The organism is Halorussus rarus (genome assembly GCF_003369835.1).
Classification (GTDB): Archaea; Halobacteriota; Halobacteria; order Halobacteriales; family Haladaptataceae; genus Halorussus; species Halorussus rarus.
Genome location: NZ_QPMJ01000004.1, coordinates 1 through 225,083, shown reverse-complemented (window position 1 = coordinate 225,083; position 225,083 = coordinate 1). Strand labels below are relative to the sequence as shown.

The 225,083-nt window shown below is 69.0% G+C and carries 211 protein-coding genes and 1 pseudogene (1 of these 212 running past the window's edge); 106 read left to right on the top strand and 106 right to left on the bottom strand.

Annotated features, from left to right (window positions below):
- The 8 genes from DVR07_RS19735 to DVR07_RS19695 all read right to left on the bottom strand — a co-directional run.
- Positions 1–16: the beginning of an amidohydrolase family protein gene (locus DVR07_RS19735; RefSeq protein WP_115799035.1), read on the bottom strand. The gene continues 995 nt to the left of window position 1, outside the view; only the first 16 of its 1,011 coding nucleotides appear in the window; it begins with the start codon at positions 14–16; its stop codon lies beyond the left edge, outside the window.
- Positions 17–103: 87 nt separating this feature from the next.
- Positions 104–1,429: a glycerate kinase type-2 family protein gene (locus DVR07_RS19730; protein WP_115799186.1), complete on the bottom strand. Its 1,326-nt coding sequence runs from the start codon at positions 1,427–1,429 to the stop codon at positions 104–106.
- Positions 1,430–1,518: 89 nt separating this feature from the next.
- Entirely contained in the window at positions 1,519–2,388 is an 870-nt protein-coding gene (locus DVR07_RS19725) for an ABC transporter permease (protein WP_115799034.1), read from the bottom strand.
- Positions 2,388–3,236 carry an ABC transporter permease gene (locus DVR07_RS19720; protein WP_115799033.1) on the bottom strand — a complete coding sequence of 283 codons (849 nt, stop codon included), beginning with the start codon at positions 3,234–3,236 and terminating at the stop codon, positions 2,388–2,390. Before DVR07_RS19720 ends, DVR07_RS19725 begins: the two co-directional genes overlap by 1 nt.
- A complete protein-coding gene (locus tag DVR07_RS19715; RefSeq protein WP_205254575.1) occupies positions 3,233–4,075 on the bottom strand; it encodes an ABC transporter ATP-binding protein in 843 nt (280 codons plus the stop codon). The genes DVR07_RS19720 and DVR07_RS19715 overlap by 4 nt, the downstream gene beginning before the upstream one ends.
- Positions 4,076–4,248: 173 nt before the next feature.
- A complete protein-coding gene (locus DVR07_RS19710) occupies positions 4,249–5,523 on the bottom strand; it encodes an ABC transporter substrate-binding protein (RefSeq protein ID WP_162829641.1) in 1,275 nt (424 codons plus the stop codon).
- Between the two features lie 286 nt (positions 5,524–5,809).
- Positions 5,810–6,577: an IclR family transcriptional regulator gene (locus DVR07_RS19700; RefSeq protein WP_115799029.1), complete on the bottom strand. Its 768-nt coding sequence runs from the start codon at positions 6,575–6,577 to the stop codon at positions 5,810–5,812.
- A 202-nt stretch (positions 6,578–6,779) separates the two neighbouring features.
- Complete coding sequence (locus tag DVR07_RS19695; protein WP_115799028.1) at positions 6,780–7,886, bottom strand: Gfo/Idh/MocA family protein; 1,107 nt, start codon at positions 7,884–7,886, stop codon at positions 6,780–6,782.
- Between the two features lie 207 nt (positions 7,887–8,093).
- Here DVR07_RS19695 and DVR07_RS19690 point away from each other — a divergent pair, with 207 nt between their 5' ends.
- Positions 8,094–9,242: a Gfo/Idh/MocA family protein gene (locus DVR07_RS19690; protein WP_115799027.1), complete on the top strand. Its 1,149-nt coding sequence runs from the start codon at positions 8,094–8,096 to the stop codon at positions 9,240–9,242.
- Between the two features lie 104 nt (positions 9,243–9,346).
- On the opposite strand, the gene DVR07_RS19685 is transcribed toward DVR07_RS19690, so the two are convergent.
- Entirely contained in the window at positions 9,347–10,705 is a 1,359-nt protein-coding gene (locus tag DVR07_RS19685) for a DUF362 domain-containing protein (RefSeq protein WP_115799026.1), read from the bottom strand.
- Positions 10,706–10,839: 134 nt separating this feature from the next.
- Between DVR07_RS19685 and DVR07_RS19680 the strand changes: the two genes are divergently transcribed.
- The 6 genes from DVR07_RS19680 to DVR07_RS19660 all read left to right on the top strand — a co-directional run bounded on the left by DVR07_RS19680 (position 10,840) and on the right by DVR07_RS19660 (position 16,960).
- Complete coding sequence (locus DVR07_RS19680; protein WP_115799185.1) at positions 10,840–11,682, top strand: fumarylacetoacetate hydrolase family protein; 843 nt, start codon at positions 10,840–10,842, stop codon at positions 11,680–11,682.
- Positions 11,683–11,772: 90 nt separating this feature from the next.
- Entirely contained in the window at positions 11,773–13,215 is a 1,443-nt protein-coding gene (locus tag DVR07_RS19675) for a hypothetical protein (protein WP_115799025.1), read from the top strand.
- A gap of 633 nt (positions 13,216–13,848) precedes the next feature.
- On the top strand, positions 13,849–14,019 hold the full coding sequence (locus DVR07_RS22245) for a hypothetical protein (RefSeq protein ID WP_165881775.1): 171 nt from the start codon (positions 13,849–13,851) through the stop codon (positions 14,017–14,019).
- Between the two features lie 213 nt (positions 14,020–14,232).
- A complete protein-coding gene (locus DVR07_RS19670; RefSeq protein WP_115799024.1) occupies positions 14,233–14,856 on the top strand; it encodes a phosphoribosyltransferase in 624 nt (207 codons plus the stop codon).
- A gap of 341 nt (positions 14,857–15,197) precedes the next feature.
- Entirely contained in the window at positions 15,198–16,193 is a 996-nt protein-coding gene (locus DVR07_RS19665; protein WP_115799023.1) for a transcription initiation factor IIB, read from the top strand.
- A gap of 164 nt (positions 16,194–16,357) precedes the next feature.
- Positions 16,358–16,960 carry a DJ-1/PfpI family protein gene (locus DVR07_RS19660; RefSeq protein ID WP_115799022.1) on the top strand — a complete coding sequence of 201 codons (603 nt, stop codon included), beginning with the start codon at positions 16,358–16,360 and terminating at the stop codon, positions 16,958–16,960.
- Positions 16,961–17,098: 138 nt separating this feature from the next.
- Here DVR07_RS19660 and DVR07_RS19655 read toward each other — a convergent pair whose 3' ends face one another.
- The gene (locus tag DVR07_RS19655; protein WP_115799021.1) at positions 17,099–17,548 is read right to left on the bottom strand and encodes a universal stress protein; all 450 of its coding nucleotides are present in this window, start codon (positions 17,546–17,548) and stop codon (positions 17,099–17,101) included.
- Between the two features lie 106 nt (positions 17,549–17,654).
- Here DVR07_RS19655 and DVR07_RS19650 point away from each other — a divergent pair, with 106 nt between their 5' ends.
- Both DVR07_RS19650 and DVR07_RS19645 read left to right on the top strand, forming a co-directional pair.
- Positions 17,655–17,942 (top strand): DUF211 domain-containing protein, encoded by a 288-nt coding sequence (locus DVR07_RS19650; RefSeq protein ID WP_115799020.1) that lies wholly within the window; start codon positions 17,655–17,657, stop codon positions 17,940–17,942.
- Position 17,943: 1 nt separating this feature from the next.
- On the top strand, positions 17,944–18,522 hold the full coding sequence (locus DVR07_RS19645) for a VIT1/CCC1 transporter family protein (protein ID WP_115799019.1): 579 nt from the start codon (positions 17,944–17,946) through the stop codon (positions 18,520–18,522).
- A 27-nt stretch (positions 18,523–18,549) separates the two neighbouring features.
- On the opposite strand, the gene DVR07_RS19640 is transcribed toward DVR07_RS19645, so the two are convergent.
- Entirely contained in the window at positions 18,550–18,993 is a 444-nt protein-coding gene (locus tag DVR07_RS19640; protein WP_115799018.1) for a universal stress protein, read from the bottom strand.
- A gap of 100 nt (positions 18,994–19,093) precedes the next feature.
- Here DVR07_RS19640 and DVR07_RS19635 point away from each other — a divergent pair, with 100 nt between their 5' ends.
- The gene (locus DVR07_RS19635) at positions 19,094–19,489 is read left to right on the top strand and encodes a DUF2267 domain-containing protein (protein WP_115799017.1); all 396 of its coding nucleotides are present in this window, start codon (positions 19,094–19,096) and stop codon (positions 19,487–19,489) included.
- A gap of 29 nt (positions 19,490–19,518) precedes the next feature.
- On the opposite strand, the gene DVR07_RS19630 is transcribed toward DVR07_RS19635, so the two are convergent.
- Positions 19,519–20,172, bottom strand: coding sequence for a helix-turn-helix domain-containing protein (locus DVR07_RS19630; RefSeq protein ID WP_115799016.1), 654 nt, complete (start codon positions 20,170–20,172; stop codon positions 19,519–19,521).
- 83 nt (positions 20,173–20,255) lie between these two features.
- Between DVR07_RS19630 and DVR07_RS19625 the strand changes: the two genes are divergently transcribed.
- Entirely contained in the window at positions 20,256–21,359 is a 1,104-nt protein-coding gene (locus DVR07_RS19625) for a complex I subunit 1/NuoH family protein (protein ID WP_115799015.1), read from the top strand.
- 48 nt (positions 21,360–21,407) lie between these two features.
- Here DVR07_RS19625 and DVR07_RS19620 read toward each other — a convergent pair whose 3' ends face one another.
- Both DVR07_RS19620 and DVR07_RS19615 read right to left on the bottom strand, forming a co-directional pair.
- Positions 21,408–22,466 carry an iron transporter gene (locus DVR07_RS19620; protein WP_115799014.1) on the bottom strand — a complete coding sequence of 353 codons (1,059 nt, stop codon included), beginning with the start codon at positions 22,464–22,466 and terminating at the stop codon, positions 21,408–21,410.
- Positions 22,467–22,554: 88 nt separating this feature from the next.
- Positions 22,555–22,788 (bottom strand): DUF7542 family protein, encoded by a 234-nt coding sequence (locus tag DVR07_RS19615; protein ID WP_115799013.1) that lies wholly within the window; start codon positions 22,786–22,788, stop codon positions 22,555–22,557.
- A 117-nt stretch (positions 22,789–22,905) separates the two neighbouring features.
- Here DVR07_RS19615 and DVR07_RS19610 point away from each other — a divergent pair, with 117 nt between their 5' ends.
- Positions 22,906–24,666 carry a histidine kinase N-terminal 7TM domain-containing protein gene (locus DVR07_RS19610; protein WP_115799012.1) on the top strand — a complete coding sequence of 587 codons (1,761 nt, stop codon included), beginning with the start codon at positions 22,906–22,908 and terminating at the stop codon, positions 24,664–24,666.
- Between the two features lie 3 nt (positions 24,667–24,669).
- Here DVR07_RS19610 and DVR07_RS19605 read toward each other — a convergent pair whose 3' ends face one another.
- Both DVR07_RS19605 and DVR07_RS19600 read right to left on the bottom strand, forming a co-directional pair.
- Positions 24,670–25,401 carry a fumarylacetoacetate hydrolase family protein gene (locus DVR07_RS19605; RefSeq protein ID WP_115799011.1) on the bottom strand — a complete coding sequence of 244 codons (732 nt, stop codon included), beginning with the start codon at positions 25,399–25,401 and terminating at the stop codon, positions 24,670–24,672.
- A 121-nt stretch (positions 25,402–25,522) separates the two neighbouring features.
- Positions 25,523–26,908, bottom strand: a complete 1,386-nt coding sequence (locus DVR07_RS19600; protein ID WP_240147636.1) for a Dyp-type peroxidase — start codon at positions 26,906–26,908, stop codon at positions 25,523–25,525.
- A gap of 173 nt (positions 26,909–27,081) precedes the next feature.
- On the opposite strand from DVR07_RS19600, the gene DVR07_RS19595 reads away from it, so the two are divergent.
- The 3 genes from DVR07_RS19595 to DVR07_RS19585 all read left to right on the top strand — a co-directional run bounded on the left by DVR07_RS19595 (position 27,082) and on the right by DVR07_RS19585 (position 29,790).
- Positions 27,082–27,768: a potassium channel family protein gene (locus DVR07_RS19595; RefSeq protein ID WP_115799010.1), complete on the top strand. Its 687-nt coding sequence runs from the start codon at positions 27,082–27,084 to the stop codon at positions 27,766–27,768.
- A 208-nt stretch (positions 27,769–27,976) separates the two neighbouring features.
- Positions 27,977–29,584, top strand: a complete 1,608-nt coding sequence (locus tag DVR07_RS19590; protein ID WP_115799009.1) for a TrkH family potassium uptake protein — start codon at positions 27,977–27,979, stop codon at positions 29,582–29,584.
- On the top strand, positions 29,581–29,790 hold the full coding sequence (locus DVR07_RS19585) for a hypothetical protein (RefSeq protein ID WP_115799008.1): 210 nt from the start codon (positions 29,581–29,583) through the stop codon (positions 29,788–29,790). The genes DVR07_RS19590 and DVR07_RS19585 overlap by 4 nt, the downstream gene beginning before the upstream one ends.
- 47 nt (positions 29,791–29,837) lie before the next feature.
- Here the strand turns inward: DVR07_RS19585 and DVR07_RS19580 are convergent, their stop codons facing one another.
- The 4 genes from DVR07_RS19580 to DVR07_RS19565 form a co-directional block, all read right to left on the bottom strand.
- Positions 29,838–32,129, bottom strand: coding sequence for an amino acid permease (locus DVR07_RS19580; protein WP_115799007.1), 2,292 nt, complete (start codon positions 32,127–32,129; stop codon positions 29,838–29,840).
- Positions 32,126–32,569 (bottom strand): universal stress protein, encoded by a 444-nt coding sequence (locus DVR07_RS19575; protein ID WP_115799006.1) that lies wholly within the window; start codon positions 32,567–32,569, stop codon positions 32,126–32,128. The genes DVR07_RS19580 and DVR07_RS19575 overlap by 4 nt, the downstream gene beginning before the upstream one ends.
- A gap of 184 nt (positions 32,570–32,753) precedes the next feature.
- The gene (locus tag DVR07_RS19570) at positions 32,754–34,976 is read right to left on the bottom strand and encodes an amino acid permease (protein WP_115799005.1); all 2,223 of its coding nucleotides are present in this window, start codon (positions 34,974–34,976) and stop codon (positions 32,754–32,756) included.
- Between the two features lie 129 nt (positions 34,977–35,105).
- Positions 35,106–35,471 carry a hypothetical protein gene (locus DVR07_RS19565; protein WP_115799004.1) on the bottom strand — a complete coding sequence of 122 codons (366 nt, stop codon included), beginning with the start codon at positions 35,469–35,471 and terminating at the stop codon, positions 35,106–35,108.
- A 299-nt stretch (positions 35,472–35,770) separates the two neighbouring features.
- On the opposite strand from DVR07_RS19565, the gene DVR07_RS19560 reads away from it, so the two are divergent.
- Positions 35,771–36,082: a universal stress protein gene (locus DVR07_RS19560; RefSeq protein WP_115799003.1), complete on the top strand. Its 312-nt coding sequence runs from the start codon at positions 35,771–35,773 to the stop codon at positions 36,080–36,082.
- A 41-nt stretch (positions 36,083–36,123) separates the two neighbouring features.
- Here the strand turns inward: DVR07_RS19560 and DVR07_RS19555 are convergent, their stop codons facing one another.
- The 6 genes from DVR07_RS19555 to DVR07_RS22240 form a co-directional block, all read right to left on the bottom strand.
- Positions 36,124–37,704, bottom strand: a complete 1,581-nt coding sequence (locus DVR07_RS19555; protein WP_115799002.1) for a TrkH family potassium uptake protein — start codon at positions 37,702–37,704, stop codon at positions 36,124–36,126.
- Positions 37,705–37,833: 129 nt separating this feature from the next.
- Complete coding sequence (locus tag DVR07_RS19550; RefSeq protein ID WP_193570277.1) at positions 37,834–39,363, bottom strand: TrkH family potassium uptake protein; 1,530 nt, start codon at positions 39,361–39,363, stop codon at positions 37,834–37,836.
- Positions 39,364–39,372: 9 nt separating this feature from the next.
- The gene (gene trkA / locus DVR07_RS19545; RefSeq protein ID WP_115799001.1) at positions 39,373–40,716 is read right to left on the bottom strand and encodes a Trk system potassium transporter TrkA; all 1,344 of its coding nucleotides are present in this window, start codon (positions 40,714–40,716) and stop codon (positions 39,373–39,375) included.
- 401 nt (positions 40,717–41,117) lie between these two features.
- A complete protein-coding gene (locus tag DVR07_RS19540; protein ID WP_115799000.1) occupies positions 41,118–41,630 on the bottom strand; it encodes a winged helix-turn-helix transcriptional regulator in 513 nt (170 codons plus the stop codon).
- Entirely contained in the window at positions 41,627–42,049 is a 423-nt protein-coding gene (locus DVR07_RS19535) for a DUF7471 family protein (RefSeq protein WP_193570276.1), read from the bottom strand. Before DVR07_RS19535 ends, DVR07_RS19540 begins: the two co-directional genes overlap by 4 nt.
- Before the next feature lie 458 nt (positions 42,050–42,507).
- Complete coding sequence (locus DVR07_RS22240; RefSeq protein WP_165881774.1) at positions 42,508–42,648, bottom strand: hypothetical protein; 141 nt, start codon at positions 42,646–42,648, stop codon at positions 42,508–42,510.
- Between the two features lie 296 nt (positions 42,649–42,944).
- Between DVR07_RS22240 and DVR07_RS19530 the strand changes: the two genes are divergently transcribed.
- Complete coding sequence (locus tag DVR07_RS19530) at positions 42,945–43,985, top strand: mRNA cleavage and polyadenylation specificity factor-like protein (protein WP_115798999.1); 1,041 nt, start codon at positions 42,945–42,947, stop codon at positions 43,983–43,985.
- A 106-nt stretch (positions 43,986–44,091) separates the two neighbouring features.
- A complete protein-coding gene (locus tag DVR07_RS19525; RefSeq protein ID WP_115798998.1) occupies positions 44,092–44,670 on the top strand; it encodes an FAD-dependent oxidoreductase in 579 nt (192 codons plus the stop codon).
- Between the two features lie 21 nt (positions 44,671–44,691).
- Here the strand turns inward: DVR07_RS19525 and DVR07_RS19520 are convergent, their stop codons facing one another.
- Positions 44,692–45,096, bottom strand: a complete 405-nt coding sequence (locus DVR07_RS19520) for a hypothetical protein (RefSeq protein ID WP_115798997.1) — start codon at positions 45,094–45,096, stop codon at positions 44,692–44,694.
- Positions 45,097–45,608: 512 nt separating this feature from the next.
- Between DVR07_RS19520 and DVR07_RS19515 the strand changes: the two genes are divergently transcribed.
- Positions 45,609–45,809, top strand: a complete 201-nt coding sequence (locus tag DVR07_RS19515) for a DUF7835 family putative zinc beta-ribbon protein (protein WP_115798996.1) — start codon at positions 45,609–45,611, stop codon at positions 45,807–45,809.
- A 90-nt stretch (positions 45,810–45,899) separates the two neighbouring features.
- Here DVR07_RS19515 and DVR07_RS19510 read toward each other — a convergent pair whose 3' ends face one another.
- From DVR07_RS19510 to DVR07_RS19495, 4 genes are all read right to left on the bottom strand, one after another.
- Complete coding sequence (locus DVR07_RS19510) at positions 45,900–46,898, bottom strand: NAD(P)/FAD-dependent oxidoreductase (RefSeq protein WP_115798995.1); 999 nt, start codon at positions 46,896–46,898, stop codon at positions 45,900–45,902.
- A 2-nt stretch (positions 46,899–46,900) separates the two neighbouring features.
- Positions 46,901–48,100, bottom strand: a complete 1,200-nt coding sequence (locus tag DVR07_RS19505) for an ABC transporter substrate-binding protein (protein ID WP_115798994.1) — start codon at positions 48,098–48,100, stop codon at positions 46,901–46,903.
- 67 nt (positions 48,101–48,167) lie between these two features.
- The gene (locus tag DVR07_RS19500; protein WP_115798993.1) at positions 48,168–49,175 is read right to left on the bottom strand and encodes a sister chromatid cohesion protein PDS5; all 1,008 of its coding nucleotides are present in this window, start codon (positions 49,173–49,175) and stop codon (positions 48,168–48,170) included.
- Between the two features lie 229 nt (positions 49,176–49,404).
- Positions 49,405–50,685, bottom strand: coding sequence for a tyrosine-type recombinase/integrase (locus DVR07_RS19495; protein ID WP_115798992.1), 1,281 nt, complete (start codon positions 50,683–50,685; stop codon positions 49,405–49,407).
- 318 nt (positions 50,686–51,003) lie between these two features.
- On the opposite strand from DVR07_RS19495, the gene DVR07_RS19490 reads away from it, so the two are divergent.
- Positions 51,004–52,743: a cbb3-type cytochrome c oxidase subunit I gene (locus tag DVR07_RS19490; RefSeq protein ID WP_394338821.1), complete on the top strand. Its 1,740-nt coding sequence runs from the start codon at positions 51,004–51,006 to the stop codon at positions 52,741–52,743.
- A gap of 42 nt (positions 52,744–52,785) precedes the next feature.
- Here DVR07_RS19490 and DVR07_RS21885 read toward each other — a convergent pair whose 3' ends face one another.
- Positions 52,786–52,941 carry a hypothetical protein gene (locus DVR07_RS21885; protein ID WP_162829640.1) on the bottom strand — a complete coding sequence of 52 codons (156 nt, stop codon included), beginning with the start codon at positions 52,939–52,941 and terminating at the stop codon, positions 52,786–52,788.
- A gap of 106 nt (positions 52,942–53,047) precedes the next feature.
- Complete coding sequence (locus tag DVR07_RS19485) at positions 53,048–53,578, bottom strand: DUF6789 family protein (RefSeq protein WP_115798990.1); 531 nt, start codon at positions 53,576–53,578, stop codon at positions 53,048–53,050.
- Positions 53,579–53,673: 95 nt separating this feature from the next.
- On the opposite strand from DVR07_RS19485, the gene coxB reads away from it, so the two are divergent.
- The 4 genes from coxB (at position 53,674) to DVR07_RS19465 (ending at position 58,682) form a co-directional block, all read left to right on the top strand.
- The gene (gene coxB / locus DVR07_RS19480) at positions 53,674–54,480 is read left to right on the top strand and encodes a cytochrome c oxidase subunit II (protein ID WP_115798989.1); all 807 of its coding nucleotides are present in this window, start codon (positions 53,674–53,676) and stop codon (positions 54,478–54,480) included.
- Positions 54,477–57,068: a cbb3-type cytochrome c oxidase subunit I gene (locus DVR07_RS19475; protein WP_115798988.1), complete on the top strand. Its 2,592-nt coding sequence runs from the start codon at positions 54,477–54,479 to the stop codon at positions 57,066–57,068. Before coxB ends, DVR07_RS19475 begins: the two co-directional genes overlap by 4 nt.
- Positions 57,069–57,070: 2 nt before the next feature.
- Positions 57,071–57,334: a cytochrome C oxidase subunit IV family protein gene (locus DVR07_RS19470; RefSeq protein WP_115798987.1), complete on the top strand. Its 264-nt coding sequence runs from the start codon at positions 57,071–57,073 to the stop codon at positions 57,332–57,334.
- Between the two features lie 145 nt (positions 57,335–57,479).
- Positions 57,480–58,682 carry an outer membrane protein assembly factor BamB family protein gene (locus DVR07_RS19465; RefSeq protein ID WP_115798986.1) on the top strand — a complete coding sequence of 401 codons (1,203 nt, stop codon included), beginning with the start codon at positions 57,480–57,482 and terminating at the stop codon, positions 58,680–58,682.
- A gap of 29 nt (positions 58,683–58,711) precedes the next feature.
- On the opposite strand, the gene DVR07_RS19460 is transcribed toward DVR07_RS19465, so the two are convergent.
- Positions 58,712–58,999, bottom strand: a complete 288-nt coding sequence (locus tag DVR07_RS19460) for a DUF7410 domain-containing protein (protein ID WP_205254574.1) — start codon at positions 58,997–58,999, stop codon at positions 58,712–58,714.
- 2 nt (positions 59,000–59,001) lie between these two features.
- Positions 59,002–59,436 carry a hypothetical protein gene (locus DVR07_RS19455; RefSeq protein ID WP_115798984.1) on the bottom strand — a complete coding sequence of 145 codons (435 nt, stop codon included), beginning with the start codon at positions 59,434–59,436 and terminating at the stop codon, positions 59,002–59,004.
- A gap of 179 nt (positions 59,437–59,615) precedes the next feature.
- Between DVR07_RS19455 and DVR07_RS21880 the strand changes: the two genes are divergently transcribed.
- The 5 genes from DVR07_RS21880 to DVR07_RS19435 all read left to right on the top strand — a co-directional run bounded on the left by DVR07_RS21880 (position 59,616) and on the right by DVR07_RS19435 (position 62,903).
- Entirely contained in the window at positions 59,616–59,789 is a 174-nt protein-coding gene (locus DVR07_RS21880; RefSeq protein ID WP_162829639.1) for a hypothetical protein, read from the top strand.
- 407 nt (positions 59,790–60,196) lie between these two features.
- Entirely contained in the window at positions 60,197–60,502 is a 306-nt protein-coding gene (locus DVR07_RS19450; RefSeq protein ID WP_115798983.1) for a hypothetical protein, read from the top strand.
- A gap of 115 nt (positions 60,503–60,617) precedes the next feature.
- Positions 60,618–60,944 (top strand): hypothetical protein, encoded by a 327-nt coding sequence (locus DVR07_RS19445; RefSeq protein ID WP_115798982.1) that lies wholly within the window; start codon positions 60,618–60,620, stop codon positions 60,942–60,944.
- A 181-nt stretch (positions 60,945–61,125) separates the two neighbouring features.
- On the top strand, positions 61,126–61,407 hold the full coding sequence (locus tag DVR07_RS19440) for a hypothetical protein (RefSeq protein WP_115798981.1): 282 nt from the start codon (positions 61,126–61,128) through the stop codon (positions 61,405–61,407).
- Between the two features lie 251 nt (positions 61,408–61,658).
- Positions 61,659–62,903: a glycoside hydrolase gene (locus DVR07_RS19435; protein ID WP_240147635.1), complete on the top strand. Its 1,245-nt coding sequence runs from the start codon at positions 61,659–61,661 to the stop codon at positions 62,901–62,903.
- A gap of 49 nt (positions 62,904–62,952) precedes the next feature.
- Here the strand turns inward: DVR07_RS19435 and DVR07_RS19430 are convergent, their stop codons facing one another.
- From DVR07_RS19430 to DVR07_RS19420, 3 genes are all read right to left on the bottom strand, one after another.
- Positions 62,953–63,276 (bottom strand): tRNA-binding protein, encoded by a 324-nt coding sequence (locus DVR07_RS19430; protein ID WP_115798980.1) that lies wholly within the window; start codon positions 63,274–63,276, stop codon positions 62,953–62,955.
- Positions 63,277–63,574: 298 nt separating this feature from the next.
- Entirely contained in the window at positions 63,575–64,636 is a 1,062-nt protein-coding gene (locus DVR07_RS19425; RefSeq protein WP_115798979.1) for a right-handed parallel beta-helix repeat-containing protein, read from the bottom strand.
- An 81-nt stretch (positions 64,637–64,717) separates the two neighbouring features.
- Entirely contained in the window at positions 64,718–66,640 is a 1,923-nt protein-coding gene (locus tag DVR07_RS19420) for a DEAD/DEAH box helicase (protein WP_115798978.1), read from the bottom strand.
- A gap of 161 nt (positions 66,641–66,801) precedes the next feature.
- Here DVR07_RS19420 and DVR07_RS21875 point away from each other — a divergent pair, with 161 nt between their 5' ends.
- The 9 genes from DVR07_RS21875 to DVR07_RS19380 all read left to right on the top strand — a co-directional run bounded on the left by DVR07_RS21875 (position 66,802) and on the right by DVR07_RS19380 (position 76,720).
- Complete coding sequence (locus DVR07_RS21875; protein WP_162829638.1) at positions 66,802–66,945, top strand: hypothetical protein; 144 nt, start codon at positions 66,802–66,804, stop codon at positions 66,943–66,945.
- A gap of 374 nt (positions 66,946–67,319) precedes the next feature.
- Positions 67,320–67,892 carry a right-handed parallel beta-helix repeat-containing protein gene (locus DVR07_RS19415; RefSeq protein ID WP_162829637.1) on the top strand — a complete coding sequence of 191 codons (573 nt, stop codon included), beginning with the start codon at positions 67,320–67,322 and terminating at the stop codon, positions 67,890–67,892.
- Positions 67,893–68,243: 351 nt separating this feature from the next.
- Entirely contained in the window at positions 68,244–71,804 is a 3,561-nt protein-coding gene (locus DVR07_RS19410; RefSeq protein WP_115798976.1) for a PKD domain-containing protein, read from the top strand.
- A gap of 13 nt (positions 71,805–71,817) precedes the next feature.
- Complete coding sequence (locus DVR07_RS19405; protein WP_115798975.1) at positions 71,818–72,375, top strand: hypothetical protein; 558 nt, start codon at positions 71,818–71,820, stop codon at positions 72,373–72,375.
- A 165-nt stretch (positions 72,376–72,540) separates the two neighbouring features.
- Entirely contained in the window at positions 72,541–73,830 is a 1,290-nt protein-coding gene (locus DVR07_RS19400; RefSeq protein WP_115798974.1) for an ABC transporter substrate-binding protein, read from the top strand.
- Between the two features lie 9 nt (positions 73,831–73,839).
- Positions 73,840–74,748, top strand: coding sequence for a branched-chain amino acid ABC transporter permease (locus tag DVR07_RS19395; protein WP_115798973.1), 909 nt, complete (start codon positions 73,840–73,842; stop codon positions 74,746–74,748).
- Positions 74,748–75,767 (top strand): branched-chain amino acid ABC transporter permease, encoded by a 1,020-nt coding sequence (locus tag DVR07_RS19390; RefSeq protein WP_115798972.1) that lies wholly within the window; start codon positions 74,748–74,750, stop codon positions 75,765–75,767. The genes DVR07_RS19395 and DVR07_RS19390 overlap by 1 nt, the downstream gene beginning before the upstream one ends.
- 57 nt (positions 75,768–75,824) lie before the next feature.
- The gene (locus DVR07_RS19385; protein WP_115798971.1) at positions 75,825–76,187 is read left to right on the top strand and encodes a DUF7522 family protein; all 363 of its coding nucleotides are present in this window, start codon (positions 75,825–75,827) and stop codon (positions 76,185–76,187) included.
- A 104-nt stretch (positions 76,188–76,291) separates the two neighbouring features.
- Positions 76,292–76,720: a CopG family ribbon-helix-helix protein gene (locus DVR07_RS19380; protein ID WP_115798970.1), complete on the top strand. Its 429-nt coding sequence runs from the start codon at positions 76,292–76,294 to the stop codon at positions 76,718–76,720.
- Between the two features lie 39 nt (positions 76,721–76,759).
- Here the strand turns inward: DVR07_RS19380 and ctaD are convergent, their stop codons facing one another.
- A complete protein-coding gene (gene ctaD / locus DVR07_RS19375) occupies positions 76,760–78,532 on the bottom strand; it encodes a cytochrome c oxidase subunit I (protein WP_115798969.1) in 1,773 nt (590 codons plus the stop codon).
- A gap of 246 nt (positions 78,533–78,778) precedes the next feature.
- On the opposite strand from ctaD, the gene DVR07_RS19370 reads away from it, so the two are divergent.
- Complete coding sequence (locus tag DVR07_RS19370; RefSeq protein WP_115798968.1) at positions 78,779–79,780, top strand: glutathione S-transferase family protein; 1,002 nt, start codon at positions 78,779–78,781, stop codon at positions 79,778–79,780.
- Between the two features lie 146 nt (positions 79,781–79,926).
- Here the strand turns inward: DVR07_RS19370 and DVR07_RS19365 are convergent, their stop codons facing one another.
- Positions 79,927–80,394, bottom strand: a complete 468-nt coding sequence (locus DVR07_RS19365; RefSeq protein WP_115798967.1) for a GNAT family N-acetyltransferase — start codon at positions 80,392–80,394, stop codon at positions 79,927–79,929.
- Positions 80,395–80,707: 313 nt separating this feature from the next.
- Between DVR07_RS19365 and DVR07_RS19360 the strand changes: the two genes are divergently transcribed.
- A complete protein-coding gene (locus DVR07_RS19360) occupies positions 80,708–81,334 on the top strand; it encodes a trimeric intracellular cation channel family protein (protein ID WP_193570287.1) in 627 nt (208 codons plus the stop codon).
- A 125-nt stretch (positions 81,335–81,459) separates the two neighbouring features.
- Positions 81,460–82,023 carry a thioredoxin family protein gene (locus tag DVR07_RS19355; protein ID WP_115798965.1) on the top strand — a complete coding sequence of 188 codons (564 nt, stop codon included), beginning with the start codon at positions 81,460–81,462 and terminating at the stop codon, positions 82,021–82,023.
- Between the two features lie 6 nt (positions 82,024–82,029).
- Here DVR07_RS19355 and DVR07_RS19350 read toward each other — a convergent pair whose 3' ends face one another.
- Positions 82,030–83,220 carry a cation:proton antiporter gene (locus DVR07_RS19350; RefSeq protein WP_115798964.1) on the bottom strand — a complete coding sequence of 397 codons (1,191 nt, stop codon included), beginning with the start codon at positions 83,218–83,220 and terminating at the stop codon, positions 82,030–82,032.
- Positions 83,220–83,699 (bottom strand): cation:proton antiporter regulatory subunit, encoded by a 480-nt coding sequence (locus DVR07_RS19345; protein WP_115798963.1) that lies wholly within the window; start codon positions 83,697–83,699, stop codon positions 83,220–83,222. The genes DVR07_RS19350 and DVR07_RS19345 overlap by 1 nt, the downstream gene beginning before the upstream one ends.
- Positions 83,700–83,872: 173 nt before the next feature.
- On the opposite strand from DVR07_RS19345, the gene DVR07_RS19340 reads away from it, so the two are divergent.
- Positions 83,873–85,423, top strand: coding sequence for an HTTM domain-containing protein (locus tag DVR07_RS19340; RefSeq protein WP_193570275.1), 1,551 nt, complete (start codon positions 83,873–83,875; stop codon positions 85,421–85,423).
- 66 nt (positions 85,424–85,489) lie between these two features.
- Here the strand turns inward: DVR07_RS19340 and DVR07_RS21870 are convergent, their stop codons facing one another.
- Entirely contained in the window at positions 85,490–86,044 is a 555-nt protein-coding gene (locus DVR07_RS21870; RefSeq protein ID WP_162829636.1) for a hypothetical protein, read from the bottom strand.
- 367 nt (positions 86,045–86,411) lie between these two features.
- Complete coding sequence (locus DVR07_RS19330; RefSeq protein WP_115798962.1) at positions 86,412–87,902, bottom strand: aldehyde dehydrogenase family protein; 1,491 nt, start codon at positions 87,900–87,902, stop codon at positions 86,412–86,414.
- Positions 87,903–88,045: 143 nt separating this feature from the next.
- Between DVR07_RS19330 and DVR07_RS19325 the strand changes: the two genes are divergently transcribed.
- From DVR07_RS19325 to DVR07_RS19315, 3 genes are all read left to right on the top strand, one after another.
- Positions 88,046–88,798: a pirin family protein gene (locus DVR07_RS19325; RefSeq protein WP_115798961.1), complete on the top strand. Its 753-nt coding sequence runs from the start codon at positions 88,046–88,048 to the stop codon at positions 88,796–88,798.
- Positions 88,799–89,045: 247 nt separating this feature from the next.
- Positions 89,046–90,353 (top strand): oxidoreductase, encoded by a 1,308-nt coding sequence (locus DVR07_RS19320; protein ID WP_240318907.1) that lies wholly within the window; start codon positions 89,046–89,048, stop codon positions 90,351–90,353.
- An 85-nt stretch (positions 90,354–90,438) separates the two neighbouring features.
- Positions 90,439–90,684, top strand: coding sequence for a CDGSH iron-sulfur domain-containing protein (locus DVR07_RS19315; protein WP_115798959.1), 246 nt, complete (start codon positions 90,439–90,441; stop codon positions 90,682–90,684).
- A 48-nt stretch (positions 90,685–90,732) separates the two neighbouring features.
- Here DVR07_RS19315 and DVR07_RS19310 read toward each other — a convergent pair whose 3' ends face one another.
- The 9 genes from DVR07_RS19310 to DVR07_RS19270 form a co-directional block, all read right to left on the bottom strand.
- Entirely contained in the window at positions 90,733–90,939 is a 207-nt protein-coding gene (locus tag DVR07_RS19310) for a hypothetical protein (RefSeq protein ID WP_115798958.1), read from the bottom strand.
- Positions 90,940–91,056: 117 nt separating this feature from the next.
- The gene (locus tag DVR07_RS19305; RefSeq protein WP_115798957.1) at positions 91,057–91,827 is read right to left on the bottom strand and encodes an HpcH/HpaI aldolase family protein; all 771 of its coding nucleotides are present in this window, start codon (positions 91,825–91,827) and stop codon (positions 91,057–91,059) included.
- 110 nt (positions 91,828–91,937) lie between these two features.
- Positions 91,938–92,216 (bottom strand): DUF7521 family protein, encoded by a 279-nt coding sequence (locus DVR07_RS19300; protein ID WP_115798956.1) that lies wholly within the window; start codon positions 92,214–92,216, stop codon positions 91,938–91,940.
- Positions 92,217–92,327: 111 nt separating this feature from the next.
- Positions 92,328–93,035, bottom strand: coding sequence for an ABC transporter ATP-binding protein (locus DVR07_RS19295; RefSeq protein WP_115798955.1), 708 nt, complete (start codon positions 93,033–93,035; stop codon positions 92,328–92,330).
- On the bottom strand, positions 93,032–93,802 hold the full coding sequence (locus DVR07_RS19290) for an ABC transporter ATP-binding protein (protein ID WP_115798954.1): 771 nt from the start codon (positions 93,800–93,802) through the stop codon (positions 93,032–93,034). Before DVR07_RS19290 ends, DVR07_RS19295 begins: the two co-directional genes overlap by 4 nt.
- A complete protein-coding gene (locus tag DVR07_RS19285) occupies positions 93,799–94,665 on the bottom strand; it encodes a branched-chain amino acid ABC transporter permease (protein WP_115798953.1) in 867 nt (288 codons plus the stop codon). The genes DVR07_RS19290 and DVR07_RS19285 overlap by 4 nt, the downstream gene beginning before the upstream one ends.
- Entirely contained in the window at positions 94,665–95,615 is a 951-nt protein-coding gene (locus DVR07_RS19280) for a branched-chain amino acid ABC transporter permease (protein WP_115798952.1), read from the bottom strand. The genes DVR07_RS19285 and DVR07_RS19280 overlap by 1 nt, the downstream gene beginning before the upstream one ends.
- Positions 95,616–95,765: 150 nt before the next feature.
- The gene (locus DVR07_RS19275) at positions 95,766–96,974 is read right to left on the bottom strand and encodes an ABC transporter substrate-binding protein (RefSeq protein ID WP_205254573.1); all 1,209 of its coding nucleotides are present in this window, start codon (positions 96,972–96,974) and stop codon (positions 95,766–95,768) included.
- Positions 96,975–97,198: 224 nt separating this feature from the next.
- Positions 97,199–100,204 carry an FAD-binding and (Fe-S)-binding domain-containing protein gene (locus DVR07_RS19270; RefSeq protein WP_115798950.1) on the bottom strand — a complete coding sequence of 1,002 codons (3,006 nt, stop codon included), beginning with the start codon at positions 100,202–100,204 and terminating at the stop codon, positions 97,199–97,201.
- A gap of 245 nt (positions 100,205–100,449) precedes the next feature.
- Between DVR07_RS19270 and DVR07_RS19265 the strand changes: the two genes are divergently transcribed.
- Together DVR07_RS19265 and DVR07_RS19260 are read left to right on the top strand one after the other, a co-directional pair.
- Positions 100,450–101,184, top strand: coding sequence for a minichromosome maintenance protein MCM (locus DVR07_RS19265; protein WP_115798949.1), 735 nt, complete (start codon positions 100,450–100,452; stop codon positions 101,182–101,184).
- Positions 101,185–101,286: 102 nt separating this feature from the next.
- Positions 101,287–101,580, top strand: coding sequence for a PadR family transcriptional regulator (locus DVR07_RS19260; RefSeq protein ID WP_115798948.1), 294 nt, complete (start codon positions 101,287–101,289; stop codon positions 101,578–101,580).
- 47 nt (positions 101,581–101,627) lie between these two features.
- Here DVR07_RS19260 and DVR07_RS19255 read toward each other — a convergent pair whose 3' ends face one another.
- The 4 genes from DVR07_RS19255 to DVR07_RS19240 form a co-directional block, all read right to left on the bottom strand.
- On the bottom strand, positions 101,628–102,296 hold the full coding sequence (locus tag DVR07_RS19255) for a hypothetical protein (RefSeq protein WP_115798947.1): 669 nt from the start codon (positions 102,294–102,296) through the stop codon (positions 101,628–101,630).
- An 81-nt stretch (positions 102,297–102,377) separates the two neighbouring features.
- Positions 102,378–102,767, bottom strand: coding sequence for a hypothetical protein (locus DVR07_RS19250; protein ID WP_115798946.1), 390 nt, complete (start codon positions 102,765–102,767; stop codon positions 102,378–102,380).
- Between the two features lie 447 nt (positions 102,768–103,214).
- The gene (locus DVR07_RS19245) at positions 103,215–103,607 is read right to left on the bottom strand and encodes a hypothetical protein (RefSeq protein WP_115798945.1); all 393 of its coding nucleotides are present in this window, start codon (positions 103,605–103,607) and stop codon (positions 103,215–103,217) included.
- Entirely contained in the window at positions 103,604–104,494 is an 891-nt protein-coding gene (locus tag DVR07_RS19240) for a ParA family protein (RefSeq protein ID WP_115798944.1), read from the bottom strand. Before DVR07_RS19240 ends, DVR07_RS19245 begins: the two co-directional genes overlap by 4 nt.
- A gap of 170 nt (positions 104,495–104,664) precedes the next feature.
- Between DVR07_RS19240 and DVR07_RS19235 the strand changes: the two genes are divergently transcribed.
- From DVR07_RS19235 to DVR07_RS19210, 6 genes are all read left to right on the top strand, one after another.
- Entirely contained in the window at positions 104,665–105,141 is a 477-nt protein-coding gene (locus tag DVR07_RS19235) for a DUF456 domain-containing protein (RefSeq protein WP_115798943.1), read from the top strand.
- Positions 105,142–105,173: 32 nt separating this feature from the next.
- Complete coding sequence (locus DVR07_RS19230; protein WP_115798942.1) at positions 105,174–105,743, top strand: DUF192 domain-containing protein; 570 nt, start codon at positions 105,174–105,176, stop codon at positions 105,741–105,743.
- 290 nt (positions 105,744–106,033) lie between these two features.
- Positions 106,034–106,285, top strand: coding sequence for a hypothetical protein (locus DVR07_RS19225; protein WP_162829635.1), 252 nt, complete (start codon positions 106,034–106,036; stop codon positions 106,283–106,285).
- 49 nt (positions 106,286–106,334) lie between these two features.
- Entirely contained in the window at positions 106,335–109,088 is a 2,754-nt protein-coding gene (locus tag DVR07_RS19220) for a cation-translocating P-type ATPase (RefSeq protein ID WP_115798940.1), read from the top strand.
- A 111-nt stretch (positions 109,089–109,199) separates the two neighbouring features.
- Positions 109,200–110,195 (top strand): sodium:calcium antiporter, encoded by a 996-nt coding sequence (locus DVR07_RS19215; RefSeq protein WP_115798939.1) that lies wholly within the window; start codon positions 109,200–109,202, stop codon positions 110,193–110,195.
- A gap of 368 nt (positions 110,196–110,563) precedes the next feature.
- Positions 110,564–112,030, top strand: coding sequence for an amidohydrolase family protein (locus DVR07_RS19210; RefSeq protein ID WP_115798938.1), 1,467 nt, complete (start codon positions 110,564–110,566; stop codon positions 112,028–112,030).
- 177 nt (positions 112,031–112,207) lie between these two features.
- Here DVR07_RS19210 and DVR07_RS19205 read toward each other — a convergent pair whose 3' ends face one another.
- A complete protein-coding gene (locus tag DVR07_RS19205) occupies positions 112,208–112,771 on the bottom strand; it encodes a response regulator transcription factor (protein ID WP_115798937.1) in 564 nt (187 codons plus the stop codon).
- Positions 112,772–113,219: 448 nt separating this feature from the next.
- On the opposite strand from DVR07_RS19205, the gene DVR07_RS22655 reads away from it, so the two are divergent.
- Positions 113,220–113,399 (top strand): hypothetical protein, encoded by a 180-nt coding sequence (locus DVR07_RS22655; protein ID WP_368281144.1) that lies wholly within the window; start codon positions 113,220–113,222, stop codon positions 113,397–113,399.
- 279 nt (positions 113,400–113,678) lie between these two features.
- Here DVR07_RS22655 and DVR07_RS19195 read toward each other — a convergent pair whose 3' ends face one another.
- Both DVR07_RS19195 and DVR07_RS19190 read right to left on the bottom strand, forming a co-directional pair.
- Positions 113,679–114,962, bottom strand: coding sequence for an ABC transporter substrate-binding protein (locus tag DVR07_RS19195; protein WP_115798935.1), 1,284 nt, complete (start codon positions 114,960–114,962; stop codon positions 113,679–113,681).
- Between the two features lie 104 nt (positions 114,963–115,066).
- Entirely contained in the window at positions 115,067–115,825 is a 759-nt protein-coding gene (locus DVR07_RS19190) for a hypothetical protein (RefSeq protein WP_240147633.1), read from the bottom strand.
- A 171-nt stretch (positions 115,826–115,996) separates the two neighbouring features.
- Between DVR07_RS19190 and DVR07_RS19185 the strand changes: the two genes are divergently transcribed.
- On the top strand, positions 115,997–116,236 hold the full coding sequence (locus DVR07_RS19185) for a hypothetical protein (protein WP_115798933.1): 240 nt from the start codon (positions 115,997–115,999) through the stop codon (positions 116,234–116,236).
- Between the two features lie 45 nt (positions 116,237–116,281).
- Here the strand turns inward: DVR07_RS19185 and DVR07_RS19180 are convergent, their stop codons facing one another.
- Positions 116,282–117,916 carry a protein kinase domain-containing protein gene (locus DVR07_RS19180; RefSeq protein ID WP_115798932.1) on the bottom strand — a complete coding sequence of 545 codons (1,635 nt, stop codon included), beginning with the start codon at positions 117,914–117,916 and terminating at the stop codon, positions 116,282–116,284.
- Positions 117,917–118,057: 141 nt separating this feature from the next.
- Between DVR07_RS19180 and DVR07_RS19175 the strand changes: the two genes are divergently transcribed.
- Positions 118,058–118,270 (top strand): hypothetical protein, encoded by a 213-nt coding sequence (locus tag DVR07_RS19175; RefSeq protein ID WP_115798931.1) that lies wholly within the window; start codon positions 118,058–118,060, stop codon positions 118,268–118,270.
- Here DVR07_RS19175 and DVR07_RS19170 read toward each other — a convergent pair.
- The gene (locus DVR07_RS19170) at positions 118,245–119,447 is read right to left on the bottom strand and encodes a glycosyltransferase family 87 protein (RefSeq protein WP_162829634.1); all 1,203 of its coding nucleotides are present in this window, start codon (positions 119,445–119,447) and stop codon (positions 118,245–118,247) included. The two genes, DVR07_RS19175 and DVR07_RS19170, sit on opposite strands and share 26 nt — an antisense overlap.
- A gap of 162 nt (positions 119,448–119,609) precedes the next feature.
- A complete protein-coding gene (locus DVR07_RS19165) occupies positions 119,610–121,415 on the bottom strand; it encodes a MutS-related protein (protein WP_115798929.1) in 1,806 nt (601 codons plus the stop codon).
- A 208-nt stretch (positions 121,416–121,623) separates the two neighbouring features.
- Between DVR07_RS19165 and DVR07_RS19160 the strand changes: the two genes are divergently transcribed.
- On the top strand, positions 121,624–126,159 hold the full coding sequence (locus tag DVR07_RS19160) for a GAF domain-containing protein (RefSeq protein WP_162829633.1): 4,536 nt from the start codon (positions 121,624–121,626) through the stop codon (positions 126,157–126,159).
- Positions 126,160–126,389: 230 nt separating this feature from the next.
- Here DVR07_RS19160 and DVR07_RS19155 read toward each other — a convergent pair whose 3' ends face one another.
- The 3 genes from DVR07_RS19155 to DVR07_RS19145 all read right to left on the bottom strand — a co-directional run bounded on the left by DVR07_RS19155 (position 126,390) and on the right by DVR07_RS19145 (position 129,111).
- Positions 126,390–127,526 (bottom strand): hypothetical protein, encoded by a 1,137-nt coding sequence (locus DVR07_RS19155; protein WP_115798927.1) that lies wholly within the window; start codon positions 127,524–127,526, stop codon positions 126,390–126,392.
- 152 nt (positions 127,527–127,678) lie between these two features.
- Positions 127,679–127,939: a hypothetical protein gene (locus DVR07_RS19150; RefSeq protein WP_162829632.1), complete on the bottom strand. Its 261-nt coding sequence runs from the start codon at positions 127,937–127,939 to the stop codon at positions 127,679–127,681.
- 11 nt (positions 127,940–127,950) lie between these two features.
- Positions 127,951–129,111 (bottom strand): M24 family metallopeptidase, encoded by a 1,161-nt coding sequence (locus tag DVR07_RS19145; protein ID WP_115798925.1) that lies wholly within the window; start codon positions 129,109–129,111, stop codon positions 127,951–127,953.
- Positions 129,112–129,252: 141 nt separating this feature from the next.
- Between DVR07_RS19145 and DVR07_RS19140 the strand changes: the two genes are divergently transcribed.
- From DVR07_RS19140 to DVR07_RS19125, 5 genes are all read left to right on the top strand, one after another.
- On the top strand, positions 129,253–129,864 hold the full coding sequence (locus DVR07_RS19140; protein WP_115798924.1) for a DUF1326 domain-containing protein: 612 nt from the start codon (positions 129,253–129,255) through the stop codon (positions 129,862–129,864).
- A gap of 28 nt (positions 129,865–129,892) precedes the next feature.
- Positions 129,893–130,684, top strand: coding sequence for a DUF2182 domain-containing protein (locus DVR07_RS19135; RefSeq protein WP_115798923.1), 792 nt, complete (start codon positions 129,893–129,895; stop codon positions 130,682–130,684).
- Between the two features lie 190 nt (positions 130,685–130,874).
- Positions 130,875–132,020, top strand: coding sequence for a pyruvate dehydrogenase (acetyl-transferring) E1 component subunit alpha (gene pdhA / locus DVR07_RS22235; RefSeq protein ID WP_205411005.1), 1,146 nt, complete (start codon positions 130,875–130,877; stop codon positions 132,018–132,020).
- On the top strand, positions 132,010–132,984 hold the full coding sequence (locus DVR07_RS22230) for an alpha-ketoacid dehydrogenase subunit beta (protein WP_368281143.1): 975 nt from the start codon (positions 132,010–132,012) through the stop codon (positions 132,982–132,984). The genes pdhA and DVR07_RS22230 overlap by 11 nt, the downstream gene beginning before the upstream one ends.
- Positions 132,985–133,024: 40 nt before the next feature.
- Positions 133,025–134,074 carry an NAD(P)-dependent alcohol dehydrogenase gene (locus DVR07_RS19125; RefSeq protein ID WP_115798922.1) on the top strand — a complete coding sequence of 350 codons (1,050 nt, stop codon included), beginning with the start codon at positions 133,025–133,027 and terminating at the stop codon, positions 134,072–134,074.
- Between the two features lie 73 nt (positions 134,075–134,147).
- On the opposite strand, the gene DVR07_RS19120 is transcribed toward DVR07_RS19125, so the two are convergent.
- The 4 genes from DVR07_RS19120 to DVR07_RS19105 all read right to left on the bottom strand — a co-directional run bounded on the left by DVR07_RS19120 (position 134,148) and on the right by DVR07_RS19105 (position 136,576).
- Entirely contained in the window at positions 134,148–134,435 is a 288-nt protein-coding gene (locus DVR07_RS19120; RefSeq protein WP_115798921.1) for a hypothetical protein, read from the bottom strand.
- Positions 134,436–134,519: 84 nt separating this feature from the next.
- A complete protein-coding gene (locus tag DVR07_RS19115) occupies positions 134,520–135,158 on the bottom strand; it encodes a metal-dependent hydrolase (protein ID WP_115798920.1) in 639 nt (212 codons plus the stop codon).
- 190 nt (positions 135,159–135,348) lie between these two features.
- Positions 135,349–135,579 carry a zinc ribbon domain-containing protein gene (locus DVR07_RS19110; protein WP_115798919.1) on the bottom strand — a complete coding sequence of 77 codons (231 nt, stop codon included), beginning with the start codon at positions 135,577–135,579 and terminating at the stop codon, positions 135,349–135,351.
- Positions 135,580–135,706: 127 nt separating this feature from the next.
- On the bottom strand, positions 135,707–136,576 hold the full coding sequence (locus DVR07_RS19105; RefSeq protein ID WP_115798918.1) for an ArsR/SmtB family transcription factor: 870 nt from the start codon (positions 136,574–136,576) through the stop codon (positions 135,707–135,709).
- A gap of 146 nt (positions 136,577–136,722) precedes the next feature.
- On the opposite strand from DVR07_RS19105, the gene DVR07_RS19100 reads away from it, so the two are divergent.
- The 3 genes from DVR07_RS19100 to DVR07_RS19090 all read left to right on the top strand — a co-directional run bounded on the left by DVR07_RS19100 (position 136,723) and on the right by DVR07_RS19090 (position 138,776).
- Positions 136,723–137,835: a FecCD family ABC transporter permease gene (locus DVR07_RS19100; protein ID WP_115798917.1), complete on the top strand. Its 1,113-nt coding sequence runs from the start codon at positions 136,723–136,725 to the stop codon at positions 137,833–137,835.
- Between the two features lie 100 nt (positions 137,836–137,935).
- Complete coding sequence (locus DVR07_RS19095) at positions 137,936–138,373, top strand: dCTP deaminase (protein WP_115798916.1); 438 nt, start codon at positions 137,936–137,938, stop codon at positions 138,371–138,373.
- Between the two features lie 7 nt (positions 138,374–138,380).
- A complete protein-coding gene (locus DVR07_RS19090; protein ID WP_115798915.1) occupies positions 138,381–138,776 on the top strand; it encodes a cupin domain-containing protein in 396 nt (131 codons plus the stop codon).
- Positions 138,777–138,956: 180 nt separating this feature from the next.
- Here the strand turns inward: DVR07_RS19090 and DVR07_RS19085 are convergent, their stop codons facing one another.
- Entirely contained in the window at positions 138,957–140,231 is a 1,275-nt protein-coding gene (locus DVR07_RS19085; protein ID WP_115798914.1) for a M24 family metallopeptidase, read from the bottom strand.
- A gap of 293 nt (positions 140,232–140,524) precedes the next feature.
- Between DVR07_RS19085 and DVR07_RS19080 the strand changes: the two genes are divergently transcribed.
- Positions 140,525–142,330, top strand: coding sequence for a PAS domain S-box protein (locus tag DVR07_RS19080; RefSeq protein ID WP_115798913.1), 1,806 nt, complete (start codon positions 140,525–140,527; stop codon positions 142,328–142,330).
- Between the two features lie 36 nt (positions 142,331–142,366).
- Here DVR07_RS19080 and DVR07_RS19075 read toward each other — a convergent pair whose 3' ends face one another.
- Positions 142,367–142,711, bottom strand: coding sequence for a hypothetical protein (locus tag DVR07_RS19075; RefSeq protein WP_115798912.1), 345 nt, complete (start codon positions 142,709–142,711; stop codon positions 142,367–142,369).
- Between the two features lie 453 nt (positions 142,712–143,164).
- Here DVR07_RS19075 and sugE point away from each other — a divergent pair, with 453 nt between their 5' ends.
- The 9 genes from sugE (at position 143,165) to DVR07_RS19025 (ending at position 152,674) form a co-directional block, all read left to right on the top strand.
- Positions 143,165–143,488 (top strand): quaternary ammonium compound efflux SMR transporter SugE, encoded by a 324-nt coding sequence (sugE, locus tag DVR07_RS19065; RefSeq protein WP_115798910.1) that lies wholly within the window; start codon positions 143,165–143,167, stop codon positions 143,486–143,488.
- Positions 143,489–143,557: 69 nt separating this feature from the next.
- On the top strand, positions 143,558–144,274 hold the full coding sequence (locus DVR07_RS19060) for an EthD domain-containing protein (RefSeq protein WP_115798909.1): 717 nt from the start codon (positions 143,558–143,560) through the stop codon (positions 144,272–144,274).
- Between the two features lie 93 nt (positions 144,275–144,367).
- On the top strand, positions 144,368–146,251 hold the full coding sequence (locus tag DVR07_RS19055) for a S9 family peptidase (RefSeq protein WP_115798908.1): 1,884 nt from the start codon (positions 144,368–144,370) through the stop codon (positions 146,249–146,251).
- Positions 146,252–146,328: 77 nt separating this feature from the next.
- Positions 146,329–147,363 (top strand): LLM class flavin-dependent oxidoreductase, encoded by a 1,035-nt coding sequence (locus DVR07_RS19050; RefSeq protein ID WP_115798907.1) that lies wholly within the window; start codon positions 146,329–146,331, stop codon positions 147,361–147,363.
- Positions 147,364–147,483: 120 nt separating this feature from the next.
- A complete protein-coding gene (locus DVR07_RS19045) occupies positions 147,484–148,764 on the top strand; it encodes an ABC transporter substrate-binding protein (RefSeq protein ID WP_193570273.1) in 1,281 nt (426 codons plus the stop codon).
- A 1-nt stretch (position 148,765) separates the two neighbouring features.
- Complete coding sequence (locus DVR07_RS19040; protein WP_115798906.1) at positions 148,766–150,754, top strand: ABC transporter permease; 1,989 nt, start codon at positions 148,766–148,768, stop codon at positions 150,752–150,754.
- Positions 150,754–151,557 carry an ABC transporter ATP-binding protein gene (locus DVR07_RS19035; RefSeq protein WP_115798905.1) on the top strand — a complete coding sequence of 268 codons (804 nt, stop codon included), beginning with the start codon at positions 150,754–150,756 and terminating at the stop codon, positions 151,555–151,557. Before DVR07_RS19040 ends, DVR07_RS19035 begins: the two co-directional genes overlap by 1 nt.
- Positions 151,554–152,321 carry an ABC transporter ATP-binding protein gene (locus DVR07_RS19030; protein WP_240318906.1) on the top strand — a complete coding sequence of 256 codons (768 nt, stop codon included), beginning with the start codon at positions 151,554–151,556 and terminating at the stop codon, positions 152,319–152,321. The genes DVR07_RS19035 and DVR07_RS19030 overlap by 4 nt, the downstream gene beginning before the upstream one ends.
- 107 nt (positions 152,322–152,428) lie before the next feature.
- Complete coding sequence (locus tag DVR07_RS19025) at positions 152,429–152,674, top strand: hypothetical protein (protein ID WP_115798904.1); 246 nt, start codon at positions 152,429–152,431, stop codon at positions 152,672–152,674.
- Between the two features lie 27 nt (positions 152,675–152,701).
- Here the strand turns inward: DVR07_RS19025 and DVR07_RS19020 are convergent, their stop codons facing one another.
- Together DVR07_RS19020 and DVR07_RS19015 are read right to left on the bottom strand one after the other, a co-directional pair.
- Positions 152,702–154,069 (bottom strand): hypothetical protein, encoded by a 1,368-nt coding sequence (locus tag DVR07_RS19020; RefSeq protein ID WP_115798903.1) that lies wholly within the window; start codon positions 154,067–154,069, stop codon positions 152,702–152,704.
- Positions 154,066–154,845 carry a hypothetical protein gene (locus tag DVR07_RS19015; RefSeq protein ID WP_115798902.1) on the bottom strand — a complete coding sequence of 260 codons (780 nt, stop codon included), beginning with the start codon at positions 154,843–154,845 and terminating at the stop codon, positions 154,066–154,068. The genes DVR07_RS19020 and DVR07_RS19015 overlap by 4 nt, the downstream gene beginning before the upstream one ends.
- A 107-nt stretch (positions 154,846–154,952) precedes the next feature.
- On the opposite strand from DVR07_RS19015, the gene DVR07_RS19010 reads away from it, so the two are divergent.
- From DVR07_RS19010 to DVR07_RS22225, 3 genes are all read left to right on the top strand, one after another.
- Positions 154,953–155,147, top strand: coding sequence for a hypothetical protein (locus DVR07_RS19010; protein ID WP_115798901.1), 195 nt, complete (start codon positions 154,953–154,955; stop codon positions 155,145–155,147).
- 160 nt (positions 155,148–155,307) lie between these two features.
- Positions 155,308–156,840, top strand: coding sequence for a hypothetical protein (locus DVR07_RS19005; protein WP_115798900.1), 1,533 nt, complete (start codon positions 155,308–155,310; stop codon positions 156,838–156,840).
- A 152-nt stretch (positions 156,841–156,992) separates the two neighbouring features.
- Positions 156,993–162,926 carry a VWA domain-containing protein gene (locus DVR07_RS22225; RefSeq protein WP_165881773.1) on the top strand — a complete coding sequence of 1,978 codons (5,934 nt, stop codon included), beginning with the start codon at positions 156,993–156,995 and terminating at the stop codon, positions 162,924–162,926.
- Between the two features lie 97 nt (positions 162,927–163,023).
- On the opposite strand, the gene DVR07_RS18970 is transcribed toward DVR07_RS22225, so the two are convergent.
- Positions 163,024–163,449 (bottom strand): helix-turn-helix domain-containing protein, encoded by a 426-nt coding sequence (locus tag DVR07_RS18970; RefSeq protein ID WP_115798899.1) that lies wholly within the window; start codon positions 163,447–163,449, stop codon positions 163,024–163,026.
- A gap of 217 nt (positions 163,450–163,666) precedes the next feature.
- Between DVR07_RS18970 and dgoD the strand changes: the two genes are divergently transcribed.
- The 5 genes and pseudogenes from dgoD to DVR07_RS18945 all read left to right on the top strand — a co-directional run bounded on the left by dgoD (position 163,667) and on the right by DVR07_RS18945 (position 167,325).
- A complete protein-coding gene (gene dgoD, locus DVR07_RS18965; RefSeq protein WP_115798898.1) occupies positions 163,667–164,815 on the top strand; it encodes a galactonate dehydratase in 1,149 nt (382 codons plus the stop codon).
- A gap of 1 nt (position 164,816) precedes the next feature.
- Entirely contained in the window at positions 164,817–165,164 is a 348-nt protein-coding gene (locus DVR07_RS18960) for a hypothetical protein (RefSeq protein WP_115798897.1), read from the top strand.
- A gap of 100 nt (positions 165,165–165,264) precedes the next feature.
- A pseudogene (locus tag DVR07_RS22650) lies at positions 165,265–165,924 on the top strand (TIGR00266 family protein); the annotation flags it as partial.
- Positions 165,925–166,576: 652 nt separating this feature from the next.
- Positions 166,577–166,942, top strand: coding sequence for a HalOD1 output domain-containing protein (locus tag DVR07_RS18950; RefSeq protein ID WP_115798896.1), 366 nt, complete (start codon positions 166,577–166,579; stop codon positions 166,940–166,942).
- Positions 166,943–167,073: 131 nt separating this feature from the next.
- Complete coding sequence (locus tag DVR07_RS18945) at positions 167,074–167,325, top strand: hypothetical protein (protein WP_115798895.1); 252 nt, start codon at positions 167,074–167,076, stop codon at positions 167,323–167,325.
- A 29-nt stretch (positions 167,326–167,354) separates the two neighbouring features.
- Here DVR07_RS18945 and DVR07_RS18940 read toward each other — a convergent pair whose 3' ends face one another.
- The 3 genes from DVR07_RS18940 to DVR07_RS18930 all read right to left on the bottom strand — a co-directional run bounded on the left by DVR07_RS18940 (position 167,355) and on the right by DVR07_RS18930 (position 173,116).
- Positions 167,355–169,484, bottom strand: coding sequence for a S9 family peptidase (locus tag DVR07_RS18940; RefSeq protein ID WP_115799178.1), 2,130 nt, complete (start codon positions 169,482–169,484; stop codon positions 167,355–167,357).
- 89 nt (positions 169,485–169,573) lie between these two features.
- The gene (locus DVR07_RS18935; RefSeq protein WP_193570272.1) at positions 169,574–172,036 is read right to left on the bottom strand and encodes an MEDS domain-containing protein; all 2,463 of its coding nucleotides are present in this window, start codon (positions 172,034–172,036) and stop codon (positions 169,574–169,576) included.
- 183 nt (positions 172,037–172,219) lie between these two features.
- The gene (locus DVR07_RS18930; protein ID WP_115798893.1) at positions 172,220–173,116 is read right to left on the bottom strand and encodes a DMT family transporter; all 897 of its coding nucleotides are present in this window, start codon (positions 173,114–173,116) and stop codon (positions 172,220–172,222) included.
- A 171-nt stretch (positions 173,117–173,287) separates the two neighbouring features.
- On the opposite strand from DVR07_RS18930, the gene trxA reads away from it, so the two are divergent.
- Positions 173,288–173,716 (top strand): thioredoxin, encoded by a 429-nt coding sequence (gene trxA / locus DVR07_RS18925; RefSeq protein WP_115798892.1) that lies wholly within the window; start codon positions 173,288–173,290, stop codon positions 173,714–173,716.
- Positions 173,717–173,804: 88 nt separating this feature from the next.
- Positions 173,805–174,461, top strand: a complete 657-nt coding sequence (locus DVR07_RS18920; protein WP_115798891.1) for a class I SAM-dependent methyltransferase — start codon at positions 173,805–173,807, stop codon at positions 174,459–174,461.
- Between the two features lie 47 nt (positions 174,462–174,508).
- On the opposite strand, the gene DVR07_RS18915 is transcribed toward DVR07_RS18920, so the two are convergent.
- Positions 174,509–174,862, bottom strand: a complete 354-nt coding sequence (locus DVR07_RS18915) for an SHOCT domain-containing protein (protein ID WP_115798890.1) — start codon at positions 174,860–174,862, stop codon at positions 174,509–174,511.
- Between the two features lie 227 nt (positions 174,863–175,089).
- On the opposite strand from DVR07_RS18915, the gene DVR07_RS18910 reads away from it, so the two are divergent.
- Positions 175,090–176,673 carry an SLC13 family permease gene (locus DVR07_RS18910; protein ID WP_115798889.1) on the top strand — a complete coding sequence of 528 codons (1,584 nt, stop codon included), beginning with the start codon at positions 175,090–175,092 and terminating at the stop codon, positions 176,671–176,673.
- A 1,583-nt stretch (positions 176,674–178,256) separates the two neighbouring features.
- Positions 178,257–179,498, top strand: a complete 1,242-nt coding sequence (locus DVR07_RS18905) for an orc1/cdc6 family replication initiation protein (protein ID WP_115798888.1) — start codon at positions 178,257–178,259, stop codon at positions 179,496–179,498.
- Between the two features lie 885 nt (positions 179,499–180,383).
- On the opposite strand, the gene DVR07_RS18900 is transcribed toward DVR07_RS18905, so the two are convergent.
- The 4 genes from DVR07_RS18900 to DVR07_RS18885 form a co-directional block, all read right to left on the bottom strand.
- Positions 180,384–181,250, bottom strand: coding sequence for a hypothetical protein (locus tag DVR07_RS18900; protein ID WP_115798887.1), 867 nt, complete (start codon positions 181,248–181,250; stop codon positions 180,384–180,386).
- A gap of 116 nt (positions 181,251–181,366) precedes the next feature.
- Positions 181,367–183,112 carry an ATP-binding response regulator gene (locus DVR07_RS18895; protein ID WP_240318905.1) on the bottom strand — a complete coding sequence of 582 codons (1,746 nt, stop codon included), beginning with the start codon at positions 183,110–183,112 and terminating at the stop codon, positions 181,367–181,369.
- Positions 183,113–183,213: 101 nt separating this feature from the next.
- The gene (locus DVR07_RS18890; RefSeq protein ID WP_115798885.1) at positions 183,214–183,930 is read right to left on the bottom strand and encodes a ThuA domain-containing protein; all 717 of its coding nucleotides are present in this window, start codon (positions 183,928–183,930) and stop codon (positions 183,214–183,216) included.
- Position 183,931: 1 nt separating this feature from the next.
- Positions 183,932–184,954 (bottom strand): MBL fold metallo-hydrolase, encoded by a 1,023-nt coding sequence (locus DVR07_RS18885; protein ID WP_115798884.1) that lies wholly within the window; start codon positions 184,952–184,954, stop codon positions 183,932–183,934.
- A gap of 145 nt (positions 184,955–185,099) precedes the next feature.
- Here DVR07_RS18885 and DVR07_RS18880 point away from each other — a divergent pair, with 145 nt between their 5' ends.
- A complete protein-coding gene (locus tag DVR07_RS18880) occupies positions 185,100–185,354 on the top strand; it encodes a hypothetical protein (protein ID WP_115798883.1) in 255 nt (84 codons plus the stop codon).
- Between the two features lie 62 nt (positions 185,355–185,416).
- On the opposite strand, the gene DVR07_RS18875 is transcribed toward DVR07_RS18880, so the two are convergent.
- On the bottom strand, positions 185,417–185,920 hold the full coding sequence (locus DVR07_RS18875; protein WP_162829631.1) for a YciE/YciF ferroxidase family protein: 504 nt from the start codon (positions 185,918–185,920) through the stop codon (positions 185,417–185,419).
- A 94-nt stretch (positions 185,921–186,014) separates the two neighbouring features.
- On the opposite strand from DVR07_RS18875, the gene DVR07_RS21865 reads away from it, so the two are divergent.
- Positions 186,015–186,194 (top strand): hypothetical protein, encoded by a 180-nt coding sequence (locus tag DVR07_RS21865; RefSeq protein ID WP_162829630.1) that lies wholly within the window; start codon positions 186,015–186,017, stop codon positions 186,192–186,194.
- 12 nt (positions 186,195–186,206) lie between these two features.
- Here the strand turns inward: DVR07_RS21865 and DVR07_RS18870 are convergent, their stop codons facing one another.
- The 5 genes from DVR07_RS18870 to DVR07_RS18850 form a co-directional block, all read right to left on the bottom strand.
- Complete coding sequence (locus tag DVR07_RS18870; protein WP_115798881.1) at positions 186,207–186,614, bottom strand: GerW family sporulation protein; 408 nt, start codon at positions 186,612–186,614, stop codon at positions 186,207–186,209.
- Positions 186,615–186,706: 92 nt separating this feature from the next.
- The gene (locus DVR07_RS22645; protein ID WP_368281142.1) at positions 186,707–187,525 is read right to left on the bottom strand and encodes a uracil-DNA glycosylase family protein; all 819 of its coding nucleotides are present in this window, start codon (positions 187,523–187,525) and stop codon (positions 186,707–186,709) included.
- Between the two features lie 221 nt (positions 187,526–187,746).
- Positions 187,747–187,938: a DUF5786 family protein gene (locus DVR07_RS18860; protein ID WP_115798880.1), complete on the bottom strand. Its 192-nt coding sequence runs from the start codon at positions 187,936–187,938 to the stop codon at positions 187,747–187,749.
- A 98-nt stretch (positions 187,939–188,036) separates the two neighbouring features.
- Positions 188,037–189,305 (bottom strand): translation elongation factor EF-1 subunit alpha, encoded by a 1,269-nt coding sequence (tuf, locus tag DVR07_RS18855; RefSeq protein ID WP_115798879.1) that lies wholly within the window; start codon positions 189,303–189,305, stop codon positions 188,037–188,039.
- A 112-nt stretch (positions 189,306–189,417) separates the two neighbouring features.
- Positions 189,418–190,617, bottom strand: a complete 1,200-nt coding sequence (locus DVR07_RS18850) for an MFS transporter (RefSeq protein ID WP_240318904.1) — start codon at positions 190,615–190,617, stop codon at positions 189,418–189,420.
- Between the two features lie 223 nt (positions 190,618–190,840).
- Here DVR07_RS18850 and DVR07_RS18845 point away from each other — a divergent pair, with 223 nt between their 5' ends.
- Positions 190,841–192,046 carry an inorganic phosphate transporter gene (locus DVR07_RS18845; protein ID WP_115798878.1) on the top strand — a complete coding sequence of 402 codons (1,206 nt, stop codon included), beginning with the start codon at positions 190,841–190,843 and terminating at the stop codon, positions 192,044–192,046.
- Positions 192,047–192,089: 43 nt separating this feature from the next.
- On the opposite strand, the gene DVR07_RS18840 is transcribed toward DVR07_RS18845, so the two are convergent.
- Together DVR07_RS18840 and DVR07_RS18835 are read right to left on the bottom strand one after the other, a co-directional pair.
- The gene (locus tag DVR07_RS18840) at positions 192,090–192,521 is read right to left on the bottom strand and encodes a universal stress protein (protein WP_115798877.1); all 432 of its coding nucleotides are present in this window, start codon (positions 192,519–192,521) and stop codon (positions 192,090–192,092) included.
- A gap of 50 nt (positions 192,522–192,571) precedes the next feature.
- Complete coding sequence (locus DVR07_RS18835) at positions 192,572–193,531, bottom strand: aldo/keto reductase (RefSeq protein WP_115798876.1); 960 nt, start codon at positions 193,529–193,531, stop codon at positions 192,572–192,574.
- A gap of 322 nt (positions 193,532–193,853) precedes the next feature.
- Between DVR07_RS18835 and DVR07_RS18830 the strand changes: the two genes are divergently transcribed.
- Positions 193,854–194,915 (top strand): zinc-dependent alcohol dehydrogenase family protein, encoded by a 1,062-nt coding sequence (locus DVR07_RS18830; protein WP_115798875.1) that lies wholly within the window; start codon positions 193,854–193,856, stop codon positions 194,913–194,915.
- 60 nt (positions 194,916–194,975) lie between these two features.
- On the opposite strand, the gene DVR07_RS18825 is transcribed toward DVR07_RS18830, so the two are convergent.
- Positions 194,976–195,578 (bottom strand): HD domain-containing protein, encoded by a 603-nt coding sequence (locus DVR07_RS18825; protein ID WP_115798874.1) that lies wholly within the window; start codon positions 195,576–195,578, stop codon positions 194,976–194,978.
- A 390-nt stretch (positions 195,579–195,968) separates the two neighbouring features.
- Here DVR07_RS18825 and DVR07_RS18820 point away from each other — a divergent pair, with 390 nt between their 5' ends.
- On the top strand, positions 195,969–196,307 hold the full coding sequence (locus DVR07_RS18820; protein ID WP_115798873.1) for a DsrE family protein: 339 nt from the start codon (positions 195,969–195,971) through the stop codon (positions 196,305–196,307).
- A gap of 41 nt (positions 196,308–196,348) precedes the next feature.
- Here DVR07_RS18820 and DVR07_RS18815 read toward each other — a convergent pair whose 3' ends face one another.
- Positions 196,349–196,825, bottom strand: coding sequence for a cupin domain-containing protein (locus DVR07_RS18815; RefSeq protein WP_115798872.1), 477 nt, complete (start codon positions 196,823–196,825; stop codon positions 196,349–196,351).
- Positions 196,826–197,371: 546 nt separating this feature from the next.
- Between DVR07_RS18815 and DVR07_RS18810 the strand changes: the two genes are divergently transcribed.
- Positions 197,372–197,872, top strand: a complete 501-nt coding sequence (locus DVR07_RS18810; protein ID WP_115798871.1) for a hypothetical protein — start codon at positions 197,372–197,374, stop codon at positions 197,870–197,872.
- A gap of 216 nt (positions 197,873–198,088) precedes the next feature.
- On the top strand, positions 198,089–198,340 hold the full coding sequence (locus DVR07_RS18805) for a hypothetical protein (protein ID WP_115798870.1): 252 nt from the start codon (positions 198,089–198,091) through the stop codon (positions 198,338–198,340).
- A gap of 116 nt (positions 198,341–198,456) precedes the next feature.
- Here DVR07_RS18805 and DVR07_RS21860 read toward each other — a convergent pair whose 3' ends face one another.
- The 4 genes from DVR07_RS21860 to DVR07_RS18790 all read right to left on the bottom strand — a co-directional run bounded on the left by DVR07_RS21860 (position 198,457) and on the right by DVR07_RS18790 (position 203,357).
- Positions 198,457–198,843, bottom strand: coding sequence for a hypothetical protein (locus DVR07_RS21860; protein WP_162829629.1), 387 nt, complete (start codon positions 198,841–198,843; stop codon positions 198,457–198,459).
- 762 nt (positions 198,844–199,605) lie between these two features.
- Positions 199,606–200,574, bottom strand: a complete 969-nt coding sequence (locus DVR07_RS18800; protein WP_115798869.1) for an NAD-dependent epimerase/dehydratase family protein — start codon at positions 200,572–200,574, stop codon at positions 199,606–199,608.
- A 73-nt stretch (positions 200,575–200,647) separates the two neighbouring features.
- Positions 200,648–202,009, bottom strand: coding sequence for an outer membrane protein assembly factor BamB family protein (locus DVR07_RS18795; RefSeq protein WP_115798868.1), 1,362 nt, complete (start codon positions 202,007–202,009; stop codon positions 200,648–200,650).
- Positions 202,010–202,115: 106 nt separating this feature from the next.
- On the bottom strand, positions 202,116–203,357 hold the full coding sequence (locus DVR07_RS18790) for a cytochrome P450 (RefSeq protein WP_115798867.1): 1,242 nt from the start codon (positions 203,355–203,357) through the stop codon (positions 202,116–202,118).
- A gap of 104 nt (positions 203,358–203,461) precedes the next feature.
- Here DVR07_RS18790 and DVR07_RS18785 point away from each other — a divergent pair, with 104 nt between their 5' ends.
- The gene (locus DVR07_RS18785) at positions 203,462–204,433 is read left to right on the top strand and encodes an LLM class oxidoreductase (protein WP_115798866.1); all 972 of its coding nucleotides are present in this window, start codon (positions 203,462–203,464) and stop codon (positions 204,431–204,433) included.
- Positions 204,434–204,514: 81 nt separating this feature from the next.
- Here the strand turns inward: DVR07_RS18785 and DVR07_RS18780 are convergent, their stop codons facing one another.
- On the bottom strand, positions 204,515–206,233 hold the full coding sequence (locus tag DVR07_RS18780) for a thiamine pyrophosphate-binding protein (protein ID WP_115798865.1): 1,719 nt from the start codon (positions 206,231–206,233) through the stop codon (positions 204,515–204,517).
- Positions 206,234–206,561: 328 nt separating this feature from the next.
- Between DVR07_RS18780 and DVR07_RS18775 the strand changes: the two genes are divergently transcribed.
- The 3 genes from DVR07_RS18775 to DVR07_RS18765 all read left to right on the top strand — a co-directional run bounded on the left by DVR07_RS18775 (position 206,562) and on the right by DVR07_RS18765 (position 209,584).
- On the top strand, positions 206,562–207,272 hold the full coding sequence (locus tag DVR07_RS18775; RefSeq protein ID WP_115798864.1) for an ABC transporter ATP-binding protein: 711 nt from the start codon (positions 206,562–206,564) through the stop codon (positions 207,270–207,272).
- Positions 207,269–208,510 carry an ABC transporter permease gene (locus DVR07_RS18770; protein WP_115798863.1) on the top strand — a complete coding sequence of 414 codons (1,242 nt, stop codon included), beginning with the start codon at positions 207,269–207,271 and terminating at the stop codon, positions 208,508–208,510. The genes DVR07_RS18775 and DVR07_RS18770 overlap by 4 nt, the downstream gene beginning before the upstream one ends.
- A 120-nt stretch (positions 208,511–208,630) precedes the next feature.
- Entirely contained in the window at positions 208,631–209,584 is a 954-nt protein-coding gene (locus DVR07_RS18765; protein ID WP_115798862.1) for a hypothetical protein, read from the top strand.
- A gap of 15 nt (positions 209,585–209,599) precedes the next feature.
- On the opposite strand, the gene DVR07_RS18760 is transcribed toward DVR07_RS18765, so the two are convergent.
- Positions 209,600–210,529, bottom strand: a complete 930-nt coding sequence (locus DVR07_RS18760) for an NAD-dependent epimerase/dehydratase family protein (protein WP_115798861.1) — start codon at positions 210,527–210,529, stop codon at positions 209,600–209,602.
- A 202-nt stretch (positions 210,530–210,731) separates the two neighbouring features.
- On the opposite strand from DVR07_RS18760, the gene DVR07_RS18755 reads away from it, so the two are divergent.
- From DVR07_RS18755 to DVR07_RS18735, 5 genes are read left to right on the top strand one after another with little or no spacing between them, the layout of a single operon-like run.
- Entirely contained in the window at positions 210,732–211,106 is a 375-nt protein-coding gene (locus DVR07_RS18755) for an ArsR/SmtB family transcription factor (RefSeq protein ID WP_115798860.1), read from the top strand.
- Positions 211,099–211,956 (top strand): arsenite methyltransferase, encoded by an 858-nt coding sequence (gene arsM, locus DVR07_RS18750; RefSeq protein WP_115798859.1) that lies wholly within the window; start codon positions 211,099–211,101, stop codon positions 211,954–211,956. The genes DVR07_RS18755 and arsM overlap by 8 nt, the downstream gene beginning before the upstream one ends.
- 3 nt (positions 211,957–211,959) lie before the next feature.
- Positions 211,960–212,259, top strand: a complete 300-nt coding sequence (locus tag DVR07_RS18745; RefSeq protein WP_162829628.1) for a hypothetical protein — start codon at positions 211,960–211,962, stop codon at positions 212,257–212,259.
- A gap of 19 nt (positions 212,260–212,278) precedes the next feature.
- Positions 212,279–212,734 (top strand): arsenic resistance N-acetyltransferase ArsN2, encoded by a 456-nt coding sequence (gene arsN2, locus DVR07_RS18740; RefSeq protein WP_115798857.1) that lies wholly within the window; start codon positions 212,279–212,281, stop codon positions 212,732–212,734.
- Between the two features lie 57 nt (positions 212,735–212,791).
- Entirely contained in the window at positions 212,792–214,012 is a 1,221-nt protein-coding gene (locus DVR07_RS18735) for an XdhC family protein (RefSeq protein ID WP_115798856.1), read from the top strand.
- Positions 214,013–214,260: 248 nt separating this feature from the next.
- On the opposite strand, the gene DVR07_RS18725 is transcribed toward DVR07_RS18735, so the two are convergent.
- Complete coding sequence (locus DVR07_RS18725; protein WP_115798854.1) at positions 214,261–215,550, bottom strand: carboxylate--amine ligase; 1,290 nt, start codon at positions 215,548–215,550, stop codon at positions 214,261–214,263.
- Positions 215,551–215,911: 361 nt separating this feature from the next.
- Here DVR07_RS18725 and DVR07_RS18720 point away from each other — a divergent pair, with 361 nt between their 5' ends.
- Positions 215,912–217,516, top strand: a complete 1,605-nt coding sequence (locus DVR07_RS18720) for a uracil-xanthine permease family protein (protein WP_115798853.1) — start codon at positions 215,912–215,914, stop codon at positions 217,514–217,516.
- 150 nt (positions 217,517–217,666) lie between these two features.
- On the opposite strand, the gene DVR07_RS18715 is transcribed toward DVR07_RS18720, so the two are convergent.
- Complete coding sequence (locus DVR07_RS18715) at positions 217,667–218,458, bottom strand: 2-oxo acid dehydrogenase subunit E2 (RefSeq protein ID WP_115798852.1); 792 nt, start codon at positions 218,456–218,458, stop codon at positions 217,667–217,669.
- 207 nt (positions 218,459–218,665) lie between these two features.
- Between DVR07_RS18715 and DVR07_RS18710 the strand changes: the two genes are divergently transcribed.
- Positions 218,666–219,133: a hypothetical protein gene (locus tag DVR07_RS18710; protein WP_193570270.1), complete on the top strand. Its 468-nt coding sequence runs from the start codon at positions 218,666–218,668 to the stop codon at positions 219,131–219,133.
- Between the two features lie 25 nt (positions 219,134–219,158).
- Here DVR07_RS18710 and DVR07_RS18705 read toward each other — a convergent pair whose 3' ends face one another.
- On the bottom strand, positions 219,159–220,676 hold the full coding sequence (locus DVR07_RS18705) for an MATE family efflux transporter (RefSeq protein ID WP_115799176.1): 1,518 nt from the start codon (positions 220,674–220,676) through the stop codon (positions 219,159–219,161).
- Between the two features lie 74 nt (positions 220,677–220,750).
- Complete coding sequence (locus tag DVR07_RS18700) at positions 220,751–221,353, bottom strand: TetR/AcrR family transcriptional regulator (protein WP_115798851.1); 603 nt, start codon at positions 221,351–221,353, stop codon at positions 220,751–220,753.
- Positions 221,354–221,489: 136 nt separating this feature from the next.
- On the opposite strand from DVR07_RS18700, the gene DVR07_RS18695 reads away from it, so the two are divergent.
- A complete protein-coding gene (locus DVR07_RS18695) occupies positions 221,490–223,166 on the top strand; it encodes a gamma-glutamyltransferase family protein (protein ID WP_115798850.1) in 1,677 nt (558 codons plus the stop codon).
- A gap of 47 nt (positions 223,167–223,213) precedes the next feature.
- Here the strand turns inward: DVR07_RS18695 and DVR07_RS18690 are convergent, their stop codons facing one another.
- The 3 genes from DVR07_RS18690 to sufB all read right to left on the bottom strand — a co-directional run.
- Entirely contained in the window at positions 223,214–223,402 is a 189-nt protein-coding gene (locus DVR07_RS18690) for a hypothetical protein (protein WP_115798849.1), read from the bottom strand.
- Between the two features lie 136 nt (positions 223,403–223,538).
- On the bottom strand, positions 223,539–223,901 hold the full coding sequence (locus tag DVR07_RS18685) for a DUF7344 domain-containing protein (RefSeq protein ID WP_115798848.1): 363 nt from the start codon (positions 223,899–223,901) through the stop codon (positions 223,539–223,541).
- A 147-nt stretch (positions 223,902–224,048) separates the two neighbouring features.
- Positions 224,049–225,083, bottom strand: a 1,035-nt coding sequence (gene sufB / locus DVR07_RS18680) for a Fe-S cluster assembly protein SufB (RefSeq protein ID WP_115798847.1), incomplete at its 5' end; no start/stop codon positions are given.

Genomic DNA, 225,083 nt, shown 5'->3' with positions numbered 1-225,083 from the left:
GGACGTCTATCCGCATAGGAATACTACCTCGCGCGGCAACGATAAAGGTACCGCGGCGGTCCCGGTGTCAGTCCGTCGACCCACCGACAAACCCCGGTCGGGCTCATCGCTCGGGCACCACGAACACCCGGAGGTCGTTGACGTTCGTCCCGGTCGGGCCGGTTACTATCAGACCGTCGCGGCGCTCGAGGAAGCTCCCGGCGTCGTTGTCCGCGAGCGCCGCCCGGGCCTCGTCGACGGGATCGGCGGTCGCCCGGGTCGCGATTCCGCCGGCGGCCTCGGAACTGCCGTCGATGCCGTCGGTGTCGACGCTGGCGACGACCACCTCCGGTTCGCCGAGTTCGAGGGCCGCGCTCAGCGCGAACTCCTGGTTCGGGCCGCCGACGCCGTCGCCCCTGATGGTCACGGTCGTCTCGCCGCCCGACAGCAGGACCGCCGGGGGCTCGACCGGCGTCCCGGTGGCGGCGCACTCCTCCGCGACGCCGGTCAGGACCTTCGCCGCCTCCCGGGCCTCACCGCGAATCCGCGAACTCAGCGCCAGCGGTTCGTAGCCGGCCTCGCGCGCCGCCGCGGCGGCCGCGTCGAGCGCGGTGGTCCCGTCCGCGAGCACGTGCTGGGACACGGTCGCGAAGGCCTCGTCGTCCGGACCGGGCGTCTCGGGGTAGCCCCCCTCGCTGCCCCGGCGGAGTCGCGTCGAAACCGCTTCGGGGACGTCGACGTCGTAGCGTTCTAGAACCTCCATGGCGTCGGCGAAGGTCGACTCGTCGGGCGTCAGCGGACCGCTGGCGACGACGTCGAGCCGGTTGCCCACGACGTCGCTGAACACCAGGCCGAGCACCGTCGCCGGCGAGGCCGCCTCGGCGAGCTGACCGCCTTTGAGGTCCGAGCAGTGCTTGCGGACCGCGTTGATCTCCCCGATGGTCGCGCCGCTCGCCAGCAGCCCCTCGGTGGTCGCCTGGAGGTCCGCGAGGCCGATACCGTCGGCCGGCGCGGGCATGAGCGCGCTCCCGCCGCCGGTGACGATTCCGACGACCAGGTCGTCCGCGCCGGCCGACGCCGCGATATCGATCATCGCCCGCGTACTCCGGACGCCGCGCTCGCTCGGCACGGGGTGATCGCCGGGCAGGACCTCGACGCGGTCGGTCTCCGCCGGGTTGTCGGTGACCACCGCACCGCGGTCGAGCCGTTCGCCCAGGAGGGCTTCGAGCGCGCTCGCGGCGGTGGCGGCCGCGTTGCCGCCGCCGACGACGATCACCTCGTCGTAGTCGTCGAGGTCGTATCGCTCGCCGCCGACGACGAGGGTCGGCCCGTCCAGCGACAACTGCTCGGCGACGACGGTCGCGGGCTCCGCGGCCTCGATGCCGGCGACCACGCACTCGAGGGCGAGGCGTCGCGCCGGGTCGTCGACCGCGTCGACGTCTGGTATCATGGCCGTGTCATTGGTGCACTCGTACATAGTTGTCCCGGGTAATCCGTCGTAGCTGTCGGCGGAATCGAGTTCGAGCCGAGGGGGAAGCGTCAGACCGAGCCCGGCGGCGTCACGGTCTTCAGCGCCCACACGACCGTCTGGTAGAAGATGTAGGAGCCGACCATGATGACCAGGACCACGCCGAACATGTACCCGAGGTCGGCGTTCTTCCAGGCCAGCACGATCTGGTAGCCGATGCCCTGCGAGGAGGCGATGAACTCGGCGACGATGACGCCCACGATGGAGAGCTGGACGGTCGACTTCATGCTGCTCGCGATGTTGGGCAGCGCCCGCCAGAACCGGAAGTACTTGACCATCTGCCACCGCGTGGCTCCGAGCACGGTGCCGAGGTGCTCGAACCGCTCCTCGAGCTCGTTCATCCCGGTGATGGTGTTGATGAACACCGGGAAGAACCCGACCCAGGCCCCGAACGTCGTGACGCCGTTTATCGCCACGACCTGCTGGGCCTGCTCGACGGTGACCGAGCCGAAGAGGTACGCGGAGGGGCCCGTGAAGGTGAACAGCACGACGTCGCTGCCCACCAGGAACCAGATGACGAACATCGGCGCGAGCACCGGGTGGGGCACCGCGTACGCGAAGATGATGAGCGGCATCGACATCTGGCGGATCGTGAACACCTCGGCGATCACGACGCCGAGCAGGACGCCCGCGATGGCCGCGAGGACGAACGCGACGACCACCGAGGTGAACGTCTCGGTGACCTTGATGCTGACCGTGTCGAGTTCGGCCATCAGTTGCCGCTGGGTGTACGGGATGCTGGCGACGATGCGGTTGTTGTCGATGTACCGGGCGATGCCCTCCCAGAGGAGGAGCATCACGACGCCCGCGACGACGGTCGGTAGCTGTCGCTTGATCCACCGCCGGGCCTGCCAGAGCCGTCGGTTCGATCTCATCGACATCAGTTATCACCCATGATGGAGGACTCCCGCCAGAAGATGACCCTGCTCTCAATCAGGTAGATGGCGAACACCACGCCGGTGCTGATGAACCCCAGCACGAGGACGATGGCGAACGCCCGCGAGATGCTCGTCCGGCCGATCGCCGAGGAGGCCATCGACCCGATGCCGGGCGTCCCGCTGACGAACTCGCCCACGACCGCCCCGATCATCGCCAGGATGAACCCGATCTTCATCCCGTCGAAGATGAACGGGAGCCCCTTCCGGAGCCGGACGTACTTGAACTCCTGCCAGGTCGTCGCGCCGTATATCTCGAGCATGTTCTCCGTCGACTCGTCGACGTCGCTGAAGCCGTCGATGGCGGCGATCAGCATGGGGAAGAAGGCGACCCACACCGCCATGACGTAGTTCGCCATGGCCAGTCCGGAGACGGTGACGAAGCTCACCCAGTAGATGACCAGCGGGGTCAGCGCGATTCGGGGAACGGTGTTGATGCCCACGATGAACGGCATGAGGGCGTTCAGCAGCCGCTCGTTCGCGACCAGCGGTATCGCGACGGCGACGGACAGCGCCAGGGCGATGAAGTACCCGACGAAGGCCGCCGAGAGCGTGTTCGGCAGCACGAACGTGATCGCTCCCCAGATGCGGGCGAGTTCGTCGACGACGTCGACCGGTCCGGGGAAGTACTGCGGGTTGAGCGCCAGCATCGTCGTCGCCCCCTCCCAGAACGCGAGCAGGAGGACGATACCCAGCGCCGACAGCCCCCACCGAGTCGCCCGCGTGTTGTCGACCGTGTACCACTCCCCGCCCGAGGAGCCGAGTCCCAGTTTCCGCGCGACGCTCCCGATCATTTCAGACTCTTGAAGTGCTGGTGAAGTCTGGTGGACAGTTCGACGAAGCGCTCGGACCCCCTCGTCTCCTCGTCGCGCGGTCGGTCGAGGTCGATCTCGATGTCGTCGACTACCTGGCCCGGACGCGGCGAGAGGACGACGACGCGGTCGGAGAGGAAGACCGCCTCGTCGAGGTCGTGGGTGATGAACAGGATGGTCTTCTCGGTCTCCCGCCAGATCCGCAGCAGTTCGAGGTTCAGCTCGTCCTTCGTCATCGCGTCGAGCGACCCGAAGGGCTCGTCCATCAGGAGCACGGACGGGTTGTAGATCAGCGCCTGGCTGATCGTCACGCGCTGTTGCATCCCGCCCGAGAGCTCGTTCGGGTAGGAGTCGCCGAACCCGTCGAGTCCCACGAGCGAGATGAGTTCGTCGGCGCGCTCGCGGTACTCGTCCATGTCGCCGTCGATCGCTCCGTTCTCCCGGAGTATCTGGACCGGGAGCAGGACGTTCTTCCGCACCGTCCGCCACTCCAGCGCGACGGGGTGCTGGAACACGAGCCCGACCTCCTTGCGCTCGTGGTCGGCGCTGTGGACGCTCGCACCGTTTATCTCCACGGAACCGTTCGTCGGTCCCAGGATTCCGGCGGCGAGGTGCAGCAGCGTCGTCTTCCCGCAGCCCGAGGGCCCGACGACGGAGACGAACTCCCCGCGCTCGATGTCGAGGTCGATGTCCTCGAGCGCGGTCACCGACTCTTCGGCCGGGTCGGTCCCGTACACCTTGTCGACGCCGTCGTACGTTATCATCCGGTCCGAGGAGCTGACCCCCGAATCGTGGGGCTCTCCCGCAATCTCGTTACTCATTCTCTACCATTGCCGTCGGATTCTGAATTATTAAACGTAACTGTTGTTGTCATATTTGTGGTATTTTGTCGGGGGACGACCATTTCATCGGCTGCCATCGGCCGATTGTGAATATCTAGCACTGCATCGAAGGGTGGCCCCGCGAGGACTGGCAGTGCGGGACCCGAAGTCGCTTAGTTACCGGACTCGGCCTGTTCGAAGATGCCCCAGATCTCGCCCGCGTTCTCGGCCAACTGGTTCCACTCCTGGTCGGTGAACGTGACCTTCTCGGACTGCTCGTAGGCGCGCCGGTCGACGAGATCGCTCGCGGACGGGAGCGCGTCCGGATTGTCGACCAGTGCGGACGCGGCGTTGTCGAGGACGAAGGAGATGTCGTCCTCGGTGAAGTAGCCGAGCCCGTTGTCCTGCATGGCCAGCGTGACCGCCTGGGCGCAGTTCACGGAGTGCTGGCCCACCAGCTCCCCCTCTGTCCAGGTCCGGAGGTTGGGGTTGACCTCGGACTTGAGGTAGTCGAGGTACTCCGACTGGTTCAGCAGCCCCCACTTCATGGCCTTGAAGTACCCGGTCAGCACGTGGGACATGAACTCGACGTTGTTCTCCTTGTTCTCGTACCAGTTGTCGTTGACCCAGATCGGGAAGCCGGGGAACGCGCCGAAGGCCGTGAGCGGGGTCACGCCGAGTTCGGCGTCGACCTGCTCCTGGTAGGTGGGGTAGAGGTCGATGGAGCCCCAGATGGCCTGGACTTCGTTGTTGGCGAGTCGGGGCGCGGCCACCTCCTCGGTCCCCTCCTCGATTGTCACCTCGCTCGGGTCGACGCCGACCAGATTGGGGTACACCTCCGAGGTCGCCGCCGCGAATCCCGAGGCCGCCAGGATCGTCTTGCCGGCGATGTCGGACCGGTCCTGCATCTGGTCCTTGCGCCAGATGAGCGACAGGAGCGGTCGCCCCCGGGCCAGTCCCACGATGCTCATGTCCAGCGCCTCGGTGTCCTGGGTCTCCGGGTAGACGCTCAGCGCCGTCGTCAGCGAACTGATGCCCATCGGCTTGTTGCCGACGCCGATGTTCTGGGCCTCCGTGTCCGAACCGTTCCCGCGCACCCCGTCGATGTTGGGGACGCCCTCGTCCGCCCAGTAGCCCCGGCCCTCGGCGACGTGCGCGTGTCCCCACGACGGCTCCTTCTTCCAGGGCGTCGTGAAGACGGCGTTCGTTTCGTCCGTGAACGACCCGCCTCCGGCGGTGGTGGTTCCCCCGCCGCCCGCCGTCGTTCCCTCGTCGGTCGTCGTGGTCTCCTGGCTCCCCCCGCCGCCGGTACAGCCGGCCAGCATCATCGCGCCGAGCGAACTCAGCGAGCCGTGCAGGAACTTCCGTCGGTCGATACCCCCCGGGAGAACGTTGTCCAGGTCGTCCACTATCTGCTCTTCCGCCGCACTCGGTTCTCGGTCGGACATACAACAAGCGTATTCATGCTCCTTGTATAAAAATGGTTGTGTATATTTAGTGGTACTTATCGGGGCTCGGTTGACTGCCGCGTCAGCGCCGTTACGGCGCTCCGTGGACGACTATCGAGATCGGTATAAAGAGTTCGACACTGACGAACGGATATCTACTGCGGCCCGACTTGGTACGTCAATGATACCCACTATATAACAACTCTAATCCTGTTATTCTAACGGAGGTAGTAATAAAGTTCGGATGCATCGAACGGCTAGTCGGAGTTCCAACCCCGACCGAACGCTACGCGAGCGCGAGTTCCAGTTCGAACTCGTTGACGATCTCCTTGACCGCGTCCGCGAGCCGGCGCTCCCGGCCCTCGTCGGTGATGGAGTGCTCCGGTCCGGTGACGCTGAACCCCCCGATGACGTCGCCCGACTGTCTGGTCGCCGCGACGCCGATAGCGTGGAGCTCCCGGAAGTTCTCGGCGTTGTTGACCGCGTACCCCTGGTCGCGGATCTCCTCGAGTTCGGCGAACAGCGCCTCGCGGTCCGTGATCGTGTTCGCAGTCTCCTCGGGGAGCCCCCACTCGTCGAGGACCTGGTCGACCCGCGAGTCCGGGAACTCGGCGAGTATCGCCTTGCCGACCGCCGTGTTGTGGAGATAGAGCCGGTTGCCGAGCCGCTCGTGGGTCCAGCCCATCTTGTTCCCGGACGCCGTGTGGACGAACACCGCCTTCCCGCCCATCTCGACGGCGAAGATGGACCGGAGTCCGACCTCCTCGAACAACCGTTCGGTGAACTCGCGCGCGAGCACGAAGCCGTCCTCGCGCGTCCGGACGTGGTTTCCCAGTCGAAGGAGCTCCGGCCCCAGCGAGTAGAAGTCCCCCTCCTGGACCACGAACTCCTTGTCATTGAGCGTCGCCAGGTGGCCGTGTATCGTGCTCTTCGGCCGGTCCATCCGGTCGGCGATCTCGGAGATCCTGGCGCCGTTGAACTCCTCCAGGAGTTCGAGTACCTCTATCGACGTCGCGGTCGTCTGGAGCGTCTTCGACTCGTCCGTCCCCGTCATATGCGGTACCCACGCTCTAAACGTATATAAAGTTCAGGATAGTCGAACGCACCGACATCGATGACCCTGACGGACCGAAATCAGAGCGCGATGCCCGGACGGGTTCAGCCTCGGGAACGTTACGCCTATCGGCTGACGACCGTGTATCGAAGGACAGAGCGTCGAAAAATCCGGAGCCGCTCGTTCCCGGGAAAGAGCGAGTTCAGTCCGCGACCCCGACCCAACCGCCGGTGTCGCCCGACTCGTACGCCGCGTCGAGGACCCGGAGCAGTTGGACGGCGTCGTCGACTGTCGCGGGGACGTCGCCGGTCTCGTACCCGTCGAAGTACGCCTCGAAGTAGTCCTGGACGAAGTCGCCCCAGGCCGGGAACCGGTCGTAGGAGAACTCGAACTCGGTGGTGCGTGTCGGGGCGGCCGTCCAGTCGGGGTCCTCCGACGTCATCTCGAGGGGCACCGTCGGCTCGTGCTGGAGCGAGTCGTGGTGGAGCGGGGTCAGCGCCTGGGCGTCGGTCCCGTACACGCCGAGGTGGGTGTCCTTGCCGCGGTCGCTCAGGTAGTAGCCGGTGTGGTAGGTGCCGAGCGTCCCGTCGCGGGTCTCGAACTGGAGGACGGCGCCCGCTTCGACGTCGGTCTCCTCCGCCTCGTGGAACTCGGCGTTCACCCGGGCGATGGGGTCGTCGAGGACCCACGGGATGACGTCGACCCAGTGGGGACCGACCCACTGGAGCGCGCCGCCGCGACTCGTCGCCTCGTCGTAGATGTAATGGTCGGTGTTCCGGTAGGAGAGCTGGCTGGCGTTGAACCGGCCCTCGACCGTCCACACGTCGCCGAAGAAGCCGTCCCGGACGCGGTCGCGCAGTTCCATCGCGACCGGGTTCTTCCGATAGTACATCGTCGGCGAGACGGTGACGCCCGCCTCCTTGGCCTTCCGGGCCACGTCCTCCAGGTCGGCGGCCGTCCGGGCGATGGGTTTCTCGCTGATGGCGTGGACGCCGTGTTCGACCGCGCTCTCGATGATGGCAGGCGTCTCGTCGCTCCGGTACGTGATCCAGACCACGTCGACGTCGGCGTCGGCGACGAGTTCGTGGGGGTCCTCGTACACCGCCGCGCCAGCGACGAGGTCGGCGACGTCCTGTCCCTCCGTGGTGACCTCGTCCGGTCGCTCGTCCATGGCGGCGATGTTGGCGACGTCCACCCGTCGGCCGGGCTCGCAGACCGCCGTGACGGTGGCGTCGAGTTCGCTCGCGACGGCGAAGTACGGGTCGCGGTGGTGGTGGTCGATGCCGACGTAGCCGATGTTCACGCCCATACATCCAGTGTCAAGCGACATACTATAAGAAACTATTGTTACAGGCAAGGACGTGGCGGAGAGTCCGAGCCAAACGTACTCCGGTCCGCTTGCAGACCGCCTCCCGATTCCGCCGCCGGTTTCGCAACGATTCGCGATAGCAGTCTACTTTCTGACCAAAATGTTCTTGTAGTTTCAAATGGGAGTTTGCGACGACGCACTATCCCCATGCAAGAGATTGGCATCATCATGAACGGCGTGACCGGCCGAATGGGCACCAACCAGCATCTCATCCGCTCCATCCTGGCGATCCGGGAGGACGGCGGGGTCGAGCTCCCCGGCGGCGAGCGGGTGCTGCCGGACCCGATACTGGTCGGTCGGAACGAGCGCAAACTCCGCAGGCTGAGCGAGGAACACGGCGTCGAGCGATGGGCCGCCGACCCGGACCTCGAGACCTGCCTCGACGGCGACGACGAGATCTACTTCGACTCGCAGGTGACCCCGCGGCGCCCCGACGCCCTCCTGAAGGCCATCGAGGCCGGCAAGGACGTCTACTGCGAGAAGCCGCTGGCCGGCGACCTCGACACCGCGCTCGAGGTGGCCCGCGCGGCCGAGCGGAGCGACGTCAAGCACGGCATCGTCCAAGACAAGCTCTGGCTCCCCGGGCTGCTGAAGCTCCAGCGGCTCATCGACCAGGACTTTTTCGGCGATATCCTGTCGGTCCGCGTCGAGTTCGGCTACTGGGTGTTCACCGGGCACGTCCAGCCCGCCCAGCGACCGTCGTGGAACTACCGCGCCGAGGACGGCGGCGGCATCATCGACGACATGTTCTCCCACTGGAGCTACGTCCTCGAGAACCTGTTCGGGAGCGTCGAGACGGTCCAGTGTCTCGAGAAGACGCACATCCCGGAGCGCGTCGACGAGAACGGCGACCCGTACGAGGCGACCGCCGACGACGCCGCCTACGCCATCATGGAACTCGAGGACGACGTCGTCGCGCAGCTCAACTCCTCGTGGACCACCCGGGTCAACCGCGACGACCTGCTCGAGATCCAGGTCGACGGGACCGAGGGCAGCGCGGTCGCGGGCCTGCGGGACTGCAAGACCCAGCACCACTCCAACACCCCCAAGCCGGAGTGGAACCCCGACACGCCGAAGGAGCACGACTTCTACGAGGACTGGGAGCGGGTGCCGAACAACCAGGAGTTCGAGAACGCGTTCAAGCACCAGTGGAAGAAGTTCATCCGCCACGTCGTCGCCGACGAGCCGTTCCCCTGGGACTTCGCCGCGGGCGCCCGGGGCGTCCAGCTCACCGAAGCCAGCTACGAGTCCTCGGACGAGGGACGGCGCGTCGCAATCGACCCCCTCGAAATCTGAGGGGCGTCGCGCGGGAGTACCCGGAGAACCGTGACACCCGGTGCGGCGAGGCGAACAATCGACGAAAGGCCCGACTCGAACTACGGCTTGATTTTGCAGCCGCCCTATTCGTCCGCGTCGCCCGCCGCGTGCGGGGACGGCGCCGCGAAGTCGCCCGCGTCGAACTCGACGGGCGACGGCTCCTCGACGACGCGGAGGTCGTCGCGGTCGCGCGCCTCCTCGACGAGCGCCGTCGAGGCGTAGAGCCGCTGGAGGTGCATCGTGTCGGCCGCGCGGAGGACCCGGACCTCGTCGGGGTCGACGATGCCGATGGTCGACAGGGCCGCGACCAGCCCCGCGCGGTCGGTCTCGACCGCGGGCGGCAGCCGGACGCCCCTGGTCGTGCTCGCGGTCAGCGCGTTGATGAGCGTGGTCGGCATGTCGATCTCCGCGAGGAGGTCGGCGTGGACGAAGTCCGCCGACCCCATGCCCATCGCGTTGCCGTGGGTCGTCTCGGTGAGCGACCGGGTGTAGATGCGCTTGATGTCCGGCAGGTCGGGTTCGGGCTCCTGGATGGCGAACGGCCGGCGACCGATGACGTTCGTGTCCATCCCCTGGCCGCTGATGTCCTTGCCCTGCTGGTCGAGGACCAGCACGTCGAGGTCGTCGAACGGGAGCGTCGGCATGACGTCGTAGGCCCGTTCGAGGAGCTCCGCCTCCCGATCGAGGAAGCCCGCCGGCGGGACCCCCTCGAGGAGCGCCGTGTCGTCGCGCTGGTCCTCGAGGATGGCGACCCCGCCGACGACCGGCAGTTCGTCGAGCAGTTGCTCGGTGATCTCGGGGACCATGTTCCGGAGCGACCAGTCGACCGCCCAGTCGTGGGCGATCTTCGCGCCGCGCTGCTTGCCCATCCCGATGACGAGCATCTTCGAGAGGCCGCTCTCGACCGTACCGTCGAAGTCGGTGTGGGGTTTGATCCGGTTGATCGGGACGATGGCGTCCGCCTCGACCGCGTTGGCGTCGGCGACGACCGGCACGTCCCGGTCGGCGGTCCGGCCGACCTCGACGACGTCCATGCTCGACCGGATCTCGCAGCCCACGGTCGACTCGTCGACGCCGAGGTCGGCGAGCATCTCGCGCTGGCCCTCCGCGGTGGCGCCGCCGTGGCTCCCCATCGCCGGGAACACGAACGGTTCGTACCCGCGGTCCTGGGCCTCGGCGACGACGCCCGCGACGATGACGTCGAGGTTCGCGATGCCCCGGCTCCCGACGCCGAGTGCGATCTCCCCGCCGTCGGGGACGTCTTCGAGGGGGAGCGACCCGAAGGCCGCCCCGGCCCGGTCGGCTATCTCGTCGCGCGGAATCGGGTCGGTCACCCACACCTGCTCGACGACGCCGAGCTCCGGGAGCGGGGTCTCGCCGCACGCCTCGCGGATCGACTCCTCCGGGACTGCGAGCGAACTCCTCGACGAGTTCTGGTCCATACCACAACGCTGGGCGGGTTCCGTGATAAATATGCCCCCGCCGGGGAGACGGGGTCGGACGAGCGTGCAGTTCCCGTGAGAGACGGTACCGACTATCTCAACGTTTAAGGTGGATGCGCCGCCTCTTCGAATCGATGCAGTTCGTTCGATACACCGACGGTGCCGGCCCCGCGTGGGGCGTCAGAACCGACGACGAGATTCACGCGCTCGCCGACTTCCCGGCCGGCGAGCCGTCGTACCAGGACCTCACGAACCCGCGCTACCTCGAACGGGTGGAGCGAGCGGTCGAGAACGCGGCCCTCACGGTCGTCGACGCCGGCGAGGTGAGCCTGTTAGCGCCGGTGCCTCAGCCGCCGAAGATCGTCTGCGCCGGCCTCAACTACCGCGACCACGCCGAGGAGCAGGACGAGGAGATCCCCGACGTGCCGCTCCTGTTCGCGAAGGCGCCGACCACGGTCACGAACCCGGGCAGTCCCATCGTCCACCCCGAGGGCGAGCAGGTCGACTACGAGGTCGAGCTCGCGGTCGTCGTCGGTCGCACCGCGAGGGACCTCGACGAGGACGAGGTCCGGGATTACGTCGCTGGATACACGGTGCTCAACGACGTGAGCGGCCGGGACGCGCAGTTCTCGGACGGCCAGTTCTTCCGCGGCAAGAGCTACGACACGTTCTCGCCGATGGGCCCGGCGCTGGTGGCGGGCGACGACTTCGAACCCAACGCGGTCGACGTCACCCTCCGGGTCGACGGGGAGACCAAGCAGTCCTCGAACACCGAGCAGTTCATCTTCGACGTCGACGAACTGGTGTCGTACATCAGCCACAACATGACCTTGGAGCCCGGCGACGTCGTCTCGACCGGAACCCCCGGCGGCGTCGGCATCTTCCGCGACCCCGTCGACCTGCTCGAACCGGGCCAGACCTGCGAGGCCGAGATCGAGGGCATCGGGACGCTCGCGAACCCGGTCGTCGAGGAGTGAGCGACCGGTGATTCCGCAGGACTCCCACCGCGGCGGTGTCCGCGTCACTCCCAGGGAAACCACTTCACGACGGCCCGCGTCGAACCCGCCATGACTGTCGCAGTGACGCGCACGGCGTTCCGCGTCGTCGACCTCGAGACCCGTCTGCCCTTCCACTTCGGCAACGTGGAGGTGACAGAGATCCCGAAGCTCTTCCTCAGGGTCGAGGCCGAGGTCGACGGGGAGTCGGAGGTCGGGGTCGGGATGGCCGGCCTGATTCCCGGCTGGTTCTACAAGGACCCGGAGATGGGCCTCGACGCGGGCTACCGGAGCATGGTGGAGGTCTTCCGGTCGGCCGCGGACGCCGCGACGACCCTCGACCCGGAGCCGTCGGCGTTCGAGTTCTGGCGGTCGCTCTACGACCGCCAGCGCGAGTGGGCCGACGGCACGGACCACCCGCCGCTGCTGTGGTCGTACGGCGTGAGCCTCGTCGAGCAGGCGCTGATCGACGCCGTCTGCCGCGCGAAGGGCGTCTCCTTCGCGAGCGCGGTCCGAGAGAACGTGCTCGGCATCGACCTCGGGTCGGTCTACGACGAACTGGCTCCGTACGAACCCGCGGACCTGCTTCCGGCCGAGTCCCGACGCAGTACGGCGGTCAGACACACCGTCGGCCTCGACGACCCGCTCACGGACGCGGACGTCGCGGGCGAGCGACCCGACGACGGCCTCCCGCTGACGCTCGCCGAGTACGTCCGCGAGGACGGTGTGGACCACTTCAAGATCAAGCTCGCCGCGGACCGAGAGACCGACGCGGCGCGCCTCGGTCGGATCGCCGACGTACTCGGGGATTTGGGCGTCGAGGAGTACCGCTGCACCGTCGACGCGAACGAGGGCTACGACTCCGCCGCCGAGTTCAGGCGTCAGTGGGAATCGCTCCGGGCGGAACCCGACTGCGCCGACCTGTTCGACAGCCTGGCCTACGTCGAACAGCCGCTCCCCCGCGACGAGGCGTTCACGCCGGAGACCGAAGACGTGTTCGCGGCGTGGGACGACGCGCCGCCCGTCATCATCGACGAGTCCGACGGGCGAATCGACAGCGCCGGCACAGCCCTCGCGCACGGCTACGCCGGGACGAGCCACAAGAACTGCAAAGGCGCGTTCAAGGGCGTCGTCAACGCCTGCCTCGTCGCCCACCGTAACCGCATCGACGACCGCGAGTACGTCATCAGCGCAGAGGACCTGACCACGGTCGGTCCAGTCGAACTGCTCCAGGACCTCGCGGTCGTCGCGATCCTCGGCGCCGACCACGTCGAACGCAACGGCCACCACTACTTCCGGGGACTGAGCGGGTTCTCCGAGGCGGTCCAGCGAGCGGTCCTGACGGACCACGGCGACCTCTACCGGCGCCACGAGGACGGCTTTGCCACGCTCCGCGTCGAGGACGGAACGCTCGACCTCCGCACGGTCGTCGACGCTCCGTTCGGCGTCGCTCCCCTCATCGATACCGGGCAGTTCACGCCTCTGGAGGAGTGGGCGAGTGAACGCATCGACTGATACGGACCGCGAGAAAGTCGACGAACTCGGGAATCCGGATTCCAGAGAAAGAGTTGGACGATATGAACTCGTTTTAAATATATAAGTGTGGAATCGGAAAGATATTTGGATTTTAATTGTGAGAGTTCTTCACCTATTTACTGGCAGAACATGGCAATATATCCAAAATATAGCGTTGAGAGCAGACTTTTAATAGAAATATTGTCCTTTTATAAATTTTTATTTACCGACTACTTTTAGCAATTTATAGAAATATGTCCCAATATTACTGAATTATGATTATTCAGTGGTGGTTAGTCTTACTGCTATCTATTCTACCGGTCTTGAAACTCCGTCTGTTCCTCATAGAACCGACGCAGCGACGTATATTTTATATAGAATTTATTAGAAATGAATTGTTGGGTAGAATGGCTGTTTTTGCTCGTGGGGGAAACAGAAATCTATCACTATTACAGATAAGATAGTAAGATTATTTCTCGGCCCAACTTCACGACCACACCTTGCTAATGATATGCTCTTAGACATGAATCGGTGAGTACTCGCGGATATACGGATGCTGGTAGCCCGGCCAGCGGAATGCCGCGGACGTTCCACCGACACTCATTTGCCGGTCGGCGTTGGGAGTACCCACGGATGTTCAAGGCCCAGATATCGGACGGCGAGCAGATCGAGTGCGAGGACTACGAGGTCGGTGACAGCGGCGTGGAACTCTTCGACGAGAGCGGCGAGTTCATCGCGTTCGTACCGTTCGCCCACCTGCTGTACGTCGGCAACACCGAGGACGACGGCCAGATGGTCTGGTAGCCGAGCCCGATCCGGCGGCCCGTTTCGACAGTCCGGCGCTCAGATGCGTTCGACCATCGCCGCTTCCCGGCTCCCGATCCGGACCGGCTCGGTGCGGTCGGCCACGGCGAGCACGTCGTTCAGTTTCTCAGTCGTCTCCGCGTCGACAGTGGTCAGCTCGTCGCCCGCGGGTAGGTTTAAGCGCGACGGCGCCGCGTCTCCGGTCGGGGGACGATGTTCAAGGACAGAACCGACGCCGGACGACAGCTCGCCGACCTGCTCGCCGACCGCGACGTGGAGGCCGACGTGGTACTGGGGATACCCCGGGGTGGCCTGCCGGTCGCGCGGGCGGTCGCGGACGCGCTCGGCGCGCCGCTCGACGTGGTGGTCGCCTCGAAGCTGGGCGCGCCGGACAGCCCGGAACTCGCCATCGGCGCGGTGGCCAGCGACGGGTCGCTGTGGCGCAACGAGGACCTCATCGACCAACTGGGCGTCGACGAGGCGTACGTCGAGCGCGAACGCGACGCGGAGACCGAGGCCGCGCGCGAGAAACTCGAACGCTACCGGGGGACGGCCGACCTGCCGGACCTCGCGGACAAGCGCGTGGTCGTCGTGGACGACGGTCTCGCCACGGGAGCGACCACTATCGCGGCGCTCCGGCAGGTCAGGGCGGCGGGGGCCGACAGCGTCGTCCTCGCCGTGCCGGTCGGGTCGCCCGACGCCGTCGAGCGCCTCCGCGCCGAGGCCGACGACGTCGTGGCCGTCGAGACGCCGCCGCACTTCAGCGCCGTCGGCCAGTTCTACCGGTCGTTCGACCAGATCTCCGACGAGGAGGCGATGGCGTACCTCGACCGCTGACGGAGCGGGCCCGGACGTCGCGTCCGTTCGCGAATGGGTGACGGATACGTCCATTTCCGGTGGTCGACCCGAGAATAGAATTGGTTCGATATCACAATACAATCCCGAAATCTGTAAGTCCGAAGAACGGCGACTCCACCGGGATAACCGTCCTAATTTTGGCGGTTCAGCGCACGCGTATAGGTGGGCGTTCCCGGCCGAATCTGCCGGCTCTGCGTGCAAACAATACGCACGGCAGCGAAATGCTTAAGTAGTTGTCGGCCTTACTGTTGGTTAGGAAGCGAGGCACGGAGGTTATTTAGGTTTTCTCCCTCTCCGGGCCTCAACAGCCCCATCCAACCATGACGAGTACACGAATCCAGAGCTACGACGAACAGACCGACGTAACAGAGCGAACGGACGAGGACGAGCGGCCGGCGAGCGAGCGCGAGGACGAGCAGATCTGCCCCGAGTGCGGCGGGCGGGTCACCTCCGACGAGGAGCACGGCGAGACCGTCTGCAGCGACTGCGGTCTCGTCATCGACGAGGACAACGTCGACCGCGGGCCGGAGTGGCGCGCGTTCGACGCCAGCGAGAAGGACCAGAAGAGCCGGGTCGGCGCCCCGACGACCAAGATGATGCACGACAAGGGGCTGTCGACCAACATCGGCTGGCAGAACAAGGACGCCTACGGCAAGTCGCTCGGCAGTCGCCAGCGCCAGAAGATGCAGCGGCTCCGCAAGTGGAACGAGCGGTTCCGCACCCGCGACTCCAAGGAGCGCAATCTCAAGCAGGCCCTCGGCGAGATCGACCGCATGGCCTCCGCACTCGGCCTTCCCGAGGACGTGCGCGAGACCGCGTCGGTCATCTACCGGCGGGCGCTCGACGAGGACCTCCTCCCGGGCCGCTCCATCGAGGGCGTCGCCACCGCGTCGCTGTACGCCGCGGCCCGCCAGACCGGGACGCCCCGGTCGATCGACGAGGTCGCCAACGTCAGCCGCATCGACGAGATGGAGTTCAAGCGGACGTACCGCTACATCGTCCGGGAGCTCAGCCTCCAGATCCAGCCGGCCGACCCCGAGGACTACGTCGCGCGGTTCGCCAGCGAACTGGGCATCTCCGACGAGTCCGAGCGCCGGGCCCGTGAACTGCTCCGGAACGCCAAGCGCCAAGGCATCCACAGCGGGAAGTCGCCGGTCGGCCTCGCGGCCGCCGCGGTCTACGCCGGCCCGCTGCTGACCAACGAGAAGGTCACGCAGGCCGAGGTCAGCGACGTCGCGCAGGTCAGCGAGGTCACCATCCGGAACCGCTACCACGAGCTGCTCGAGGCCTCCGAGAGCGGTTCGGTGGCGGCGTAATCCGACGGTTCTTCGCCGCGCGCGCCGACAGTCGAAGGCTGTCAGTCGAACGCTGACGCGGACCGTTCTATCGACGAGTTGCCCGGTAGCTGTTGCGACGCGCTGTTCTCTCGACGGCGGCACCTATATTCCCTCTTGCGCCGTATTTCCTTCGAGAGAGACCTATGTCCGGCAAGCAACTGCTGATGATAGTCGGCGATTTCGGCGAAGACTACGAGATCATGGTACCCTTCCAGACCCTCCAGGCCGTGGGCCACGAGGTCGACGCGGTGTGCCCGGAGAAGGAAGAAGGTGACACCGTCAAGACAGCGGTCCACGACTTCCGGGGCGACCAGACGTACGTGGAGTCGCGGGGCCACAACTTCCAGCTCACGGCGTCGATGGACGAGGTCGACCCCGCGGAGTACGACGGACTCGTGCTGCCCGGCGGGCGCGCGCCCGAGTACCTCCGGACCCACGACGAGGTGCTCGACGCGGTCCGGCACTTCTTCGAGGCGGACAAGCCGGTCGCCGCCATCTGTCACGCCGCCCAGATTCTCGCGGCGGCCGACGTCGTCGAGGGCAGGACCTGCTCGGCGTACAGCGCGCTCGAAGCCGACGTGGAGCGCGCGGGCGGCGAGTACTACGACGGCGTGACCACCGACGGCAACCTCGTGACGGGGCGCGACTGGAGCGACCACGTCGAGTGGCTCTCGCAGTTCCTCGACGTGCTCGGGACCGAGATCGACCACGGCGAGTCGGCGGCCGCGGAACCGGCCGAGGAGTAGGGCGGTCCGACGGTGGGCCCTCGCGGGCATCGTGACGCTCGACGACCGCGACCAGCTGCTGGTCGACGAACTCGCCGATCTCGCCGACGTGGTCGGAGCCGGGCCGGAGCCGAGCCCTCCCCGCACTGACACGGCGGGCTACTCCCCGCTCGCCGCGGCCGCCTCGTCGGTACGGACCGCGAGCACGGGCACCGGCGAGCGCCGGACGACCCGCTCGGTGACGCTCCCGAGCAGGTAGCGGTCGAGCCCGGTCCGGCCGTGGGTCCCCATCACGACGAGGTCGACGTCGTTGTCGTCGGCGTAGTCGAGGATAGCCTGATGCGGGACGCCCGGGACCACCGCCGTCTCGATCCGGTCGACGTCGGCGGCCCCGACGCGGTCGGCCGCGCCGGCGACGATGCGCTCGCCGTAGGTGTCGAGTCTCTCCGCGACCGGCGCGGCGTCCACTTCGGCGGGCAGCGACGCCACGTCGACCACGAACAGGAGGTGGACCGCGGCGTCGTAGGTCTCGGCGTGGCCGACCGCGTGGTCGAGCGCGCGACTCGACTGCTCGCTGCCGTCGACGGGCACGAGGATGCTGTCGTACATACCTCGGTTTTCGCGTCGGAGCGACGGAAAAGGGCGGGGCGATTCCCGGTCCGCGGGAACCCGACGTGCGCCAGACCTTTGCGAGTCGGAACCGTGAGTCCCGACGATGCCACCGATTCGTCGAATCGTCGCCGACGTGCTGAAGCCCCACGAACCCTCGCTGGCGGCGTTCGCCCGCCGGATGGCCGGGGTCGAGGGCGTCGCGGGCGCGAGCGTCTCGCTCATCGAACTCGACAAGGAGGTCCAGAACGTCAAGCTCACCGTCGAGGGCGAGGAGGTCTCGGCCGACCGGCTCGAAGAGGCCATCGAGGACGTGGGCGGGAGCCTCCACTCGATAGACGAGGCGGCGGCCGGCGAGTACGTCGTCGAGGAGCGGTCGACCCCGCAGGACTAGCGTGGTCTCGCTCCGCCGCTTCCTCGACCTGCTGGGCCGGGAGGACGTCCGCGCCATCTCCCGGCGGTACTTCGTCTCGAACGGGTTCGACGGGACCCTGACCAGCATCGGCGTCGTCATCGGCGCGGTGCTCTCGGGCGTCCCGGACGGGTTCGCGGTCGTCAAGATCGGCGTCGGCGCGGCGGTGGGGCTGGGCACCTCCGGCGTCTGGAGCGTCTGGGAGATCGAGCGCGCCGAGACGAAGGCCGAGATCCGGCGGACCGAGCGCGCGATGCTGAGCGACCTCGACGACACCGAGTTCGAGCGACGCCAGCAGGGCGCCCGCACGGTCCACGCCGTCGCCAGCGGCATCGGGCCGCTCATCGGCATCCTGATTCCGCTACTGCCGTTCGTCTTCGAGGGCGCGCTGTTCACGCTCCCGCAGGCCGCCGCGGTCGCGGTCGCGCTGGGGGTCGGCCTGCTGGCGTCGTTCGGCGCCTACATGGGCTCGATATCGGGCCAGCGGTGGTACGTCGCGGCGTTCCGGATGGGACTGGCGGGGCTGGTCGTGGCCGCCATCAACGTCTTCCTGCCGGGGTAGCGCTCGCACCGGCGGAGACGTGACCGGCTACGCGTCGTCGCGGTCCGACTCGCCCCGGACCGTCAGCACCGGCACGTCGCTCTTGCGAACCACGCGCTCGGTGACGCTCCCGAGCAGATAACGGTCGAGCCCGGTTCGGCCGTGGGTCCCCATCACCACGAGGTCGACGTCGTTGTCGTCGGCGTAGTCGAGGATAGTCGAGTACGGGACGCCCTCGCGGACCAGCGTCTCGACCGTCTCGACGCCCGCCTCCTCGGCGCGGTCGCGGAGGCGGTGGGTCAGCTGGCGGCCGCTCTCTTCGAGCGAGTCGACGACGGTCACGGCGTCGAACTCGCCGGCCAGCGCTGACACGTCCACCACGTTGAGGAGGTGGAGCTCGGCGTCGTAGGTCAGCGCGAGGTCGAGCGCCTGCTCGAACGCCCGCTCGGACTGGTCGCTGCCGTCGGTCGGGACGAGGATGCGGTCGTACATACCCTCCCGTTCGCCGCAGGTTGACAAGAACGCACCGGTGGTTCCCGGCGACCGGGAACCCACCGACACGTATTTTCGGACGACCGTGGTAGGCCCGCGCATGAAGTACGACGACTTCATGGGGGAAGTCCAGCACCGACTCGAACTGCCCGACACCGGCCGCGCGGTCCGCGCGACCCGCGCGGTGCTCCAGTCGCTCGCCGAGCGGCTCCAGGCCGGCGAGGCCGAGGACCTGGCGGCGTCGCTGCCGATGGAGGTCGACTACTACCTCGAGTCGGCCGACTCGGGCCAGCGGTTCGACTACGACGAGTTCGTCGGTCGCGTGGCCGACCGAGCGAACGTCGACCGGTCGGACGCCGCCTACTACGGGAAGGTCGTGTTCGGGCTCGTCAGCGAGCTCGTCTCGGCCGGCGAGATCGAGCAGGTCCGCGCGCAGCTCCCCGACGACTACGAGGACCTCTTCGCGCTGATGGACGCCGAGGAGGTCGAGGAGTAACGCAAGCCGCCGGCGCGTCGAGGCGGAGCTCAGAGCACGAGCCGCTTCAGCACCGCCGACTCCACCTTCCGGAGGTGCTCGCCGACCGTCCCCGACGAGAGGCCGACCGCCTCGGCGACGTCCTCGTGGGTCGCCTCCCGTGGGTTCTCGTAGTAGCCCAGCCTGACCGCGGCCTTCAGCACCTCCTGCTGGCGGGCGGTCAACCGGGCGAACAGGTCCTCGGCCTTCGGGTGGTAGTCGCCGGTCGACTCGATCTCAATCTCGACCGCCTCGGGCTGGTCGGCCATCGCCGCCCGGAACGCCTCGTCGCGGCCAACGTAGGTCGCGCGCATCGCGCCGTCGTCGGTGTACTCGACCGGCATCCGGACGACCAGCTCCTGCTCGCGCCGCCGGAGCAGCAGGTCCCGGAGCGTGTCGTTGGGGTCGTAGTGGCTGTAGGAGTAGAGCCGCCCCTCGTCGTCGGCGGTGACCGTGAAGTCCAGGACGTGGTCGCTGTCGGCCAGGATTTCGCGGAGCCGGTCGGCGTCGCCGGTCGCCTCCGCGAACATCACGATTGTGTCGTCGTCGAGCAGCTCCGCGCGGTGGATCGCCTCGCGCGAGACCGCCGGTTCGTCCCCGAGCGCGCGGTCGAGCGGGTGGAGCGCCCCGTCGATCGGTCGCGCGACGACGGTGACGTAGCGCATGCGCGGCGGTTCGACGGGAGCGCTTAAAACCACCGCGGATGCGCGGCAGCAGGGCTACCGTTTCGGCCTCCCAATCTCCGGACATGACCGGAGCACACGCGGTTTTCGGGACACCGCCGGAGGCCCCGTCCGCTACACTCCCGGAGACCGTCGGCCGGGCGCTCGGGTGGGCGCCGATGGGGCCGCTCGAAGCCGCGCTCGCGTCGCTCGCCGCGGCGGGCCTCGTCGGCACCTACCTGATGGTCAACGCTGCTGTCGCGGGTCCCTGGGCCAAGCGGAAGGTCGCGGCCGCGTTCTGGGACAAGATCGGCCCGAACCGGGTCGGGCCGGCGGGGCTGCTCATCATCGTGGCCGACGCGATGCGCTTCCTCTCGAAGGAGCTGATAATCCCCGACCGCGCCGACCGGCCGGCGTTCGACGTGTCGCCGATTCTCGTCCCGCTGTCGGCGATACTGGGGTTCGCGGTGATTCCGATGGGGAGCCTCTTCGGCGTGAACGTCCAGCTGGCAGACCCCGAGACCGGCGTCGCGTACGTCTTCGCGGTCTCCTCGCTGGCGACGCTCGGGCTGACGATGGCGGGCTACGCGTCGAACAACAAGTACTCGCTGCTGGGCGGGCTGCGCGCGGTCGCCCAGAACATCGCCTACGAGATTCCGCTGGTCGTCACCGCGGCCTCCGTGGTGCTGCTCGCCGGCTCGCTCCGGACCAGCGAGGTGGTGGCCGCCCAGCGGGCGACGCTGGTCTCGGTCGCCGGCGTTTCGATTCCCTCGTGGTACGCCCTCGTGAATCCCCTGGCGTTCGTTCTGTTCCTCGTGGCGAACCTCGCGGAGGTCGGGCGGAACCCGTTCGACGTGCCGGAGGCGCCGACCGAGATCGTCGCGGGCTACATGACCGAGTACTCGTCGGTGTACTTCGTGTTGCTCTACGTCGGCGAGTTCGTCCACATCTTCCTCGGCGGGGCCATCGCGGCCACGCTCTTCCTGGGCGGCCCGGCCGGCCCGGTGCTGCCCGGGTTCGTCTGGTTCACCGCCAAGATCTGGGCCGTCTTCCTGTTCACCCAGTGGGCGCGGTCGGCGGTCCCCCGCGTCCGCATCGACCAGCTCATCGAGATCGGCTGGAAGGGGATGCTGATGCTGTCGTTCGCCAATCTGCTCGCGGTCGCCGTGGTCGTGGGGCTGACAGCGTAGGCCGGTGGTCCCTGTCCGCGGCGCGGGACCGAACCGCCCTCGGCCGGTTCAGACCGTCATCTCCATCGCGGGCATCTCGATGAACGCCGTCTCGTACCCCTCGTGGCGGGCGACCTGCGGCGGCGCGCCCACCGTTACCGTCAGCGAGTCGCCCGACTGCACGCCGTCGACCGCGGCGCCGTAGTGGTAACCGAGGTCGGGGTCGAGCGCGGGCCGGAGGATGTCGTCGTAGACGGTCGAGCCGCCCCGCTTCAGCGTCGCCGACAGCGACATGAACGGCAGCGGGTAGCGGTTGTACGGCGTCCGGGGCGACACCGCGAGGTACCGCTTGCCGTCGGCGACGAAGTGGGGGTTCTCGTCGGGCGCGAACGCCACGAAGTCGGCGTCGCCGCTGGTCCCGGTCCCGAGCACGTTCGGCAGGTCGCTCCGCTCGGGCACCTGCGAGACTGGCATCTGCATGTCCATCGGCGAAATCGCGCCCGGCTTCCCCTTCTTGTCTGGGAGCGGCTCGTAGGAGACGTCGCCGAGCTTCGAGCGGCTGTGGTCGAACTCGACCGCCAGCTCGGTCTGCTCGCCGAACGCGCCCCGCAGCGCGCCCATCGGGCGGGCCTGCATCGCCCCGATGGAGAGCTCGGCGGTGTAGGTCCCGTCGCCCGACAGCTCCACGTTGTCGCCGAAGTGGTAGCCCATGTTCTGGGAGAGCATCGGCCAGAGGCGCCGCGAATCGACCTCCTCGCCGCCCTTCAGGAGGGTCGCGGAGACGTTGGCGGTCGGCAGCACGGTCCGGGTCTGGTCGTCCCAGAGGATGGCCATCAGGTGGGCGCTCACGCTCTCGCCGACCTGCGCGAGGTTCGTGTCCGTGCCGGTGATGTTCCAGAACGCGTGAGGCGTGCTGTACATCAGCCCGACCTTGTAGCGCCCCTTCCCGCCCATCCCGACCATCTCCATCCCGTCGACGTGGGTGGGGTAGTACACCTGCTCCGTCCGGTCGGCGACCGTGGTGAACTGCCCGGAGGCGGCCGACTGGGTATCGAGCAGCCCCGTGCACCCGGCGAGGCCGGCGAGGCCGACCGGCGCGCCCGCCCGCAGGAAGTCGCGTCGTCTCATCGGGTGGCTCTAGCCGCGTCGTACGAATACGGATTCTGGTTCGGGCGTCGAAAAGCGCGTCCGAGACGATGGGCGAATCGCGCCCGGACTACTCGCCCCGGTAGAGCGGCGACTCCTCGTTCGTGCACTCCGGCCGCCCGCAGACGCCGGCCTCGTCGCCGGCGCGCTCGACGCCCGAATCGAGCCGGTGGAGTTTCCAGACCGCCTCGTGGCCGGTCTCGGTCCGGTGGGTCTCGATGCGGGACCGGGCCGCCCCGAGCCGGTCGAACGTCTCCTCGAGGTCGCAGTCGGGGCAGGTCACCGTCGCGCGCTCGTCGGTCATCGTCCGACTCGACGGGCCCCGTCGGGAAAACACCCTCGCTCGCGGCCAGTGGGGTCGAGGTCGAATCAGGGTGACTATGACGGGGTTTTTTGGTGGCGTACTGCGAGTACGCGCCTGATGGATTGGCAACACACCGCACACGTCTACCCGATGCTGATCGGCGGGTTCGTCTCGGCCGTCCTGGCGGCCTACGGTGCGGCGTACGCCCGCAGGCGTCGCCGGCGGACGGTCGTGCTCTCGTTCGTGGGGCTGAACCTCGCCATCGCGGTGTGGACTATCGTCACGGCGGTCAAGGTTCTGAGCCTCGACCCGGCCGTCAAGCTGCTCGCGTTCAAGCTGTTCCACGTCGGGAGCACGTTCGCGAGTCCGCTGTTCTTCGCGTTCGCGCTCGCCTACACCGACCGCAGCGAGTGGCTGACCCGCCCGACGCTGGCCGCCCTCTTCGCGGTGCCGTCGGTGACCCTGCTGCTCCTGTTCGTCAACCCCAATTCCGTCGCCATCATCGACTGGCGACTCGTCGCGAGCGGCGGCGTGACCACTATCGAGGTCCAGTCCGGGCCGGCGTCGGTGCTCCGGATCGCGTACGGTCTCGTCCTCGACCTGTTCGCGATCGGGCTCATCCTCCAGTACGCGGTCCGGTCGCGGTGGGACGACCGGAAACAGGCCGGCTTCCTCCTGGTCGGCGTCGTGCCCCCCGCCGTCGTCGTCTACCTCGAACTCGCCGACGTCTATCCCCCGGACGGGGTCGGGGTCAACCTGCTTCCGGCGTCGCTGGCCTTCACCGCGGTCTCGTTCGGGGTCGCGGTGTTCCGGTACAAGCTGTTCGGCGCGCTCCCGCTGGCCTACCGGACGACGGTCGAGCACTCCCCGACCGGTATCGTCGTCCTCGAAGAGGACGAGCGCATCGTCTACCGCAACCCGGCCGCCGAGTCGCTGTTCGGACTCGGCTCGGCGGTCGGGGACGACGCGGCGGACGCCATCCCGGAGTACGACGCGCTCCGCGACGGCCTGGAGTCGGCGACGGTCCGGGCCGGCCCGGACCGCGAGCGGTACCTCGACGTGTTCCGCCGGCCGCTCCGGCGCGGCGGTGCGACCGTCGGGTGGGTACTCACCGCCCACGACGTGACCTCGCAGCGCACCTACCAGCGCGAACTGGAGGCAACGAACGACCAGCTCGAGATACTCAATCGGGTCGTCCGCCACGACGTCACCAACGACGTCAGCGTCGTCACGTTGTACCTCAGACTCGCGCTCGATCGCGACGACCTCGGAGAAGAGGTCGTGGACGAACTCCGGACCGCACTCGAGTACGCCGAGCACATCGACGAGTTGACCGACACCGTCGCCGACCTGATGCGCGTGATGCTGGAAGACGACGAGATGCGGCCGATGAATCTGTGTCGGGAGCTCGAGGAGACGGCCGAGCAGGTCCGGCAGGCGTACCCCGAGGCGAGCGTCGCGGTACCGCCCGACCTGCCGGACGTGCGGATACGCGCGAACGACCTGCTGGGGTCGGCGCTGCTGAACGTCATCACGAACGCCGTGATCCACAACGACACCGACGCCCCCGAGGTCGACGTCTCGCTCGCCGTGACCGAGGAGACGGCGGTCGTCCGGATCGCGGACGACGGCCCGGGGATACCGGACGACCGGAAGGAGACGGTGTTCGGCAGGGGAGAGAAGGGTCTCGAGAGCCCCGGCACGGGCATCGGCCTCTACCTGGTCGACAGAATCGTCTCCGGTTTCGACGGCGACGTCCGGGTGGCGGACAACGACCCCCGAGGCACGGTCGTCGCCGTCGAACTCCCCATCGCCACCGACGTCGGCGGGCGGTCGCTCCGCCCCTCCCGCGACGACCGCGCGGCGAACCCGCGCTGAGCGTCAGGGCTCGCGCACGTCGTGGCGGAGGACGCCGACGCCCTCCACCTCGACCTCGACTTCGTCGCCGTCGTCGAGCGGCGCGACGCCCGCGGGCGTCCCGGTCGAGACGACGTCGCCCGGTTCGAGGGTCATGTAGGTCGTCACCTCCTCGATCAGCTCGGGCACCGACCAGATGAACTCGTCGCGCGAGGACCGCTGGCGGGTCTCGCCGTTCACGCGGAGTTCGACCGCGGCGTCGTCGGGGACCTCGTCGGGGGTGGCCAGCACCGGCCCGAGCGGCGCGGCGTTGTCGAACGCCTTCCCGCGGACCCAGTTCTGCTCGCGGTCCTGGTCGTCGCGGTTCGACACGTCGTCCATGCAGGTGAAGCCCGCGACGTAGTCCATCGCCTCGTCGGCGGAGACGTTACGTGCCTGGTCGCTCATCACGACCGCGAGTTCGGCCTCGTGGTCGACGCGCTCCTTCCCGGCGGGGAGGGTCACGGTGTCGCCGTGGGCCGAGAGGCTGTTCGGGGGCTTGAGGAACAGCAGCGGCCGGTCGGGGATCTCGCTGTCGCGCTCGTCGGCGTGGTCCCGGTAGTTCAACCCGACGCAGACGATCTTGGTCGGTTCGGCCGGCGGAAGCACCGCGACGTCGGCCGCGTCGTAGGTCTCGCCGGCCGCCTCGATCCGGCCGTCGGTCCACTCGCCGACTCTGGTGCTGCCCGCGGGGTCGCGGAATCTGACTCTGCGCATGCCGGAACGTGGGAGGTCGGCCTACAAAGAGGTTCGCGGTGCGGCGATATCTTCGGCTACTCCTCGCACGGGTCAGGTCGGCGGCGAGCCGGAGTGGCGGCGGGTCGGAAGGATCGGGCCGTCACGCCGGATTCGGCGTCGGCAGCGCGCGGTGCTCCCGGGGCGGCAGCAGGAAGTTCCCGCGCCGGAGCACCTCCATGTACTGGAGGATGCCGTTGTTGTTCTTCTGCCCGACCGCCGACCGCTCGGCGAGGTCCTCGCCGTTCATCGCGTCGCGGGTGTCGACGAAGTCCGCGACGGTCCGCTGGAGCGAGACGAAGTGGAGGCCCGCCCGGCCGCCGTCGGTCGAGTCGAAGTCCCGGCGGATCATCAGCGGCGAGCCGTCGTCGTCGCGGGCCCGCGCCGACTTCTGGGAGTGGCCCACCACGCCCTTCTTGCGGGCGTGCTCCTCCGAGTGGGCGGGACAGCCCTTCTCCTCCATCCTGGCGGAGTCGCCGAGGTTGTCGCCCGCGTCCTCGACCAGGTCCTCCTCGGCGTGGACCGGGCAGAACATCTTGCTCACGCGCTGTGACCGGCTGTCCTGCTCGTACCACTGCTCCAAGTTGAGCTCGATCGTCGAGAGCTGGTGGGTCGTCCCGCCGGCGAACGGCCCGTCCCGGATGGTCACGCGGTCCTCGCTGGCCTGGTTCTTCCGAAAGCCCGACTTGAACCCCATGTAGAGCGGCGCGTCCTCGGGCACCGCGTCGGAGTCGGGGAGGCCGTCGACGTCCTGGTGGTCGGCGGGCAGCCCCTCGCCGATGAACCCGGTCCGGCGGTCGGCCCGCTCGAACACCCCCGAGAGGTCGGCCGTCACCTCGACGCCGTTCACCGTCGACTGCTCGCCGAGCAGCGCCTGCTCGGCCGCCAGCACGACCGACGCGTGGTTGCTTGCGAGGTGGACCACCGCGTCCTGGCGGTCGAGTTCCGGGTCCTCGAACGGGGCGAGCGCCCGGGGCTGCTGGAGGTCCACGGAGTCGGGCAGCGGCGCGTCGAACCGCTCGAAGTACGACGGCGAGTAGCCTACCGTGAACAGCAGGCCGTCGCCGCCCCGCTCGTAGGCGCGCTCGAGGCTCCGGAACGCCGACTCGGCGGTCTCGCGGTCGGCGTCGGTCGGCGTCCCGTCGCCGGCGTAGTTCAACAGGAGGAGGACCCGGTGGCGGGGCGCGACGACGTTGCCGTGGTCGTCGGTCGGGAGGAACTCGTTCCACGCGTGCTGGCGCGAGGGCAGCGTCGAGAGGTCCTCGGGCCCGGTGGCCACGTCCGGCCCGCCGTTCCGGCCCAGACACGCCGACAGCGCCGAGGCGCCCCCGATGGCCACCGCGGCCTTGGCGAACTCCCGCCTGGAGATGCCGCGGCTCCGGCGGTCCCGGTCGGCGCCGTCTCGGGCGGCGTCCGCCGACTCGCCGCGCGGCCGGGCGTCGCGGTCGGCCCCGCTTCGTCCGTGTTCGCTCGGTCCGGTGTCGTCCATCGCCCGGCCCTAAGGACGGGACCCGAAAGGGGGTTCTGGTTCGGGCGTCGAAAGGGACGGTCGTCGAGTCGACCTCGGGCGCGCTAGGCGTTCCGGCCCACGGTGGGAAATCGACGGTTGGTTACCGTTCCACAAACGCTACTTTTAAGCCCCTTCACGATTCCACCCAGAACATGTATATCATCATCGTCGGTGCCGGGGATATCGGGTCACAGCTGCTCGACCTGGTCACCCGGGAGACGAACAACGTCGTGGTGGTCGAACGGAACGAGGCGACGGCCAACGAAGTCGCCAAGAGCTACGACTGCCTCGTGCTCAACGCCGACGCCACGACGAAGGAGACCCTCGAGGAGGCCGGCGCCGACCAGGCCGACGCCGTCATCAGCACGACCGACGACGACGCCACCAACGTCATGGTGATGCTGCTCGCCCAGGAGTTCGGCATCCCCTCGCAGGTGTCGGTCGTCCAGAACCCCGATCACATGCGGCTGTTCCGCCAGCTCAACGTCAACGTCCTCGAGAACCCCGAGCACCTCATCGCGGAGTACCTCTACCGGGCGGTGCAGCGGCCGTCGGTCAAGGACTTCATGCACTTGGCCGACGGCGCCGAGGTCTTCGAGATAACGGTGGGCGAGGACGGCCCCATCGCGAGCCGGACGCTCCGAGACGCCGACGAGGCGGACGTGCTCCCCGACGACGTCCGGGTGGTCGCCGTCGAGCGCGGCGAGTCGGCACTGCTCCCGCGGGGCGACACCGAGATCCGCGAGGGCGATTTGGTCACCGTCTTCTCGAAGCGCGGATTCGCGCCCGCCATCCTCGAAGTGTTCACCGGCGAGAATCGGGAGGCGACGCGGGTGTGACCGATCGAGCGAACGCGTCGGCGACCTCTCGGAAACGCGGACGGCGTCGAGCTCGCAGGTGACAACTGGACGATAGCGACGGGAAGACTGACACCGACGGTGTCGGCGTCGCGGAGAACGCCACGGATACCCGGAAGACCAAATCTGTACCGTCAAAACTAATCTGAAACCGGTTCCTTTTTAGGCTGATTTTTCGATTCCGTATACGATGCGCGAATCACTCCGAACCATCGGGCGAGATCTGGGTCGGATGTTCCAGGCGCTCTCGGGCATGGTGTTCGTCTCGGTCGTCGTCCCGCTGGTCTGGGGCGAGTTCTACGCGATACCCGGGCTGGTGCTCGCCGGGGCGATCCCGCTGGCCGCGGGGACCGCCCTCGCGCGGCGCTTCGCGGACGCCGCCGAGCCGGGCAAGCTCCACGGGATGATGATCGCGGCCTCCGGGTGGTTCTTCGTCGCGGTGTTCGGGTCGCTCCCGTTCTACCTCGTCGCGCTCACCGCCTTCGTCGACCCGGGTCTCGTCCCGGTGCCGGCGTCGGTACGGACCGAGACGCTCCGGGCGTTCCTGAACCCGCTCAACGGGTTCTTCGAGAGCATGAGCGGCTTCACCGGGACCGGGCTGACCATGACGGTCCACGAGGACCGCATCCCCCACACGCTCCAGTGGTGGCGGTCGCTGACCGAGTGGGTCGGCGGCGTGGGCGTCATCGTGCTCACGACCGCCGTCCTCGCCCGGCCCGGCAGCGGGTCGCTCACCCTCTACGAGAGCGAGGCCCGCTCCGAGAAAATCCACCCGAGCATCGTCTCGACGGTCCGGACCATCTGGTGGATCTTCCTGCTGTTCACCGTCGTCTCGGTCCTCCTGCTGTGGGTCGCGGGGATGCCGCTGTGGGACGCCGTCAACCACGCGATGACCGGGCTGGCGACCGGCGGATTCAGCGTCACCGACAACAGCATCGGAACCTACGACAGCGTCGCCATCGACTTCGCGCTCGTCCCGGTGATGATCCTGGGCAGCATCGCGTTCCCGGTCCACTACCTCGTGCTCCGGGGCGACCTCCGGAACCTCTACGCGGACCTCCAGACACGGTGGGTGTTCGGCTTCTTCGCGCTCGGGACCGCCGCCCTCACCGGGTTCCTCCTGCTGAGCGGCAGCTACGACCCCGGGCGACTCGTCGTGGTCCCCGGCGCGCTCGCGCTGTCCGGGTCGGCGGCCGCGCTGTTCCAGACGTTCCGATTCGCGCTCTTCCAGTTCGTCTCGGCCGCCTCGTGCACGGGGTTCCAGACCGCCGGGACGCTCGGGACGCGGTGGCCCGCGACCGCCCAGCTCGTCGTCTCGCTGGGGATGGTCGTCGGCGCCGCAGCGGGGTCGACGGTCGGCGGCATCAAGCTCGTCCGGGCGCTGACCCTGGTCAAGGGGACCGTGTTCCGGATCCGGGGCGTGTTCCTGCCCGAGACCGCGGTCCGCACGTTCGAGATGAACGGCCGGAACTACTCGGACGACGAGGCCGCCCGGGAGTTCGAGGAGGCGGCCATCGTCTCGTTCCTCTGGCTGGTGTTCCTCGCGCTCGGAATCTTCGTCCTCCTGGTCGCGGTCCCGGTCGGCCCGGGCGAGGACGCGTTCACGCTGGCGAACGTGGTCTTCGAGGTCGCCAGCGCCCAGGGCAACGTCGGCCTCTCGTCAGGCATCACCGGGCCGGGGATGCCGACCGTCGCCAAGGTCGCGTTCCTGTTCAACATGTGGATCGGCCGGCTCGAGATCATCCCCGTTCTCGTGCTGCTGCGGAGCCTGTTCGTCGGTGCGGAGGGGTACCGATGAACTGGACCGACGTGCCGGTGCTCCGGGCGGTGTTCCGGGTCGGACCGGCCGACCGGGTGTTCGACCTCCTGATCCTCTTCGGTCCGCTGCTGATCACGTCGATCGCGCTCGTCGGACGCAACCCGATCACGACCGGGCTGACGGTCCTGTACCTCTGCGGGTTCGCCGGCTACGTGCTCTACAAGGGTCTGAGAGGTCAGGTATAGTCCGTCCGCTTTCGGTGGCTGGAACCGGAGAAAATGAATCGCCGGTACTACCTGTTCAGTCGGTCTACGAGCCCCTCGCGGACGCTCCGGGTCGTCTGCCTCGGCCCGCGGACCATCGCGACCGTCGCGTCCACCTCCTCCCCGATGGTCTCGGGGATCGAACCGAACAGCGCCTGGGAAACGGAACCCGACCGGGTCGCGCCGACGCAGACCGTGTCGTACGCGGCGACTGCGTCGAGTAGCAGCTCCTCGACGTCGTCTCCGACCACGACCTCGCTCTCGTAGTCCACGTACTCGATGCCGGCCGCTTCGGCGACGTCGGCGATCACCGCCTCGCCTCGGTCCCGGGGGTCGGCTTCGTCGTCCGGTCGCTGTGCGTTGAGGAGCGTCAGCGATCCCTTCCCTCGGGTCGTATCGACCAGTTCCGCGCCGCGACGCGCCGCCACGGGTGCGTGGGGCCCCTCGCCGGCAAGCGCGACGACGTCCTCGACCGTGTCGACGCGTTCGGTCGTCGCCAGCTTCACCAACGTCACCTCGCAGGGCGCGTGTTCGACGACCTGGTCGATGTTCGACCCGAGGATGTGTTCCCGCGGGCTCCGCGAGCCCTTCCAGCCCATCAGGACGTGGTCGGCCTGCTCCTCGTCGATGACGTCGAGCACCACGTCGCCCACGTCGCGTCCGACGATGGCCCGCGTCCGGATACCGATGTCGAGATCCTCGGCGATGTCTCGGGCCGCATCGAGGAGTTCGGCCTGGCGACCGACGCGTTCCTCCTCGAACTCGACGTCCTGCGAGAGCGACGTTTGCTGGGGGACTTCGATGACGTTGACGGCGATGATCTCGGCGTTTTCGTCCTCGTGGGCGTGCGCGTTCGCGGCCGCCAGTCGGAGCAGGTCGCGTTCGGTGTCGGGGTTGGCGACGGGCACGACGACACGGTAGTTCCCCTTGCCGTCCGTGACCGCAGTCGGTTCCGGAGCGATGGCCTCGCCGACCAGGCCCTCGGTGATCGCCCGGTCGCGGGCGTAGGCGAAGTACCAGACGACGCCGACGCCGACGATCGCGACGCCGATCGCCTGGACGATCCAGCTCATCTGGAGTAGTATCGCGATGCAGGCGAGGAAGCCGACGATCGGGACGACGGGATAGAGGACGCTCGGAATCCGGAACGCGGGGGCGTAGTCGTCCGGGTCGGCCCGCCGCATCACGACGACCGCGACGTGGACGAGCGAATAGGTGATGAGATACGAGAAGGAGGCGACCTCCGCGAGCGTGCCGATGGGGACGCCGCTGGCGATTAGCGCGAGGATGACGACGCCGGTCGCGACGATGGCCCGGTACGGCGTCCGGAAGCGGTCGTGGACCTGGTTCAGCCAGTTGGTGAGGATCTTGTCCCGGCCCATCGCGAAGTTGACGCGGGCCGCCGAGAGGATCGACGCGTTCGCGCTCGATACCGTCGCTAGCATCGCACCGACCACCATGGCGAACGCACCCGCCTCGGCCCACGACATCGAAATCGGCCCGAGTTCGAGCCTGCCGAACGAACTCATCACCGTTTCGGCGACGACGGCGACCGGGATGTTCGAGGTCGCGAGCGCGTCGATGGAGAGAGTGCCGGTGCTGACGAACATAACGAGCACGTAGAGGAGCGTCGGGGTGACGACGGCGGCGATCATCGAGAGCGGGAGGTTCCGGCTCGGATTCTTGATCTCCTCGGCGCTGGTCGCGATGACCTCGAACCCGATGAACGAGACGTAGATGGTGCCGGCGGTCGCGGCGACCGCGGGCCACCCGTTCGGATTGAACGGGTCGAGGGTGTCCATGTCGACGTTCAGGACGCCGAACGCGATGAACACGAGGATGAGCCCCACCAGCGCGAGCACGATGACGTTCTGGAGCGCCCCGGTCTCCTTGACGCCGTAGTAGTTGACGCCCGTCAGGATGGCCGCCATGACGAGCGCGGCGACGGCGACGCCGGTCGAGCCCATCGGGACGAAGTAGGTGAGGTACTGACCGAACCCGAGCATGTAGAACGCGGAGGCGAACATCAGTCCGGCCCACATGCCCCAGCCGACGATGCTCCCGAAGAAGCTCCCGAGCGACCGGTTCACGTAGTAGTAGCTCCCTCCGGCCTTCGGCATCCCGGTCGCGAGTTCCGACAGCGACAGGGCGGCGAGCAGCGAGACGAGGCCGCCGATGGCGAACGAGACCATGCTGGCCGGCCCCGCAGCCTCGGCCGCGATGCTCGGCAGGACGAAGATGCCCGCGCCGATCATCGTCCCGAGTCCGATGGTGTACGCTTCGAGGAAGCCGAGGTCGCGAGCGAGCTCCTGGTCGGTCATCCGTCACCCTCCTCGGTGTCCGGCAGGACCACGACCGGCCGGGTCGCCCGTTCGAGCAGCCCCAACGCCGTGTCCCCCGTCAGGAGTTTCAGCCACCGGCTGCCGCCACGGGGCGTGAAGACGATAGCCGACGCATCGAACTCGTCCGCCGCATCGCGGATGGTTTCGGCGACGTCCGTTCCGTACAGGATCGCCGTCTCCACGTCGATCCCGTCCCCGTCGAGCGACTCTTCGACGACTGCGAAGATTTCGCCTGCGAGGGTTTCGCGCTGTTCGACGGAGGCCTTGTCGGGCGCACCGCCGGCCTTCTCGATGACGTGAACGGCCAGCACGGCACTGCCGCCGTCGCGGAGTCGAGGAACTACCCTCTCGCAGGTCGTTCTCGCGTCCTCCTCCGACGCCACGGGGAGTACGATTCGCTGAAGTAGAGTATCAGTCATACGTGTCCCTCGCGTCCCTAGAGCGACGAGTTGGCCCCAGTAGCATATAAAGATGGTTTTATAATCGTACCGCCCGTACTCGCTCGCGTCTCTCGGACCTTCCCCGCGACTCGGTCGGTCCTCCATCGGTCGGACTGACCGAGGTTGCCGCGGCTGGGGGTGAGTCGTACTCCCGGGAGGGTGGTCAGAATACTACGCGTTCGATCAGGCGACGGAGGAGCGACTGCGCCTTGGACTGACGCGGATGGACCAGCAACACGGGACAGTCGAGCCGGTCGCTGATTTCCGTCGCCGGATCGCCGAGGACCAGTTCGTGCACCCTCGAATGAGCCACCGTTCCCACGATCGCCACGTCGGCGTCGGTCGCGCGCGTCACGACCCCGTCGACGGGATCGCCGGTTCGAACGATCTCACTTCGGGTCGTGGCGCTGCAGAGCGCTTCGAGTTCGCGATGGTACTCCCCAGTCGAGTCGACCAGTTCGTCCGACGCGTCCTCGCCGACGGCCGTAATGAACCGGATGGTCGCGTCGTACTGCACGGCGAGGGCGTTCGCGAGCATCACCTTGACGGACCCGTGGGGCCCCCGGCGAGTGATGACGGCGACGTCGTCGACCTCGGCCAGGGCGCGCTCCCGGAGGAACGCCGTCTCGCAGGGTGCGTGCTCCATGAACCAGTCCACGTCGCTGCCGAGGAGTTCGGCGTGGAGTCGGTCGGGCTCCCACTCGCCGAGTAACAGTTCGGCGTCGATCTCGGCGGCGTAGTTGACGACAGCCCGCTTGCGGTCGTGACTGACGACCTCGTAGGGGACGATGTCGGCAGGGAGGTCCTCGGCCAACTCCCGGGTCTGTCGCTCGAACGCGCGGTCGGTTTCGGTCACGTCCGTCGCGGACGAGAGACTCAGCTGTTCCGGGACCTCCTCGAACCGGACCGCGTAGACCCGTCCGTTCTGCATGGCCGCCACGCTCGCCGCTACGGTCAACAGGGTTCGCTCGCGCCTCGGCGACGTCGTTTCGTCCATCGCGACGAGGACGGTGCCGTCTGTTCGGGTGAACTCGTGTTCCAACTCGGTGAGCGACCGAGATCCCGCGGTCCGCCGTATCGCGTCGAGAGCGGCTCCCTCCCGTTCGGTCTTTTCGCGGCCGTACACCCGGTACCAGAGCACGCCAGCGACGATGATGCCGACGGCGCCGCCGATTGCCACCGGTCCCATCTGGGTCAGCAGGACGAGCCCACCGACTATCCCGGCCAACTGGACCCACGGATACGCGGGCGACGTGAACTCGGGGGTGTACCACTCCAGCGAACTCTCCCGGAACGCGATCAGAGCGACGTTGATGAACGTGAAGATGAGGATCTTGAATGCGCTGGCGAGCTTCGCGAGTTCGACGACCGGGACGAACGCGATGAGGCCGAGCAGTAACACGCCCGTGAGCGTCACGGAAGCGACGGGGGTCTTGAACCGTTCGCTGACGTCGCTCAGTCGTTCCGGCGCCAGCGAGTCCCGGCTCATCGCCAGCGGGAACCGGGACGAGGAGAGAATGCCCGCGTTCGCCATGCTCGTCAGGGCGAGGACGGCGACGGCCGAGAGGGCGAGTTCGCCGAACCGCCCGGCGAACTGGCTCGCGGCCAGCGCCATCGGCGTCAGCATGTCGTTCGCCATCAGGTCGTCGGCCGGTGACACGCCGACCATGACGTACACGGTGAGCGTGTAGACGAACATCATCATCACCACCGAGGCGAGCATGGCGATGGGGATGTTCCGGCCGGGGTTCTCGACCTCCTCGGCGACGGAGGCGATCTTCGTCACCCCCGCGTAGGAGACGAACACGAAGCCCGTGGCGGCGAGGACGCCGCCGCTGTCGTGCGTGGCCAGCGGATGGAATCTGGTGCTGTCCACGTACGTGATGCCGTCGAGGATGAACGCTGCGAGGGCGAGCAGTACCAGGCTCACGACGACCGCCTGCAGTCGCCCGCTCTGTTTCACGCCGACAACGTTCACCGCGACGAGGAGGACGCCGAGTCCGAGACTGACGGTTACCAACAGGGCGTTCGGGATCGAGACCAGGAGAAGCAGATACGCGCCGAGACCGACCAGTGCGAACGCACTCTTGAACACGAGCGAGAACCACGCACCGATGCCCGCAATCGTTCCGAGGAGCGGCCCCATCGCCCGGTCGATGTAGAGGTACGTGCCGCCGGCTTCGGGAAGGGCGGTCGCCATCTCCGCCTTCGACAGGACCGCCGGTAACACGATCAGTCCCGCGAGCAGATACGCGAAGATGACGCTCGGTCCCGTCTTCTTCGCTGCGAGCCCGGGGAGGACGAAGATGCCGCTGCCGATCATCGCACCGATGCTGATGGTGATCGTCGCGTAAAGACCGAGATCGCGTTCGAGATCCTTTGGCATTCGTGAAGTGTCGGTTGTCGGCTTCCAAAGCGTCGCCGAATCGAGTCGCTTTTCGAACTTATCGGTCAATATGATAAAAGTAGGTGTGAACCTCCGCTCGTGATCCGATCGATGGCGGTTCGTCCGGCTCTACCGGACCGGACCGAGAAACTCCCAGTGCAGGGACGGTGACCGGTCCTCTCCGGGGTGCGGTTCGACCCGGACGTGATACAGATACGGTCCGTGAGGGCAGTCCTCACAACCGTCCGCACACCGCTGCATCTTTACGACGCGCGTGTAAGCGCCATCGTCCTCGACGTCGAGGATTTCCTCGCCGGGTCGCTCTTCGAGCAGGTCCTCGACAGTCGGGGGCTGGGGGAGTTGCGAGCGGGCATACGATACGAGAGCCCGAATCTCGGATTCGTCGAGTTGGGAGACCCGCTCTACGAGGTCGTCGGGGAGGTCGTTCGGAGAGGAACCGGAAGAGCGGGAGGAGTCGTTGGAAGTCGGACTCATAATTCGGTCTTCGTAGTCCCGGTACTTAGAGTTACGGAATCAGAATTTCTCCCTTTAAGCCACTATCTATTCGAAAACGAAATGGCGCGGGCGCAGGCGAACGCGGCTTCCAAACCCTCGACTCGTCTCTCCGATTCGCCAATATCCCGACACTCGCCGAAGAGTTCGGAAACCCGGGCGGAACCTCCCGCTGACGGACACCAAGAACGTTCCCACCGAGACCCGTACACGATCGTCGCGGTCGTGGCAGGGGTACGACGCGCCCCGCGACGTGCTGTTCGCCCGGGAGTTTCGAGAACGTGGACGTCCGGCGGACCCTCGACGCGTTCCCGGCCGACCCGTCGCCCGAGGTCCACGAGGTCGATGCCGACACCGTCGCCGAGGGGCTGGTCGCGACGGCCGCGGAGAACGGCGGCCCGCTGTTCATCGGCGCCTCTCGGACCCGACTGCTGAAGCGGTGGGTGCTCGGGTCGACGCCCGACCGGGTCATCGACCGGGCCGACGACCTCGGCGTGCCGGTCGTCGTCTACGCGCAGCCGACGGGACTGCGCGACCGGGCCAGCGAGGCGCTGTTCCCGGTGAGCCGGTACATCCGGTCGGTGTTCCGGTGACGGCGGGATGCCGCCTCCGGACGGCGCGGAGCGCCCGGTCGCTACGTCCGCCAGTACGCGGGGGAAAGGACGACGAGGACGGAGAGGATCTCCAGTCGACCGATCCACATCAGGAACACCATGTAGAGCTTCGACGCCCAGGAGAACCGGCGGAAGCTGTTCATCGGACCGACGACGCCGACCCCCGGCCCGACGTTGCCGAGGGTCGCGATGGACGCGCTCACCGCCTCGATCGCGGAGAGTTCGAGCCCGATCCGGAGGCTGTCGACGTAGATCAGCACGGTCGAGACCGCGAAGATGGCGATAAAGAGCAGCACGAACACCAGCACGCTGTTGACGACGTCCTCGTCGGCCACGTCGTCGAACACCCGGATGGGGCGGACCGCCTCGGGGTGGATCGACGTGAACACCTCCCGCGTCATCGCCTTCCGGATCAGGTACCACCGGATTATCTTGACCGAGCCGGCCGCCGACCCGGCCGACCCGCCGAGGAACATCGCGAAGAGGAGCGCGAGTTGGGCCGACTCGCCCCACGTGTTGAAGTCCATGCTCGCGTACCCGGTGGTCGTGACGATGGCGACGGTCTGGAACACCGCCTGCCGGAGCGCGTTCTCGACGTCGCCCGCCAGCGGCGCGATCCGGGTCGGCACCTCCGCGAGGCCGGCGCCGGTGAACAGCAACACCGCGAAGAGCCCGCTGATACCGGCCATCACGGCGAGGTACGTTCGGAACTCCGCGTTGTGCGTCAGTCGCCGCGGCTCGCCTTCCGAGACGTACCAGAAGAGGGCGAAGTTCGTCCCGGCGACCACCATGAAGAAGACGACCGCCCACTGGACGATCGGCGCGAACGCTTCGACGCTCCGGCCCTCGGGCGAGAACCCGCCGGTCGGGAGGGTGGTCAGCGCGTGGGCGACGGCGTTGTAGAAATCCATGTTCGGCGCCATTCCCAGGCGGTTGAGCCCGAAGTACACGACGACGGCCGCGATCGTGAATCCGAGGTAGATGACCCATAAAGCGCGGGCCGTATCCTGGATGCGGGGCGTGAGCTTCTCGATCGACAGTCCCGGGGATTCCTCTCGGATGATCTGGGCTCCCCCGACCGATAGTTCCGGGAGTATCGCGACCATGAGCACCAGTATCCCCATCCCGCCGAGCCACTGCGTCAGCTGCCGCCACATGAGTATCGACCGCGAGTGGCGCTCGAACGAGATTTCCGCGAGTACGGTCGACCCCGTGGTCGTGAACCCGCTCATGCTCTCGAACAGGGCGTTGACGGGATGGGCGACCGTCCCTTGCCCCGCTATCAGGTAGGGGAGCATCCCGACGAGCGGGACGACGAACCACGTGAGGCTCACGAACAGGAACGCCTCGCGGTGGCCCAGATTCGGCTCCGACTGTAACCGTTCGAGCGCCAGTCCCAGGCCGATCATCACGCCGGACGTCGCCAGAAAGGGGACCGGGCTCTCGCCGTAATAGAGGGCGACGAGGGTAGGCAGTAGCGGCGTGACAGACAGATATTTCAGCGTTCTTCCGAGGAAGGCGAGGCTCGATGTGTATCCGATAACGTCGTCAAGGTTCGATTTCCAACTGCCTCCGAACACGTCTAGAAAATTGAAATTCATCGGTGTCGAACCTCTATAGGCTCGGTAATAAGGAGTTCGGCTGACGACCGCGGTCCTCACCGCCAACGCCAGTTCAGGTTCCCCGAAGCGCGTCGCACATCGAACGGCGCTAACCGTAGCACCCTGTCGCTACGACTGCCAGTACGCCGGCGTCAGCAGCACCAGCACCGGAAGGATCTCGAGCCGGCCGATCCACATCAGGAACACCATGAACAGCTTCGTGCTGTTCGGGAACGGCCGGTAGTTCTCCATCGGCCCGACGATGCCGAACCCCGGCCCGACGTTGCCGAGCGTGGCGGCCACCGCGCTCATCGCGTCGAGCGCGATGAGGTCCAGTCCGACGCGGGCGGCGTCGACGTACACCAGCGTGGTCGCGGCGAAGAAGATGACCAGGTAGAGCAGGGTGAACGCGTAGATGCCCCGAATCGCGCGCTCGTCGAGCGCGCGGCCGCCGAGCCGGACCGGACGGACCGCCTCGGGGTGGACCGTGGTGAACAACTCGCGCTTGAGCGACTTGAGGATGACGAGCCACCGCACGATCTTGACCGCCCCGCCGGTCGACCCGGCCGACCCGCCGACGAACAGCGCCACGAACAGCACGTACTGGGCCGGGCGGCCCCACTGCGCGAAGTCCATGCTGGCGTACCCCGTGGTCGTCACGAGCGAGACGACCTGGAAGACCGCGTGGCGGACCGACTGCTCGAGGTTCCCGGAGAGTGGACCGACCCGGGTCGGCTGGAGGGTACCACCGGTGAACAGCAGGACCGCGGTCAGTCCGGTGAACACCGCCAGCACGCCGACGTAGAACCGGAACTCGGTGTCCTCGCCGAACGCCTCGGGCTCGCCGTTGAGCGCGTGCCAGAACAGCGCGAAGTTGGTGCCGGCCGCTACCATGAACGGGACGATGAGCCACTGGACCGCGGCCGAGAAGTACTCGATGCTTCGGGCCGCGGGCGAGAAGCCGCCGGTCGCCATCGTGGTGAATCCGTGGGCGACCGCCTGGTAGACGGTCACGTTCGGGGCGACGCCGACGGCGTTGAGACCGATCAGCAGGACGACCTCCAATGCGGTGATGCCGAGGTACGCCTTCCAGAGCGCGCGGGCGGTCTCGGCGATCCGGGGCGTGAGCTTCTGGATGCCCGGACCGGGCGCCTCGGCGTCCATCAGCTGAGCGCCGCCGACCGACAGCTCCGGCAGGATGGCGACCGCCAGCACCACGATGCCCATCCCGCCGAGCCACTGGGTCTGCTGGCGCCACATCATCAGCGCCCGCGAATGGGTGTCGAAGCCGATGTCGCCCATCACGGTCGCGCCCGTGGTCGTGAACCCGCTCATCGACTCGAACAGGGCGTTGACGGGGTGGGCGATCGTCCCCTGGCCGGCGATGACGTAGGGGAGCGCGCCGACCACCGAGACCGCGAGCCACGTCAGCCCCACCATCAGGAACCCCTCGCGGGCGCCGAGGTCGGGGTCGTCGTCCAGTCGTTCGAGGCTCCAGCCCGCCGCGACCGCGACGGTCATCGCAGCGAGGAACGTGACCAGCCCCTCGCCGTAGAACGCCGCCAGCGCGAGCGGGAACACCATCGCTACCGCCAGCCACTTCATCACCGTGCCGACGAGCGCCACGCTGGCCCGCCAGTCGACCCTGAGATTCACCATTGTGTACTCCTACAGTCGGTCGCTGATGGCCTCCAGGGCGTCGCGCTCCGCGAACGCGACGACGTGGTCGCCCGGCTCGATCACGGTGTCGCCCCGCGGGACGATGAACCGGCCCTCGCGGGTGATGGCGCCGATGACGAACCCGTCGGGCAGGTCCGCGACCGCCTCCCGGATGGGCCGGTCGATGAGGACGCTGTCGCCGTCGACCTCGATCTCGAGCACTTCGGCCTTGTCGTCCTCGATAAGCGCGACCTTCTCGGTGTGGAGCTCGCGGGTGAACCGGGTGATCTCCTCGGCGGTGACCTCGCGGGGGTTGACCGCCACGTCGACGCCGACGGTCTCGAAGAGGTCGACGTACTCGGCGGTCTCGACGACCGCCACGGTCCTGTCGGCGCCGAGTCGCTTGGCGAGTACCGACACCAGCAGGTTCTTCTCGTCGCTCTCGAGCGTCGTGACCACGGCGTCGGCCTCGTCGACGTGCTCGCGCGCGAGGAACTCGGCGTCGGTCGCGTCGCTCTCCATCACCACGGTGTCGGGCAGCTTCTCGGCCAGTTCCCGGGCGCGGTCGGGGTCGCGCTCGATGAGTCGGGGGTGGAGCCCCCGCTCCTCGAGCTCCCGTGCGGTGTGGTAGCCGATCTCGCTGCCGCCGATGATGACGAGGTCCTCGCTGCCCGACGGCGTCTCGGCGGGCGCGACCTCGCGGGCGAACGCCTGGACGCTCTCGGGGCTGCCGATGACGACCACCTTGTCGCCCGCCCGGATGCGGGACTCCCCGCGGGCGATCTCGACGTCGCCGTTCCGGAGCAGCGCCGCGAACGTCAGCGAGTCGAACCGGTCGGCCTCCCGGACGGTCTGGTCGGCGACCGGGCTCCCATCGCCGACGGCGAACTCCGCCATCTGGACCGTCCCGCCCGCGAACGGGTCGACGTCGCGGGCCGCCGGGAGGCCGACGACGCGAACGATGTCTTCGGCGGTGAGCAGGTTCGTGCAGACCATGAAGTCGACGCCGAACGCCCGCCGGTCGGCGGCGTGCTGCCAGGTCTCGAGGTAGTCGACGTTCTTGACCCGGGCGATGGTGAACGGGTCGTCGACGGTCTTGGCGGTGCCGCAGGTCACCAGGTTGGTCTCGTCGTCGTCGGTGCTGGCGATTATCATGTCCGCGTCGCCGATGCCCGCCTCCCGGAGCGTCGCGAGCGACGTGCCGTCGCCCTCGATGGCGAGCACGTCGAGCGAGTAGGTCAGCGTGTCCACGCGCTCCGGGTCGGTGTCCACCACGACCACCTCGTGGGCGTCCGCGAGGCTGGCCGCGATGGACGACCCGACCTCACCCGCCCCGACGATGATTACGCGCATCGGAACCCTCCTTGGTCATCCTTGCAGGCCTTTACAAGTCCCGACCTATGACGATTTCCTTTCCGGACGCGACCGGCGACCGAATCGTCCGGCAGGACGGACCTCCGCCGCGCGACGGGAGGACCGGCCGAGACGGAAGGGCATCGAGAGGAGTCGGGAGTGATTCCCTCCGGGAGACCGCCGCCGATCGCTCGCAATCAACCCTCTCTGCAATAAACGGTTTGACGTTTCTACCGGTGGCGTCGTCGTTTCGACCGAGAACCGGACGGATAACTGCCGAGAGCGGGCGAGGAGCGACGTCCCGGTCTACCGGCTCACCCCGCTTCGGCGGGGCCATCGACCCTCACCTCGCTGCGACGAGTCCGTCGACCCTCATCCCTCCTCGACGAGTCCGTCGACCCTCATCCCTCCTCGACGAGTCCGTCGACCAGGTTCGCGAACCGGTCGACCAGCCGCTCGGGTAGCGACGGGGTTATCTCGCCGAGGAGGTCGGCGGTGGCCGCCGGTCGGGCTGGTTCGAGGAAGACCCGGTTGCCCTCCCGGCGCTTCTCGACCAGGTCGTAGTCGGTCAGGTTGTCGAGGTGCCACTCGACCGTGCTCCGGGCGAGGTCCAGTTCGTCGGCGAGCGCGGCGGGGGTAGTCTCGCCCGCGTCGAGCAGGTGGGCCAGCACGTCGCGCGCGGTCTCGCGCCGGAACATCGCGAGCGCCGACCGCTCCCAGTCGCCGTACGCCGGCGGGTAGAGGTGGGTCCGGCCCTGGACCTCGTCGGCCACGACCTCGCCCTCGTCGCGGAGCCGCCGGAGGTGGTACTGGACCTGGCCCGGCGCGACGTCGAGCCCCCGGACCACCGCGTTGAAGTGGACGCCCGGGTTCGCCCGGACGTGGTCGGCGATGGCGCGGCGCGTCGCGTTCATCGCCGGCCCTCCCGGTCGACCTCGGTTTCGCGTTCTCGCGTGCGCCCGCCGTCGCTCCGGACGCGCGACTCCGTCCGGTCGCTCGCCGCCTTCCGGGCCGAGCGGGCGTCGTAGACGGCCGCGACGACCAGCGCGGCCATCGCCGCGTCGAGGCCGTGTTCGAGCAGGTGGTGGGACCCGGCGGCGACCGACCCGGTGAGCGACAGCACCGCCACCCCGGTCCGGGCCAGCAGGGTCGCCAGCGCCAGCGTCACCAGCAGGTACGACCGCGAGCGCCGCCGGACCAGCGCGGCGAGCGCGAGGCCGAGCACGACCGCGGAGCCCAGACCTGCCAGCGCGAGCAGCGCGACGAAGGTCGGGTCGGGGCTCGCGACCGGCCCGCCGTGGAGGACGACCAGTCGCGACAGCGTCGGTTGCATGCTTCCCCTTACTCGTTCGGGAGATTTACGGATTCGGGTTCGACGGTCCGGTCGGAGGCGGTCCGCCGCATCGACCCGACCAAACGCCCCATTACGGACGGAAATCCGCGATTGCGCCTTCGGTAACCGTTCGAAGAGTCGAACGATGTCGGCCGTTTATGCGTCGGTTTCGAACTCCGCTGCGGTCGCAGGGCATCGGGAAGTAGTCGGTCTCGGTGATGGCGCATCGCCGACCGAACCGAGACAGCGGAAACGCCGGTGTCGACCGAGCGACGGAATCTCGGAAACGGCGGCGGGAGCGAATCGACGAGGTCAGCGACCCGGCGGGAGCAACGGTCCGACGAGAGCAGCGGAAACCGCGGGGTCGAGCGACGGCGGAAGCGACAGCGTCGAACGGCCGGCGCGACAGCGCCGACGAGAGTGAATCGAGCGCTCGGAAGCGACTCGGACTCCGCAGCTCAGGCGAGGCGGGCGTCGGGGGCTTCGACCTCGTGGCCGCAGCGCGGACACCGGTAGCGCGCGCCGTCCTCGGCGGCGAACTTCCGGGTCGGCCCGACGTACCAGCAGTCGGGACACCGCCGGATCGGGAGTCGGATCACGGCCGGAGAGACGGGCCGGACGACCAAAAGCCGGTCGCCGGGCGAGACCACCGGTCGGTGTCGCGATTCAAGATCACCGGACACGCCGACACCTCGCTCCACCCGTGTCCGTCACCTCCCTCGTGTCGGGCGAAAAACAGCGGAAATCCCGGTGTGGCGGAGAACGGAGTGCCTCGCCGGAATCGAGCGCAGCCCCTTCGCGAGGACAGCGGAAACGACGGGGTGGCCGAGAAGCGGCGAGCGGGGCGCGAGGACCGAGCGCGGGACTGATACCGCTCGGGCCCCAGGCTCCGACGATGGCAGTACGACGGCGAGACGGCATCCACATCGAGATTCCCGCGAGCGGAGCTGCCGGCGAGTCGGGCGGCGCGACCGGCGAGCGCAGCGGGCGGACCTTCGTCGCTGACGCGTCCAGCGCGGTCGGCGACGTGAACGTCGTGAGTCACGCTCACGCCGACCACACCTTCCGCCGGACGCCGGAGACCGTCGTCTGCTCGGCGGCCACTGCGGCGCTGGTCGAGGCCCGGACCGGCGCGTCGCTGCCGGCGTTCCGCGAGGGCACCGACGAGGTGACGCTGTACCCCTCGGGCCACGTCGTCGGGTCGCGCGCCGCGCTGGTCGAGGCCGACGGGGCCGACCGGCCCGACGGGGCGACCCGGCGCTACCTCTACACCGGCGACTTCTCGGTCCGGGACCGGCTCTACCTCGAGGGGTTCGACCCGGTCGACGCCGACGTGCTGGTGATGGAGACGACCTACGGGAAGTCGAAGTACCGCTTCCCGCCGGAGGACGAACTGCAGGCCGGAATCCGGGACTGGCTGGCCGACGCGCCCGACCGGCCCCTCTTCCTGTTCGGCTACTCGCTGGGCCGGGCCCAGAAGCTCCAGCGGCTCGCCCGCCAGGCGACCGACCGTCGGCTAGTGGTCCACGACGCGATCCGGACCGTCAACGACGCAATCGAGGCGGCGACCGACCTCTCCTTCCCGGCTGAGTCACTGTCGGCCGACGGCGGCGACGAGGTCGTGGTCCTGCCGACCCACCTCTCGCGGACCGACTGGGTGACCGACCTGGTCGAGCGTCACGACGCCCTCAAGGCGGGCTTCTCGGGCTGGGCGGTCGACCGGTCGTTCCGGTACCGCGGCGGCTACGACGTCACCTTCCCGCTGACCGACCACTGCGACTTCGACGAACTGGTCGCGACCGTCCGCGCGGTCGACCCCGAGGTCGTCTACACCCACCACGGCTTCGACGAGGCGTTCGCCGACCACCTCGCCACCCACCACGGCTACGACGCGCGACCCCTGCTGGGCGACCAGACCCGGCTCGACGACTTCTGACCGGCCCGAGCGACTGCCCTCGAATACGGGACTCGCGGTCGTCCCGAAGTCGGCAGAACCGACCGCGTGGTCAACGTTTACATCTCCGAATGGCGTTCGAGAGATCATGGTAGACGTCGCAATCGTCGGCGGGGGTCCCGCGGGACTCAGCGCCGGCCTGTTCACCGCGAAGAACGGCCTCGAGACGGTCGTGTTCGACACCGACGAGACGTGGATGCACAAGGCTCACCTGTTCAACTACCTCGGAATCCGGTCCATCGCGGGCGACGAGTTCCAGGCGATCGCCCGCGGGCAGGTCGAGGACCGCGGCGGCGAGGTCCACATGGGCGAGGAGGTCACCGGCGTCGAGGAGTCGGGCGATGGATTCACCGTGGCGACCGAGGACGACGAGTACGACGCGACGTACGTCGTCTTCGCCACCGGAACCGACACCAGCCTGCTCGAGGACCTCGGCGTCGAGTTCACCGACGACGACCTCGTGGACGTGGACCTCTCGATGGAGACCAGCGTCGAGAACGCCTACGCCACCGGCGCGATGATCCGCGACCAGGAGTGGCAGGCGGTCATCTCGGCCGGCGACGGCGGCGCGGCCGCGCTCGACATCCTCAGCGAGGAGAAGGGCGAGCAGTACCACGACTTCGACACGCCCGCCGACGTGCCGGAACTGAGCGCGTCCGACGAGTAGCGCGACCGCCCCTCTGATTCCTCACACGTCCTGTCCGTACAGCGGCGGGTCGCTGGCGGTGTCGACCACGACGAGCGGTTCGGCGCCGTCGGCGAACATCTCCGCGACGGCGTCGGCCTCGCCGCGTTCGTCGGCCGACTCGGTCATCCGCCGACGGTGGACCTCGCGCGCGGCCCCGGCCAGTTCCTCGTCGAGCGAGAGTTGGTCTGCGAGCGTCCGCCAGATGCCGTCGCCGTTGAGGTAGTAGGCCTCGTCGTCGCGCCAGCCGAAGTTGTGCTCCGAGGAGTACTCGTACTCGCCCTCGCCCCTGGCGACGGCGGACTGGACGCCGGCGAGCGCGTCTTCGAGGTCGGCATCGCCGACGCCGCGTTCGTCGGCGACCGCCGCGATTCGGTCCCGGGAGAACGGGTGGTCTGGGTCGGTCATCGTCGGCGTGCTACGAGCAGGAGACATAGAGGTGTAACGGCAGGCGGGTCGGCGGTCGGGAGACCCCGACGACGAGGACGGTTGCGCCGCGGCGCGAATCAGTCGGACCGGCGCCCGTCGGTCCCGACCTGCTCGGCCAGCGACCGCGAGACGCCGGCGAGGTACGCCCCAGACCGCGACGATGCCGGCGAGGTCGTCACTCGCTATCACGTGTCACTACGGGCTGCGTGCGTAAAATCGTGGAATCCTGCGGCGGGCCGCGGTGACGCTTGCCGGTTACGCGCCGGCCCCCGAGCTATTAGCCGAGCGTTACTATGCAAGCACGGACCCGCGCGACGGTCCCGGAACGGTGAAACGTTTGAACGATTCGTGAACTGTGTGTCGAACCGAGAGCTACCGTTCCAAACCCCGGATTGTCCCGGCCCGGAACCGTTCGAACCCGCGAAACGCGGTTCAACCGAGTTACCACTTCATGGGCCTGTAGCGAGAGGAGTCTAACGGGGGAACACCAAATGACGACACCAAGTTCGGCGTTCTCGGAGACCGTCGAGTCCTGCGAGGAGTGCGGGGAGTCGACGCCTCACGACGTGACCATCGAGATCCAGACCGAGAGCAAGAAGTCCGAGAACACCGAGTTCTCGCGCGAACCGTACCGCGTCGCGGAGTGTCTGGAGTGCGGGGAGACGACGAGCAAGCGGATGAACAACGCGTAACCGACGCGCTGCATCGAACGCGACGGTACAGACGTACCAGCGGCCTTTTCTCGCGACCCGTGCCGAAGTCCGAGCGATCTGAGCGACCGGTCAGTCGCGAGTCTCCGCGGAACCGGGCTCGGTCTCGGCCTCGATTTCGCGGGCGGCCTCGAGGATGTACTCGTCGTCGACGTGGTCGAGCAGTCGGCGCTGACCGCGCGCGACGCGGCGCTCTATCTCGTCGTCCGCGAGGTACGTGTCGAACCGCCTGTCTATCTCGCGCTCGCGGAGTTCGACGAGTCGGTCCTCCGAGACGTCGAGACCGTCGGGTTTCCGGTCGGCGAACCACTCGCGCCACCGGTCGCGGTCGCCCCACTCGCCGTCGAGTTCGGCCTCCCGGCGGAGCCAGTCGTAGTGGTCGGCGAACGCGTCGGGGTAGCCCCGGTCGCGCCGGACGTCGGCGAGGACCGTCAGCGCGACCCTGGCGCCTCGCCCGGCGGCCACGACCGCCTGGCGGTCGGCCTCCGCGGAGGGCGAGGCGACGTAGAGGTCCTCGACCGGGGTCCGCCCGTCGCGCTCGGCGTACTCCCGGTCGAAGTGCTCGTGTTCCTCGCCGCCGTGAGAGTGGGTCTCGAACATGGCGTCCTCGTCGTCGAGGCCGCGGAGGTACTCGCCGCCGTACCGCGTGGCGGCGATGACCCGCCGTGCGGTGACGCGCCGGTCCTCCTGGGTCGCGACGACGAAGCCGTCGCCGTCGGCGCGGGAGACAGACTCGACCATGTCCGCGACGAGATCGCAGCCGGTCTCCTCGACGTGGTCGTGCAGCAGCTCGTAGAACGTCTCGACGTCGATGCCTGCCGGGAAGCCGAGGTAGTTCTCGAGGAAGGCGCACCGCTGGATCGACGAGCGCCCCCGGTCGAAGACGACGGTGTCGAGACCGTAGCGCGCGGTGAACACGCCCGCCGAACAGCCCGCGGGTCCGCCGCCGACGACCGCGACATCGTACTCGCAGTCGTGGTCGGCGTCCCAGTCCCGGTCGGCGTCGGGAGCGGTCGTCTCCCGGGGGTCGGCGTCCGCGTCGGACTCGGTGTCGGTGTCGGCGGAGCTCATCGTCAGACGTCTCCCTTCACGATGTCGGCCACGCGCTGCCGGTCGAACAGCTTTTCGCCGCCGAAGGTGCCGGGGTAGAGCCCCTGTGCGGCGCGTTCGAGCTGGAAGAGGTGGATGATCGGCCCCTGGTAGGTCAGCCCGCCGTAGACGACCCGGTCGTCCTGCACCGCGGTGAGATCGCTCGCGACCGGGTGGTCCTTGAGATGGGAGACGATCTCTCGCTCGAAGTACTCCCGCGTGATCTCGCCCTGAAGCCGGATGGCCAGCGCGTCGGGGTCGATCTCCAGCAGGGTCTCGAAGTCGACGGTGCCGCCGCCGGCCTGCGCGTCGGTGACGTCGTTCTTCGCGAGCGCGTCGCCGACCCGCAGGTCCGTCCAGTGCTTCGACTGGGTGCCGTCACCCACGAGGTACGGGTAGAACGCCTCCGGGGGCACGTCGGCGGGATACAGGATGGCGACGTCGGGCGTCTCGTCGGGGAGGCGCGACTGCACGTCCGCGAGCACCTCGTCGTGGTACCGCTCGAACGCCTCGTAGCGCGCCCGCTCCCGGAAGACCTCGGCGAGCTTCTCGAAGGCCTCGTACATCGAGTAGTAGGGGTAGTCGTGCCAATCGTACACGCGCGTGAAGATGGTGTTGCCGAGGAACGGCGCGACGTTCTCCCGGATCTCGTCGACGTCACTCTGCTTCCACTGGAGCCGGTTGAGCATGAAGTGGGGGTCGACGACGTGGAGGTCGGCGTCGAGCTCGTAGAAGATCTCCTTGTCGGTGCCCTCCTGCCAGAGCTGGGTCAGCTCGGCCTTGTCGACGGAGACGCCGGGCAGTTCCTCGTAGAGGTGCGAGCCGAACCGCGCCTTGACGCCGATGGCCGACAGCCCGTCCGCCTGCCCGAGCGCGACGCCCATGTCGGCGTAGTCGGCCGTGTACGGGAACCACGTCTCGGGCGGCGACTCGAACTCGACGGCGCCCACCGGTTCCATCGTCACCGAGTACGACCCCTGGGCCTCGGTCGTCGATTCGCCGTCTTCGGTCGACGACCCGGAGGTCGTCGCCCCCGCGCCGGTGGTCGCGTCGGTCGTCCCCTCGGCGGTCGTCGACGTCTCGCTCCGGCCCGCACAGCCGGCGAGGAGCCCGCCGACGCCCACGGCCGCGCCGGTTCTCAGCAGTCGACGCCGGGTCGAGTCGTACCGCGAATCTCGCGCCATGGAATTTAGGTTCGCCTAAACCGATAAAGAGATTTCGACTTTTCGGCGCGCCTAAAACGAGATCGGCTCACCGCGGCGCGCCACAGCGGGGGCACATCGGCGGCCCCGCGTCCGGGAGTTCGAGCCCGCAACCCGGACACTCCTCGCCGTCGGCCGACGCCACGTCGTCGGCAACATCGCCGGTCGTCTCCCGAATCGCCGCTACGGAGCCGACGGCGTCCGGGATGTCGTCCGGACCCGACCCGTCGTCCCCCGCCCGGACGGCGAACCGGGCCCGCTCGGCTACGAACGGCTCGTCGTCGGTCAGTTCCGCGAGGTCCGAGCGCGGAGTCGAACGTTCGTCCGCCGGCGCTCGCCCGAGCAGTCCGAGCGCCTCTGCGGCCCGGCCGCGGACGTGGCGGTTCTCGTCGGCTAGTCTCTCGCCGAGGGCGTCGCGGGCGTCCGCGAGCGCCGCGGGGTGCTCGCACCCGACGACCGCGAGCGCGGTACACATGTGATAGCGCACGAGGTCGTTCTCGTCGTCGAGGTGGTCGGCCAGGGTCGCCGCCTGGTGGCGGAGCCGTCCGGGATCGCCGAGCGCGACGTGTTCGAGCGCCTTCGCGAGCTTCTCGCGCACCTCGGGTTCGTCGAACGACAGTCCGACCCGGAGGTCCGCCAGCGTCTCCGGGGAAGCGACGTCGTCGGGGCGCTCCAGCGCGACGTAGCCGAGCGCCTCGGCCGCGCGCGCCCGGACGAAGTAGAACTCACCCTCGTCTGCGAGTCGGTCGGCGAGCGCCGGAACGACCGGGGCGACCGCGTCCGGCGCCGCCTCGGCGAGGGTGACGAGCAGTTTCGCGGCGGCGAGCCGGACCGACCGGTCCGAATCCTCGAGGAACCCCGCCAGCGCAGTGAGCACGGGGTCCGGGGCGCTGGCGAGGTCGCCGGCGCTCGATTCGAGCGACTGCATCGCCTCCTTGCGCTCGTCGGCGGGAGCCGACCGCAACCGGTCGAGCGCGGCGACGGCCTCGTCGGTCGCGCCTCGTTCGACGAGCGCCGGCACGCGTTCGGCCGGCGGCGGTGAGGTGGAGTCGTCCATGGCTGCGCTCGTTCGGAGTAGGTTCGCGGAGCGACGTCAATATTTCCCAGTCGCCCGTCGCCATCATTCCGTAGGCCGGGCGCCGGACGAAAGACCGATTGGTCGAGTTCACACTCGATGCACGCGGACGTCGTGGATACAACGGCACCGATTCCGGCCAATCGAAGATACTGCCGGGACGGCGAAACGGGAATCGGCAACCCGAGACTTCCGTATATCACTCGACGATTTATTGCTCGAACGCGGCCGCGAGCTCCCGGCGCATGAACTCCCGCCGGACCTTCCGGGAGCGCTCCTCCGAGAGGTAGTTCGAGAGGACCACCCTGGGGTCGTCGCTGCCCTGCTCGGCCGCGATGTCCTCCAGCCCCTCGAGGACGGCCTCCAGCGCCGACGTGTAGGTGTCGTACCAGTACCGCCGGCAGAGCTGGGGGCTCGGGCGCTCGCCGTCGATTTCCTCGGGGAGGCCCGCCCGGTCGGCCAGGTCGCCGAATCGCGACCAGATCGTCTCCCGGGTCGCGTGCGGGTCTGCACCCTGCTCGGACGGGAACAGGTGGCCCGACCAGTCGTCGCGCGCGGCGAGTTCGTCGAGGCGGTCGTCGAGCGCGTCGAGCCCGTAGACGAGGTTGACCTCGCCCGGCCCGTTCTTGCGCTCCGCGAAGGTGACGTACGGCACCTCCCCCTCGCCGACGTCCCGGACGAACTGGGAGACGTGGAGGGCGGCCACCTCGTTGGCACGGAGCCCCCACGCCGCGAGCGCGACGACCAGCAGGCGCTCGCGGGGCGAGTCGGCGGTCCGGACGAGCGCGCGCACGTGCGTGGTCGACAGTCGAGCGGGGTCGGACTCCGCGACCTGCCACTTGAACTCGTCGTAGAGGCCGGTCGCGGGGTTGACCGCCGCGAGGCGCCGGCCCACCAGATGCTGGTACCAGTCGTCGACGACGCTCCGGACGCGGGTCTTCGTCCTGGCGCCGTACTCCCGGTCGTTCAGCCAGTCGAACGCGGCGTAGCAGGCGTGGACCGCCTCGTGGGTCGGCACCGACGAGTCGATCGCCACCGGCGAGAGCAGGTCGTCGTCGCCGTTGGCCTCGCGGTAGGCCCTGACGTAGAGGTTGAGCCGCGTCCGCTTCGCAGCGATGGACGACTCCCGGAGCGAGTGGCGCGACCGCCGGCTCTCGAGGAAGGAGCGGACCGCCTCCACGGTCGGGTCGTGGTCGGTCGCCCAGTCGTAGCCGGGGTCCTCGTCACCGAGCCCCAGGTCCTCGCGCCAGAACTCGCCGAACGACCGGTCGTGGTGCCGTCGGAGCGCGGCGAGGAAGGCTCGGAGTCCCTTCTCGCGGAACCACTGGTGGGTCGGCCGGTGGGTCTCGGGGTCGCGTCCCGCGGCTTCGAGGCGGGGCGCGACGACGTCCCAGTAGAGGTCCCGGAAGTCGCCGAGCGTGCAGGTCGTCCAGCGCACGTCGGCGAAGGAGTCTTCGGCACTCCCGGATTCGGATTCGAGGCGCTCGCTCACGGCCGGACCCTCCTCGGGACGTTTCTCGGACGGGGAAGGCCGGGAACTGCGCCGGTACCGGATTTCAAGCGCGGCATTTTCGGACGCTTCGCCGCTTCTCACGCTTCGCTTATAATTCTATGGGGGCAACGGACTGGTGGAGTCCGTTAGACCCACGGGAAATACGGCCGCGTCGCCGGCAGGACTCATAAATCATATTTTGGTATACAGAATTTTATCCGGAGTCCCGCTCGAGAGGCCCTGCGCGAAACGGGTACGTGAACCGACCGAACATGTGCCGGACAAGTTCCACGGCGGTATCCCGAGAAGGTGGCCCACATGGTAGCGCTTCGACCGACCCTCGCAGTGGCGATGGGCCTCCTGCTGGTCGGGGTCGGCTGGTGGGTCGCGAGGCTGGAGGATTGGCACTCCTACGCGCCGGCCGGCGGCCAGTCCGGCGCGGAGGCGACCGGGACGCTGACGGAGAAACCCTCGGGACTGATTCGGTGGCTGACCACGGTCGACCACAAGGACGTCGGCCTGCTCTACGGGGTCTTCGCGCTCGTCTCGTTCGCGTGGGGCGGCATCGCCGTCCTGCTGATGCGGACCGAACTCGTGACCCCGCCGGTCGACCTGCTGGGAGCGAACTTTTACAACGCGCTGATGACCACCCACGGCATCACGATGCTGTTCCTGTTCGGGACGCCGATACTGGCGTCGATCTCGAACTACCTCATTCCGCTGCTGATCGGCGCCGACGACATGGCGTTCCCCCGGATCAACGCCATTGCGTTCTGGCTCCTCCCGCCCGCGGCCCTGCTCATCTGGGGCGGCGTCCTGCTGGGGCCGTTCGTCGGCGACGTCTCGGGCGCCCAGACCGCGTGGACGATGTACCCGCCGCTCTCCGTCGAGCAGGCCAATCCCGGCGTCGACCTGATGCTGCTCGGGTTGCATCTCTCGGGCGTGTCGGCGACGATGGGGGCGATCAACTTCATCGCGACCATCATCGCCGAGCGCGGCGAGGACGTCGGCTGGGAGAACCTCGACCTGTTCTCCTGGACCGTGCTGGTCCAGTCTGGCCAGATCCTGTTCTCGTTCCCGCTGCTGGGCAGCGCGCTCGTGATGCTGCTGCTGGACAGGAATTTCGGAACCGCCTTCTTCGCCGTCGAAGGCGGCGGTCCGCTGCTGTGGCAGCACCTGTTCTGGTTCTTCGGCCACCCCGAGGTGTACATCCTGGTGCTGCCGCCGATGGGGCTCGTGAGCCTGATTCTCCCGCGATTCGCTGGTCGGAAGCTGTTCGGGTTCAAGTTCGTCGTCTACTCGACGCTCGCGCTGGGCGTGCTCTCGTTCGGCGTCTGGGCCCACCACATGTTCGCGACGGGCATCGACCCGCGAGTCCGGGCCAGCTTCATGGCGGTCTCCATCGCCATCGCGGTGCCGAGCGCGGTCAAGACCTTCAACTGGATCACCACCATGTGGAACGGACGCGTCCGGCTCACCGCGCCGATGCTGTTCTGCGTCGGCTTCGTGGCGAACTTCATCGTCGGCGGCGTGACCGGCGTGTTCGAGGCGGCGATTCCGGTCGACCTCGTGCTCCACGACACGTACCACGTCGTCGCGCACTTCCACTACGTCATCATGGGCGGCATCGCGTTCGCGGTGTTCGCCGCCGTCTACTACTGGTTCCCGCTCTACACCGGCCGGTGGTACCAGCGGACGCTGGCGAAGTGGCACTTCTGGCTGTCGATGGTCGGCACCAACGTCACCTTCTTCCCGATGATCCTGCTGGGCTACGGCGGCATGCCCCGCCGGTACGCGGGCTACGACCTGACGGTCGGCCCGGCCGCCTACTTCGCGGACCTCCACCAGGTCGCGACGCTCGGCGTGTACCTGCTCGCGCTCGGCCAGCTCGTCTTCCTCTGGAACGTGGTCCAGTCGTGGCTGGAGGGGCCGCGGGTCGAGGACCCCGACCCGTGGAGCCTCGAGGAGGACGGCCTCAAAACCAAGGAGTGGGCGTGGTTCGAGCGGAAGGTCGAGACCGCGCTCGCGGACGGCGGCGAATCGGGCGAGGAGGAGTAGTCGACACGTCGCGACCCGCCGACTCGACGGCGGCCGAGGCGATCACTCGGCCGCGACCGTTCTCGACAGGCTGTCGGCGACCTTCCCGCCGAAGAATCCGAAAATCCCCCCGAGCGTCGCTGTCGCCGCGTCGCCGAGGGCGAGTCCGACCGCGAGGCCGACGATGCCGAAGACGAGTCCGAGAGCCGCCGTGTCCATACCGGAGCAACGAGGGAGACCACCAGGTGCGTTGCGCCGAACGTCTTCGGGGGGTCCGAGGGCGTCCCGAGGGCGGGGCGCGCCGGCGGAATCGGTCGGGCCCGGCCTACACCAGCGTCTCGGGCCTGTCGCCGAGGTAGTCGAACACCGCCCCGAGCGTGAACCCGTACGAGAAGTGCGCACCGAGCGTCAGCACCAGGTACAACGCCATCGTCAGCCCGGTGTAGTCGACGTAGAACGCGGGTGCGAACCCGGTCCAGAGCACGAACCCGAACGGGAGGCCCTTTATCGCGTACCGGTCGCCCGGCAGGTACGACCCGATGGACGCGAACAGCAGCGGCCACATCACCATCCCGGTCAGCAGGAACAGCACGTAGCCGACCGCGGGCGGGTTCGCCGCGAACAGGGCGTCGAGGCCGGTGAGTTCGGCGAGGGTGGCGAACTCGTTGATGTCGAACGCGCCGAGCGAGGCGGCGATGAGCAGACCCACCGTCAGCGACCCGGTCCCGACCAGGCCCCCGACCGCGCCGATGAACCCGTCGGTGATGATACCCCAGAGGTGGTCGAAGTCCGGTTCCGCGGTCTCGGTCGACTCGCCGGGCAGTTCCGTCGTGAACTCGGTCTCCTCCCCATCCATGTCTGTAGTTACCACACACCAAGGGATAAGCGTTGCTCTATGTAACATAAAATAGTGGGGAACCAATAAGTATATGAAGCGTGTTATCACCACCCATGGTTCAGTTGGCCGGAGCGTTACTCGTCGCCGTTCGCGCCTTCCCGGCCCAGTCCGGGATAATCCCGAAGGGGACGAGAGTAGAGGTGTTCCAACGAATATTCACGGTGTTCCTGGTTCTGGGGACGCTCGTCGGCGTCGTCGTCATCGGCTACATGGTGTACAACGCCTACAAGTACCGCGACGGAGACGGCCGGTCGGTCGACGACGACGTTCCCGATCTGGGCGAACTGCCGTCCGGCGGCGGTGGCGGGCGGAAGCTGTTCGTCTCGTTCGGCCTCAGCACGGTGATCGTGGTCTCGCTCATCGCGTGGACCTACGGGACGCTGCTGTACGTGGAGGCCGACTCGCCCGGCGAGGGCGAGCGGGGACTCGAGGTCGAGGTGGTCGGCTTCCGGTTCGGCTGGGAGTTCGTCTACCCCAACGGCCACACCGCCAGCACGTTGCGCGTACCCGCGGGCGAGACGGTCCGTCTCAACGTCACCTCCGACGACGTGTTCCACACGTTCGGGGTGCCCGGGTTGCGAGTGAAGACCGACGCGATTCCGGGTCAGCGGACCGACACCTGGCTCGAGACGAACGAGACCGGGACCTACGAGGCCCGGTGCTTCGAGCTCTGCGGCCGGGGCCACTCGTACATGACCGCCGAGGTCGTGGTGATGGAGCCCGACGAGTACGAGTCCTGGTACGCGAACACCACGAGCCAGAACGAGTCGTCGTCGAACAGTTCCGCGCTCGACGCGCCGTCAGTCGCGGGTAGCGCCCGGACCGGGCAGGTAGCGAATCCGCAGCGGGTGGTCGCATGAGCGACGAGGACGTACGCGACGGTGGCGCGCCAGCCGACGGCGGCGCGGCGTCGGACGGCGGCTACGCCGACGCGTCCCACGGCGCCGACCACCACCACGACCTGCCCGACCCCGGCAGCGTCAAGCGGTGGCTGGTCACGACCAACCACAAGGACGTCGGCGTGCTCTACACCGTCACGGCGCTGTTCTTCCTGGTGTTCGGCGGCGTGCTCGCACTGTTGATGCGGCTCCAGCTCTGGACGCCGGGCGCGGGCCTGCTCGAACCGCTCCAGTACAACCAGGCCGTCTCGGCCCACGGCCTCATCATGATCTTCTGGTTCCTCTCGCCGTTCGCGTTCGGGTTCGCCAACTACGTGGTCCCGCTCCAGATCGGTGCGAAGGACCTCGCGTTCCCGCGGCTGAACGCGCTGTCGTACTGGCTCTACCTGTTCTCGGGCGTCCTGCTTGGCGTCTCGTTCTTCCAGGGCAGCACCTTCGCGGGGGGCTGGACGATGTACGCGCCGCTGAACCTCCCGGTGTACACCCCGAACATCGGCGCGAGCACCGCGGTGCTGGCGCTCCTGATGTTCACCGCCTCGGTGACCGTCGGGTCGGTGAACTTCCTGACGACGATGCACCGGATGCGCGCCGAGGGGCTGACCCTCCGGCGGATGCCGCTGTTCACGTGGACCATCCTGCTGACGACCTGGATGATGCTGTTCGCGTTCGCGGCGCTGCTGGCGGCGCTGATGATACTGTCGGCCGACCGCCTGCTGGGCACCCAGTACTTCGCGGCCACGGGTCACGCCGGGTCGCTGCTGTGGGCCCACCTGTTCTGGTTCTTCGGCCACCCCGAGGTGTACATCGTCTTCTTCCCGGCGCTCGGCGTGATGGCCGAGTGCTTCCAGACGTTCACCGGACGGCGGCTCGTCGGCCGGAAGTGGTTCATCGCCGCGATGGTGCTGGTCGCGCTCCAGAGCTTCCTGGTCTGGATGCACCACATGTTCCTGACCAGCATCAACCTCCAGATCAAGACGCTGTTCATGGCGACCACCATCGGCATCTCGCTGCCGTTCGACCTGATGGTGTTCGCGCTCATCTACACCACCGTCAAGGGGAAGGTCCGGTTCACCACGCCGTTCCTGTTCTCGTTCGGCGCGCTCATCCTGTTCATCCTCGGGGGCATCACGGGCGTGTTCCTCGGTGCGGTCGTGCTCGACTACGAGTTCCGCGGCACCTACTGGGTCGTCGCCCACTTCCACTACGTGATGGTGGGCGGGGTCACCGCGCTCGTCGGGGGTCTCTACTACTGGTACCCGAAGATGACCGGGAAGATGTACGACGAGTTCCTCGGGAAGGTCCACTTCGCGCTGTACTTCGTCGGCTTCAATCTCCTGTACTTCCCGATGTTCATCGCGTGGGAGACGCCCCGCCGGGACTTCGTCTACCCCGAGGCGTTCGTCGGCCTGCACCAGCTGGCGACCGTGGGCGGGTTCGTCCTCGGCGCGTCGTTCCTGGTGATGTTCTACAACCTCGCGGTCAGCCTGTGGTCGGGCGAGGAGGCCGGCGACAACCCCTGGCGGTACTCGACCACGACCGAGTGGGCCGTCCCCTCGCCGCCGCCGCTGGAGAACTTCCCCGGCCGGCCGTCGTTCTCCAGCGGGTCGCTCGAGTTCCGGCCGGGCGCGGGCGTCGCGAACGGAGGAGAGCGCGAGCCCGGCGACCCCGACCCGCGGACCGCCTCCGACGGCGGAGCGATCGAGGCCGACGTCGAGGCCGCCGCGGTCGCGGGCGAGGAGTCCGAGTCCGAGAGCCACGCCAGCATCTGGCCGTTCGCCATCGGAATCGCGTCGTTCGTGCTGCTGCTCGGCATGTCGGGGATGCAGGACGCGAGCTATCCCGCCGGGCTCGAAGGCGCGGGCTACCTCGCGCTGACGGTCGGCGGCCTGCTTGCGCTCCTGTGGACCCTGGTCCGGATGGCCGGCGAGGAGTTCCACGGGCTGACCGAGCCGTTCGGCGAGAGCTGGCCGTTCGAGGCCGTCGAGAACACCAAGCTCGGCATGTGGCTGTTCCTGGCCAGCGACGTGGTGCTGTTCGGGGCGTTCATCGGCTCGTACGCCTTCATCCGGGTCGCAGAGGGGTGGACCGACTGGCACCACCTGATTCCCGCGGCCCACGTCCCGCTGCCGGGGCTCATCAACACCTACATCCTGCTGACGAGCAGTTTCACGGTCGTTCTCGCGCTGGTGGCCGCCGAGAAGGGGAGCCGACTCGGACTCGTCGCGTCGCTGGCGACGACGTTCGTGCTCGGGGTCGCGTTCCTCGTCAACAAGGCTCTGGAGTGGCTCCACCTGTTCCACGTCCACACCGAGGCGTTCCCGCAGGGCTGGGACATCGGCACGAACGTGGCCTCGTCGACGTTCTACCTGACCACCGGGTTGCACGGGCTCCACGTCATCGCGGGGCTGGTGGTCACGCTCTACCTCCTGGTGCGGGCGTGGAACGGCGCGTACCTCGACGACGACCGGCCGGTCGAGTACTTCGGGCTGTACTGGCACTTCGTGGACATCGTGTGGCTGTTCCTGTTCCCGCTGTTCTACATCCTGTGACCATGACACGACTCAAACTCTACACCGCGATATACGTCGTACTGTTCGCCTTCGCGACCGTCCAGCTGCTCGTCGAACAGTCGGGCGGCCTGCCGTACTGGACCGCGTTCTGGGTCATCATCGCGCTGTCGTTCGTGAAGGCGGTGATGGTCGCGTGGTACTACCAGCACCTCAAGTGGGAGCCCCGGTCGGTATCGTTCACGATGTTCGTCGGCCTGTTAGCGGCGCTGGCGCTGACGACCGCGGCAGCCTACTCGATACTCTGAGGGGCCGGGACTCCGGTCCCCGCGCCGATTCGACCGTCGCGGAACTGGACCGTTCCGCTCTGGGCGGGACCGGTCCGCATCGCGGCTCGGATTCGGCCTCGGCGTGTCACAAAGATTTTGCTTCTCCGGTGGAATCCTTCGGGCGATGCCCTCCTCACGCAGGCAGTTCCTCGCCGTCGCCGCCGCCGGCAGCGCGGCCCTCGCGGGCTGTACGGGCCGGGGAGACACCGACGCGTCGTTCTCTCCCGGAACAGACGACGCGACCGAGTGGCGATTTCCCGACTACGACCGCTGGTCGGCCGCCTACAGTCGGGACGCCGTCGCCCCGCGGACCGGCGTCACCGAGCGCTGGCAGGTGGAGATCCCCGGCGCGAACGGCCGGCCGGTGGTCGCCGACGGGACCGCCTTCGTGCCGGCCATCGACGGCCTCGTCGCGCTCGACCTGACGACCGGCGACGAACTGTGGTCGTTCTCGCCCTCCGACCAGTCGTGGGCGTGCTCGCCCACGGTCCACGAGCGGACCGCCTACGCCGGCTTCGCGGACGACGACGGCGTCTGGGCGCTCGACGCCGAGACCGGCGACGTCAGGTGGTCGGTCGAGACCCGCGGGTCGGTCCAGGCCGCAATCGTGCCGAGCCACAACGGGAAGCGGGTCTACGCCGGCGACGACACCGGTCGCGTGTACGTCGTCGGAGTCGCCGACGGCGCGGTCGAGCGCAGTTACGACGCGGTCGGCGAGGTCACCGCGCTCGCGACGGACCGGATAACGGTCGTCGTCGGGACGAACGGCGGCCAGGTCTACGAGCTGTACGACGACGGCGACGCGTTCTACCCGCTCTGGCGGCGCCGGGTCGCGGGCGGCGTCCAGGACCTCGCGATAGAGGACGGCGGATCGGTCCTCGTCTCGGTGTTCGGCGACCACGTCTACCGACTCCAGAACGGCTCCCACGCCGGGACGAGCCGGTGGCGGGCGGCGTTCACCGCCAACGACTTGCTCCTGGCCGGCTCCCGTGTCGTCGGGACGAACCTCTCATCGACGGCGAGCATCGGCCTCCGGGACGGCGAGAAGCGGTGGTCGCGCTCCGGCGGCGCCAGCTGTGCCCCCGCCGCGGCCGGCGACACGTTCTACGTCGGCGACGAGCACGAGGACGACTCGGAGGGCGGCTACCTCGCCGCCTACCCGCTCGGCGGGAGCGACGGGCTCTTCAGCGACGGGCCGAAACCGCGGTGGAAGCGCGATATCCCCGGCACGCCGACCGGCGGGCTGACGGTTGCCGACGGGGCGCTGCTGGCCGTGACGCGGCGGTCGGACGCGGCCGACCGGGCGTACGCGTTCGACCCCACCTGAACTGGCGGCCGGAGCCGGTCCTCGGCCGGTCATCCCGGCGCCTGCATCGCCGACACCGCCATGTACGACAGCAGGAGGAAGGCGTACACCGCGACCAGCGCCGCCACGACCTTGAGGTGGTAGAGGAACAGGTCCTCGCGCTCGGCCTCCAGCGCGTCCTCGTAGGCCTCGCGCTGGTCGACTGAGCAGGCCTCGGTGTGGAGATCACCGACGTGGAGCGCGAGCAGTCGCTCGCTCCGGAACGGCCGGCGGCAGTGGGGGCACCGGGTCGGCGTCTCGCCGTCGGGCACCCGCACCTCCGAGTCGGCGACCGACACGGTCACCCACCGAGGACGAGTTTGACGGTGACGCCGGCCACGAACAGCGAGCCGAACACCCACAGGCTCAGGAGCGCCGCCTGCGCGCTCGCCAGCCCGCGGAACCGCGCGGAGCTGTAGGTTCCCCAGAGCAGGAACCCGACGAGCAGGACGGCGAACACCAGCGCGATGGCCGTCCAGCTGCCGACGGCGGCCGCGAAGCCGGCGTCGCTGACGAGCAGCACCGCGCCGCCGCCGGCGACCAGGACCAGCGCGAAGAACCCGGCGATCCAGGTCCCGACCGACTCGCTCGCGTCCGCCGACCGCGGCAGGTCGCGCGCCGTCCCGTCCGCGGGGTCGTAGCTTCGCCAGTTCTCCATCCTGCCGACGAACGCCCAGACCGCGAGCAGCACGGCGCCGGTCGCGAGGGCGCTCGTCAGGTAGGCAGTTTCGGCCATGTGAGTCGTTCCTGAACCATTGTTAGATAGTAACAATCATAAAAGTTGACCCGGGCCGGGCGTCTGCAGAGGATTCATGTGAAGAGGTAACACTGCTCAGCCAGTTTTAATACGGAACCGGTTATAGCACTGAACACTTCAGCCGCCCGGACCGACCGGGCGCGCGAGGTGATACACCCATGAACTGTCCCCCACTCCGGGCACGCGCCTTCGGCAGCTTCGCCGCAAGCGCCGCGTCCGGGGTGAAGGCGTTCGGGAACGCCGCCGGGAGTATCCCGGTGGCCGATGCCGAGCGGGGGACCCACATGGGCGATAGTACGTATCGCCTCGAACGGACCACCCCGACCGCGTAGGGCGTCCGCGGCCGCCGACGGAACGGTTCCGTCGGCAACGCGACGCCGGGTCGGCTCGCTTCCTCCCGAACCCACGACTCGGAAGCGAGCCGCGTGCGTCGGGCGCGTGGTCCGTTCGGCCACGTCCTTCTCCGGCGCACCGACCCGGTACCGCGACTCGCCGTCGCGAGTCGGCCACCCATCGACCAGACGCATCTGCGCTCCCGACGGCGCCGCCGCCGGCGGCCGCGGGCGAGAGCTCGCCGGGAGGCACCGACCGCGACCGCATCGACGCGACCCGACCGCACCGACGAACAACGCACTGCGACCGACGCACCCGAAATCCGTGACCGGCCCAGCACGCACCCGACGACCCTGATCGCACCGACCCGCCGAACGCCACACCGACCACACCAACGACACGACCCATGACCGACCCGACAATCGACGCGACGGCAGACCTCGAAGTACACGTCCCCCGCGGCGGCGACGGCACCCTCCAGGACGGCATCGCCGACGTCCTGGCCCGGAGCGCCGCGGTCGACCGCACGGAGGTCGTCGACATCTCGGGGGTCACCCCGACGCTCAACGACCTCCGGGTCGACGCCTCGGTCCGGCTCCACGTCCGGCTGGACGACTCGGTCGAGGACGAGCGGGCCGCGGTCCGGGAGACGGTCGCCGACCAGTTCGGCGTCCGGGCCGTCACCGCCGTCGAGACCGACCGCTCGGCGTGACCGCCGACCGGGACCGGAGTCCGGCCGACGCCGACGCTATCGTCGACGCTCCGGCGCGCCGCGCGGACCCGACGCACCACTCGCTCACCGAACCGATTCGACTCGACTCAGACCGATGCGACACACGCTGCACACGACCGAACTGCCCACGAGAACGACGCTGCGAGACGCCGCCGCGCGAGCGCTCGCCGCGACCGGCCGGTCCGCCGAGCGGGCGGCCGTCCTGGTCGCAGCGGCCGCCGCCTTCGCAGTCGGCACCGCGGCCGCCGCGGTACTGCTCGGCGTCGTCGTGACGAACCTGCCCGCTGGCCCGTCGGCCCTCCTCGGCCTGCCCGCCCTGCTCGGCGCCACCGCCACGGTGGTCGGCGCGGTCGCCGCGCTGCCCCTGGTGGCGCTGGCCGCGGCCCGGGCCACCCTCCGGGGGCTCGACCGCCTCGCGTGAGGCGGTCCTCGACCCCTGCGACGGGCGGAGGCTCGGCGTTGGCGCGCTCGGACCCTTCGGCACGGCGGCGCCTTTGGGCCGGAATCGACGGCCCCTTCCCGCGTTCGCAGCCGATAGGCGGTCCTTACGGCCGGGAAGGCCCGCCATAACAATGGAAACGGAGCCCAGAGGACCCGATGGCATGGACCTGAAAGACATCACGCGCGGACTGCGAGGGGGAGAGGACGCCACGCTAACCGACGACGAGCCGGGAGCGGAGACCGACTCCAGGCCGTCGACCGACCGCGACTCGGCGACCGACGCCGCGTCCGACGGCGAGGAGTCGACGGACGACGACTCGGCGTCGAGCGACGCCGATCGAGACGACGCCCACGTCTGCCCGTTCTGCGAGACCGAGTTCGACGCCGACCGCGGCGCCTGTCCCGAGTGCGACGCCGAGATCGTCCTCCGAGGGACGCGATAATCCGGCATCGGGCGGAGGGACCGACTGAAGCCGCATCGAACGGAACCGACCGACGCGACCGCGATTCGAGACGCTGTCGGCGCCCCGATGTGTCGGGCGCCCGCGCGACACGACGATTCTCCGAGGTGGATTTGAACCCGGCGACCGGCGGCCGACGTGCCCGGAAACTCCTCGTTATGCGGCGTGTAACCGGGACCCTCCGGCGCAACGTAAGGACACTTTTACACCCGGCGGTCCCGTGGCGGGTTCCAATGACCAGTCGGCAGACTCGTCGGCAGTTTCTGGGGGCCAGCGCGTCGGTCGGACTCTTCGGTACGGCGGGCTGCGCCGCCCCCTTCGGGAGTCGGCGGCGGCGCAACGACACCGGGAGCGGGGCCAGCGGCACGCCGACCTCCGCGACCCCCGACCCGACGACCGAGGCGACGACGACCGAGGAGCCGGCGCAGGCCGACGCCGAACCGATCGACGTCCGGGGCGCGCTGTACGTCCCCGCACGCGCGTGGAACACGTTCCAGATGTGGCACGACTACGACGAGAGCGTCATCGAGCGCGACCTGGGGTACGCCGACCGGGTGAACATCAACGCCATCCGGACGTGGATCAGCTACGAGCAGTGGCTCGCCGACGCCGAGGCGCTCGAGCGGTCCATCGAGCACTTCCTGACCGCGGCCGACGACCGCGGAATGGAGGTGCTGTTCGGCCTGTTCGAGAGCGTGGGCAAGGAGCCGTCCGAGGAGAACCTCCACGCCACCGACCCGCTGACCGCGCCGCCGGTCCAGTCGCCGTCGAGCGACGTCATGCAGAACCCCGACCGGTGGGACGAACCCGGAGGGTACGTCCGGTGGTTCATGGACCGGTGGAAGGACGACGACCGGCTGCTTGCCATCGAGGCGATGAACGAACCGGGGTGGCTCCCGACGATGAAGCGGTTCGCCGCCGGCATGTTCGAGACCATGGCCGAGAACCGCGGGTCGGTCCCGCTGACCGTCGGGTCGACCAGCCTGGCCAACAACGCCGACTACGTCGACTGGGGCGCCGACGTGCTCCAGTTCCACTACAACTTCCCGAACGAACCCGACATGTACCACGAGCTGCTTCCGGAGGCGATTCGGCTCGGCGAGGACCTCGACATGCCGGTGTACCTGAGCGAGTGGCAGAAGGTCGCGAACTTCGGCTGGGGCGAGACCGGGGTCGTCGACAACTGGCAGCCCGACTACGACTCGCTCGCGCCGGTCATCCACCAGCACGGCGTGGGCAACTTCTTCTGGTCGCTGATGGTCAAACCCGCCTACGTCCGGTATATGCGCAAGCGCGGCATCATCAACGGGCTATTCCACGAGGACGGCTCGGTCTGGCACAAGAGCGACGCGAGGGCCATCAAGGCGATGTCGGGCGAGGACGACGTCTCCGAGCTCGAACAGCGTCAGGAGTGGCCCCAGTGGGCGACGAAGATCAAGCGCCACGCCTTCGGGAGCGGCTCGGAAGCGGGGGAGTAGTCCGACGGGACACGCCGACGGTCGAAGACCGGGACTCCCGACGGCCGGGTCAGTACAGTTCGCCGCCGAGCGGCACGTCCTCGTCGGGGCCGACCAGCACCGGGTGGCCCTCCTCGTCGGGGACGCCGACCGTCAGCGCCTCGCTCTTCTCGCCCGCGATGCGGACCGAGCCGAGGTCCGTCGCGCAGAGCACCTGCCGGCCCACGAGGTCGTCGGGGTCGTAGTTGTACCCGGTCTGGGCCACCGACTGGACCTCCTCGTCGCCCAGGTCGATCTGCAGGATGGCCATCTCCGGCTTGTTCGTCTCGGGGAACGACTCGGCGTCGAGCACCTCGCCGACGCGGAAGGTGGTGTCGAACGGGCTCTCGGTCATGCGGGTCGGGGTTGTACGGCGGTCGACTTAAATGTCGAGTTCGGGGAAATCGGTCGGTTGATGGTCTGGTACGGGACAGACCGATACCGAGGATAGGACAGGAGAAGCTAGCTACTGCCGTCACAGATGTCCCGCACAGCACCGCCCCGCAACCGCCTCACGCCTCCCCAGCCTCCTGCGGTGCTCGGCCAAAGGCCTGCGCTCCTCGTCCCTCGCACGGCGTGACGGACCACGAGGGTCCGCCAGCGCGCGCCGAAGTAGCTTCGGGTGAGAAAGCGCTCCCACAGAGGTCCGGTTTTCACGCCGGCACGCTGTTGTTCTCGCTCCCGCGGGCCACCACGAAGTTCCGGCGGTTGTCGCGCACGGCGTTCCCGCGGAAGCGGTTGTCGTCGGCGGCCAGCAGCGAGACGCCCCGCCGGTTGTCGGTGATGCGGTTGTCGACCACCGCGTTCCGGTCGCTCTCGACGAGCAGGACGCCGTCGCGGTTGCCCGACGCCCGGTTGTCCCGGAGGCGGTTCCCGTCGGCGTTCCGGAGGCGGAATCCGACCGCGCTGTCGACGGCGCGGTTCCCCGCCAGCGAGTTGTTCGTCGAACCGTCGGCGACGAAGACCCCGTAGAACCGGTTGGAGAGCCGGAGGTCCGCGACCCGGGTATCGTCGGCGGCAGAGAGCCACACGCCAGCGATTCGATTCCCGGTCGCGCGGCCGCCGACGATATGGTTCCCGTCGGCGCCGACCGCCACGACGCCGTACTCGTTGGCGCGGGCGATCGCGTTCTCGACCCGGTTCCCGGAGGAGTCGGCGCCGAGGTGGACGCCGAACAGCGCGTTGCCGGCGGCGGTGACGTTCGATGCGCGGTTCCCGTCGCTGTCGTCCAGCAGCGAGAGCCCGTGGACCGCGTTGTCGCTCGCGCGCACGTCCGCGAGTCGGTTCCGGCTCGACGAGTAGAGCCGAACCCCGACCCTGCTTCTGATCGCGGTGACGTCGAGAAACGCGCCGCGGTCGGCTTCGGTCAGCCGGACCCCGTCGTCCCAGTCGGCCACCGTCAGGTTCCGGACGGTGACGTTCGAGACGGGGCGGGCCCACGCGCCGACCGCGACTCCGGCGGTGCCGAAGGAGCCTCGGCCGTCGACGAGGTGGCCCCGGCCATCGAGCACGACGTCGCTCGCCCGGATGCGGATACACTGGCCGGCCGAGGCGTTCCGGACGTCGTCGACCAGCGCGTACCGGCCGGGGTCGTCGATGGTGGTGCAGGAGTCGATTCGCTCGGGGTCTCCTGAATCCTGAACGGCGTTCCCGAGGGTCGGCGAAACCGCGGCGACCGCGAGCAGCGTGGCGACCGCAAGTGTCGCGCGGCGCATGCCGGCGCTTCGACCCCGACGGCCATCGTTATTCGGCCGATTCGCCCCGGTAACTCTGGTTACGGACGGCAGCAGCCTCGACTACGGCCGGCGGTCCTCGACCGCCTCCGCGCTCCGCTCGGTGACCCGCACGCCCTTCGCCGAGAGGTGCTGCATCCGGCGGCGGGCGAAGTCCTCCTCGGTGGTGCCGCGGGTCGCCAGCACGTACATCCGGGCGTTGCCGGTCGGGCGCATCGTCCGGCCGGCGCGCTGGGCGCCCTGCCGGCGGGAGCCGCCGAGCCCGGAGGCGACGACGGCGAGTTCGGCGTCGGGCAGGTCGATGCCCTCGTCGCCGACCCGCGAGACCACGAGGGTGTCGCGGTCGCCCGACTTGAACTCCTGGAGCAGGTGCTCGCGCCGGGCGTGGCGCATCTCGCCCGAGATGAACGGGACGTTGAGCGCCTCGGCCAGTTCGTCGCCCTGGTCGAGGTACTCGACGAAGATCAGCGCCTTCGCGTGGGGGTGCTCGGCCCGGAGGTGTCTGATTTCGCGGAGCTTCGCCGGGTTGCTCGCGGCGAGCTGGCGCTTCTCGTGGCCGTCGGCGCTGCCGTACTCGTGGCGGTAGGTCTCGTCGTCCCACGGCACGTAGCGGATCTGGACCTCCGGCTCCTGGACGTAGCCCGCGTCGAACAGCGCGTCCCAGTCGGTGCCGATGGGCGGGCCGATGAGGGTGAATATCTCCTCCTCCTTCTCGTCCTCGCGGACCGGCGTCGCCGACAGCCCCAGCCGGTGCTTGCTCTGGAGGTCCGCCGACCGCCGGAACACCCGGGACGGAACGTGGTGGACCTCGTCGTAGACGATGAGCCCCCACTCGCGGCTGTCGAACAGCTGACGGTGGCGGTCCATCCCGGCGGTCTGGTAGGTTGCGATGGTCACCGGCCGGACGTCCTTGGTCCCGCCGTGATACTCGCCGATCTGGTCGGGCGTCAGGGTGGTGTGGGCCAGCAGTTCGTCGTGCCACTGACTCGCAAGTTCGCGGCCCGGCACCAGGATCAGGGTTTCGCCCCCGACGGCCTCTATCGCGCCCATCCCCGCCACCGTCTTCCCGCTGCCCGGCGGGCCGACCAGGACGCCGGACTTCGACCGGACGAACTCGTTCACCCACTCCTGCTGGTACTCCCTGAGGTCGAGTCGGAGCTCGACGTCCAGCTCCTCGCCGGTCTCGAGGTCGCGCTCGTCGCGGACCGGGTAGCCGGCCTCGTAGAGGACGCGCTTGACCGCCGCGACCGACTCCTCGGCGACCCAGCTCTCGGTGTCCGAGATGGGCGCCCGGAGGTGGTCCTCGTCGAGCTTCTGGCGCGCGACGTTGCCCATCAGGTCCTCGCTGGCGGCCTCCAGCACGACGTAGCCGTCCTCGTGGGTCCGGAGGACGAACTGTCGGGCGCGCTTCCACTGGCTCTCGATCCACTCCTCGAGGTGGGGCGACCGCTCGGGCAGCACGTCCCGGACGGTGCCGAGTAGTCCCTCGAAGTCGTCGAACGGCGCGGCCCAGACGTCCTCCTGGCGGATCTCGTACATGTATCCGCCGTCGCGGGTGGTGTCGACCAGGTGGGCGAACTGCGAGAGCTGGGCCCGGGTGAACTGGGTCGGCTGGTCGACCACCAGTTCCCGGCGCTTCGGGAAGACGACGACGCGCTCGCGGTCGGCCAGCTTCCCCCAATCGGTCGGGTACCAGACCACGGGGTCGTTCGACACGTCGAGCCGCTCGACGCCCTCGCCCTCCGCGAGGCCGGCGAGCGCGTCGTCGGTCTCGGCCTGCGAGCGGTCGAGCGCCCGTGCGACCTCCCCGGCGGTGACGACCGGGCGGCCGAACTGCTCGACGGCGTCGTGGAAGTCCTCGACGTCGACCGGTCCGTCGTCCTCGTCCGACGGTGCAGCGTCGGCGGGGTCCTCGCCCGGCGGGTCGGGGTCGGCCGGGTCCCCACCCGCCGGGTCGGCGTCCAGAGCGTCCTCGGGGTCAGTCATCCATCGCCTGTAGGGACACGGGGAATAAACGAGTTGTGCTATAAAAGATGTATATATTCCATTGAACACCACGTTGTTTTTCCAACAATTGGCCACAAGATTTACATCTATTGGCTGACAGCCGGAGTAAAATTTGAGTAGTGGGGGTATGAGAGGGAGGTATGGACACGGGAATCGCGGCCATCGAACGCTGTGCGTACTGCCGGGAGTACGTGCCGATTACGGTCTTGCCTGTCGGCCACGGAGACGGAGCGATTTCGGCCGAGGTGGCCGTCTGCGAGGACTGCCGGACCGACGGGCGCTGAGTCCCGGACGCGACGCCGACCTGGTGTCAGCGCCGGGAACGCGGACCGACGGTGACCCGGTCGCGGTCGGGAGGCGGCCTCGCGGGCACGGACAGAGACGTGCAAATCCAGGGACCGTACGGCGCGGAGACGCGGACGTGAAGGCTCGGAGATGCCGCGAGATGGCGGCGAGCGAGACTGCCGCGCCGTAGGCCCTCGCCAGAGAGCGGGCGGTTCGCGTCCGCCGTCGGGACGCCGTCGCCGCGACACGCTTTCGACGCGACCCAGGAGCACGGCGACGGACCGGGAGTACCCTGCCCTTACCGTTCCGTTCGTCGCCGTTCGCGCGTGAACCGGCAAGAGGGCTTAACTGTCCCTCCGTCGTGGCCGGAACCGTGACTCTCCGAGACCTCCGGGCGCTCGGCGTCCTCGCCGTCGCGTTCGTCGCGGTCTGCGGCGGCGCGGCGCTGACGACCGCGACCCTCCACGGCGCGGCGGCGACCGACGCGGCCCAGACGCAGATCAGTTCCTGCACGACCATCGACCAGCCCGGCGAGTACGTCCTGACGTCCGACATCGAGAACGGCGGCAAGACGCCCATCTCGAAGTCCTGCATCAGGATCACCGCCGACGGGGTGACCCTCGACGGCGGGGGCCACCTCGTCGACGGCCGGGGCGTGAGCGACACCAAGGGCATCGCGGCCGTCGACACCGAGAACGTCGTGATCCGGAACGTCGAAGTCGACGACTGGCACGCGGGCGTGCTCGTCGAGGGCGGGTCGGCGACCGTCCGCGACGTGAGGACCTACTCGAACGCCTTCGGGGTCCGGCTGGAGAACGCCACGAGCGCCACCGTCGAGAACAGCACCGTCGAGGACAACCTGGTCGGCGTCTCGGCGATAAACCAGACCGTTACGCTCGCGGACAACGAGTTCTCCGGCAACGAGATAGAGGTCCAGCGCGACTGACCCCTGCGGCGCGACCCCGCGTCGGCTGCTTTCTTCGGTCGCCCGTGCCCGGTACGACAGTTGGTCGGCGCGAGACGCCGCGGCATCGGCCAGCGAGAACAACCGGCCAGCCGGGACTGGCGTTCGTCGCTTTCCGGGTGTGGAATCTCTTTCGCGAAAACCCCGAACTGCTCGGCCGGTCGCTGACCGGCCACCCCAAGCGACGCACCGCACGTAAGCGTCGCCTGTGACAGCGCGATTCGCGTCGGTCGGGCGCGTACGCGCCGGCTACGCGACCGTAGCCGCGGCCAGAATTCCGGACAGAGAGGCCATAACAAAGGGAAATACCGGGATACGGACGATAAGCGCGAGATGAATCTCGATAGAACCGCGGTTCTGAGCCTGGGATTGACGGTGCTGCTGGTCGCGTCGGTACTCCCGCCCGGCCTCGCGGGGCTGGTCGGGACGGCGAGCGCCGACCACCACGACGCGCCGGTGTACACCGTGCGGCAACCCGGCACGGACCTCTGTTACGAGATCAAGGCGTACAGCCACGACCACCCCAAGATGGTCCCGGAGGTGGAGGTGCGAGGGACGAACACGGTCGGCGACGTGACGGGACCGTACCGGGACCCCGACTGGGACGGGTTCGAGAGCATCGAGTCCATCATGGACTACCGGTACCACGACGACGGGCGCGGACAGACCGAGTACTACGCGCCGTATCTCAACACCCCGTACATGTACGAGAACTGGAACTACGGCACCTACGGGCTCTACAACTGGTCCGACAACGGCGAGAGCCACATGTTCTTCTACGAGAACGCGAACGGCGAGGTCAGCCTCGTCGTCAGACACGACCGCATGAACGACGACGAGTATCCGACGGCCTCCCACCGGAAGTACAACGGAATCTACGGCGGCATCGCCGGCGACGGGTTCCACGTGGATTCGCCCGGAGGCGGTGAGGCAACGTGGCAGTTCCGGAACCTCCCAGAGGGCGAGTGGGCCTACATCGACGACATGTACCCCCGGCAGAACATGGACGACGTGTACACCGACGGCGACGGCACCCGGTACGGCCACCGCGAGGCCGAGTACGAGTCCCGGCCGCTCCGCGAGTTCTCGGGCGGGGAGTTCAACGTCAACTGGTTCTGGGGGCCGGGCGGCAACGACGGCGGCGCGTACCGCGGAATGCAGAATCTCGCCGAGGACGAGAGCGTCACCATCGAACCCGAGTCGTTCCGGAACGTCGACGCGTGGGAGGTCCGGAGCAACACGGGACACGACGACATGAACGGCACGATGGAGGAGCTCCGGATGAACCGGTCGGTCGTCATCGAGCGCGGCGCGAACTGCTTCAGCGGAAACTTCGAGGCGAGTCCGACCACCCCCGAGGTCGGCCAGAGCGTCACCTTCACCGTCGACGGCGACGCCGACCAGTACCAGTGGGACTTCGACGGCGACGGGGCGGTCGAGCAGAACACCACCGACGCGTCGGTCTCCCACGCGTACGAGACCGACGGTGAGATGGAGGCGACAGTGACGCTGGTCACCGGCGGCGGGACCCAAGAGGCGGCGACGACGGTCGAAGTGCAAGCCGGTGAACCGCCGACGGCCGACTTCGGCGTGGACGACAACGCGGGCGACGCCGACCACCTCGTCGCCGGCGAGACGGTCACCCTCGATGGGTCGGCCAGTTCCGACAACTCGGGGGTGATCGACGGCTACGAGTGGTCCGTCGACGGGACGACGAAGACCGGCGACCGGACTCGGCACGCGTTCGACTCGCCGGGCACCTACGACGTCACCCTGGCGGTGACCGATGCGACCGGCCGGACCGATACCGTCACGAAATCGGTGACCGTCCTCGCGCAGGACGACCCGAGCGCCGCGGCGGAGGCCTCCCCGACACAGGTCGAGGCGGGCGCGCCGATAACTCTCGACGGAAGCGATAGCAGCGACGGGAACGCGAGCGTCGACACCTACGAGTGGAGCGTGCCCTCGGGCGCAGGTACCGTAAGCGACGACGACGCGAGCACCCCCGAGGCCGACGTCACCTTCGAGTCGTCGGGCGAATACCGGGTCAACCTCACCGTCACCGACACCAACGGCAACACCGACACCGACAGCGTGGCGGTCGACGTCACGCCCGGGGACGATCCCGTCATCGAAAGTACGGACGTCCCGAGCGAGGTGTCGGTCAGCGGAACGCTCGACGTGTCGGCAAGCGCGAGGGACAACAGTAGCGGGTCGTTGGACTACGTCTGGAGCTTCCGGCAGAACGGGAACGTCGATGACGCGACCGGTCGTAGCGCGAGCTACCAGTTCGACGAGGTCGGCGACGCCTCGGTCAAACTCACGGTCCGCGACGCCGCCGGACGCGCGGTCGAGAGCAACTGGACCACCGTCTCCGTGACCGCCGCGCCCAGCGCGTCGCTCTCGGTGCCCGACGAGGCCGACGTCGGGGACTCGGTCACCCTCGACGCGAGCGGGTCGAGCGACGAAGACGGCGAGATCAGGGAGTACCGGTGGGACTTCGACGGTGACGGCGAGGTCGACCGCAACACCACCGACGAAGCCACGGTGTCGTACACTTACGAGAGCGCCGACACCTACGAGCCGACCGTGACGGTCGTCGACGAAGACGGACAGACCGCCAGCGAGTCCGCGAGCATCGCGGTCGAGGAGCGGGACTCCTCGCAATCCGGCGGGGACGACTCGTCCGAGGACCGAAAAGCCCTCAGCGATTCCGGCGGTGGCGGCGGCGGAACGAGCCTCGGCCCGCCGCCGGTCGTCATCCAGACCGAGAAAGCCGGTCCGAACAGCGCGCTCGTCGACGTGCGCAACGCCCGGAGCGACGAGACCGTCGAGGCCGACTTGCCCGAGAGCGACGCGACCGAGGAGACCGGCGTCGGCTTCGAGCGCCTGGCGCTCGACCTCCGGGACGACGACACCCACGTCGCCTTCGAGAGCGCGGCCGGGGCGACCGTCCCGAAGGGTGTCGCCGAACTCGACGCGCCCGACGAGACGCTGGCGTACCTCGACCTCGACGCGAAGTACCTCGACACCGCGGTGGCGAACGCGACGGTCGAGTTCACGGTGAATCGGTCCGCGCTCGGCGGACTGTCCGCCGGCGACGACGTCGCGGTCTACCGGTACGACGCCGGCTGGCAGCCGGTGGACGCGTCGGTCGTGGCCGCGACCGGCGACAGGTACCGCCTGCGCGCCACCGCCGACGGCCTCGGGACGCTCGCGGTCGGCGCGAACAGCCCGCTCGCGGTCGGCGACGCGTCGCTCGAGAGCGGGACGGTGGCCACCGGCGACCCGGTCGAGGCGACCGCCACCGTCGAGAACGCCGGCACGGCGGCCCGGAGCGCGACGCTGAACCTCACGCTCGACGGGACCGCCGTCGCCTCCCGGACGGTCGAGGTGCCGGCGGGCGAGACGACCGAGGTGACCCTGTCCGGACCGGCGCCGGCCGCCGGGAGCTACGACGTCTCGGTCGGCGGCGCCGCGGTCGGGAACCTGACCGTCAAGGAGACGATTCCCGCCGACACGTCGGTGACCGGCGTGGCGCTCAACGCGTCGACCATCGAAGCGGGCGAGCGCGTGGAGATCACCGCCACGGTCGAGAACGCCGGCGGCGAACCGGGCGAGCGCGCGGTGACGCTGACCATGTTCGGCGAGGCGGTGGCGACGAAGAACGTCACGGTTCCCGGCGGCGAGACCAGGGAGGTCACCTTCGTCCGACAGGTCAACGCCGCGGGCAACTACACGGTCGAGGTCGGGAGCCGGACGGCGTCGCTCGGCGTGACCGGCGGCGAGGACGGCGGGCTCGGCTCCGCCGCGCCCGACGTGCCCGGATTCGGCGTCGAGGTGACGCTCGTCGCGCTGCTCGCCGCGACGCTGCTGGCGCGGTTGCGGGACTGAGCGCATCGGCGGGATGACGTTCGGCGCGGTCGGCGAGGAGACCCGCTCGGAGGTCGACGACGTGGTGGAGTCGCTCACCGACCACGCCGACCACATCGTCGACATCCTCGACGATTCGGGCGCCGACACGTTCGACGTGCTCTCGGTGACGCTGACGACCAACTACGCCCAGGAGATAAACCGCATCCGGCGGATCCGCTCGCGGCGCGGCGACGAGCTGCCGGAGTCGGTGATGGACGCGCTGGACAACCTCATCGAGCACCTCCAGAAGGTCGACGTGGCCCGCCAGTACTTCAAGTCGCTCTACCTCCAGGAGGAGCTCTCGTCGCTGTCGCGGGTGCTGCTGTACGCCGGAATCCCGGCGGAGCTGGTGTCGGTGCTGTTCCTGCTCGGGTTCACGGCTCAGCAGGGGACGACGCTGTTGCAGTACGCCCAGGTCGTCCTGCCGGTGGCCGTGACCGTCGCGTTCCTCCCGCTCGCGCTGCTGGTGTCGTTCATCGTCCGGATCGCGACCGTGACCGAGCGGACCGCGGCGACCATCCCGTTCACCACGCCCAAGCAGGAGCAGTGACCCGGCGTCGAGGGGGCTCCTGCCCCGTCGTTCCGAGTATCGGTCCGGGCGTTCGGCCGCGCGTGACGCGTAACCAGAGATTTCTCGGATGGTCCGCGGCGCGAACCTGTCGTACCACCGAAGGGTATTAGGCGGAGAGGGTTGACGGGAGCGTTGGTGGGGGAAATGCAAACACACACCACACGCCGGTCGGTGCTCGCGGCGCTCGGCGCGGGGAGCGTCGCGGCGACCACGACCGGCCTGCTGCGGCAGGGACAGACGTACCGAATCGGGTCGGCGGTGTCGAGCTCGGGCGACCTCGCGGTGTACGGCCAGCGCCACGAGCGGGGGATGAACCTCGCGGTCGACCGCGTCAACCAGGTCGGACTGAAGGACGGCGGCGAGCTGGCGGTGTCGGTCGAGGACACCGCGAGCGCGCCCCAGACGGGCGTGAGCGCGGCCCAGAAGCTGGTCAACCAGGAGGGCGTCCCGCTGCTCATCGCGGCGGTGTCCAGCGGCGTGACCATGGCCATCGCGCGGTCGGTGACGATCCCGAACCAGGTCGTCCAGGTGAGCCCGCACAGCACCAGCCCGCAGATAACCACGCTCGACGATAACGGCTACGTGCTCCGGACCGCTCCGTCGGACGCGTTCCAGGGCGCGGCGATGGCCCAGCTTGCGCGCGACCGGGGCATCGAGTCGGCGTCGGTCATCCTGGTCAACAACGACTACGGCAGGGGATTCACCGACGTCCTGGAGGCGCGGTTCGAGGCGGCCGGCGGCACCATCACCAACACCGTGCCGTACAACTCCGGGCGGGCGTCGTACCGCCCGCAGCTGAACCAGGCGATGCAGGGCGACCCCGACGCCATCATGTTCGTGGCGTACCCCGAGTCGTTCACCACGATGGCCCGCCAGGCGTTCGAGATGGGTATCAAAGACCGGGTCCAGTACGTCGGCGCCGAGAGCACGCTCGCCGAGCCCATCCGGGAGAACGTCCCGGCCCGGGCGCTCGACGGGATGATCGGCACGACCCCGAGCGCGCCGACCGAGTCCGAGGCGTGGCAGTCGTTCGTGTCGGCGTTCCAGGACCGCTACGACACCCAGCCGTCCGTGTGGGCGGCCTACTCGTACGACGCCACGATGCTGTCGGCGCTCGCCATCGAGGCCGCCGACGAGTTCGGCAGCGCGGCGCTCCGCGAGACCATCTACCCGGTCTCCCGACCCGAGGGCGAGACCGTCTCGTCGTTCGAGGCCGCGAAGGAGGCGCTGGGTGGCGGCGGCCAGATCAACTACGCGGGCGTGTCGGGGTCCATCGACCTGAACGAGGCCGGCGACGTGCCGGGCACCTACAAGTGGTGGCGGTTCGCGAACGGCGACTACCGGATGCAGGGGTTCCTCGACGTCGAGCAGGGCTCGGGCGGCGGAACCGCGACCACGACGACGGGGAACGCCACCGCGACGCAGGGGCAGTAGGCGCCGGCGATGGCTAGCCTCCTCCAGCTGTTCGCCAACGGGGTCGTCTTCGGGAGCATCGTCCTGCTGGCGTCGGTCGGGCTGTCGCTGCTGTACGGCATCGGCAACTTCGCCAACTTCGCGCACGGCGAGCTGCTGACCGTCGGCGCGTACGTCGCCTACGTCGCGACGGTCGCGCTCGGCCTCCCGTTCGCGGCGGCGGTGGGGGCGAGCGTCGTCGCCACCGCGGTGCTCGGCGTCGCGCTCGACCGGGTGCTGTTCGTGCGCCACCGCGACTCCTCGCCCATCGTGCTGCTGGTCGTCACCATCGGGGTGGCGCTGGTGCTTCGGAGCCTGATCCGCATCGTCTGGTCGAACCAGCTCCGGTCGTACGGGCTGCCGCTTCGGCGGGGCGTCCAGTTCGTGGACACGACGCTCCCAGTCGGGGGCTACGACCTCGTGCTCCGGCTGCGGCTCACGCGGGACGGGCTGGTCATCGTGGCGGTCGCGGCGCTGTTCGCGCTCGCGACCCACCTGTTCCTGACCCGGACCACGATGGGCGTGGCGATGCGCGCGACCGCGGACAACCGGTCGCTGGCGAAGGTCACGGGCATCGACACCGACAGGGTTCTCCGGGCGACGTGGGGGCTGTCGGGCGCGCTCGCGGCGGTCGGCGGCGCGTTCCTCGGCGTCCAGACCGGCGTCATCCAGCCACGGATGGGGTTCAACGTGCTGCTGGTGGCGTTCGCCGCGGTCATCCTCGGCGGCATCGGGAGCCCCTACGGCGCGATGGTCGGCGCCTACGTCATCGGCATCGCCCAGGAGATGTCCATCGCGATACCGGGCGTGAGCGCGAGCTACCGGGCGGCGGTGTCGTTCCTCATCCTGGTCGGGGTGCTGCTGGTCAAGCCCGACGGCATCGCTGGAGGGCAGTGGTGATGGCGGGGGTGGCTGTCGCCGGCCTCGCCGCCGACGCCGCCGCGGGTCTCGCCCCGCTGGCCGGCCTGACGGGCCTGCCGGCGTTCCTCGTCAACGTCGCCACGTTCGCAGTCGTCTACATGATTCTGGCGCTCGGGCTCAACCTCCAGTGGGGGTACACCGGGCTGTTCAACATCAGCGTGGCCGCGTTCTGGGGCATCGGGGCGTACACCGCGGCGCTGGTCACCAAGCCCCCGAGCGCGCCGACCGCGCTGGGGCTGAACCTGCCGTACCTCTGGGTCGACGTGGCCGGGGTCCCGCTCCCGCTCGCGCCCGCCGTGGTCGCGGGCGCGCTCGCCGCCGGGGCGGTCGGGCTGCTCATCGCGCTGCCGACGCTCCGACTCCGGGACGACTACCTCGCCATCGCCACGCTCGGGCTCGCCGAGGTCATCCGGCTGATACTGACGAACGAGGGGTGGCTGACCCAGGGCGCGCGGGGACTGACGGTGTCGAACCCCATCCTCGGGATGGACTACTCGAACCTGATTCTGCTCGGGGTCGCGCTCGCCCTGCTGGGCGTCACCTACTGGCTGCTGGAGACCGGCGTCGACAGCCCGTGGGGCCGGGTGCTGAAGGCGGTCCGGGAGGACGAGCGGGTCGCCGAGAGCGTCGGCAAGGACACCTTCGCGTTCAAGACCCAGAGCTTCGTGCTCGGGAGCATGGTGATGGGCGCGGCCGGCACCATCACCGCGCTCCAGCTCAACTTCCTGGTCCCCGGCCAGTTCTCGCCGCGGTGGGCGTTCTACGTCTACATCGCGGTCATCGTCGGGGGCAGCGGGACCAACCGCGGGGCGGTGCTGGGCGGGTTCCTGTTGGCGGTCTTGCTGGAACTGCCCCGCTTCCTCCGGGACTACGTCCCGTTCGAGAGCGTCGTGACCAACCTCCGGCTGCTGGTCATCGGGCTGCTGGTCATCCTCGTGATGACCTACCGACCGTGGGGCGTCCTCGGCGACCCCGAGGCGATGCGCCGTGAGGGATGAGGGCGGCCGCAGAGTGGCCACTAAATTTATAAGTAGTCGGATAGGATTTTTAACGTGATGCCGCGCGCCAACGTCGACGACCTGACCGCGTACCTCCGGGACTCGACCGGCGAGTCGCTCCGGGTCGTCTGCCGGTACGACGCCGAGGGGTACGAGGTGCAGTACGTCAGACCCGACCTCCGGCGCGAGACGCTCGACGCCGAGATAGCGCGGACGGTCGACCACCTCCGGGGCGAGTCCCGCGCCCGGGAGCAGCGGGAGTTCCCGTTCAGCGACCTCAACGGGACGGTCCGGTCGTTCGACGAGGCGGTCGTGATGCACTTCCCGCTCCCCCAGGAACGGGGCATCGTCGTGACGCTCGACTCCGACGTGGCGCGCCAGCTCAACGAGTTCATGCGCGAGTGCATCGAACGGTTGTGAGCCCGACCGGCGATACGGTCGTCGGTCCCGAGCTAGTAACTCGACCCGCTGTAACCGCCGGTCGATAACAAGAGCTATCATTTTCGCGGCGCTCGGTTAACAACATGACCGTCGTCAGCATCTCGATGCCCGACGAACTGCTCGACCGCGTCGACGAGTTCGCCGACGAGCACGGCTACACCGGACGGAGCGAGGTGTTCCGCGAGGCCGCCCGCAACCTCCTGGGGGAGTTCGAGGACAAGAAGCTCGAGGACCGCGACCTGATGGGCGTGGTCACGGTGCTGTTCAACTACGAGAACTCGGTCGTCGAGGAGCGGATGATACACCTCCGCCACGAGTACGAGGGACTGGTCACCTCGAACGTCCACAACCACGTCGGCGACCACTACTGCATGGAGCTGTTCATCCTCGAGGGGAGCCTCGAAGACATCTCGACGTTCGTCGGCAAGATCCGGGCGACCCAGGACACCCTCACGGTCGATTACTCGGTGATCCCGGTCGACGAGGTCGGCCCGTTCGCAACCGGCGAATAGCGCGGTCCAGAACGGAGCGGAGCGAATCGGCAGTTGGCGTCAGTCGTCGGTCGAAGATTCGTCAGCGTCGGTCGGCTCGCCGCCGTCGGTGGCAGTTTTCTCGCCGCCGTCGGCGACGGTTTCCTCCCCGCCGTCGGTGATAGCGGTCTCGCGCTTGCGCTCGAACCACGCCCAGTCCTTGGTCTTGAGCCCGTCCTCCTCGAGGTTCCACGGGTCGCCGGACTCGACCCGGCGGCCCTCCATCCAGGAGGTGACGATGTTCCAGACGAAGATGAGCTGGCCGAAGCCCATGATGAACGCGCCCGCCGACGCGATGATGTGGAGGTCGGCGAACTGCGGCAGGTAGGTGGCGTAGCGCCGGGGCATCCCGCCGTAGCCCAGGATGAGCAGCGCGAAGAACGTGACGTTGCTCCCGATCATGGTGGTCCAGAAGTGCCACTTCGCGAGGGTCTGCTGGTACATCCGACCGGTGAACATCGGGAACCAGTAGTAGATGCCCGCGAAGCCGGCGACCGCGATGGCGCCCATCACGATGAAGTGGAAGTGTCCGACCACGTAGTAGGTGTCGTGGAGGATGAGGTCGACCGGGACCGACGCGAGGAAGACGCCGGTCACCCCGCCGATGATGAAGTTCTGGACGAACCCGATGGAGAACAGCATCGGCGCGGTCATGCGGAGCTTCCCGTTCCACATGGTGGTGATCCAGTTGAAGGTCTTGACCGCGCTCGGCACCGCGATGGCCAGCGACACCGCCATGAAGCTCCCGCGAATCCGGGGGTCCATCCCGACGGCGAACATGTGGTGGGCCCAGACGCCGAACGACAGCACGCCGATGGCCAGCGTCGAGTAGACGACGAACTTGAACCCGAACAGCTTCCGGCCAGCGAATCTCGGGAGAATCAGGCTCACGAGCCCCATCGGCGGCAGCACCAGGATGTACACTTCGGGGTGGCCGAAGAACCAGAACAGGTGCTGCCACAGGATGGGGCCGCCGCCCTCGGTTGCGAAGAACGTGGTGCCGAGGTTCCGGTCCATCAGCAGCATCACGAGCGCGCTGCCCAGCAGCGGGAACGAGAACAGGATGAGCCCCGACTGGGTGATCATCGTCCACGAGAAGATGTCGAGGTTCTCCCAGCCCACGTCCTCGCCGCGCTCGGTGAAGATTGTCGCGATGAAGTTGATCGCTCCCATCGTCGCCGACACGCCGGTCAGGTGGAGTCCGAGCAGCATCAGGTCGACGCCGGGGTTGGTCTGCTCGACCGACAGCGGCGTGTACATCGTCCACGCGGTCTGAGCGGGCTCGATGGCGATGCTGGCGATCGGCGCGAAGAAGAACCCGGCCCAGATGAGCAGCGCGCCCGGCGGGAGGAGCCAGAACGCGATGGCGTTGATCCGGGGGAACGCCATGTCGTCGGCGCCGATGAGCAGGGGGATGAAGTAGTTCCCGAACGCCGACAGTATCGGCGTCCCGAACAGGAACAGCATCGTGATGCCGTGGGAGGTCAGCAGCGAGTTGTAGAAGTTCGCCCCCATTATCGCCGAGTCCGGCGTCAGCAGCTCGGTCCGCATCAGCAGCACGGCGATGCCGCCCCACGCGAACGCGGTGAGGCCGAAGATACCGTAGAGGATGCCGATGTCCTTGTGGTCGACCGTGGTCAGCCACCTGGTCAACCCGCCCGGTTTCTCCTCGTGGGCGGCCTCCGAGCGCTCGCCGTAGCCGCCTCCGGTACCCCCGCCGGACAGCGGCGTGTACGACCGCCAGTCCTCGATGTTCAGGATGTAGGCCGCGACCGCGACCAGGAGTACCCCCATCACCGCAGTCAGTACGAGTTCCCCAGCAGCTACCATACGCTATGCTGAGGACTACATCGTTAAGAAAGGTTGGGCCAAAGCTTTGAAACCCCCGGAGGAGACCGCGCCGCTGCGTCTCACGGTTTCACGTGACACGGTGCATGGCCGCCGCAAGAAGGGTCCGTCCGGGCTCGCAGACGTCCGCAAGTCACGGTCTGGCCTGCCGCGGACAGTGGTCCTTTAGGCACTCGTGGCCTACACTTCCCCATGAACATGCTCGTGGACGGCGAGTGGCGCGTGGACGCCTACGAATCCACCGACGAGGAGGGCAACTTCGACCGGCAGGAGACGTCGTTCCGCGATTCGGTCGAGGCCGACCCCGACGCCGAGTTCCCGGCCGAGGCGGGCCGCTACCACCTCTACGTCTCGTACGCCTGCCCGTGGGCTCACCGAACGCTGGTCACGCGCAGCCTCAAGGGGCTGGAGGACGCCATCTCGGTCTCGGTCGTGGACCCCTACCGCGAGGACGACGGCTGGGAGTTCACCCCGGAGAAGGAGGGCTGCACCGAGGACCACATAAACGGCTTCGACTACCTCCGGGAGACCTACGCCGCGGCCGACCCCGAGTTCACCGGCCGGGTCACGGTGCCGGTGCTCTGGGACACAGAGCGCGAGACCGTCGTGAACAACGAGTCCGAGGAGATCATGCGGATGCTCGACACGGAATTTGACGACGTGGCGGACCGCGACGTCACCCTCTACCCGGAGGGCTACCGCGACGAGATCGACGGGACCATCGACGACATCTACGAGCCCATCAACAACGGCGTCTACCGCGCCGGGTTCGCGGGGAACCAGGAGGCGTACGACGAGGCGGTCACCGAACTGTTCGACGCACTCGACCGGTACGACGACCGGCTGGCCGACCGGCGGTACCTCTGCGGCGACCGGCTGACGGAGGCCGACGTCGCGATGTTCACCACGCTCGTCCGGTTCGACGCGGTGTACCACACCCACTTCAAGTGCAACGTCCGCCAGATCGCCGACTACGACAACCTCTGGCCGTACCTCCGGGACCTCTACCAGACGCCGGGCGTCGCCGAGACGGTCCACATGGACCACATCAAGGAGCACTACTACCGGAGTCACGCCGACCTGAACCCCAAGCGCATCGTGGCGAAGGGGCCGGCCCTCGACTTCGAGGAGCCGCACGACCGCGACGAGTTGCCGGGCGGGCCCCCCGAGGAACTCGAAGCGGTCGCGCGGTAACGGCCGTCGGCATGCCGCCGTCTTCCTGTCGAGCGGAGAGGTGAAACAGCGAGTAGTACAGAGTGTGTAGGCAGCGAGTGGTCGTCACTCGTTTCGCGTCTCGAAAGTAGACTCGTCAGATGCTCGCACCGAACGCGTGTCCGGCCTCACTCTAGCGGTTGTGCGTAATCGACTTGCTTCGGTCGGAAACCAGTGTCGCGGTAGAACCGGCGTACGTCCTCGTTGTGCCACTCGCAGGAGACCTTGAGATGGTCACACCCCCTGTCGCGGGCCATCTCCTTGACGCGCTCGATGACTTTCGTACCGCGACCCTGGTTCCGATGGGATTCATCGATAGCGATGTTCACGATGCGAAGATATTTCGAGTACTGACGGGACGAGTGGTGGCCCTCGCGGAGCGTGACGAAGCCGATCGTCTCCTCCTCGTGCCGGATGAGGTAGTCGGTGATCGCTTCGTCGTCGAGATGGGCGCGGAAGCCGTCGTCCGGAACTGCGTCAACAGCCGTATAGGCGAGTTCATTCAGCTCATCGTACGCTTCCATTGCTTTCGCCAGAGAATACCAGCGCTCGACGAGCGCGTCGAGGTCATCCTCCGTGGCTTCGATGAGTTCCATACAACAGTTCCCTTCGGGTGACTTTTCAAACTGTACACGGTGTGTTAGCATCTGGCTCGACCGTCCAAGGAGTACAAAACGCGGAATAGACTCTACACCTGGCGGCAAAGCGGACCGGACCCTGTGACCGATACGCATCACGTATTACTGTCCCCTCGAGGAAAGCTGCACTCTCGGAGCGTTCAAGTGATCATCAGTCGGCGGAGCACTGTCGTCGAGGGGCGATACGTAGCGTTCAATAACCCCAGTTACGTACGTGGGAACAGTGATTCAGGACCTCCTCGGGTTGCTGCCTGCTGACCCGTTTGCCGTCATGAACGCAGTCGGACTGGTGGCGTTCGCTCTGGTCGGCGCAACCAAGGCGATCCGCGAGGAGTTCGACGTGTTCGGCATCGCTGTCGTCGGACTCACCACGGCGTTTGCCGGCGGGACGACCCGAGATATCCTCGTGAATCGCGTTCCGCTGGCACTCCGGTCGCTGGGCGAAATCAGTCTCGGATTGCTCGGTGTGGGACTGGCAGTCGGAGTGAGTGTCGTGCTTGATTCCCCAGACGACCATCCGATCACACTCGTCGCTGACGCGGTCGGGCTCGCTGCGTTCACCACGGCTGGCGCTATTGTGGCGACTGACGCCGGTGTCTCTGCCTTCGGCGTCGTCGCTGTCGCGACGATCAACGCGGTGGGGGGCGGCGCGTTCGCCGACATTCTACTGGACCGTTCGCCGTTCATCCTGTTCGACGACTTCTACGCGAGTTGTGCAGTTCTGGGCGGGACCACGTATTGGCTGGTAGTAACCGCTACTGGGGCAGGGCGTGTCGCCGTAGCGGTATGTGCTGCGGTGACGGTCGGGACGCGACTGGCGGCAGTCACCTACGGCTGGACGCTCCCGACGGCACAGATGCTCGGACTGGCAAACGATGGGGTCAGAGACAACTGGTAGCGCAGTCCGCTGATGGGTCGCCGGCCGGTTCGCGGCGGAGGGCGTCGAACCGGCGGCGCGACCGTCCGCCCCGGAACCGACCGCGATGACCAATCTATTTTTCGCTCGCCGACCAATCGACGCCCATGGTACTCCGGGAATCCGAGGAGGAACTCCAGCGCGGCGAACCGGTCCCCGACTTCGAGCTGCAGGGGACCGACGGCGAGACGTACTCGCTTTCGGACTTCGCCGGCTACGACGCCGTGCTGGTGGTGTTCACCTGCAACCACTGCCCGTACGCCCAGGCCAAGTTCGACCTGCTGAACGACCTGGCCGACGCGTACGACGACGCCGCGGTCGTCGGTATCAACCCCAACGACGAGGTCGAGTACCCCGACGACTCCTACGAGAAGATGGTCGAACTGGTCGAGGACGGGACGATCCGGTACGACGCGTACCTCCGGGACGACACCCAGGCGGTCGCGGAGGCCTACGGCGCGGCCTGCACGCCCGACCCGTTCCTCCTCCGCAACGAGGGGGACGAGTTCACCCTCGCGTACCACGGCCGACTCGACGACGCGCTCAGCCCGGACGACGAGGCGACCGAGGTGTACGCCGACGACGCCATCGACGCGGTGCTGGCCGGCGAGGAGGTCGACCTGGAGTTCATGCCCTCGCGGGGCTGCTCCATCAAGTGGAAGGAGAGCTGACTCCGCTCAGTCGGCCCCGCCCCGGAACGCGGTCAGCGCGTCGACGTACTGCATCGCGACCGTGCCGAGAACGCTCATCGCGAGCACGTACCCGACCGTGAAGGAGACGAGTTCGTCGGCACGGGGAATCCGAGTGCCGGCGCCGGCCGCCAGCGAGGCGATGACCAGCGAGAACTCCCCGCGCGGGACCAGCCCCACCCCGACCCGGAGCGAGCGCCGCCGGTTCAGGCCGTAGAACCGGCCGCCGAGCACGCCGCTGGCGAGCTTGGAAGCCGACGTCGCGACCACGGCGACCGCCAGGAGCGCGCCGACGTCGAGGAACGCGGTCACGTCGGTCCCCAGGCCGATGGAGAAGAAGAACACCGCGGCGAACAGGTCGCGCGTGGGTCCGACAACGTCCTCGAGCCGGTGGGTGTGGTCGGTCTGCCCGAACGCGATACCCACGAAGAACGCGGCGACCGCCTCGCTGACCCCGAGCGCGAGCGCCTCGCCCGCGACCAGCGTGGTGAGCCCGACAGCGAACAGCAGGAACAGTTCGTCTGCCTCGACCGACAGCAGTCGCTGGACGTACGGCGTACCGTAGGCCGCGACCGCCGCGAGCGCAGAGAGGAACGCCGCGGCCGTGCCGACGGATGCCACTACGGCGCCGACGCCGCCCCCGCCCAGCGCCACCGCGGTCAGCACCGCGAGCACGACCGCGATGAGCAGGTCCTCGAACACGAGCGTCCCGAGGATGACGTCGCTCTCGGGGTCGGCGATCCAACCGCGGTCGACCAGCGACTTCGTGACCACCGCGCTCGAGGAGATGTAGACGATGCTCGCGAAGAACGCGGCGGTGAGCCACGGAAAGCCGAAGAGCGCGGCCAGCCCCAGCCCGACGCCGAAGTTGACGAGGAAGTCGGTCGCGCCCACGCCCAGCAGCCGGGTCGGTCGGGCCAGCAACCGGTCGGGGCTGAACTCCAGGCCGAGGAAGAACAACAGGAAGACGACGCCCAGCTCCGCGCCCACCTCCAGGACCTCCAGGTCCGAGACCAGCGTCAGGTCCAGCGGCCCCAGCGACCGGGGCGGGTACGGGCCGACCACGACGCCCGCCAGGATGTACGCCGGGATGACCGACTGGTCCGCCCGGGCGGCGAGCGCGCCGGCGACCGCGAGGGCGGTGAAGGCGATGCCGAGTTCGACCAGCACCTCGGCCATCAGTCGGCCACGAGGTCGGCGAGCGTCTGCTGCTCGTCCCGGGTCCCGAGCGCGACGATGACGTCGCCGGCGTCGAGGTCGAAGTCGGCCGGCGGGTTTGCGACCGTCTCGTCGCCGCGCTGGACCGCGAGGACCGACGCGCCGGTCCGCCTGCGGACGCCGCAGTCGCTCAGCGATCGGCCGACCACCGGCGAGCCGGACCCCACGTCGTGCCACTGGATGATGCCGTCGCCGAGCGGCACCTGGACGGTGTCCAGATCCACGGGCTGGAAGTACGCCCCCTCCAGCAGCGTGCCGAACTCCCGTGCCTGGCGGTCGTCGAGCTCGAAGAGCTTCTCGCTGTCGGCCTCGGCCGAGCGCCGGCGGAACACCTCGCGCTTGCCGTCGTGGTGGATGAGGACCACGAGACGGTCGTCGCCGTCGACCTCGTACTCGAACTTCCGACCCACTCCGGGCACGTCCGTCTCGTAGACGGTCATGCAGTCCAGTACGACGATACGCGACTTAAGCCCCGTCGCCGAACCGATCGCAGTCGACCGCGCCGAACCGACTGCCATCCCTAGAACAGGACGCAGTCGGCCCGGCCGAGGGCCCCGCCGGAGGCGGCGCGCTCCGCTACGTTTACAAGACGCTCCTGACAACCCCGGGTATCATGGACGTCTCCGCCCTCCGCGCGACGCTCCGGCGCGGTCGGACCGCGCTGGCCCGCCGGTTCGGCGTCGACGCCCGGGCGCTGGCCGCGCTCCGGGTCGCGCTCGGCCTGCTGCTGCTCGCCGACCTCGCCCTGCGATCGCGGGACCTCGCGGCCTTCTACACCGACGCCGGGGTCCTCCCGCGGGCGGTGCTCCGCGAGCAGTTCGGCGGCATCGCCGCGCTCTCGCTCCACGCCCTCTCGGGAGCGGCGTGGTTCCAGGCCGCGCTGTTCCTGGTCGCGGGCGCGGCGGCCGCGGCGCTCGCGCTGGGCTACCGGACCAGGCTCGCGGCAGCGGTCTCGTTCGTCCTACTGGTGTCGCTCCAGGCCCGGAACCCGGTGCTGCTCAACGGCGGCGACTCGTTGCTCCGGCGCCTGCTGTTCTGGGGGCTGTTCCTTCCCCTCGGCCGGCGGTGGTCGGTCGACGCGCTCCGGGCCGGCCGAGGCGCCGGTGGCGGGAGGACCGAGCGCGGCGGGCTCGGTGGGAGCGGCGACCGCGTCGCCGGCGTCGCCTCCGCCGCGCTCCTGCTCCAGGTGGTCCTGGTCTACACCGCGAACGCGCTGTTCAAGCTCCGGGGCGACCTCTGGGTGACCGGCGACGCCATCCTGTACGTGTTCGGCCTCGACCAGCTGACGACGCGGCTCGGCGACGCGCTCGCCGGCTACCCGGCGCTCCTCCAGGCCTTCGACAGGCTCTGGCTCGGCCTGCTGATAACCTCGGTCGGACTCGTCCTGCTGACCGGGTGGGCCCGGGCGGCGTTCGCGGCGCTGTTCGTCGGGATGCACCTCGGGATGGCGCTGACCATGCGGATCACCGTCTTCCCCCTGATCTCGAGCGCGGCCCTGCTCGCGTTCCTGCCGCCGGTCTTCTGGGACGCCGCGACGGCTCGGTTCCGCGAGTCCGACGTCGGCCGGCGGATAGCCGCCGCCGACCTGCCCGAACGAATCGATGGACTGCTACCGAGATCGCGGCTCGGCGCGACCCCGGCCGCGGTGGCGCGGTGGGCGCGCCGCGTTCGGCCGCCGGTAGTCGCGGGCCTCCTGGCCCTGGTCCTGCTCTGGAACGCGGCCACCCTGGGCTACGTCGCCACGCCCGAAGCCGTGAACGGGTCGGTCGACCCCGGGGAGTACCGGTGGGACATGTTCGCGCCCGAGCCCCGGACGACCGACGGCTGGTACGTGGTCCCCGGACGACTGACGTCGGGCGAGCGCGTCGACGTGTTCCACCGCAGAGGCGTGAGATGGGACGAGCCGCCCGACGTGGCGGGGAGCTACCGGAACGTCAGGTGGTTCAAGTACATGATGGACCTCCGGGCGGGCGCGAACGCCCCGGTCCGGCCGGCGTTCGCCGACTACCTCTGCCGGCGCTGGAACGCGACCCGCGAGGTCGGCGTGGAGCGACTCGGCCTCTACTACGTCGAGCAGCCGGTCCGGCTCGACGGGCCCGAGCCGACGAATCGGGTCGAACTCCTCCGGTACTCGTGTGCGAAGAACGCGACGGTGACCGGCTGAGCGGAGAGCGTTTCCGTAAACGTTTGCGGCAACGTAAACGGGGACGACAGGCGGTCCCTACCGGACTCAGTCCACGAACATCCGGACGTCGTCCTCAACGGGCCCCTCGTCCGGGACGAGTTCGTCCGGGACCTCGTCGAACCACCCGGCGTTCCAGTGGTCGTTCTCGTCGAGGCTCGGGTCCGCCTCGCGGGCCGCCGCGTCCGCGAGCGACGCCCGGAAGATGACGTTGTGGGTGCTCGAATGCGGTTCGTCCTCGCCCTCGACGACGTGGTCGAGTTCGCGCACGACTTCGACGCCGTCGAGTTCGAAGGGAACGCCCGTCACCGGTTCGACCGTGTCGCGCGCCACCTCGGCCCAGTCGTCGCCCGGGTCGACCGGGCCGTGGGGTAGCATGCCGACCTGATCGGCCTCGTGAATCGCCAGCAGGACCGCGCCCGCGCCGTCGGTGACGCCGACGACGGCCCTGCCGGCGATGTCGGTCGCGCAGTGGTCGCGGTCCCCGCGCACGACCGTCTCCTCGGTGAAGCGGACGTCCTCGCGGTCGCGCAGCGTCTCGGGGTCGGTGAGCGAGTCGGTCGGGGGTACGTCGTCGGTGGCTTCCGTAGATGTATCTGGCATGGATTTGCTGTCGGCTATCGAGGTGCTCGACGGGTCGGCGGGCGGTCCGTCGGGCGTCGCTGGTCGCGGCGGTTTCCGCGCTGTTCGTCGTCTGAGCGTCCGAATCCGGCGTGCTCGAGCGCCGGAGCAGTAGCTATGCGGAATTGATAGAAAAAGCGCCGATTTCATTCCACGATTTTTCTATATGTAATAATTCGGTGTGTGGGGAGATAAGTGTTTCGCTAGTGCTACTATCTAATGCTTTAACACCACATTATCCTAGAGAAATTAACCTGAGTGTCGATTCTAGAATAGAACCGAAACAGGTGAGCGCCGGGCGACGCAGTTCACCGCCGATAGTAACCGAAAATACGGGAAGCCGACCCTGTTAGAAGGGGTAGTCGCGGGGCTCGTGCTGGAGCGAGATCCACTTGGTCTCGGTGATCTCGTCGAGGAACGCGTCGCTGTTGTAGGTGCCCACGCCGGAGGCCTTCGTCCCGCTGAACGGGACGTGGGCCTCGTCGTTGATCGGCTGGTCGTTGACGTGGACGTTGCCCGTCTCCATGCGCTCGGCGATGCGCTTGCCGGTCGCGAGGTCGCCGGCGTGGACAGCGCCCGACAGCCCGTACTCGGTGTCGTTGGCGATCTCGACCGCCTCGTCGACGTCCGAGAACGGGATGACCGGCGCGATTGGACCGAAGTGCTCGTTACAGGCCGCGGCCATGTCGTTGGTCACGTCCGACAGGACCGTGGGCGCGACGACCAGCGAGTCGTCGGCGCCGTCGATGTCGACGGTCTCGCCGCCGGTCTCCAGGGTGGCCCCGGCGTCGACGGTGCGCTCGACGTAGTCGAGCATCTCGTCGCGCTGGGACTCGTCGATGATGGGGCCGACGACCGTGTCCTCGTCGTGGGCGCTCCCGGTCGGCAGGCTCTCGGCCCGTTCGACGAGTCGGTCGACGTACTCGTCGTACACGTCCGCGTGGACGATGTGGCGGTTGATGGAGATGCAGACCTGGCCCTGGTGGACGAACGAGCCGAAGGTCGCGCTGTCGATGGCCCGGTCGAGGTCGGCGTCTTCCGTGACGACGAACGCGTTGTTGCCGCCGAGCTCCATCGCCGGCACCGCGAGATTCTGCCCTGCGAGGCCCGCGACGCGCCGGCCGACCTCGGTCGAGCCCGTGAACGAGACGACGTCGCTCTCGGGGTGACTCGCGACCCGGTCGCCGATCTCCGAGCCCTTGCCCGTCACGACGTTGAGCACGCCCTCGGGGAGGTCGGTCTCCTCGAACAGCTTGCCGAACAGCAGGCCGCCCGTGATGGGCGAGTTCGTCGAGGGCTTGAGGACGACGCTGTTGCCGGCGGCGATGGCCGGCGCGACCGCCCGCATCGAGAGGTTCAGCGGGAAGTTCCACGGCGAGATGACCGTGACCACGCCCTTCGGCCGAATCTGGACGACGTTCTCCTTGCCCGGGATGTTCGAGTCGGCGTGCTCGCCCTTCATCCGGCGGGGGAGCGTCGCGGCCTCGGCGGCGTGGTCGGAGGCGATCTGGACGGACGTCTCGCCCATGATGGGCGACCCGCCGACCTCGTACGCCAGCAGTTCTGCGATCTCGTCGGCGCGTTCCTGGAGGACCTGCAGGAACTCCTGGACGACCGCCTGTCGCCGCGCGGGCGGTTGCTCGGCCCACTCCTCCTGGGCGGCCGCGGCGGCCTCGTACGCGTCGTCGACGTCTCCCTCGGTCGCCGCGGGGACCTCCGCGACGACCTCGCGGGTCGAGGGGTCCTCGTCGGCCAGTGTCTCTCCGCTGCCGCTCGGGGTCCACTCGCCGTCGACGTAGAGCGCGTTCCAGTCGGCGTCTATCGTGAGGTCGTTCGTCATGTGCGTTTACCGTTTGGTAGAACGACGTAAAAGGGATACGAACGCGGAGAGGGCGACCGGTTCGCCCGTCGCGGACGAGGGTGGAATTCGGGGAACCTCACCGCCTCCGACAGGCTTTACCGGATGGTAAGCCAAGCGACGGTATGAGCCAGTCCGATTCGACGAGCGGGGACCGCCGCGGTCCGGTGGCCGGCGAGACTGTCCGACACGGGACGGGAGTGAGCTCCAACCGGGCGTTCCCGACGAGCAACTACCCCCACAACCTCGATCCCTTCGTCCTCTTCGAGCGGTTCTACATCGAGCCCGACACCGGGTTCCCGACCCACCCGCACCGCGGCTTCGAGATCGTCTCGTACATGCTCGACGGCGGGATGGCCCACGAGGACTCGCTGGGCGTCTCGCACACCGCGCGCGAGGGCGCGGCCATGCGCATCACGACGGGCCGCGGCATCGAACACTCCGAGATGCCGGCCGACGGCGCGGCCTGCAACGGCCTCCAGCTCTGGGTGAACCTCGCGCGCGAGGAGAAGGACGCCGAACCCGACTACGCGGACGCCGACCCCGCGGCCCTGCCGACCGAGGAGCGCGACGGCGCGACAGTGACGACGGTCGTCGGCGAGGGGTCGCCGCTCTCGCTCCGCACGCCGATGGAGTACCTCGACGTCAGCGTGACCGACGCCTGGTCCTGGTCGACGCCGACGGACTGGTCCGGGTTCGTCTACGGCGTCGCCGGCGAGGGGACGGTCGACGGGAACGCGTTCGCCGAGGGCGACGTTCTGCCGGTCACCGACGACCGGGCGGTCGGCCTCGATACCGACGACGGACTCCGCGTCGTCGCCGTCTCCGGTCGGCCCCACGGCGAGCCCATCCGCCAGCGCGGACCGTTCGTGCTGTAGCAGCGCGCTCGCTGAGTCTCCAGACCTTTCCTGCGTCAGAAACGTCCCTCGGGAGCGGCAGACGGGAGATCGGTAGAATACCTCGACCGTAGACCGCCGGGACTCGCTCGCCCGTCGGCCGCTCCTCCGGGGCATCGCGCCGATGCCGAGCGCCACTACGGACTGCCTCGGTAAATTTTTACCGAATAGTAAATGTGCCTCCCGGGCCCAACGCTTTACCGGGAACGCGTCGAAGTCTCGACACAGCGTGCCCGAACTCGAATCTGCCCTCGAAATCGGCGGCGTCGAACTCCCGAACCGGCTCTACCGCGCGCCGCTCCTCGAGTGCGCCGGCGAGGGGCCGGACGCAGCCGACGTCCTCGCGGCCGAGCTCGAGCCCGCCGCGGCCGCCGGGGCGGGGTTGGTCTTCCAGGGGGCGTCGCCGGTCCGCGAGACCGGGGGACGGGTCGCGCCGTCGATGACGAGCCTCGCGGACCCGGAGTTCGCCGAAACCCTCTCGTCGTTCACCGACGCCGTCCACGACCACGGCGGCCGCGTCTTCGTCCAGCTCGACCACGGCGGCCTCCGGAGCCTGGAGACCTGGCACGAGGGCTATCGCCGGGCGAACCCCGACCTGACCCAGCTCGCGGTGTCCGGGCCGCCGCGGCCCCTGCGGCTCGCCGACCGGCTCGGATTCCTCGACCTCGACGTCCGCGTCCTCTCGACCGACGAGGTGTACGAGCTCGCGGCCGACTTCGGGCGGTGCGCCGCCAACGCCGTGGACGCGGGCTACGACGGCGTCCACCTCGGCGGGGCGAACATGGGCATCCTCCAGCAGTTCCTCTCGCCGTTCTACAACCGCCGGAGCGACGAGTTCGCCGAGGGCGTCCGGTTCTTCGAGGCGGTGCACGACGAGGTCCGGTCGCGGGCCGGCGACGTCCCGCTGGTGACCAAGGTGCCCGCCGAGACCGAGGCGCCGCCGTTCGTCCGGCGGCGGCTCACCGCCGACGACGCGGTCGACCTCTGTGCGCGACTCGACCGCATCGGCTACGACGCGGTCGCGCCGGTCCGGGTCTCGACGTTCTGGGACATGAGCATCGTCCGCGGCCGGTTCCCCGAGCGGGCGTGGCGCGACGAGCAGTTCCGCGAGGGGTACGTCGCGGCGTTCGGCAGCCGGTGGAAGGCCGCGCTGGTCGCGGCCGCCAACTGGGCGGAAGGGCTCGCCTACGGCTTCGAGCCGGCGTGGAACGCCGACCTGGCGCGGCGGGCGCGCGAGGCGGTGTCGGTGCCGGTCCTGCTGGAGGGCGGCGTCCGGACCCGCGAGCAGATCGACGACCTGCTGGGCGCCGACGGCGGGGAGCCGGTCTGCGACGCGGTGGGGATGGCCCGGCCGTTCTACGCCGAACCCCGGCTCCCCGCCAGGCTCCTGGACTGCAGCGAGGCCGAAGTCGTCTGCGAGAACTGCAACAACTGCACCGTCCCGCAGGTCGCCGGCGCGCCCGGCGTCTGTCGGACCCCGGAGGTGCTGGCCGAGCGCGGGGAGCTGGAGCGACAGGGCGCCTACGAGCGGGAGTAATCCGAAGCCTTGCGGGCCGGCGAGGGCGAGCGACGGAAGCGAGAGACGGAGCAAGGGTTAGGACGTTCCGGTGCCAACCGGGCACATGACACGCGAAGTCACGCACGAGGCCACCGGGCCGCTCAAACTCGACGAGAGCGACATCGACGACGAGAAGGGCGACGTCGCGGTCTGCCTCTGCGGCCTCTCGGAGGACTACCCCTTCTGCGACGGCTCGCACCGCGCCACCGAGGACGAGGCCGAGGGCGTCCGGTACAAGTACGAGAGCGACGACCCGGACGGCGACCGCCGCGAGATCGTGGAGGTCATCTACGCCGACGAGAGCGAGTAGGTCCGGGGTGCCGGCGTCTGACTCCTTCGCCGTGCCGACACAACTCCGCTACCCGGCGAGCGACCGGAGCCTGTCGGGCAGGTCGTCGAGCGCGACGGTCTCGGGGCGCTGGCTCCCGGCGTCCAGTTCCCGGAGTCCGGTTCCGGTGAGCACGGCGACCACCTCGTCGTCGGCCGCGAGGTCGCCCCGCGCCGAGAGCCGCCGACTCTTCCGTATCGTCGGACTGCGTCCGACGGCTCGATGAGATTCGCTCATCGGTGTCGAACCAGAGCAGTTCTCCGCACTCGCAGCGCTTGCGGTCCGGGAACGCGGCCGTCCCGCCGCACCGGTAGCAGGTCAGGTCGGGCGTCGAAGCGCCGGACTGCTTCCCCGTCATTTCATCGACTCTTCGAAGGTCTGCCGGGCGCGCTCGGCGCCCGTCTCGAGGTAGCCCGCGTCGACGCCGACGATCTGGTAGTCGTACCCGTACTCGGCCCAGCGCCGGATGTCGTCGTCGCCGGTCGCCAGCGTCCCGACCGGGACGTCCTCGGCGTGGGCCGCGTCGAGCACGCGCTCGACCGCCCCGCGGAACGGCTCGGCGTCGTACTCGCCGAAGGCGTCGAGCGACCCCGAGAGGTCGGCCGGCCCGACCAGCAGGGCGTCGACGCCCTCGACGCCGGCGATGTCGCCGGCGTTCTCGACCGCGCGCTCGGTCTCGACCTGCACGACGGTCGCGAGGTGGTCGCCGGCGCTCTCGACCTGGTCGGTCAGGTCCCGGCCGTAGTCGTTGCCCCGCGAGGCCGCGATTCCCCGGACGCCCTCTGGCGGATAGCGCGTCGCCTCGACCGCCTCGCGGGCCTCGGCTTCGGTCTCGACCATCGGGACGAGGACACCGGAAACGCCGGTGTCGAGTATCCGCTTGATTCGCACGGGGTCGTTCCACGCCACCCGGGCGAGCAGGGAGCAGTCGCCGGCGGCCTCGACCGCCCGGGCGACGTTCGCCACTGATTCGAGGTCGGTCGGCGCGTGCTCGGTGTCGATCACCGCGAAGTCGGCCTCGCGGGCACAGACCTCGGCGACCGCGGGGTGGCCGACCGAGAGCCAGTGGCCGACCACGGGGTCGCGGTCGGCGAGCCGTCGCTTGAACTCCGGCGTGTCGGTCATGGACGGACCCAGGACGCCCCGCGGCAAGTAGGTTTCCGAGGCGGCAGACCGGCGCGACAGAGAAGAGGAGGGGCTTCGTGGAAGTGCGACGGTTCCGGTTCGCGGGCGCGCTACTGCGCCCTGACGCTCGACACGATGAAGACGTAGCCGATCGTCGTGACCGCGTAGTTGACCGTCAGCAGGAGTCGGCTCCGGGAGAAGTCGGTCAGGAACGCGCTGAAGGTGGTCGCGACCGCCGCGGCCACGACGAACGAGAAGCCGATCGACAGCAGCAGCATCGCTCGATTCTCCGTCTGGATGTAGGCCCGTGCCGCCATGCCGACCAGCGTCAGGCCCACGACTACCAGGGTCACGCTGAGGACCACGTAGGCGATTTCCATCGGTTGCATTTCGCTACTGACAGGCAGTTCACAGCCCAGACGTTTAAAGTTAGCCAGTGATTATCACCGGAGAGAATCGAGATCCGCGGCGGTCGGCCGACCGCGAGGCGGTGGGCCCGGTCACGACCCCAGGTACAGTTCCGCGATCTCCTCGGACTCCAGCAGTTCCTCGCCGGTCCCCTCGAAGCGGTCCTCGCCCATATCGAGGACGACGCCGCGGTCGGCCTCCCGGAGCGCGCGGCGGGCGTTCTGCTCGACCATCAGCACCGCGGTCCCGTCGTCGTTGATGTCGCCGATCTTCTCGAAGACGCCGTCGATGAGCTGGGGGGCCAGGCCGGCGGACGGTTCGTCGAGGATTAGCAGGTCGGGGTCCAGCATCAGCGCCGCGCCCATCGCCAGCATCTGCTGCTGGCCCCCGCTCATGGTCTCGGCGCGCTGGTTCGGTCGCTCCTCCAACACCGGGAAACGGTCGTAGACGCGCTCGACCCGGTCCTCGAACGCAGCCTCGTCGAGCGCCCACGCGCCCATCAGCAGGTTCTCGCGCACCGTCAGCTTGCCGAAGATGTTGGTGGTCTGGGGGACGTAGCAGATGCCGTGGTAGATGATCTCCTCGGCGGGCACGCCTGTGATGTCCTCACCGTCGAACCGGACCGTCCCCGACCGGGCCGGCAGCAGCCCCGCGACGGTCTTCAGCAGCGTGGACTTGCCCGCGCCGTTCGGGCCGATGACGGAGACCATCTCGCCGTCGGCCACCGCGAGGTCGACGCCGTGGATGACCAGGACGTCGCCGTAGCCGCTCTCGACGTCCGAGACCTCGAGCAGCGTCACGCGGTTCCCCCCAGGTAGGCCTCGAGCATCCGGTCGTCGCTCCTGACCTCGTCGGGCGTCCCGACCGACAGCACCTCGCCGTTGTGCATCCCGATGACCTTGTCGCTGATCGACATGATGACGTCCATGTCGTGCTCGACGATGACGAACGTCATCCCCTCCTCGGACTGGAGGTCGTCGATGCGCGCGAGCAGCCGGTCGGTCAGCTCCGGGTTCACCCCGGCCATCGGCTCGTCGAGCAGGAGCAGGTCGGGGTCGGCCATCAGCGCCCGACCGAGTTCGAGCAGCTTGCGCTGGCCGCCCGAGAGGTTGCCGGCGTACTCGTCGCGGAGTTCCCCGAGGTCGAGGAACTCCAGCAGCTCCTCGGCCCGCTCGCGCGCCTGGGCCTCCCGCGTCTCGACCGAGTCGGTGTTGAGGAGCGCGGGCAGGACCTTCTCCCCGGGGTGGTCCTGCGCGGCAAGCAGCATGTTCGAGGTGACCCGCATCCCCGTGAGCTCCCGCGTTATCTGGAACGTCCGGACCATGCCCCGCTGGGCGCGCTCGTCGGGCGAGAGCCCGGTGACCGACTCCCCCTCGAAGACGACCTCGCCGGCGTCGAGGTCGTGGAAGCCCGAGAGCAGGTTGAAGGTCGTCGACTTGCCCGCGCCGTTCGGACCGATGAGCCCGACGATGGTGCCCTCCTCGACCGTGAACGAGGCGTCGTCGACCGCGACCAGACCGCCGAACGACTTCCGGAGGTTCTCGGCCCGGAGGATGGGGTCGGTCATCGGGTCGCCTCCCCGAACAGCCCCTCTGGCCGCGACAGCAGCCCGATGATGAGCAGCAGCAGACCGATCGCGGGCTTGTACTCCGAGGGGATGACCATCACGCTGAGCTCCTGGGTGACCCCGATTGCGTAGCCGCCGGCGACCGCGCCGATCGGGTCGCCGATGCCGCCGAGGATGACCGCGGCGAAGATTGGGATGAGCGAGGTGAACCCCATGTTCGGCCGGATCTGGGCGTCCAGCCCCAGCAGGATGCCCGCGATGCCCGCGATGGCCCCGCCCGCGAGCCAGACGTAGGTCACCAGCCGCTCGGTGTCGATGCCCCGCACCCGGGCGAGGTCCGTGTCGTCCGAGGCGGCGCGCATGGCGATGCCGATCCTCGTCCGCCGGAGCAGGACGTAGGTCCCGGCGAGGATGGCGACGCTGATGACGAGGATGGCGACCTGGTCGGGGAGCATCCGGACGCCGAGGACCTGCGGGGCCGCCTCGATGGGGCCGCTGAACCGGCGGTTCCCCGTCCCCCAGACGATGCGTATCAGGTTCCGGAGGACGAACGCCAGCCCGATGGAGACCACCAGCAGGACGATGGCGCTCCGCGAGCGGAACCGCTCGAAGACGAGCTTGTCCAGGACGAGCGCGCCGACCGCCATCCCGACCATGCCCAGCAGCGCGGCGACCACGATGTTGAGGTCGTACTGGACGTTGGCCGCGAACGCGACGTAGGCGCCCAGCGCCATGTAGTCGCCGTAGGCGATGTTGATGAAGTTGAGGATGCCGAAGATGAGCGTCAGGCCGAGCGCCGCGACCGCGATGATGCTGCCGACGACCAGCCCGTTCCAGAGGAACTGCGGGTCGAACGCCGCCATCAGTCGGCCCCCTCCTCGGTTCCCGCGAGCATGCGCTCCTCGTCGCCGAGCAGCCCGTACGGACGGTAGTACAGCACCGCGATGAGCAGGACGCCGATGACCACCAGCCGGATGTACGGCAGGTCGCTGGCGAACGGGACGTCCGACGGGACGAACCGGGTGATCTGGCGGATGCCGACGATGAACACCGTGCCGACGATCGCGCCGAGGTAGCTCCCCGCGCCGCCGATGATGACCGCCGCCCAGATGGTGAAGGTGATGTTCGGCAGGAACATGCTGGGCGTGATGGCGTAGACGTAGTGGGCCCAGAGACCCCCGGCGAGGCCGGCGATGGCCGCGCCGAGGCCGAACGACTTGAGCTTGAACCACGTGGTGTCCTTGCCGAGCGCGAGCGGGACGTCCTCGTCCTCCCGAACTGCGTGGAGCACCCGACCGAAGGGACTTCCCGCGAGACGCCGGAACACGAGGTAGCTCGCCGCGAGCACCGCCACGACCAGCAGGAAGTAGAAGACGTCGTACCGGAGTGGGACCGCGCCCTCAAGCGGGCGCTGGATGCCCTTCAGCGACTGGGCGCCGGAGGTCAGCCACCCCTCGTTGTGGATGACGAGCCGGATGAGTTCGGCCGAGCTCAGGGTCACCATCGCGAGGTAGTCGCCCTCGAGTCTGACGCTCGTGACCGCGATGAGAACGCCCGCGACCGCAGCGAGCGCCGTTCCCGCGACGATACCCACCGGTATCGGCAGGCTGGCGCCCACGGTCCGGGTGGCCAGGAGGCCGGTCTCGGGCTGGGTCGTCAGGATGGCCGAGGTGTACGCCCCGATGGCGAAGAAGGCGGCGTGGGCGAAGTTCAGCAGGCCGGTGTCGCCCCAGTGCATGTTGAGCCCGATGGCGAGCAGCGAGTAGATGCCCATGATGGTCGCCACCAGCAGGACGAGACTGCCTACAGCCATCGCTTCGTCCCCCGCGCGTGAGGCGGCGTCCCCGGGGCCCGTTCGCTCGCGTCCCGTGTCGGCCGGTACAGCGGTTGGTCTCCGGTGCAGTCCGTCGTCGAGGTGTCGAGGTGTTGACGTGGCATGGAAAGAAAAGCGACGCGGGTTCGCCTACGCCGTGGTCGTCGTCGCCCCGTCGCCCTGGGTGAGTTCGGACGTCGAGAACGTCTCCACCTCGGTCCACTCGCCGTTCTCGACCCGGACTATCGAGAACGGCCCCACGACGTTGCCGTTCTCGTCGAAGTTCTGCGGGTTGGACGCACCCTGGTAGTTGATCTCGTTCCCGTTCGCGAGCGCCTGCTTGCCCTCCTGGAACGTCGTGACCTTCTGGCCCGGCGGCGTGCCGACGCTACGGAGGTTCTGTGCGACCGCCTGCCGCGAGGCCTCGCCGGCCTGTTCGATGGCCAGCGCGATGAGGTTCATCGCGTCGTACGACGAGTCGCTGAACGTGCCCGGCTGCTCGTCGTGCATCTGCTGGTACTTCTGTGCGAACTGGTCGAACGCCGGTCCCGGCGCCGGCGCCTGGCCGAGCATCCCGTCCATCGTGTCGGCGCCCATCTGCTCGATGAAGTCCGGCGTGATGACGTCGTTGCTCAACAGCAGCGGCGTCTCGACGCCGAGTTCGCGGTAGTTCTGGATGAACAGGCTCGAGACCTCCGTCCCGGCCGTCATCGAGATGACGTCCGGGTTCGAGTTCTGGATCGTGTTGATCTCGCTGCGGTAGGAGTCGGCGTTGAGCGCGAGCGGGGTCTCGGAGACCAACTGCCCGCCCTGCGACTGGAAGAACTCGCCGACGGCGGCCGAGAAGCTCTGGGAGCCCTTGTCGTTCTTGAACGTCAGGGCCATCCGCTCCCACCCCTGGTCGACCGCGTACGCGCCCTGGGCCCGGCCGCCGATGCTGTCGCTCGGGACGGTCCGCCAGATGTACTCGCCGCCGACGTCGTCGAGCTGCAGCGTGCCCGCCATCGTCGATATCAACGGGAGCTGGGCGTCCTGGGCCGGCTGGACCAGGTTCGGCATCACCGAACTGGACGGCCCGATGACCGCGACGACCCCCTGACTGTCGAGGGTCTGGAACGCCGACAGCGCGGCCTGCGGGTTGGTCTCGCTGTCCTGTCGGTTGATGCTCACCTGCCGGCCGTCGAGTAGACCGGCCTCGTTGACCTCCGAGAGGGCCAGCGCCACGGCCTTCTCCGCGTTCGGGCCGATCCAGCCGAGCCCCCCGCTGAACGGCGCCAGGTGACCGATCGGGACGTTCCCCTGTACCGCGCTCCCGACGCCGGCGAAGCCGACCGCGCTCGCCCCGCCGGTCAGTTGCAAGAATCGACGCCGTCCGAGTACCGTGCCATTTCTTGACATACCCGTCCCGGCAGACAACCCAATGATTAATAATGTTAATTACTTGCTACACGGCGAGCGTAAGGTTTTGAATGTTTCGGCCGACAGTTCAACCGAACTGGCGGAAAATACGTCCGCTTCCGGAGCTGAAACCGTGAGACTCCGGTACCGAAGACCCTACTCGGAGGGGAAAGTCGGTCCGTCGGTCAGTCAGGGAGCGCCGCGGCCAGCGCCTCGACCGGGTGGGTCGGTCGCTCGGTGTCGAGCTGCGACCGGCAGGACGCCCCGGGCGCGACCACCTCGTCGGCGTCGGTCTCGGCGATCTGATCGCGCAGGATGTCGCCGATGGACTGCGAGAGGTCGTAGTGCTCGGCGTGGTAGCCGAACGACCCGGCCATCCCGCAGCAGCCCGAGTCGAGCGCGGCCACCTCGTAGCCCGCCCGGGAGAGCACCGCGGCGGCGTGGCCGGCGGTACCCAGCGCCTTCTGATTGCAGTGGCCGTGGTAGGCCAGCCGGCGGTCGGGCGCCTCGAAGTCGACCGCGCCGGCGTGGTGCGTGTCGAGGTACTCGCAGACGCCGTAGGCGCTGGCGGCGACCTCGTCGACGTCGTCCGAGTCCGGGAGCAGGTCGCGGTACTCGTCCTGGACCATCGCGGCGTCGGACGGTTCGGGGTAGACGACCGACCAGCCGTCGCGGACCCGGGGCGCCAGCAGGTCGACGTTCGACCGGGCGCGGTCGCGGGCGACGTCGAGAAACCCCTCGGAGTACGCCGGCCGGCCGCTCGGGTCGGCGTCGGGCACCTCCACCCTGACGCCGGCGGCTTCGAGCACCTGGACCGCGGCCCGGCCGGTCGCGGGGTAGACGTAGTTGGTGTAGGTGTCGGGAACGAACAGGACGCGCTCGGTCGCCTCGGAAGCGGAGATCCGGGGGCCGCCCCGGGCCTCGAACCACGCCGCGAACGACTGGTCGGCGAACTCGGGGAAGTCCCGCTCGCGGGCGATGCCCAGCGCCTTCTCGGCGACGACGCCGGAGCCGGGCAGGTCGACCAGCCAGTTCGAGACGGGCGCGAGCGCCGACCCCACGGCCGCGAGCCGGTCGACCTCCGCGAACAGTCGCTCGCGGAGGCCCGCGCCCTCGCGCTGGTGGTACCGATGCTTGACTTCGGCCTTCAGTTTCGCGAGGTCGACGCCCGTCGGGCAGTCGCTCTGACAGCCCTTGCAGCCGAGACAGAGGTCGAGCACCTCCTTCTGGAAGCGCTCGGTGTACATCTCCTCGGGCGGGAGCTCGCCCGAGATGGCCGCCCGGAGCATGTTGGCCCGGCCGCGGGTGGTCGCCATCTCGTCGTCCATCCCGCGGTAGGAGGGACACATCACCTCCGAATCGGTCTGGCGGCAGGTGCCGCAGCCGTTGCAGAGCTCGACGAGGTGCGAGAAGCCCCCGTCGTCCGAGAAGTCCTGCTCGGTCGCGGGTTCGAGCGACGAGTAGGCCGGGCCGTACCGCAGGTTCTCCCGGATGTCCGCGCCGACGGCCCTATCGGAGTCCGGTCCGTAGTCGTCCGGCGAGTCCCGGTAGACGACCTTGCCGGGGTTCATGCGCCAGTCGGGGTCGAACGCGGTCTTGAGCCGCTTGAAGGCGTCCCAGAGGTCGGGGCCGTAGAGCTTCGGGTTGAACTGGGTCCGGGCGAGGCCGTCGCCGTGCTCGCCCGAGAACGACCCGTGGTGTTCGAGCACGAGCGAGGTGACGTCCTCGGCGATGGAACGCATCTTTTCGACTCCTTCGGCGTCCTTGAGGTTCAGCACCGGCCGGACGTGGAGGGTGCCGCTGCCGGCGTGGGCGAAGTACGCCGCCGAGGTGTCGTGGGCCTCCAACACGCCCTCGAACCCCTGGACGTACTCGGCGAGCTCCGCGGGCGGGACCGAGGCGTCCTCGATGAACGGGTAGGGCTTGGGGTCGCCCTCCATGCTCATCAGCAGCGGGATGGCGGCCTTCCGGAGCTTCCAGAGCTTCGCCTGGGACTCGTCGTCGTAGGCCTCCAGCACGTCGAACGCCGCGCCCGCGTGGACGAACTCGGCGTTGGTCTCGGCGATAGCCCCTTCGAGGTCGTCGCGGACCTCCGAGTCGAACTCCAGCATCAGGGCGGCCGCCGCCTCGTCGGGGATGGGTTCGGCGTACTCGGCGTACTCGGTCGACTCCCGGGCGAGCCGGAACACCTCGTCGTCCATCAGTTCGACCGCGCTCGGATCGAAGTCGAGCGCGACCGGGACGGCCTCCATCGCCGACAACAGGTCCTCGAAGCAGTACAGCGCCAGGGCGGTCTCGTCGGGCTTCGACACCAGCGAGAGGGTCGCTTCGGTCACGACGCCCAGCGTCCCCTCGGCGCCGACCAGCAGCTTGGCGATGTTTACGCATTCGTTTCCGTTTTCGTTTACGTACACGCACTTGTGGAGGTTGTACCCCGACACCGACCGCTTGAGCTCGGGATACCGGCGCTCGATCTCGTCGGCGTTGTCCTCGACCAGGCCGCGGACGGTCCGGTAGAGGTCGGCCTCGCGGTCGTCGCCCGACACGATCTCGTCCCACTCGGGCCCGTCGAGCTCGACCTCGCGTGCGCGAATCGTCGTCCCGTCGGCCAGCACCGCCTCGCACTCCTCGACGTACGCGTCGGTGATACCGTACCGGACCGAGTGGGCGCCGGTCGAGTTGTTGCCGATGCCGCCGCCGACGGTCGCCCGGTTCGACGACGCCGGGTCGGGCGCGAACTTCAGGCCGTCCTCGGCGAGCCGGGCGTCGAGGTGGTCCTGGACGACGCCGGGGCGGACCGTCGCTCGCTTGGCGTCGGCGTCCACCTCGAGAATCGCGTCCATGTGCCGGGTGAAGTCGAGCACGACGCACCCGGAGCCGACGGCCTGACCCGCCAGCGACGAGCCTGCGCCGCGGGGCAGGACCGTCGCGTCGTGGTCGGCCGCCACCCGCATCGCGGCCTGGACATCGGCCGTATCGGTCGGGAAGACGACGCCCGCCGGTCGGGCCTGGTAGATGCTCCCGTCGGTCGCGTACAGGATCTGCGTGTACTCGTCGAACCGGACATCGCCGTCGCAGGCCGACCGGAGGTCCCCGGCGAGGTCGGCGTGGGCCGCGTCGTCTGGCGCGTCGACGCCGACCGTCTCCCGGTAGCTCTCGAAGTCGGACCCGTCCGCGGGGGGAGATGACATGAGAGGTGATGGCACGTGAGACTCCATAAAGACGGGTGTGTCGCCCGCCGTCGCAGGGCGGTCCCCGACCGACCTGCCGGTAGACCGATGCGCCTTCGAACACGATTTCGGAAACGGAAGCGTAAACGTAAACGAAAACGGCTGAGGTATCGCCCGGCAGCGTCGGGGTCGCAGGATCACGCTAAACCGGTCCCGCCGCGGACAGGTGGCGTGTAACAAAGACCGACGCGGGGGAACGCACCCCCATGTCAGCGCGAAGCGGCGACCTGACCGAGAAGTGGTACGAGTACGTGTACCGCGACGAGACCGAGACGGTCCGCCGGTTCGTGGACCGCTACCCCGACGAGCGGGCGCTATCGGTGAGCTCCGAGCGGTTCGGCCACGACTACCGGTTCGTCAGGCCGCTGCTCGCGGACCCCGACGAGGCGCTGCGCGCGGGCAAGGCCGCGCTGTCGCGGTTCCTCTCGGGCGAGATCGACCGGGAGCTCCGGGACGTCTACCTCCGGGTCAGCGACCTGCCCGGCGAGAGCGAGGTCGCGCTCGCGGACCTCCGCGCGGAGCACCTCAACAGCCTCCACACGATGCGCTGCGTCGTCACCGACGCGGGGCCGCTCCGCCCCAAGGTCGTGCGCGCGGCGTTCCGGTGCGCGAAGTGCGAGGACGTGACCCGCCACGTCCCCCAGTCCGGCCGGGAGTTCCGGACCAACGCCAAGTGCCCGCGGTGCAGTTCGGTGGGCTACCTCTCCTTCGAGCCCGAAGCCAGCGAGTACGTCGACGCCCAGGAGGTGACGGTCCGCGACCCCGACGGCGACGACGAGGTGCCGGTCCTGCTCGAGCACGACCTCGCTGGCGCGGTGTCGGACGGCGACCATTTGCGCCTCGTTGGCATCCCACGTGCCAATCGGACCGACGAGTCGGCGGTCGCCGACACCTGGGTCGAGTCGGTGAGTATGGAATGCTTAACCGAGCAAAACCGGTAGCGTCCGGCGATTCTGCCGTCTCGCGGGCGTGACAGTTCCGCGAGTTCGAAACGGCCATCATCCTTTTCCCGATAGGAAGGTTCCGGTCTAAAAGGGGAGACGATGTACGACCTGACAGGCTTCCAGAGAGATCTGCTGTACGTCATCGCGGGGCTGGACGAACCGCACGGGCTCGCCATCAAGGACGAACTCGAGGACTACTACGAGAAGGAGATCCACCACGGCCGGCTCTACCCGAACCTCGACACCCTCGTCGACAAGGGGTTCGTCGAGAAGGGCCAGCGCGACCGCCGCACCAACTACTACACGCTGACGCGCCGGGGCACTCGCGAGATCGAGGCCCGCCGGGAGTGGGAGGCCCAGTACGTGGACCTTCCGCAGGAAGCGACCGCCTGAGCGACTGACCCCACTGCGGGCATCGGGGACGACCGACCGAGAACGTCTCAGGGGTGGGACGGAGCGAGCGTCGCGCCGACGACCGCCGCGTCGAGCGACTGCACCAGCCGCAGGACGGGACTCTCGGAACCGAGGCGGTACTCGTCGCCCGACTCCTCGAGGACGCCGAGTTCGACCAGCTTCTCGACGTGGAGCCAGACTCGCTTGCGCGAGACGCCCGTCAGTAGATGCACGTCCTCCTGGGTCAGCGACCGGTCGAGGTCTGCCTCCAGCAGGGCGTCGAGCATCAGCCGCACCGACTCGAGTCGCGCGAGGTACGCCAGGCCCGACTCGTCGTCGGGCGCGCCGGTCGCCTCGACGGCAGCCGCGAGTTCGCCCGCCGCGTGGTAGACGATGGCGTGCTCGTTGATGCGATACGTCCCCTCGTCGGCGAACAGCACGCCGAGCGAGATGAGCGCGTCGATGGCCCGCTCGACCGCCGCGTCGTCGCGGTCCGCCCGCGAAGCGAGGTCGTCGAAGCCGTACCGAGCGTCGGGGTCGGCGTCCAGCAGCGCGATCAGCAGCGACCGGACGGCGTCCTCGCCGGTCACCCAGAGCCACCCGCTGGGGTAGGCCCGGCGGGCCTCGGCGGGGTCGGCGTCCTCCGCGAACTCCCACATCTCGGGGGCGGTGTCGCTGGTCCGCAACTGGGCGTCGTCGGTCGTGGGAAGGGTCATTACGGGTCCGGTATCGCGGCGACGATAAAAAGCTACCGCGCGGCGGGGCGCCGCCCTCCCGTTCCGAGCCGGCCCGGCGCGTCAGTCCGGCCGCGTCGTCTCGCAATCGACGCGCCAGCCGCAGTCGTCGTCCTCGCAGAGGCGGGCGTACATCCCCTCCAGGGCCTCCGGGGCGGTCTCGGGGAGGACGTGGAGCTCCACGCTCCCGTGGCGGATCACGACCCGGAACGCGGTGGAGTGGCGCTCGTCGTGGACCAGATACACCGGCGCGGGGAGTTCGAACCAGTCGCCGAAGGTGTACCGGTCGCCGTCGAGCACGTCCTCGACGAGCGCGACCAGGTCCGACTCCGACCGGTCGGCGTCGGGCGAGAGCCGGAAGACGGTGCCGCCCTCGTACTCCACGCCGCCGTCGCGGGGGTAGGTCCGCTCGGGCCGGCGGGGGATGTCGAACGTCGGCGCCTCGTCGGTCACGACTGGTCGTACGTCGCCATCACTTATCAATCTCTACCTCGCGCGGCTGAAAACAACGAACGCCGCAGCAGCCCCGGTTTCGTTTCCGGTATCGTTTTCGTGTTCGTTTACGTTTGCGTTTCCGCCAGATCGGTTCGAATACGGTTCGAGTCTCGGCCCTTCGGGACCGCGTCGTTTCTCTCGAGGACTGGGGTTGCCGTTACGAAGGAATTTACGATTACGTTAACGAATACGTTTTCGCATAGAGGTCTTCGCGGTCCGACGTTCGGGTCCGACAGAAGGGTTCCATCGGTCCGGAGATGGAAAACGAACCGTCGTCGATGACGGGCAACCCAATGACTATCGACTAGCGATAACGTGTGCGTGAGCGTTTTCGAAAACGCAAACGGAACCGGACACGGATGCAAATCGGAGAACGGATGCGAAAGACGAACCCGGAAACGGCCCTCAGAAGTTCCGACGGGCGTGCTCGGCCGACGCGTCGGCGAGCAGGTCGAGGTACTCCGGCGCGGCCTCCCTGAGACCGAGCCGGACCGCGAGCCGGACGATCTCGCTGCGGTCGAGCGCGTCGCGGTCGACGTCCCGGCCCAGCGCGCCCTGGAGGGAGGTGCCGACCGCCTCGAGGTCCTCCTCGCGGTCGGCCAGGGTAGTGAGGAGCGCGGTCACCGACTCGTCGCGTGCCGCGAACGTCTTGGCCTGGTCGCCCTCGTCGATGGCGGTCAGGGCGTCGACCAGGTCCTCGACCAGGTCGTCGGTCCCGTCGTCGCCGGCGGCCGACTCCGCGAGTCGGTCGGTGCGCTGGGTCTGCTGGCGGAGCTCCTCGAGATCCGGGTCGCTCACGCGGTCTCACCTCCGGCGGCCGCGCGGGGCTCGGCGCGCTCCAGTCGCTCGGTCAGCGTCTCGGCGATGTCGAGGAACGCTTCGCGTGCACGCCGGGCAGTCGTCGAGGGCTCCTCGAGCGCGAACGCGGTCCGGCCCGACTCGGCCGCGTTCCGGATGTCCTGGCTCACCGGGACGTGGGAGGCGACGAAGGCCTCGGGGTAGGCCGCCTCGAAGTCGGCGAGGTACTCCTCGGCGAGCTTCGTCCGGGTGTCGACCTTGTTCGGCAGCACCATGGAGAGGCGGACGTCCACGTCGAAGTTGGCCCCGATCTTGTCGAGGTCCGCGCGGAGCGCCTCGGCCTGCTCGGACTCGAACGGGCCCATCTCGACCGGCGCGATGACGTTCCGGGCGGCCCAGAGGCCGTTGTAGCTGACGTTGTTGGTCAGCCCCGGCAGGTCGATGAGGACGGCGTCGTAGCCCAGCGGTTCGATGTACTCGTCGAGGAACGCGTCGAGCCGGGAGTAGCGGTCCTGGGCGTCGTCGATGTTGCCCAGTTCGGCGTCGAGGCCGTCGAGGCCCGGGTGGGCCGGAATCAGGTCGACGCCCTCGTCGGTCTCGAGGATGAGCCCCTCGACCGCGGCCTCGCCAAGCTTCTCGGCGATTGCGCCCCACTGGTCCTGGAACACCGTGGAGATGTTGGGCCAGTCGTCGTCCTCGGCGATCTGGCGCTCGACGGTCTCCCACCGGCCGAAGTGCTTGACGAGGTCGCCCTGCTTGCCCGCGAGGTCGATGAGCAGCACGTCGTTGCCCTGCTCGGCCAGCGCGACCCCGAGGTGGGCCGCCGTGGTCGTCTTGCCCGTACCGCCCTTGTCGAGGAAGGTACAGGCCCGGATGGAGCGTGCCATTTTGCGTTTGCGCAAACGCAAACGACCCATTTAATCCTTCGTCAGACACGTGTATCGGAAACAACATTTGCGATTGCGTTTGGAGTAACGTTTGCGTTTACGTAAACTAAGGGCACGGAAGACGCAGTGCAGCCGGAACCGCTAACCGGCGGACAGTCCAAGCGAGGGGCATGGACCCGTTCTTCCTGGTCGCCGTGGCGATCCTGCTCGGGGGCGTGGCCGGGAGCGTCGTCCCGCTCGTTCCGGGCGCGGGGCTGTCGCTGGTCGGCATCTACCTCTACTGGTGGTCGACGGGCTACGCCGTACCAGGCCTCCTCGCGCTGGCTGCGTTCACGCTCGTCGGCATCGCGGCCATCCTCGCCGACCAGTTCGGCGGCGCGCTCGCGGCGGGCGCGGGCGGTGCCTCGACGAAGACCGTCGCTCTCGCGTCCGTGGTCAGCATCCCGCTGCTGTTCGTCGCCGGACCTGCCGCGCTGGTCCTCGGGGTCGCGGCCGTGGTGTTCGCCGCCGAACTCTACCGCACGCGGAGCGCCGGGCGGGGCGCCCGGGCGGCCGCCTACGCCGCAGTGGGGGTCCTCGGGTCGGCGGTCGTGCAGTTCGTCGTCACGCTCTCGCTGCTGGTGGGCTTCGTCATCGTCGCGCTCTAACCTTTTTATCTGGTCGGGGGGTACTTCGACGCATGAGAACGTACGCAGCGCTTCTGGTGGGGGCGATGGTGCTGCTCGGCGGGTGCGTCGGAGGCCTCGGCGGCGGAACGACGACCGACGCCGGCGGAGAGCCGAACTCGACGGGAACGGCCGACGACCGGACGACGACCCCGGCGCCGACGACGACCGACGTCGAGCGGGTCGTCAACGCCACGTTCGTCGTGCCGAACGGCGAGAACGCGAAGGTCAGCCTGCGCGTCGCCGACGAGGCCGGGGAGCGCCGGTCGGGCCTGATGCACCGCGAGTCGCTCGCGAACGACAGCGGGATGGTGTTCGTCTACCCGAACGCCCAGCAGGTGTCGTTCTGGATGAAGAACACCCTGATTCCGCTGGACATGATCTTCGTCGGTCCGGACGGGGAGGTGCTCAACGTCCAGCACGCGAGGACCCAGCCGAACGCGTCGACGAGCGAACTGGAGACCTACCCCAGCGACGGCAAGGCGAAGTACGTCGTCGAGCTCCCGCGCGGGTTCGCCAACCGGACCGGCGTGGGTCCGGGGACCGAACTCGTGTTCAACGGAACGGCGCCGACGGCGGAGTAGCGACGCCGGTACCATCCCCGACCACAAAGCATTTAAAGGATGGGTGACACCGAAAAAATACCTCGGGTAGGGGTACACGAGGTATATTCTTTCGAGGCCGATTGGGAGCCGCGGGTGTCGGCCGAACCCGGTTCCGGACGAGCAACGGATCGCCGCGAGCCCCGGTTCTGTAATCGTTTTCGAAATCGGAAACGTGACCGCAAACGTCGGTGGGAGACGGATTCCCGCCCTCCGAGAATCGTCCCGGGTTGATACGGTGTGTCGTGCCGAACGTCTACTGGGGGAAGACGATGACCACCGACCGGACACCCGCGAGCCAGAGAGTAGAACGAGCGCACTACGGGACCCGCCAACACCCGGCCGAGGCGGTCGCCGACGAGCGCCCGCTGTACGGGGAGCCACAGCACGAGCGAGCGACGCGCGATCCGGACGCCGCCGACCGCATCAGCTACGAGGACGACCACTGGCTGGAGAACTCGCTGCCTCCGGACCGTCCCGCCGTCGCCGATGCGGGCGAGGGTTCGGGCGAACTCCTCGCGTAGCCCCGTACACTTTCGGCGCTGGCCGATGTCGAGTCGAAGGAGTTCCCGCATGGACTGGCACGCAGCGCCGCCGAGCGAGGTGTACGACGAACTCGACGCCGACGAGACGGGGCTGAGCGCCGACGAGGCCGAGCGACGCCTCGCGGAGTACGGACCGAACGAGATCCGCGACCGGGACGGAGTCTCGCTCGCGGGCCTGTTCGCCGATCAGTTCCGGAACTGGCTGACCTACCTGCTCGTGGTGGCGGCGGCGCTGTCGCTCGGCGTGGGGTTCCTGCCGGGCCAGACGCCCGAGTACGCCGAGGCCGGGCTCATCGCCGCCATCCTGCTGGCCAACGGGCTGTTCGGCTTCGTCCAGGACTACCGGACCGAGCGGTCGATCCAGGCGCTCCGGTCGCTGTCGACGCCGGACGCGACCGTGCTCCGGGACGGCGAGAAGCGGACGGTCGACGCCCGCGAGGTGGTGCCCGGCGACGTGTTCTTCGTCGCGCAGGGCGACGTGATCCCCGCCGACGGGCGACTGGTCGACGCCCAGCGGCTCGCCGCCGACGAGTCGGCGCTGACCGGCGAGAGCGCGAGCGTCGAGAAGACGACGGATGCCGTCGCCCCCGACGCACCGCCGGCCGACCGGGAGGGGATGGTCTTCACGAACACCCACGCGGTCCAGGGACGGGGGACCGCGGTCGCGGTGGCGACCGGGATGGACACCGAGGTCGGCGCCATCGCCGAGCAGCTCGGGTCGACCGAAGAGCAGCCGACGCCGTTCCAGGAGGAGGTCGACGCGCTCGGCCGGCGCATCGCGGGCCTGACGCTCGGAATCATCGGGTTCGTCGCCGCGGTGCAGTTGCTGGTCGCGGGGTCGTCGCCCGTCGCGGTCCTGCTGGTCGCGGTGACGCTGGCGGTGGCCGCGGTGCCGGAGGGGCTGCCCGCGGTGGTCACGCTCACGCTGGCGCTCGGGTCGCGCCGGCTCCTCCGGCGGAACGCGCTGGTCCGGCGGCTCCCGGTGGTCGAGAGCCTCGGCTCGGTCGACGTTATCGTCACCGACAAGACCGGGACGCTGACCGAGAACGAGATGACTGTCCGGCGGGCCTACGCCGGCGGCGAGGTCGTCGAACTGCCCACCGGTGAACGGGCCGCCGCGGAGACTCGCGCCGACGGGCCGACGCCGCCCGCGCTCGCCGCGCTGCTCAGGACCGGCGCGGTCTGCAACGACGCCGAGCGCGGCCCGGACGGCTATCGGGGCGACCCGACCGAGGTGGCGCTCCTCCGGGCAGCCGAGGAGGCCGGCGTCGCGGAGTCCGTCGAGCGACTCCGCGAGGTCCCGTTCTCGTCGGAGCGAAAGCGCATGACCGTGGTCGCGCCGGCCGACGACAATGATGTAAACGCATACGCAAACGAATACGCAAACGGACATAAATACGAAAACGAAAACGGCCGCGGAAGCGAAAACGCCATCCCGGAATCCGGCCCGACCGCGTACGTCAAGGGCGCGCCCGAGGTGATTCTCGACCGGTGCGAGAGCGAGCTGGCCGACGGGCGGGCGGTCGCACTCACCGACGAGCGCCGGGCCGAGATCCTGGCGGTGACCGGGGACTTCGCCGCCGACGCGCTGCGGGTGCTGGCGTTCGCTCGCAAGAACGGCGTCGACCCCGAGGCCGGCGACGACGAACTGGAGAGCGACCTCACGTTCGTGGGTCTCCAGGGGCTGATGGACCCGCCGAGACCCGAGGTGGCCGACGCCGTCGCCGACTGCCGGCGGGCGGGCATCCGGACCGTGATGGCGACCGGCGACAACGTCGAGACGGCGAAGGCCATCGGCGCCGAACTGGGCTTCGACCCCGAGGGGGCGCTGACCGGGCCGGAGATCGAGGCGCTCTCGGACGACGAACTGGCCGAGTGCGTGGAGGACGTGGAGGTGTTCGCCCGGGTCTCTCCGGCCCACAAGGTCGCCATCCTCCGGGCGCTCCAGGAGCGCGACCACGCGGTGGCGATGACCGGCGACGGCGTGAACGACGCCCCCGCGCTCAAGCGGGCCGACGTGGGGATCGCGATGGGCCGACGAGGGACCGACGTGGCCCGGACCGCCGCCGACGTGGTGCTCCGTGACGACAACTTCGCCACCATCCGGGACGCGGTGGCCGAGGGCCGGGGCGTCTTCGACAACGTCCGGAAGTTCGTCAACTACCTGCTGTCGGCCAACGCGGGCGAGGTCCTGGTGGTGTTCTTCGGCGCGCTGGTCGGCGCCGCGCTCTTCCCCGAGGCGTTCGCCGGCAGGGAGGCGGTGGTGCTCACCCCGGTGATGCTGCTGTGGGTCAACCTGGTCACCGACGGGCTGCCCGCGCTCGCGCTCGGTGCCGACCCGAAGGCCGACGACGTGATGGACCGGCCGCCGCGGGACCCCGGCGAGCGCGTCGTGAACCGGCGCGTGCTGGCGTCGGTCGGCACCATCGCGGTCCTGATGGCGGTCGCGGGACTGGCGGTCTTCTTCTACGCCCTCGACCGCACCGCGCTGGTAGCGGCCCAGACCGTGCTCTTCACGTTCCTGGTGGTCATCGAGCTGGTCCGCATCCAGCTCATTCGGTCGCGCTACGGTCTGTCGGTCGGCTCGAACCCGTGGCTGCTGGCGGCGGTCGGGGTCACGTTCGCGCTCCAGCTGGCGGTGCTGTACACGCCGCTCCGGAGTCCCTTCGGCGTGGTCGCGCTCGGCGCGACCGAGTGGACGTGGCTCGCCGCGGGCTTCGGCGCGTTCGTCGTCCTCGCGCTGGCGGCCCGGGTCGGACTTGCACGTCTCGTCGGGGAGTGAATTCGGCGCCGCGAGGTCGTGAGCTGGTACAGCGGGCGCGGTCCCGACCAGGGACGGCGGGTGCGGCTCCGACGCAGGAACGCTTACCTGCCCGTCCGCCGAAACAACGGCGTGGCAGTCACGACGACGACGCTCGCGGCAGTGCTGGTGGGTGCGGTCGCGCTCTATCTGCTGCTGGTCGGGGCACGGGTGACCGTCCAGCGGCTGGTCAACGTCGCGCAGGGGTACGGCGTCTCGGAGGCGGTGATCGGGCTGACCGTGGTCGCGGTCGGAACCAGTCTGCCGGAGATCGCGGCCAACGTCACCGCCTCGGTGGGGAGCCTGACCGGTTCGCTCGACCCGGCCGTCGCCTCGGCGACCGTGCTGGGCGGCACCGTCGGGTCGTCTGTGGTTCAGCAGACGCTGCTCGTGGGAGCGTTCCTCCTCGGCGCGGGCCGGGTGACCCTCTCGCGGTCGTTCGTGCGGTCGAGCTACGTGCCGATGGTACTGTCGGCGGCGCTGACCCTGGCGCTGGCGGTCGACGGGACGATCTCGCGGCCGGACGGCCTGTTGCTGGTCGGAGCGTTCCTGGTCTACCTCTACTACACCTACGACAGGCGCGAGCGGACCGTGATTCCGGCCGAACTGGAGGTCGAGAACGCGGACGTGCGGACCGACGCCGCTATCGCGCTCGGCGGATTGGCGGTCGTGATGACGAGCGCGTACGTCGCGCTCGCGGCGCTCGAGGTGCTGGTCGCGTCGCTCGGCCTCGGCGGGTCGCTGGTCGGAGTCGTGACGATCGGTGCGGGCTCGGCGCTGCCCGAACTGTCGACGGTCACCGAGTCGGTCCGCCGGAATCGACCGACGCTGGCGCTCGGGACGCTCGTCGGCAGCAACGTCGTGAATCTCCTGGTCGGGGTCGGACTCGGCGCCGCCATCTCGGGCTACCGGGTGCCGCCCGCCGTCGTGTTCTGGGATCTGCCGGTGATGGTCGCGGTCGGCGTCGGTGCGTTCGTCTACGTCACCCGCGTCAGCGACGGCGTCCTCCGGCGCCGGGACGCCACCGCCTTCGTGGTCGCCTACTTCGGGTTCCTGACCGGTCACATCCTGCTGTTCCCCGGCGGGTGACCGTCGCCCGAGACGATAAACCATATTTCGGTTTGTAGATGGCCAGCGCTGTAGTTTCGAATTGTGCCTGAGAACATCGGCACCAGCCGTATGCCGTGATTGGCCGCCAGAGACGCTCACAACCACCAACTTCATACTTTCGCTTTCGTGAATTGGAGCGAAATCAAGTCGCATCCCTAATCAGACATAACTGTGACCAAGAAGAGCGATGCCTCTACCGAAGGGCTAGCCCGGAACCGAGATCACAGGAGGGCGTGAATCCTCTGCTCAAGGAAACCACGGAACTCCGGGAATGCCGTCGGGCACCTGACTGGGTGACGACGAGCAATGCCAATCCTGATAAGAAATCATCCAATATCTGAACAAAAATGAACGCTGACATCGCGATTCACGACGCATACGTACTCACGGTCGACGATAGGAATCGACTCTACGAACAAGGAACGGTAGTCATCGAAGACGGTCGTATCACCGAGGTGCGAGCGTCTCGGGACGACGATGCGGACATCGCGGCCGCCCGCGTCATCGACGGCGAGGGCAAGCTCGTGATGCCGGGCCTCGTCAACGCTCACACCCACCTCGAACTAACACCGCTCCTCGGCGCATTCAGCGACCTCGATCTGATGGAGATGATGAGCGGGATGACTGCCATTTTCGGCCACATCGCCGAAGGCGAGTACGACTACCTCACCGAGGCGGGCTACGAACTCGCCGCCCTCAACTTCCTCGCCGGCGGCGTCACCACCGTCAACTCAATGGACGTCCGCCCGAGCGCGGGCGCAGAGACGTTCGGCAAGGCGGGGCTCCGCGGATTCTTCGGGATGGCACTCTCCGACCTCTTCTGGGACGTGCCTGTCAATGAGCAGTTCGCCCGCGCCCGCGAGTTCATCGACGAGTACCACGACACCTACGACGGCCGGATTCGAGCGACGATTAACCCTCACGACGACTGGTCGTGTACCCGTGAGTTGTGGGAGCGCACAGCCGATCTCGCCGCCGAGTATCCCGACCTGCTCGTTCACACCCACCTGCTCGAACTTGAGGAAAGCAACACGATGGCACGGTCGAACGGCGCCGAGGACTCGCTTGACCTCCTCGACGACGTCGGCCTCCTCGACGACCGGTTGGTGGCCGCCCACTTCCGCCTCGCCGACGACGAGGACATTCGGCGGACTGCCGAGGCGGACGCATCGGTCGCACACTGTCCGTCCATATTCTGCTACTGGAACACGGACGGCGATGTGCAGTGGACGCCGGTGCCGGAACTCCGCGCGGCGGGCGTCGACGTGGGACTGGGCATCGACGACCACTACTGGCACGACTCCTACAACATGTTCGGGGAGGCGCGACAAGCGCGACTCGCGGCCAATCTCAAGCGGTCGACCGGTCAATACCACTCGATGGAGTTGGTTCGGATGCTCACCATCGAGGGGGCAGAAGCCCTCGGCGTCGGCGATGAGATCGGCAGCATCGAGTCTGGCAAGCGGGCCGACGTCATCCTGCTCGACGTTGAGAAGCCGAAGTTCACGCCGCTGACCAACATCCCTGCCCACGTCGCCAACAACGCGGCGCCCGCTGACGTCGAGACGGTCATCGTCGACGGCGACGTGCTGATGCGAGATGGCGAAGTCGAGACGATGGACGCCGACGCTGTGCGCGAGAGGGTCGAATCCGCGGTCGACCGCTTCGCGTCGGAGACTGACTGGGAACTCGGAATCGGTGGAAGTGAGCCGCCGAGCAAAATGGGTGTCGCTCGAGACCTGCCGAAGCGCGGCCCTGCCCAGTTGCTCGGACGGCTTGCGTTCCAATCGATCAAGGACAAATACCCGTTCTGAGACAAGTCAGTAGGGTTGCCCGGAAACAACCACAACTGATGCACAAATTCTGGCATTCGCAACTACAGCCAGCGCGTCCTCGGTCCGAGGACTCGAGCGGTGAGTTAGCTAGTCGGGCTGGTCGCTGACGGTACCATCCTCTCGCCCGAGAACCGGCGTAAAGAGGTGAGCCGAGAGTCAGAGGTCCTGGAACGCGCCGACGAAGTCGTCGTGGTCGTCGAGTTCGGCCCGTGTGGTGTCGACCACGGTCTCCAGTTCCTCGATCTCTGCCTGGAGTCGGGCGTACTCCTCGTTCGAGGCCAGCGACTCGGTGTCCTTCTCGGCCTCGAGGACCGCCCGCTTCGAGACCAGCGAGAAGTACTCCTGGAGTTGGGCGTCGTAGTCGACCCTGGTGAGCATCTTCTCCACCGTTTCGTGGAGTTCGTCCTTCGATACCGGCTTGACGAGGTAGTCGTCGAACCCCATCTCGAGGATGTCGAAGTCGGGTTTGACCGCCGTCACCATCACGACCCGGCAGTCGAGGTCGCGCTCGCGGATCTGCCCGAGCACCTCGTCGCCCGACTGGCCGGGCATCCGGCGGTCCAGCAGGACGACGTCGACGTCGTCGTCGAGGACCGCCAGCGCCTCGTCGCCCTCGTAGGCACTCCGCACGCGATAGTCGCCTTCCAGCCACATCGCGTAGAGGTCCGCAACGTCTCGCTCGTCGTCGACGACGAGCACTGTCGATTGGTCGGGGGACATGATGATTCGGGCGCGACGCAAACAGCCTCTGTTTACCGACTGAATCATGCGACAAGATGAACTTATATCTTGTGGTTACCGAGCGGAAACGATTCGCTCGCTGCCGTGCAAAATTTTGCAGAGGGCGGTACGACGGCGTCAGCGCAGCGGCCTTCGAACGCCGGCGTCGCGACCGGCATTGAGTCCGAACAGGTTCGGTCCCGAGGGCCCGGGTTCGACTCGCCGAAGCGACGCGCCGACCCGACGACGTCTCCGTCGTCGCCTCGGGAACAGCAACGACTAAACCGGTCGCCATCGAACGCTGAACTGGCCATGTCGAAGTCCAGTGATCGTTTTTGCCACGGGCAGTGATTCGGAGACGACGCCACAGCGACGATTCGAACGACTCGTAGCGCTTCCACCGAGCGCGAAACTCGTCTACAAGGTTCTCGAGGGCGCCGGCGGACCGTTGACGCAGGGTCAGATCCGCGAGCAGGCGCTCCTGCCGCCGCGGACCACCCGCGACGCCCTGACGAAGCTCGAGGACGACGAACTCGTCGAGGAGCGACTGTACGTCCCCGACGCGCGCAAGCGGTTGTACGAACCCCTATCGGTCGAAGCACCTGCGGACGCGGAGTCGCCGGGGTGAGTCGGGAGGACACTTAAAGAACCGCCATGCCATGCAGTATTGATATGAACGTTCAGTCAGTACTAAGATACGCCTGCAGGGGGTCCTCCCCCTCACGTCGCAGGCAAGGGAGTCGTAAACAGCCACTGTGCCTCTGACCGGGGCGGTCCCCGCCGCCCTGATTCCGACCCCGGTAGCGACTGGACTCCGCTGACGCTGCGGTCCGTCCGCAGCGAAAGTTCGTCGATGCGGCACTGCTTCGTGGTTAGCTGTGCGGACCCGGCGGGCCGCCGGGTCGCGCTACTGGAACGCCTGCTGGAGCTGGTCGAAGGTCCGCTGGACGTTCCACGAGGAGTTGAATGTCGAGATGGCGCCCTCGAGGTTGGTCAGCTGCTCGGGCGTGACCGCCAGCCCGTGGGCGGTCGACGGCGGCTGGGTCTGCGCGTTCTGGAAGTCGTCCATCTGGCTCCGGAGGAACGGCCCGAACGCGTCGCGCGGGACGTCGGTCCGCGGAGGGATCGACCCCTTCAGGGGATTGAACCGGCGCTGCCCGTCGACGCTGCCGACGTACCGCAGGAACTTGGTCGTCGCGTCGGGCGACGGGTTGTTCTTCGGGAACGGGAACGAGTCGATGACCAGCGAGTACATCCCGCTCGTGCCCGGGTAGGTCACCTGATTCCAGTGCTGCTCGTACTCGAAGCCGTCCTGGCCGCGGTACATGCCCGCGGCCCAGTCGCCCTGATGGATGAACGCCGCCCCGCCGTTGACGACCTTGGAGTTGGCCTGGGTCCAGTCGACCGACCCGGCGTCGTCGTTGAAGTACTGGCGGTACCCCTTGACCGCCTCCAGCGCGTCCTTCACCTGGCTCTCGACCGCGCCGACGTTACCGTTCGCGAACTGCTCGTAGGTCTGCTGGCCGTGGCGGGCCAGCAGCTCGGTCTCCCACAGCTGGAGCGTCGACCACGGCGACTGGGTCTGGTGGGCCATCCCCGCGGCGTCGGTCTCGGCCTCGACGGTCTCCAGCGCCGCCAGCAGGTCGCTCGGCGACGAGAACGACGTCGGGTCGACGCCGGCCTGCTCGACGACCTCGACGTTGTAGAACAGGTTGTTGAGCCGGTGGATGTTGAGCGGGACCGTCACGTAGTTGCCCGCCGGCTGGGCGACCTGCTTGGGCCCCTCCAGGTACGCCGACTTCATGTCGTTCTGGTCCCACACCGACTCCTCGATGTCCTCGAGGACGCCAGCGTCCGTGTACGGCGTGAGGTTCTGGCCCGGCCAGTCCTGCCAGGTGCTCGGCGGGTTGTTGTTCAGCACCCGCTTCTTGATGACGGTGTGGAGGTTCTGGCCCGCGCCGCCCGCCACCGGGTTCTCGTTGACCTGGACGTCGGGGTACTGCTCGCGGAACCCCTCGAACAGCGCGCTGATGGCCCGCCCGCCGTCCCCGCCGGTCCACCAGTGCTGTACTTCGAGCGGATTGTTCTGTGCGTCGAGGTAGCCGGTCAGGCTCCCGAGTCCCGCGGCGCCCGCCGCGCCCGTCGCCTTCAGATACCTGCGCCTCGAAAACGTGTCGTCGTTTGCTCCCATTGGTAACCCCCGGCGGCAAGACTACGGGGTGATACTAATGATTTCCGACGCGTTCGGCCACTGCGGGCGCGGAGGAAAGGCGGAGGCGGCGTCGGATGCGCTGGTCAGGCCGACAGCCCCTCGACGTTCTGCTGGAGCCGGATGGTCGCGGTGATGAGAAAGCCCGCGACCAGGACGAGGAAGACGTTCTCGACCGCCCCGGCGACCACTGGGCTGATCCCCGCGGCGGCCCCGAGGTCCGCCAGCCCGAGCCCGCCGAGCGCCGCCAGCACCGGCATCAGGTGGCGGCGGAGCGTGTCGAGGCTGGTGCCCCTGGCCATCGACTCCAGCTTCTCGGCGAACACCAGCCCGTAGGCCGCGAACGCGACGCTGCCGACCCCCTTCACGAGTTCGGCGACCACCGTCTGGTCGATGAGCAGCACCGCGACCCACTCGACCAGGATGACCGCGACGAAGCCGGCCTCGATCCGGCGCAGCGTCGCCAGCGAGAACCGCTGCTCGTCGGGCGGCGGCGCGAGCGCGGAGTTGTAGTACACCTCCCGCATCGAGAACGCGAGGAAGACGATGCACAGCAGCAGCGCCCCGTGGCCGAACGCGGTCAGCGCGCGCGACTCGGCGACCACGCCGGCGACGCCGAGCACGCCGAAGGCGCCGGCGGTCGCCCCAACCAGGCCGAGGTACCGCCAGAACGGTCGCTGGGACTCCAGTCGGTCGAGCCGGCGGTTCCGGCGCGCGTAGTAGCCGAACGTCCCGGCCGCGAACGCGAGCAGCACCGACCCGAGGAAGCGGACGACCGCACCGCTCGGGTCGCCGGACGCCTGCGCGGTGAGCGACGCGAGCGCCATCGTACCGTCCTGTCGCATCGAGGATACTTAAATGCGGGCGGAGTGCGGTCGGGCGGCCGCCAACCGCGGAGCGACCCGCCGCTCTCCGCGGTCCCGGATGCGGGGCTTCCGGCACCGGGTCGCGCGGAGCGACGTTCCGGACCGCCGGCGCCCGGGAGATTGAAACCGCTCGCGTCCGTCTAGCGTGACGTGCACTCCCACGACCCCGACGAGACGCCCTGCCCGGTCTGTGGCAAAGCCTACGACCAGCGCGTCGTGGTCGAGCGCGGGGACCGCTGGGCCGACGTCTTCGGCGGGCCGCCGTTCTCGGCGCTGACGAAGTACGCGCGGCGGTGCGCGACCCGGTACGACGCCGAGGACGAGCGCGCCCGGAGCGATTCCGAGCGCGTGGTCTACTTCCACGACGACGGTCCGGCCGGCGGGCGCTGAGTGGAACAAGGCCGCGACCGGGCCGCGGTTACACCCGCGCGACAGTTACAGCTCGACGGACAGCGACAGGTCGCGCGCGACGACCTCCAGTTCCCGCCGGAGGTCCTCGGCCGTCTCGAACCGCGCGCGCTTCTCCCTGGCGAGCGCCCGGTCGACCAGCGCGTCGAGCGTCTCCGGCACCGCCGGAGCGTGCGCGCTCGGCGGCGCCGGGTCCTCGGTCGTGACCCGGCGCGCGACGTCGTCCGGGTCGCCGACGAACGGCGGCCGGCCCGCGAGCAGCGCGTAGCAGAGCGCCCCGACCTGGTAGACGTCGGTCGCGGGGTCGGGGCGGCCGAACTCGTCCGGGGCGACGTGCTCGGGCGCGGCGTAGGCCGGCGGCACCGGCAGGTCCCGGACCGCCGACAGCGGACCGCCGAACGCCCAGTCGCCGACCTTCGGGACCGGCCACGCCCCCAGCGTCCGCGAGAGGCCGACCGCGCCGGGTCGGAGGGCGCCGTGGACCACGCCGCGTGCGTGGGCGTGACAGACCGCCGTGACGACGCAGTGGGCGTACCACACCGCGCGCCCGATACCCGCCGAGCCGACGGCGTCCCGGAGGCTACCCCCGTCCATGAACTCGGTGGCGAGCCAGGGCCGGGGCGTCTCGCCGCGGGCCAGGACCGGCGCGACGTGGTCGTGGTCGTCGAGGCTGTCCCACGCGCGTATCGCCGCCGCGAACTCGTCGGGGTCGACGCCGGCGCCGGCCCGGAGCGACCGGAGGACGACCACGACGTGGTGGCCGCCCTCGCCGACAGTTCGGACCCGGGCCTTCGCGGCGGTCGTCAGCGGGCCGCCGCCGAGGTCCGAGAGCCTGTCGAAGTCGCGGCGCCGGCCCTCGACCGCGGGCACCTCGGGAATCCGCTCCGGCGGGCCGAGCGATTCCTCGTCGCGGTCGCCCGGACCCTCGGTATCTCCATCACCCTCGTCATCGCCGCGCTCCTCGTCCGCCGACGCGTCGCGGACCCGGACCGCCGGACCGTCGGGGTCGTCGTCCTCTTCGGTCACCTCGACCACGTCGGCCTCGCCGCGCAGGCTCTCGGCGACCTCCGGCGTGACCGCGACGGTCCGCGGGAAGCCGTCCTCGTCGAGGCGGACGAGGAGTCGCCGGAGGGTCTCGACGGCGGTCCGTCGAACCCGGTCGTCGCCGTCGGACGCGAGGGCCGCGAGGTCGCTCAGCCCGGGTTCGGCGGCGCGCGGGTACTCCCGGGCGACGTCCGCGAACGCGAGGACGCTGTTTTCTCGAACGAGGGGGTCGTCGTCGGTCAGGCCGCCGGCGACGGCCGAGAGGCCGGCCCGGGCCCGCGCCGGGTGGTCCTCGGCGACGGCCGCCAGCGCCCAGGAGGCGCCCCTGCGGACCCACCGGTCGCCGTCGGCCAGCAGCGGCGCGAGTCCGTCCTCGACCGGGAGCCGGCGGGCGCGGTCGGGGTCGCTCGCGGCGAGTTCCGCGAGGGTCCACGCCGCCGCCGCGCGCTCGTCCGCGTCGGCGCTGTCGAGGCGCGGCGCCGCGGCGTCGACGTCCCCGTCGGCGCTGGCCCACCGGTCGCGGGCCGCCTCGCGGAGGCGGTCGAACCGCTCGCGGTCGGCGCCCGCCCTGCCGCGCTCGCGGTCGTCCGCCGCGTCGTCCCGCTCGCGTCCGTCCATCGGTTCCCGGAACTCGCGCCGAATTGATAAGTGTTCGTGAGTGTTGGTCCGTTCCGGCCGCGAGACGACGAATCGTCGGCGTCGACCCGCCGCGGGACGCAAGACCTAAAACACATGCGTTCATCGGGTGGGCCAACGTCAATGAGTCTCGGTCCCAAGCGCTGGAAGTGCAAGGACTGCGGGAGAAAGCACCGGAGCGACCGCAAGCAGTGCGTGGAGTGCGGCTACAGCGTGCTCGAGCCGGTCGACGACGAGCGCCGGCTCGACCGGCTCACGACGGTTCTGCTCGGACTGCTGCCCGCGCTCCTGGCGGTGCTCACCATGGGACTCATCGCGTGGGCGATGTTCTTCTGACGGCGAGCGCGCAGGCGGCCAGCATCAGGACGACGCCGTAGAGCGTCGGAGTTCCCAAGGTGAGCACCGGCGTCGCAACGTCGAGGACGCCGGCCGGAATCGGCGTCGCCCCGACCAGCGCCCGGACGTTTGCCAGCGTCACCGCGACGTTCGAGACGAACGCGCCCGCGACGAACAGCCGCCGGGCCGGCCCGCGCTCCAGCAGGTAGAGCAGCGGAACCAGCGGGAAGACGAGGAAGACGGCGTACAGCAGCAGCGACGGGAACCCGACGACTATCGCCGCCATCGTGGCGAAGACGGCGACCAGTCGCTCGACCGGCCCGTCGATCCGCCGGTAGCAGTACGCCACGACCGGCGCGAGCAGCAGGAACGCCAGCGGGCCGTAGAGCGAGGGGTCGAGGTCCGGCAGTAGCACCGAGAGCGGCCGCCGGAGCGTCACCATGGCCGCGGCCGGGTCGAGTCCGCCGGCGAACTCCTCGCTCGACAGCCGCGGGCGGACCGCGACGTCGAGGTAGGTCAGGTGGGCGTCGACGCCGAACGCCGCGACGCCGAGCGCGAACGCCCCGACGCCGGTCGCGGTCGCGGCCGCGACGGCCCGCCAGGCCCGGCGACGGAGCAGCCAGAGCCCCACGGCGGCCGGGAAGAGTTTGACCACCGCCGGGAGCGCGAAGGCGACGCCGGCCTTCGCCTCGTCGCCGAGCCAACCGCGGGTCTCCGCACCGACGTCGGTGGTTTCGGCGGCGTCCAGCCACCGGAACCCCGCGACGAGCGCCAGCACGAGGAAGTAGTTGGTCTCCCCGTACAGCAGCGTCGACGCCGAGTGGAGCGAGAGCAGGACGAAGCCCGCGATCAGCGCGCGGTCGAGCCGGGCCAGGGGCTGGCGGTAGCGCTCGACGTAGTCGACGAGCAGGGCGGCCGTAGCGAGCGCCGCGGCGACGTTGAGCAGGGTGAACGCGGCGAACGCGGCCCGCCAGCTCCCGAACAGCGCGAAGGGGTAGAAGACCGGGAGCGTGACCGGCGGGTAGACGTAGCCGTAGGTCGGGTGGGCCGGCGGCGCGGCCGCGTAGAAGTCCGCGCCCGAGAGGGCGGCTTTTGCCGCGAAGTAGTACACCTGGAGGTCCATGCCGATCTTCGCCGGGTGTCGAGCGACGGTGGCGGCGAGGCCGACGATTCCCAACAGGACGCCGGCGGCGAGGACGAGGCGGGCGTCCCAAGGAGTAGCCGGTGGGGGAGACGGGGAGGTCGCGGAGGGCGCAGACGACGGAGAGGATGCCGACGGTCCGGAGGACGCGGAGGAATCGGCGGATTCGTCGCCGTTCGGGGGACCTGCCATCCGAGATCAGTCGTCCGCCTCGGCCTCGGGCGACCAGTCGTCGAGGGTGCGCTGGACCGCCTCCTCGCCGACAGCGCGGGCCAGCGTCTCGAAGCCGGCCCGCTCGGTCCGGTCGTCGGCGCCCGCCAGCAGCCGGGAGACGATGAACTCCGGGGTGGATTTGCCGACCGTGCCGAACCGGGGCTGGTAGTCGACCTCGAGTTCGAGGTCGTCGTCGAGGCCCTCGGCGAAGATGCCGTCCTTGCGGGCCTTCTCGGGGAGGGGCTTGAGGTCGTCGGCGAGGTGAGTGACGAACACCCCGAGCGCGCCGCGGTCGACCGTGAGCCGGACCAGACCGTGGAGCAGGTCGGCCGCGCTCCCGGGTTCGGTGATAGCCTCGAACTCGTCGACCAGCATCAGGGTGTTCGACCCGTCGGTCAGCGGCGGGACGATGCTCCGCAGGGTGGACTCCAGCACGCCCGCGTTGAAACTGGCGTGGCGCCGGTGGAAGACGATGTCCTCGGAGAGCGACACCTCCGCGCGCTCGGCGGGCACCGGCAGGCCCATCTGGGCCAGCAGCGCGACCTGGCACATCGTCTCCAGCAGGGTCGTCTTCCCGCCGGAGTTCGCGCCGGTCAGCACCGAGACCCTGTCGCCGTCGGGCGGCGCCGGGTCGGCGTCCGCATCGTCCTCGGAGGGGGCGGAATCGGACGCCGACCCGTCCCCGAGCCCGTGACTGCCGACCGCGTACGTCACCGGCTGGACCGACTCGCCGCCCGCCTCGAGCGAGACGTTCCGGGCGTTCAGGACCGCGAAGCCCTCGTCGGTGAACGACGGCCGGGCGAGGTCGAAGTCGCGGGCGAACCGGGCCAGCGAGAGGTGGAACGCCAGGTCCGACACCGCCGCCCGCGCGTCGTCGACGGCGGCCTGGTTCTCGGCGATTCGACCCCGGAGCCGCCGGGCGACCGAGCGCTCGCGCTCCTCGGCGGTCTCCCGGAGGTCCTCGAGCAGGTTCCGGAGCGTGGCGTTCACGAAGTCGGCGGCGTCGACCGCGTCCTCGGGCGCGGCGTCCCGGACGCGCTGGAACCCGGCGTCGGTCTCGCTCGCCACGTAGTCGACCACCACCTCGCCGAACTCCGCGCCGGCGCGGGCCTCCTCGCGGATCTCCTCCATCGCGTCGAGCGAGTCGGCCGAGAGTGCCTCCGCGCCGTCGAGCGCGTCCCGGAGGTCGTCGAGTTCGTCGTCGACGCCCCGGGCCACGTCGCCGCCGTCGAGGTCCGCGAGCGCCGAGGCGGCGGCCTCGAGGTCGGCGCGGTCGATGTCGGCGACGCGCGAGAATGCTCCCTCGGAGAGTCCGGCGTCCCGGAGCGCGAGCACGGTCCGGACCGCGGCCTCGTCCTCGCCGATGCGGTCGTCGCCGGCGAACTCGGCGAACGCCGACAGCACCTCCTCGCGGGTCGGGTCGTCCAGCGCGGCCCACGATTCGGCGGCGTCCGTCACCGCGTCGAGTCGCTCCTCGGCCTCTTCCCGGTCCATCAGCGGCGTCAACACCCGGATGCGGTCGGCCGCGTCCTCGGTCACGGCGTAGTCGCTGGCCACGTCGAGCAGTTCCTTGTAGACCGCCCGGGCGTCGCGGGTCGCCAGGACCGACATCCCCTCGCCGCCGTTGGCCCGCCGGAGGATGCGTGTCGCGCGCCCGCGGGGCAGCCCCGCCGAGACGAGCGCACGGACCTCGCCGGACTCGATGGCCTCCACCGCGCGCTCGGTGCCCAGTTCGGCCTCGAGGCGCTCGCGCGTCTTGGGTCCGACCCCCCAGTACTCCTCCAGTCGCATGTCCGAGACGTGCCGCCCCCGACTCTTAATGGTTACACAAGCCGCGCCGCGCCCCGGAGTGCGTCAGACGAGTGGTATTTATCCGCCCCACATATTACAGGAACAAAGGAGTTCGGAGCGTCTCCGACGCCGCACGGGACGGAAAAGAGATTTCGAACCCAACCCGAGACGAAACGCTAACAACCTCCCGGTGTCTGTCGTGGTAATAATGCAACGGCCCGAGGGGGAACGAGGCCGGCCGCGAGCCGTCGCGCGACGGGTGCTGTACGTCGGCGAGGAGACGCGGGGGGCCGCCGTCGCCGGGGAACTGTTCGACTCCGAACTGCGCGTCGAGCGCCGCGGAACCGAGGCGCTCGACCGGATCGAGACCGATGCGGTCGACTGCGTCGTCGCCGAGGCCGACCTCCCCGACGTCGACGGCGCGGAGCTGCTCGGCGCCGTCGGCGAGCTCCGGCCCGACGCCGCCAGGGTGCTGGTCGCCGAGTCGGTCGAGGACGCGCCCCGCGACGTCGCGTTCGTCCCGACCCGGCCGCGAGCCGACCTCCCGGCGCGGACCGCGCGACGGGTCGAGCGCGCCGCGGAGCTGCGGTCGGCCGCCGACGAGCGCGACCGGCTCGCCGACCGGGTCGAGACGCTGGTCGAGGGGACGCCCGACCCCATCCTGACCGTCGACGAGGACTGCGAGGTGGCGTTCGCCACCCGGGCGGTCGAGCGCGTGTTCGGCTACGATCCCGATACCATCGCGGGCGAGCCGGTCCGGACGCTGCTCGCCGACGGCGAGGCCGACCGGGTCGCCGAGGTGGTCGAGTCGCTGGCCGCGGACTCGGGTCCGGACCAGCGCGACTACGTCGAGCTGACGGGGCGGCACCGCGACGGTCGCGAGGTGCCGCTCGCGGTGTCGATCCGCGAGGCCGAGCGCGACAGGGCGCGCTACTTCTCGGCGGTGGTCCGGGACGTGAACGAGCGCGAGCGGCTGGCCGACCGGCTCGAGGCCGAGAAGCGCAAGACCCGCGAGCTCCACGAGGTCGCGGTGATGCTCGAGGAGTCCGGCAGCGTCGAGGCCGCCTGCGAGCTGGCGGTCGAGACGGCCGAGCAGCTGCTGGAGTTCGACCTCTGCGCGGTCGACACGGTCGAGGACGGCGAGCTGGTGCCACAGGCGGTCTCGAGGGGCGTGCCGACCGACGGCGTCTACACCACCACGCCGGTGTCGGCCGACGACAACCTCGCGGCGCGGGCCTACCGTGCGGGCCGGTCGATCCGGACGGCCGACCTCCGCGAGGCGGGCGTCGACCCGGCCGCCAGCGGCTACCGGGCGGCGCTGACCGTCCCGGTCGGCGAGGTGGGCGTCTTCCAGGCGGTCTCGAAGGAGGTCGGCGCGTTCGACCGGAGCGACCGGAAGCTGGCCGAGCTGTTGACCTCCCACCTGGCCCAGTCGGTCCAGCGCATCCGGTCGGAGGCGGCCCTCGAAGCCGAGCGCGACCGGTTCGCCGCGCTGTTCGAGAACACCCGCGACGCGATCATCTACCACGACGTCGTCGACGGCGAGCCGGTGATCCGGTCGGTCAACGAGTCGTTCGAGGCGGTGTTCGGCTACGACGCCGAGCGGGTCGTCGGCGAGTCGGTGCTCGACGTCCTGGTCCCCGACGAGTACGCCGAGGAGGCGAAGCGACACGTCGACCGGATGCAGCGAGGCGACCACGTCGACGCGGAGGTGCGCCGGGAGACGGCGACGGGGGTCCGGGACTTCCAGGTCCGGACCGCGAAGGTCCCGGACGACGCCACCGGCGGGTACGTCATCTACACCGACATCACCGACCGCAAGCAGTTAGAGCGGGACCTGACCCGCGAGAAGCAGAAGATCGAGGAGCTCCACCACGTGGCGGTCAGTCTGGAGGGCTGCGACACGCCCCGGGAGATCTACCGCCGGACCGTCGACGCCGCCGAGGAGATCCTGAAGTTCGACATCTGCGGGGTCGACGTCGAGGAGGACGGCTACCTGGTCCCGAAGGCCACCTCCTCGGAGCTCGACGAGACGGGCTACGACGTGCTCCGGGCCGACGAGGGGCTGGCGGGCGAGACCTACCTGACCGGCAGGACGTTCGTCGTCGACGACATCCACGAGGTCGGGGACGTCGAGGTCGTGAGCGACCGGTACCGGTCGGTGTTGAGCGTCCCGTTCGGCGACGTGGGGGTGCTCCAGGCCGGGGCGTACACCCCCGGGGAGTTCGACGAGGAGGACCTCCGACTGGCGGAGCTACTGGTCGCCCACGCCGCCGAGGCGCTGAGCCGGGTCCGGTCGGAGGAGGCGCTCCGGGCCGAGCGCGACCGGTTCGCCGCCCTGTTCGAGAACGTCCCGGAGCCGACCGCGCGGTACGAGCTCCGGGACGGCGAGCCGGTCGTCCTGTCGGTCAACGAGGCGTTCGAGGACGTGTTCGGCTACGACGGCGAGGAGGCACTGGGCGCCTCCATCGACGACATCCTCGTTCCGGACGGCCGGCGCGAGGAGGCCGAGCGACTCACCGAGCGCGTGCGCAACGGCGAGCGTATCGACGCCGAAGTCGAGCGCGAGGCGGTCGACGGCGTCCGGGACTTCCTGGTGCGCAACGCCTCGGTGTCGGGCGGCGACGAGCACTACGTCATCTACACCGACATCACCGAGCGCAAGCGCAACGCGGAGCGCCACCGGTCGATGACCGAGGACGTGATGGACAACACCGACGTCGGCATCTTCGTGCTCGACGACGAGTTCGAGGTGGCGTGGGCCAACTCCGCGGTGACCGAGTACTTCGATCTGGACCGCGAACGCGTGCTCGGGGCGGACAAGCGGTCGCTCATCGACGCTGAGATACGCGACGTGGTCGCGGACGACGAGGCGTTCGTCGACACCGTGACCGCGACCTACGAGGACAACAGCTACGTCGAGGAGTTCACCTGCCACGTCACGGCGGGCGGCGACCGCGGGGAGCGCCACCTCCACCACCGGAGCCGGCCCATCGAGTCGGGGCTGTACGCCGGCGGCCGGGTCGAGCTCTACTACGACGTGACCGAGCGGGTCCGGCGCGAGGAGATGCTCGACGCGCTCCACGGCGCGACCCGCGATCTGATGGCGGCCGGGTCCCAGCGCGACATCTGCCGGACCGCGGTCGACACGGCCCAGAACGTCCTGGACATCCCCTACGCGACGGTCTTCCGGTGGGACGAGGAGCGCGAGCTGCTCGATCCGTACATCCAGCTCGAGGACACCGTCGCCGAGCTCGGCGCGGCGCCGACCCTCGAACGCGGCGAGGGGATCGTCGGCACCGCCTTCGCCGAGGGCGAGGCGCTCCACTTCGACAACGCGTGGGACGACCCGCGCGCCCACGAGAACGGCGCCGAGGGCATCCGGGCGTTCGGCGCGTTCCCGCTGGGCGACTGGGGCGTGATGACCGTGGCCTCCCGGGCTGTCGGCGCGTTCGACGACTACGAGATGGACCTGGTGCGGGTCCTGGCGGCCAACGCGGAGGTCGCGCTCAACCGGGCGGCCCGCGAGGCCGAGCTCGCCGACCAGCGGTGCCAGCTCGCCGAGCTCGACCGCATCAACGCGGTCATCCGGGACGTCGACCAGCTGCTGGTCCGTGCCGCGACCCGCGAGGAGATACTCCAGGCGGTCTGCGACCGGCTCGCGGAGTCGGACCAGTACCAGTTCGCGTGGACCGGCGAGACGATGGCCGGTTCGGACTGGGCGGAGCCGACCACCTGGGCGGGCGCCGGAGAGGGGTACCTCGACGAGATCAAGGCCATGCACGAGGAGACGCCCCGCGGGCCGGCCCAGATCGCGGTCGAGACCGGAGAGGTCCAGGTGGTACAGAGCGTCCCGGAGGACGACGAGTTCGCGCCGTGGCGCGAGGCGGCGCTCGAGCGGGGCTACCAGTCGGCGGCCGCGCTCCCGCTGCGCTACCGCGAGACGGTGTACGGCGTCCTCTGCGTGTACGCCGACCGCGCGAACGCCTTCGACGACCGCGAGCGGGCGGTGCTCGCCGAGCTGGGCGAGACCATCGGCCACGCCATCAACGCCGCGGAGAACAAGCGGGCGCTGCTGACGGACGCGGTCGTCGAGGTGGAGTTCGAGATCGACCACGGCGAGGGGTTCCTCGCGCGGGTCCCCCGCGAGGAGGGCGGCCGGTTCGCGCTGGAGGGCGTGACCATGACCGCCGAGGGGTCGTTCGTCTACTTCGTCACCGCGGACGGGCTCGACCCCGGGACGGTGCTCTCGCGGGCCGAGGACGCCGACGACGTCGAGCAGGCCCGCCTGATCAACGAGCACGACGACGGCGCGCTGTTCGAGCTGGTCTACACCGGGCCGTCGCCGCTGACCGGCCTGGCCGACCACGGCGGGACGCTCCGGCACGCTGAGTTCACCCCCGAGGGCGGCCGGAGCGTGGTCGAGCTCCCGCAGAACGCAGACGTCCGCTCGGTGGTCGAGTCCATCCAGGAGGGGCTGCCGGGCACGTCGGCCGCCGCCCAGCGCGAGCGCGAGCGGCCGGCCCGCACGGTCGAGGAGTTCCGGACCGCGCTGGGCGAGGACCTGACCGAGCGCCAGCGCTCGGCACTGGAGGCGGCGTTCTACGCGGGCTTCTTCGAGTGGCCCCGCGAGTCGACCGGCGAGGAGGTCAGCGAGTCGCTGGGCGTCTCGCCGCCGACGTTCCACCAGCACCTCCGGGTGGGCGAGCGGAAGCTACTGTCGGCGTTTCTGGACGAAGAGTGAGTTGTAGGTTCGAGGACTGTTCTTTGGTGGGTCTAGGGGGATACGACCGCGAGACGCTAGCTACTGCCGTCACCTCTGAATCTCCGCACTGCCCCGCACCGCGACAGCCTCACCCTCCCCAGCCTCCTGCGGTGCTCGCTTCGCTGTGCTCCTCGTCCCTCGCACGCACTGGCGCGACACAAGGGTCGCGCCAGCGCGCGCCAGTCTGAAAGTGCAGGTAGTCCGCCCGTTCAGAACGTCAGTCCGTGGGTCTCGGTGATGTGGTGGGCCGCGGTCCCCCAGATGTAGTTCTCGCCGGGCCACCACGTCCGGGCGTTGTTGAACCCGCCGACGAGCACGCCCGCGTCCGGGTCGTCCGGGTCGGGGTGGTAGTTGACCGACCCGCTGTCGCCGTCGTCGAATCCCGACTCGTCGCCCCACTTGAGCTGCCCCTGCTTGCAGATGGCGCCGTAGGCGCAGGTGAGCCCGTCCACCGCCTGGATTTTCCCCTTCGTGTGGCCGGTCTTGACGCCGATCTTCTCCAGCGGTTCGCCCGCGGCCTTCAGGTCGGCGAGGCCGGTCCGGGTGAACTGGCCCAGGACCCGGCCGGGCGACCCGTCCCGGATGCGGTGGAGCGGTCGGTAGTCGTCGGTCGGGCTGGCGCAGACGACGTCCGCCTTCGGGTAGCCCGACCGCACCTCCCCGATCTTGGTCCGGCCGTCGTCGAGCAGGTACATCGGCTTGCCCTCGTTGCCGGTCCCGCCGAAGACGTGGTTGGCGGTGGCGAAGTACAGCGACCCGTCGGCCGGGTCGCGCATCGCGGGCGCTAAGGTCCCGTAGAGGTCCTCGCTGGCGACCGCGACGCTCCCCGGGACGCCGCCGTCCTGGAGACCGACCGACGCGCTCGGTTCGGCCCGGAGGCCCCGGTCGCCCCCGGTCGCTCGCTCGACCTTGCGGACCTCGACCGGCGTGTTCTGGACGCGCTCGGGGACGTCGCCCCGGACGTCCTCCGAGGTTATCTCGACGCGAATCGACGCGTTCGCGCCGCCGTACTCCCCGGGCGCCACCGCCGAGTTCGCCACCGCGTCGCGGTGGACCGCCTCCAGGTTCCGGTGGGCCGCGAGCGCCGTCCGGAAGTCCTCGTACCAGTCGGCCGGCACCGTCTTTCGCCGGGGGGTCAATCCCCCGTCGTCGCTCCGCGTCAGACCGTAGACCACCGGCACCTCGTCGCGGCTCGCCGCCCGCACGTCGTCGGCGGTGAGCAGACTCGCGGAGAGCGCGCCGAAGCCGAGGCTCGCGAGCGTGTCCACGAACCGGCGCCGGCCCATCGTCGTCACCGGTTCGTCGTGGACCGCACCGGGCCGGTGTTCAGTGTCGTCGTCCCCCATTTCCCCGCAGACCCTACACCAGTCACTCACTTGAAACTGCTTGCCCGGTGGCGGCTCCGCTCGGTTAGTACAACCCCGGAACCGCGCCGTGAAAACGTCTACGGGGGAATCCGCGGCCCCAGCCGAGACGGCGCGGACCGCCCCCGAGCGGCTCAGGTCGGGTCCAGCACCGCGTCGGTCTCGACCGAGGCGACGCCCGCCAGCGAGCAGACCGCGTCGACGTCGGTCTGGGCCACCTCGACCAGCAGGCGGTCGAACCGGAGGTCCCGGACCGCCTCGCCGCCGAGCGACTCGACCGATTCTGCGACCGCCGACTCGTCGGCGTCGCCCCCGACGGTCAGGACGAGTCGGACCGACTCCCCCTCGACCGGGTCGTCCCGGATCGACCGGACGGCGTGGCTGAGGTAGGTCACGGTAGACTCGGTCAGAGCGGCTCCCACGTCCGGGGCGAGTCGTTCAGGCGCTCGCAGCCGTCGTCGGTGACGGCGACCAGGTCCTCGATGCGGACGCCGAACTCGCCGGGCAGGTAGATACCGGGTTCGACGCTGAACACCATCCCCGGTTCGAGTTCCTCGTCGTTCCCCGCCACGATGTAGGGGTCCTCGTGGACGTCGAGGCCGACGCCGTGGCCCGTTCGGTGGACGAACTCCTCGCCGTAGCCCGCGTCCTCGATGACCTCGCGGGCCGCGCGGTCGACCGACTCGGCCGGGACGCCCGGTTCCGCGGCCTCGACCGCGGCCCGCTGGGCCTCGCGGACGACCTCGTGGACCCGCTCGAACTCCGCGGGCGGGTCGCCCGCGAACACGACCGTCCGGGTCTGGTCGCCGGGGTAGCCGTCGACGTACGCGCCGAAGTCCAGCACCACCGGGTCGCCGCGCTCGATCTCGCGCCCGCCGTGACGGTGATGGGGCTTGGCGCCGTTCGGGCCCGAGCCCGCGATGGTCCCGAACGCGACCTCCTCGCCGCCCTTCTCCGCGAGGCGGCGATCGATCTCGGCCGCGAGTTCGGTCTCTGTCATCCCGACGGCCTCCTCGCCGAGTTCCCGTATCTCGAGGCTCACCGCGTCGGCGAGGTCGCCCGCGGTCCGGAGCGCCGCGAGTTCGGCCTCGTCCTTGCGCGCCCGGAGGTCGTCGAAGACCTCGCTGGCCAGCCCGAAGGTGGCGTCGGGCAGCGTCTCGCGGAGGTCCTGTGTGAACCGCGCCCACATCGTGTCGTCGACCAGCAGCCGGCCGCCCCGGAGGTCGAATTCGTCGGCGAGGTCGGCCACGAGGTCGGTCGGGTCCTCGCCGTCGGCCCAGAGCCGGACGTCCGCGACCCAGGAGGCGTCGCGGATCTGCTCGTCGTACATCTCGGGCGCGACGAACGCCGGGTCGGCCCCGGTGACTCGCGGGCCGTGCCCGCTCGCGCCTTCCGCGGAGCCACGCTCCGCGCTCGGGACGACCAGGAACAGGTGGCGCTCGCCGGGCTCCTCGCGGAACCCCGAGACGTAGAACAGGTTGGTGCTCGGAAACAGGACGGCCGCGTCGGCGCCCGCCTCGTCGAGGCGGCGCTGACACCGCCGGGTTCGGTCCTCGAACGCGCTCATGTCCGGGAGTTGCGCGCGACTCGAGTTAAAAGTACGTACGGGGATGGAGCCGGGACAGTTCAGACAGTTTCACCCGGGTGACCGATTCCCGCTAGGTAACTATATCGTGCTCAGCGTTGTCACCCAACACGGTGTTCGCCAATGACACAGGAGTGGACTATCAAGGGGGACTACGTCGAAGCCTGCAACTGCGACGTGGCGTGCCAGTGCGTCTGGATGGAACCACCGGACGACGACGTCTGCAACGTCTCGCTGGCGTGGCACATCGAGGAGGGAAGATACGGCGACGTCGATCTGGACGGGGTGGACGTCGGCATGCTCATCTCGACAGAGGAGGGCGTCATGTTCGGCTCCGAGACGGAGTGGGACGTCGTCCTGCTCGTCGATGAAACGGCCGACGACGACCAGCGCGCGGCCGTCGAGGACATCTACTTCGGCCGGGCCGGCGGAATCTGGGCGCCCGTCGCCGACACACACGTCAGGTCGGCCGACGTCGCGACCGTCCCGATCAGCTTCTCGCGGGACGGGTCGGACTTCTCCGTCGAAATCGGTGACGTCCTCGCGATGGACGCGAACGGTGCGGTCGGGTTCAACGAAGAAGTCGGCACGGTATCGCCTCACCCGCTGACGGAGAGTCACGTGGTGCAGACGGGCAAGTCGACGACGGCCACCGTCGCCTACGACGACCAGTTCGAGTGGGACGTCTCGGGGAACAACGCCTACCTCGGCGACTTCGAGCTGGCGAACTCCTGACCGCGGTCGGACGGTACTCTACGCTACCATGGGGGCACACGACTCGTTACGGGACCGGATCACTCGCCGGCGCATCCCGATAGTCGCCGTCGTCACCTACGCGCTCGCACTGCTGGCGTGGGCGGCGGTTGTCGGTCGTTGGCTCCCGATGCCGGGCGGAGAGGCGGGCACGCGGATGTCCGACCCGGGGGTGCCCGAGGAGATGGCGCTCTCGAACGGGGCGACGGGTATCGGCCTCTACCTGTTCATGTGGGGGGTGATGATGGTCGCCATGATGTATCCGTCGTCGATCCCGCTCTTCCGGCTGTACGCCAGGACGCTCGAGGGATCGTCGACCGCAGGGAAAGCGGCGCGGGTCGGAGCGTTCGTCGGCACGTACGCGTTCGTCTGGACGCTGACGGGAATCGTCCCGCTCGCCGTCAACGCGACGGTGCCGATCTCGGGCCTCGCGAGCGATCGCGGTGCGCTCCTGCTGGGCGGGACGCTGCTGCTTCTGGCCGGGTACCAGCTATCCCCGTACAAGTACCGGTGTCTTCGATACTGCCGGTCGCCGCTCGGATTCCTGATGAGTCACCATCGGCCGGGAGTTCGGGGCGCCGTGCGGACGAGCTGGCAGTTCAGCATTTTCTGCGTCGGATGCTGCTGGGCGCTGTTCGCGTTCATGGTCGTCGTGGGCTCGATGAACATCGTGTGGATGGCCCTCATCGCGGTCGTGCTCTCGCTCGAGCGGACGGTCGCGTGGGGCGGACAGCTTGCGCGTGCGGTCGGCGTCCTCGCCGGCGTCGCCGGAATCGCAACCGTCGTGACTTCGCTGATGTAGAGCCGACCGCTCGCGACTGATGAACGCACCTGTCGGGTCGGCCGACGGGGGTACGCCAGTCGTCGTTACACGGCCATCGACCGTCACAGGGCAACCACCGAGGAGCCGGTCTGCCGCCTCCGTATATACAATCGGCGAACGCCTTCCTCCTGCCACGGCCACCTAAGTGCGACGCCGTGGTAGCCGACCCGTGACCCGTGAGCAGGTGGCCGAGTTCTCGATAGAGTACGTGCAAGCACTGGACGAGGAGGCGAACCTCGACGAGGCGGTCGCGCCGGACCTCGACGACGAGCAACTGCTGGAGTTCTACCGGCTCATGCGGCTCGCCAGGCGGCTGGACGAGCGCGCGGTCGCGCTCCAGCGCCGGGGCGAGCTCGGGACCTACGCGCCCGGCGTCGGCCAGGAGGCCGCCCAGGTCGGGTCGGCGACCGCCCTCGCCCCCGAGGAGTGGCTGGTGCCATCCTTCCGCGAGGGCGCGGCGCTGCTCGCGCGGGGCGCTCCCATCCACCGGCTGCTGTGGTACTCGATGGGGATGGAGGAGGGTGCCGAGGTCGACGGTGCGAACTTCCCGCCGTCGATACCGGTCGGCTCCCAGCCGCTTCACGCCACAGGCATCGGGTGGGGCAAGGAGATCGCGGGCGAGGAGGAGGCCGCGATGGTCTACTTCGGCGACGGTGCGACCAGCCAGGGCGACGTCTACGAGGCGATGAACGTCGCCGGGGCGCTCGACGCCCACGTCGTCTTCCTCTGTCAGAACAACCAGTGGGCCATCTCGACGCCCCGGGCGAGCCAGACCCGGGCCGGGACCATCGCCCAGAAGGCCGTGGCGGCCGGCATCGAGGGGGTACAGGTCGACGGCAACGACCCGCTGGGCGTCCACGCCGTGACGCGGGATGCGCTCGAATCGGCCCGCGGAGGCGACCCCGTGCTGGTGGAGGCGCTGACCTACCGGCGGTCGATGCACACCACGAGCGACGACCCCCGGGTCTACCGGACCGAGGAGGAGGAGGCCGAGTGGGAGGCCCGGGACCCCATCGCCCGGTTCGAGCGCTACCTCCGGGCGGAGGGGCTGCTCGACGACGAGCGAATCGCCGACATCGCCGAGGAGGTCGAGGGGGCGATCGCCGACGAGATCGACCGGGCCAAGGAGGGCCAGAAGCGGGTCGTTCCCGCCGAGATGTTCGACTACGTCTACGCCGAGCCGACGTCGGAGCTCCGCCGGCAGAAGGCGGAGTTCGAGCGCGAGACGGGCGGCGGCGAGACGACCACGCCCGAGGAGGGGTCGAGCGGCGACGAGCGGGCCGGCGGCGGGGAGGTGTCCGGCCGTGGCGAATGAGATCCGGATGGTGGAGGCGATTCAGCAGGCGCTCGACGAGGAGATGGCCCGCGACGAGTCGGTGCTGGTCTACGGCGAGGACGTGGGTGTCAGCGGCGGGGTGTTCCGCGCGACGAAGGAGCTCCGCGAGTCGTACCCCGACCGGGTGTACGACACGCCGCTGGCCGAATCGGCCATCCTGGGACTCGGCGTCGGCCTCGGTGCGACGGGGTACACGCCGGTCACAGAGATACAGTTCGCCAGCTTCGCCTACCAGGGGTTCCACCAGCTCGTCCAGCACGCCACCCGGTTGCGGAGCCGGACCCGCGGGACGCTCGGCGTGCCGATGACCGTCCGGACCCCGTACGGGGGCGGTATCCGGGCGCTGGAGCTCCACTCCGAGAGCTTCGAGGCGGGCTACGCCCACGTGCCGGGGCTCAAGACGGTGGTGCCGTCGAACGCCGCGGACGCGAAGGGGCTGCTGACGTCGGCCGTCCGGGACCCCGACCCGGTGATGTTCCTCGAACCCACGAGCCGGTACCGGGCCTCGCGGGAAGCGGTCCCCGAGGGCGAGCACACCGTCCCGCTCGGGGAGGCCGAGGTGGTCCGGGAGGGCGCGGACGTGACCGTGGTCGCGTGGGGCGCGATGCTCGCGGAGACGCTGAGCGCGGTCGGCCGCGGCGACGCAGATGTCGATGCGGAGGTGATTGACCTCCGCACCGTCTCCCCGATGGACTCGGAGACCGTACTCGACTCGGTCCGGAAGACCGGGCGGTGCGTCGTGGTCCACGAAGCGCCACGCACCGCCGGGCTCGCGGCCGAAATCATCGCCCGCATCAACGACGACGCGCTCTACTACCTGGAGGCGCCGGTCGAGCGCGTCACGGGCTACGACGTCCCGTTCCCGCTGTTCGCCCGCGAGGACGCGTACCGACCGGACGCCGAGCGGATTCGGCGGGGCATCGAGCGCGCGCTGTCGGCATAGATTGAATAGCGACCGTATCGTCACCCCGTCGGGGGATTCGATGCAGGCATTCGTCATGAACGGCGTCGGAGAGACGGGGTTCGCCGAGAAGGAGAGACCGGAACCGGGACCGAACGACGCGATCCTCGAACCGACGCGGGCGCTCGTCTGCACCTCGGACGTTCACACCGTCGGCGGCGCCATCGGCGAGCGCGAGAACCTCACGCTCGGCCACGAGGCCGTCGGAGTCGTCGACGAGGTGGGGTCGGAGGTCGAGGACTTCGCCGCGGGCGACCGGGTCGCCGTGAGCGCAATCACGCCCGACTGGGGGTCTGCCGAGGCCCAGAACGGCCACCCCTCGCAGTCGGACGGGCCGCTCGGCGGGTGGAAGTTCGCCAACGAGAAGGACGGAGTGTTCGCCGAGTACGTCCACGTCAACGACGCCGACGCGAACCTGGCGCCCATTCCGGAGGACGTCGCCGACGAGGAGGCGGTCTACGTCTGCGACATGCTGAGCACCGGGTTCGTCGCGGCCGAGAACGCGGAGATTCCCATGGGCGGGACCGTCGCGGTGTTCGCGCAGGGGCCGGTCGGCCTCATGGCGACGAAGGGCGCGGCGTTGCAGGGCGCCGGGGAGATTTTCGCGGTCGAGAGCGTCCCCGAGCGCCGGGAGTTCGCCCGCGAGTACGGCGCCGACGAGGTCGTCGACTTCTCCGAGACCGATCCTGTCGAGCGAATCCTGGAGCTGACCGACGGCGCGGGCGTCGACGCCGCCATCGAGGCGCTCGGTCGCGAGGAGACGCTCGCCGACTGCGTCGCGGTGACGAAGCCCGGCGGCACCGTCTCGAACGTGGGCTACTACGGCGAGGGCGAGACGGTCGGCATCCCGCGGGAGGCGTGGGGCGTCGGCATGGCCGAGAAGGACATCGTGACCGACCTCTGTCCGGGCGGCCGGCTCCGCTTGCGGCGGCTGCTCCGACTGCTCGACGCCGGCCGGGTCGACCCGACGCCGATGACGACCCACGAGTTCGACTTCGCGGACATCGACGAGGCGTTCGAGCTGATGGCGTCGAAGGAGGACGGCGTCATCAAACCGCTGATTCGGTTCTGAGCGCCGGAGCGGGTGCCGGGCCACGCTCGGCGGCCGGAATCGCGAACCGAGGGGACCGCCGGCGTCCCGCGGTTCAGTACTCCTCTGCTTCCAAGTCCTCGAGGTGCTGCTGGAGCTCGGGGTACTGTTCCAGGTCGACGAACCCGTAGTCGCCGCCGCCGTAGAAGCTCTCGGGGAGTTCGCGCTCGACCAGCATCGTCTCGGGGTCGGCGTCGACGTGGTTGACCTTGTTCAGCGGGACGACCCGGACCTCGTCGGTGCCTTCGAGGCAGACGATGCTCCGCTCGCGGAAGAGCACCGCGTCGAACTCCAGCGCGTCGTACTCGTCGACCGTGAACACAGTCGGCCGGGAAGGTGCCATACGTCGAGAAGTGGGGTCAGCGTATTAAAATCCGGTGACGGAGAAGGGGGTCGAGCGGGGCGAATCGAGGGGAGGAGTCCGACCTCAGTCGCCCATCTCGCCGCGGGGCGCCGGGTCGCCGCCGTCGCGGAAGCGCTCGGGGATGTGGGGGTCGAGCGCTGCTGGCGCGTGCGGGACGAGGCGCTCGGCCAGCGATGCGAGCCGCTTGCGGGCCAGTACGTACCCCGCCGAGACGGCCAGGACCGCGGCGACGAACGCCTGGACGTGGCCGTCGTAGGTCAGCAGGGCCGGCGCGCCGAACGCCGCCGCGACGAGGAAGTCCTCGGGCGCGCCGTCGTAGCGTACCCAGCGCCGGGGCGGGACCCACCGCCCGCGGTAGTGGTCGTACACCGCGCGCTCGGACTCGGCGCGCCACGGCTTGAGTTCGAGGCCGCCGCCGAGCACGTCCATCAGCGAGTGGGCCGCCGCGCCGGCGAGGAACACCGCGAGCGCGACGGTGGCGGTCGCGGGGACCGCGACCGCGAGCGCGATAGCCGGGAGCGCCGCGACGGCGTAGTACACCGGGAAGTGGAGCGTCCGCCGGTGGCCCGCGTAGAGGTCGAGGTCGGGGAAGACGCTCCCGACAACGCCGGCGACGAGCGCGACGGGCGCGAACTCGGGCGCGACGGCCGCCGCGGCGCTGGCCAGGACGACGCCGAACAGCGCGTGGGTAGTCGCCATCATGTGAACGAGTGGTAGGCCGGCGAACGTATAAAGGCGTATCGCGTGAATCGGTAGCGACGGCCGTAGCTCTGAGCTAGGAGCGGCTCGCGGTCGGGGGCGGCGCGGCGCGAGACCTCGCGCCGCGGCGGTCGCCGGCGGAGCGTCGGGACGGCGCGTCGACGGACCGCGACGCTCCGCGAGTCGGTGCGGTTCAGTGTGTCGATGGAAGCACGTCTTTGACCGGGTAGAGGTCCTCGTGGATCCCCTCCGCGTCGCAGTCGTCGTTCGGACATCGATAGTACCAGCCGTCGTCGGTGGCCTCGGCGGCCTGGAATCGCTCGCCGCATCGACCACAGAACAGCAGCGAGTCGAAGTCGTCCGCGCCGCGGGAGAGGTCTACGCCGTCGGTTCCGGTCTCGCGACTCTCGAGTAGTTGTTCCATACACGTAATAACCGCGGCATCGTATAAAAGACCCACCGTTTTCCCCCACGTCCCGGAAACGATTCCGTAAATTTAGCCCTCTGATATGGAAATCGAAAGCGAGGTCGGGGAGCGGTCGGCCCACCTCTCAGCGCGCGCGCAGGTGCCACGCGATTCCGAGCGCCAGCAGGACGACCAGTCCGCCTGCGAAGAAGACCAGGCCCGGCGGGAGCCCGCTGGCGGCGGTATCGCCGGCCGTCGCGGCCGCGGTCGTCGAATCGAGGGTCAGATCCGTGGCGGTCCTGGTCGTCTCGGCCGCCGTCCGGGTCGCCTCCTCCATCGTCCGAGGCGCCTCGGTCGCGGTTCGGGTCGCCTCCGCGACGGTCCGGCCCGACTCGGTCGCCGTCTCGCGGCCTGCGTCGGCGGTGGTCTCGGCGCCGGTGAGCGAGTCGCCCGACTCGGCAGCGGTTGTGGCGGCGGCGTTCGGTCCGGGCGCCGTCGCGTTCTCCGCTGCGGTGGTGCCCGCCGCGTCGCCGGCGCCGCCCCAGGACACGTCGGAGTCGGTCACACCGCCGGTCGAGTCGCCGAAGAGCCGCTGGACGAGGAGGCTCGACAGGCCGAGGACGCCGAGCGCGCCCAGCAGCTTCGAGAGGGCCGACTCGACGCCGGGCGCGTCGTCGTCGCTGCCGGCGAAGACCACCAGGGGCTTGGCCGCGGGTGCGTACACCTTCATCTCGCGGCCTTTTTCGGAGTAGACGGTGTCGGCCACCTCCACCAGGTCAGCGTCGGTCAGCCGGTCGAGATGGTAGCGGACGTTCTGGATGGAGGTGTCGACCTCGTCGGCCAGCGCCGAGGGGCTCGCCGGGTCGTCGTAGAGCGCCCCGAGGATGTCGCGGGCCGTCTCCGACTGGAGGGCGGCCAGCAGGTCCTCGGCGTCGTCGGAGTCGACGCCCACGACGCGGGGGTCGCCCCCGTCGCCGGCCGAGGGGTCGGGGCTGGAGGGCAGGAGGTCGGCCATACAGTCGCGTTGCGGTCAGCCGGGATATAATTTTGTCCCTGTCGCGTCGGCAGGATACGGCGCTCGGGGCGGGTCCGGGACGGCGTCCGGGACCGCGGCAGTATCGAAATCACTTTGTGTCGGTTTAGGCTACCCTAAAGCAGAGAATGGCGAGCGACACCCGCGGACACAGAGACAACCAGGCCGAGTCCGGCCCGTTCGGCTGGATCGACGGCTCGCTCGCCACGGTCGTCCTCGGCAGCGTCGCCGTGGTCGTCGTGGCGGGCCTGATACAGGTGAGCTTCGGAACCTACTCGATGACGCTCGCCCAGGCGTGGCGGGCGGTGATCGACCCGAGCATCGCGCTCAACCCGGACGCGTGGCGGGCGTTCCTGTTCGGCGCCGAACTCCCCGAGATGGGCCGGCGCCGACTGGTGATCTGGAACATCCGGCTCCCGCGGGTCATCGTGGCCGCGCTGGTCGGGACCAACCTGGCCATCTCGGGCGCCATCTTCCAGGCGGTGACCCGGAACGAGCTCGCCAGCCCGTACGTCCTCGGGGTGAGCTCCGGGGCCGGGCTGGCGGTGCTGCTCACGCTCGTCGTGTTCTCGGGGCTCGCACCGTTCCTGCCGATCTTCGCCGCGCTGGGCGGCGCGCTCGCGTTCCTGATGGTCTACCTCATCGCGTGGAAGGGCGGGACGAGTCCGGTCCGGCTGGTGCTCGCGGGGGTCATCGTCAGCACCGTCTTCTGGTCGCTCCAGCGCGGGCTGTTCTACCTGGCCGAGGACCTCGGCGTGGTCCAGTCGGCCATCGCGTGGACTACCGGGTCGCTCACCGGCGTCGACTGGGAGCAGGTCCGGATCATCCTCCCGTGGAGCGCGCTCTCGCTCGTGCTGGCGCTGGCGGGCTCGCGGCAGCTGAACGTGCTCCTGCTCGGCGAGCGGACCGCGAAGTCGCTGGGCATGTCGGTCGAGAGGGTCCGGTTCGCGCTGGCGGGCGTGGCGGTGCTGGCGGCCAGCGCCGCCATCTCGGTCGCGGGCATCGTGAGCTTCGTCGGGCTGGTCGTGCCCCACATGGTCCGGACCATCGTCGGCAGCGAGTACAAGCGCCTGATGGTCGGGTGCGTCTTCGCCGGCCCCGCGCTCATGGTCGCGGCCGACGTGGGCGCGCGGCTGGCGCTCGCCCCGACTCAGATTCCGGTCGGCGTCGTGACCGGGCTGGTCGGCGGCCCGTACTTCCTCTACCTGATGCGTCAGCAGCAGGAGATGGGCGAGCTCTGAGGCGGGAACGCACTCCCGTCGGTCCGCTCGTCGCGGCGCTCACCGCGGCGGAACGACGTCGGACACTTTTCCCGGTCGCGCACGTCTGTCCAACCGAGCCATGCGACCAAGCGAACTGACCACGCTCGTCGACGGCCTGCTCCACGAGGAGACCCAGGTGACCGACCGCGGTGTCGACCTGACGGTGAACGAGGTGCTCCGCGTCGAGACGCCCGGCCGCGTCGACTTCGGCGGCGACGAACTCGACGACCCCAACGTCTCGGCCCACGAGAAGGTGTGGCGGAGCGACGATGACGATTACCAGTGGTGGCACCTCGCCGGCGGCCAGTACCTAGTGGAGTACAACGAGACCGTCGCGGCCGACCGCCCGCTCCGGGTCCAGACCCGCGACGCGGTGCGCGAGATGGGCGCGTTCCACCCGACGCTCGAACTGACCGACCTCGGTAGGATACCCCTCTCGGTTGCGCCCGGGGGAATCCGACTGAAGGAGAACGCCCGCATCTCGACGGTGCTCCCGCCCGAGGAGGGCTCGGAGTAGTCCGGCCATGTACGAGAAGACCGGCCTCGCGGACCTCGAGACCCGGGACGTGGAGGGCGTCGAGCCCGGCCTGAAGGCGGTCGGGTACGAGCTTCGGCCCGAGGAGATGCGTCCGAGCATCTGGGAGTTCGCGGCGGGCGAGTCGAACAACCGGCACCGCCAGCGCGAGCAGGAGGAGCTGTACTACGTTCTCGACGGAGAGTTCCGCGTCACCGTCGAGGACGATGATGGAACGAGCGAGTCCTTCGAACTCGGCGCCGACGAGGTGGTCGTGATTCCGCCCGAGACGTGGCGGCAGTTCGAGGCGGAGACCGACGGTCGCCTGCTGGTGGTCGGCGCGCCGAACGCGGAGGACGACGCGGTCACCGAGGACGACGCCGACGACGGGGACGGCGCGTCCTGACGCGACCCGGCCGCAACCTCCAGTCGAACCACCCGAAACGGCGGAAGCCGCCGAAACACGGGAAGCGGTCGGCGGACCCGAAGCGAGCGAAGCGTCCGAACCGGGCGAAGCGTCAGACGCGCGTCGGCTCCGCGCCTGGATATCGAAGAGAACGGGAGGATGAGAGACGGGAACGCCGATTCAGTGCTCGATGGTCGTGATCTCCTCGACCGGCCACTGGCTCAGGATCTCGACGCCGTTCTCGCGGACGACCACCATCTCCTCGACGCGGACGCCCTGCCGGTCGGCGGGCCGCATCGTCTCGACCGCCATCGTCATCCCCTCCTCGATCTCGATGGGGTGGTCGGGCGAGAGCCCGCGCCAGATGAGCGGCACCTCGTAGAGCTGGAGGCCCAGGCCGTGGGCCCAGTGGTTGGTGGTCATCTCCCAGTACTCGTCGGCGTCGTACCAGTCCATGTGCTCGCCCTCCTCGTCGGGGAAGCCCCGGCAGATCTCGTCGGTCGTCGCGCCGGGTTCGATGCGCTCTAGCACGTCGTAGAGGTCGTCGCGGGCCTTCTCGTAGGCCTCTCTCTGGGCCTGCGTCGGTTCGCCGACGCTGAAGGTCCGGTAGTAGCACGACCGGTAGCCCATGAATCCGATGTTGTAGAAGTCGGCGTAGACGAGGTCGCCCGGCCGGATGACGCGGTCGGTCGTGTTGGCCTGGTGCTTGGGCCAGGTGTTCGGGCCGGAGGTGACGTAGCCGCCCTGGACCATCGCGCCGAGCCGCCAGAGCTCCTTCGTCGCCTCGCCCCACACCTCCGACTCGCGCATGCCCGGTTTCGCGGTTTCGGTGATGCGCTGGAACCCGGCCTCGCAGAGCGCCGCGACCATCCGGAGGCACTCGATCTCGTCGCGGGTCTTGACCTTTCGGGCGTCCTCCATGACCTGCGCGCAGTCGCCCGGTCGGACGTCGACGTCCCGGTCCTCGAACTTGGAGATGAGGGCCTGGTTGCCCACGTCGATGCCCATCGGCTCGTTCTTCACGCCGTACTCGTCCATCGCATCGACCACGAGGTCGGCCATCTTGCCCTTGAGCCAGTTGCGCGCCGAGTCGCGGCCGGACGCGCGCGGGACGTTGCCCAGTCCGGGCGCGGCGTACCGGATGTCGTCGAGCCACGGGCAGTTGAACCGCTGGTTGCTCGCGTGGTCGGCGGTGTCCCAGTGGACGACGTCGCCGTCCTCGGTGAGCAGGGTGTAGTGGTCGGCCCCGCTCCCGCCGGTCATCGCCAGCCCGGTGACGTACCGGACGTTGGGGTCGTTGATGAGGAGCATGCTGCCGAGACCGGCCTCCCGCATCCGCTCGCGGGCCCGTTCCTTGCGCTCCTCGCGCATGCGCTGGAAGTCGATCCGCTCCTCCCAGTCGACGCCCATGGTCCCGCGGGTGCCTTCCATGAAATCGCGCTGATAGAATCCCATGGGCAGGAGTACGCCGAGGCCGGTAATGAAAGTGGGTGGGAGAAGGTGGCGTGGCGTCTTCGGGCGAGAGGCCAGCGCATGGGGCGTTCGTCGATACACTGAGTGGGACGGACTCCAGTTGGTCGGGGTCGACGTGGAGGTAGTCATGCTCGGTGCAAGTCTGAATCTAGTGAACTTCTCGACCGAGCGCGCCGGAGCTGGCAGTATATTTACTAAAATAATACCTACAATTCAACTAAAAATCAAAATTTAGGGATAGATATTTTAGTCACAAGAGTAGATGCTCGCACGCTATGGACGAGCCGGTTCGACTACTTCACGTCGACGACGACCCCGACCTCACAGAGTTGACCGCGACGTATCTCGAACGGGCCGACGAGCGGTTCGCCATCGAGACCGCGACGAACGTCAGCGAGGGGGTAGCCCGGCTCTCCGACGGGGACTTCGACTGCATCGTCTCGGACTACGACATGCCCGAGCGGGACGGGATCGAGTTTCTCGGCGCCGTCCGCGAGGACTATCCCGACCTTCCGTTCGTCCTGTTCACCGGGAAGGGCAGCGAAGAGGTCGCCAGCGAGGCGATCTCGGCCGGCGTCACGGATTATCTCCAGAAGACGCCCGGCACCGAACAGTACACGCTACTGGCGAACCGGATCAAGAACGCCGTCGCCCAGTACCGGGCGGAACAGGAGGTGAAGCAGACGGAGGATCGGTATCGACACCTGATCGAAGAATCGACCGACGTGATCATCGTCGTCGACGCCTCGGGGACGTTCCAGTATCTGAGTCCCGCCGCCGACCGGGTGCTCGGCTACGCCGCCGACGAGATGGTCGGCGAAAACGCGTTCGACTACGTCCATCCCGACGACCGCGAGCGGCTGGTAGCGGAGTTCGCCACCCAGGTCGAACACCCGGACGAGCGCGTCACGACCGAGTTCCGGTTCGATCATCCCGACGGGGGCTGGCAGTGGATGGGCGTGAAGGGACGGAATCTCCTGGACGCCCCGATCATCGACGGAATCGTCGTCTACGCACGCGACATCACGGAACGCAAGAAGCGCGAGCGGGAACTCGAACTGTACGAGACCATCGTGGAGAACACCGAGGACGGCATCTACGTGGGAGACGCCGACTGTCGGTTCGAGTTCGTGAACCAACGCGTCGCCGAAGCCTCCGGAATTCCCCAGGAGGCCTGGTTGGGCGAACACGTCTCGATGCTCTCGGACCTCGGAATCCTCACCGACAGTGAAGTCGCCTCGCTCGAGGAGGGGTTCGAGGCGATCATCGACGGTGCGCGGGACCAGGTGAGCGTGGAGGTCGCTCCGAGGGTGCCCGAGGAGGACTTCGTGATCGACCTCCGGCTGACGTCCCTCCAGACCGAGAGGCCGATCGACAGCGTGGTCGGGTTCTCCAGGAACGTCACCGAACGCAAGAAGCACGAACAGGAGCTAGAGCGGAAGAACGAGCGGCTGGAGGAGTTCGCCAGCGTGGTCTCCCACGACCTCCGGAACCCCCTGAACGTCGCGGAGGGCCGGCTCGAACTGATCCGCGAGGAGTGCGACGGCGACCACCTCGACGAGATCGCGGACGCCCATCAGCGAATGCGGACGCTGATCGACGACCTGCTGACGCTCGCCCGGGGCGGCGACACCGCGTCCGACGCCGAGCGTATCGACCTCGCGGAGACGGTCGACGCCTGCTGGCGAAACGTCGAGACGGAGCGGGCGACGCTCGATGCAGACGCGACGCGAACGTTTCGGGGCGACCGGAGCCGGGTCCGACAGCTGCTGGAGAACCTCCTTCGGAACGCGGTCGACCACGGCGGGACGGACGTGACGGTAACTGTCGGCGACCTCGAAGACGGGTTCTACGTCGCCGACGACGGCCCGGGGATTCCCGACGAAGAAGCAGCGTTCGAGGCGGGCTACTCGACCGCGGAGGAGGGGACCGGTTACGGACTCACGATCGTCCGGCGCATCGCCGACGCGCACGGCTGGGCGGTGGACGCGACCGACAGCGAGGCGGGTGGCGCCCGGTTCGAGTTCACCGGACTCGAGACCGAAGCGGGACGAGTTCACAGAACGGACAGCTCGGTGTAGCTGAACCGGAATGACAGTCGGCGGAGCCCCGAAGCGTCACCGGAAGTGGTCGGCCTTGCTCAGTAAGTAGAGGACGATGAGGCCGTCCAGGACGAGCGCCAGGGGACTGATGGTCACGAGGTCAACCAAGGCGCTGAGGCCGTACAGCCGGACCGCCCATTTGTACCCCCAGTACTGGAGGTTCCAGAGCCCCCAGAGGACCACGATCTTCGCGACGACGAGGGCGAACAGCAGCGAGCCGACGACGGCGAAGGGGCCGCCGGAACCGGCGAGACCGAGCGTTCGGAACAGCGCGAAGAACGACCCGACGAACCCGAGGAGACACAGGACGGTCACCCCGAGGGGTCTGTTCCGCGAGCGACTGCCGTAGGTGGAGGGCATCACCCTAGATTTCCGGGGATGCCGGGATAAGCTTTGGGTCAGCTCCGGCGGAGGAAGGCGGTGGCTTCGGCTCCGCGAACGGGCGCCGAACGTGTGTCTCGATACGAAGACTGCCTCCGTCAGGGAATCGAGCGCGGGAAGTTCACCGCCTATGTGAGATAATATCCAGAATACAGGGAATGAACGCGCTCTTCGCCGACCGGGACACGGTGCGGAACGTCGGGCCGGTCATCGCCGCCCTGGTATCGGCGGTCTCCTCGCCTACGTCGACGGCGACATCGTCCCGCCGGTCCTCGTCATCGGCGCGACGGTCGTCGCGATGCTGCTGGTCGAGCGCTACGGACTGTAACCGACCCGGCCAGAGCGACCGGCTCGGAGCGACCGACCCGGAAGAGTTCCGGCCCGACGACCGAGAACGCAAGCTATAGCCCCGACGGATGACTACCGACGGCCATGTCGTGGTACGTCCTCCTCGTCGCGGGGCTGTTCGAAATCGCCTGGGCCGTCGGCCTGGAGTACTCGGACGGCCTGTCGAAGCCGGTGCCGACCGCCGCGACCGTCGTCGCGCTGGTGATCAGCATGGTCCTGCTCGCGAAGGCGGTCGAGGATCTGCCCGTGGGGACCGCCTACGCGGTCTGGACCGGCATCGGCGCCGTCGGGACCGCGACGCTCGGTATCGTGCTGTTCGAAGAGCCCGCCGACCTCGCGCGCGTCGCGTTCATCTGCGTCATCGTGGTCGGCATCGCGGGCCTCCACTTCGTGTCGGGCGGCCACTGAGGGCGTCCGACCGTTCTCCTCTCCACCCTCCCGCCTGGTTTTATGACCGTCCGAACTGTGCCAGCAAGTATGTACAAGCACGTCGCCCTGCTCGTGCGGAAGGAGGGGATGACCCACGAGGAGTTCGTCGACCACTGGCAGAACGAGCACACCCCCATCGCCCGCGAGATCGAGGGCGTCACGCGCTATCAGACCGTCCTCCCGACCGACCCCGAGCACGCCGAGTTCGACGGCGTCGCCGAGCTCTACTTCGAGGACATCGACAAGCTCCACGACGCCCTCGGCAGCGAGGGCTCACGCGACTACGACCCCGACAAGGGCAAAGCCAGAGAAGCCCGCCGGGACGTCGACAACTTCCTCGCCATCGACGAGCGTCCCCGGTTCATCGGCGAGGAGACCGTCCAGAAGGACGAGGTCGACGGCGACACCGACGGTCTCTACAAGCACTCGGCGTTCCTCGTCCGCAAGGAAGGGATGACTCACGAGGAGTTCGTCGACCACTGGCAGAACGAGCACACCCCCATCGCCCGCGAGATCGAGGGCGTCGTGAAGTACAACACCGTCCTGCCCACGGACCCCGAGCACGCCGAATTCGACGGCGTCGCCGAACTCTACTTCGAGGACCTCGACAAGCTCCACGACGCCCTCGGTAGCGAGGGCTCACGCGACTACGACCCCGAGAAGGGCAAAGCCAGAGAGGCCCGCCGGGACGTCGACAACTTCCTCGCCATCGACGAGCGCCCCCGGTTCATCGGCGAGGAGACCGTCCAGAAGGACGAGACGTAGTCGGCTTTCGACCCCGGGGCCGTCCGGGCGGGGACAGTGGGGAATCCGAGAACAGGTAAATTTTTGTACTAATCGGCGCTTTCGGACCGTTGCATGTCAGACGAGAACATCCTGGAGGAGCTCGCGCGCCTGCCGGAGCTGGCCCACCCGACCGTCTCCCCGGACGGCGACCGGGTGGCGTTCTACTACAACGGCACCGGGCGCAACGAGCTCCACGTCCTGAACCTCGAGACCGGTGAGCGCGAGCGATGGAGCGACGGCGAGGTCCCCCGGAACAACCGGTGGCCGGTCGCGTGGGCCGCCGACGGCGACCGGGTGTTCTTCCACCGGGACGAGGGCGGCGACGAGCAGAACGACGTCTGGGCCATCGACCGCGACGGGACGACCGAGCGGATCGTCGAGGACGACGGTCAGCTATCGGTCCAGGACGTCGGCGAGAACGGCGAGACGCTGCTGGTCGGCTCGAACCGGGACGGCCAGATGAACCTCTACGCTCACGACCTGGCCGCCGGCGAGACGACCAAGCTGACCGAGTACGACCGGTCGGTCAGGGCGGCCCGGCTCTCGCCCGACGGCGAGCACATCGCCTACGCCACCAACGAGGCCGAGGACACCAACAACATGGACGTCTACGTCGCCGACGCCGACGGGTCGAATCCGCGCAACCTCGAAATCGGCGACATCGGGGCGGAGGCGATGCCTGTGGACTGGGGCCCGGACGGCGAGCGACTCCTCGTCGGCGACAACTCCGAGGACCTCGACCGGTGCGGAATCTACGACCTCGCGACCGACGAGGTCCGGTGGTACGGCGAGGGCGACCACTCGGTCGCGCCGTCGTTCTTCACGCCCGACGGCGACCGATTCCTCGCGACGCGGTACCGCGACGCCACCAGCATGCCGGTCGTCTACGACGTCGAGACCGGCGAGTCCCGCGAGCTCGACCTGCCCGACGGCGTGGCCTCGTTCGGGTGGCAGAGCGACCGCGTCGTCGACGACGATCGGGTGCTGGTCGGCCACACCACGCCGACACGCCGTGAAGAACTGCTCGTCTACGACCTCTCGACCGACGAGCACGAGACGGTGTTCGACCGGGAGTACGGCCCGTTCTCGCCCGACGACTTCGCCGACGCCGAGTACTTCACCTTCGAGTCCGACGGCGTGCCCGACACCCCCGCCAAGGCGGTCGACCACGACCCCTACGAGTCGCTCGAAATCGGCGCGCTGCTCTACGACTCGGGCGAGCGACCGTCGCCGCTCATCGTCAACCCCCACGGCGGCCCGCGCTCGATGGACCAGAAGGCGTTCGGCTATCGCACCCAGTTCCTGGTCCAGCGGGGGTTCTCGGTGCTCCAGGTCAACTACCGCGGGTCGTCCGGACGCGGCCGGGAGTTCACGCAGCGGCTCTACGACGACTGGGGCGGCGCCGAGCAGGGCGACGTCGCGACCGCGGTCGAGCACGTGCTCGACACCCGCGACTGGATCGACGAGGACCGGGTGGTCGTGTTCGGCGGATCGTACGGCGGCTACTCGGCCTACTGGCAGATGGTCCAGTATCCCGACCTGTACGACGCCGGAATCGCCTGGGTCGGCCTGACCGACCTCGAGGACATGTACGAGAACACGATGCCCCACTTCAGGACCGGCCTGATGGAGAAGAACCTCGGGACGCCCGAGGAGAACCCGGAGCTCTACCGCGAGCGGAGTCCGGTCGAGTACGTCGAGAACCTCGACGCGCCGCTGCTGATGCCCCACGGCGTCAACGACCACCGGGTGCCGGTCTCGCAGGCCCGCATCTTCCGCGACGCGCTGCTCGACGCCGGCTACGAGGAGGGCGAGGACGGCGACTTCGAGTACGCGGAACTCGGCGAGGAGGGCCACGGCTCGTCGGACATCGACCAGAAGATCCGGTCGCTCGAACTGCTCGACGAGTTCCTCGACCGGAGACTCGACGCCCCCGCGGCGACGGCCGACGACTGAGGCGGGCTCGACCGGCGGGGTCGAGCGAATCGTCACCCCGCTAAAACGTTAAGGCGCCCCCGGCCGACCGTTGGGGCATGGACATCGGGACGGGACTGTTCACCGGCCAGCGTCGGCCGGACGACGACCGGTCGATGGGCGAGATATACGACGAGATGCTGACCCTCGGGCGGGCCATCGACGACGCGGGGCTCGCCAGCGCGTGGGTCTCCGAGCACCACTTCACGGAGGACGGCTACCTCTCGGCGACGATGCCGACGCTGGGCGCGCTGGCGGCCGAGACCGACGACGTCGAGCTCGGGACGTGTATCGCGCTCGCCCCGCTGTACGACGGGGTCAGGCTGGCCGAGGACGCCGCGACGGTCGACCTGCTCGCGGACGGCCGGCTCACGCTCGGGCTCGCCATCGGGTCGAACCCCACCGAGTTCGAGGAGTTCGGCGTCCCCCGGGAGGAGCGGGTCGAGCGCCTGGGCGATGCGACAGAGCTGCTCCGGGCGGCGTGGTCCGCGGGGACGCTCGACTACGACCCCGAGTTTCACGACGTCTCGCCCGACGTGAGCGTCACGCCCAAGCCGGACGGGGAGATTCCCGTCATGTACGGCGGGTCCGCGAAGCCCGCGGTCCGGCGGGCCGCCCGAGTGGCCGACGCGTGGTGCGCCCCCTCGGCGCTGTCGGTCGACGGCGTCCGCAAGCGCGTCGAAGACATCCGGAACGTCCGCGCCGAGGAGGGACTGCGTGAGGACGCGAGCGAAGCCGGCGACGAGGCCGACGACTTCGACGTCTACGCGCTCCAGCACGGCTTCGTCGGCGACTCCGAGGAGCAGGCGTGGGAGGCGATGAAGGACGGCTACTTCTACATCCAGCGGCGCTACGCCGAGATATTCTCGGGCGAGACGGTCGACGAACTCGACGACGAGCGCAAGCGGGAGCTGAAGGACCAGGCCATCTACGGCACGCCCGAGCAGGTCGTCGACCAGCTGGAGGCGTACCGCGAGGCGCTCGGCGACGACGTCCACGTCATCCTCCGGACCTACCACCCCGGCGTCGGCACCGACCGGATGGTCGAGTGCGTCGAGCGGCTCGGCGACGAGGTAGTCCCGCACTTCGAGTGAGGGCTCGCAGAATCGGTTCGCCGACATTGGCGTTTTTCCGACACGTTCTCGCGTAATTTCGCCGTCCACCCGCCCACATCCTACACAATAGTTTATTAGCGAAGCTACCGCGTGGGTGGTATGGGGTACGAAAACGGCTCTCAAGGTGGGGAGACGAGCGGCGGAACCGCAGACGGCCGCGCGTCGCGGCGGAGCGTCCTGCGACTCGCCGGCCTGGCGGGGACGGGCGCGCTGGCCGGCTGCGTCGGCGGCGCCGGACCGGGGAACCGAACCCAGAACATCGACGCGGTGACCTACGGCGTGCTGAACCCGATGACCGGGCCGTACGGCGGGCTGGCCGAGGGCCAGCGCAACGGCGCGAAGCTGGCGGTCCAGCACGTCAACCAGAGCGACCAGTTCAGCTTCGAGCTGAACGCGGTGTACGAGGACACCGAGGCCGACACCGCGACCGGTCGGCAGGCCGCCCAGAAGGTGGTCCAGCAGGACGGCGCGGAGTTCCTGATGGGCGCCATCTCGAGCTCGACCGCGCTGGCGCTCAACTCGTTCGCCGAGAGCGAGGAGATCGTCTACAATCCGGGCGCGGCCGCGATGAACATCACGGGGTCGGAGTGCAACGAGTGGGTGTTCCGGGCCGAGACTCACACCGCCCAGATCGCCGAGGCGGTCGCGCCGTGGACCGCGAACAACGTCGGGACCAGCGTCTGGTTCCACATCGCCGACTACGCGTACGGCCAGTCGGTCCGCCAGGAGTGGAAGTCCCGCATGCAGGAGGCCAGCGACGACTTCACCGAGGTCGGGGTCTCGCGGTCCCAGCTCGGCGCGAGCAACTACGGGTCCTACGTCAGCCAGATCAGCAACTCCGACGCCGACGTGGCGGTCCTCGGGATGACCGGCGGCGACCTCATCAACTTCACCAAGCAGGCCGCCAACTCGGGACTGAAGCAGGACGTCGAACTGGTGAGCCCCACGATGACGTTCCAGGTCGTCCGGAACGCGCTCGGCCCGGCGGCCTACGGGACCTACGGCGGGGTCCGGTACAACGCCCAGATAGAGACGGGCGACAACCGGGAGTTCGTGTCGGCGTACCGGGACGCCTACGGCTCGACGCCGGACAGCTTCGCGCGAGTCGCCTACGACTCCATCCGGATGACCGCCCACGGCATCGAGGAGGCCGGCAGCAGCGACCCCGAGGAGGTCAAGGACACCCTCCCGGGCCTCGAGGTCCCGAGCGTCTTCGGCCCGAACACGTTCCGGGAGTGCGACCACCAGGCCACCAACCCGGTGTGGGCCGGCGAGAACGTCGAGCCCGACTCCGGCGACGCCGCCCGGGTGGCGCTCCGCCGGAAGGTCGAGGGGAAGAACGCGATCCCGCCGTGCAGCGAGACCGAGTGCGACCTCTAACATGGTCGGGGTCGCGGGGTTCGCCGAGCAGCTGCTGAACGGGCTGACCATCGGGATGGTGTACGTCCTGATCGCCGCGGGGCTGTCGGTCATCTTCGGCGTGATGGACGTCATCAACTTCGCGCACGGCGAGCTGTTCGCGCTGGGCGCGTACTTCGCGTTCGCCGTGGTCGCGCCGTTCGGCGGTGCGGGGTTCTGGCTCGCGCTGGTGGTCGCGCCGCTGGTGGTCGGCCTGCTGGGCGCCGGTATCGAGCGGCTCACGCTCCGGCCGCTGTACGACCGGAGCCCGCTCTACCACATCCTGTTGACGTTCGGGCTGGTGCTGATGCTCAACGACGCCATCACCTTCCTGTGGGGCAAACAGGCCAAGGCGCTGAGCGCGCCGCCGCTGCTCGACGGCCCGGTCACGATTCTCGGCGTAACCAACTCGCTGTACAGCTACTTCATCATCGCGTTCGGCGCGGCGCTGTCGCTGGCGACCTGGTGGGCGCTCAACGAGACCCGGTTCGGGCTGGTGGTGCGGGCCGGTTCGATGGACCGCGAGATGGTCCGGAACCTCGGCATCGACATCGACCGCTACTACACCCTGGTGTTCGGCGCGGGCGCCGCGCTCGCCGGGGTGGCGGGCGTGGTGCTCGGCGCCTACCAGAACGTCAACCCCGGGATGGGCAACGCGGTCATCATCCCCGCGTTCGTCATCGTCGTCCTCGGCGGACTCGGCAGCTTCCGGGGCGCAGTCGCGGGCGGGCTGGCGGTCGGCGTCATCCAGACGCTGACCCGGACGTACCTCCCGGTGATGGAGGGGCTCGTCGTGTTCGTGCTGATGATCGGCGTCCTGCTCGCGAAGCCCGAAGGACTGTTCGGCACCAGCGCCGGCGACGGCGGCGAGGGAGACGGCGAGCTCCTCGCGGGCCGGACCGGCGGCGTGCTGACCGACCGACAGCGGTTCCGCCTCGGCGCGGTCGCGGTCGGCCTGCTCGCGGTCGTCCCCTTCGGCGTCAAGGTGCTGTACTCCGAGTACGTCCTGACGCTGCTGTCGGACGCGCTCATCTGGGCGCTGTTCGCGCTCAGCCTCGACTTCGTGATGGGGTACGCGGGCCTGGTGTCGCTGGGCCACGCGCTGTTCTACGGGACCGGGGCGTACGCCGCGATACTCGTCCTCCTGCACTTCACGCCGTCGGCGTTCGTCGCGCTGGCAGTCGCGGTGGTCGTCTGCGCCGCCATCGCGTGGGTCGTCGGCTACCTCTCCATCCGGGTCTCTGGCGTCTACTTCGCGATGATCACGCTGGCGTTCGCTCAGCTGTTCTACCGGGCGGTGTTCAAGTTCGACTGGACCGGCGGGAGCGACGGCCTGTTCGGCGCCGACGTGGTGTACGGCCTCGGGAGCGCGGCGATGGAACTCGACGAGATCGCCGAGTCGATTCCAGCCGTGAGCGAGGAGGGGCTGTTCTACTACTTCCTGCTGGCGGCCGTGGTCGGCTCGTACCTGATCGCCCGCCGGATGATGCGGGCGCCGTTCGGCAGCGTGCTCCAGTCCATCCGGGAGAGCGAGCGCCGGACCGAGTTCGTCGGCTACGACGTGACCGCCTACAAGCGCCGGGCGTTCGTCGTCTCGGGCGCGATGGCCGGGCTGGCCGGCGGGCTGTTCGCGGTCCAGGACGGGTTCGTCGCGCCCTCGCTGCTGTTCTGGCTCAACTCGGGCGAGGTGGTCGTGATGACCGTGCTCGGCGGGATGGGCACCCTCTACGGCCCCATGGTCGGCGCGGGCGTCTACATCGGCTTCGAGGACCTGCTGTCGTCGTACACCGACCAGTGGCAGTTCTTCCTCGGGCTGGTGTTCGTCGTCTTCGTCATCGCGCTCCCGCGGGGGCTGGTCTCGCTCCCCGAGAAGCTGCTGGAGACCGCGGGCGGGCGCGGCGGCGCTCCGGAGGGCCGCGGGGAGGCGCGCGGCGACGACGCCGACCCCCTCGCCGAGGAGGTGAACGAGTGATGGTCGTCGCCGACGCCGCGGACTTCGACCCCGAGACCGACCCCGTCCTCAGGGCCGAGGGACTGACCAAGCAGTTCGGCGACTTCACCGCGCTCGACGGCGTGGACTTGGACGTCCGGAGCGGGGAGTTCCGGAGCGTCATCGGGCCGAACGGCGCGGGCAAGACCACGCTGTTCAACTGCCTCACCGGGGCGCTCGCGCCGACCGCCGGATCCGTCCGGTTCCGCGGCGAGGACGTGACCCGGCTGGCGCCCCACGAGCGGGTCCGGCGCGGGATGGGCCGGTCGTTCCAGATATCCACCGTCTTCGGCGGGCTGTCGGTCCGGGAGAACGTCCGGCTGGCCGCCCAGTCGGTCGCTGCAGGCGCCGGAGAGATTTCGCTGGCCCGCGAGCTGTTCAGCCCGACCGACCGCTTCGAGGGCGTCGAAGAGCGGACCGACGAGGTGCTGGCCGACATCGGGCTGACCGACCGAGCCGGGGAGTACGCCCGCAATCTGGCCCACGGCGACCGGCGGCGGCTCGAACTCGGCCTGGTGCTGGCGACCGACCCCGACCTCGTGCTGCTCGACGAGCCCACCGCCGGGATGGGGAGCGAGGAGACCCGGCGGACCATCGCGCTGGTCGAGGAGGTGCTCTCCGACCGGACGCTGCTACTCATCGAGCACGACATCGACCTCGTGATGGACGTCTCGGACGCCGTGACGGTGCTCCACCGCGGCCAGGTGCTGGCGACCGGGCCGCCCGAGCGCATCGCCGACGACGACGCGGTCCAGGAGGCGTACCTCGGGGGTGTCCGCGAGTGAGTCCGAACGAATCGAATCGGGGCGACCGCCTCGACGACGGGTTCTGCGACGACCCGCTGCTCGACGTCGCGGACCTGGTCGCGGGGTACGGCCCGACCGAGGTGCTCCACGGCGTCTCGCTCTGCGTCGGCGAGGGCGAGGTGGTCTCGCTGGTCGGCCGGAACGGCGCGGGCAAGACGACAACCCTGCGGTCGGTGGTGGGCAACGTCGTCCCCACCGCGGGCCGCGTCACCTTCCGGGGCGAGGACGTGACCCGGCTCTCGACCGAGGAGACGGTCCGGCGGAACGTCGCGTTCGTGCCCGAGGAGCGCCGCGTCTTCCCGGGACTGACGGTCGCGGAGAACCTCCGGGTCGGCCACCTCGGCGGCGGCGACACCGCCCGGTCGCGCGACCCCGACGACGTGCTGGCGGAGTTCGAGAACCTGCGCGAGCACCCCGACAGGCTGGGGTCGGCGCTGTCGGGCGGCGAGCAGCAGATGCTCGCCATCGCGAGGGCGCTGGTCGCGGGCGCGGACCTCCTGCTGCTCGACGAGCCCACCGAGGGGCTGGCGCCGTTCGTCGTCCGGCAGGTTGAGGACCTGGTGAAGAGCCTCCACGACGAGGGCATCTCGGTCCTGCTGGTCGAGCAGAACGTCCAGGTCGCGCTCGAACTCGCCGACCACCACTACGTGCTCGACCGCGGCGAGATCGTCTACCACGGGACCAGCGAGGAGCTCAGGGGGAACGACGAGGTGATGGACCGCCACCTGGGCGTGACGACCTGACGACGAGTGGTGCGGTTTCCGACATCCCCCGGTTTTCGACCCCGACCCCCGAAGTTGTGAGGTTGCCAACCAAACACTGATATCGCCGGACATCTAACGCAATCAATATGAACCGGGTCCTCCGGCTCGGCGGCTGGGCGCTGCTCGGGCTCGTGCTGCTCTGGGTCGTCGCCGAGATCGTCAGCATCGTCCTCGGAATCGTCTCGTGGGTCGTGAGCACCCTCGTCTCGCTGCTTGTGGTCGCGGTCCTGCTGTACCTCGCCTACCTAGCCGTGTCGCGGCTGTTCGGCGGGAGCGGCGGGAACTCCCGGTCGCGGTCCCGCTCGCGCGAGCGAGAGAAGATATACGAATAGCTCCGCACCCGAGGAACCCGCCGGCCGTCAGGGCGACTGCCGGACCGACCGCCGGACGACGCCCGCGACCCGCGCGCTCGTCGGCGGCGTCGCCCGCGCCAGCGCCCCCGCCATCACGTACTCCCCGAGCTCGTCCGCTACGGCGGTGACCGACACCGTTCCGTCGCCGTCGTACCTCGACAGGTCCCGGTCGGCGTAGGTGATATGACCGGCCGCGTTCCCGATCACTCGGCGATTCAGATGCCGATAGTCGTCTTTTCGCAGTCCTTTTTCCAGCGCCGCGACCGCGTCCGCCCGAATCCCCCGCGCGTCGGCCGCGGACTCGACGATGACGTGCTCGCCGGCCTCGACCCGCCGGAGGAGCGCGTTCAGCGCCCGGATCCGCACCAGGATTCCGTGGGCCGCCAGGACCGCGCTCGCGTACTCGTCGGCGGTCCGCGCCCGGTCGACCGCGTCGTCGTGTTCGAGGTCGGTCGCGAGTCGCCGGATCGCCTCGCCCGCCGGGGTTCCGTCGACGTCGCGAGAGACGAACGACGACGGTTCGGTCGGGTCGCCGTCCGGAAGCTCTCCTCGGCGAGGACCGACGAGCGAACCGAGCGTCTCGACCGCCGCGATGAAACCGGCGCGGAGGCTTCGGCTCCCGTCCGCGGTCGCCGTTAGTCGGTCGTAGAGGTGGCCCGCGTCGTCGAGCGAGGCCCGCGCGAGTTCGATGTCACCGGCGAGTTCGCCGACCGCGACGGGGTTCTCGCGGCCCGAACGCTCGCCGGCCACGACGCGCTCGGCCCGGTTCACCGCCGCGTCGAGGTGGGTCTCGATCTCGGCGTGGACCACCACCGCCCGAATCGGGTCGGCCCCGTCGTACGACCACCGCGAGCGGAATCGGTCGGCGGCGTCGAACAGCGACCGCCCGGACTCGCGGACGTCCGCCCGGGTGAGGTCGGCGTCGATGGCCTTCCAGCCGGCCGCCACCGCGCGGGCCTCGCCGCGGGCGTCCCTGACCGTCTCCATCGCGCCGAGCGGCGACGCCGCCTCGTCCACCGATTCGACCGCCGTGCGGGCCCGCTCGTGCTTCCGGGCCAGGTCCTCGCGGATCGCGCCGTTGGGGATCTCCTCCTCTTCGAACGGCGCCGGAACCGACGCGAGCAGGTCGCGCGCGCGAGCGATGCCGTCGTCCAGGTAGGTCCGGCGTATCTCGACCGGCACCGTCTCGGGGACCGACGGCGGGTCGGTCGACGGAATCTCGGCGAGCGCCGCCCGGTCGACCTTCGGGGGTTCGCCGTGCAGGACCTTCTGGGGGTCGGGGAGGCCGCAGCCGGCGAGCGAGGCGGCGCCGGCGAGCGCGAGGAACCCCCGCCGCGTCGAGCGAGCGGCCCGCCGCGCCGACCGGTCGGTCATCGCTCGGCCTCCGTTTCTGGGTTCGCTGTGGTGGTGCCGGCCGTCGCGGACTTCGCGTCGGCGCTCGTCGGTGTCGTCTCGGCGGCCGTAGTCGCCCTCCCCGTTTCGGTCGGTGAATACGACCCAGGGGTCGCCCGCAGGTACGGCGGGTAAGTGCAGCCGCCGCTGCTCATCCCGGAGCCGTGGCTCGACACCTCGTCGGGGTCGAGCGCGTCGGGAATTCGAATCAGCCACGCCGTCCGGTCGGTGGCGTCGGTCCGGCACGAGACGTCGGCGTCCCGGTAGTGGCGCCCGTACCGCGTGTCGATCTCGGTGGCCGACCAGGTGACGTAGCACAGCTCCAGCGCGAAGCACTCCGAGACTGTCTGAGGGTCGAGGTACAGCGTCTCCTCGTCGAAGTCGGTCTCCGCGACGAATCGCCGGGCGTCTGCCGCGCCGTCGACGTCGGCGAACCGCAGCCGGTCGGCCCGGCTCCGAGACGCCACGATGACCCACCGGGTGGAGCCCGCCGGCGGGTCCGACGCGGCGGCGGCGTCAGAGGAGTCTGACGCGGCGGCGTCACCGGACCCGGACGCGTCGTCCGGCGGGAGCCACGCGAGCGGGCCGGCCTCGTCGGAGCTCCGGAGAACGGCGGCCTCGGGGTTCCGTGCGACGTTCTCGGGACGGTGCTCGCCGGGTGCCGAACCGGTGTCGGTCGTCGACTCGCTGCAGCCGGCGAGGCCCGAGAGGAGGGCGGCCGCGCCGGCGAGGAGGCGTCTCCGGGGGAGGGCGGACATGACGTTCCGAACCCCTCGGCGCGCTGGCATCAACGTTCCGGAGTCGGAGCAGCGCCGGGTCCCGGTTGTCAGCCACACTTAACTCCCCCTACGGCGTCAGTTCCCGTATGACCTCGAAGTGGCGGCAGTTGCTGCCTCAGATGCTGATAATGCTGGTCCTCTACGTCGTCGGCGTCACCGCGCTGGGGCTCGCCGGCGTGGAGGGGTTCGTCCCGAGCGTCGTCGTCGCGCTCGTCGTCGCCTTCGGCTACCCGGCGGCGCTCCGGTCGCTCGGCCGCGAGCCGGACGTCTGGAAGCGGTGAAGGCGACCCGGCAGCGCGACGAGCCCGGTCCGTTCCGTATCGGCGACCGGACGCTGGACCGCCGAACCGGCCGCGCGGTCATCACAGCGGTCCAACAGGTTCCGCCTACGCCGACGACAGACGGACCATAACAAAACGCGTCCGTCCCCGAGTGCCACGCATGCGGACCCTCGCAGCGGCACTGGTGGCGCTGCTCGTCGGCGCGAGCGTCGCGGCGGCCGTCCCCGCGGCGACGACCGGCGACGCGGCGCCACGAGAGATCCCCGAGAAGCGAGACGCACAGACGGGCGACGCGCCCCACTCGACCGACCCCGAAGCGCACGCCGGCGACTCCGGGCCCTCCGATGCTCTGGCCGGCGACTCCCCCGAGGTCCCGGCGGTGAAGCCGCCCGAGCTTCCACAGCAGTGGCGCCGGACCTACGGCGGGAGCAGCGACGACATGTTCGCCGACGCGGTCCGGACTGACGACGGCGGCTACCTGCTCGCGGGCTGGACCGGCGAGGATCGCGACGGCTGGGTCCTCAAGGTCGACGGCGACGGGCTGAAGCAGTGGTCGAAGACCCTCGGCGGGCCCGGCACCGACCGGTTCTGGGGCCTCGCGAAGACCGACGACGGCTACCTGCTCGCCGGCCGGACCGACGCCGACGGGGCGAAGGGCTGGGCGGTCGAGGTCGGGCCGGACGGCGAGGTGCGCTCGAACCGCACCCTCGGCACCGGCGCGTTCTACGCGGTCGAGCGCCGGACCGCCGGGAACGCCACCGACTACCTGCTCGCGGGCTGGACCTACGGCGACGGCGCCCGCGCCGGCTGGACGGTCGGGCTCTCGGCCGACCTCTCGACGGCGTGGGAGGCCAGTCACGCCACCCCCGAGAGCCACGGCGACGGCTACCTCCGGGCGGTCGTGCCCACCGACTCGGGCTACTACCTCGCCGGGAAGGCGGTCGGCGACACCGACGACGGCTGGGCGCTCCGGCTCGCGGCCGACGGGAGCCGCGAGTGGCAGAGCGTCGTCGGCGGCCCGAGCAGGGACGACGTCTGGGCCGCCGCGCCCGCCTCGCGCGACGGCAACGCGTCGGCCGGGTTCGTCCTCGCGGGCGAGACCGAGAGCGACAGCACCGGCCCGCGCGACGGCTGGGTGGTGAAGTTCGGCGCCGACGGCGAGGTCGCGTGGGAGCGCCGGCCCGGCGGCGAGGGCACCCAGTGGCTCGACTCGGCGATGCGGACCGAGGAGGGCTACCTGTTCACCGGCGGGTCGGACGCCGGCCCGAAGGCCAGCGCCGACGGCTACGTGGTGACGACCGACGCCGCGGGCGAGACCCGGTGGGAGACGTACGTCGGCACCGACGGCTGGGACAAGCCGTGGCCCGCCATCCGGGCCCACGACGGCGGCTACCTGTTCGCCGGCCAGACCGGCGGCGCCGGCGCCGACGGCCGCGACGGCTGGCTGGTCCGCGTCGGCGGGTCGACCGGCGAGGCCGACAACACCCCGACCCCGCCGGACGACGGGAACGAGACGACCACAGGGGACACGACGCCCGGCAGCAACACGACCAACGAGGCGATGCGGGGCGACACGGCCACGGCCACCGCGTCGTCCGACGGCCCCGTCCCCGGATTCGGGTTCGGGACGGCGCTGGTCGCCCTGCTGGCGGCCGCGCTGCTCGCCGGCGCCCTGGTCGCCGCCCGGCGGTAGGCCGGGACGGGTCGTCCGCGCAATCCCCAGCGCGCCCCTCCCCACGATAAGCTCGGCCTACCGCCCGAACAGGCGCGGGCAACGCGGCGTTACGCGGGGCTTGCTTCCCCATAACAAAGGGCGGATGCAGGTTACTCCCGGGGAGAGACACAATGACACGGGGGGAGGGAGACGACACGAGGCGGCGAGCCGACGTACTCGTTCTCGCGTGGCTGCTGGTCGCCAGCAGCATCGTCGGCGCGAGCGGGGTCACGCTCGCGGCCGGCGGAGCCGCGCGGGCGGTCGGGGCCGGTGCAGGCGGACAGCCGGGAGGTCCCGGCCCGGCGCCCACGGGCGCGAACGCGGTCACGGCCGCGTCGAATCCGGGCGAGGTGCCTGCCGGCGGGAATGTAGCCGGCGCAGGGCCGGACGGCGTTCCGCAAGGCGCGTCGTCGAATTCGAACGCGAACGGGAACCCGGCGGGCGCGAATGGTAGCATCGCCAAGGGGACGGGCGGCGCGCAGGACGAGGACACGAGGTGCGGCCGCGGCGCGATTCCCCGCGGGCCGGTCGGGTCCGCGAACCTCTCGGACGCCGACGCCGAGCTCACGGGCGCGGCGAGCAACGACCGCGCCGGGTGGTCGACCGCAGCGGGCGACGTGAACGGCGACGGGGTGGCCGACCTGCTCGTCGGCGCGCCCGCGAACGACTCGGCCGGCGACGAGTCCGGGGCGGCCTACCTCTTCTACGGTCCGGTCAACCGGAGCGACGTCGACGTCTCGGAGGCCGACGTCACCTTCCGCGGCCGGGCGGCCGGCGAGCGCGCCGGCTTCGACGTCGAACTCGGCGACCTGAACGACGACGGCCTGGCCGACGTCGTCATCGGCGCGCCCCTCGCCGACGCGAACGGCCGGAACTCTGGGTCGACCTACGTGGTGTACGGCAGCGAGAGCCTGCCGGGCGTGGTCTGGATGGAGTACGCCGCGGCGACGTTCCACGGCGAGTCGGCGGGCGACCGCGCGGGGTGGTCGCTCGCGACGATGCCCAACGCGAGCAACGGGACCGCCGGACTGCTCGTCGGCGCGCCCCAGCACGACGGCGTGGCTGACGACTCGGGCGCGGCCTACCTCGCGTACATGCCCCGGGTGGGCACCTACAGCCTCGCGTTCGCTAACGCGACCTACTACGGCGTGGCCGAGGGCGACTACGCCGGCTCGGACGTCGCGGCGCTCGACGCGAACAATGACAGCGCAAGTGACGTGCTGATCGGCGCGCGCGGCAACGACTCGACCGCGCCGGACGCGGGCGCGGCCTACCTCCAGCACGGCCCGCAGTTGGAGGGAGCGTCGCTGCTCGTCAACTCGCCGGTCACCTTCCGGGGCGCGGGCGAGGGCGACCAGGCCGGGTTCGCGGTGGCCGACGCGGGCGACCTGAACGGCGACGGCCGCGACGACGTCGCGGTCGGCGCGCCGTTTCACGACGTTCCGGTCGAGGACGCCGGCGCGGCCTACGTGGCGTACGGCGGCGACGTCCCGCGGACGGTGAACCTCTCCTCGGAGGCCGACGCCGCGCTGCCCGGCGAGGGCGAGGGCGACTACGCCGGCTGGTCGCTCGCGAGCGCGGGCGACGCCAACGGCGACGGCTACGGCGACCTGCTGGTGGGCGCGCCGTTCAACAACTCCACCGCCGCCGACGCCGGGGCGGCCTACCTGCTCTACGGCTCGCGCATCGCCGAGCGCCACGCGCTGTCGGGCGCCCACGCCAAGTTCCGCGGCGAGTCCGAGAGCGACCTGGCGGGCTACGCGCTGGCCAGCGGCGACCGGAACAACGACTCGGTGGCCGACCTGTTGGTGGGCGCGCCGTTCGCCGACGCGGGCGAGGAGGCCGACGGGGCCGACAACACCGGCATGGGCTACGTCGTCGACGGCGACTGCCCGCAGAAGCCCACGAAGACCGAGACGACCACCACGCCCCTGCCGCCGACGCCCGAATGCAGACCGGGCAGGCCCCTCGACGTGATGCTGGTGACCGACCGCTCCGGGTCGATGGAGGGCGAGCCCCTCGAGGCGGCCAAGCTGGCCGGCAGCCGGCTCGTGAACGCGGTCGACCGGCCGAACGACCGGCTCGGGCTCGTGTCGTTCGCCGAGTCGGCCCGGGTCGACGAGGAGCTGACGGACGACCGCGCGGAGGTCGTCGACGAGATCGAGGATCTTGAAGCCGACGGCTACACCGACATCGCCGAGGCGCTGAGCACGGCGAACGACGAACTGGAGGACGACCAGCGCGAGGACGCCCAGTCGGTCATCGTCCTGCTGTCCGACGGCGAGCACAACCAGGAGGGCGACCCCGCCGAGGTCGCGCGGGAGATCAAGCAGGATGGGACGCGAATCATCACCATCGCGCTCGGCGAGGAGGCCGACGAGGGGCTGCTGCGGCGCGTGGCGTCCTCGGGCGAGGACTTCTACGACGCGCCGTCGCCGAACGACCTGGTCGGCATCTACGACTCCATCACCCAGGAGATCTGCGAGGACCCCGAGCCCGAGACGGACACGACGACCGAGACGACCACCACGACCGCGACGACGACCGAGACGCCGGAACCCCTCCAGATCCGGGTGGCGTTCGACTGCCGGCGGGTGACGGTCGCGACCGAGCAGTACACTCGGGTCGTCCTCACCTTCGCCAACGGCGACACCCAGACGTTCTCCAGCGTCTACAGCGGGCGCAACACCTTCTCGGGGACGGGCGGGAACGACGGGGAGGTGATCACCCAGATCAAGGTGTTCAACGGGCCGGACAGCTTCGTCGTCCGGCGAAACGACACAAGCGGCTGCGAGCCCGAGGAGGAACCGGACGAGCCGTTCGTCCCGAGAATCTTCTTCACGAGCTGCGAGCGGGCCGTGGTCCAGGCCGAGGCGTTCCAGTCCGTGACGCTGACGTTCGCCGACGGCGACCGCCAGACCTTCCGCGGGGACTTCCGGGACCGCGCGCAGTTCGTCGGCACCGGCGACAACCAGGGCGAGGTCATCGAGTCGGTCGCCGTGCGCGGACCGGACGGTGAATCGGTCACCAGACGGAATCCGAGCTTCGAGGCCTGCGCGGACCCGGATACGACGACCACAACGACTACGACTACCACCACGACCGAGACGCCCCGGCCGCTCGACCCGAGCTACGACTTCGACTGCGCGAAGGTCGCGGTGAGCGCCGCCCGGTACGACGCGGTGACGCTGGTCTTCGAGGACGGCGACCGCCAGACCTTCCGCGGCAGCTTCCGGGGCCGGAACGTCTTCTTCGGCACGGGCGAGAACCGCGGCGAGGTCGTCGAGCGCGCGATAGTCAAACGCGACGGCGAGTCGGCCTCGCAGCGCAACCCCGACTTCCAGGAGTGCGTCGAGCGGGACACGACGACCACCACGACCACGACGCTCGACCTCCCGACGACCACGACTACGACGACCACCACCACGACGACCACCGCGGAGGCGCCGGGGCCGCCGCCGAACGCCCGGGCCGGGAGTCCGGACTGCGGGCGCCTGCGGCTCCAGAACCCCTCGACCGAGCGCATCACCTTCTCGGTGACCGCCGCGTCGGGGCTCACCAAGGTCGTCATCCTGAACCCGGGGCAGGTCGAGACGTTCGACGTCCCGCCGGGCACCTACCGGGTCCAGGCGAAGGCCGGCGGCCTGGTCGAGCCGACCCGGCCCGCCACGGTCAACGGCGACCAGATCGCCACCATCCAGGTCGAAGCCTGCCCGACGCCGACGACCACGACGACGACCGAGACGACGACCACGACAGAGGAGCCCACAACCACGACGACGCAGACGACCACGACGGAGGAACCCACGACGACGGCTACTGAGACCACCACGACGACTGAAACCCCGACCACCACGACCGAGACCACGACGGCGGCAGAGACGCCGACGAACACCACGGCGGAGGAGACCACCACGACGGAGGGCGCCGAGGTGACGACGACCGACGAGACGACCACCCGAGCGACGCCCGAAACCATCGCGGAGGAGACGACTACGACGACGGCAGAGACGACGACCACAACCGCCGAGGCGCCCGCACCGCCGCCTGACGTCGAGGCGCGCTCGGAGGAGTGCGAGTCGCTGACCCTCGCGAACCCGACCGACCGGAACGCGACGTTCCAAATTACTGGGCCGGACGACTACGACGAGGCGGTGACGGTCGAGCCCGGCGAGAACCGGACGCTCGCGAACCTGACGCCCGGTGACTACTCGGTCTCGGCGACGGTGCCGACAGCGGACGCGGACGGCGAGGAAGACCAAGCGACGCGAAACGCAACCGTCAACGGCGAGGAGTCCGCGACCGTGAGCGTGGCCGACTGCCCGGACGTCGACGTGGCGTCGACCGCGCCCGAATCGCTGACCGTCGAGAATCCGACCGACCTGAACGTGACCGTCAACGTCACCGGGCCGGACGACTTCGCCGAGACGCTGGAGCTCGAACCCGGCAGCGAGACGACGCTGGACGACCTGCCGGCGGGCAACTACACGGTGAGCGCGCGGACCGGCCTCGCGGGCGAGCCGCCGGGCAAGGCGACCGTCAACGGGCAGGTAAACGTCACGGTCGCCGTCGCGGCGGCGCCAGCGACGACCACGACCGAAACGACGGAGGCAGCCGAGACGACCACCACGACGACCGCCGAGCTCCCGCCGCTGACGACGGAGACCACCACGACGGCCGAGGCGACCACCACCGAGGAACCTACCACCGCCGAAACGACGACCGAGACGCCAACCGAGGAACCGACCACGACGACTGAGGCACCCACGACGACAACCGAGGAGACGACCACCACCGAGGAGACCACTACCGAGGAGACGACAACGACGACGGAACCCGAACCCGTGAACGTCGTCGCCGAGAGCCCGGACTGCCAGTCGCTGACGCTGACGAACGAGGGCGACCGGGAAGTCGACGTCGCGGTCACCGGACCGGGCGACTTCGCCGAGGCGGTGACCGTGCCGCCCGGTGAGCCGGTCGGCCCGACCGACCTCGAACCCGGCGAGTACGTCGTCCGACCGGCGGAGGAGGGCGTGACGGTCAACGACAGTGCGGAGGTTTCGGTCGACGTCGCGGAGTGTCCGGTCGCAGCGGAGGAGGACACGACGACCACGACCGAGGAGCCCACGACCACCGAGACCACGACGACGACCGAGACGCCGACGACTACGACCACCGAGGAACCCACTACCACCGAGACGACTACCGAAACCACCACGACCACGGAGGAGCCGACCACGACCACCACGACGGAAACCACGACCACGACCGAGACCCCGACGACGACAACCGAGACGACTACGACCACGGAAACCCCGACCACCACCGAAACCACGACCACGACCACCACCGAAACGACGACTACGACCACCACCACGACCACGACCGAGACCCCGACGACGACAACCGAGACGACTACGACCACGGAAACCCCGACCACCACCGAAACCACGACCACGACCACCACCGAAACGACGACTACGACCACCACCACGACCGCGACTACGACCACCACCACGACCGCGATACCGGAGCCGACGATCACGCCGCGGCCGGTCGCCGGCTACCCGACCTGCGATGAGGACGCCGGGCTGGAGCACGCCCTGACGCTCGCGTACGAGGACGGCGAATTCGGGAGCGAGAACGCCACCGAGGTCGCGCAGAACACCTTCGAGTTCGAGGTCGAGGGCGAGACCTACCGCGTCGAACTCGCGAACGTCGAGCGCGACGGCGGCGGCGGTGACCCGGTATCGGTGACGTTCGACTCGACGCTCCGGGTCGACGCGGTCATCGTCCGCAGTGAGACCGGCGGGAACGTCTACGCCTTCCCGGAAGGCGTCTCCGAGCGGGCGGACCTCCAGGCACCGACCAGCGAGGACACCGGACAGCCGTTCGCCATCCGGGAAATCTCGTTCTGCTACGACCCCGCTACGTCGAACGCCGCGAGCGCGTCCGGGGCCCCGTCGGGACCGCCGACCCCGCTCGCCGCGAGCGAGGCCTCCGTGGCGGTCGGGGCGGCCGCCGCGGGGATGCTGGTCGCGCGACGTCGACGCGGGGAGCCGTAGCACTCCTCGCATTTCGCGCGGCGTCGCTAGCGCTGCGGTTCGTCCCGACATCTCGGCCGGGCGATTCTCGCCCTGCGACCGTTGTCATCGGCCCGGCTCACTCGGTCGGGTCCGCCTGCCGCATCAGCCGGCGGACGTGACCCAGCGAGTAGGAGACGCCGAACTCGCGCTCGACGAACTCGCGGGCGAGACGGGGCGTCCACGACTCCGCGTCGAAGCCGTAGGCGTCGGGCGAGTCGGCCAGTGCGTCGAACAGCGCCTCGCGGTCGGCGTCGTCGAGTTCCGACGGCCGGCCCGGTCGGTCGTCGTCCTCGACGGCCTCCGCGAGGGGGTTGTCCGCGATGCGGTCGAGCCAGTAGTACAGCGTCGACTCGGGCACGTCGTACCGCTCCGAGAGTACCGAGACGGGGACGCCGTCCTTGTACGCGATGGCGACCATCACGCGCTTGGTCGCCTTCGGGGTCTCGGCCGCGCCGAGCTGGTCCCGGAGCGACGAGAGCGAGACGCCGTCGAGCTTGTCCATCGGCGTGAATTTTCACATTTCTGGTTATTAGTTTTATCTGTTCTCGGTCGCTCGGCGAAGGGGCGGCGTCCGAAAGCGCGGGGCTGTCGGCCGACGACGTGCCCAGCAGGCGAGAGCCCGCACATCTCGGAGTCGCCCCGTTCAGGAATCGCAGAGTCGGGCCGCGGGCCGCGCCGCTTCCGCGGGGTTTAGGCGGTGGGTCGCGTAGCCGGCCGACATGGAAGTCACAGACTACGAACTGTTCGAGGTGCCCCCGCGATGGCTGTTCCTGCGCCTCGAGACCAGCGACGGCACCGTCGGCTGGGGCGAACCGGTCGTCGAGGGTCGGGCGCGCACCGTCCGGGCCGCCGTCGAGGAACTGCTCGACGACTACCTGCTGGGCGAGGACCCCCTGCGCATCGAGGACCACTGGCAGACGTTCTACCGCGGGGGGTTCTACCGCGGCGGCCCGGTGCTGATGTCGGCCATCGCGGGCGTCGACCAGGCGCTGTGGGACATCAAGGGCAAGCACTTCGGCGCGCCCGTCTACGAACTGCTCGGCGGTCGGGCGCGCGACCGGATTCGCGTTTACCAGTGGGTCGGCGGCGACCGACCGGCGGACGTCGGCGAAGCGGCAAGGGAGAAGGTCGACGCCGGGTTCACCGCGCTCAAGATGAACGCGACGCCCGAGATGGAGCGGGTCGACTCGCCGGCGGAAGTCCGCGAAGCCGAAGCACGGCTCGCCGAGGTCCGGGAGGCGGTCGGCGAGGACGTCGACATCGGCGTCGACTTCCACGGTCGCGTGGCGAAGTCCATGGCCAAGCGACTCGCCGCCGCGCTCGAACCCTACGAGCCGATGTTCGTCGAGGAGCCGGTGCTGCCGGAGCATAACGACGCCCTCCCCGAAATCGCGGCCCACACCACGACCCCCATCGCCACTGGCGAGCGGATGTACTCCCGGTGGGACTTCAAGCAGGTGTTCGAGTCGGGCGCGGTCGACGTGATCCAGCCGGACCTGAGCCACGCCGGGGGCATCACCGAGGTCAGGAAGATCGCCTCGATGGCCGAGGCCTACGACGTGGCGCTGGCGCCACACTGCCCGCTCGGCCCCATCGCGCTGGCCTCGTGCGTACAGGTCGACGCCTGCACGCCCAACGCGCTCATTCAGGAGCAGAGCCTCGACATCCACTACAACGAGGAGAGCGACGTGCTGGACTACCTCGCGGACCCCAGCGTCTTCGAGTACGAGGACGGATACGTCGACCTCCCGGACGGACCGGGCCTCGGCATCGAGGTGGACGAGGCGGTCGTCCGCGAGCGAGCGGGCGAGGTGAACTGGCACAACCCCGTCTGGCGCCACGACGACGGGAGCGTCGCGGAGTGGTGAGATGGCGGCCCCGCTGGACGCCTTCCCCGACGTCGACGACGAGGCTGCGCGCGACCTGGTGGGACGACACCAGGCGTTCGTCCGGGACCTGCCGGACGTCGGCGTCGACGGCCTGGTCTACGAGTACCGGACGCAGTTCCACCGGGACCCCCTCGCGACCCAGGACGGGACCGCCTACTACCTCTCGGTGAGGGACCACGTCTGGGACGAGTTCGCCGACCGGATGGGGCTGAGCGACGATGAACTGGCGACCCTGAAGGACGCCCACGCCGCCCAGTTCGCGGCCCACGTCGGCGACGAGGCGGGCGACGAGGCGGACGACGAGGCGATGATTCTGACCAAGGAGTGACCGGCGGGTGGCGCCGGTCGCGGGGACGCGCCGCGGCGCCGACGGCGGCGCCGGACGCGACGCCATCAGGGTAACGACGGTGGCCCGCGTACCCCGTCCGATGCGACACGAGATCTCGTACCGACCGACGTTCGCACAGCTGAGCGTGTCACTCGACCGTGGCGAGGCGGTCCGCGCGGAGGCCGGGGCGATGCTGAGCCACACCGCCGGCATCGACGTCCGGACGGGGACCGACGGCGGCCTGCTCGGGTCGCTCAAGCGCTCGGTGTTCGGCGGCGAGTCGTTCTTCCTCAACACGTTCGAGGCGCGAGAGCCGGGGTCGGTGACGTTCGCGCCCCGACTGCCGGGCGACGTCATCGAGCGCGACCTGGGGTACGAGCCGCTGTTCGTCCAGTCGAGTTCGTTCCTGGCCGGGACGCCGTCGGTCGACCTGGACACGAAGTTCGGCGGGTTCAGGACCTTCTTCGCGGGCGAAGGGCTGTTCCTACTTCGACTCGCCGGCCCCGGAAGCGCGTTTCTCTCCAGTTTCGGCGCCATCGACGAGGTCCCGCTCGCGGCGGGCGAGCGCGTCGTCGTCGACACCGGCCACGTCGTGGCGTTCGAAGCGTCGGTCGACTACTCGGTCCGGCGGGTGGGCGGGCTGCGTTCGACACTGCTGAGCGGCGAGGGACTGGTCGTCGAGTTCGAGGGGCCGGGCACCGTCTGGACCCAGTCGCGGAGCCCAGACGCGTTCCTCGACTGGATCGTCTCGAACGTCCCGCACGGCGGCGCGGTCGTTCCCGTCGGCGACGTGGGGCCGGGTTCGTCGTCCGCGGGCGTCGGAGGGGGCGGAGGCAGTGGAGAGGCCGCGAGGCAGGGCGGAGGGCAGCCCCCTGGATCGGGCCCGGCCGCTGGCCGGGGCCGAGCCAATGGCGGGAAATCGGGTCCCGAATCCCCGAAGCGTCGCGGATCCACGTTCGAGGTCACGCGAGGCGGAGGCCGCGGTCGGAGCGGATCGCGCGGCGCAGGGGGCCGGAACGCGACCGACGGAGGTGCGGGAAAAGCGGGCGCCGGGCGGAATCGGAACGGTCGCGCCAGCGGGGTTAACGGGGGAAGTAGTAGCGGCGGCGACAGCAAGGGAGGGAGTACCGGACCGTCGCGGCGTTCCGGCGGGAAACGGTCCTGACTCGCCGAACTTCCGGACCTGGGAGGCTCTGACTCGGTCGAACTGCTGCCGTGAAAGAGCAGTGACACGTCCGTACGGACGCGGATGATCAACATCCATGCCTACCGACAGGAATCGGGAACGCTAATCCACGACCGAATCGCGGCGCTAACTCCAAGCTTTGGCCGGGTAGAATCGTTGATTTTTTGTGCGATACGTCAGTTTGCGGTGACATCGAACATCTCAATCGGAGGTCCCAGCCGGACGCATGAACCGAGACACGCCGCCAATCACCGAACGCGCGCCGTCGCTCGATCGCGGCGGTCGCCCGGCCTACCGGGTCGCGCCGACCGAGTGGAACCCGAGCACGACAGTCGTCGCGGCCGTCTCGGAGGTGGTCGAGGTCGACCCGCTCGCCGACGAAGGGCTGCTGTACGACGCCCTCGATCCGGAGGCGCTGGACGGACTCTTCGCCGACAAGGCCGACGAGGCCGACAGTGGTTCACGGACATCCGGGCGGGTGGTCTTCTCGCTCCGCGGGTGCGAGGTCGAGGTCCACGCCACCGGCGCCGTCCTCGTTCTCGGCCCCGAGGGTCACGACGAGACGGGGTCTTCGACGGCGCAATCAGCGTGAGAATATCGGGAAACGAATCGGGGACCGAGCAAGCGGACCAATCGGCGGACGCTCGGGCGAAACGGTCGGAACGAGAACACGAAAAGGTAATCAGGGAGTGGCCGGACGCCTCGGTAAGGAGCGATTACCAGATGGCCGTCACGGACGAGGTTTCGTTTTGGGAGATGTACCGCGAACTGCCGGTCAAGACGACGCTGGCGAGCGTCGGCCCCGTCGTCCTCGGGCTGGCCCAGCTGCTGAACGGTTACGTCCACGACGTCCCCGTGACCCTCACCGGCGCCTTCGCGGCGGTCATGGTCGTCGCCGCCGTACTCGTGACCCGGTACCACCTCGTGGAGTTCCGCCGGATACGGCTCCAGCGCGACGTCTTCGGCAAGGACTGAACTTCGGCGCCGGGAGCGGGTACCCCGAATCAGGTTCCGGGGTCGTGGCGCTCGAACCACTCGGTGAGCTCCCGGAGGCGGTGGGTCGCCCGGTCGGGGTCGCCGATGGCGTGGTGCTCGTCCGGGTAGACGACCAGCCGCGCCGGCACGCCCTGCTTCTTGACGCTGACGTAGAGCTGCTCGCTCTGGGACGGCGGGCACCGCCAGTCCTCGCCGCCGGCGGTCACGAGCAGCGGGGTATCGACCGCTCCGACGTCGGTGATGCTCGACGCCGCATCGTAGCCCTTAGGGTTCTCCCACGGCAGGCCGAAATCGTTCTCCCACCACAGGTGGCTGTCGTCGGTGCCGAACGCCGACCGAAAGTCGTAGACGCCGTGCTCGGCCGCGGCCGCCGCGAACCGGTCGCTCGCCGCGACGAGGTAGCCGGTCGTGATGCCGCCGTAGGAGAAGCCGGTGGCGAAACACCGGTCGGGGTCGGCCCAGCCGCGCTCGACCGCGGCGTCGACCGCGCCCAGCACGTCGGCCGTCTCGCGCGGCCCCCACTCGCCGCGGATCTGCTCGCTGAACTCGCGGCCGTACGAGGAGCTCCCGCGGTAGTTCGTCCGGACGACCACGTACCCCTGTCCGGTCCAGTACGAGAAGTCGAACGAAAACGTCGGCGCGTCGTAGGAGATGGGACCGCCGTGGACGGAGGCGACGAGCGGGCGGGAATCCGAAGCTGCGTCGTCGGGGTCGACGTCGTCCGGGAAGTAGGCGATGGCCTCTATCTCGTCGCCCTCCGACTCGAAGGTGAACCGCCGAGCCTCGGGCGTGTGGTGGTCCGCGACCAGGTCCTCGTTGAGCGCGGTGAGTCTCGTCGGCTCGGTGGCGGCGTCCAGGCCGTCGACGCCGACCGCGAAAAGGTCAGCGCCGGCCTCCGGGTCCGAGAGGACCGCGACCGACGCGCCGGCCCGCGCGTCGAACCCCTCGACGGTCCGGTCGCGGCCCTGCGCGCCGAAGGTGCGCTCGGGCTCGTTGCCCTCGCTGAAGCGCGCGAGACGGGTCAATCCCTCATCGGCGATGGCAGCGAGCAGGTCGTCGCCGTCCCACGAGAGCCGGCCGTACCTGGCGACGGTCCGGTCGAGGTCGCCCGACCACGATTCGTGGGCGCCGCTCTCTGTTTCGTCGGCATTACATGCGAGTTCCGCGACGTACACCTCCGACGGCCGGTACCAGTTCTCGGGGTCGCCGCCGACGAACGCGAGGCGGTCGCCCTCGGGGTGCCACCGGGGCCCGCTGGCGGTCAGGTCCGAGTCGGTCAGCTTCCGGCAGTCGCTCCCGTCGGGCGCTATCGTGTAGACGTCCATCACGTAGCTGTCGTCCGGGCGGTCGGTCCGGTTCGAGAGGAACGCGATTCGCCCGCCCTCGGGCGACCACGCCGGCTGGAGGCCGGTCGCCGGTTCTCGCGCGCCGCCGCCGTAGGCGTCGTCGAGGCGGTCGACCTCGCGGGTCTCGCAGTCCACGACGAAGAGGTAGGTATTCACGTCGTCGAGCCAGCCGTGGCCGTCGAACTTGTGTTGGAGGCGCTCGGTGACGATCGGGCCGTCGTCCTCGCGCCGGGATTCGAGGTACTCGCGCTGGTCGTCGGTCGGGTCGCGGGCCGCGGCGACGATGCGCTCGCCCTCGGGTCCCCAGTCGAACCCCCTGACGCCCTCCTCGAAGTCGGTCAGTTGGCGGGCGTCGCCGCCGAGGTCGAGGTCGAACGCCCAGACCTGGGGCTTCGGTTCGTCGGCGTCGGCGTTTGCATCGGCATCGTCCTCGTCGCTTTCACCGTCGTCTTCGGATTCTGCTTCGCCCTCCGGGTCCTCGTCCACCGCGTCGTCCGAGTCGTCGTCTCGACGAGTCACGGCGATTTCGGCGTCGGTTTCGCGCGCGGCGGTGAACGCGAGCTTGGTCCCGTCGGGGCTCCAGGCCGGCGCGCCGGCGTCGGAGGCCCGGGTGAGCCGGTGGGGCTCGCGGCTCCCGTCGGTCGGGACGACGAACAGCGAGCGCCGGCGGTCGTCCTCGGCGCGGTCGAACTCGTCGGCGACGAACGCCGCGCGGTCGCCGTCGGGCGAGACGGCGAGGTCTGTCGCGAGCGTCAGGTCGTAGAAGTCCTCGAAGTCGAGCGGGTCGCTCATGTCCACCGCGTTGAGGGCCGCCACCTTGAGCGTGTGGGCACGGGCAAGCCGGGAGTCGAAGGCGGCGGAACCGCGGCATCACACTGGTTTCAGAAGACGTTCCGGAACTCGAACCGGGCGCCGCCGGCGTCGCTCTCGGCGACGGTGCACTCCCACTCGTACACCTCCACCAGCTTCCGGACGAACGCCAGCCCGAGGCCGGTGCCGCCGGCGTCCTCGGCCGTCGTGTACCCCGGCTCGAAGACCGCGTCGCGGTCCTCCGGATGGATGCCGGGCCCGTCGTCGGCGACGTAGAACCCCGTCGGGAGGTAGCCGACGGTGACGGCCACGTCCGGTCCGCCGTGCTCGACGGCGTCCTCGCGAGGTTGCGAGCGAGGGCTCGTGGAACCGTGTTCCACGGCGTCCTCAGAAATCGAAGATTTCTGATGGGCTGCATCAGACTCCGTCTGATGAACGTCGTCGGCCTGTGGCCGACGGCTTGTCGAACCGTGTTCGACAGCGTTCTGGAGAAGGTTCCGGAAGAGGTGGCGGAGGTACGTCTCGTCGGCCTCGATTGTACGGTCGAGATCGACGTCGAGCGAGGCGTCCGGGGCTTCCACGTCGCCCCACGCGGTCCGGACCGTCTCCGCGAGGTCGACCGGCGCCCGGTCGCCGACCGCCTCCCGGCCGCGAGTCAACACCAGCATGACGTCGACCATGTCCTCGATGCGGTCGAACGCCTCGGTGACGTACTCGACCGCCGCCGCGTCGGTCCCTGTCGGGAGCCGTTGGCTGTATATCTGGCCGATGGCGACGGGGTTGCGGAGCTCGTGGGCGAGCATGCTGGCGAAGCTCTCGAGACGCTCGTTCGACTCCTCGAGCTTCTCGATGGTCTCTTCGAGTTCGCGCTCGCGTTCGAACTGCTCGGTGACGTCGCGGGTGAGCGCGACGTGGGCGGTGGTCCCGTCCGGGTTGTGCAGCGGCGCGGCGTGGCTCTCCATGTGGCGCCGCGTGCCGTTCAGCCCGACGATATCGAACTCGAGGGTGCCGCGTTCGCCGCTGCAGATGCGCTCGTTGAACTCCCGGAACCGCTCGCGGTCCTCCGGGGCGATGACGTCGTAGATGCACTCGCCGGTCACCGCGTCGGCCGAGTCGGCCTCCACCATCTCGAGCCCGGCGGGGTTCATCTGGAGCAGGGTGCCGTCGGCGGCGACGGTCTTGATGCACTCCGGGGCGGTCTCGATGAGCGCGCTCAGGTGCTCCGTGCGCTCGCGGAGTTCTCGCTCGCGCCGCCGCCGGTCGAGCTCGTAGCTGACCCACTGACCCATCAACTCGAGGAATGTCCGCTCGGTCTCGGAGAACGGCCGCTCACGGGGCTCTGTGCTCCCGACCCAGAGCGTCCCGTACGGCGTCGACCCGCTCGTCACCTTCGTGCCGAGGTAGCACGACAGGCCGTGCTCGCGGTGAATCTCGTCGTCCTCCCACTCGGTGCCCCGGACGTCGGCCTTTCCGACCGGCTCGTCCTCGGCGAGCACCTGCCGACAGAAACAGCCCTCGCCCGGGTCGGTCCAGACGTCGTCGGACGCGTCGACAACGTCGTCGTTGCTTTCACCGTCGCCGTCACCGTCGTCGTTCCCGTATCCGATGGCGTATTCGGTGAGTAACTCGCCGCCCTGTTCCGGGAGATGGGTCAACCCGGCCGCGTCGAGGTCCATCCGCTCGCGCGCGAGGTCGAGGAGGCGGTGGAGCTTCTCCTCGAAGTCGAGCGCGGGGTCGGCCGTGATCCGGTAGCTCTCGCGGAGGTATCGTTCTCGTCGCCGGAGTTCTGCTTTCGCGTCGGTCTGGTCGCCGAGCGACCCGAGCAGGCGGTCGACCTCGCGCTCGGACTTCTCGGGACCGAAGAACTCCTCGGGCGGGGTGTAGTAGACGTTGTGGCTGACACGCCCGTCGTGGACGAGCAGCGGGTGGGTGCTGATGACGTCCCGGATGACGTCCGACGGGAACCGGTTTCGGTTATACTGGCAGAGCGCGATGCCGTCCACGTCGTCGAAGAGGTAGTTCGCCTTGGCCTCGCACCGGACGAGTTCCTCACCGTCGGGGTCTTCCTCCAGGACGCTGCTCATCTCGCCGGTCACCCGGAGCCCCTCGTACTCCTCGTCCGCTGCGTCGATGGCGGCGTCGAGGAACGCGACGGTCTCGTCGGCGTCGAACGTCTCGTTCCGGAGGTAGGTCTCGGTCTCGTCGTGGACCGAGAGCTGGCCCGAGTCGAGCGCGGCGTCTACGTCGACGCCGCACTCCCGCATCGCCGCCAGGACGTCTTCCCTGGAGTTCTCGTAGGCGATGTACACGCACCGCTCGCCGCGGTCGAGGCCCTGGCGGATGAACGGGACGGCGGCGGCGAACTGCTCCTCGCGTGAGTCGTAGACGAGCGCGAAGTGGTCGTTGGCGTGGGCGTGGCCGTCGAGCGACTCGGCGGGGCCGCGGAACGACGGGCTCGCCCGGAGGGCTTCGAGACAGCTCTCGGGATTCGCGGACGGGTCCGCCTCGGGTGGGAAGGACCGCTGCTCACTCACGAACACCGCCCCCTTCTCCCGCGCGACCGCAGTCCTCGGACCCCCGCATTCCTCGCCACGTCATAACTGGAGACAGCGTCCCGGCATGGAAAAGTCTGCTGCAGTACAGCGTAATCGCCGGACAGGAGCAAGCGGTGAGAACGAAATGGGTACGCGGCCCGCTCGTGACGGCGGGCGGGACGCTCAGGTATCGGTCGACGTCGAGACGGCGTACACGCCGAGGGTCATGACGAGTCCGCCGGCAACGAACCCGGAGCCGAGCGACTCGCCCAGCAGGAGCGCACCCAGCAGGGTCCCGACCACGGGCTGGGCGAAGAAGAAGACGGCAACGGTGCCGGCGTCGACGTACTCCAGCCCCTTGTACCAGAGGTACCACGCGGCCGCGGTGCTGGCCAGGCCGAGGTAGCAGACCGCGGCCGCGACCGGCAGCGTGAGCGACAGGTCGCCGAGCGCGGTGCCGGTGACCGCCAGTTCCGCGGCGGCGAGCACCCCGAGCATCGGCACCGCGGCGACGGTCGAGTAGGTCGCGGTCTCCAGCGCGGAGTAGGACCGGACCAGCGGCTTGCCGTAGACGGTGAAGGCCGCCCACGCGAAACTCGCCGCCAGCAGCGCGGCGACCCCCGCGGCGTTGCCGGCGGCCATCCTGGTGAGGTCGTACCGGCCCGCGAGGACGAGCAGCGTACCGACCGCCGCGAGCGCCATCCCCCCGACCTTCCGCCGGGTCAGCGGTTCCGAGAGCGCCGCGACGCCGAGCAGCAGGGTGAAGACGGGCGTCAGGACCGTCAGCAGCGCGCCCTGGCTCGCGTTGGTGAGGTCGGTACCGACGAACTGGGTGACGATGGTCGCCGTGACGGTCGCACCGAGCGCGACGAACCGCCGGCGGTCGGCCCCCGAGAATCCCCGAGCGGGCCGGGTCCGCCGGACCACGACCAGCAGAGCCGCCGCCCCCAGCGCGACCCTGAGGAACCCGAGCGTGACCGGCGGAATCGCCGAGAACCCCCACTTGCTGACCACGTACATCCCGCCCCAGAGGGACGCCGCGGCGAGCGGTGCGACGGCGTAGACTGGGTTCTCGGCCACGATAGGTAGTACTGTGCGCGGTCCGGTATTTGAACGTTCGTGACTCGCACCGGGACCCGCCGAGTCCGTCGGAGCCGTCCGGGGGTCGGGAGTAGCAGAGGACGACGGGAGGTAGTAGTATTGTGTCCTATGTGCAAAACAGTTAAGCACGTCGGGTGCCAAACCCGAGTGATGAGCGAAGACGAACTCGAATCCATCCGGAAGGAGAAGCGCGACGAACTGCTCGGCGATGCCGGAGGCGAATCCGGCGAGACCGACGAAAGCGGGACCGCCGCGGACGCGCCCGACGAACCGATCCACGTCGAGAGCGTCGAGCAGTTCTCCTCGGTGACCACCGACTACGACGTGGTCCTGGTGGACTTCTACGCGGACTGGTGCGGACCGTGCAACATGCTCGAACCCATCGTGGCCTCGGTCGCCGCGAACACCGAGGCAGCAGTGGCGAAGGTCGACGTCGACCAGCACCAGGGACTGGCCTCCCAGTACGGCGTCCGGGGCGTCCCCACGCTGCTCCTGTTCGCCGGCGGCGAGCAGGTCGAACAGCTCGTCGGGGTCCAGGACGAGTCGACGCTGACGGACCTGATCGAGCGACACGGCTAGAAGATCAGTTATATCGGGAGGAGATAATCTTGCATATTTCGCCCACGTCTCGCAGTCGTTAAGGGGGTCGCCGACCCACATCGAGACGATGGGTTTTCACACGTTCGACCCGGCGTCGGCCGACAGGCTCGAGGACGAGTCGCGGTACCGCTACTGTTCTCGCGAGGAACTCGTGGCCGCCCTCGATCTCGGAAACGCCCGGGACGCGACGGTCGCGGACCTCGGCAGCGGAACCGGCTTCTACACCGACGACGTCGCCCCGTTCGCCGGCGAGGTCAGGGCCGTCGACGTCCAGCCGGAGATGCACGACCTTTACCGCGAGAAGGGCGTCCCCGGTAACGTCGACCCGGTGACCGCCGACATCGGTGACCTCCCGTTTGCCGACGGCGAGCTCGACGCCGCTTTCTCGACGATGACGTTCCACGAGTTCGCGGGCGACGGGCACGGCGAAGGCAGGCACGGCGGAGGCGAGCATAGCGAAAGTGGGCACGGCGAATACGGCCACGACGACGTCGGAGATGGGGGCGGCGAGTCGGGCGGAGAGGTCGAGGTCGCGCGCGTCCTCCGCGACGGCGGCCGATTCGTCGTCGCCGACTGGACGGCGAATGGCGACGGCGAAGCGGGCCCGCCGGTCGAAGAGCGCTACGGCCGCGACGAGGCCGTGGCCCTGCTGGAACGGGCGGGGTTCGACGTCGTCAGGGCCGACGAGCGTCCCGAGACGTTCCTCGTGATCGCGCGGGCCTGACTCCGGTGGTTTCCGAATCAGCGACCAGAGACGGGCCTCCGACTCCACTACTCCCGGAGCCGCCGGCGACGCTGCTCGAACTCCTCTTCGGAGAGTTCGCCCCGCGCGTAGGCCCGACGCAACTCCTCTAGGGCCGGGTCGGTCGTCTCGTTCGCGGCCCACCGGTAGAGCAGGTAGCCGGCCCCGACGAGCACCAGCAGGCCGACGATCCAGAAGCCGAACATCCACGTCGGCGTCGCGCCGCCGCTCCCGCCGGGGCCGACCTGTCCGTCTACGGGCCCGTGCATCCACCAGCCCATCCCCATCATCGGCCACGCGAACAGCATCATCACGACCGGGAGCAACAGCAGGACCGCGATGGCCGCGATCGCGAGTCGGGAGAGTTGTGTGTTCGTCGCCATACCAGACAAGACGATCCGGAAGGTCAAAACGTTGTGTGTGGTGCTGTGGTGTTTCCGAACAACGCCGGGTTCGGCCACTTGACCGGGGATCGAAACCTCGCACCTAAACCAAACCCGCTTGGCGGAGGTCCGGCCCCTCGCGTTCGGAACTGTCACCCGGAAGGTATTACTTGAGTTCGGTCCAACTCTGGGCGAGTTCACCCTCGTCGGCGCTCCGCGCAAGAATCATGAGGAAGGTCCCACGCCCCGAAAGTTGGCTGGTCGTCCTCGGCGTGACAGTCGCGACGCTCGCCGTGGCTGCTCTCCCGACTCCCGCAGGACTGCCCGTCGCGGGCCAGCGCGCGCTCGCGACGGCGACGTTCGCCGCGGGGCTCTGGATTACGGGCGCGTTCCCGCTGGCGGTGACCGCGCTGACGGTGCCGTTCTGGCTGGTGGTGTTGGGGGTCTATCCGACGCTCTCGCAAGCGCTGACCGGGTTCGCCGACCCCATCGTCTTCCTGTTCCTCTCGACGTTCGTCCTCGCGGCCGCGCTCCAGAAGCACGGGCTCGACCGGCGCGTCGCGCTCCGGTTGCTCGGCCGCGTGGGGACGACGCCCCGTCGGGTGGTGCTCGGGGTGATGGTGGCCACGGCGGTGCTCTCGATGCTGATCTCGAACACCGCGACGGTGGCGCTGATGGCACCCATCGCGGTCGGGGTCGTCCGCCAGATCGACGCCGCGGCCGACCGGTCGGTCGAGAACCTCCACGCGGCGACCCTGCTGGGCGTGGCCTACGCGGGCAGCATCGGCGGCATCGGCACCCTCATCGGGACGCCGCCGAACGCCATCGTCGTGGCCCAGCTCGCCGACGCCGGCTACGAGGTGAGCTTCGCCGACTGGCTGGCCGTCGGTCTGCCGACGGTCGCGGCGACCCTCCCGCTGGCGTGGTACCTGCTCGTCCGGCTCTACCCGCCGGAGCCGGTCGACGTCTCGGGCGCCCGGGCCAGTGCGCGCCGGTCGTCGGCCGCGTCGGGACCGCTCGACCGGCCGGCCAGGCGCGTCGCCGTCGTCTTCGTCGCGGTCGCTATCCTCTGGCTGCTGGGCGGGCTGGAGTTCGTCTTCGCCGAGCTCCTGCCACCGGAGTGGCAGACGACGCTGTTCGGCGGCGAGGGCGCGTGGGTCCTCGGCGAGGGAGTCGCCGCGGGCGGCGAGCCGGGGTATCAGGGTCTGCTCTACTTCGTCGTGGTCGGCCTCGCGGCGATTCCGGTCCTCTTCCTCGCCGAGGGCGTCGAATGGGAGGACGTCGAGGGCATCGACTGGGGGACGCTGCTGCTGTTCGGCGGGGGACTCACCCTCGCGGACGCGCTCTCTGACACCGGCGCGACCGAGTGGCTGGCCGGTCGAGTGCTGGTCGCGCTCGGGGACGCGCCGCTGGCGGTCCTCCTTGTCGCGCTCGTCGCGCTGACGGTGGCCCTGAGCGAACTCGCGTCGAACACCGCGACCGCGGCCGTCCTCGCGCCGGTGTTGATCGAGGTCGGTCGGGAGTTCGGGACCGTCGGCGGTGGCGGTGGTTCGGGCGGCGGCGGATTCATCGGTATCGGCGGTGCTGGCGTCGAGGCCGCCGTGCTGCTCCCGGTCGCGAGCGCGGTGGCCGCGAGCTACGGGTTCGCGCTTCCGGTCGCGACGCCCCCCAACGCCATCGTCTTCGGGACAGGCGAGGTGACGCGCGGCCAGATGCTCCGGGCCGGGTCGGTGCTGGACGCGGTGTTCGTGATCGTGACGACCGGCATTCTGCTGGTGCTGGCGGTGACGATATTGCCGGCAGTGGTGTGAATCCCGTCGGCCGGTGTGAGTGCCGGATTTCGTGGCGAACGGCGAGTACCGCCCTCCTATCACAACCTCCGGACCACCTCTCCCGTCTCAAAGTCTAACGTCTCGTGGACCGTTGCGCAGGGGACGTCATCGGGGGCATCGGCGACCGACAGGGCCGCTCCCACGAAGAACCGATGCGGTCTCTCATCACCGAAACCGAACCCGACGAGGCAGTGACGGTGGAACTGATCGGGGCGGCGAGTGTACCCACGAGGAGATAATGCTGGACGGACGACCGGCGGCGAGAACGGAATCGAATCGCCAACCTCGAACCCGGCCGGGCCGTGCCGATGATGGTTCGTACGATGACGACCAGGACAGCCGAGTCGGATCCCCCTTCCACCCAACCCCGCCGTTTCCGCTGTTTGGAGAGGAGCGAATAGCCCCAACGAGGCCCGGTTGGCGAAATTCCCGTTGGCTGGTGCACCGGAGTTCGTCGGCCCGAATTCGGATTCGTCGGGCTACCCCATCGTTTCCGCTGTTTCGCGAATCCGCCGGAAGCGGCGGTACGGTAATCAAGACGGTCAGGCGTTCGATTAAGAGAGTGGCATGTAGTCGAACGTCGATTATCTGTAAGGTTGGTCTGCAACGTGACCAACTGAAAGGAAAGACAGGTAGATGACTAGGGGACGGGGATTCGGTCGAACGCAACGGCGAGAGCAGAGTCGGCCGATACGGGATACCACGGACTCGCTCTGCTCGTCGCAACACCACGGTTTCCGCTGTTCTCCGCTGTGTTCCGAGGTTGCGCACGTCGTTTCCGGCAGGCGCATCGCAGTTCGGTATTGTTCCGATTTCCTGCCTTAGCGTCTCTCTCCATAGACGTAGCGTCTCTATCGACAAACGACTGCGGTTGTTTCCGCCGAAGCCTGGCGGACGGTTGGGAGAGGCTCTACAGAAACGGCCCGGGACTGCCCGACGGGAGACGAAAGAGAACCTGTCACACCCACCCCATCGTTTCCGTTGTCCTCGCCGAAGAGAGGAGCGGGTCGAACGGGGACACCCACCCCATCGTTTCCGCTGTTTTCGTCGAAAGGGACGGTAGTCGTGAGGCGATCATATCGGCGGAGGTGTCACCTTGTCTGGGAGAAACTCGAGGGAGCCTGTAGGAATAACAGTCGTCGAGGGTGCACATCTCCTACTACCGGAAATGAATCGGAGGTAAAGTGAGATAGAAATCGAAAGCTGATTCATTCTCCTTCTCTCTTGCTCTCTCAATCTTGCTCTCTCAATTCTGAGACCGTTACCAAAACCTAGAAGCCATTCTCTCACCTCGTAGTCTATTTAGGTGAGTTGGAATACGGGTATGGTTGCAGATGAATCTAAATAAGTGTTTCCCTTTCATAAGATAACTCCAATCTGGCTCACCCCTACGACAAAAGCTCCGGAAACGGTGGGGTGGGTGTGTCTTTAAGTATTGACGGACAGAGGAAACGACACTCCCCCGAGAAACCGCCACGAGTGATAAGGCTTGGGGACAGAAGAAACAGCGGACGCGCCGCTTACCACGAGCCTTTATATCCCCATCCGTTCAAGGACCGTTCATGTCGTCGTTCAGCTTCGATCGGGACAACTCCCTCTACAAGAACCGGGACGCGCTGCTGGAGGAGTACACTCCCGACAACCTGGTGGGCCGCGACGAGGAGCTGGAGGAGTACCACGCCGCACTCCAACCAATCATCAACGGGGAGGCCCCGTCGAACATCTTCCTCTACGGGAAGAGCGGCGTCGGTAAGACCGCGGCCACCCGCTTCCTGCTCAACCGGCTCCAGAACGACGCCGCGAAGTACGACGACATCTCGCTCAACGTCATCGAGATCAACTGCGACGGGCTCAACTCCAGCTACCAGGTCGCCGTCCGACTCGTCAACACCCTCCGGGACCCGTCCGAGCAGATCAGCAACACGGGCTACCCGCAGGCGCAGGTCTACAGCTTCCTCTGGGAGGAACTCGACCAGGTCGGCGGCACCGTCATCGTGGTCCTCGACGAGGTCGACCACATCAACGACAACTCCATCCTCTACCAGATTCCCCGCGCTCGGAGCAACGGCTACCTCGAACACGCCAAGATCGGCCTGGTCGGCATCTCCAACGACCTCTCGTTCCGCGACTCGCTCTCCGCCAAAGTGCGCTCCTCGCTCTGCGAGAAGGAGGTCTCCTTCCCCCCGTACGACGCGACCGAGCTCCAGAAGGTGCTCAGCCAGCGCGAGCAGGTGGCGTTCCACGAGGGTGCCCTCGCCGATGACGTGATCCCGCTCTGCGCCGCCTACGGGGCTCAGGACGCCGGAGACGCCCGGCAGGCGCTCGACCTCCTGCTCGAGGCCGGCGACCTGGCGCGCAAGGAGGCGGTCGAGCAGGTCACCGACGAGCACGTCCAGGAGGCCCGCGAGAAGCTCGAGCGCGACCGGATCATGGAGGGCGTCGCCGACCTGACCGAACACGCCCGCCTGGTGCTCTACGCGCTCACCTCGCTCGAGGCCGAGGACGAGACGCCCGCGCGCTCGCGGGACATCCGCCCGCGCTACGAGCAGCTCTGCAACCACGTCGGCACCGAACCGTTGACGAGTCGCCGGATGCGCGACCACCTCGCGGACCTCGCGATGCTCGGGGTCATCTCCTCGACCGAGAAGAACGAGGGCATGTCGGGCGGCAAGTACCGGAAACACGCCCTGAAGCAGGACCTCCAGCTCGTCGTCACCGCGCTCGAAGACACCATCGAGTTCGCCGGCGTCCACGAGAGCATCCGGCCGTACTACCAGACTACCTTCGAGGACGCGGAGAACTGAGCGTCGACCTCCGACCCTCATCTCCGCCGGGAGTTCTGACAGTCCGGAATCCGTTCCGCTGTTCAGCCTCGGTCCCTGTCACCTCGTCTCTACTCACCTCGAAGCTCCAATCATCCCACCGTTTCAGTTACTCCGCAGTTTCCGCTGTCCGAGCCGCCGGCCCTGCCCTCACCAACCCCACTATTTCCGCTGTCGTCCGACGCCGTCCGCCTCGAGTACCCCGCGATCCGACCCCGTCGTTTCCGCTGTCTGCACCTGACCGTGCGTAACATTTACGGAGACTCGTATCTCATTCCGGCGAATTCCACCCGAGTTTATGATAGTACAACGGTCGTTTTTGGATTTCAGAGCCGTTCACCATACGGATAACAGCGGAAACTGCGGGGTCGGAGAGTCGTCGACGGAGACGGACACTCCGAGGGAAAACAGCGGAAATCCCGGTGTTCCGCGGCCGGCCCTCGAAACCGGAACGGCAGAAACTTCGGTGTCGATTCAGCGGAAACGCCGGTGTACCCATCCGTGGACCTCCGTCGACGGACAGCGGAAACGCCGGAGTCGCGTCGATTTCCACGAGTAGCGACAGTGCCACCTCACCGTCAGCGAGCACGATGACTGTCGTACCATCTTACTTTCCACGAACCCGATGACTGCCGTACCACCTCCCTTTCCACGACCACGATGACCATTGTACCTTTCCCGGGGTTTCTCGACGGTAGACAGCGGAAACCGCGGGGGTAGCGACCGGAAACGACGAGACAGGTCTCGGCGTCGGTCCGTCGCGTCACGCGACGAGGTCAAGATACGGCCGCTTCGGAGTTCGTCGCATCGGAGCATGCCGTATAAGTACGTGCTCGTCGAGGACGACCCCCGAGTGTGGCCACGCAGTTACTCCTGCTCGACCTCGAGAATCCGGGCGTCACAGGCCGAACAGCTGACCGCTACCACGTCCATCGTGCGACAGCAGGACTCGACGGTCTCCTGCTCGACGGTGACGTCGCCGCCGCAGTCCGGACACTCGTCGAGGAACACCCGGAGGCCGCTCAGGACGCGGCTCTGGTTCGTGACCGGGAGGTCGTCCCAGTCGTCGTAGCGCTCCTCGAGTAGTTCCGCGGCCGCGAGGTCGGCGACCAGCGCCGCGCGCGACGCCCACTGGCCGAGGCGCCGCCCGTCGTACCGAGCGACCAGCGCGCCGTCGTACTCCTCGACGGAGAGGTTCTGGGCCTCCAGGTCGAGAATTCGTGCCAGGTCGTCCGTCTCGGTCCCGTCGGTCGCTATCGAGTCCATGGCGTCGTCCCACGCCTCGCGGAACTCCTCGGCGAGGCAGAGGTCGTCGACCTCCGCGCAGGGTTCGACCGCTCCCGCGTCGGCCAGGACCGCTTCGGGCTCGCGCTCCTCCGCGTTCGCGCCGGCGTCCGTCCGGTCGTCGACCATTCCGTGCTCCTCGGAAATTCCGTTCTCGTCGGCTCCGACCCTCTTGTCCTCCAGTTTGTCGAACTTCGCCAGCACTCGGTCGGGGAGATACCGCTTTGTCAGTGTCGGCGTTCCGGGGACGAGGTACCCTCGGAGGTAGATGATCCCGAGCGACAGCCCGAACGCCGCCCCGCCGGCCAGCGGTCGGACGGCGGCCGAAACGAGTCCGCTCCCGACCGCCGCGATGCCGACGTTGACGGCGGTGCAGGGCGTGCACCTGTTCTCGCCGGTGTACTCCCGCTGCCGGAACCGCTCGACGAGCCCGGTCGTTTTCGCACTCATTATGTCAGTAATAATCGGGTCGCTCGCACTTAGTTGTTATTTAAGCGAACGGACGGTTTTCCCTGCACACAGCGTCGCGCTACGGCCGACTCGACTTCCGAGTATCGACTGCGAGGTTACCGCTGTTCGACGCCGGAGACGTTCCCCTGTTCGGAGCCGTCACCCGGCCCGGAACCTCCCTCCCGATCAAAGTCGTCCTTCCGCTCGACCCCGTCCTCTCGCTCGAAATCGTCCTCCCGCTCGAAGTCGTCTTCCCCTACCGAACGGTCCGCGACCGCGCGCTGGAGTCGGAGCGTGACCGCCCCGCCGTTCGTCCGATAGTCGTCGAAGGTGAGTTCCCCGCCGAACTTGCCGACGATCCAGTTCGACAGCCAGAGCCCGAGCCCGCTGCCGTGGTGGAGCGCGGTCTCCTCGCCCTCGGTGAGGACGTCGCGCTCCTCCTCGGGGATGCCGGGCCCGTCGTCGAGGACGGTCACCTCCACCCACTCCTCGTCGTAGGCCGATACCGCGACTGTCACCGACGACTCCTCGCCCCCGTGTTCGATGGCGTTCTCGAGGACCTCGCTGATCGCAGCCTCCAGCGTCTTGTCGGCGTACACCGTGATCGATGCGGGCGTCTCGGTTGCGATGTCTGCGTCGGGGTACGTCTGCCGGAACTCCTCGCAGGTCCGCTCGACGCAGTCGGTCACGTCGACGCGCTTGGTCGTCCGGTCCCCGCCGTCGAGGGTCTTGCCGACTTCGCGGGCCTTCTCGCTGATCTCGATGAGCTCGCCCGCCTTCTGCCGGATGATGTCGGCCTCGCACGCCGCCTGCGGGTACTGCTCGGCGATGTTCTCGGCCCGTCCCAGGACGACGTTGAGGTCGTTGCGGAGGTTGTGTCGGAGGACGCGGTTGAACACCTGGAGGCGCTGCTCGCGGCGGACGAGCTCCTTGCGCGTCTGGACCGAGTCGATGGCGTAGGCGAGGGTGTTGCCGAACTTCGAGAGGACCCGGCGCTCGGTCTCGTCGAACGCGTACCGGTCGTCCGACCAGACGCTCAACACGCCGTACGACCGGCCGCGGTAGACGAGCGGGACGGCGGCGAGCGCGAACCGCTCGGCTGGCAGTTCGAACTCGTCGTCGAGTCTGTCTTCGAGGTCCCTCCGCCGTGCGACCTGCACGGTTCCGGTCTGGACCGCCCGCTGGACCGGAAGCGGGTCGTCGGTCCCCCGCTCGGCCTCGTAGATGATATCGTCGAGGTGGCGCTGCTCGATGCCGGCAGTCGCCTCGGGCCGGATGGCCGCCGTCTCCTCGTCCACGTTACCCACCCACGCCAGCACGTACGGGTCCGAGTCGGCGAGCCGGTCGCAGACGCGCCCCTCGATGTCCTCCCGCGACGAGGCCCGGAGCATCGACTGGCTCACGTCCCAGATGAGGTCGTTGACCTCGATCTGTCGCTCCGCGCGGCGCTCGGCGCGCCGCCGCGAGACGGCGTTCTCGATGCGGTTGGCCAGCACCGCGAACTGCTCTTTCCCCTCGCTCTTCCGGAGGTAGTCGGTGACGCCGGCCGAGATGGCCCTGCTCGCGACCCGCTCGCTCCCGCCGCCGGTCAGCAGGATGAACGGGACGTCGGGATCGGTCTCCCGGACGGCGTCCAGGAACTCCAGTCCGTCCAGCCCCGGCATCTCGTAGTCGCTGACGATGCAGTCGAACTGCTCGGTCTCGAGTCGCCCGAGCGCCGCGTCGGCGTGCTCCACCCGGCACACGTCGATGCCGTACTCCTCCGCCAGTATCTCGGCCGTGACTCTGGCGAAGAAGTCGTTGTCCTCGACGTGCAGGACGCGGGGGTGGGCCTCCGGCATCTTCTGTCTGCCCGGAGTCACGGTGACCTAATAAATGATTTCCTTCCTTCAACCCTACGAATCTAGATATCAGGATTGATTGCGCGTTCTCACCACCGATGACGCCGGCGAGACCGGGTGGCTTACCCTTTCTCCGGCGGGTCCTGCTGCTTGCCGAACGAAGCGCTCGGACCGTCGACAGGTTCGGCCCACGAGACGGCGTTGGCGACGACCGTCTGGATCTCGGGCTGGTGGTATATCGGATACGTCTCGTGGCCCGGCCGGAAGTAGAACACCTTCCCCGCGCCGCGCCGGTAGCAACACCCGCTCCGGAACACCTCGCCACTCTCGAACCAGCTCGTGAACACGAGCGCGTCCGGTGCCGGGACGTCGAACCGCTCGCCGTACATCTCGGTCTCGGGCACCTCGATGGACTCCCCGACGCCCGCCGCGATGGGGTGGCCGGGTTCGACCGTCCAGAGCCGCTCGGTCTCGCCCTCCTCGCGCCACTTGAGGTCGCACGTCGTCCCCATCAGTCGCTTGAATATCTTCGAGAAGTGGGCCGAGTGGAGCACGACCAGCCCCATCCCCGACAGCACCCGCTCGCGCACGCGCTCGACCACCTCGTCGCGCACCTCGTCGTGGGCCTCGTGGCCCCACCACGTCAGCACGTCGGTGTCGTCGAGCACCTGCTCGGTCAGGCCGTGCTCGGGTTCGTCCAGCGTCGCCGTCCGGACGTCGAACCCACGGTCACCGAGGAAGTCGGCGATGGTCGCGTGGATCCCCTCCGGGTAGACCTCGCGGACCGCCTCGTCCTCGCGCTCGTGGCGGTACTCGTTCCAGACTGTGACCGCGGTCACGTCAGTTCCCTCCGGACGCGCCGGCCTCGGGCGAGTCGGCGGCGCCGGCGGGACTGCTCCCGAACAGCGCGTCCAGATCGGGGTCCTCTTCGACGAGGGCGTACCCCGCCTCGGTCCGGTCGACGACGCCGCGGCGGTCGAGGTGGTCGAGGTGCGCCCACGCCTCGCCCGGCCCGTGCATGATGTGGATGTTCGACAGCTCGCCGAACAGGTCCGCGCTGACGGTCCACGCGTCGGCCTCGCCGCGCTCGTCGAGCACCGAGAGCACGCGCTCGGTCCGCTCGCGGTGGTGAGTCGCGATCTCGTGCGCCCGACCCGCGGGGTCGTCGATGGGGTCGCGGTGGCCGGGCCACGCGCGGGCGTAGTCGCCCTCGACGATCCGGTCGAGCGAGTCGAGGTAGGCGGCCAGCGGGTCCTCGACGCGGGGGTCGGCGCCGCCGACGTTGGGAGTGTACTTCGGCAGGAGCGCGTCGCCCGCGAGCAACTCCCGGCCGTCTTCACCGGCAAATTCGAACCCGGTCAGTCCGTCTGCGTGGCCCGGCAGGTGGACGGCTTCGAGCTCCACGTCGCTGGCGTCGAAGGTCGCGCCGTCGGCGAACGTCTCGACCTCGGGCGATCGGCCCTGTATCTCCTCGTGGATCGCGAGGAAGTCGAGCAGTTCCTCGGCCTTCTCGTCGGGGACGCCCCACTCCTCGAACAGGTCCCGCTCCGCGATCTCTGCTTCGTGGTTCATCCCCTCGTCGGTGACCATCGGCGCGTCGGCCTCGTGGACCCGGACCGTCGCGCCGCTCTCGGCCTGGATCTCGCCCGCCAGGCCCGAGTGGTCGTGGTGCCAGTGCGTCAGCAGGATCTGGTCCACGTCCTCGAACGAGAGGCCGTGCTCAGCGAGCCCGTCGCGGAGTTCGTCGCGGACGCCGTCGGTGGCGACGCCGGTGTCCACGAGCGTCGTGGGCCCCGCGTCGTCGAACACGTACACGTCGTTTCGACCCTCGAAGACGTTGTTCCCGAGCTGAATCCGTTTCACGTTCGTACTCGGCCCGTGACCGGTAAGTCGTTTTCTCTCTGGGCGCTCGCTCCGGCTTCGCCCGGTGAGAGGCGTTTGAGTACACCAGTAGTAAATATTCATACGGAACGTTTATGATAGATACCGTCCGCGATACGAGTACGCGATGAGCGAACGACTGGAGCGACGGGAGCAGGACGCCGACCCGGTCAACTGGAAGCGGACCGACGGCGGGGTCGAGATATACGACGAGACGAACTCCGACGCGTGGGTGCGGATGGAGTTCGTCAGCGGCATCGCCCCGGACAGACGACTCTTCGGCATCTGCGACGACTGCGGGCTCGTCACGCCGCAGCGCGCGCTGCCCTCCGACAGCATGGCCTGCGGGCACTGCGGCTCGGAGTTCGGCGACGACTCGTAGGCGCTCTCCTTCTCGACGCTGTTCGCCGCCGGTTCCCGGTGCAGTGGGTCTCACGCCGACGCTCAGAGCAGTCGGTCGACGAACGACTCGAACTCGCCGCCCTCGGAGACCGACTCCAGTTCGTCGAGCGCGTCCCGGTCCTCGTCGCGGTTCTGCGCCAGCAGGTCGACCGCCTCTCCGTCGACGTCGAGCGCGTCCGCAAGCGCGAGCAGCCCCTCGTACGCCGTGAGTTCGAGCCGCTCGGCCTTCCTGCCGACGTGGTTGTAGAGGGCGTTCTGGACCGCCTCGTCGTTCGATTCGGCGTCGGCCTCGCGCTTCTCCTCCAGCAGCGCGTCGACCGTCGGCACGGTCCGCCCGCGCGACTCCATGTCCAGCAGGGCGAAGACGCGCTCGAGCCGCTCGACGTGCTCGCGGGTCTCGTCCCGGTGGCTGGCGAACCCGTCCACCAAGTCGGCCTCGGTCGCGCTCGTCTGGAGCTCGTCGAGCATGTCGACCAGTTGCGTTTCGGCGTAGTAGACGCCCCGGAGTTCGTACTCGAACAGGTCCTCGGCCGTGTCGAGTGCCATGGTCCTACCGTTTAGCCCGCACACGTCCTTAGCTGTTGTTGCGGCCCGGCGCTCCGACGTCAGCGTTTTCACGGATGCCGCCGTTAGCGGAGCCATGGCCGTCCCGAAGCCCACGTCCGCGCTCGAAGTCGCGGCGGTAGCCGTCGGCGCGGTGGTCGCGCTGCTCGTCGTCGTCCCGCTGGTCCCGCTCGTCCTCGACCTCGTCGTCGGCATCTTCCGGGGCTTCTTCGACGTCCTCGTTCCCGGCGGTCGGACCTACGACGAGACGGCGTAACGGCGACCCGATTCACTCCCCGCCACCGATCCGCCGACCGACCAGCAGTCCGGCCGCGAACCCGGCGCCCAGCAGCCCGAGCGACCGCCGGCGCTCGCCGAACCTGACGAAGCGCGTTCCGTCGTCGGTGATCTCGAGCGCGCCGACCGGCGCGGCCGCCGCGCCGCCACCGCCGCCCGCGCCCCGCGGCTCGGCCGTCGGATTCTCGGAAGCGGTGGACGCGTCTCCGCCGGCCCCCCGGCGGTTCGACCCGTCGTCGGATTCGCCACCGCTCCCGTATCCGCCGCCGAAGCCGAACGCGACGCGGGCGACCGGGACGACCGTCTTCTCGCCGCGCTCTATCGGGTCGCCGAACACCGACCGGACGTTCGCGCTCCGCTGGAGTCGCTCGACGATGGATTCTATCTGAGTGACGCTCATTGTGGTCCCCGGAACGGGGTTCGGCGGCCGGGGAGAAAAGCGTGCGTGCCGCCGGCACTGATGCCGCCGAACACCCGCTCCGCCCCCGATTACTACCGGACCTCGTAGGTGTCGTGCTCGGCGAGGAACCGCCCGAGGTCGGCGGTCTGGCGGTAGTCGCTCGCCAGCAGGTCGGCCAGCGAGGCGGCCAGTCGCTCGGCGTCGCCGTCGTCCCACTCGGCGGGTTCGCGGACCGGAACGACCAGGAATCCCCGGCCCGGCAGGTGGTCGGCGTGGAGGTCGGCCATCCTATCGCCGGGACCACCGTCGGCCGATTCGGCGTCCGCCGCGTCGTTGCCGGACGCCGCCTCGTCGGTCGGCGTCTCGCCGCTCGCGACGCCGCCGTTGGCCGCCTCTCCGCTCGCCGCGGGCTCGCCGCGCCTCGCGCCGCCCTCCGGCGCCAGCAGTGCCTCGCGGGCGGCGTAGGTCCGCAGGACGTGTCGGGTCGCGCGCTCGCCCACCGGCAGCAGGACGTGGGCGGCGATGGCCCGCAACTCGGCGTCGAAGAACGGTTCGAGGTCGTCGTACTCCCGCTCGGTCGGCTCGCGGCCCTCGGGGAGACAGCACATGTACCGGTAGCTCAGGAACAGGTCCGCGGCCTCGGGTTCGTCGCTGTAGGGGTCCGCGAGCAGGCCCACCTCGTGGAGCACCGCCTGGAGGCGCTGGCCCGCCGAACTCCCGGTGAACGGGACCCCGGTGTCGCGGCCGCCGTGGACGCCCGGGTGGTCGCCCACGACGTGGAAGTCGGCGTTGGCGTCGCCGTAGCCGAAGACGGCGCTGCGGCCGGCCGTCTCGCCCGACTCCCCAGACTCCTCGGGGCAGGGCGGTCGCATCCCGAAGGGGTTGCTGGTTCTGTCCGTGACGTTCTTCACGCCGGGCGAGTAGGGCGGAGGGCGTTAAAACGAACGCGGTTCACCGCGGGGACGGCGTCTCGGCGTTCGTCGCGGGGTGCGACCGTCCCCGACCTCTTCTCCGCGCACTCTCGTGTCCGGCGTCAATACTCCCTGTTTCGGGCTTGGAGTCACCGCGGCCGGCAGACAAAGAGTCGAGGCCTCGAAGAACCGAGTTCCGAATCCCCCACCGACGGGGAGCGCTACTCCTCGTCGTCTTCCTCGGCGTTGCTCTTGATCTCGTCCAACTGGTCCAGAAGTTCGTCCTGAGACGCCTCGGAGTCGAACGACACCTCCCCCTCGTGAACGTGCTCGTGGACGGTGACCCCGTCGTCCTCGTCGAAGTCGCTTTCCTGGTCCTGTTGTTCGGATTCGTCGTAGCTACCAAAACCCATGTCTAACGCGAGGGGCTGCGGATAGTAAAATCGGTCGGTGTCCGGCGGGCCCCTCGCGGGTGACCGCCGAAGCTCCTCGCCGGACTCGGCCGAATCGCTTACGAGCGCTCGTTGACCTCCAGCACGCGCCCGGCCGCGATGGTCTGGCCCATGTCGCGGATGGCGAAGCTCCCGAGCTCGGGGATCTCGCTGGACGGTTCGATGCTCAGGGGCTTCTGGGGCCGGACCGTGATGACCGCGGCGTCGCCCGACTGGATGAAGTCGGGGTCCTCCTCCTCGACCTCACCGGACGAGGCGTCGATCTTCTGGTCGATGGACTCCAGCGTGCAGGCGACCTGCGCCGTGTGGGCGTGGAAGACCGGCGTGTAGCCGTCGGTGATGACGCTCGGGTGCTGCATCACGACGATCTGGGCGGTGAACGTCTCGGCGACGCTCGGCGGGTCGTCCGCGGGGCCGCAGACGTCGCCGCGGTGGATGTCGTCCTTGCCGATGCCCCGGACGTTGAACCCGACGTTGTCGCCCGGACCCGCCTCCGGGACCTCCTCGTGGTGCATCTCGATGGTCTTCACTTCGCCGCCCACGTCGCTGGGCTGGAAGCTGACGTTGTCGCCGGTGTTCAGCATCCCCGTCTCGACGCGCCCCACGGGCACCGTGCCGATGCCCGAGATGGTGTAGACGTCCTGGATCGGCAGCCGGAGCGGCGCGTCGGTCGGCGGTTCGGGCTCCTGGAGTTCGTTGAGCGCTTCGAGCACGAGTTCGCCGTCGTACCAGTCCATGTTCCCGCTGCGCTCGACGACGTTGTCGCCCTCCAGCGCCGACATCGGGATGAAGCTCGCGTCGGCGGTGTCGAACTGGACCTGGTCGAGCAGGTCCTTGACCTCGGCGACGACCTCCTTGTACCGGTTCTCGTCGTAGTCGACTGCGTCCATCTTGTTGACCGCGACGATGAGCTCGTTGATGCCGAGCGTGCGGGCCAGGAAGACGTGCTCCTGGGTCTGTGGCGCGACGCCGTCGTCCGCGGCGACGACCAGGACGGCGTTGTCGGCCTGGGAGGCGCCCGTGATCATGTTCTTCACGAAGTCGCGGTGGCCGGGCGTGTCCACGATGGTGAAGTAGTAGGTGTCGGTCTCGAACTCCTGATGGGCGATGTCGATGGTGACACCGCGCTCGCGCTCCTCCGCGAGGTTGTCCATCACGTACGCGAACTCGAAGCCGCCCTTGCCCTTCTCCTCGGCCTCCTCCTTGTGCTGTTCGATGACGTGGTCCGGGACGCTCCCCGTCTCGTAGAGGAGTCGCCCGACCAGCGTGCTCTTCCCGTGGTCGACGTGGCCGATGATGGCCAGGTTCTGATGCGGTTTGTCTGCCATGGTATCCCCCACCGTGCAGGTGAAGTAGTCGGGACGCGAGGACAAAATAGCTGTCGACGGCGGAGCCGCCTCGGATGGAGGAGGCGGGTCACGCGGTCGGTCGGCTCGTGACTCACCCGCTGTCGGGCGCGTACCACGCGAGCGCGGCGCCGACCGCCGCGACGACGGCCGCGAGCAGGAACGCCGGCCGGTAGCCCGCCCGGTCGATGACCGCCCCGGCCGCGATGGGCGCCGCGAACGCGCCGAACAGGCCGACGCTGGTCAGCATCGAGATGGCCGTGGTCCGGACCGCCGGCGCGACCACCTCGGGGACGTAGGTGTAGAGCAGCCCGATGGTGATCTGGACCGCGAACCCCGCCACGACCAGCAGCGCGACCGCCCCGATGACCCCTGAGACGACTGTGAACCCCGTCACGGCGGGCACCGCCACGACGAACGCCAGCAGGACGACCGGCCGGCGCCGCCCGCCGAACAGCCGGTCGGAGACGAATCCGCTGCCCGTCCGGGAGAGGGCGCCGACCGCCGGGAACACCGCGGTCAGCAGGCCGCTCACCGCGAGCGAGACGTCCAGCCGCCCGGTCAGGTAGCTCGGAAGCCAGGAGTTGAGGAACAGGTACAGCGAGAACGCGAGGAAGCACAGCGCGTAGAGCGTCCACGCGCCGCGGTTGGCGAACAGGGTCAGGACCTGCCCGCGGTCGGGGGTGTCGGCCGCGACCGCGAGGCGCCGGCCGCGGGTCGAGCCCAGGAAGACGCCGACCCCGACCACCGCGATGGCTGCGAACACCGGGAGCGCGGCCGGCCAGCCGAACCGGTCGGCCAGCAGCGGGCTGCCGAACTGGCCGAGCGCGAACCCGACCGGCGCGCTGGCGGTGAACACGCCAACGGCGGTCGCCCGGATCTCCGGTCCTACCGCCTGCCCGACCAGGTTCGCGCCGGCGTTCCACACCACCACGTAGGCGAACCCGCCCAGGATGCGCGAGGCAAACAGCCACCAGTAGGCGCCCGCCGTGGCGGCGACCCAGCCCCACGCGCCCGCGACCAGCAGCGCGACCGCCGCGACCGCGACGGCCCGGCGCACCCGCACTCGGTCGAGCGCGACCCCGACCGGGACGCTGGCGACGACCGCGGTGAGGTACATCACGCTCACGAGCCACCCCGCCAGGGTCGGGCCCACGTCGAGCGACGACCGAACGAGGGGCAGGACGCTGGCCGGCGCTATCTCGTAGGCGGCCGCCGCGGCCGAGAGCGCGAAGAGCCCGGCGACGAGGCCGACCGTCCCTCGGCGGGGAGCGCGACGTTTGTCGTCGGTCACGGCGCGCAATTCTCGGGGCCGGTATAAAGTTCCGTCCGTGGCGGCAGGCGACGGGACGGAGTCCCGCGAGGGTCCGTTGTCGAGTCGGGAGTGAACTCCGGGAGAATCGTCCCGCGTCCCCTCACTTCGAGAACGCTTATTAACCGAGCGGGCGAGAGGACCCGACGATGGGCCAGACAGCGAGACGCCGCGGTCACCACCGACCCGGAGCGCTGACGCGACGGTGACGGGACTGGTGTTCTGGATACTGGTGGCGCTGGCGACCGTCACCGGCCTGCTGACGGCGTGGGCGCTCGGCGCGAACAGCAACTCGCCGCCGTTCGCTCCCGCCATCGGCGCGAACGCCATCTCGACGATGCGCGCGGCGTTCCTCATCGGCATCCTCGCCGCGCTGGGCGCGCTGACCCAGGGCGGGAGCATCTCCGAGACGGTCGGCGCGGGGCTGGTGAACGGCGTCGCCATCACCTCGCTGGCGGCGACGGCGGGCCTGTTGACCGCCACCGCGTTCATGGCGTTCGGCGTCTACACCGGCTATCCCGTCCCGGCAGCGTTCGCCACGACCGGCGCGATGGTGGGCGTGGGGCTCTCACTCGGCGGGACCGCCGCGTTCGACACCTACCGGCGCATAGCGACCTTCTGGGTGCTGGTACCGCCGGTCTCGGGCGGGCTGGCCTACCTCACCGCGACGATTCTCCGGCGCGAGGACATCCCCGAGACGGTGGGCGTCCCCCTGCTCGCGGCGCTCGTCGGCGGAATCGTGGCGAACGTCCAGTTGAGCATCATCCCCGCGCCCCCAGGCGAGGAGCAGGGGTCGCTCGCCGGGTTCGCGGCGAGTCGGCTGGGTGGCCCGACCGTCGGGGGCGTGGAGGTCGTCGCCGCGGCGGCGACGCTCCTCCTCGCCGCCGTGAGCTTCCAGTTCATCCGGCGGCGGACCCAGGTCTCGGTGGATCGGGGTATCAAGACGTTCCTTGTGGCGCTCGGGAGCGTCGTCGCGTTCTCCAGCGGCGGGAGCCAGGTCGGGCTGGCGACCGGGCCGCTGGAGAACCTCTACCGGGCGGAGCTCGGCCTGCCGGGCGTCGTCCTGCTGGCGCTGGGCGCGACGGGCATCCTCGCCGGCGCGTGGATGGGCGCGCCCCGGCTCCTCCAGGCCACCTCGCGGGAGTACGCCCAGCTCGGCATCCGGCGCTCCATCGCGGCGCTCGTGCCCGGCTTCGTCATCGCCCAGCTCGCCATCGCGCTCGGCATCCCCATCTCGTTCAACAACATCATCATCTCGGGGGTCATCGGCGGCGGCCTCGCGGGCGGGTCGGCCGGCGTCTCCCGGCGGAAGATAGGGGTGACGCTGACGTTCTGGGTCGTGACGCTGGTCTCGTCGGTCGCGGTCGGGTTCGGGCTGTACCGGGCGCTCGCGATGGCGCTCGGCGCGTAGCCCCGTTCCGGAACCGACGGACTCGCCGGGAGACCGGGGTGGCTTACCGGACCACCGTCACCGTCACCGGGGTCTCGGCGACCACCTTCGTGGCCACCGTCCCGAGGAGCCGGCGGGTGAGTTCGTGACGGTCGCCGCCGTGGCCGCCCATGACCACGTGGTCCACGCCGGTGGACTCGACGTACTCGATGATTCTCTCGGCGGGGTCGCCGGTCTCGATAGCGGTGTCGACGCTCCGGTCGGCGTCCCCGGCGCGGCGCGTCGCGCGGTCGACGATCCCCTCGGCACGCTCGCGGGCGCTCTCGCGGCGGTCTTCGCCGGGTTCGAGCAGCCCACCCTCGCTCATCGACTCGTCGAGGGGCGTCACGACGTTGAGGACCGTCGTCCGGCAGTCGAAGGTGTCGAGCGCGTGGACGAGCGCGTCGTCGGCCAGGGGCGACCCGTCGAGCGGGACGAGGACGTGCGTCGGTGCCATGACGGTAGGTACGGGGGGATTCGCGGAGGCCGGCGTTAAAAGTGAGGGCCCTACTCGTCGGCTTCCCGGATGCGCTCGAACTGGTCGTCCGACAGCGAGATCTCGGCGGCACCGAGGTTCTCCTCCAACTGGTCGACCGTCCGGGCGCCGACGATGGGGACGCACTGGAACTCGCGCTGGTCGGCCAGCCACCGGAGCGCCACCTGCGCCGGCGTCGCGTCCTCCTCGTCGGCCACGTCCCGGATCGCGTCCAGCACGGCCCACTGGCGGTCGTCGAACCGGCCGTCCCACTCGTAGAGGTCGCCCCGGGAACCCTCGGGGCCGCCGCCGTCGCGCTCGTACTTGCCCGTCAAGAAACCGCCTTCGAGCGGGGAGTACGGGCAGACCGCGAGGTCCCGGTCGGCGCAGACGTCGAGGTAGTCGGCCACGGGGTCGCGGTACGCGGCGTTGAACCGCGGCTGGGTGACCTCGAAGCGTTCGAGCCCCTCGACGTCGCTGGTCCACAGCGCCTTGGTCAGCTTCCACGCCGCCATCGAACTCGCCGCGAGGTAGTTGACCTTCCCCTCGCGCACCAGGTCGTTAAGGGTCCGGAGGGTCTCCTCGATGGGCGTCTCCTCGTCCCAGCGGTGGATGTAGTAGACGTCGAGGTAGTCGGTTCCGAGGCGCTCGAGGGTGCCGTCTATCTGGTCGCGGATGTGCTTGCGCGAGAGGCCGCGGTCGTTCGGGCCGTCGTCGAACCCGAAGTACACCTTCGAGGCCAGCACGAAGTCCTCGCGGTCGTAGTCGGCCAGCCAGTCGCCGATCCACTCCTCGGCCGTGCCGTTGGGGTCGCCGTAGACGTTCGCGGTGTCGATGAAGTTGACCCCGTGCTCCCACGCGGCGTCGAGCAGGTCGTGGGCGGTCCCGCGGTCGGTCTCGACGGTACCGTCGGACTCCTTGGCGAAGCGCCACGTGCCGAAGCAGATCTCCGAGACCCTGGTGCCGGTCGAACCGAGTCGGACGTAGTCCATACTGGTCGTGACTGCATTTTCGGCCTTAGTTCTGTGCGTGACGGTAACTAAACACGGAGGTGAACACCACTGCGGCTGAACTGTTTCGGAAGACTCCATTTCCGAAAGCCCCCGGTCGCTCGCGGTCGCTCGACGACATATCCTCGGCTCACTATGTTCGCCTCGGATAGGGGTCGCCGAGACGACCACGACGACCGCGAGCGGTCGGGGGCTTTCTGGGAGTTCAACGCGATGGGGACGTTCCAGCCTCCTTCCGAATTCGGATCGAGAACACCTAGCCGTGACCCACCGATTTAACTCGGTACCGACCAACCCACAGCGCATGAGAGCGGCAGTCCTGCGCGAGTACGGCGAACCCCTCGCGATCGAAGACGTCGACCGGCCCGACCCCGACCCCCACGGCGTCGTGGTCGAGACCGAAGCCTGCGGCATCTGCCGGAGCGACTGGCACGCCTGGCAGGGCCACGGCGAGTGGGCCGACGACCAGGTGCCCGAAGGTCAGATTCTGGGCCACGAACCCGCGGGCACCGTCGTCGCGGTCGGCGAGGACGTGTCCCGGTTCCGCGAGGGCGACCGGGTCGCGGTCCCGTTCAACCTCGGCCGTGGCACCTGCGAGCAGTGCCGGAGCGGTCACGGCAACGTCTGCGAGGACGGCCTGGCGCTGGGGTTCGAGGCCGACGCGCCCGGCGCGTTCGCCGAGGAAGTCCACGTCCCCTACGCCGACTACAACGCCGTAGAGCTCCCGACGGGGGTCTCGCCGGTCGAGATGGCCGGCCTCGGCTGCCGGTTCGCGACCGCGTACCACGGCCTCGCTCACCGCGCCGACCTGACGTCCGGCGACTGGGTCGCGGTCCACGGCTGCGGCGGGGTGGGCCTCTCGGCGGTCCACGTCGCGGACGCCCTCGGCGCGAACGTGGTCGCGGTCGACCTCGCCGACGAGAAGCTGGCGAAGGCCGAGGAACTGGGCGCCGACGAGACCGTGAACGCCGGCGTCGTCGCCGACGTGCCCGGGCGCATCCGGGAGATCGCCGAGAAGGGAGCGCACGTCTCGGTCGACGCGCTCGGGGTCGCCGAGACCTGCCGGAACTCCGTGGCGTGCCTGGGCAAGCGCGGCCAGCACCTCCAGCTCGGGCTGACCACCGACGAGGAGCGCGGGGAGGTGTCGCTGCCGACCGACGCGATGGCGATGAACGAGGTGACGTTCCTCGGCTCGCGCGGGATGCCCCCGACGCGGTACGGCGAGCTCATCCGGATGATGGACCGCAACACCGTCTCGCCCGCCGCGCTGGTCACCCGCGAGGTCGGCCTCGCCGACGTGCCCGACCGCCTCGCCGCGATGAGCGACTACGGCACGGTCGGCATCGAGGTCGTCACGGAGTTCTGACGCCGGTCGAACCTCTCCCGTTTTCGTTTACGTTTGCGTAAACGACGTGGGGTCGTCCACTCAGTCGCTCGTCTGACTGTACTTCTCGACCCACTCCTGGAGCGTGATGCCCATCGCCGACTGGGTGATGGCGTTCGAGCTCGCTGAGTTGGCGCTCTTGACCAGTTCCGCTTCGAGGGTACGGTCGGGCACCTCCCCGAGGAAGTGGGGGATGGCGCGCTGGACCGCCAGCGGGCAGCCGACCTCGTGGGCCAGCGCGTACCCCGAGATGGAGTGGGGGATGGTCTCGCCGGCGTATCTCGGATCGGGGTCGAGCAGGGTCTCGGCGTCGACGTGGTCGACGTACTCGTAGCATTTGCCCACGTCGTGGAGCAGGCACGCTGCCCGAATCACGTCGAGGTCCGGGTCCGCACCGTGGAAGTCCCGCTGCTCCTCGGCGGACTTGACCGCGATGCGCGTGACCCCGCGGACGTGCTCGACGTTCGTCACCTCGTGGATGTTCCAGGCGTACGGGATGTCCCGGACGTCGCGCCACCCGCCGCGAGCGAGGCCGAGCGTCCACGCCTCGACGACCCGCTCGCGCAGGTCCTCGTCCTCGATGTCGCCGATTTCGGGGAGAGCCTCGCGCACCTGGGCCCCGTAGTCGGGCGTCTCGTCGGACATGGGTTCGAACTCTCCGGGCGGGAAGGTAAGGGTTGGTGTGTCGAGAGGGGTCGACCGTCAGATACTGCGCTCGACCCACCGGGGAACGCTACACTCGAGTCGCGTAAAATCCCGGCGTGCGATGGCGCGCCTTCTGTGGCGCGCCGAAATGCGCGAGGGCGGTGGCCGCGTTCGGGCGGCCGCCGAGGCTGGGGCGGTCTGAGAGGCCTGCGGTCGCGGTCGCAGTGCGGAAGCTCACAGGTGACGGCAGTAGCTAGCGAACTTTCAGCCCGCTCGTTCGGTCCGAGAGTGTCCGGCCACTACCTTCCCGCCACCGTCAAGCACAGCTGAACTTCCGCGTTCGTCGCCCGGGCCAGCAACCACTTCCGGACCAGACGCGTACTCGGATACATGCGAACTGCATTCCACCTGACCAGCGGCGACGAGGACCACCAGAAGACCGTTCTCACCATCGCGGAGAACCTCTCGAACGACGAGACCATCGACATGGACGACATCGTAGTCGTCGCCCAGTCGAAGGGTATCGACCCGCTCACGAACGACGGCACCCACAGCGACACCGTCCGGGAACTCCGGGACGCGGGCATCTCGTTCCGGGCCTGCAGTAACACGCTCGACCTGATGGACCTCGACGACGCCGACCTCGTCGAGGGCGTCGAGACGGTGTCGTCGGGCGCGAGCGAACTCACCCGACTACAGGACGACGGCTACGCCTACCTCCGGCCCTGAACGCGCCTCTCCTTCCGTCTCTGTTACTGTCTCGCCCCGACCTACCCCTGCGTCGTCCCGCACTCGGTGCAGGTCAGTTCGAAGCGGCCGTCGCCCATCGCCACGTCCTGGGTCGTCTCCTCGTCGCACTCCGGGCAGTAGGCCCGCGACTGGAGTTCGTCCCAGTCGTGGCTCGCGCCGGGTGCGCCGAGCGCCCACCCCTCGACGGTCGCCTCGCCGTCGTTGTACCCCTTCTGGAACTCGCCGGGCGGGAACCGGACGAGTTCGCCCGCGTCCACGACGACCTCGTCGCGGTCCAGGCCGACCTCGAAGGTCGCGGTGCCCGACTCGACGTAGAACACCTCCTCCTGGTCGTGGTGGGTGTGCAGGCCGCCCGAGAACGACTCGCCCGGTTCCAGCACGAAGTAGTTCATCGCGAAGTGGTCGGTGCCCAGCGCCCGCGAGACCGGCTTGCGGACGCTGTGGACCTTCATCGGGTTGCGCTCGTTGTCGACCTCGTCGACGGCGACTTTCTCCATGACGGCGATTTGAGGGGGGTGACCGTAAGTGATTTGGGTACCCGGTAAACGGTGGTGCGGTTTCTCTGTTCAGACCGTTCGTGGGGTTCGCGGGAAGTACAGAGCGTGTACGTATCATCGGTCGTTTGGCGACCGCGTTCCGAAAACGCGGCGGGATTTTGTCGGAAACGAGGTATTACGTAGCGAGTATTGACTCCAGTTTTTGGGCTGACTTCACTGTATCCCTTGTTACGGCAGATGAACGATAGAAACTCTCTATATGATATATGCTACCACATAACAATGTCTCTTGGGGTGCGAAGTACTGGAATGACACAAAATGATACTTTATCCCGCCGCAGTGCCCTACGAAAGGGAGCGGTCGCCACGGGCGCGGTCGTCTGCGGTGGGGTAACAACCGTCGGGAGTGCAGTCGCGCAAGATGAGCAAACTGGAGTCGCCGCACAAATCGAGGGTCACGGCCACTATGCGTGGTTTCCGAAAGGCCCCGAGACGTGGGGGCGGTCAGACACACCGTACGATATGCAAGACGGGGAGAGTCGATGGATGGCAGAGCCTCAATCCGATGGGAGCGTGCGCTGTCTCGCGCAGAACCTCGGGACGGAACCGCCGAACCGAAACACCGGCTTCGACGTACACCTCGGGCGGCTTGGCACGATCGAAACCGTGACTGTCACCTCACGAACCCTCCAGACCCCGCGCTGGGGGCCCGCCGAACTGTTCTTCGGCCTGTACTTGGACAAAGATGATAGCGGCGAGTTCGGGAATTGGGAGTCCAACGACGACGGGACGGAGAGCGCCCTTGGTTCCGATACTGACGAGGAAGGACTCCTGTCTTCACCCGCAAGTGGGGAAGTGACGATCGACGGCGACACCGTATTCGGCCTTCTGAATGCGGAATCCGAGGCGACACTGGCCGAGTTGCAGGAGGGGACTGTCGGGGGCATCTCTGGGGAGACACTTGCCGCGCTCTATATCGGCGTCACCAACGGCGGAGAGGGCACAGACGAAGTAGTTGTCGAAGACATGCGCGTTTCTCGGTCATAGACGACGTATTCCTCTTTTTCGGTAGTTTTCCCGCTCACTAGTGGATATGAACTGCCCACGGAGACGTACATCGTGTGACTATTGAACAATGCGGACTGCTCAATTTGCACCACGTATTGAGCAATTTCGGTGAGTCAGTTTCCGACGGGCAACAGGTGCTACATGAGCCTATTAAATACAGAGGATATTAACCAGAGCAGTTAGAATGCTATCCGTATGACTGACAAGTCCTCCATTCCTCAGGCGCGACCGATATCGTCGTACATAGAGGACGGCGCACGTATCGCAACAATTCTCCTCATTTGGGGCGTCATCTCCGCGTTGTTCACGTACGGAGTGAGTGATGTTGGATTGCCGTTCGAGAGATTCTGGATCCAACTCGGCCAGTTGTTTGCTGTAACTGGTGTTCTTAACGCCGTTCTGTATCTCCTATATCGGACCATCGACTATTGGCACGAAACCCTATAACTCTCACCAATAGCCTCTAAAGCAACGCTCAGTCTGCACCATGCATTGATCGCTGGCGCTCTGACTCCACCGAACGAACTTATTGTGAGCTGAGGCGGTCAATGCAGAGCGTGGATTTAACACGAGTAAGCGAACGTGATACCTTCTGGTTTGATTACGATCTGAACGTCTTCGCCATCGCGTGAACAGATATCCACGTCAGGGTCGTACTCGTGTCTTATCTGGTCTCCGCCATTCAGTGAGACGACAAGGTGGTCAACTCGATTTTCGACACCCTGTGATTCGTCAGCGTGTTCCGGCAGCAACGAGTACGAGTGGTCAAGTAGCAGGGAACTATCCGTCGCGTAGACGGCTACATCGAGCGTGATTTGTTGATTGGTATTGTTAGTTGGGATGATTTCGACGGTCGTTCCTTCTCCACTCTGTCCCCCTCCGACGCCGAGACAACCGGATATGATGAGACTGCTTCCAAGAGCAGTGGAGAGGAAGGCACGTCGTTTCACGCGCAAAACTATCGATACTATGGATAAGTGCCTTTTCACCGTCTGATAGATTCGCGCCACGTACCGAACAATTTAGAGCGTGAACTGCGTGATAGATACACGCTCTAAATCGCACATCACGTGGTGGGTATCGGTCACACAACCGCCAAAACAGGATTCGTATTCGAGGCTAATCGAACGTGAGAGGCTCCCACACGTAGTTCTTTGGACCTAATCTATTAGGTGGGGATTCTATTATCCACGTCTAATGAAATGGTAGTAGCGGCAGCCCCCTCCAAGCGCGAGTGCCTCTGACAGCGATCTACTGCCGCATTCATGGGTGTCTGTTCGAAACCCATGCTACTTCCCCGCTACTTCGGATTCTGACTCCCTCTCCATTGAGCAATCTACGGTGTCTATATAGAACTCATAGAGAGAATTATAAAATGACAAAACATTCGTTCTGAATCAAATGCCCTCCTTGAACCGACATGCATTCCTTGCTAGTTCGAGCGAGGCGCTCCTCACCGCCGGGTTCGCACCACGCACTTACCGAATCAACGTTCTCAGTTTCGGGTGAGGGATTTCGTTCTCGAAAGCCCCCGCCCGGTCGCGGTCGCTCGCCGACTACCCTCGGTTCCCTACGGTCGCCTCGGATAGGGGTCGCCGAGACGACCACGGCCTGAGGCCGCGACCGGGCGGCCCCTTTCAGTCCCTCCCGCATCGGCTGGTCACCCGAGCGGCCGCAGGTCGTCACTGAACCGCTCTCGTCGCGCAGACGGTCTACTCCAGCGGCTCCAGCCCCGCCTCGGTGCGGAGGGCGTCGATGTACTCGCGGAACCCGGCTTCGAGGTCGTACTCGGGGTCGTAGCCCAGGTCCGCCTGGGCGTCGGTCATGTCGAGCTTCTGGGTCCAGGGGAGTTCGCCCTCGTCGCTGACCTCGATGTCGGCGTCGGGCACGATCTCGCGCACCGTCTCCGCCGCCTCCCGGATGGTGGCGACTTCACCGCGGACGTTGTAGATGCGCTGGCTCAGGTCCTCCTCGGGGGCGAACGCCGCCTTCCGGAACGCCTGGGCGATGTCCTCGACGTACTGCCAGTCGACGACCTGGTCGCCGTACTCCACCGAGAACGACTCGCCGACCGCGGGCTTCTCGACGATGTTCGCGAGGAAGGCCGACCCGCCGGTCTCGCGGTACGGGCCGTAGGCGACCGTCGGGCGGAGGCCGACGTGGCTCAGGTCGTGGTCCTCGAAGTACACCTTCGCCTGGTGCTCGTTGTACTCCTTGGTCGCGCCGTAGAGGGTGTCGGGGTAGACGAGGTCCTCCTCGTCGACCCACCCGTGGTCGTAGTTTTCGGGCGGGGCGTACACCGCCGCCGAGGAGGCCCAGGCGACGCGCTCGACCTGGTCGTCGAGCGTCCGCGCGGCCTCGAAGACGTTGTTCGTGCCCATGACGTTGACCTCGGCCGCGCCGCGGGGGTTGTCGCGGGCGAGGTTGGTCAGCAGCGCCGCGAGGTGGACGACCCGGGTCGCGCCCGACTCCCGGACCGCCCGGATCACGCTGGTCGGGTCGGTGATGTCGCCCCGGACCACCTCGACGTCGTCGGCGACGCCGAGCTTGTCGAGGATCCGGGTGTCGGTAGAGAGGTCGTACGCCACCACGTCGTGGCCCGCCTCGACGAGGTCCTGCGCGACGTACGACCCGATGAAGCCGGTCCCGCCCGTGACGAGTACGGTCGCTGATTCGGCCATGACTCGCAAATCTCTCCGGAACCGTAAAAAAGTGCAGCAACCCGACCGCGTTCCGCGGACGTCGCGCCGACGGCTACGGCGAGAAGGTCCACAGCGACGACACCGTGTCCAGCCCCTCCGAGACCGTCTTGTTCCGGCGCTGCTCCAGGGGCGTGGTCTGGGTGGCGAGGACGTACCGGTCCCGGGCCGGAACCGGACCGCGTCCCCGGGTTCCGGTCCGGGTGAGCGCCCACAGCTCGTCGCCGGTCTCCGGGTCGAGCGCGTGGACCGCGACCGTCTTCTCGGCGGGGGTCGTCCGGAGCGCGTGGACCGCGCCGTCGGTGACCGACGGAATCGTCCCCTGGACGAACTCGTCGGGTGCGAGGCTGGTCCGCCACCGTTCGGTCCCATCCTCGACATCGAGCGCGACGAACTGGCCTTCCAGACCCGCGACGAAGACGGTGCCGTGGCCGACGGCCGGACGGATGACCGCCTCCTCCAGGCCGCCGTGGCGCCACCGGAGCGTCCCGTCGCGGTCGAAGGCCTCGACGCCGCGGAAGGACGCGCGGACGAGTTCGTCGGCCGTCGCGACGACCGCCCCGGTGGCGGCGGGGTGGTCGCTCTCGGGGTCGTGTCGCCATCGCTCCTCGCCGGTGGCGGCGTCGAGCGCGACGAGTCGGCCAGCCCCGGAGAACGACGCGTACAGCGTCCCGTCGGCGAGGGCCGGCTGGCGGATGCCCCGGATTCCGCCGCGGTGGCCCCGCTCGGTCGTCGTCTCCGGCTCCGGATATCGCCAGCGCACGGCGCCGTCGTGGTCGAGAGCGACGACGACGCCGTCGACGACGCCGCAGACGTAGACGCCGTCGTCGCCGACGACAGGCGGGTCGTTGACGTGCGTCCCGACCCCGGTGGTCCACAGCACCGCGCCCGACCGGGCGTCGACCGCCGTCACGCTCCTATCGGTGGCGAGGTAGAGCGTTCCGCGGTGGTAGACCGTCCGGAAGTTGTCGAACGGCGCGCTGAAGGCGTACCGGGTCTCCAGCGGGGTCGACCACCGGCGCGACCCCGACGCGAGACCGTAGGCCTCGACGGTCGCGACCGGCGCCTCGTCGGTGAGTTCGCCCCGGGTGAGGTAGACGGCATCGCCGACGACGGTCGGCGTCGTCAGCGGCCCGTCCAGTTCGGTCCGCCAGTCCTCCGGCGGTTCCTCGTCGGGGGCGTCTATCGTCGCGTTGTAACCGGGATGGGCTGCCGTCCGTCCGGGTTGGGCCCAGTCGGCGTCGGCCGCCCGCGGACCGGTGGACGGCTCCCGGGCCTCGGTCGCGGTCGTCGGATCGGTTCGAGGGGTCTCGGTGGTCGTTCCTCCGCTGCCGGGGAGCGACCCGACACAGCCGGCGAAGAGGGCGCTGCCGGCGGTCGCGATGACTGCTCGGCGGGAGGGCTTGCGGGGACACATGGGTAAGTCAAATTACACCACTGACAAGTGCTTTTCGTCTGCGTCGCCGAACCGGTCCGGCGGACCGGCAGACCCGCGCCCCGTCCGACCCGGTCGGCTCGCCGGGCTACGCCCCGTTCGAGTACCGGATCGGCAGCGAGTCGACGCCGTAGACGAACGAGCTCCGGGTGGGTTCGAGGTCGGCGGCGGCGAGCTCCACGCCTTCGACCCGGTCGAGCAGCTCCGAGAGCGCGATTCGCCCCTCGAGGCGCGCCAGCGGGGCGCCCAGACAGTAGTGGGTGCCGTGACCGAACCCGAGGTGGCCGGTGGGCGACCGGTCGGGCCGGAACTCGTCCGGGTCGTCGAACTGTCGCTCGTCGCGGTTCGCCGACCCGAGCCAGACGATGATGCGGTCGCCCTCCGCGATGTTCTCGCCGCGCAGCGTGACGTCCTCGGCCGCCACGCGGCTCATCGCCTGGACCGGCGACCGGTGGCGCAGCACCTCCTCCAGGGCGGTGCCGAGCCGGCGCTCGTCGCCCCGCAGCTCCTCGAACAGGTCCGCGTCGCCCCCGGCGAAGCACCGGACCGCGTTCGCGATGAGGTTCGTCGTCGTGATGTTGCCCGCGATGAGCAGCAGGATGCACATGCCCAGCGCCTCCTCCTGGGAGAGCCGGCCTCCATCGCCGGTTTCGGCGGTGACGATCTGCGACATCAGGTCGTCCTGCGGGTTCTCCCGACGGTCCTCGATCATCTCCATGAAGTACTGGGCCATCTCCAGCTGGGTCTGCTGCTGGCGCTCGGCGAACTCCTCGCCGGCCTCGTCGTCGCTTGCGGCAGAGACCAGAGTGTCCGACCACGTCTTGAACCGGTCGCGCTCCGCGGCCGGCACCCCCAGCAGCTCGGCGATGACAGTCACCGGGAACGGGTACGCCAGGTCGTCGACGACCTCGAGTTCCCCGCCATCCTCCTCGACCGCCTCGTCCAGGAGGTCGGCCGCCAGCTCCCGGAAGTGGGGCTCGCGCTCGCGGAGCGTCCGGGGCTGGAACTCCTCGTCGACGACGCCCCGGAGTTCGTCGTGGCGCGGCGGGTCCTGGAACAGCATCGTGTCGAAGATGAGCCCCTCGCCGGGGTTGTCGGGCTCGACGAAGTCGCTGGCGAGGCGGGGATTCACCGAGAACGTCTCGTCGTCGTCCAGCACGCGCTTGACGTCCTCGTACCGGAACACGTCCCACGTCCGGCGGTCCTCGTCGTACCGGACGGGCGCCTCGTCGCGCATCTCCCGGTACCAGTCGAACGGTTCGAGCCACGACTCCCGGCTCTCCAGTTCCCGGGGGAACGCCTGCAGCCCCTGCGGGTCGGCTGAACTCATGTCACTTCGATACGGGCTCGTCCCGCTAAACACCTCGGATTAGTAACGACTCTGACGTTCCGGTGTCGGACCTTTCTCGTACCCCGGCCTCCTGTCTCGGAACGATGACCGACCGCGCGAACCTGGACCACCGCAATCGCGGGTTCCGACGCCTCTTCGGGGCCACCGACGCGGACGAGTCAGACGACCGCGACCTCACCGTGGGCCTGTTCTTCCCCATCGCGACCGACGCGACCGACGCGGCCGACCCCGCGGCGCTGGACGACCAGATGGCCCTCGCGACGTACGCCGAGGAACTCGGGTTCGACGCGCTCTGGGTCCGGGACGTCCCGACCTACTGGCCGAAGTTCGGCGACGCGGGCCAGGTGTACGACCCCTGGGTCTACCTGGGACAGGCCGCGGCTCGGACCGACGAGGTGGCGCTCGCGACCGGCAGCGTCGTCCTCCCGCTCCGCCATCCGCTCCACGTCGCGAAGGCCGCCGCGTCGGTCGACCGACTCTCGAACGGCCGCCTCGTGCTCGGGGTCGCCTCGGGCGACCGGCCGCCGGAGTACGCGGCGTTCGGCGTCGACGAGGACGCGCGCGGCCAACTGTTCCGCGAGCACGTCCGGGTGCTCCGGACGGTCTGGGCCGAGGAGTTCCCGGAAATGGAGTCGTCGTTGGGGACGCTCGACGGGTCGCTCGACCTGGTCCCGAAGCCGACGACCGAGTCGCTGCCCCTGCTGGTGACCGGCCACTCGAGGCAGTCGCTCGACTGGATCGCCGACCGGGGCGACGGCTGGCTCCAGTACCGATTCCCCGAGAACACCCTGGAGAACGTCCTCGCCGACTGGCGCGAGGCCGCGGGCGACAAGCCCTACGCCCAGGCGATGACGGTGGAGCTGAAGGCCGACCCCGGTGCCGAGATGGAGCACGTCCACCAGGGGTTCGCCGCGGGCAGCGAGTGGCTGGTCGACCACGTCCGGGCGCTCGCCGACCGGGGCGTCGACCACCTCGCGGTCGGCCTCCGCGGCGGCGACCGGGACGCCCGGACGGTGCTGGCGCAGTTCGCCGACGAGGTGCTGGACGAGGTTTGACCGCTCCCCGAGGATTCGGCCGCGTCGGGGGTCTTCCGACGTGCCGACTGCCCGGAGAAACACTGCCCGTCTCTCACCTGCTCACTCGTGGAGGCCGCCGACCTCGGCGTAGAACGACGACTGGAGCTGGTCGGCCATCTCCTCGTCGCGGTCGATGCGGGCGTCGACGACCGTGGGCACGTCGCTGTCCTTGCCCTCCGCGAGCGCCGCCCCGAGTTCGTCGGGTGTGGTCGCCTGGACGCCCTCGGCGCCGAACCCCTCGGCGATGGCGACGAAGTCGGTGTCGTGGAACTCCACGCCCGCGATGTCGCCCTCGTCCTCCTGCATCTGGCGGACCATCCCGAGGCTGGTGTCGTTGAGCACGACGAAGGTGGGCGCGACTCCCTGCTCGACCGCGACCTCGACGCTCGTCATCGTCATGGTGAACCCGCCGTCGCCCGCCACGCCGACGACGTCCTTGTCGGTGGTGATGGCGGCCGACACCGCCGCCGGGGTGGCCCACCCCATGCCGCCGACGCCGCCCGACCCGAAGTAGGTCCGGACGCCCGGCGTCTGGAGGTAGTTCAGCAGCCAGAACCGGTTGTTGCCCGAGTCGGCGGTCACGATGGTGTCCTCATCGACCACCGCCTCGATCTCCTTGACGGCGCGCTGGGGCTTGATCGGCGCGTCGTCCGAGTCGCACTTCGGGTCGCTGAACGACTCGCGGGCCGACTCCGCCCGGCCGCGCGCCCAGCCGTTGCCGGCGTCCTCGCCCGCACCTCCCGCTTCGGCCGCCTCGACCAGCGCCAGGAGACTCTCGCTCGCGTCTCCGATCAGCCCCACGTCCGCGGGGTAGACCCACCCGGCGTTCCGGGTGTCGACGTCGGCGTGGACGATGGTCTGCTCGTCGGGCCGGATGAAGGAGGGCGCCTGCCAGTTGGTGTCCATCGGGTTCAGCCGACAGCCGACCGCGAGCAGCGCGTCGGCCTCGCTCACGACCTGATTCGCGCCCTCGTGGCCGAACGACCCGATGACGCCGGCCGCGAGGTCGTGGGTCTCCGGAATCGTCGATTTGCCGAGGTAGGAGGTCGCGACCACCGCGTCGTAGGCCTCCGCGACCGACTGCAACTCCTCGTAGGCCTGGGCGGCGTGGACGCCGTTGCCCGCGATGATGACGGGCTTTTCGGCCTCGGCGAGCGCCTCGGCCGCGGCCGCGACGTCGCGGTCGGTCGGCGCGGCGTCCCAGTTGCGGACCTGCTCGTCGGCGTTCCAGACCGGCGGAATCGGGTCCTCGGGTACCTCCTCGGTGATCGCGTCGCCGTCGAAGATGACCGCCGTGGGTCCGGGCCGCCCCGCGGTGGCGTGCTTGAACGCCAACTGGACGCTCCGGAGCGTCTCGGTCGGCGAGCGCGGGAACCAGTGTTCCTTGGTCACCGCGTCGAGAATCTTCGGGAGTTCGAGTCCGCCGTAGTCGCCGCGGGACTGCTGGTAGGGCGCCAACGTCGAGTAGTCGCCCCGCTCGCTGGCCTCGGTCAGCGCGACCATCGGCGACGACGACAGCCGGGCCTCCATCTGGCCGATGGTCCCGATGCTGCCGACCCACGGCCCCTGGCCCGCGAGCACGCCGGGGGTCTGGGTCAGCCGGCCGTACATCTCGGCCATGACGCTGCCCTCGCGCTCGTCGCGCGGGCGGACCACCTCGACGTCGGACTCGGGGAGCTCGTCGAGCAGTTCGATGACCCGGCCGCCGGGGTAGCCGAAGACGTACTCGACGCCGAGGTCCTCCAACTGCTCGACCAGCGCCTCGCTGGTGTGGGTCATCGGTCCGGAACCTCCAGCGCGTCGACGGGTCGTCGGGCGAGCGTGAGCGTCATCGCTTGATTCGACGGCAGCCGGCGACTTATCCTTTGGTGCGTCGCCGGGAATCTTTCGCGGGTCGGCCGCATCGTCGGGCCGGGGACTACCCGGTCGCGTCTTGTCTGGCTCCGGCTAGTGACAGGACGAATACGAGAACAATTTTACATCTCTGGATACAGCGGGCGAGTATGGACGACATCCTCCCCGCGCCCGACCGGCGCGACCCGCACCGGAGACCGACGTCGACTGGCCGCCCAACTCCGCGACCGACCACCGTACGAGGCCGAACGCCATGAACGCGGTGACGATCGACGGGCTGACCAAGTCCTACGGGTCGACGACCGCGCTCGACGGCGTCTCCTTCGAGGTCGAGGCCGGCGAGACGTTCGGGCTGGTCGGTCCCAACGGCGCGGGCAAGACCACGACGCTGCGCATCCTCTCGACGCTGCTCGAACCCACCGACGGCTCGGCGGCCGTCTTCGGCGACGAGGTCGGGCGCGACGCCAACGCCGTCAGGGAGGCCATCCGGTACCTCCCGGCGGAGGCCGGCGCGTACGACAACATGACCGGCCGGCAGTACCTGGAGTTCGTCGCCGGGTTCTACCTCGACGACCCCGGCCCGCGGGTCGAGCGCGGGGTCGAGATCGCCGCGCTCGGCGACCGCATCGACGACGACACCGCCGAGTACAGCACCGGGATGACCCGGAAGCTGCTGGTCGCGAGCGCGCTCATGACCGAGCCCCGACTCGCCATCCTCGACGAGGTGACCACCGGCCTCGACGTCCGGAACGCCCGGCGGGTCCGGGACATCATCGACGACTACCCCGACGCCGAACGGAGCGTCCTGCTGTCCTCCCACGACATGCTGGAGGTCGCCACCCTCTGCGACAGGGTCGCGCTCCTGGACGAGGGCGAGATCGTCGGCGTCGGAACGCCCGGGGAACTACAGGAGCGGTACGACGTCGATAACCTCGAGGAGGCGTTCCTGGAGGCGACCGCATGAGCCACTTCCTCCGGCTCCTGAAGAAGGAGCTCCGGGAGCTCGCCCGACCGAGATACCTGATCCCGCTGCTGGTGGCGCCGCTGTTCGTCGTCGTCACGCTCCAGGGGGTCGGCTCGATCCAGGACCAGGCCGACGACCCGATGGCGGTCGCGGTGGTCAACCAGGACGCCGGCGAGTACGGCCGGCTGGCGGTCGACACCATCGACCGGACCGCGAACGTCACGTCGACCAGTTCGGGGTCGTCGGTCTCGCCGCGGCGCGTGCTCGAACGCGGGGATGAGGCGTCGGTCGTCGTCGTGGTCCCGCCCGACTTCACCGAGCGGATTCGGGCGGACGAGCGCGCGAACCTGTCGGTCCACTCGGCCGTCGACGGCGTGAACTTCGCGACCGGCAGCGCGTCCGCGAAGACGGCCGCGCTCGTCGGGGCGGTGAACGACCGGCTCGCGCTGGCGAGGTCCGGCGCGAACGCCACCGCGCTCGCGCCGGTCGGGGACGTCCAGACGACGTACGTCCGCGGGACGCGCGTCGACGCCTCGCCGGGCGCGCTGACCGAGGCGGTGTCGCTGCGGTTCTTCATGCTGGGGATGGTGATGGTGTTCGCCATCTTCGGCGCCGGCCAGCTGATGATCCAGGGGATGGGCAGCGAGAAGGAGAACAAGACCCTCGAGACCCTGCTGACGATGCCGGTCCGGCGCCGGACCATCGTGGCCGCCAAGCTGGTGAGCGGCGCGTTGCTCGGGCTGTTGATGGCCGGGCTCTACACCGCCTCCATCTACTTCTCCCGGCCGTCGACCGGGTCGGGCGTCGCCTCGCTCCCGCAACTGAGCGGCGGCGACTACCTGCTCGTGGGCGTGCTGCTCACGCTCGCCATCGTCGACGTGCTCGCGCTGGCGCTCTGGCTCGGCGTGTTCGCCGACGACAGCAAGGGCGCCCAGACCCTGATGGTCCCGCTCATGCTCGTGGTGATGGCGCCGGTGTTCGTCTCGATGTACTTCGGGCTCTCGTCGTTCTCGCTGCCGGTGAAGCTGGCGCTGTTCGCGATCCCCTCGACCTACCCGGTGGTCGCGCCCCAGCGCCTGCTGTTCGGCGACCTCGGGCTGGTCTACGCCGGCGTCGCCTACCAGGTCGGCTTCGCCGCCGTCATGGTCTGGCTGTCGGTGCGCCTGTTCGACTCCGACCGGCTCGTCACGGGCGACACCGGCCGGCTCGGGTCGCTCGTCGAGCGCCTCCAGGAGTGACGGTCGGCGCGGCGTAACCGTCGCCCCGCTGTGACGGCCGACCCGCCGTCGTGACTCTGGACCCCGTCGTCACGTCTCCGACCCGATACTTTAAGCCGGACCGACGGAAACCCCGCCGACATGGACCGCCGCGAGTTCCTCGCTTCCGGCGCGACCCTCGCGATCGCCGTCGCCGGCGGCTGCACCGGCTGCGCGAGGGCGCCCGCCGCCTCCCTCCACATGGAACAGATAACCGACGCCGGGATAGCCGAGAAGGTGACCTACCGCCTCGACGAGGGGCCGTCCGAGCGGAACCGGCTCGTCGCCGACGCCGTCGAGAACGACTCCGCGACCGTCGGGGACACCGACCCGCCGCTGCCGGCGAACCGCTCGGTCGTCTACGACGACGCGGTCTACCGGCTCTCCCGCGAGGTCGTCGCGTCCGCGCCCGCCACCGCGTTCTCCTTCACGCTCGACCCGGTCGACGAATCGGTCTCGGAGAGCGAGACGGTCCGCTTCGAGGACCTGCCCGCTGTCGACCGCGAGAAGTTCGCGGCCCGCGGGTGGGCCGACGGCGGCTTCCTCGGGGTCGGGTCGTCGCTGCGCTACCGCGAGGGCGAAATCTCCGAGTCCGCGCTCGTCCCCGAACCGGAACACTCCGTAATCGTCTGGAACGCCGAGACCAGGGGCCGGTTCGAGGTCGACGGTTCCCGGGAGACGTCCCTGAAGACCTACCGGTACGAGGCCGAGCAGGTCAATCCCTCGGCAGAGGCCTACGGCGCGACGATTCGCGAGCGGTACGCGTTCGAACTCTCGGGACTATCGAGCGAGGAGCGCGACGTCGTCTCGCAGGCTATCGAGGACGAGGGCGGCTACTACGTTCCGGGCGGCGAGAAGCCGCCCGACGCCGTCTGGAACCTGGGCGAGCGGTTCCGGTCGCAGGAGGAGGTCCGGTACGCGTGGGAGGACGACGAGGACGACAGTCCGTCCGGGCGAGTCGACGGGACGTACGTCGTCCGCTACGACGGCGAGGTGTACTGGACGCGGATTCGCGTCTCGCGGGAGGGGTTCACTACGACCGCGAGCGGGGAGTGACCGCCCCGTCGCGCTTCAGCGCAGCTCCTCGTGTAGTTGCTCGGCCGCGGTCCGGACCGCCTGCGCGCTCTCGCGCTCGGGCGCCCACCCGATGGCGCTGGCCTTCTCGATGGAGAGGCGCATCTTCGGGACGTCGCCGGTCCAGCCCCGGTCGCCGCCGGTGTACTCGAACTCGGGGTCGGCGCCAACCACGTCGCCGACGATTTCGGCGATGCGGGTGACCGAGACGGTCGTGCGGGTGCCGAGGTTGTAGAGGTTGGTCGGCTCGTCGGTGTGCTCGACGACGTGTTCCATCCCGCTCACGCAGTCCTCGACGTGGAGGTAGGACTTCTCCTGGCGCCCGTCGCCCAGGATCTCGAGGCTCGTGGGGTCGTCGAGCAGCTTCTCGATGAAGTCCGAGATGACGTTGTTGCGCTGGTGGGGTCCCACGACGTTCGAGAACCGGAACATCCAGGTCGTGAAGTCGTGGGAGTGGGCGTACGTCGAGAGCAGGCCCTCGCCGGCCAGCTTGCTCGCGCCGTAGGTGCTGACCGGTTCGAGCGGTGCGAAGTCCTCGGGCGTGGGGCGCGGGGCCTCGCCGTACACCGCCGAGGAGGAGGCGAACGCGATCTTCGAGAGGCCGACCTCGTCCATGCGCTCGAGGAGGTTGTACAGCATCGCGTTGTTCTCCTCGAACACCCGGCGGTGGTCGCCGCGGTTGACGTCCGAGAGCGCCCCGAGGTGGAAGACGACGTCCAGGTCGTCGGTGACGACCTCGGCCACGTCGTCGGGGTCGGTGAGGTCGCAGTCCGCGAACGCCGCCGACTCGGGCACCCACTCGCGGTTGCCCTTCGAGCAGTTGTCCGCGACGAGCACGTCGTTGTCCTCGGCGAGCGACTCGGTGAGGTGAGTGCCGATGAGCCCGGCACCGCCGGTGACGAGGACCGACTTCCCTGAGAGCTCCATGCGGAACGTACCGGCGGAGCGACCGAAATATCTTTCCGTCCGGCGGCGTGCCGGGCCTTCGCACGCCGTTTCTCGGATTCGTCCGGTCGCGAGTCCGACCAGAATCTGACCCGCGTGGTCGCGATTCTGACCGGCATCGCTCGCCAGCAGGTCGCGACCCGAACAATTATATTAGCGGAGCCTAATATTAGCATGTACTAAAATGAGTGGGCAGAACCGAGGCGGTCAGGTTTCGGACGGAAACGACGGGACGGCGCCGGCCTGCTGTTCGGCCGACCACGCGCTCTCGGACGCGGCGGTCGCCGCCGACGTCGAGACGCTCGCCACGCTCGGCAACGACACCCGGTACGAGGCGCTCCGGCTCATCGCCGGTGCCGAGGACGGCGTCTGCGTCTGCGAGCTCGAACCGAGCCTCGGCGTGAGCCAGAGCGCGGTCAGTCAGGCACTCTCGCGGCTCTTCAGCGCCGGGCTGGTCGAGCGCCGGAAGGAGGGCAGGTGGCGCTACTACTCCGCGACGCCGCGGGCCGAACGCCTCCTGGACATGCTCGACGAAACGAGGTCGGTCGACGATGAGTGACGACGCCTCCACCGCAGACGGGCCGGACGGGGAACTGGACGCCGCGGACCAGCGCAGCGCCGTGCGCGAGCGGTACGGGCAGATCGCCGAAGAATCATCGTCGTGCTGCGGCGGCTCGGACTCCTGCGGCGAGTCGTCCGACGACTTGACCGGCGACCGGCCGCGGCAGCTCGGCTACTCGACTGAAGACGTCGACGCGGCCGACGCGGCGGCCGAACTGAGTCTCGGCTGCGGCAACCCGACCGGGATCGCGAGCCTCGAGGCGGGCGAGACCGTCCTCGACCTCGGCTCCGGCGGCGGCTTCGACTGCTTCCTGGCGGCACGGGAGGTCGGCCCCGGCGGCCGGGTCGTCGGCGTCGACATGACCCCCGAGATGGTTGAGACCGCTCGAGAGAACGCCGAGAAGAACGACGCGACGAACGTCGAGTTCCGGCTCGGCGAGATAGAGCACCTGCCGGTCGCCGACGAGACGGTCGACGCCGTGCTCTCGAACTGCGTCGTCAACCTCTCGCCCGACAAGCGGCGGGTCTTCGAGGAGGCCCACCGCGTCCTCCGGCCCGGCGGCCGGCTCGCCATCTCGGACGTCGTCCGGACCGCCGAACTGCCCGCCGACGTCCGCGCCGACCCCGAGTCGGTGGCCGGGTGCGTCGCCGGCGCGGCGGCGATTCCCGAACTCGAAGCCCTGCTGGCCGACGCCGGCTTCGCGGACGTCGCCGTCGAGCCGGAGGCCGACAGCGGCGAGTTCATCGACGAGTGGGACGAGGACCGCGACCTGAGCGACTACATCGTCTCGGCCACGATAACTGGGACGAAACCGGCACCGAACGATTCGACCGCGACCCCGAACTGACACATGTTTACGCCACCACCTTCCCCGAGAGATCGTCCGGCGCTCGACCGGCTCACGTGGACTCGCGTCCTCGTCAGCTACGCCGTGATAGCCGCGATTCCGTTCGCGCTCTGGGTCGTCAGCCGGCCGATGGCCGGCGCCGTCGCGCTCGCGTCCCTCGCCGGACTGGTCGTCGGCGCACGACGAGTGCACGCGCTCCATCAGTGTTTCCGCGACTGCCGCGGGTTCGCGTTCGACCTCGCCGGCCGGGTCCGAGTGACGATAACGCCGCCCGCCGACGATGCGGCGTGTCCGCACTGCTGACGAGCACAACGAGAATCACATGACAGATCCGACACCATCGCTCGCGCTCCGGAAGGCCGACTCCGAGACCCTGGACCGTATCGAAGAACTGCTGGACGCGAACGGGCTTCCGCACGAGGCGGTGCGGTCCAGCCCCGAGTGCTTCTACGTGGCCCGGTCCGGCGGAGCACTCGTCGGAATCGGCGGCGTCGAGCGGTACGGGTCGGCCGGGCTCCTCCGGTCGGTCGCCGTCCCGGCGCCGATGCGCGGTGCGGGGTACGGGACGGCGCTCTGCGACGCGCTGGAGGAGCGCGCCCGGGTGGACGGCGTCGAGACCCTGTACCTGCTGACGACGACCGCGGCCGAGTTCTTCGCCCGGCGCGGCTACGAACGGGTCGGTCGGGAGGCGGCGCCGGAGCGCGTCCGGGGGACGTCCCAGTTCGCCGACCGCTGTCCGGACTCGGCGACCTGCATGCGGAAGCGACTCGACGGATAACTCCGGCCCGGTCGGCCGACGCCAACACCTAAATACCCGTCCTTGCTACGACGTGCCATGGACGACGAGACCGACCCGTGGGCCTCGAGCGCGCTGTCGGTCCGCGAGAGCCTCCGGAACGCCGTCGAGGAGGCGACCGACGAGGGCGACGGCCCGACCGCGGCCCTCGCCACCGTCGTCGGCGTCGAGGGGTCGGCCTACCGGCGGCCCGGGGCGAAGCGGGTCGTCGCAGACGAGGAGGCCGTTGGCGGCGTCACGGCCGGGTGCCTCGACGGTCCGGTGACCGACCTCGCCGAGGCGGCGCTGGCCGAGGGCCCGCAGTGCGAGACGTTCGACCTCACCGGCGAGGACGACACCTGGGCGCTCGGGCTCGGCTGCAACGGCGTCATCGACGTGCTGGTCGAGCCCGCCGACGCGAGCCTCCGGCCCGCGCTGGACCGGGTTGGTCGGGGCGAGCGCGTCGCCCTGCTCACGGCCGTCGGCGGCGACGGCGCGGTCCCGGTCGGCGCCCGAGCCCTCGTCGACCGGACGGGCGACGTCGAGGCGACCGACGCCCGGCCCGCGCTCCCCGACGACGCGGTGGCAGCGGTCCGCGAGCGCGCGGCGGCGTTCGCGGCGGCGGGCCGGTCTGCCACCGTCGAAATCGAGACCGACCGGGGGACCGCCGCAGTCTTCGTCGACGGCCTCGAGCCGGCGCCCGAACTGCTGATCTTCGGCCACGGCGGGGACGTCCGGCCGGTGTCCCGGCTCGCCCGCGACGCCGGCTTCCGGGTCACGGTCGCGGCCGCCCGCGGCGAGCGGGCCGACGCCGAGCGGTTCCCGGCGGCCCACGAGGTCGTCGCTGTCAGGCCCGCCGGGCTCGAGGAAGCCGTCTCGCGGCCGACCGACACCTACGCGGTGCTGATGAGCCACGACTTCGTCGACGACCGGCTGGCGCTCGAATCGCTGCTCGACACGCAGGTGCCGTACGTCGGCCTGATGGGGCCGCGCAAGCGGTTCGACGAACTGCGGGCCGCGCTGGCCGAGGAGGGGGTCGAGCTCTCGGCGGCCGACCGCGACCGCGTAGCGACGCCGGTCGGCCTCGACCTCGGCGGGGGCGAGCCGACCCGGATCGCGCTCTCGGTCGTCGGCGAGGTGCTCGCGGTCTCGAACGGCCGGGAAGGCGGGCGGCTGACCGAGGCCGAGGGGCCGATTCACGCCCGGTCCGGGTCGAACGCCGACGACGAGCAGCCGTCGGCGGGCGACTCGGACCCGCCGCCAGAGCCCGACCCCGACTGACGGGCGGACCCCGATTCGGACCGGCGGCCCCGGAGCGCCCGCAGGTCGCGCTCGCTGCCGACGTCGCGGCGGACGATGGGGTCGTCGACGTCGACCCATTCGACCGGTTCCGAGTCGAGCAGGGCGCGACCGACGCGGTTACCCTCGGCGCCCGCGGGCCGAAACGGTTGCAGAACTATCCCGGGAGGGGAACGAACCTCGTTCCGTAGCACTGGCGGACGTTCTCGTCCCGGTCCCACCGGCGGGGGTTACCGAGACGCGGAGCTCGGAACCGACCGCTCCCCGGATTCCACCGTCAGGACGTCCCGGAACCGGCCGGTGAGGTCGCCCGCGTGGTTCAGGAACTCCCTGACGAAGGGGCCGGGGTCCTCTCGGGACAGGTAATCGAAGTTAGGCTGGTCGTACAGCGACCTGGCGATCTCCCACGCGCGGGTCGGGAACCTCGGCGGGTCGACCACCGGGTTGTCGTGTGCGAGCACGTTGTAGAGGTGGACCGCCTCGCCGCTGAGCTGGTGGGTCCCCACGCCGACCTCGTACGCCTCCTCGGGTTCTACGGGCTCGTCGTTGGCCAACTGCCAGTAGTAGTACGGGAAGTCCCGGCCCGCGTGGATGGCGCACGTCACCGAACCCCAGAGACGGGGGTTGACCTCGATCAGCTTGAACTCGCCCGTCTCCTCGTCGCGGATGAACTGGACGCACCCCGGCCCGTGCCAGTCGAGGTGGTCGAGCAGCGCCTGCCCGGCCCGTCCCAGCTCCGGAATATCGACGGTCTCGCGGTATACGCTCGACCCGCCGGCGTAGGTGACCGACCGGGTCTGGATCTTCTGGCAGGTCGCCAGGGCTTCCCCGCGGTCGTACATCGCCCAGAACGCGTACTCCTCGCCCGGAACGCGCTCCTGGGCGATGGGGTCGTGGCCCATGTCCCCCCGGATCTGCTCGAAGTCGGGTTCGACGCCCGGCTCGAAGTAGAGGGTGTTGACGCCCGCCCCGAAGTCGGACGGCGAGTACGAGTCGACGTACTCGTCGACGAGGACCGCGTACCGCGGCTTGACGATCCAGCCGCGGCCCCAGTCGTCGACGTCGCCCAGCACCTTCGTCTCGGCGACGTCGACGCCCGCCCGCTCGGCCGCGTCCATCAGCGACACCCGGTCGTGGGTGACCCGCAGCATCTCCATGGTCGGCCAGACGTGCCGGAGGTGCTCTTCGAACTCGTCGCGGTACCGCGCCAACACGTACACGTCTATCTCGCGGAGCGGGGTGACGGCCTTCACGTCAGGTCGCCGCGCCAGCGCCAGCAGTTCGTCCTTGTACGCCACCACGTCGTCCCGGTAGGAGGGGAGCGACTTCGTCTCGTCGCAGTGGCGCGACCAGAACGCCGGGGGCGAGTCCTGCTCGGACGCCGCGATGGTGTGGACGCCGCGCCGGCTGAGCGACCGGAGGCAGTAGACCGAACTCGCGGTACCGATGGCCGGGACGACGACCGACTCGCGCTCCGGGTCGTCACTCGGGCCGGTCCGGGACCGAACGGACTCTGACATGGGCGTACGGGCCACCCCTTCGGCCAAAAGTATGAGTCGCGTACGCTCCGACTGCCCGTCGAGAAGACGGTGCTTATCGCCGACCGTCCGCGGGGCGAGTCGGTGCTGGCGCGAAGTCCCTGACACGTCGCGGCCGGAGAGCCACGTCGTCGCGCTCCCGTAGATGCCGGTCGGACAGTAGCGTCCGAGAATTGCCGGCAATCGGCGGTACAGCGGGACGTCGGCGCTCTCCGCCGGTTTCGGAAACCGGTACCGGTATATCCGTGCCGGCTTTTGCTGCGACCGTAGCGATGGAGCTTATAAACGACGTTATCGCGACCCGGAGAGCGAGCGACCAGGTCCCGCCGCGGGGTGGGTCCCCGTGAGCGGGGAGGACGACCTCGAGGAGGTCGAGGACGACTTCGCGCCCGAGGGGCCCGGCCCGAGTCCGGACCCCGGTTCGGAGCGCGAACCCGCCAGCTTCGTCGAGTACGGCATCGACGACAAGCCGCCCCTGGGCGAGTCGGTGCTGCTGGGCGTCCAGCACTACCTCACGATGATCGGCGCGAACATCGCCATCCCGCTCGTGCTGGCGGGAGCGATGGGCATGCCCGCGGGGGCGACCGCCCGGCTCATCGGGACGTTCTTCGTGGTCTCGGGCATCGCCACCCTCGCCCAGACCACCGTCGGGAACCGGTACCCCATCGTGCAGGGCGGGACGTTCTCGATGCTCGCGCCGGCGCTAGCCATCGTCGGGGTGCTCCAGACCAGCGGCGCGGGCTGGGAGACGATGATACTCCAGCTCCAGGGCGCGGTCATCGTCGCCGGCGTCGCCGAGGTGCTGATCGGCTACTTCGGCGTGATGGGCTGGCTCAAGCGCCACATGGGCCCCATCGTCATCGCGCCGGTCATCGCGCTCATCGGGCTCTCGCTGTTCAACGTCCCCCAGATCACCGCGCCTGACCAGAACTGGTGGCTCGCCGGCCTCACGGTCGCGCTCATCGTGCTGTTCTCCCAGTACCTCAAGACCAGCCACCGGGCGTTCCGGCTGTTCCCGGTGCTGCTCGGGCTCGTCACCGCGTGGCTGCTCGCGGCCGGCCTCTCGGTCGCGGGCGTCTACTCGCCGGGCACCGCGGGCTACGTCGACTTCTCGCAGGTGTTCGAGGCCCAGCTGTTCGTCCCCATCTACCCGTTCCAGTGGGGCACGCCCATGTTCCGCGGGTCGTTCGTCATCGGGATGTTCGCCGGGATGCTGGCCTCGGTCATCGAGAGTTTCGGCGACTACCACTCGGTCGCCCGGATGGCCGGCCGGGGCGCGCCCAGCGCCCGGCGCATCGACCACGGCATCGGCATGGAGGGGCTGGGGAACCTCTTCGCGGGCATCATGGGCACCGGCAACGGCTCGACCTCGTACACCGAGAACGTCGGCGCCATCGGTATCACGGGCGTCGCCTCGCGCTACGTGGTCCAGATCGGAGCCATCGTCGCCATCGTCGTGGGCTACGTCGGCTTCGTCGGCCAGCTGTTCGCGACCATCCCGACGCCAATCGTCGGCGGCCTGTTCGTCGCCATGTTCGGCCAGATCGCCGCGGTCGGGCTCTCGCAACTGAAGTACGTCGACTTAGACGAGAACCGCAACATCTTCATCGTCGGACTCGCGCTGTTCGCCGGGCTCGCCATTCCGAACTACGTGTCGGCGGTCGGCAGCGCGGGGGCGTTCCAGACCGGTCTGGCGAACGTCGCGGTGGTCGGCCCGGTCCTGGGTTCGGAGTTCGTCGCCCAGACCCTCTACGTCATCGGCGGCACGGGGATGGCGGTCGGCGGCATCGTCGCGTTCTTCCTCGACAACACCGTCCCCGGCAGCCGCGAGGAGCGCGGCCTGACCGCGTGGGAGGACATCACCGAGGACGACAGCGAGTTCCGGTCGTTCTGGGACCGCCACGTCTCGGACGCCGACGCCGAGGAGCGAGCGCCCGGCGCGGACTGACCGGGTCGGCGTTCGTCGGGCGAACGTCGTATTCGACTCTTTTCGGAGAAGGGGTAACGCGGCGATTGCCGTGCTGAATAGAGCGGGTGTGTTCAGCAGCGTGATGGCCCAATGGGAGTGGAATGTCTTGTGCCCGGGTCGAGCGGTCGCTCACTCGACGGACGCGGCGTCTAAACCCGTGCCGGCTTCCAGGTGTTCGCCGAGCCGCTGGACGAAGCGCGCGGCCGGAGCTCCGTCCACGACGTCGTGGTCGAAGGTGACGGTGAGGCTCAGGTGCTCCCGGGACCGGAGTTCGCCGTCGATCAGGCGCGGTTTGGTTCCGATGCCGCCGACGGTGAGCTGGAGGGTGTAGTTCGTGGGACTGATGGCCCACCCGCTTCCGGTGCCGAACATCCCTACGGAGGTGACGGCGACGGTGCCGGCCATGCGCTTCCACCGCGACGGGAACCACCGCGGGAGGCGCCAGACCTGTCTCCGGATGAATCCGGGGAGACGGCTCGCGAGCCCGGCGATTCCGGCCTCGGGAGGGTTCGAGGTGTCCGCCTGGACGCGCCGAATCTCGTCGTGAATCGACCGGACCGTCCGCCGATTCGCCGCTCTGACGACGTGGGGGACACCGATTCGTTCGCCGTCGACCTCACGCTCGACGAGGACGTTGACGTCCACGTCCTCGAACTCGTGGATCCGTCCCCGCCAGTCGCGGTATCGCTGGACCTGTGGCTGTTCCTCCACGCTGGCCGCCAAACAGGAGACGACGAAGGCTGTGAACGAGAGGTCTGTTCCGGTCTCTTCCTCGATCGTTCGGATCTTTTCCCTGGCATCGGTGACGTCGACTTCGACGAGTCCGTAGACGTTGCTCCGGTGTCCCGCCATCCGCATGTAATCAACCGTCAACTGCCGTTGCGGAGACACGCGCCCGATTTCGCGGCGGCGGTCACTCATAGGCTCACGTGAACAGCGCGAACCAAAACCGTACCCACCGACCGAGGTGGTCGTCCGCAGCGATAATCCGGTGACCGACACGGGCCATCGGCTTCAATTCGGGGTACGCGCTGTTGATCCGTCACGCTGGCAGAAAACCATCGCCGGACGAGGATTTCGGCAGCGCCAACCGACCCTTTTTCGACCCGCCGGCGCAACTCCACGACGATGACCGACGTGTCCGACGCGCTCGCCGAGGGCGAGACCGTACGCGAGCGACTGGCCCTGCGGACCGGCGGGTCCGTCGCGCTGACCGACGACCACCTGTTCGTGGTGACCGACGCCGGGGCGGGCGCGGACGCCGACCCCCAGATCACCCGGGTCGCGCTCGACGACGTGGCCGAAGCCACCGTCGAGGAAGTCGACTACTTCCTCGCGATTCTGAGCGTCCTGCTCGTCGGCTACGGGCTCTACTCGGTCCCGCGGAACGCGGCGCTCGGGCTGGCGTTCGCGGCGTTCGGCGGGCTCAGCCTCTACTGGACGTACCGCAAGCGCGGGAAGGCCCGAATAAGGGTGGTCGGTCGGCCCAAACCCATCTCGGTGTTTCCCGAGGATAGCGGGGCGTTCGTCGACGGGCTGGAGTCGTTCGTGGCCGAGGAGTCGGGCGACTCGCCGGTCGAAGCCGCCAGGAAGTGAACCGCCGGGACGGGCGACCCCGCCCTCAGTCGTCGGCGACGGCCGCGGTCGGGTCGTCCGTGAGGTCGGCGTCGCGCCAGGTGCCGCGCCGGAACCACGCGTAGGCGAGCGCGGCCGCCAGGAAGTTCGAGACCGCGAACCCGAGCCAGATGCCCCGCGACCCCAGCGAGAAGGCGAACAGGTCGGCGACGAGCGTGCCGGCGAGCGCGTCGGTCTCGAACGTGCCGAGGCCGGGAATCGTGACCCCGACGACGGACACGTCGACGACGCGGGAGGCGACCCAGGCGACCGGCAGGCGGATGAACCCGAGCATCAGGATGGCGAGCGCGGCCGATATCATGACCTTCCCGGCGCCGCGGAACCCGCCGGAGTAGGCCCGGACCACGCCGATGAACCCGAAGGTGGGGGCGACCCACTGGAGGAAGTCGGCGCCGACCCGGACCACCTCGGGGTCGTCGCTGAACACGCTGACGACGGCCGGGGCGGTGAAGAACACCACGACGCCGACCGCGGCCAGCACGAGGAACGACGCCTTCGCGGCGAAGTGGTTCGCCGTCGCGGCCCGGTCGGGCTTGTCGGCCCCGATGTTCTGGCCGGTCATCGTCTCGACGCCCCGGTCGATGGCGATGGCCGGCATGAAGATGAGCGAGAAGATGCGGGTGCCGACCCCGAACGCCGCGACCACGGGCGTCGAGAACGTGCTGACGACGATTAGCATCAGGTTGACCGAGATCGAGCGGCCGGTCCCCTCGATCGAAGCCGGCACGCCGATGCGGACCAGCCGGGGGACGTAGTCGGCGTCGGGGACCATCTCGCCCGGCCGTATCCGGACGCCCCGATGCCCCCGGAGCATGATGCCCAGCCCGACGACCATCGCCACGGCGCGCGAGAAGATGGTGGCGATGGCCGCCCCCTGGACCCCGAGTTCCGGGAAGCTCAGGGTGCCGACCAGCGGGGCGTTCTCGACCACGGTCCACCCGAAGATGAGGAACGGGTCGAGCACGACGTTGAGCACGACCGTCCCGAACATCACCAGCATCGGCGTGATGGTGTCGCCCGAACCCCGCATCAGCGCGATGAACACCAGGAAGCCGAACATCGCCCACAGCCCGAGCGACATGACCTCGAGGTAGGCGGTGGCGCCGGGCAGCACCTGGGGCGAGGCGCCGAGGAGCGTGAGCAGGTCCTCGACGAAGAAGTAGCCCAGCACGCCCAGCGTGAGCGAGACCAGGAACGCGAACGTCACCGTCTGGGAGGCGGCGTACTGGGCCTTCCGGGGCTCGTCGGCGCCGGTGTGCTGGGCGACCAGCACGCTCCCGGCGACCGAGACGCCCATCCCCAGCGAGATGAGGAAGAAGACGAGCGGGAAGCCGAAGGAGATGGCCGCCAGCGCCACCGTGCTGTACTGGCCGAGCCAGAAGGTGTCCGCGAGGTTGTACGCGACCTGGAGCAGGTTCGTGACGATGATGGGCAGCGAGAGGAAGAACAGCGGCCGGCCGATGTCGCCGCTGGTCAGGTCGAGCTCGTCCTGGCCCTTGAACAGGCCGCCGACCTTCTCGACCGCCCGCCTGAGGAGTCCGCGGTCGCTCGCCCGGGAGCCGGGCGGGCCGCGGTCGCTCACGCGGGCACCTCCGGGTCGGCAAGGAGGTGGCTCTCGACGTGGGCCTCGAACGCCGCCATCGCGGCGTCGGGGTCGTCGCCCGCGACGACGTGGCGCGACTGGGCGCCGTCGGCCAGCGTCAGCACGAACTGCGCGACCGCGTCGGGGTCGACCGACTCGCGGTAGACGCCCGCTTCGATGCCGGCGGCCACGGCCGCGCTCACGTTCTCGGCGATGTGGTCGTCGAACCGGGCGAGGCGCTCGCGGAACGCCTCGTCGTAGGGCGCCTGGGCCTTGATCTCGAGCACCGCGGTCCGGAACTCCCGGACGCTGTCGTCGCCGTCGTCCGGCGGGTGGAGCACGTCGTCGACGAACGACCGCAGGAACTCGTCGGGGTCGTCGGTCGCGGGGTCGAACGACCCGACCCGCTCGGTGAACCGCTCGAAGAGGTGGTCGAGGAACGCGAGCATGAGCCCGTGTTTGCTCTCGTAGTGGTAGTGGAGCGAGGCCTTGCTCCTGTCGGCCTGCTCGGCGATGTCACGCATCGTGACCTCGGCGTAGCCGCGCTCGCAGAGGGCGCAGAAGGTCGCCCGCATGATGTCCTCGGTGGGTTCGCTCATTGGGTGTACCTAACCGACCGGTCAGCCAAAACGCTTTGGAAATGGCCCGTTTTCGAGGTGTCGTCGGATCTCCCCACCGCCGTTCCGGCCTGCCCCTTCCCGGTCGCTTTTGAGCCCCGGCGCGCAACTCCCTCACATGACCGACCCGGACCCGGATCGATTCGACTCCCGACGCTCGACCGTCTACGCGCCGAACGGCCTGGTCGCGACCAGCCAGCCGCTCGCGGCCGAGGCGGGCGTCCGGCTGCTGCGCGAGGGCGGCAACGCCTTCGACGCCGCGGTGGCGACCGCCGCGGCGCTCAACGTCGTCGAGCCGACGAGCACCGGCCTCGGCGGCGACGTATTCGCGCTGTACCGGACCGCCGACGGCGAGGTGGGCGCGATGCGCTCGTGCGGGGGCGCGCCGGCCGAGGCGACCATCGAGAACGTCCGCGCGGCGCTGGACGACGACCCGAACGCCGGTGACTACTACCCCGAGTCGCGGGGCTACGCGACCGACTCGCCCGAGGAGGCCGGCATGCCCTTCCTCGGTCCTCACGCGGTCACGGTGCCCGGCACGGCCCGCGGGTGGGAGGCCACCGTCGAGGAACTCGGCGAACTCACTCTCGCGGACGCGCTCGACCCGGCCATCGAGTACGCGAGCGAGGGCTACCCGGTCTCGGAGATCATCGCCGGCCACTGGACCGGCGCCGAGGAACTGTTCACCGACGAGCACGCCCGCGAGGCGTACCTCGAGGACGGTCGCGCCCCGAAGGTGGGCGAGATGATGCGCCTGCCCCGACTCGGCGAGTCGATGCGGAAGATCGCCGAGGAGGGCGCAGACGCGGTGTACGAGGGCGAGATCGCCGAGCAGATCGCCGGCGAAATACGGGACAAGGGCGGGTTCATGACGGTCGATGACCTCGCCGACTTCGAGCCCGAGTTCCTCGACCCGGTCTCGACCACCTACAACGGCGCGGAGATCTACGAACTCCCGCCGAACAACCAGGGGCTCATCGCGCTTGAGGCGCTCAACGTCGCCGAGGAGGTCGGCGCGGGCGACCGCCCGCTCGACTCGCCCGAGCGCATCCACTACTTCGCCGAGGCGATGAAGCGGGCGTTCCACGACGGGCACCGCTACATCACCGACCCCGAGTACGAGGATATCCCGCCGCTCGGCTCGAAGGACTGGGCGAGCGAGCGCGCCGCAGACATCGGCGAGACCGCCGACACCGACGTCTCGTTCGGCGTGCCCGACTCGCACGCCGAGGACGCCGACACCGTGCTCCTGACCGTGGCCGACGCCGAGGGCAATCTGGTCTCGTTCATCAACTCGCGGTTCGCGGGCTTCGGGTCGGGCCTGGTCGCGGGCGACACCGGCATCGCGCTCCAGAACCGCGGCGCTTCCTTCTCGCTCGACCCCGACCACCCCAACAGCCTCGAACCGGGCAAGCGGCCGTTCCACACCCTGATCCCCGGGCTCGCGCGGTTCGACGAGGGCGACTGGGCCGCGTTCGGCGTGATGGGCGGGTACATGCAGCCCCAGGGCCACGTCCAGGTCGTCTCGAACATCGTCGACTACGACCTGCCGCTCCAGGCCGCGCTCGACCGGCCGCGGTGGCGCTACCGCGAGTCGGGCGAGCTCGCGGTCGAGGGCCGCCTCGACGGCGCGGTCCAGTCGAAGCTCGCTCGGAAGGGCCACGACGTCCGGGTGCTCCCGCCGGTGATGTTCGGCGGCGCCCAGGTGACCCGGGTCGAGGGACTGGACGGCGACGACCCGGTCATCTCGGGCGCGACCGAGCCCCGGAAGGACGGCAACGCGACCGGGTTCTGACGGCTCTCGAAGTGGGTCCGGAGCGCGCGAGAAAGGGGACGCTCGCCCTACTCTTCGGCGCCGTCCTCGTCGCCGTCGATGGTGATCTCGGTGGGCTCGCTCGGGACGTCCTGCCACTCGCCGGAGTCCCGGCCGCTCCGCGAACCGAGGGCGTAGCCGAGCGCGAACGTCAGCGCCAGTAGGGCGAGCGTTCCGAGCGGGGACCGACTCTCGTCCGGTCGTGTTGGTTGCTCCATGACTGACCCGACGGGCGAGAGTGACTTTGGGGTTGCGGCGTCGGGCGCCCGACCGCGAATCGACTCGCCGGGCCCGTCGAGTCCGGTCGCTCGCGGTTCCGGCTCGCACGCGGTCCAGCCCCCGTCGTTAGCCAGTTCACCCCTCGTGGCGCCGGATCTTGTCGAGGAAGCCGGTGAGCGGCGGGCCGATGGCGATGTCGGTCACCTTCCCCTCGTCGTCGTCGTAGACGATGACCCCCATCTCCTGGAGCTTCGGCAGGTGGGTGTGGTGGAGCGCGGTGGCGATCTGGGTCCGCTTCATCATCGACACCCTGTCGGGCGGCTGCTGGAACTCCCGGCCCGCGACCTGGTCGGTGAGCCCCTCCAGGGTGACGGGCACGGGCATCCCGTCGAGGCAGGCGAGGGCGTGGCGCCGATAGCGGTCGCTGAGGAGGCTCAGCGCGTCGTCCATGCCGAGTGACCCGCCGCGGTCGTCATCCCCGGCGGAGTCGCCGGTCATACGCGACAGTTTTCTTTCTCGCTTAAACGGCTATCGCATTGCGTCGGTGGCATCCGCCTGACAGAATCCGGCGCTACGGCGGCGAAAAACGAAGCCGCGCGAGACCGTCCGCGAGGAAACGGGTCCCGGAGGCGGCCGACCGGGCGACTACCCGAGGCTGCCTTCCATCTCGAGTTCGATGAGGCGGTTGAGTTCGACGGCGTACTCGATGGGGAGTTCCTCGGTGATGGGTTCGATGAACCCGGAGACGATCATCTGCTTGGCGTCGTCGTCGTCCAGCCCCCGCGATTGGAGGTAGAAGACGTCCTCGTCACCGATTTTACCGACGGTCGCTTCGTGAGCGACGTCCACCTTCGACTCGTCGATCTCCATGTACGGCATGGTGTCGGACGTCGATTCGTTGTCGAACATCAGGGCGTCGCACTCCACGCTGGTCGAGGAGTCGGTCGCGCCTTCCGAAATCTGCACGAGGCCGCGGTAGTTGGTGCGGCCGCCGTCCTTGCTGATGGACTTGGACTCGATGGTGGAGTTGGTGCGGGGCGCGTTGTGGTAGACCTTCGCGCCGGTGTCGATGTTCTGGCCCTCGCCAGCGAACGCAATCGAGATGTGGTTCGCCGAGGCACCGCGGCCCTTCAGGATCGAACAGGGGTAGAGCATGGTAGCCTTCGAGCCCATGCTCCCGGAGACCCACTCCATGCGGCCGCCCTTCTCGACGAGGGCGCGCTTGGTGTTGAGGTTGAAGGTGTTCTTCGACCAGTTCTGGACCGTCGAGTACTGGACGTGGGCGTCCTCGCCGACGAACACCTCGACGCCCCCGCTGTGGAGGTTGTGGGTGCCGTACTTGGGCGCCGAACAGCCCTCGATGTAGTGGACTTCCGAGCCCTCCTCGGCGATGATGAGGGTGTGCTCGAACTGGCCCATGCCTTCCGAGTTCATGCGGAAGTACGCCTGGACGGGCATCTCGACCGTGACGTCCTCGGGGACGTAGACGAAGCTCCCGCCGGACCAGACTGCGCCGTGGAGCGCGGCGAACTTGTTGTCGCTCGGGGGCACGCAGGAGGTCATGAAGTGCTCTTTGACGAGGTCCTCGTGTTCCTGGACGGCCTCGTCCATGTTGCAGAACACGACGCCCTTCTCCTCCCACTGCTCCTGCATGTTCTGGTAGACGACCTCCGACTCGTA

What these genes read in the sequence shown, in the direction of transcription:
- DVR07_RS19500 (WP_115798993.1), bottom strand. Translation starts at nt 49,175, where the DNA reads ATGGACGACTCCACCTCACCGCCGCCGGCCGAACGCGTGCCGGCGCTC.
- DVR07_RS19475 (WP_115798988.1), top strand. Translation starts at nt 54,477, where the DNA reads ATGAGCGACGAGGACGTACGCGACGGTGGCGCGCCAGCCGACGGCGGC.
- DVR07_RS19605 (WP_115799011.1), bottom strand. Translation starts at nt 25,401, where the DNA reads ATGCGCAGAGTCAGATTCCGCGACCCCGCGGGCAGCACCAGAGTCGGC.
- DVR07_RS21880 (WP_162829639.1), top strand. Translation starts at nt 59,616, where the DNA reads ATGAACTGTCCCCCACTCCGGGCACGCGCCTTCGGCAGCTTCGCCGCA.
- DVR07_RS19300 (WP_115798956.1), bottom strand. Translation starts at nt 92,216, where the DNA reads ATGCAACCGATGGAAATCGCCTACGTGGTCCTCAGCGTGACCCTGGTA.
- DVR07_RS19700 (WP_115799029.1), bottom strand. Translation starts at nt 6,577, where the DNA reads ATGACGGGGACGGACGAGTCGAAGACGCTCCAGACGACCGCGACGTCG.
- DVR07_RS18715 (WP_115798852.1), bottom strand. Translation starts at nt 218,458, where the DNA reads ATGAGTGACCGCCGCCGCGAAATCGGGCGCGTGTCTCCGCAACGGCAG.
- DVR07_RS19725 (WP_115799034.1), bottom strand. Translation starts at nt 2,388, where the DNA reads ATGTCGATGAGATCGAACCGACGGCTCTGGCAGGCCCGGCGGTGGATC.
- DVR07_RS19145 (WP_115798925.1), bottom strand. Translation starts at nt 129,111, where the DNA reads ATGAGCGCGTTCGAGGACCGAACCCGGCGGTGTCAGCGCCGCCTCGAC.
- DVR07_RS18810 (WP_115798871.1), top strand. Translation starts at nt 197,372, where the DNA reads ATGGCAGAGCCTCAATCCGATGGGAGCGTGCGCTGTCTCGCGCAGAAC.
- DVR07_RS19405 (WP_115798975.1), top strand. Translation starts at nt 71,818, where the DNA reads ATGACGTTCGGCGCGGTCGGCGAGGAGACCCGCTCGGAGGTCGACGAC.
- DVR07_RS19520 (WP_115798997.1), bottom strand. Translation starts at nt 45,096, where the DNA reads ATGACCGACCCAGACCACCCGTTCTCCCGGGACCGAATCGCGGCGGTC.
- DVR07_RS19510 (WP_115798995.1), bottom strand. Translation starts at nt 46,898, where the DNA reads ATGAGCTCCGCCGACACCGACACCGAGTCCGACGCGGACGCCGACCCC.
- DVR07_RS19125 (WP_115798922.1), top strand. Translation starts at nt 133,025, where the DNA reads ATGCAGGCATTCGTCATGAACGGCGTCGGAGAGACGGGGTTCGCCGAG.
- DVR07_RS18880 (WP_115798883.1), top strand. Translation starts at nt 185,100, where the DNA reads ATGAGCGAACGACTGGAGCGACGGGAGCAGGACGCCGACCCGGTCAAC.
- DVR07_RS19385 (WP_115798971.1), top strand. Translation starts at nt 75,825, where the DNA reads ATGCCGCGCGCCAACGTCGACGACCTGACCGCGTACCTCCGGGACTCG.
- DVR07_RS18745 (WP_162829628.1), top strand. Translation starts at nt 211,960, where the DNA reads ATGTTTACGCCACCACCTTCCCCGAGAGATCGTCCGGCGCTCGACCGG.
- DVR07_RS19390 (WP_115798972.1), top strand. Translation starts at nt 74,748, where the DNA reads ATGGCGGGGGTGGCTGTCGCCGGCCTCGCCGCCGACGCCGCCGCGGGT.
- DVR07_RS18830 (WP_115798875.1), top strand. Translation starts at nt 193,854, where the DNA reads ATGAGAGCGGCAGTCCTGCGCGAGTACGGCGAACCCCTCGCGATCGAA.
- DVR07_RS19040 (WP_115798906.1), top strand. Translation starts at nt 148,766, where the DNA reads ATGGTCGGGGTCGCGGGGTTCGCCGAGCAGCTGCTGAACGGGCTGACC.
- DVR07_RS19080 (WP_115798913.1), top strand. Translation starts at nt 140,525, where the DNA reads ATGGACGAGCCGGTTCGACTACTTCACGTCGACGACGACCCCGACCTC.
- DVR07_RS18760 (WP_115798861.1), bottom strand. Translation starts at nt 210,529, where the DNA reads ATGGAGCTCTCAGGGAAGTCGGTCCTCGTCACCGGCGGTGCCGGGCTC.
- DVR07_RS18860 (WP_115798880.1), bottom strand. Translation starts at nt 187,938, where the DNA reads ATGGGTTTTGGTAGCTACGACGAATCCGAACAACAGGACCAGGAAAGC.
- DVR07_RS19075 (WP_115798912.1), bottom strand. Translation starts at nt 142,711, where the DNA reads ATGCCCTCCACCTACGGCAGTCGCTCGCGGAACAGACCCCTCGGGGTG.
- DVR07_RS19455 (WP_115798984.1), bottom strand. Translation starts at nt 59,436, where the DNA reads ATGGCCGAAACTGCCTACCTGACGAGCGCCCTCGCGACCGGCGCCGTG.
- DVR07_RS18700 (WP_115798851.1), bottom strand. Translation starts at nt 221,353, where the DNA reads ATGAGCGAACCCACCGAGGACATCATGCGGGCGACCTTCTGCGCCCTC.
- DVR07_RS19440 (WP_115798981.1), top strand. Translation starts at nt 61,126, where the DNA reads ATGGACCTGAAAGACATCACGCGCGGACTGCGAGGGGGAGAGGACGCC.
- DVR07_RS19710 (WP_162829641.1), bottom strand. Translation starts at nt 5,523, where the DNA reads ATGTCCGACCGAGAACCGAGTGCGGCGGAAGAGCAGATAGTGGACGAC.
- DVR07_RS19025 (WP_115798904.1), top strand. Translation starts at nt 152,429, where the DNA reads ATGAACCGGGTCCTCCGGCTCGGCGGCTGGGCGCTGCTCGGGCTCGTG.
- DVR07_RS19345 (WP_115798963.1), bottom strand. Translation starts at nt 83,699, where the DNA reads ATGACCGTCTACGAGACGGACGTGCCCGGAGTGGGTCGGAAGTTCGAG.
- DVR07_RS18800 (WP_115798869.1), bottom strand. Translation starts at nt 200,574, where the DNA reads ATGGCCGAATCAGCGACCGTACTCGTCACGGGCGGGACCGGCTTCATC.
- DVR07_RS19570 (WP_115799005.1), bottom strand. Translation starts at nt 34,976, where the DNA reads ATGCCAAAGGATCTCGAACGCGATCTCGGTCTTTACGCGACGATCACC.
- trkA (WP_115799001.1), bottom strand. Translation starts at nt 40,716, where the DNA reads ATGCGCGTAATCATCGTCGGGGCGGGTGAGGTCGGGTCGTCCATCGCG.
- DVR07_RS19310 (WP_115798958.1), bottom strand. Translation starts at nt 90,939, where the DNA reads ATGAGCGAATCTCATCGAGCCGTCGGACGCAGTCCGACGATACGGAAG.
- DVR07_RS19210 (WP_115798938.1), top strand. Translation starts at nt 110,564, where the DNA reads ATGAACGCTGACATCGCGATTCACGACGCATACGTACTCACGGTCGAC.
- DVR07_RS19400 (WP_115798974.1), top strand. Translation starts at nt 72,541, where the DNA reads ATGCAAACACACACCACACGCCGGTCGGTGCTCGCGGCGCTCGGCGCG.
- dgoD (WP_115798898.1), top strand. Translation starts at nt 163,667, where the DNA reads ATGGAAGTCACAGACTACGAACTGTTCGAGGTGCCCCCGCGATGGCTG.
- DVR07_RS18905 (WP_115798888.1), top strand. Translation starts at nt 178,257, where the DNA reads ATGTCGTCGTTCAGCTTCGATCGGGACAACTCCCTCTACAAGAACCGG.
- DVR07_RS18780 (WP_115798865.1), bottom strand. Translation starts at nt 206,233, where the DNA reads ATGACCCACACCAGCGAGGCGCTGGTCGAGCAGTTGGAGGACCTCGGC.
- DVR07_RS19240 (WP_115798944.1), bottom strand. Translation starts at nt 104,494, where the DNA reads ATGGCACGCTCCATCCGGGCCTGTACCTTCCTCGACAAGGGCGGTACG.
- DVR07_RS19505 (WP_115798994.1), bottom strand. Translation starts at nt 48,100, where the DNA reads ATGGCGCGAGATTCGCGGTACGACTCGACCCGGCGTCGACTGCTGAGA.
- arsN2 (WP_115798857.1), top strand. Translation starts at nt 212,279, where the DNA reads ATGACAGATCCGACACCATCGCTCGCGCTCCGGAAGGCCGACTCCGAG.
- DVR07_RS19595 (WP_115799010.1), top strand. Translation starts at nt 27,082, where the DNA reads ATGTATATCATCATCGTCGGTGCCGGGGATATCGGGTCACAGCTGCTC.
- DVR07_RS19730 (WP_115799186.1), bottom strand. Translation starts at nt 1,429, where the DNA reads ATGATACCAGACGTCGACGCGGTCGACGACCCGGCGCGACGCCTCGCC.
- DVR07_RS19180 (WP_115798932.1), bottom strand. Translation starts at nt 117,916, where the DNA reads ATGGACGGACGCGAGCGGGACGACGCGGCGGACGACCGCGAGCGCGGC.
- DVR07_RS19205 (WP_115798937.1), bottom strand. Translation starts at nt 112,771, where the DNA reads ATGTCCCCCGACCAATCGACAGTGCTCGTCGTCGACGACGAGCGAGAC.
- DVR07_RS19535 (WP_193570276.1), bottom strand. Translation starts at nt 42,049, where the DNA reads ATGCAACCGACGCTGTCGCGACTGGTCGTCCTCCACGGCGGGCCGGTC.
- DVR07_RS19365 (WP_115798967.1), bottom strand. Translation starts at nt 80,394, where the DNA reads ATGGAACTCATCGAAGCCACGGAGGATGACCTCGACGCGCTCGTCGAG.
- DVR07_RS19670 (WP_115799024.1), top strand. Translation starts at nt 14,233, where the DNA reads ATGTTCAAGGACAGAACCGACGCCGGACGACAGCTCGCCGACCTGCTC.
- DVR07_RS18795 (WP_115798868.1), bottom strand. Translation starts at nt 202,009, where the DNA reads ATGTGTCCCCGCAAGCCCTCCCGCCGAGCAGTCATCGCGACCGCCGGC.
- DVR07_RS19265 (WP_115798949.1), top strand. Translation starts at nt 100,450, where the DNA reads ATGTCAGCGCGAAGCGGCGACCTGACCGAGAAGTGGTACGAGTACGTG.
- DVR07_RS18840 (WP_115798877.1), bottom strand. Translation starts at nt 192,521, where the DNA reads ATGGCACCGACGCACGTCCTCGTCCCGCTCGACGGGTCGCCCCTGGCC.
- DVR07_RS19445 (WP_115798982.1), top strand. Translation starts at nt 60,618, where the DNA reads ATGCGACACACGCTGCACACGACCGAACTGCCCACGAGAACGACGCTG.
- DVR07_RS19395 (WP_115798973.1), top strand. Translation starts at nt 73,840, where the DNA reads ATGGCTAGCCTCCTCCAGCTGTTCGCCAACGGGGTCGTCTTCGGGAGC.
- DVR07_RS22245 (WP_165881775.1), top strand. Translation starts at nt 13,849, where the DNA reads ATGTTCAAGGCCCAGATATCGGACGGCGAGCAGATCGAGTGCGAGGAC.
- arsM (WP_115798859.1), top strand. Translation starts at nt 211,099, where the DNA reads ATGAGTGACGACGCCTCCACCGCAGACGGGCCGGACGGGGAACTGGAC.
- DVR07_RS19315 (WP_115798959.1), top strand. Translation starts at nt 90,439, where the DNA reads ATGACACGCGAAGTCACGCACGAGGCCACCGGGCCGCTCAAACTCGAC.
- DVR07_RS19610 (WP_115799012.1), top strand. Translation starts at nt 22,906, where the DNA reads ATGGATTGGCAACACACCGCACACGTCTACCCGATGCTGATCGGCGGG.
- DVR07_RS18805 (WP_115798870.1), top strand. Translation starts at nt 198,089, where the DNA reads ATGACTGACAAGTCCTCCATTCCTCAGGCGCGACCGATATCGTCGTAC.
- DVR07_RS19050 (WP_115798907.1), top strand. Translation starts at nt 146,329, where the DNA reads ATGGACATCGGGACGGGACTGTTCACCGGCCAGCGTCGGCCGGACGAC.
- DVR07_RS18875 (WP_162829631.1), bottom strand. Translation starts at nt 185,920, where the DNA reads ATGGCACTCGACACGGCCGAGGACCTGTTCGAGTACGAACTCCGGGGC.
- DVR07_RS18960 (WP_115798897.1), top strand. Translation starts at nt 164,817, where the DNA reads ATGGCGGCCCCGCTGGACGCCTTCCCCGACGTCGACGACGAGGCTGCG.
- DVR07_RS19380 (WP_115798970.1), top strand. Translation starts at nt 76,292, where the DNA reads ATGACCGTCGTCAGCATCTCGATGCCCGACGAACTGCTCGACCGCGTC.
- DVR07_RS18920 (WP_115798891.1), top strand. Translation starts at nt 173,805, where the DNA reads ATGGGTTTTCACACGTTCGACCCGGCGTCGGCCGACAGGCTCGAGGAC.
- DVR07_RS19565 (WP_115799004.1), bottom strand. Translation starts at nt 35,471, where the DNA reads ATGAGTCCGACTTCCAACGACTCCTCCCGCTCTTCCGGTTCCTCTCCG.
- DVR07_RS19515 (WP_115798996.1), top strand. Translation starts at nt 45,609, where the DNA reads ATGACGACACCAAGTTCGGCGTTCTCGGAGACCGTCGAGTCCTGCGAG.
- DVR07_RS18695 (WP_115798850.1), top strand. Translation starts at nt 221,490, where the DNA reads ATGACCGACCCGGACCCGGATCGATTCGACTCCCGACGCTCGACCGTC.
- DVR07_RS19695 (WP_115799028.1), bottom strand. Translation starts at nt 7,886, where the DNA reads ATGGGCGTGAACATCGGCTACGTCGGCATCGACCACCACCACCGCGAC.
- DVR07_RS18770 (WP_115798863.1), top strand. Translation starts at nt 207,269, where the DNA reads ATGAGCCACTTCCTCCGGCTCCTGAAGAAGGAGCTCCGGGAGCTCGCC.
- DVR07_RS19010 (WP_115798901.1), top strand. Translation starts at nt 154,953, where the DNA reads ATGACCTCGAAGTGGCGGCAGTTGCTGCCTCAGATGCTGATAATGCTG.
- DVR07_RS19370 (WP_115798968.1), top strand. Translation starts at nt 78,779, where the DNA reads ATGAACATGCTCGTGGACGGCGAGTGGCGCGTGGACGCCTACGAATCC.
- DVR07_RS19665 (WP_115799023.1), top strand. Translation starts at nt 15,198, where the DNA reads ATGACGAGTACACGAATCCAGAGCTACGACGAACAGACCGACGTAACA.
- DVR07_RS19100 (WP_115798917.1), top strand. Translation starts at nt 136,723, where the DNA reads ATGGCGAGCGACACCCGCGGACACAGAGACAACCAGGCCGAGTCCGGC.
- DVR07_RS18710 (WP_193570270.1), top strand. Translation starts at nt 218,666, where the DNA reads ATGACCGACGTGTCCGACGCGCTCGCCGAGGGCGAGACCGTACGCGAG.
- DVR07_RS19195 (WP_115798935.1), bottom strand. Translation starts at nt 114,962, where the DNA reads ATGGGAGCAAACGACGACACGTTTTCGAGGCGCAGGTATCTGAAGGCG.
- DVR07_RS19355 (WP_115798965.1), top strand. Translation starts at nt 81,460, where the DNA reads ATGGTACTCCGGGAATCCGAGGAGGAACTCCAGCGCGGCGAACCGGTC.
- DVR07_RS19490 (WP_394338821.1), top strand. Translation starts at nt 51,004, where the DNA reads ATGGTAGCGCTTCGACCGACCCTCGCAGTGGCGATGGGCCTCCTGCTG.
- DVR07_RS18900 (WP_115798887.1), bottom strand. Translation starts at nt 181,250, where the DNA reads ATGAGTGCGAAAACGACCGGGCTCGTCGAGCGGTTCCGGCAGCGGGAG.
- DVR07_RS18755 (WP_115798860.1), top strand. Translation starts at nt 210,732, where the DNA reads ATGAGTGGGCAGAACCGAGGCGGTCAGGTTTCGGACGGAAACGACGGG.
- sugE (WP_115798910.1), top strand. Translation starts at nt 143,165, where the DNA reads ATGTCGTGGTACGTCCTCCTCGTCGCGGGGCTGTTCGAAATCGCCTGG.
- DVR07_RS18945 (WP_115798895.1), top strand. Translation starts at nt 167,074, where the DNA reads ATGGCCGTCACGGACGAGGTTTCGTTTTGGGAGATGTACCGCGAACTG.
- DVR07_RS19135 (WP_115798923.1), top strand. Translation starts at nt 129,893, where the DNA reads ATGGGGGCACACGACTCGTTACGGGACCGGATCACTCGCCGGCGCATC.
- DVR07_RS21865 (WP_162829630.1), top strand. Translation starts at nt 186,015, where the DNA reads ATGGCCGTCCCGAAGCCCACGTCCGCGCTCGAAGTCGCGGCGGTAGCC.
- DVR07_RS19120 (WP_115798921.1), bottom strand. Translation starts at nt 134,435, where the DNA reads ATGGCACCTTCCCGGCCGACTGTGTTCACGGTCGACGAGTACGACGCG.
- DVR07_RS19555 (WP_115799002.1), bottom strand. Translation starts at nt 37,704, where the DNA reads ATGAATTTCAATTTTCTAGACGTGTTCGGAGGCAGTTGGAAATCGAAC.
- DVR07_RS19620 (WP_115799014.1), bottom strand. Translation starts at nt 22,466, where the DNA reads ATGAGACGACGCGACTTCCTGCGGGCGGGCGCGCCGGTCGGCCTCGCC.
- DVR07_RS19650 (WP_115799020.1), top strand. Translation starts at nt 17,655, where the DNA reads ATGCCACCGATTCGTCGAATCGTCGCCGACGTGCTGAAGCCCCACGAA.
- ctaD (WP_115798969.1), bottom strand. Translation starts at nt 78,532, where the DNA reads ATGGGGGTACTCCTGGTCGCGGTCGCGGCCTACATCCTGAACATCGAG.
- DVR07_RS19685 (WP_115799026.1), bottom strand. Translation starts at nt 10,705, where the DNA reads ATGGACCAGAACTCGTCGAGGAGTTCGCTCGCAGTCCCGGAGGAGTCG.
- DVR07_RS19035 (WP_115798905.1), top strand. Translation starts at nt 150,754, where the DNA reads ATGGTCGTCGCCGACGCCGCGGACTTCGACCCCGAGACCGACCCCGTC.
- DVR07_RS19095 (WP_115798916.1), top strand. Translation starts at nt 137,936, where the DNA reads ATGCGACCAAGCGAACTGACCACGCTCGTCGACGGCCTGCTCCACGAG.
- DVR07_RS18835 (WP_115798876.1), bottom strand. Translation starts at nt 193,531, where the DNA reads ATGGACTACGTCCGACTCGGTTCGACCGGCACCAGGGTCTCGGAGATC.
- DVR07_RS19155 (WP_115798927.1), bottom strand. Translation starts at nt 127,526, where the DNA reads ATGGGGGACGACGACACTGAACACCGGCCCGGTGCGGTCCACGACGAA.
- DVR07_RS19680 (WP_115799185.1), top strand. Translation starts at nt 10,840, where the DNA reads ATGCAGTTCGTTCGATACACCGACGGTGCCGGCCCCGCGTGGGGCGTC.
- DVR07_RS19140 (WP_115798924.1), top strand. Translation starts at nt 129,253, where the DNA reads ATGACACAGGAGTGGACTATCAAGGGGGACTACGTCGAAGCCTGCAAC.
- DVR07_RS22225 (WP_165881773.1), top strand. Translation starts at nt 156,993, where the DNA reads ATGACACGGGGGGAGGGAGACGACACGAGGCGGCGAGCCGACGTACTC.
- DVR07_RS18970 (WP_115798899.1), bottom strand. Translation starts at nt 163,449, where the DNA reads ATGGACAAGCTCGACGGCGTCTCGCTCTCGTCGCTCCGGGACCAGCTC.
- DVR07_RS19165 (WP_115798929.1), bottom strand. Translation starts at nt 121,415, where the DNA reads ATGCGACTGGAGGAGTACTGGGGGGTCGGACCCAAGACGCGCGAGCGC.
- tuf (WP_115798879.1), bottom strand. Translation starts at nt 189,305, where the DNA reads ATGGCAGACAAACCGCATCAGAACCTGGCCATCATCGGCCACGTCGAC.
- DVR07_RS19410 (WP_115798976.1), top strand. Translation starts at nt 68,244, where the DNA reads ATGAATCTCGATAGAACCGCGGTTCTGAGCCTGGGATTGACGGTGCTG.
- DVR07_RS19330 (WP_115798962.1), bottom strand. Translation starts at nt 87,902, where the DNA reads ATGACGAACGACCTCACGATAGACGCCGACTGGAACGCGCTCTACGTC.
- DVR07_RS19015 (WP_115798902.1), bottom strand. Translation starts at nt 154,845, where the DNA reads ATGTCCGCCCTCCCCCGGAGACGCCTCCTCGCCGGCGCGGCCGCCCTC.
- DVR07_RS18765 (WP_115798862.1), top strand. Translation starts at nt 208,631, where the DNA reads ATGGACCGCCGCGAGTTCCTCGCTTCCGGCGCGACCCTCGCGATCGCC.
- DVR07_RS18690 (WP_115798849.1), bottom strand. Translation starts at nt 223,402, where the DNA reads ATGGAGCAACCAACACGACCGGACGAGAGTCGGTCCCCGCTCGGAACG.
- DVR07_RS19435 (WP_240147635.1), top strand. Translation starts at nt 61,659, where the DNA reads ATGACCAGTCGGCAGACTCGTCGGCAGTTTCTGGGGGCCAGCGCGTCG.
- DVR07_RS19530 (WP_115798999.1), top strand. Translation starts at nt 42,945, where the DNA reads ATGGCAGTACGACGGCGAGACGGCATCCACATCGAGATTCCCGCGAGC.
- DVR07_RS19260 (WP_115798948.1), top strand. Translation starts at nt 101,287, where the DNA reads ATGTACGACCTGACAGGCTTCCAGAGAGATCTGCTGTACGTCATCGCG.
- DVR07_RS19430 (WP_115798980.1), bottom strand. Translation starts at nt 63,276, where the DNA reads ATGACCGAGAGCCCGTTCGACACCACCTTCCGCGTCGGCGAGGTGCTC.
- DVR07_RS19675 (WP_115799025.1), top strand. Translation starts at nt 11,773, where the DNA reads ATGACTGTCGCAGTGACGCGCACGGCGTTCCGCGTCGTCGACCTCGAG.
- DVR07_RS18790 (WP_115798867.1), bottom strand. Translation starts at nt 203,357, where the DNA reads ATGAGTTCAGCCGACCCGCAGGGGCTGCAGGCGTTCCCCCGGGAACTG.
- coxB (WP_115798989.1), top strand. Translation starts at nt 53,674, where the DNA reads ATGGTTCAGTTGGCCGGAGCGTTACTCGTCGCCGTTCGCGCCTTCCCG.
- DVR07_RS19235 (WP_115798943.1), top strand. Translation starts at nt 104,665, where the DNA reads ATGGACCCGTTCTTCCTGGTCGCCGTGGCGATCCTGCTCGGGGGCGTG.
- DVR07_RS18915 (WP_115798890.1), bottom strand. Translation starts at nt 174,862, where the DNA reads ATGGCGACGAACACACAACTCTCCCGACTCGCGATCGCGGCCATCGCG.
- DVR07_RS19020 (WP_115798903.1), bottom strand. Translation starts at nt 154,069, where the DNA reads ATGACCGACCGGTCGGCGCGGCGGGCCGCTCGCTCGACGCGGCGGGGG.
- trxA (WP_115798892.1), top strand. Translation starts at nt 173,288, where the DNA reads ATGAGCGAAGACGAACTCGAATCCATCCGGAAGGAGAAGCGCGACGAA.
- DVR07_RS19340 (WP_193570275.1), top strand. Translation starts at nt 83,873, where the DNA reads ATGGACGTCTCCGCCCTCCGCGCGACGCTCCGGCGCGGTCGGACCGCG.
- DVR07_RS19450 (WP_115798983.1), top strand. Translation starts at nt 60,197, where the DNA reads ATGACCGACCCGACAATCGACGCGACGGCAGACCTCGAAGTACACGTC.
- DVR07_RS19525 (WP_115798998.1), top strand. Translation starts at nt 44,092, where the DNA reads ATGGTAGACGTCGCAATCGTCGGCGGGGGTCCCGCGGGACTCAGCGCC.
- DVR07_RS19420 (WP_115798978.1), bottom strand. Translation starts at nt 66,640, where the DNA reads ATGACTGACCCCGAGGACGCTCTGGACGCCGACCCGGCGGGTGGGGAC.
- DVR07_RS19615 (WP_115799013.1), bottom strand. Translation starts at nt 22,788, where the DNA reads ATGACCGACGAGCGCGCGACGGTGACCTGCCCCGACTGCGACCTCGAG.
- DVR07_RS19575 (WP_115799006.1), bottom strand. Translation starts at nt 32,569, where the DNA reads ATGACTGATACTCTACTTCAGCGAATCGTACTCCCCGTGGCGTCGGAG.
- DVR07_RS18950 (WP_115798896.1), top strand. Translation starts at nt 166,577, where the DNA reads ATGAACCGAGACACGCCGCCAATCACCGAACGCGCGCCGTCGCTCGAT.
- DVR07_RS19640 (WP_115799018.1), bottom strand. Translation starts at nt 18,993, where the DNA reads ATGTACGACCGCATCCTCGTCCCGACCGACGGCAGCGACCAGTCCGAG.
- DVR07_RS19045 (WP_193570273.1), top strand. Translation starts at nt 147,484, where the DNA reads ATGGGGTACGAAAACGGCTCTCAAGGTGGGGAGACGAGCGGCGGAACC.
- DVR07_RS19060 (WP_115798909.1), top strand. Translation starts at nt 143,558, where the DNA reads ATGTACAAGCACGTCGCCCTGCTCGTGCGGAAGGAGGGGATGACCCAC.
- DVR07_RS19655 (WP_115799021.1), bottom strand. Translation starts at nt 17,548, where the DNA reads ATGTACGACAGCATCCTCGTGCCCGTCGACGGCAGCGAGCAGTCGAGT.
- DVR07_RS19625 (WP_115799015.1), top strand. Translation starts at nt 20,256, where the DNA reads ATGACCGGAGCACACGCGGTTTTCGGGACACCGCCGGAGGCCCCGTCC.
- DVR07_RS18825 (WP_115798874.1), bottom strand. Translation starts at nt 195,578, where the DNA reads ATGTCCGACGAGACGCCCGACTACGGGGCCCAGGTGCGCGAGGCTCTC.
- DVR07_RS19230 (WP_115798942.1), top strand. Translation starts at nt 105,174, where the DNA reads ATGAGAACGTACGCAGCGCTTCTGGTGGGGGCGATGGTGCTGCTCGGC.
- DVR07_RS21875 (WP_162829638.1), top strand. Translation starts at nt 66,802, where the DNA reads ATGGACACGGGAATCGCGGCCATCGAACGCTGTGCGTACTGCCGGGAG.
- DVR07_RS19715 (WP_205254575.1), bottom strand. Translation starts at nt 4,075, where the DNA reads ATGAGTAACGAGATTGCGGGAGAGCCCCACGATTCGGGGGTCAGCTCC.
- DVR07_RS19115 (WP_115798920.1), bottom strand. Translation starts at nt 135,158, where the DNA reads ATGATGGCGACTACCCACGCGCTGTTCGGCGTCGTCCTGGCCAGCGCC.
- DVR07_RS19600 (WP_240147636.1), bottom strand. Translation starts at nt 26,908, where the DNA reads ATGGACGACACCGGACCGAGCGAACACGGACGAAGCGGGGCCGACCGC.
- DVR07_RS19580 (WP_115799007.1), bottom strand. Translation starts at nt 32,129, where the DNA reads ATGACCGACCAGGAGCTCGCTCGCGACCTCGGCTTCCTCGAAGCGTAC.
- DVR07_RS19350 (WP_115798964.1), bottom strand. Translation starts at nt 83,220, where the DNA reads ATGGCCGAGGTGCTGGTCGAACTCGGCATCGCCTTCACCGCCCTCGCG.
- DVR07_RS19550 (WP_193570277.1), bottom strand. Translation starts at nt 39,363, where the DNA reads ATGGTGAATCTCAGGGTCGACTGGCGGGCCAGCGTGGCGCTCGTCGGC.
- DVR07_RS19305 (WP_115798957.1), bottom strand. Translation starts at nt 91,827, where the DNA reads ATGACCGACACGCCGGAGTTCAAGCGACGGCTCGCCGACCGCGACCCC.
- DVR07_RS19110 (WP_115798919.1), bottom strand. Translation starts at nt 135,579, where the DNA reads ATGGAACAACTACTCGAGAGTCGCGAGACCGGAACCGACGGCGTAGAC.
- DVR07_RS21870 (WP_162829636.1), bottom strand. Translation starts at nt 86,044, where the DNA reads ATGCCAGATACATCTACGGAAGCCACCGACGACGTACCCCCGACCGAC.
- DVR07_RS19660 (WP_115799022.1), top strand. Translation starts at nt 16,358, where the DNA reads ATGTCCGGCAAGCAACTGCTGATGATAGTCGGCGATTTCGGCGAAGAC.
- DVR07_RS19690 (WP_115799027.1), top strand. Translation starts at nt 8,094, where the DNA reads ATGCAAGAGATTGGCATCATCATGAACGGCGTGACCGGCCGAATGGGC.
- DVR07_RS19225 (WP_162829635.1), top strand. Translation starts at nt 106,034, where the DNA reads ATGACCACCGACCGGACACCCGCGAGCCAGAGAGTAGAACGAGCGCAC.
- DVR07_RS19590 (WP_115799009.1), top strand. Translation starts at nt 27,977, where the DNA reads ATGCGCGAATCACTCCGAACCATCGGGCGAGATCTGGGTCGGATGTTC.
- DVR07_RS19190 (WP_240147633.1), bottom strand. Translation starts at nt 115,825, where the DNA reads ATGCGACAGGACGGTACGATGGCGCTCGCGTCGCTCACCGCGCAGGCG.
- DVR07_RS19270 (WP_115798950.1), bottom strand. Translation starts at nt 100,204, where the DNA reads ATGTCATCTCCCCCCGCGGACGGGTCCGACTTCGAGAGCTACCGGGAG.
- DVR07_RS18910 (WP_115798889.1), top strand. Translation starts at nt 175,090, where the DNA reads ATGAGGAAGGTCCCACGCCCCGAAAGTTGGCTGGTCGTCCTCGGCGTG.
- DVR07_RS19470 (WP_115798987.1), top strand. Translation starts at nt 57,071, where the DNA reads ATGACACGACTCAAACTCTACACCGCGATATACGTCGTACTGTTCGCC.
- DVR07_RS18725 (WP_115798854.1), bottom strand. Translation starts at nt 215,550, where the DNA reads ATGTCAGAGTCCGTTCGGTCCCGGACCGGCCCGAGTGACGACCCGGAG.
- DVR07_RS18735 (WP_115798856.1), top strand. Translation starts at nt 212,792, where the DNA reads ATGGACGACGAGACCGACCCGTGGGCCTCGAGCGCGCTGTCGGTCCGC.
- DVR07_RS18785 (WP_115798866.1), top strand. Translation starts at nt 203,462, where the DNA reads ATGACCGACCGCGCGAACCTGGACCACCGCAATCGCGGGTTCCGACGC.
- DVR07_RS19290 (WP_115798954.1), bottom strand. Translation starts at nt 93,802, where the DNA reads ATGACCGACCCCATCCTCCGGGCCGAGAACCTCCGGAAGTCGTTCGGC.
- DVR07_RS19630 (WP_115799016.1), bottom strand. Translation starts at nt 20,172, where the DNA reads ATGCGCTACGTCACCGTCGTCGCGCGACCGATCGACGGGGCGCTCCAC.
- DVR07_RS19540 (WP_115799000.1), bottom strand. Translation starts at nt 41,630, where the DNA reads ATGAACGCGACGCGCCGCGCCATCGCCGACCACGTCCGGGCGAACCCG.
- DVR07_RS19160 (WP_162829633.1), top strand. Translation starts at nt 121,624, where the DNA reads ATGCAACGGCCCGAGGGGGAACGAGGCCGGCCGCGAGCCGTCGCGCGA.
- DVR07_RS19635 (WP_115799017.1), top strand. Translation starts at nt 19,094, where the DNA reads ATGAAGTACGACGACTTCATGGGGGAAGTCCAGCACCGACTCGAACTG.
- DVR07_RS19085 (WP_115798914.1), bottom strand. Translation starts at nt 140,231, where the DNA reads ATGGGATTCTATCAGCGCGATTTCATGGAAGGCACCCGCGGGACCATG.
- DVR07_RS19425 (WP_115798979.1), bottom strand. Translation starts at nt 64,636, where the DNA reads ATGCGCCGCGCGACACTTGCGGTCGCCACGCTGCTCGCGGTCGCCGCG.
- DVR07_RS19485 (WP_115798990.1), bottom strand. Translation starts at nt 53,578, where the DNA reads ATGGATGGGGAGGAGACCGAGTTCACGACGGAACTGCCCGGCGAGTCG.
- DVR07_RS19285 (WP_115798953.1), bottom strand. Translation starts at nt 94,665, where the DNA reads ATGGCGGCGTTCGACCCGCAGTTCCTCTGGAACGGGCTGGTCGTCGGC.
- DVR07_RS19090 (WP_115798915.1), top strand. Translation starts at nt 138,381, where the DNA reads ATGTACGAGAAGACCGGCCTCGCGGACCTCGAGACCCGGGACGTGGAG.
- DVR07_RS19360 (WP_193570287.1), top strand. Translation starts at nt 80,708, where the DNA reads ATGAACGCAGTCGGACTGGTGGCGTTCGCTCTGGTCGGCGCAACCAAG.
- DVR07_RS18820 (WP_115798873.1), top strand. Translation starts at nt 195,969, where the DNA reads ATGCGAACTGCATTCCACCTGACCAGCGGCGACGAGGACCACCAGAAG.
- DVR07_RS18870 (WP_115798881.1), bottom strand. Translation starts at nt 186,614, where the DNA reads ATGAGCGTCACTCAGATAGAATCCATCGTCGAGCGACTCCAGCGGAGC.
- DVR07_RS18940 (WP_115799178.1), bottom strand. Translation starts at nt 169,484, where the DNA reads ATGAGCGACCCGCTCGACTTCGAGGACTTCTACGACCTGACGCTCGCG.
- DVR07_RS19465 (WP_115798986.1), top strand. Translation starts at nt 57,480, where the DNA reads ATGCCCTCCTCACGCAGGCAGTTCCTCGCCGTCGCCGCCGCCGGCAGC.
- DVR07_RS19255 (WP_115798947.1), bottom strand. Translation starts at nt 102,296, where the DNA reads ATGACCCTTCCCACGACCGACGACGCCCAGTTGCGGACCAGCGACACC.
- DVR07_RS19005 (WP_115798900.1), top strand. Translation starts at nt 155,308, where the DNA reads ATGCGGACCCTCGCAGCGGCACTGGTGGCGCTGCTCGTCGGCGCGAGC.
- DVR07_RS21885 (WP_162829640.1), bottom strand. Translation starts at nt 52,941, where the DNA reads ATGGACACGGCGGCTCTCGGACTCGTCTTCGGCATCGTCGGCCTCGCG.
- DVR07_RS19055 (WP_115798908.1), top strand. Translation starts at nt 144,368, where the DNA reads ATGTCAGACGAGAACATCCTGGAGGAGCTCGCGCGCCTGCCGGAGCTG.
- DVR07_RS19325 (WP_115798961.1), top strand. Translation starts at nt 88,046, where the DNA reads ATGAGCCAGTCCGATTCGACGAGCGGGGACCGCCGCGGTCCGGTGGCC.
- DVR07_RS19280 (WP_115798952.1), bottom strand. Translation starts at nt 95,615, where the DNA reads ATGGCTGTAGGCAGTCTCGTCCTGCTGGTGGCGACCATCATGGGCATC.
- DVR07_RS19105 (WP_115798918.1), bottom strand. Translation starts at nt 136,576, where the DNA reads ATGGCCGACCTCCTGCCCTCCAGCCCCGACCCCTCGGCCGGCGACGGG.
- DVR07_RS18685 (WP_115798848.1), bottom strand. Translation starts at nt 223,901, where the DNA reads ATGACCGGCGACTCCGCCGGGGATGACGACCGCGGCGGGTCACTCGGC.
- DVR07_RS19585 (WP_115799008.1), top strand. Translation starts at nt 29,581, where the DNA reads ATGAACTGGACCGACGTGCCGGTGCTCCGGGCGGTGTTCCGGGTCGGA.
- DVR07_RS19175 (WP_115798931.1), top strand. Translation starts at nt 118,058, where the DNA reads ATGAGTCTCGGTCCCAAGCGCTGGAAGTGCAAGGACTGCGGGAGAAAG.
- DVR07_RS18815 (WP_115798872.1), bottom strand. Translation starts at nt 196,825, where the DNA reads ATGGAGAAAGTCGCCGTCGACGAGGTCGACAACGAGCGCAACCCGATG.
- DVR07_RS19720 (WP_115799033.1), bottom strand. Translation starts at nt 3,236, where the DNA reads ATGATCGGGAGCGTCGCGCGGAAACTGGGACTCGGCTCCTCGGGCGGG.
- DVR07_RS18775 (WP_115798864.1), top strand. Translation starts at nt 206,562, where the DNA reads ATGAACGCGGTGACGATCGACGGGCTGACCAAGTCCTACGGGTCGACG.
- DVR07_RS19220 (WP_115798940.1), top strand. Translation starts at nt 106,335, where the DNA reads ATGGACTGGCACGCAGCGCCGCCGAGCGAGGTGTACGACGAACTCGAC.